Raw genomic sequence first — 229959 nt, 5'->3', positions numbered from 1 at the left:
TCGTAGGCGACCAGGTCGGCGTAGACCGCGGCGCGGCCGGCCAGCATGTCGCCGATCACCGCCGCCACGACCACGTCGCGTTCCACCACGGTCGCGAACGCCCGGATCAGCGGGTACAGCCCGGCGCGCGCCACCCTCGGCAGGTCCCCGCGCAGCCGCGCCCGTACCGACTGGCCGATCTCCCGGCACACCTCGGCGACGAAGGACAGGGCGGTGCGGACGGCGTTCGCCGGGTCGCGGAAGTACGCGAAGTAGCCCGCGCGGGAGCGGTTGGCCCGGCCCCGCCGCGCCGACACGGACAGCACCAGGGCCAGCTGGTCGGCGCCGCCGCTGAAGAGGTTGCCGCGGCTGGCCCCGTCGAGGGTGAGCAGCCCCCCGTCCCGGGTGCGCTCGATGGCCCGCAGCTGGAGTTCCGCGGCGCTGGTGGGCCGGTTGCAGACCATCACCTCGCCGGTCTCCTTCTCGTACCAGCGGAAGGCGGGCACGTCGAAGTTCGAGCCGTGCAGGATGCCGAGCTGGCTGGCGCCGGTCTGGCTGGACCAGTCGGTGCGCCAGGACGTCAGGCGGTGGCCGTGGTCGAGCCAGCCGGCCACCGTCGGCATCAGCCCGTCCGCCGCGGCCGCCCGGAGCACCTCGTACCCGACCCCGTCGAGCTGGAGGAAGAGCATCCCGGGCGCGGTCCGCGCCGCGCCGGGCCCGGCCGCGCGGCGCTGCCCGCGGCGGCGCCGGTCGGCGAGCCGGTAGAGCCTGCGGCGGTACGCCTCGTCGTCGCGGACGGCGAGGGCCGTGGAGGTCGCGGACGCGACGGCCGACATCACCGCGGCGACGACCACCGCGGTCTCCGGGGCCGCCTCGCCGCGCCCGTCGGGGACCAGCCGGAGCGCGAGCAGCAGCAGCGAGCCGTTGAGGAAGAAGACGAGCAGCCCGAGCACCAGGGCGGGCACCAGCAGCAGGGCCCGTACCAGGAGCGGCCACACCAGCGCGCCGAGCAGGCCGAAGGCGCCGGCGCCCCAGGCGGCGGCCAGGCCGATCTGGGTGATGCTGTCGTCGTCGCCGGACTGGAGGCGGAAGTCCGGCAGCACTCCGGCGAGGACGAGCATGGTGAGGGTGGAGACGGCCCAGACGACGGTCAGCCGCAGCAGGGCGCTGCCCGTGGCCCGCCATCGTCCGCGCAACACACCGCACCCGCCTCGGCTCCGGGTCCACGCGCCGCCGCGCGGTCCCCCGTGCCAGCGTCGCACAGGGCGGTGGTCACGTACCGTCGTAACCGGCGGTGGGCATGGACAGCCTGCGGTGCACCTCGGCCTTCATCGCGGAGGTGTAGAGCGGTTCGGCGAGCCCGGTGGTCTCCAGGCGTACGCCGCGCCGCGCGCACTCGGCGGTGAACTCCTCGACGGAGCCCAGGGCCCGCGCGAGCACCCGCTCGTTGGCGGCGACGAAGAGGTCCACGTGCCCGGCGTCGACATCGGACCAGAGCGCGTGGTGGTCGGCGCGCAGCCCGCAGGAGACCAGCTCCCGGGCCACGACGCAGCCGTGTTCCGCAGCCCAGCGGGCGCACATGGCGTGCTGGCTCCGGGTGTCCACGGCGAAGGGGTCGGCGTCCAGTTCCTCAAGCGGGGTCAGGCTGGCGATCGCGGCCACCCGCAGCTCATCCATGCCGCCCGACCCTACTCCGATCCGCGGCCCGGGAGGAGGGATCCGACGCCTTCGGACCGTGGGCCCCGGCGCGGCGGACCCCCTAAGCTCGGGAGGTCCGGGGTCGTGCGAGGACGGGAGGGCGGGTGCCGGTGGAGATCACCTGGTGGGGGCATGCGACGTGCACGGTGGAGGACTCCGGGGTACGGGTGCTGACGGACCCGCTGTTCGCGGTGCGGCTCGCGCACCTGCGCCGGCGGCGCGGGGCGGCGCCGCCGCCGGAGGCGGCCGAGGCGGAGGTGGCGCTCGTCTCGCACCTGCACGCCGACCATCTGCACCTGCCCTCGCTGGCGCGGCTGGCGGCCGGAACCCTGCTGGTGGTGCCGCGCGGCGCCCCGCGGGTGGTGCCGGGACTGGCGCGGCTGGCGCGGACGCGGGGGCTGAGGCTGACGGAGGTGGCTCCCGGCGAGGAGGTCGCGGTGCGCGGCGGCGTACGGGTGCGGGCGGTCAGCGCGCGGCACGACGGGCGGCGGCTGCCGTTCGGGCCGCAGCGGGCGCCGGCCCTCGGGTACGTGGTCCAGGGCGCGGCGCGGACGTACTTCGCCGGGGACACCGGGCTGTTCGCCACGATGGCCGAGGAGGTCGGGCCGGTGGACGTGGCGCTGCTGCCGGTGGGCGGCTGGGGGCCGTACCTGGGGCCCGGGCACCTGGACGCGGGGCGGGCGGCGCGGGCGCTGGCCGCGCTGGCCCCGTCGGTGGCGGTGCCGGTGCACTACGGGACGTTCTGGCCGATCGGCATGGACGCGGTGCGGCCGCACGAGTTCCACGCGCCGGGTGAGGAGTTCGCCCGCCGGGCCGGGCAGCTGGCGCCGGAGGTGGCGGTGCGGGTGCCGGGGCACGGCGAGCGGGTGAGGCTGCCGTGACGCCGCTGCGGGCGGTGGAGGACGCGGTGACGGCGGTGCCGCCGGGGACCACGCGGCAGGTGGTGGGCTATCCGGCGCTGTTCGTGCTGGTGGCGCTGGGTGCGCTGGTGCCGGTGATCCCGACGGGGGCGCTGGTGAGTACGGCCGCGGTGGTGGCCTTCCACCAGGACTCCATGCCGTTCGGACTGCTGCTGGTGTTCGGGGTGTCCGCCCTGGCGGCGTTCACGGGGGACATCGCCCTGTACTGGCTGGGCGAGCGCGGGATGCGCTCGCGGGGCGGCTCGCGGTGGCTGGAGCGGCTGCGGGCGCGGGCCGCGCCGGAGCGGCTCGCGCAGGCGCAGACCAAGCTGGACGAGCACGGGGTGCTGGTGCTGGTGCTGTCCCGGCTGGTCCCGGCGGGGCGGATCCCGGTGATGCTGGCCTGCCTGCTGTCGGGGCTGCCGCTGCGCCGCTTCGCGCGGGGCGACGCGCCGGCGTGCCTGGCCTGGGCGGCGACGTACGGCGTGATCGGCATCGTGGGCGGCTCCCTCTTCTCGGAGCCCTGGAAGGGCGTGGCCCTGGCCGTCGGCCTCACCCTCCTGCTCAGCGCCGCTCCCGCGCTCTGGCGCCGCCTGCGCTCCTGACCCGACCCGTCAGAAGGCGCGGGAGGCGCCGATGGGGAGGTCCCAGAGGTGCTCGCGGGGCAGGGCCGCGCGGGCCCACGCGGCGCGGACCCGCCGCAGCGGCTCCATCACCGGCTCCGCGGACAGGACGAACGTCGCCCAGTGCATCGGCGCCATCCGCCGCGCCCCCAGGTCCAGGCAGGCCCGTACCGCCTCCTCCGGATCCGCGTGCACGTCGCGCAGCCACCACCTCGGCGCGTACGCCCCGATCGGCAGCAGCGCCAGGTCGATCCCGGGGTGGCGGCGCCCGATCTCCCCGAACCAGTGCCCGTACCCGGTGTCGCCCGCGAAGTAGACCTGCCGGCCCGACCCGCGGGCGTCCGTCAGGACCCACCCGCCCCACAGCGTGCGGCAGGCGTCGAGCAGCGACCGCTTCGACCAGTGGTGCGCCGGTACGAAGGCGAACCGTACGCCGTCCAGTTCGGCGGACTCCCACCAGTCCAGCTCCGTCACCCGGGTGAACCCCCGCCTCCGGCACCAGCGCCCGAGCCCGGCCGGGACGAACAGGGCCGTGTCCCGCGGCAGCCGCCGCAGCGTCGGCGCGTCGAGGTGGTCGTAGTGGTTGTGGCTGATCACCACGGCGTCGACCCGCGGCAGGTCCTCCCACCGCACCCCGACCGGTGTCATCCGCGCCGGGGTCCCGAGGATCCGCCGGGACCAGACCGGGTCGGTCAGCACCGTCAGGCCGCCGATCCGCAGCACCCAGCTGGCGTGCCCCGCCCAGGTCACGGACACCGTGCCGGGGACCGCCGGCGGCAGCGGGGCCGGCTCGTACGGCAGGTCGGGGATCCCGCGCAGCCCCTCGGGGCCGGGCCGGAAGGCGCCCTCGCGGGCGAGCCGCGCGAAGGCCCGGACACCGGGCAGCGGGGTGGTCAGGCGGTCGGCGAACGACCGCGGCCACGCCCGGACCTCCCCGAGCGGCCGGAGCTGGGCCGGCGGCGTCACCCCGGCTCCGGGTTCGGTGGCCCCGGCCCCGGCTGTGGGTGGGGTTCGCGTTCGCTCCGTCATCAGGACAGCCCGGCCAGGACCGACCCGAGGTGCTCCAGCGAGCCGCGTACGTGCGGCAGGAGCAGCGGATCGCGCGCCGTCAGCGCGGCCATCCGCCCCTCCGGGGTGGCGCCGAGGAACGGTCCCGTCGACAGCCGGACCCGCAGCGCGACCGGTTCGTCCGCGAACCGCTGCCCGCCCGGCGTCGGCGCGCCGAGCCGGCCGCCGAGCCAGTCCTCCAGTTCCATCGCGTCGCCCACGCCGTGCCGGGCCAGCCCGGCGCGCAGCGGGCCGAGGTCGGCGTACAGGTGGCGGCCGGCCTGCGGGGGCCGCGCGAACGCGCCGACGGCGAGCAGCTCGTGGTGGACGGCGCCGGCGACCGCGCCGTGCAGGGCCGCCACCGCGTAGGCGCGTCCGGCGACCGCGTCAGGTTCGTCGAGGGCGTGCGCGGCGGCCGCGGCGACGGGGCCGGCGACCAGCGCGCCCGTCGCGGTGAGCACGTCGAGGGTGCGGGCCCGCAGCCAGGTCCCGCGCGGGGTGCCGGGGAAGCGGAGCACGGCCGCGGGCCACCCGGCGGGCAGCAGCGCGCCGGACAGGTCGACGAGTACGGCGGCCCGGTCGGGGAGCATCTCGGCGGGGCTGAGGACGAGGGTGTCGTGCGGCCGGTGCACGGTGTCGCGCCAGGTCTCGTCGCTGACGACGAACAGCCCGGCGTCGGCGGCGGCCTCGCACGCCTCGCGCAGCAGTTCGGGCGGCGGCACGGTCGCGGTCGGGTCGTCGGCGACGGAGAGCAGCAGCACGCGCGGGTCGCCGCCCTCGGCGCGCACCCGGCGGACGGTCTCCAGCAGGGCGTACGGGTCGGGTACGCCGCCGCACTCGGCCGGGGTCGGCACGTGGTACGCCCGCCGTCCCAGCAGCCGGACCTGTGGGGTCCACCAAGCGGGACACGGCCGGGGCAGCATGACGTCTCCCCCGTGCGCGCCGAGCAGCGCGAGCAGCAGGGCGGGCGCGCCGGGCCCGGCGGCCACGTTCTCCGGGGCGGTGGCGAGTCCGCGGCGCGCCCAGTGCCGGCAGGCGGCCTCCCGCAGCGGCTCCCCGCCGCCCGGGGGCTCGGGGGCGGCCCGGCGGGCGGCCTCGGCGAGGACGGCGGTGAGTTCGGGCAGCACGGGCAGGCCCGGTTCGGGCGCGGGCGGGCCGTACCGGACCGGGCCCCGGCCCTCGGCCACCGTGCGCTGCATCCCCTCCACGGCCTTCCCGCCTTCCGCGCTCGCCGGACACCGCCAACCCCGCCCCTTATATGATTTTTTACCGCACGATGCCCGTTATCGCCCGTCCTGAGGCACCGGCTCCGCGGGCGTCCACATATCGAAACGCACATCTCAGATGCCGATCAGATCCCCTACCGTGATCACACGCTTCGGCGAGAAGCCAGAAGACGAGAAGAGGAGAAGGAGGCACGCCATGAACCCCGCTCACGAGAGCGCCGTCTACACCCACGGCCACCACGAGTCGGTCCTGCGCTCGCACCGCTGGCGCACCGCGCGGAACTCGGCCGCGTACCTGATCGGCGAGCTGCGGCCGGGCATGGCGGTCCTGGACGTGGGCTGCGGCCCCGGCACCATCACGGCGGACCTGGCGGAGCTGGTGTCCCCGGGCGGGCGGGTGACGGCGGTCGACGCGGCCGAGGGGGTACTGGCGCAGGCCCGGGCGCACGCGGCGGAACGCGGCGTGACCGACGTGGAGTTCGCGGTGGCGGACGTCCACGCCCTGGACTTCCCGGACGACTCCTTCGACGTGGTCCACGCCCACCAGGTGCTTCAGCACGTCGGCGACCCGGTACGGGCGCTGCGGGAGATGCGCCGGGTGTGCCGCCCGGGCGGCATCGTGGCGGCGCGGGACGCGGACTACGCGGCGATGACCTGGTTCCCGGCCGAGCCCGGACTGGAGGAGTGGCTGGACCTCTACCGCCGGGTGGCCCGCGCGGGCGGCGGCGAGCCAGACGCCGGCCGCCGCCTCCGGTCCTGGGCGCAGGCGGCCGGTTTCACCCGGATCGACTGCTCGGCGACGTCCTGGTGTTACGCCACGCCGGAGGAGACCGCCTGGTGGTCCGCGCTGTGGGCGGAGCGCACGACGCTCTCCTCCTACGCCGCCATCGCCACGGACGGCGGCCACGCCACGCCGTCCGGTCTGGAGGCCGTCGCCGATGCCTGGCGCGCCTGGGGCGCCCGTCCCGACGCCTGGTTCTCGGTGCTGAACGGCGAGGTCCTGTGCCGGGCGTGACACGGCCCGGCGGCCAGGGCGCCTGATCCGAAAGGACAGGACCTAGAGCGGAGGGCTCATGCGGAAGTCGTAGGCCTGTGGGAGCGGGCGGTTCGTGAGGGAGGACCAGACCTCGGCGAGGACCTCCTCGCCCTCGCGCAGATCCGGCAGTTCGAAGCCCTCCTCGAAGACCCGCCGGGCCGCGCCCGCGTGGCCCTCCGCCGCCAGCAGCCGGGCGGCCAGCAGCCGGAAGCGGCCCTGTTCGCGCAGGGCCGGCCGCAGGCGGTCCCACACCGCGCGGGCCTGTGGCGGGCGCCCCGCCGCCAGCAGGGCCGTCATCGCCTCCCGCCCCAGCGCGGACTCGGCCGCCGTCCAGGCCTCGCCCCCGCGGCTCTCCTCGGCCAGGTCCGCGAACGCCTCCGCATAGCCGTCGGCCGCCCGCTCCGGGTCCCCGGCCAGCGCCTCCGCCATCGCCAGGCACCGCAGCAGCGGCCACCGCGAGGGTGCCAGCGCCAGCCCGCGCTCCCAGCTGCGCACCGCCTGCGCCACGTCCCCGGCGTGCCACTGCGCCACGCCCAGGTGGTACTCGGTCAGCGGATCCGCCGGGGCGGTCTCCAGCATGTCCCGCCAGTGCGCGGCCACCAGGGTCGGCCCCGGCGGTACGACACGCCGGGGCGCCGGGAAGACCCCGGTCCGCCACAGTTCCAGCCAGGGTTCCTGCTCCGGGCCCAGCGCGGCCGTCTCGAACGGCGTGCCCGGCAGCTCGTGCCCGCCGCACAGCACCTCCAGCGCCCCCCAGCCCGAGCCCGTCGCAAGCCGCTCCCCCGGCTCGGTGTCGGCGCAGCCGCGCCACGCCTCGTACGCCGCTTCCACCCGCTCCCGCGGCAGGGCGGCGTCCAGCGCCGCCGAGGCCGCGCCGCGCGCCGCGGGCCAGTCGGCGCCGTGCACCGCCGCCGGGTCGGCGGTCAGCGGCCCGTACGCCTCCAGCCAGCTGAACTCCGCCCCGCCCTCCAGCCGTACGTGTTCCAGCTGGGTCCGGGCGAGCCCGGCCTGGATCTCCGCGTAGCCGCCGGAGCCGGGCTCTGTCAGCCACTCCTGCCAGCGCCGGCCGCCCTCGCCCGCGCCCCACACGAAGAGCTTGCGGCCGCGCAGCCGCGCCGTCGAGGTCTGCGCCAGCCCCGTCCCGTCGGCGTCGAGGGAGGCGATCCAGGGCCGCTCCCCCTCGCGCACCTCGTAGAAGAAGTCGGCCGGGTACGCGCTGCGCCCCGGGTACGTACGGTCGGCGCCCTCCCGGTCGGGTACGGGGATCCGCCGCAGCGCGCGCTCGTACCCGAAGTGCCAGGCCTCGTCGGCCGGGGCGAGCACCCGGGTGCCGGGGTCCTCGGGGACGGCGGTGTTGGACCACCAGTACACGGGCGCGGGCCGCTCGTGCGGGTTGCGGACGCGGACGCCGACGTAGAGGAACTCGGAGTCCTCGGGCAGCCACAGGTCCACCTGGAAGGGCAGGTCGCGCAGCCGCTCCCACTCCCACAGCCGCACCAGCACGCCCCCGTCGGGCGCGGGGACGAGCGCGGCGTGCAGGGGGGCGCAGGAGAGTGTGGTGTGGCCGGTGGCACCGATGTTCCACTCGATGCCGCCGGAGAACCAGGCCCCGTTGAGGGCGAAGTTGGCGGGCTGGAACACCGGGTTGCGGTAGAGCAGTTCACGGCCGGTCGGGAGGTGGACGAGGGAGTGCACGCGGCCGCCGAGGCCGGGCAGCACGGTGACCCGCAGGTGCGCGTTCTCCATGACGACCGCCTCGAAGTCGCGCTCGGCGCGCTCCCGCCCGTAGCCGTCCCGGACCTGGACGGGGAGCAGCGAGCGCAGCGGCTCGTACCCGATCTGGCGCGCCATGTCGCGGGGCAGCCCGCCCTGGGAACGCTCGTCCAGGACGTGGACGCCGTCGGGCGCGCGGAGGGCGGGCAGCGGGTTGTCCGGGCCCAACGGGGCGGCGGGCAGGGAGAGTACGGCGCGGCGGACGGTGGTGGCCATAAAGGAATGGAACACGCCGTACCGGTCGCTGCACAGGGGTTCCGCGGATCATCACCGGTCAGGATTGCGCAAAGCCCTGGCCCCGGCCGAGCCCTGCGCGATCGGCGCTCCGGGACCGGCCATCTCTGCGGTGATCGCCCATCGTTCGTGGTCGCGCCAGGCTCCGTCGATGTACAGGAAGTCCGGCGAGAGGCCTTCCAGCCGGAAGCCCCGGCCGCGGACCAGGGCGATGGACGCCGTGTTGCCCGGCTGGACGTTGGCCTCCAGGCGGTGCAGCCCGAGGCCGCCGTCGGCCGCCGGGGCGAACGCGTGGCCGAGCACCAGCCCCAGCGCCTCGCGGAACAGCCCGCGGCCCGCCGCGTGCGCGAAGGCACCGTAGCCGAGCGCCCCGCACTGGAAGGCCCCGTGCACGATGTTGTTGACGTTGACGAACCCGGCGATGGCGCCGGTGGCCAGCTCGCAGACCAGGAAACCGGCCCGGGCCCCGTCCTCGATCAGCCGGGTCGCGTAGGACTCGTACTCCCCGGTGGTGGTGGGCGGGAACAGCCACGGGCGGTGCAGGTTCCGGCTCTCGTGCGCGTGCGTGGCGAACTCGGGGCCGTCGGCGAGCCGGAAGGGGCGCAGCCCGACCCGCTCGCCTTCCGTGAGGTAGCTGACATATGACATCGCCCCAGGCTAGGGCGTATGACAGGCTCCCCCATGTGATCATCACCCCGGACACCGAAGAACTGCTGCGATCGGCGGCACGCAACAACGCCGAATGGTGCGCGGCGGTCACCCGCGAAGGCGGATTCACCGAGACCGCCTGGGCCAGCGCGCGCCGCACCCCGCCGTACTACCCGGACGCCGTCACCCTCACCCGCAACGCCCCGGCCGCGGCCCTGCTCGCCGCGGTGGACACCGCCGGGCCCGGCTGCTCGGTCAAGGACAGCTTCGCCGCGCTCGACCTCGGCCCGGCGGGGTTCGGGGTCCTGTTCGAGGCCCAGTGGATCCACCGCGCCCCCGCCCCGCCGCCGGCCGCGGCGCCGTCCCTGCGCTGGACCCGCGTCACCGCCGCCGAGGAGCTGGTCGCGTGGGAGCGGGCCTGGGACGGCGAGGAGAGCACCGGGCTCTTCCATCCCGGCCTGCTGGCGCCGGAGTTCGCCTTCCTCGCCGGCCGGGACGCCGACGGCCGCATCCTCGCCGGGGCCGCCGCGAACCGCACCGGCCCGGTCGTCGGGATCTCCAACGTGTTCTCCGCCCCCGGCACCCCGCCCGACGAGGCCTGGACGGGCGCGCTCTCGGCGCTCGCCGCCCTCTGGCCCGGCCTGCCGCTCGTCGGCTACGAGTCCGGCGACGACCTGGCCACCGCCACCCGCCACGGCTTCGCCCCGATCGGCCCGCTCCGGGTGTGGCTGCACGGGGCCTAGCGGTAGCGGAGCGGGTCGCGCGGTCGAGGCTCCGGGGACAGCCCGAGCCTCGGCACGTCGGGCCGCTCGATCCCGAACACCTGCGCGTACAGCGAGAGTTCCGCCTCCAGCGCCCGGACCATGGTCTCCGCGCGCCGGAAGCCGTGGCCCTCGCCCTCGAAGGTGAGGTACGCGTGCGGGACCGAGCGGCCGCGCAGCGCCGCGAGCAGCCGCTCCGCCTGGGCGGGCGGGCAGATCGGGTCCTCCAGCCCCTGGAGCAGGACGAACGGCGCGGTGATCCGGTCGGCGCGGGCCACCGGGGAGCGCTCGCGGCCGCGCACGGCCAGGGTCTGCGGCGGACCGGCCAGGCTGTCGATGTAGCGGGACTCCAGGTCGTGGGTCTCCTCGGCGAAGGCGATCAGGTCCAGCACCGGGTAGCTGATCGTCCCGCAGGCGTACACGTCGGTGGCGGCCAGCGAGGCCGCCGCCGTCCAGCCGCCCGCGCTGCCGCCGCGGATCGCGAGCCGGGCCGGGTCCGCCGTCCCCTCGGCGGCCAGCGCGCGGGCGACGGCCGCGCAGTCCTCCACGTCCACGACGCCCCACTGCTCGCGCAGCCGCTCGCGGTAGGCGCGCCCGTAGCCCGTCGAGCCGCCGTAGTTCACCTCGACCACGCCGATGCCGCGCGAGGTGAAGTAGGCGATCTGCAGGTCCAGTACGGGCGGTACGTGATCGGTGGGACCGCCGTGCGCCCACACCACGTACGGGGGCAGTTCGTCCGCCGGGGCCCGTACCGCGGGGTGGTGCGGCGGGTAGACGTGGGCGTGCACCTCCCGGCCGCCGGGGCCGAGGAAGGTGCGGCTCTGCGGCTCCGGGTAGTGGGCCGGGTCCACGGGGTCGGCGGCCGGGGCGCCGACGACCCGGGCGTGGCCCGTCCCGGTGTCCAGCTCCACCACCTCGTAGCCGCTGCGCGGGCTGGCGGCCACCCCGTACACCCGAGTCCCGCTGACGGCCAGGGTGGGCTGCCAGGCCGTCCACGGCCCGGCGGCGTCCACCAGGTCGCCGCTCTCCGGGTCGAGCACGCCGAGCACCGCGGAGCCCTGCCCGTGCAGGACGGCGATCAGCCCGTCGGGCAGCGGCGCCAGCCAGCGCAGCCCCGGCTTCCACAGCGCGCCGCCGAACTCCTCTTCCCGGGGGCACAGGTTGACCGCCCCGCCGGCCGCCGGGTCCACCCGGTACGGGTTCCACCAGCCGCCGCGGTCGCTCACCGCGAGGAGGGTCCCGTCGGGCGCCCACTCCACCTGGGCCACCGCCTCCTCGGGGCCGCCGAGCACGGTACGGGCCGGGCCGAGCTCCCCGGCCGCGGTGACCTCGGCGAGCAGCACTTCGGTGCCCTCCCACGGCATCCGGGGGTGGTCCCACACCAGCCGGGCCGCGTACCGGCCGTCCGGGGACAGCCGGGGGCCGGTGCTGAACCGGTGCCGGTCGTCCGTCAGCTCCCGTACGAGGGAGCGCGCCTCGGCCGCCGACCCGTCCAGCGGCACGGCGGCGAGCACCCGGCGCACATCGGTCGGCGCGGGCCCGGTGAACTCCTCCAGCACGCACCAGACCTCCTCGCCCCGCAGCACCGGGTCGGCCCAGCGCAGCCCGCCGCCGACGGCGGAGAGCGGGGTCAGCGGGCGCGGCCCGGCGCCCCCGGGAGCATCCGGCTCGTACGCGTACAGCCGCTGGTCGGCGAAGTGGACGAAGACCAGCAGCGGGCCCCCTTCGGCCCGCGGGGCCCCGGCCCAGGGCAGGCCGCCGTACTCGGTGACCCGGCTGCGCACGTTCCACGGCGCGGGCAGCACCGAGGCCCCGGGGCCACCGCCGGCCGGCCGGCGCACCAGGGTGCGGCGCCCGGACTCCTGCGGGCGGGGCTCGGTCCACCACAGCTCGGCGCCGACCGCGCCGAGGTACTCGGGGCGTCCGTCGAGGGAGGCGGCGAGTCCGGCGTCGATGGGCGAGGGCCAGGTCCCGTAGGGCCGCGTGGTCGCCGCGGCGCCGGCCGGCTGGGCCATCACAGGGTCCGCAGCGCGTGGTCGAGGACGCGGACGCCGAAGTGCAGGGCGTCCACCGGGACCCGCTCGTCCACGCCGTGGAAGAGGGACCAGTAGTCGAAGCCGGGCGGCAGCCTGAGCGGCGAGAAGCCGTAGCCGGTGATCCCGAGGCGGGAGAACTGCTTGGCGTCGGTGCCGCCCGCCATGCAGAACGGCACCACGCGCGCCCCGGGGTCGAAGCGCTCCACCGACTCGCGCAGGACCGCGTACGTCCGCCCGTCCACCGGGGCTTCGAGGGGCACCTCCCGGTGGTGGAACTCCCAGCGCACGTCGGGGCCGGTGAGCTCGTCGAGGGCGGCGATGAACTCGGCCTCGCCGCCCGGCAGCATCCGGCCGTCCACGTAGGCGGTGGCCTCCCCGGGGATCACGTTGAGCTTGTAACCGGCGCTGAGCATCGTCGGGTTGGCGCTGTTGCGCAGTGTCGCCTCGGCCAGGGCGGCGGCCGGTCCGAGCTTGTCGAGGAGCCCGTCGAGGTCGAAGTCCCGCGCGCGCGGGTCGACCGACAGGCCCTGCTGGGCGGCGAGTTCGGTGATGCAGGCGGCGACGGTGCCGGTGAGCCGCACCGGCCACTCGTACGCGCCGATCCGGGACACGGCGGCGGCGAGCCGGGTGACGGCGTTGGCCCGGTTGGGCTTGGAGCCGTGCCCGACGGTGCCGCGCGCGGTCAGCTTCAGCCAGGCGGTGCCGCGTTCACCGGCGGCGATGGGGTAGAGGGCCTGGCCCGGGGCGGTGTGCAGGGTGAAGGCGCCGGATTCGCCGAGGCCCTCCGTACAGCCCTCGAAGAGGTGCGCGTGCCGGTCGGCGAGGAAGCCCGAGCCGTCGACCGCGCTGTCCTCCTCGTCGGCGGTGTAGGCGATCACGACGTCCCGGCGCGGCCGTACGCCCCGACGGGCCCAGGCCCGTACGACGGCCAGCACCATCGCGTCCATGTTCTTCATGTCCACGGCCCCGCGGCCCCAGACCACCCCGTCCCGGACCTCCCCGGAGAAGGGGTGCACGCTCCATTCGGAGGCGTCGGCGGGCACCACGTCGAGGTGGCCGTGGACGAGGAGGGCCTCGGCGGCGGGGTCGGTGCCCTCGATGCGCGCCACCACGTTGGTGCGGCCCGGGGTGCGCTCCAGGAGGACCGGTTCCAGCCCGGCGCCGGCGAGCCGCTCGGCGACGTACTCGGCGGCGGGCCGCTCCCGGCAGTCGCCGCCGCCCCGGTTGGTCGTGTCGATCCGGATCAGCCCGGAGGTGAACTCGACCGCCTCGTCGAACGCCGCCGCGTCGAGTGCGGCGCCGGCGGAGCCATCCGTTGGGTGCATGTCATCCATATTGCTCCTCCACGGCGTTCGAGACGACCGCCGTGACCGCCTTGAAGGCCCGGATCCCCTCGTACATCGTCTCGCTGGTGTACGCGACCCGGCGTTCCCCGCTGCGTTCGACGCCGGGGACCACGGTCGCGGCCAGCGTCAGGTGCTCGGCGTCGAACTCGACCTCGACGGTGAACGGGCCCGCGTACAGGGGTTCGTGACGGACCGCCAGCGCGGCGGCCTGCTGGGCGGCGGCCCGGATGTCGGCGGCCGTGCGGGCGGGGGTGCGGCAGACGGCCGCGTAGCGCGAGACGTGGTCCTTGACGGCGACGGTCACCGCCTCCGGGGCGTAGCCGGCGGCGTCCATGCAGGTCATGTCGTCGCCGGTGACCAGGACGACCGGAACGCCGTACTCGGCGACGACATGGGCGTTGAGCAGGCCCTCGCTCGCCCGGACCCCGTTGACCCAGACCCCGGTGATGGAGTTGGCGAGGTAGGTGTGGGCGAAGACGCCCTCGGTGCCGGCGCCGGTGTGGTAGCCGACGAAGGCGACGCCGTCGACGTCACCGTGCTGGACGCCCTCGACCATGGAGAGGGTCTTGTGGCGGCCGGTGAGCAGCTCCGCCCGCGCGTCCAGTTTCTCCAGCAGCAGGTTGCGCATGGTCCAGTGCGCTTCGTTGATGAGGACCTCGTCGGCGCCGCCGTCGAAGAAGCCGAGGACGGCGGCGTTCACGTCGGAGGTGAACAGACCCCGGCAGCGCTCCCACTGGGAGGCTCCGGGGATCACGTCCTCGGGCCAGGTGACGCCCGTGGCGCCTTCCATGTCGGCGGAGATGAGGATCTTCATCGGGCCCCCAGGCGGTCGGCTGCGCACGGCGCGGACGACACGGACGGGTGCCGTCCACGCAGATCCCCACCCTAGGTGCTGCCCGGGCGGACGTCGCGGGCCCACGCCGTCCGGCGGCCCGGCGGCTCGGCGGCCCGGCCGGGAAGTCCACCCGATCCGGTGAGCCGGCCCGGTGCCGTCACCGCCCCGGCGCTGGGTCGGTCGCAGGGCGGGGCCGGGACGGGGCCGGGACGGGCTCGGTCAGGCCTCGACTTCGGTGGCCAGGTTGGCCAGCAGCGTGTCGTAGATCCGGCCGAGGCCCTTGGGCGCGAAGGTGCGCTCGAAGAAGCCACCGATGCCGCCGGCGCCGTTCCACACGGTGGTGACCACGGCCTTGGACTTGCCCTCGCCAGCCGGGGTGACGACCCAGGTGGTGACCATCGAGGAGTTGCGGTCCTTCTCCACCAGCTGGCCGTCGGTGGGCTCGGTGACCTCCAGCAGGCAGTCGCGGACGCGCTTGCTGGTGGCCTGGAGCTTCCAGTGGACGAGGGTGCCCTCGCCGTCGCCGCCCTCGCGCACCTCGTACTCGCTGAAGTGCTCGGGGAGCAGCTTCCCCCGGGTCCCGGCGTAGTCCGCGAGCGCGTCGAACACCGTCTCCGCGTCGGCCGCGATGATCCGCTCCGTGGTGGCCTCGACCTGCGCCATGGCTGTTCCTCCAGCAGTTGTTCTCGCTCGTCGGCCGCAAGCCAACCACCTCCGGGGCGGGCGCCCAAATCCGGGTCACACGCGGGACCTGACGCGGCGTGCGGCGGCCGCCGCACGATCATGGGAACGTTTGTTCTATTCTCGGTCGGAGCTACCGAGGGAGGCGCTCATGCGCTGGGACAATCTGACCGACGGGACCGAGGAGAGGACGGGAGCGCTCTTCGGGGCCGGGTCCGTCGTCACCCGCACCTTCGACACTCCCGAGTTCCGCGGCATCACCTTCCACGAGGTCCGGGCCCGCTCCGCCCTGAACCGGGTGCCCGGCGCCTCGCGGATGCCGTTCGAATGGACGGTGAACCCGTACCGGGGGTGCAGCCACGCCTGCGTGTACTGCTTCGCCCGCAAGACGCACGGCTACCTCGACCTCGACACCGGCATCGGCTTCGACTCCCAGATCGTCGTCAAGACCAACGCCCCCGAGCTGCTGCGCAAGGAGCTCGGCGCGCCCCGCTGGAGCGGCGCGCACATCGCCATGGGCACCAACGTCGACTGCTACCAGCGCGCCGAGGGCCGCTACCGGCTGATGCCCGGGATCATCGAGGCGCTGCGCGACCGCGCCAACCCCTTCTCCATCCTCACCAAGGGCACGCTGATCCTGCGCGACCTCCCCCTCCTGCGGCAGGCCGCCGAGGTCACCGACATCGGCGTCTCGGTCTCCGTCGGCTTCACCGACACCGCCCTGTGGCGGACCGTCGAGCCCGGTACGCCCTCCCCCGCGAGCCGGCTGAACGCCGTACGGACCCTCACCGACGCCGGGATCGAGTGCGGGGTGCTGATGGCCCCCGTCATTCCCTTCCTCGGGGACGCGCCGGAGCAGCTGCGGGCCACCGTCCGGGCGGTCGCCGAGTCCGGCGCGACCTCCGTGACACCCCTGGTACTCCATCTGCGGCCCGGGGCGCGGGAGTGGTTCACGGCCTGGCTGGGCAGCCACCACCCGCACCTGGTGGAGCGGTACGAGCGGATGTACGCGGGCGGCTCCTACGCGCCCACCTGGTACCAGCGGCAGATCACCCGCCAAGTCCACGAACTCGCGGCCGAATTCGGCATCGGGCCGTCCCGGCGCGGCGCCTCCCGCCGCGCCCTCGTCCCCGAGCGCCCGGCCGGGGCAGCGCCCGCCGGGCCGACCCAGCTCACCCTCCTGTGACCGCGGCCGGCGGGGGACGGGTCATCACATCGGGCCAATAGGAGGCGCAATCCCGCCTTCGCGGCGCCGGTTCCGGGACGATTCCGCCCAGAACCTTCGGCTGGGAGGCCCTCATGCTCCGCTCCACGAACCGCCCCGTCACCAAGCGCGCAGCCGTCCTCGTGTCGGTCTCGGTCGCCACCGTCGCCGCGACCCTGGCGAGCCCGGCCACCGTCACGGCCGCCGCCGCCCCGCCGGGCCCGAAGGCCGCCCCGGTCAGCTGGACGGGCTGCTCGACTCCCCGCTACCCCACCCTCCAGTGCGCCTCCCTCAAGGTCCCGCTCGACCACGACCGGCCGGGCGGGCGGCAGATCACCCTCGCCCTGACCCGCGTCCCGCACACCGCCGCCACCTCGCAGGGGCCGCTGCTGGTCAACCCCGGCGGCCCGGGCGGCAGCGGGCGCGGCCTCGCCGGGTACATCGCCGCGACGCTGCCGAAGGACGTCGCCGCCCAGTTCGACGTGATCGGCTTCGACCCGCGGGGCGTCGGCAAGAGCGAGCCCGTCCTGGACTGCGGCGCGGGCCACTTCGCCCCCGTACGGCCGGATTCCGTGCCGCGTGACCCGCAGACCGAGGAGGCCAACCTGAACCGGGTCAAGGCCTTCACCGAGTCCTGCCGGAGCAAGCACGCGGACGTCCTCCCGTACATCGGCACGGTCTCCGCCGCCCGGGACCTGGAGGCGCTGCGCACCGCGCTGGGCGCGCCGAAGATCAGCTACTTCGGCTACTCGTACGGGACCTACCTGGGCGCCGTGTACGCCCGGCTCCACCCGGCCCGGGTGCACCGGCTGGTCCTGGACTCCGTGGTGGACCCGAGCGGGGTCTGGTACGAGGACAACCTCGCCCAGGACCAGGCCTTCGACGCCCGCCACAAGGCGTTCCTGGCCTGGGTGGCCCAGTACGACGAGAAGTACCGCCTCGGCACCGACCCGGCGCGGGTGGAGAACCGCTGGTACGCGATGCGCGAGGCGCTGCGCGAGAGCCCGGCCGGGGGCAAGGTGGGCCCGGCCGAGCTGGAGGACACCTACATGCCGGGCGGCTACTACAACGGCTACTGGCCGAACCTGGCGGAGGCCTTCTCGGCGTACGCGGTGGACAACGACCCGAAGCCGCTGGTGGCGGCGTACGAGCGGTTCGGGGCGGTGGAGCCCTCGGCGGGCAACAGCTACAGCGTGTACTCGGCGGTGCAGTGCCGGGACTCGGCCTGGCCGAAGGACTGGAACACCTGGCGCGCGGACATGTGGGCGACGCACGCCAAGGCGCCCTTCATGACCTGGAACAACGCCTGGTACAACGCGCCGTGCGCGTTCTGGCCGACGGAGCCGCTGGCGGCGCCTGACGTGACCAACGCCGACCTCCCGCCCGCCCTGCTGCTCCAGGCGACGCAGGACGCGGCGACGCCGTTCGGGGGCGCGCTGACCATGAAGCAGAAACTGAAGGGCGCGGCGCTGGTGGTCGAGGAGGGCGGCGGCAACCACGGGATCTCACTGGCGGGCAACAAGTGCCTGGACGAGAAGGTGTCGGCCTACCTGCGCACCGGGAAGGCCACGGACGCCACCTGCGCCCCCCAGCCGGCCCCGAAGCCGGCGGCGCTGACCCGGGCGGTCCCGGCCTCGGCAGGCGGCGCGGCCCTCCACGGCCTCCTGGGCTTCCGCGGCTGACGGACTCCGGGCGGTGCGCCGCTGCCTCGCGGCGGCGGGGGCGGGCTTCGACGACGTGGTGAAGCTGACGTACTTCGTGACGGACGTGGCGCACCTGGCGACGCCGCCCTCCCCGCCGGCCGCCTCCCGGCCCAGGCCTTCGCGATCGTCCCGGCGCGGCCGGGGCGGGATCAGGCCTGAGTCCGGGGCAGCCCGCGCAGGGCGTCCGTCGCCGCCACCGCCAGCCGGGGGTGGGACTGGGCGCGGACGAGGACCTCGCGGGCGCGGGGGTCGGCGAGGGCGCCGAGGCCCTCGACGCAGGCCAGGGCGACGCGCCAGTACGGATCGTTCGGGACCAGCAGCCGCGACAGGGTGGCGATCAGGGCCGGCGCCGACTCCGGGGCGCGCAGGGCGCTGAGCAGCCGGACCGGGTGCAGGGCGTAGGCGGTGCGCAGGCCGTTCGTCGCGAGGGCGGCCGCCGCGCGGGCGGTGCGGGGGTCGTCGAGCACGGCCAGGGCCGCCGCGGCGGCGGCGCAGCGCGGGGCGTCCCGGTGGTTCAGCAGCAGCACCAGCGGCTCGAAGGCCCGCCGGTCCCCGGCCAGCCCCAGCCGGTACGCGGCCAGTTCGCGGGCCCACAGCGGCCGCCCGGCCGAGGTCAGCGAGGCGGCCAGGGCGTCCGGGTCCGCCGTGAGCAGTTCCTCGTACTCCGCCGACTGCCCGGATTCGGTCCGCAGGCGCTCCAGCACGTCGTTCACGCGGCCACCCTAGGGCGACGGCGCGGGCGCCACGCCGGATTCCCCGAGATGGGTGACGCGCGCCCCCGTTGACGATCTGCCGATCCGACGGCCGTTGATCGATGATCGATGATCGGTACATTTGGGCGGTACAGGTCACATCTCCGCGCTCTGGCGCGCCAGTTACCCGCGGGTTACGCTCGCTTCAACACGTACGGGGCCGGCCTGGTGACGCAGCCACCCCGTACCAGTCGGTTCGGTTCGGTACCGGTAGTCCAGGTACCGCTTTCATGCGCTCGGCGCGATCCCCGGGACAGGGTCCGCCGTTCTCCGCCCCCTTTTTTCGGGCATTTTGTGCGGAATCTCAGGCCGCGCGCCGTGCAGCCGCGCGCCTCCCTCAGTCGTCACCCTCATTCACTGGAGTCCCGCGATGGACCGTCCGTCCAGTCAGTCCACCCTCCAGACCATCGCCGTCGTCGGTCTCGGCACGATGGGCACCGGCATCGCCGAGGTCCTCGCCCGAGCCGGCCGCGAGGTCATCGGCATCGACATCAGCGACACCGCCACCCGCCGCGCCACCGCCGCCCTCGCGGCAGCCACGGCCCGCTCCGTCACCAGGGAGCGCCTGACCGAGCAGGAGCGGGAGGGCGTGCTCGCCCGCTTCCGCACCTTCACCGAGCTGAGCGCCGCGGCCGACGCCGACCTCGTGATCGAGGTCGTCCCGGAGAACTACGAGATCAAGCAGCGGCTGTTCCGCGAACTCGACGCGATCGTCCGGCCCGACACCATCCTGGCCACCGGCACCAACGCCCTCTCGGTGACCCGTATGGCCGCCGAGTCGCAGCGCCCCGAGCGGGTGCTGGGCCTGCACTTCTTCAACCCGGCCCCGGCGATGAAGCTGGTCGAGGTCGTCTCCAGCGTCCTGACCGCGCCGCCGGCCGTCGAGGCGGTCACCGAGCTGGCCCGCGAGCTCGGCAAGGAGCCCGTCGCGGTCGGCGACCGGCCCGGTTTCGTCGCCGACGGCCTGCTCTTCGGCTACCTGAACCAGGCCGCCGCGATGTACGAGTCGAAGTACGCCTCCCGCGAGGACATCGACGCGGCGATGCGGCTCGGCTGCGGTCTGCCGATGGGCCCGCTCGCGCTGCTCGACCTGATCGGCGTGGACACGGCCCGTACCGTCCTGGAGGCCATGTACGCCTCCTCCGGCGACCGGCTGCACGCCCCGGCCCCGATCCTCGGCCACCTCGCCGAGGCCGGCCTGACCGGGCAGAAGTCCGGGCGCGGGTTCTACACGTACGAGGCCCCGGGCAGCACGGTGGTCGTCCGCGACCTCCAGACCCCGCTGGACGGGACCCTGCTGGGCGCGAGCCGCCCGGTCTCCTCGGTCGGCGTCGCCGGCTCCGGCACGATGGCGAGCGGTATCGCCCAGGTCTTCGCGCAGGCCGGTTACCCGGTCGTGCTGGCTGCCCGCAGCCAGGAGAAGGCCGATGCCGCGAAGGCCGCGATCAGCAAGTCCTTGGGCCGTGCGGTGTCCAAGGGCCGGCTGACCGAGGAGGCCGCGGCACACACCCTCGGTCTGATCACCCCGGCGGGCTCGCTCGACGCGTTCGCCGACGTGGACCTGGCCGTGGAGGCCGTCGCCGAGGACCTGGCGGTCAAGCAGGAGCTGTTCGCGGGCCTGGACAAGGTCTGCAAGCCGGGCGCGGTGCTGGCCACGACCACCTCCTCGCTGCCGGTGATCGCCGTCGCCCGGGCGACCTCGCGGCCGCACGACGTGATCGGCATGCACTTCTTCAACCCGGCGCCGGCCATGAAGCTGGTCGAGGTGGTCCGTACGGTCCTGACGGCCGACGACGTGCACGCCACGGTCCGCGAGGTCTGTGTGAAGGTGCGCAAGCACCCGGTGGACTGCGGGGACCGGGCGGGCTTCATCGTGAACGCGCTGCTGTTCCCGTACCTGAACAACGCGATCAAGATGGTCGAGCAGCACTACGCGGGGATCGACGAGATCGACGCCGCGATGAAGCTGGGCGGCGGCTACCCGATGGGTCCCTTCGAGCTCCTCGACGTGGTCGGCCTGGACGTGTCGCTGGCCATCGAGAAGGTCCTGCACCAGGAGTTCCGCGACCCGGGCCTGGCCCCGTCGGCGCTGCTGGAGCACCTGGTGGCGGCGGGCTGCCTGGGCCGGAAGACCGGCCGCGGATTCCGTGAGTACGCCCGCCGGTAAGCCGCGTCCCGCCCCAGAGGCGACCGAGCCGGATGCGTGGGGAGGGCTGCTCGGGTCCGCCGGACCCTCACGGCGGACGGGCCCTCCCGACGAGCACTGTGTGCCCAGTGCCGGCCCTCCCCCGCATCCACCCCTGTCCCGCCCCCCTCAGGCGCGCTCCCCGGCGCGAATGAAGTACTTTCGCTCTATGTCCCAGCCCGCCAAGTCCTCGCCCCGCGCCACCACGGCTTCCGACTCCCAGGAGAGCCCGGCCGGCACCAAGGCGGCCGCACAGCGGCTCAAGATGCGCCGCGAGCTCGCCGCGGCCGCGATGGAGCTGTTCGCGACCAAGGGGTACGAGGCGACGACGGTCGACGAGATCGCCGCGACCGCCGGGGTCGCCCGCCGGACCTTCTTCCGGCACTTCCGCTCCAAGGAAGAGGCGATCTTCCCCGATCACGACGACACCCTGACCCGCGCCGAGGCGGTGCTGGACGTGGCCCCGGCGCACGAGCACCCGCTCGACACGGTGTGCCGCGGGATCAAGGAAGTCATGAAGATGTACGCCGCCTCGCCGGCGGTGTCGGTGGAGCGCTACCGGCTCACCCGCGAGGTGCCGGCGCTGCGGGAGCGGGAGATCGCCTCGGTGGCCCGGTACGAGCGGCTGTTCACCCGCTACCTGCTGGCCCACTTCGACGAGCAGGACCACCACGACGGCAACGACGATCCGCTGCTGGCCGAGGTGGCCGCCTCCGCCGTCGTCACGGCCCACAACCACGTGCTGCGGCGCTGGCTGCGGGCGGGCGGCCAGGGGGACGTGGAGGCGGAGCTGGACCACGCCTTCTCGATCGTGCGCAAGACCTTCGGCTCGGGCATCGGCGCGGGCCGCACGCAGAACGCGGCGGCGGCCCCGGCCGCGCCGGCGGAGGTCCGTACGCAGGGCGAGGTACTGGTGGCGGTGGCCCGTACGGACGCCCCGCTGGACGAGGTCATGCGGACCATCGAGGAAGCACTCAGGAACAAGCAGTAGTCACGCACATCACAGCGGCCGCTCCCGTGTCGGGGGCGGCCGCTTTCGTTTGTCCGACTTGCCCCTACTCATCGGTAACTCTGATCGATCATCGCTCATCTGCGCAGGTCAATCGGCAAATGAGAGAAAGTTTTGGCACGCGGTGCCTTGCTGAGTGACACGGGGTGCCATACGTTGAATGTGTCCGGACGTCCCCGCGACCCCCGCCCCACCCGGCGGTGGGACGCGCCCCGGATGCCTGCGTCACCAGGCCTGGGCACGCGCCCCATCACAGGCGTCGCCCGCTCCACGCTCCGCCGATCCGACGGCACCTCGCAGCACCACACACCAGATCCGAACGCACTCGCGTATCCCTCAGCGCACCCTCAGCGCTCGCCGGAGGCACACCGTGAAGGACATCCTGGACGCGATCCAGTCGCAGGCCGCCACCACCGACGACTTCGCGGCCCTGCCGCTCCCCGACTCCTACCGCGCGATCACCGTGCACAAGGACGAGGCGGAGATGTTCGCGGGGCTCACCACCCGCGAGAAGGACCCCCGCAAGTCCCTGCACCTCGACCAGGTCCCGGTTCCCGAACTCGGCCCGGGCGAGGCCCTGGTGGCCGTCATGGCCTCCTCGGTCAACTACAACTCGGTCTGGACCTCGATCTTCGAGCCGGTGTCGACCTTCAGCTTCCTGGAGCGTTACGGCAAGCTGAGCGACCTCAGCAAGCGCCACGACCTCCCGTACCACGTCATCGGCTCCGACCTCGCGGGCGTCGTGCTGCGCACCGGCCCCGGCGTCAACTCCTGGAAGCCGGGCGACGAGGTCGTCGCCCACTGCCTCTCGGTCGAGCTGGAGTCCTCCGACGGCCACAACGACACGATGCTCGACCCCGAGCAGCGCATCTGGGGCTTCGAGACCAACTTCGGCGGCCTGGCGGAGATCGCCCTCGTCAAGTCGAACCAGCTGATGCCCAAGCCCGACCACCTCAGCTGGGAGGAGGCCGCCTCCCCCGGCCTGGTCAACTCCACCGCCTACCGCCAGCTGGTCTCCCGCAACGGCGCCGGCATGAAGCAGGGCGACAACGTCCTGATCTGGGGCGCCAGCGGCGGCCTCGGCTCCTACGCCACCCAGTTCGCCCTGGCCGGCGGCGCCAACCCGATCTGCGTCGTCTCCAGTGAGCAGAAGGCGGACATCTGCCGCTCGATGGGCGCGACGTCGATCATCGACCGCAACGCCGAGGGCTACAAGTTCTGGAAGGACGAGCACACCCAGGACCCCAAGGAGTGGAAGCGCTTCGGCAAGCGCATCCGCGAGCTGACCGGCGGCGAGGACATCGACATCGTCTTCGAGCACCCCGGCCGCGAGACCTTCGGCGCGAGCGTCTACGTCACCCGCAAGGGCGGCACCATCACCACCTGCGCCTCGACCTCGGGCTACATGCACGAGTACGACAACCGCTACCTGTGGATGTCGCTCAAGCGCATCATCGGCTCGCACTTCGCGAACTACCGCGAGGCCTGGGAGGCCAACCGCCTGATCGCCAAGGGCAAGATCCACCCCACCCTCTCGAAGGTCTACTCCCTGGAGGAGACCGGCCAGGCCGCGTACGACGTCCACCGCAACCTCCACCAGGGCAAGGTCGGCGTCCTGGCGCTGGCGCCCGAGGAGGGCCTGGGCGTGCGCGACCACGAGATGCGCGCGACGCACCTCGACGCGATCAACCGCTTCCGCAACGTCTGAGATCGTTCAAGGGCCAAAGGGACAGCCTGAGATGACAGAGCGCCAGAAAGACCGTCCGTGGCTCATGCGGACGTACGCCGGCCACTCCACGGCCGAGGCGTCCAACGAGCTGTACCGCCGCAACCTCTCCAAGGGCCAGACCGGCCTGTCGGTCGCGTTCGACCTGCCGACGCAGACCGGCTACGACCCCGACCACATCCTCGCCCGCGGCGAGGTCGGCCGGGTCGGGGTCCCGGTCTCCCATCTGGGCGACATGCGGCGGCTGTTCCAGGACATCCCCCTGGAGCAGATGAACACCTCGATGACGATCAACGCCACCGCCATGTGGCTGCTGGCGCTCTACCAGGTGGCAGCCGAGGAGCAGGGCGCGGACATCGCCCAGCTCCAGGGCACCACGCAGAACGACATCGTCAAGGAGTACCTCTCGCGCGGGACGCACGTCTTCCCGCCCGGGCCCTCGCTCCGCCTGACGACGGACATGATCGCGTACACGGTCAACCACATCCCCAAGTGGAACCCGATCAACATCTGCTCGTACCACCTCCAGGAGGCCGGGGCCACCCCGGTCCAGGAGATCTCGTACGCGATGTCGACCGCGATCGCCGTGCTCGACTCCGTGCGCGACTCGGGGCAGGTCCCCGAGGAGCGCTTCGGCGAAGTGGTCGCCCGTATCTCGTTCTTCGTGAACGCGGGCGTCCGCTTCATCGAGGAGATGTGCAAGATGCGCGCCTTCGGCCGCATCTGGGACAAGGTCACCCGCGAGCGCTACGGCATCGAGAACGACAAGCAGCGCCGCTTCCGGTACGGCGTCCAGGTCAACTCGCTCGGCCTGACCGAGGCGCAGCCGGAGAACAACGTCCAGCGCATCGTCCTGGAGATGCTGGCGGTCACCCTCTCCAAGGACGCCCGCGCCCGCGCCGTGCAGCTGCCGGCCTGGAACGAGGCGCTGGGCCTGCCCCGGCCCTGGGACCAGCAGTGGTCGCTGCGCATCCAGCAGGTCCTGGCGCACGAGAGCGACCTGCTGGAGTACGAGGACATCTTCGCCGGATCCCACGTCATCGAGGCCAAAGTCGACTCCCTGGTCGCCGACTGCCTGGCCGAGATCGACCGGATCCAGGAGATGGGCGGCGCGATGGCCGCCGTCGAGTCCGGGTACCTGAAGGGCGAGCTGGTCGCCTCGCACGCCGAGCGGCGCGCCCGGATCGAGGCCGGCCAGGACAAGATCGTCGGCGTCAACTGCTTCGAGCAGACCGAGGAGAACCCGCTGACGGCCGACCTGGACGGCGCCATCATGACGGTCGACCCGGCCACCGAGGCGCTGACCGTGGAGCGGATCCTGCGCTGGCGGACCGAGCGGCAGGAGTCCTCGGAGCGGCAGGGGAACGGCGACCCGTTCGTCTTCCCGACCGTGATGCAGGCCCTGGACCGGCTGAAGGAGGCCGCCGCCGGGACCGAGAACCTGATGGAGGCCACCCTGGAGTGCGCCCGCGCCGGTGTCACGACCGGCGAGTGGGCCAACGCCCTGCGCGAGGTGTTCGGCGAGTTCCGGGCCCCGACCGGGGTCTCCTCCGCCCCGGTGGCCGTCACCGCCGAGGAGGGCACTCCGATGGCCCTGGTCCGCGCGAAGGTCTCCCGTACCGCCGAGGACCTCGGCTCCGGGCGGCTGCGGCTGCTGGTCGGCAAGCCCGGCCTGGACGGGCACTCCAACGGCGCCGAACAGATCGCCGTGCGGGCCCGTGACGCCGGTTTCGAGGTGGTCTACCAGGGCATCCGGCTGACGCCCGAGGAGATCTCGACGGCGGCGCTGGCCGAGGACGTCCACTGCGTGGGACTGTCCATCCTGTCCGGGTCGCACAGCGCGCTCGTCCCGGACGTACTGGAACGCCTCCGCGCGGCGGGGGCGGGTGACATACCCGTCGTCCTCGGCGGCATCATTCCGAATGCCGACGCCATCGCGCTCAAGGCGGCCGGAGTCGCGGCCGTCTTCACACCCAAGGACTTCGGTATCACGGAGATCATCGGCCGTATCGTCGACGAGATCCGGAAAGCGAACAAGCTCGACCCTCTGGAGGTCCCCGCATGACCACGCCCTCGTCCCCGGTCAACCGGCTGCGGCCGCGCCGCTCCTGCCTCGCGGTTCCCGGCTCGAACCCGCGGTTCCTGGAGAAGGCCCAGGGCCTGCCGGCCGACCAGGTCTTCCTCGACCTGGAGGACGCCTGCGCCCCGCTCGCCAAGGAAGGCGCCCGCCACACGATCGTGGACGCGCTGAACAACGGCGACTGGACGGGCAAGACCCGGGTCGTGCGCGTCAACGACTGGACCACGCACTGGACGTACCGGGACGTCATCACGGTCGTCGAGGGCGCCGGCCAGAACCTCGACTGCATCATGCTGCCGAAGGTCCAGGACGCCCAGCAGGTCGTGGCGCTGGACCTGCTGCTGACCCAGATCGAGAAGACGATGGGCTTCGAGGTCGGCAAGATCGGCATCGAGGCGCAGATCGAGAACGCCAAGGGCCTGGTCAACGTCGACGCGATCGCCGGCGCCTCGCCGCGGCTGGAGACCATCATCTTCGGGCCGGCCGACTTCATGGCCTCCATCAACATGAAGTCCCTGGTCGTGGGCATGCAGCCGCCCGGCTACCCGGCGGACGCCTACCACTACATCCTGATGCGGATCCTGATGGCGGCCCGCATGCACGACCTCCAGGCGATCGACGGCCCCTTCCTCCAGATCCGCGACGTGGACGCGTACCGCGAGGTGGCCGGCCGGGCGGCGGCGCTGGGCTTCGACGGCAAGTGGGTGCTGCACCCGGGCCAGGTCGACGCGGCGAACGAGGTCTTCTCGCCCTCCCAGGAGGACTACGACCACTCCGAGCTGATCCTCGACGCCTACGACTGGTGCACCTCCGAGGCCGGCGGCAAGAAGGGCTCGGCCATGCTCGGCGACGAGATGATCGACGAGGCGAGCCGCAAGATGGCCCTGGTCATCGCGGGCAAGGGCCGCGCGGCCGGGATGCAGCGCACCACCAAGTTCGAGATCCCGGAGGCCTAGGACCATGCAGTTCGGACGCACGTACGAAGAGTTCGAGGTCGGCGCGGTCTACAAGCACTGGCCCGGGAAGACGGTCACGGAGTACGACGACCACCTCTTCTGTCTGCTGACCATGAACCACCACCCGCTCCACATGGACAGCAACTACGCCGAGAACACGACCGACTTCGGCAAGAACGTGGTCGTGGGCAATTACATCTATTCCCTGCTGCTCGGCATGTCGGTGCCGGACGTCTCCGGGAAGGCCATCGCCAACCTGGAGATCGAGTCCCTGCGGCACGTGGCGCCCACCTTCCACGGCGACACGATCTACGGCGAGACCACGGTCCTCGACAAGACCCCGTCGAAGTCGAAGAACGACCGCGGCATCGTCTACGTGGAGACCAAGGGCTACAAGCAGGACGGCACCCTCGTCTGCGTCTTCCGGCGCAAGGTGATGGTCCCGACCGAGACGTACATCAAGGAGCGCGGCGGCGAACAGCCCGGCCGCCCGCAGCTGAAGGAACAGGGGAAGTAGCCATGGCCCGACTCGCCCAGACCGCCGGGCTCACCGACGTCCAGCGGGAGATCCTGAAGACCGTCCGGGAGTTCGTCGACAAGGAGATCATCCCGGTCGCGACGGAACTCGAACACCGTGACGAGTACCCGCAGCAGATCGTCGACGGACTCAAGGAACTCGGCCTGTTCGGGCTGATGATTCCCGAGGAGTACGGCGGTCTGGGTGAGTCGTTGCTCACCTACGCGCTGTGCGTGGAGGAGATAGCGCGTGGCTGGATGTCCGTCTCGGGCATCATCAACACCCACTTCATCGTGGCGTACATGCTCAAGCAGCACGGCACGCAGGAGCAGAAGGACCACTTCCTCCCCCGGATGGCGCTGGGCGAGGTGCGCGGCGCGTTCTCGATGTCCGAGCCGGCGCTGGGCTCGGACGTGTCGGCCATCACGTCCAAGGCGGTGAAGGACGGCGACGAGTACGTCCTGAACGGCCAGAAGATGTGGCTCACGAACGGCGGATCGTCGACCCTGGTGGCCGTTCTGGTCCGGAGTGACGAAGGACACCCCGAGGGCACGGCGCCCCACAAGTCGATGACGACCTTCCTCGTCGAGAAGGAGCCGGGCTTCGGTGAGGTCCGTCCGGGCCTGACCATCCCCGGCAAGATCGACAAGATGGGCTACAAGGGCGTCGACACGACCGAGCTCATCATGGACGGACTGCGCATTCCGGCCAATCGTGTGCTCGGAGGCCAGACGGGCCGAGGGTTTTACCAAATGATGGACGGGGTCGAGGTCGGCCGCGTGAACGTGGCCGCCCGTGGCTGTGGCGTCGCTCAGCGTGCTTTCGAGCTGGGTGTCTCTTATGCCCAGCAACGTCACACTTTCGGCAAGGCGATCGCCGAGCACCAGGCAATCCAGTTCAAGCTGGCCGAGATGGCTACCAAGGTCGAAGCCGCCCATGCGATGATGGTCAATGCAGCACGCAAAAAGGACTCTGGGGAACGAAACGACCTCGAAGCAGGGATGGCGAAGTACCTCGCCTCCGAGTACTGCAAGGAGGTGGTGGAGGACGCCTTCCGTATCCACGGTGGCTACGGCTTCTCGAAGGAGTACGAGATCGAGCGCCTCTACCGGGAAGCCCCCATGCTCCTGATCGGTGAAGGTACCGCCGAGATCCAGAAAATGATCATCGGGCGACGCCTGCTCGAGGAGTACCGGCTCCAGGGCTGAATGTACCTTTTGCGGCGAATCCTTCTGGGGTTCGTCGCAAAAGAGTCACTGCCAGTCACTGGCCGACGGCCATCGACTCGGCTTCTGGCTTGCCCAGTTGTTGCGCGCAACCGATAGCATTCCAGGAAAGCCGCCGTCCCGTCCCCCCGTTTGCGGCGCGGCAATCACCCGCTACGAAGGTCATCCATGCCCCACAGCCAAACCTCTGCACCTCGCGTCGGCTTCCTGAACGGACGTCTCGCACGCGGAGCATCGCCGTGGCTCCTGCCGACCGTCGCCACCGCGGCGCTCAGCCTCACCCGGGCCCGCAAGTCCGGACGCTGGGCCGCCGCGGCCGTGCCCGCCACCGCTCTCGCGGCGGGCATGCTGTGGTTCTTCCGCGACCCCGAGCGTGAGATCACCCAGGGCCGTGTCATCTCGCCCGCAGACGGTGTGGTGCAGAGCATCATGCCGTGGAAGGACGGGCGTACCCGCGTCGCGATCTTCATGAGCCCTCTGAACGTCCACGTCAACCGCGCGCCGCTGGCCGGCACGGTGACGTCCGTGGAGCACATCCCCGGCGGGTTCGTCCCGGCGTTCAACAAGGAGAGCGAGAACAACGAGCGCGTCGTCTGGCACTTCGACACCGAGCTCGGCGACATCGAGATGGTGCAGATCGCCGGCGCCGTCGCGCGACGCATCGTCCCGTACCTGCCGGCCGGCACCAAGGTGGAGCAGGGCGAACGCATCGGTCTGATCCGCTTCGGCTCCCGCGTCGACATCTACCTCCCCGAGGGTGTCGAAGTCGCGGTCGAGGTCGGACAGGCCACCACCGCGGGGGTGACCCGAATTGACCGTGACTGACCCTGAGACCCCCTCGACCCCGTCGCAGGGCTGGGTTCCCGAACCCGCCGAGGAGGAGTCCCCCGAGGACGACATGCCGCTGTCCCTGCGGCTGTCGATAGCGGACACGCTCACCCTCGGTAACGCCACGTGCGGATTCATGGCGGTGTACTTCACCACCACCGGGATCCTCATTCCGCACCTCACCGGCAGCGGCGAGTCGGGCATGGCCCGGCACAGCGCGGCGACCGCGGTGATACTGATGCTCCTCGCGGCGGTCTTCGACCTCTTCGACGGCATCGTCGCCCGGAAGCTGCGCAGCTCGCCGATGGGCGCGGAGCTGGACAACCTGTCCGACCTGATCAGCTTCGGCCTGGCGCCGGCGTACTTCGTGCTGGTCTACGGCATGGTCGCCGACGACGCGCACCAGAAGATGTCCGCGCTGGCGGCCATCGTGGTGCTGCTGGCGGTCGTCCTGCGACTCGCCAGATTCAGCTGCGTGACGCTGAAGGACGGCATGTTCCAGGGCATGCCGAGCCCCTTCGGCGCGCTGACGGTCGTCTCGATCGTGCTGCTGGAGCTGAAGTTCATCCCGACGCTGCTGGCGATCATCGGTGTGGCGTGGCTCATGGTGAGCCGGGTCGAGTACCCGAAGCCGCGGGGTGTCCTCGCGGTGGCGATGCTGAGCTGGATCGTGGGCGCCATGGGCCTGCTCGCGGCCTGGGCGTTCGACGCGCCGGGCGGCCAGCTGCTGCTCCAGACGGGCTGCGCGCTCCAGATCGCCCTGGCGGCGACGATCCCGCTGTTCGCGACTACCCGTCGCGCGAACACGTTCCGCCACAACCGCCGCGAGGCGCGCGCGACGCAGATCCCCTGACCGGGGCCAAGCGAACCAAGAAGGGCCCCCGATGCCACCGAGGCACCGGGGGCCCTTCCGCGTACATGGGTCCTGCCGGGCGCCCTGGGAGCCCGGCAGGGCCCGGGTACGGCGGAGGCCCGGCGTCCTGGTGGGCGCCGGGCCTCGGGGGCGGGAGGGTCAGAGGGTGTCGGCGGCGATGGCGGCCGCGACCCGCTCCAGCAGCGGGCCCGCGTTGGCGATGCACTTCGCCGGATCCGGCTCGATCTCCGTCAGCGGGTACGCCCGCCGGATCCCGGCCGCCCGGAGCGCCTCGGGTTCCAGCAGGAGGCGGCCGCAGACCGCCACGACCTCCTTGCCCGCCGCACGGGCCGCGGCCGCGACGCCCGCCGGGGCCTTGCCGTGCAGGGTCTGCTCGTCCAGCGAGCCCTCACCGGTGATCACCAGCGTGGCCCGCTCCAGGGCCGGCGCGAAGCCCAGTACGTCCAGCATCAGCTCGATGCCGGGGCGGAACGACGCGCCGAGCAGCAGCGCGCCGTAGCCGATGCCGCCCGCGCCGCCCGCGCCCGGGGAGGCCGCCAGCTCGGCGGCCTTCGGGCCGATCGCCTCCGCCAGGACCACCGCGAAGTGCGCCAGCGCCGCGTCCAGCGTCGCCACGTCCTGCGGCGAGGCCCCTTTCTGCGGTCCGTAGACCGCCGGGGCGCCCTTCGGGCCGGTCAGCGGGTTGTCCACGTCGCTCGCCAGGACGAATTCGACCTCCGCGAAGCGCGGGTCGACCCCGGAGAGGTCCGCCGAGGCCAGCTCGGCCAGCGCGCCGCCGCCCGGACCGACCGGCTCGCCGCTGCCGTCCAGGAACACCGCTCCCAGCGCGGCCAGCATGCCCGCGCCGCCGTCGGTGGTGGCGCTGCCGCCCACGCCGAACACGATCGAGCGCGCGCCCGCGTCCAGCGCGGCCTTCAGCACCTCGCCGGAGCCGTACGTGGTCGCCGTCAGCGGGGCGAAGACACCCGCCGGCAGCAGCTGGAGCCCGGAGGCCTCCGCCATCTCGACCACCGCGGTGCCGTCGCGCAGCGCGAACGCCGCCGTGACCTCGTCGCCGAGCGGCCCGGTGACCCGTACCTCCCGGCGTTCGAAGCCGGCCGCGACGGCGGCCGCGACCGTACCGTCCCCGCCGTCCGCGACGGGGAGGGTCTCGACCTCCACGCCCGGTACGGCCCGGCGGAGCCCGGCCGTCACCCGCTCCGCGACCTGTACGGCCGTGAGCGAGCCCTTGAATTTGTCCGCGGCGATGAGCACGCGCGCGGTCTCAGTTACTGCTCCGTTCGTCACCTTGCTGATCCCTTGCTATCGAACAGTGCAGTCGCGCCCGCCATGAGCGTATCCGGAGGATCCTCCTATGCCCATGCGTGGCCTGGGCCACACCCGGCGCGCCATGGCCCTAAATACGGATATACGCCTGCATAGTGTGGCCCCATGAGTACGGAATCACTGGCCCAGTCACCTCCGGAACCCCCAGGTGGGAGCCCGGGCGGCGCGGACGGCGCCCCCGACCTCAGCCTCGTCGCCATCGGAGTGATCGCCGTGCTCGCCGTCGTCGCCTGGGCGGCGCTCGGCAAGGATTCCTTCGACACGGCGTCCGCCGCCGCCCTCGCGTGGGTGCTCGCCAATTTCGCCTGGCTGTTCGTGATCGCCGCCGACGTGTTCCTCGTCATGTGCGTCGTCCTCGCCATCAGCCGCTTCGGCCGGATCCGGCTCGGCGCCGACGACTCCGAGCCCGAGTTCACCAACCTCGCGTGGATCGCGATGATGTTCAGCGCCGGCATGGGCATCGGCCTGATGTTCTACGGGGTCGGCGAGCCCCTGACCCACTACCTGAACCCGCCGCCCTCCTCGGGCGCCGCCCCCGGCACCGGGGCCGCCGCCCAGGCGGCCCTCGACTACTCCTTCTTCCACTGGACCCTCACCCCCTGGGCGATCTACGGCATCGCCGGCCTCGCCCTCGCCTACGCGACCTTCCGCAAGGGCCGCGGCAACCGGCTCAGCTCCGCCTTCGTCCCGCTGATGGGCCAGGAGAGGGCCGACGGCTGGCCCGGCAGGGCCGTGGACCTGCTCGCCGTCTTCGCCACCGTCTTCGGCACCGCCACCAGCCTCGGCCTCGGCGCGCTCCAGGTGGCCGAGGGGCTCAGCCTCACCGCCGGGACCGATAACTCCACCTCCGTCCAGCTCATCATCATCGCCTCGCTGTCCGCCGCCTTCGTGCTCTCGGCCTTCTCCGGCCTCCACAAGGGCGTCAAATGGCTCAGCACCATCAACCTCGTGCTCGCCGCCGCGCTGATGCTCTTCGTGTTCGTCCTCGGCCCGACCGTCTACGTCCTCGACGTGATCCCGGCGAGCGTGGGCAGCTACCTCCACGAACTGCTGCCCATGGCCACCCGTACCGGGGCGTTCACCGACAGCGCCTGGCTCGGCGCGTGGACGATCTTCTACTGGGCCTGGTGGCTCTCCTGGGCCCCCTTCGTCGGCACCTTCATCGCCCGCATCTCCCGCGGCCGCACCATCCGCGAGTTCCTGATCGGCGTCCTGCTGGTCCCCAGCGGCGCCACGGCCGTCTGGTTCTGCGTCATGGGCGGCACCGCGATCCGCCTCGACTCCACCGGCGCCGCGGATCTCGCCGTGAAGGTCAAGGACGGGGCGGAGGCCTCCCTCTTCGCGATGCTCGACGCGCTCCCGCTGGGCACGCTCACCTCGTACGTCGCGATGGTCCTGGTCATGACCTACTTCGTCACCAGCGCCGACTCGGCCTCGCTGGTGATGGGCTCGCTCACCAGCCGCGGCTCCCTGAACCCTCCCACCTGGCTCGTCGTCACCTGGGGCATCCTGATGGCGGCGGTCGCCGCCGTCCTCCTCGTCGCGGGCGGCCTGAAGTCCCTGCAGACCGCCACCATCCTGGTCGCGCTGCCCTTCGTCCTCGTCATGCTGCTGCTGTGCTGGGCCCTGGTCACCGAACTGCGCCAGGACCCCGGAGCGGGCCCCGCCCGCCACCACCCCCTGCACGGCATGCGCGACGCGGTCAGGGCGATGGTCGGCGACGCCCTCACCGAGCAGGGCCCGGCCCGCCACCACCGGCTGCGCCGCGTCGCCGGACCGGGCCGGGCGGGCCGGGGGGACGACGGCGCGGGTACCCCGGAGCCGTAGGCCTTCCGGGGCGCCTGGGTAGGGTTGCCGGGTGACCACCACGGATGACTACGCCACGTACATCGCGAGCCTGCCCCGGGTGCTGGCCGGCGCCGCCGCGCTCTACCTCGACGCCGCCGGCCGGGTACTGCTGGTCGAGCCCAACTACCGCGAGGGCTGGGCCCTGCCGGGCGGCACGATCGAGTCCGACCTGGGCGAGTCCCCGCGTGCGGCGGCCCGCCGCGAGAGCGCCGAGGAGATCGGCCTCGACCTGCCGCTCGGGCGGCTCCTCGCCGTCGACTGGGTGCTCGGCAGCGCCCGCCCGCCGCTGGTCGCCTACGTCTACGACGGGGGCGTCCTGGACGAGGCGCGGCTCGCCGCGATCACGCTCCAGGAGGATGAGCTGCTCTCCTGGCGGATGGTCGAGCCCGCCGAGCTGACCTCCTACCTCCCGGGGGCGCTCGGTCTGCGCACCGAGGAGGCGTACCGGGTCCTGACCTCCGGCGAGGGAACCGCGGAACTGGAGAACGGCCGGCGTCCGGCGGCCACGTAGGGCCACCGGCCGTAAGGCACCCATCGAGAGCAGGACAGAATCAGCACATGATCACCATGTACGCCTGGCCCAGCACCGCCGACGGGCCGGATGCCCTGCCCATGGTCCACTTCACCACCGAGGAGCAGGCCGGCGGTGAAGTCACCCCGGAGGGCATGCCGGTCTGGCTCTTCGACACCGCCATCCGCGACGGCGGCTGGGCCCAGTTCACCGACTTCGACGGCTGGTCGGTCCCGGCGCCCGGCTGGCGGGCCCTCTACCGCCGCGAGGACGACTTCCTGGCCGTCACCGGCCCCGGCTCCTGCGAGGGCTGGTACGAGGGCAACCTCGGCGCCGACGAGGAGTGGGTGACGGCCGCCGGCGCCCAGCAGAGCCTGGTCCTGCTCGCCGCGCCGGTCCAGCACCCCTCGCTCTACGGGTACGCGGTGGAGGCCGGCGCGGCGTTCGCCCTGCTGGTCCCGCTGATGGTGGTCTGAGGCCGGATCCAGGCCGGGCCCGGGCCGGGCCGGCTTCCGTTACGCGCGGCTCCCGGCCTCGAAGTCCAGCAGCCGGACCTTGCGGTCGATCCCGCCGCCGTAGCCGGTCATGCCGCCCGAGGCTCCGATCACGCGGTGGCAGGGGACGATGATGCCGACCGGGTTCTTCCCGTTGGCCAGGCCCACCGCGCGCGAGGCGTTCGGCTTGCCGAGCCGGGCGGCGAGTTCCCCGTACGACCAGGTCTGGCCGTACGGGATGCGCACCAGCTGCTCCCACACGCTGCGCTGGAACTCCGTGCCCTCCAGCCGGACGGGGACGGTGAACTCGGTGAGCTCGCCGGCGAAGTACGCGGTCAGCTGCGCCACCACGGCCGGGAACGGCTCCTCGCCGGCCGGGACGCGCTCGCCGAAGGACTCCTCGGCGGGACGGTGGCGCTGGCCGGTCATGTAGAGGCCGCTGAGGACGCCGTCCGAGGCGACCAGGGTGAGCGGGCCGTAGGGGCTGTCGACGACGGTGTGCTGCTTGCTGTTCATGACGGGTCGTACTCCTCAGACGGGCAGGCGGTTGATGGGGTGGCCGTCGGTGGCCCACAGGTACTGCACGGCGTACGCGCGCCAGGGCCGCCAGTGCGCCGCCCGGGCCGTCAGCGCGGCCGGGGTGGAGGGCAGTCCGAGCTCCTTCGCGGCCTTGCGGACGCCCAGGTCGGACGCGAGGAACGCGTCCGGGTCGCCGAGGGCGCGCATCGCGATGACCTCGGTGGTCCACGGCCCGAACCCGGGCAGGGCGTTCAGCCGGGCGCGGGCGTCCTCCCAGTCGCTGTCGATGCCCAGCGGCAGCGATCCGTCGGCGAGCGCCGAGACCAGCGTGGTGAGCGTGGTGCGGCGGCTGCGCGGCAGGGCCAGGGACTGCGGGTCCAGCTCGGCGAGCGCCTGCGGCGAGGGGAACAGGTGGGTCAGCCCGCCCTCGGGGTCGGGGTCGGTCACCGGCTCTCCGTACGCGGTGACCAGCCGGGCGGCGTGGGTCCGCGCGGCGGCGGTGGACACCTGCTGGCCGAGGACGGCGCGCACGGCGAACTCCGCCGCGTCGACCGTACGGGGAACCCGGCGGCCGGGGGCCTTGTCGACGAGCGGGGCGAGCAGCGGGTCGGAGCGCAGCTGGTCGTCCACGGCCTCCGGGTCGGCGTCGAGGTCGAGCATCCAGCGGCAGCGGCTGATGGCGATCGTCAGGTCGCGCAGGTCGGTCAGGGCCAGCTGGCAGCCGATGTGGTCGGGCCGCGGGGTGAGCGCGACGACGCCGGTGCCGTACGGGAGCCGCAGGGTCCGGCGGTACGCCCCGGCCCGCCACTCCTCGACGCCGGGGACGGCGGTCGCGGCGAGGTGCCCGAAGAGGTTGTCGGGGTTGAGCGGGGCCCGGTAGGGCAGCCGCAGCGCGATGGTCCCCGGCACCTGGGGCTGCTGGTGCCGGTGCGCCTTCTCGGCGCGCCGGCGCAGCTCGCCGGGCGCCAGGGCGAACACCTCGCGGACGGTGTCGTTGAAGGTGCGGATGGAGGAGAACCCGGCGGCGAAGGCGATGTCGCCCATGGGGAGGGCGGAGGTCTCGATGAGCAACCGGGCGGTCTGCGCGCGCTGCGCCCGGGCCAGGGCGAGGGGCCCGGCCCCGAGCTCGGCGCCCAGCTGCCGTTCCACCTGGCGGGTGGAGTAGCCGAGGCGGGCCGCGAGGCCGGGGACGCCCTCGCGGTCCACGACGCCGTCCTGGATGAGCCGCATGGCGCGGGCGACGGCGTCGGCCCGGGCGTTCCACTCGGGGGATCCCGGGGAGGTGTCGGGCCGGCACCGCTTGCAGGCGCGGAACCCGGCCTGCTGGCAGGCGGCGGCGCTGGGGAGGAAGGTCATGTTCTCGACCTTGGGCGGCACCGCGGGGCAGCTGGGCCGGCAGTAGATCCCGGTGGTCCGCACGGCGGTGAAGAACCAGCCGTCGAAGCGGGCGTCCTTCGACCGCACGGCCCGTACGCAACGGTCGGTGTCGGTGTACATGGCTCCAGGATCCCGGCCGGCCGGCGTGGAGGCTGGCGGTTTTCCGACATCAAGTCTAGCGGCCGGCCGGGAGCGCCCGGAGGGGGTCAGGCGGTGGCGGGGGCGGGAGCGGCGGCCAGCAGGGCCTGCGTGGTGGTGACGCGGGCGAAGCCGCCGCCCTGGAGGTTGACGGCCGTGGCGGTGGCCAGCTGCTCCGCGGTGAGGGCCGGGCCCTGGGGGCCGGCGCTCAGGTCGAAGGTGTGCGTGGCGTCGAGCGGGACGAGGACGTCGTAGCCCAGGTTCCCGGCCATCCGGGCGGTGGTCTCGACGCACATGTTGGTCTGGATCCCGGCCACCACCAGCTGGCCCACGCCCTGGGCGGTGAGCCACTCGGCAAGGTCGGGCGTCCCGTAGAAGGAGGAGTTCACGGTCTTGTCGATCCGCAGGGCCGCCCGCCCGCCCCGCTCCTCGACGAAGTCCTTGAAGGCGTGGCCGGGGTGGCCGGCCGCCAGTACGGAGCCGGGGTTCACGGAGGTGTGCCGTACGAGGACCAGCGGGCGGCCCGTCGCCTCCCACGCGTCCATCAGGGCGGCGATGTTGGCCTCGGCGGCGGGGGTGTTGCGGGGCCCCCAGAACGGGGCGTCGTCGAAGCCCTTCTGGACGTCGATGACCAGCAGGGCGGCGTTGTCGGCGAGGTGGAACTCGGTGTCGTTCATGGCTCCATGCTGTCCGGCGGGAGGGTGCCCGCGACAGCGGCCGAACGGACCCGGATCGATGAGATCCTGCCAGGCTGGCAGGATCGCCCGCGGAGCGCGCACACTGGGCTCATGCACCGCGTCGCCGTCGTCGTCCAGCCCGGGATCCGCAGCTTCGACCTGGCCGTCATCACCGAGGTGTGGGGATCCGACCGCCGCGGGCTCGGGGTCCCGCCCTTCGAGCTGCGCCGATGCGCCCTGGACTCCGGGCCCATCGAGCTGCCCGGCGGGCTGACCCTGGCACCGGACCGGGGGCTCGACTGGCTCGCCGGGGCCGATCTGGTCGTCGTACCGGCGCTGGCCGAGCCCTCGGCGCCGACGCCGGAGCCGGTCCTCGCCGCGCTGCGGGAGGCGCACGCCCGGGGCGTCCCGGTGGCCGCGCTGTGCGCGGGCGCGTTCATCCTGGCCGAGGCCGGGCTGCTGGAGGGCCGCCGGGCGGTGACGCACTGGTCGCTGGCCCCGCTGCTGGCCGCCCGCCACCCGGGGGTGCTGGTGGAGGACGCCCCGCTGTACGTGGCGGACGACGGGCTGTGGACCTCCGCCGGGGTGGCGTCCGGGATCGACCTCTGCCTGCACCTGGTCCGCGAGGCCCACGGGGCGGAGGCCGCCGCCGCGATCGCCCGCTCGATGGTGACGGGCCCCTTCCGCACCGGCGACCACGCCCAGTACCTGGACCGGCCCACCCCGGCGGCCGACCGGACCGCGGAGGCGCTGGCCGCGGTCCGGGAGCGGGCGCTGCTGCGGCTGCACGAGCCGCTGGACGTGGCCACCCTGGCCGGCTGGGCCGGGATGTCCCCGCGCAGCTTCGCCCGGCACTTCGCGGCGGCCACCGGCACCACCCCGCACCGGTGGCTGCTGAACCACCGGCTCGACGCGGCCCGCCGGCTCCTGGAGCGCACCGACCACCCGGTCCCGGAGGTGGCCCGCCGGGCCGGGTTCGCGAGCGAGGTAACCTTCCGCCAGCATTTCACCGCGTACGTCGGCCTCGGCCCGCGCGCCTACCGCGCGGCGGCCACCGCCACACCGGCGCCTGCCACCAGGGCGAACCCTGCCTGATCGGCACGCCATCCCCTCACTTCCCCGACAGTGTTAGAAATGGCTCATGACAGGACGTTTTGGCCGACCCAGGGGATCACCGGTGACACCGCCCCCGCAGTCGGCCGGGCACCGGGCGGGCCTGCCCGCGCGCTTGTCACGCGCGCTGCGCAGCGTCGCCGGTCAGGTGTTCGTCCTCCAGGCCGTCATCGTGGTCCTGCTGATCACCGCGGCCACCCTGGCCCTGGTCTACCAGGCGCGGTACGACAGCGAGCGCGACGCCCGCGACCGCTCGCTCGCCGCCGCCGAGGCCTTCGCGCACGCGCCCGGTCTCCCCCAGGCGCTGAAGGCTCCGAATCCCACCACCGTGCTCCAGCCGCTCGCCGAGTCCGCCCGCCGGGCCTCCGGCGTGGACTTCGTCTCCGTCATGAACACCGACGGGATCCGCTACACCGACGCCCGGCCCCGGCTGATCGGCCGGCGCGCCACCGGCGACCTGTCCCGGGCCGTGCGCGGGCAGACCTTCACCGAGGTCTTCAAGGGCACGCCGAGCGACGCGGTCCGCGCCGTGGCCCCCGTACGGGACGCGAGCGGCGCCGTCGTCGGCCTGGTCGGCACGGGCATCGAGATCGAGAACGTCTCCACCGTGGTCGGCAAGCAGCTCCCGCTGCTGCTCGGGGCCGCCGCCGGCGCGCTGGTGCTCGGCACCGGGGGCGCCGCGCTCGTCAGCCGGCGGCTGCGGCGCCAGACCCGGGGTCTGGGCGAGGCCGAGATGACCCGGAGGAACGAGCACCACGAGGCGGTCCTGCACGCCGTGCGCGAGGGCGTGCTCATCATCGACTCCGACCACCGGCTCATCCTGGCCAACGACGAGGCGCGGCGGCTGCTGGCCCTGCCGCCCGACGCCGAGGGACGCGGCGTGGGCGACCTGGGTCTCGACCCGCGCACGACCTCGCTGCTGGAGTCCGGGCGGGTCGCGACGGACGAGGTGCACCTGGCGGGTGACCGGCTGCTCGCCGTGAACGTACGCCCCACCAAGCCGTACGCGGGCATGCCCCCGGGCACCGTGATGACCCTGCGCGACACCACCGAGCTCGCCTCGCTCTCCGGCCGCGCCGAGGTGGCCCGGGGCCGCCTCCAGCTGCTGTACGAGGCCGGGGTGAGCATCGGGACGACCCTGGACGTGGTGCGCACCGCCGAGGAGCTGTCGGAGGTGGCGGTGCCGCGGTTCGCGGACTTCGTGACCGTGGAGCTGCTGGAGCCGGTGCTGCACGGCGAGGAACCCTCGGCCGCGGGCGGCGCGTACACGCAGATGCGCCGGGCCGCGATGAGCGGGATCCGCACCGACCAGCCGCTCCAGCCGGTCGGCGACGTCATCCGGTTCGTGGTGCCGACCGCGCCGATGGCGGCGGCGCTGGACGCCGGGCGGGCGGTGCTCGCGGCCGATCTGAACGGGGCCTTCGGCTGGCGGGCCCAGGACCACGAGGGCACCCGGATCGCCCTGGAGTACGGGCTGCACTCGCTGATCTCCGTACCGCTCCAGGCGCGCGGGGTGGTCCTCGGGATGGCGAACTTCTGGCGGGCCGACACGCCGGAGGCCTTCGACGAGGAGGACCTGTCCTTCGCCGAGGAGCTGGGGGCCCGCGCCGCCGTCTCCATCGACAACGCCCGGCGCTACACGCGCGAGCACGCCACGGCCGTCGCGCTCCAGCGGAGCCTGCTGCCGCGGGTGCTGCCCGACCTGAGCGCCGTGGACGTGGCGTTCCGGTACCTGCCGGCGAAGGCCGGGGTGGGCGGGGACTGGTTCGACGTGATCCCGCTGCCGGGAGCCCGGGTGGCGCTGGTCGTCGGGGACGTCGTGGGCCACGGGGTGCACGCGGCGGCCACGATGGGCCGGCTGCGCACGGCGGTGCACAACTTCTCCACGCTGGACCTGCCGCCGGACGAGCTGCTGGGCCACCTGGACGAGCTGATCGACCGGATCGACCAGATCGAGACCGGCTCCGGCGGGCAGGAGGGCGGCGGGGAGCGCGGTGTCACCGGCGCCACCTGCCTGTACGCGGTCTACGACCCGGTCTCCGGGCGCTGCACACTGGCCAGCGCCGGGCATCCGGGGCCCGCCGTGGTCCACCCCGACGGGCGGGTCGACTTCCCGGAGCTGCCCGCCGGGCTGCCGCTGGGGGTGGGCGGCATGCCGTTCGAGACGGCCGAGCTGTGGCTGGCGGAGGGGAGCCGGCTCGCGCTGTTCACGGACGGCCTGCTGGAGGACCGCGACCGGGACTTCGACACCGGTCAGGCGCTGCTGCGGGAGGCCCTGGCACAGCCCGGCCGCAGCCCCGAGCAGGCGTGCGCGGACGTCCTGGCCGCGCTGCTGTTCCCGGCGCCGAGCGACGACATCGCCCTGCTGGTGGCCGACACCCGGCGGCTGGAGCCCGACCGGATCGCGGAGTGGGAGGTACCGGGCGATCCCTCGGCGGTCTCGCGGGTGCGCAACGCGGGCTCGGCGCAGCTCGTCGCGTGGGGGCTGGAGGAGATCGCCTTCACCACCGAGCTCATCCTCAGCGAGCTCGTCACCAACGCGATCCGGTACGGGAACCAGCCGGTGCGGGTGCGCCTGCTGCGCGACCGCAGCCTGATCTGCGAGGTCTCCGACGGCAGCAGCACCTCCCCGCACCTGCGGTACGCGGCCACCACCGACGAGGGCGGGCGCGGGCTGTTCCTCGTCGCGCAGTACGCGGACCGGTGGGGCACCCGGTACACGGAGCGCGGCAAGGTCATCTGGGCCGAGGTCCCGCTGACCGGTGGCGCGGACCCCGCGTCGACGGCGCTGGACCTGGACGCGCTGGAGGACCTGGCCTGGTGACCGGCGGCCCGTACGCCCGGCCGGGCGGCGGGCTCACGGGGCGGCGACGGGCGGGGCGGCGGCGCGGCTCACGGGTCGGCAGCGGACGGGGCTCACGGGTCGGCGGCGCGGCTCACGGGTCGGCCGTCGGCGCCGGGGCCACCGGACGGGCCAGCAGCACGGCCACGTCGTCCTGCGGGGCGCCCGGCAGCAGCCGCTCCAGGATCCCGTCACACAGGGCCTCCAGGGGCTGTCCGGCCTCCGCCAGGGCCGCCGCGAGCTGCTCCATGCCCTCGTCGAGGTCCCGGTGGCGGGCCTCGATCAGCCCGTCGGTGTAGAGGACGAGCAGGCTTCCGGGCGGCAGCCGCACCTCCTCGGTGCGGAAGTCGTGGCCGCCCGTGCCGAGCGGGGTCCCCGGCGGGCCGTCGAGGTAGGTGACCTCCCCGTCGGCCGTGACCACGGCGGGCGGCGGATGCCCGGCCCGGGCGATCACGCAGCCGCCGGACTCCGGGTCGTGGACGGCGTACACGCAGGTGGCCATCTCGTCCTCGCCGAGGTCCGCGACCACGGCGTCGAGGGAGCTCAGCATCCGCGCGGGCGGCACGTCCAGCCGGGCGAGGGTCCGTACCGCCGTGCGGAGCTGGCCCATGACGGCCGCCGCGTGCACGCCGTGGCCCATGACGTCGCCGATGACCAGGCCGGTCCGGCCGCTGGGCAGCCGGATCACGTCGAACCAGTCGCCACCGACGTCGTGGTCGCTGGCGGGCAGGTAGCGGCCGGTCAGTTCGAGCCCGGTGACTTGCGGCAGGGCGTTGTTGGTGAGGCTGCGCCGGAGGGTGAGGGCCGCCGCCCGCTGGGTGGTGTAGAGGCGGGCGTTGTCGATGTTGAGGGCGGCGCGGGCCACCAGCTCGTCGATGAGGACGCAGTCCTGCCCGTCGAAGGGCTCCCGCTCGCGCAGCCGGGTCACGGCGACCGCGCCGAGCACCCGGCCGCGCGCCACGAGCGGCACCATCCGGGCCGATCCGAGGGTGGCGAGGTAGCCGCGCAGCGCCTCGGCCCGCGGGTCGGTGATCAGCGCCGGGATGTCGGCGGCGTACAGGTTCATGGGGTGCCCGTCGGCGATGACCCGCTCGTAGACGGTGCCCAGCGGGATCTGGAAGGTCTGCCCGGGCACCAGCCTCGCGGTGGGCGCGTACGGGTCGGGGAACACCGCGGCGAGCCGGCGCAGCACGCCCCGGCCGGAGCCCGCGGCGGCCCCGGCGCTGTCGTCGGGATCGAGCACCGCCTCCAGCAGCTGGACGTCGGCCGAGTCCGCGAGCTGCGGCACCAGTACGTGCACGATCTCCTCGGCGGTCTGGCGCAGGTCCAGGGTGGTCCCGATCCGGGTGCCCGCCTCGGCCAGCAGCGCGAAGCGGCGCTGGGCCCGGTCGGCCTCGGCCTGCGCCCGCTGGCCCTCGGTGATGTCGATGAGGGAGGCGATCAGGCCGAGCCTGCGCCCGGCGCCGTCGAGCAGCGGGGCGTACGAACAGGACCAGGTCCGGTCGTGGTCGGGGTCGGCGGGGGTGCGGCCGGTGCGCCGGACGTCGACGACGGCGGTGCCCCGGTCCAGGACCTGGCGCATCGTGGCCTCCAGCGCGTCGGCGTTGACGCCGGGCACCACCTCGGTGAGGCGTTTGCCGAGGTGGCCGGCGGCGGAGACGCCGTTCATCCGGGCGAGCGCGTCGTTGACCCGCAGGAAGCGCAGGTCCGGGCCGAGGGTGGCGAGGCCGATGGGCGACTGGGTGAACAGGCTCTGGAGGGCGGCGAGGGAGTCGCGCATGTGGAGGACCTCGGAGGTCTCCACGGCGATGAGCATGGCTCCCCTGCGCCCCCGGGGGTCGACGGCGGGGACGATCCACATCTCCATCGCCACCCGGTGCCCGTCGCGGTGGCGGACCGGCAGGGTGCCGACGACGGTCTCCCCCGCCTGGACGCGCCGGGTCAGTTCCCCGGCGAGCTCGCGGTTGGGGTCGGGGACGAGTACGGCGGCGCCGAGGCGGCCGATGATGTCCTCGGGGCGGTACCCGAGGAGGTCCTGGGCGGCCAGCGACCACTCGACGACGCGGCCGTCGGCGTCCTCCCGCCACAGGGCGATCGGGAGCAGCTCGCGGAGCACGCCCGCGTACCCGACAGCCGCCTCCGGCTGGTCCGGCACCTCGCTCGTCGACTGGTAAGTGTCCAATGCACCGACCTCACCCCGGGGGGCCCGACTTCCTTCCGATTCACCCTAACCGAGGCGTCCGCGCACGGCGCTGCGTCCGGCGGCGGCCCTTGGGGCGGCGGTGTGGGCGCAGTAGCGTGGGCGACGCCCACGCTCCGCCCGGCCGCTCCCGAAGGGAACCCCCCGATGACCCGCATCGCACTCGTCCTGGGCGACATCACCGGCGAGGAGGCCGACGCGGTCGTCAACGCGGCGAACTCCTCCCTGCTCGGGGGCGGCGGTGTGGACGGTGCCATCCACCGGCGCGGCGGGCCGGAGATCCTTCAGGCCTGCCGGGCGCTGCGCGCCTCCCACTACGGCAAGGGCCTGCCGACGGGCCGGGCGGTCGCCACCACGGCGGGCCTGCTCCCGGCCCGGTGGGTCATCCACACGGTGGGTCCCGTCTGGTCCCGCGAGGAGGACCGCTCGGCGCTCCTCGCCTCCTGCTACCGCGAGTCGCTGCGGGTGGCGGACGAGCTGGGCGCCCGTACGGTGGCCTTCCCGGCGATCTCCACGGGCGTCTACGGCTGGCCGATGGACGACGGCGCGGATCGCGGTCGAGACGGTACGGGCGGCGGCCACGGCCGTGGAGGAGGTCCGCTTCGTCCTCTTCGACGAGGCGGCGGCCGGGGCCTTCGCGGAGCGCGTGAACCCGTAGGGCGCCCCGCGGGCCGCTCCGGCCGCCGCGGGCCCCGCTGGCCGCGCGGGCCCGCCGCTACGCCGGGCCTTCGTGGAGCACGGACAGGATGTTGCCCGCCGGGTCCTTGAACCAGGCGATGGACGGGCCGGTCCGGGCGTCGCGGGCGATGCCCTTGGCGTCCTGGTCGAAGCCGTCGTAGACCTCGAACGACACGCCGCGCGCGGCGAGGGCGTCGACGGCCTCGTCGATGTCGTCGACGGTGAAGTTCAGGACGGTGAATTCCGCGGGCCGGTGGTCGTCCTTGGGATAGAGCATCACGTCATGGCCCCCGGCGAGGTGCACCGCCAGGATGCCCATCGTCTCGTCCACGGCGACGTCCAGCCCGAGCGTCTGCCCGTAGAACTCCTTCGCCGCCCCGATGCTGTCCACCGAGTAGCTGCCGAACGCCTTGCTCGCTCCCAGCATGGTGACCGCCTTCCGTTGCCCCTCTCCCCATCGTCTCCCCGATGCCGGGCGCACGCACCGCCCGTCCGGGGTGCGCGGACGGGCCCTAGCGCTCGCGCAGGTGCCGCCACACGGCCTTCGCGGCGTTGTGGCCCGACATGCCGTGCACGCCCGGGCCGGGCGGGGTGGCCGAGGAGCAGAGGAACACCGCCGGGTGGGCCGTCGCGTACGGGAACAGGCTGAGCTTGGGCCTCAGCAGCAGCTGGAGGCCCGAGGCGGCGCCGCAGGCGATGTCCCCGCCGATGTAGTTGGGGTTGCGGGCGGCCAGCTGCGGGGGTCCGGCCGTGGCGCGGGCGAGCACCAGGTCGCGGAAGCCGGGGGCGAAGCGTTCCAGCTGCCGCTCGACGGCGTCGGTGAGGTCGCCGTCCCAGCCGGCCGGGACGTGCCCGTACGCCCAGAACACGTGCTTGCCCTCGGGCGCCCGGCCGGGGTCGACCAGGCTGGGCTGCGCGGTGATCAGGAAGGGGTTGCGGGGGGCCCGCCCGCCGGAGGCCAGTTGCAGGGCGGCGTCGATGTCGGCGGAGCGCGGGCCGATCTGGACGGTGCCGGCCCGGCGCGGTGCCTCGGCGGTCCACGGGACGGGGCCCGACAGGGCGTAGTCGATCTTGAACACTCCGGCCCCGTACCGGTATCCGTCGTAGGCGCGCCCCAGCCGGGCGATCCGGGCCAGCGCGGTCGGCGAGGTGTCGAAGACGTACGCCCGGGCCGGCGGGAGCTCGTCGAGGCGTTTGACCTCGAAGCCGGTGTGGACGCTCCCGCCGAGGTCGCGCAGGTAGCCGGTGAGCGCGTCCGAGATGGACTGGGAGCCGCCGCGCGGCATCGGCCAGCCGTTCGCGTGCGCGGCGAGCGCGAACACCAGGCCGACCGCGCCGGTGGCGATGCCGCCGAGCGGGGCGATGACGTGCGCGACGAGCCCGGCGAACAGCGACCGCGCCCGGTCCTCGTGGAAGCGGCGCAGCAGCCAGGTGGAGGGCGGCAGCCCGGTGAGCCCGAAGCGGGCGAGCGTGACGGGGTCCCGGGGCAGCGCGGTGGACGGCAGCGACATGAAATCCCGGGCCAGGGTGTCCCACTTGCCGAGGTACGGGGCCACCAGCCGCCGGTAGGCGCCCGCGTCGCGCGGCCCGAACGAGGCGGCCGTCTCGGCGACGGAACGGGAGAGCACGGCGGCGGTGCCGTCGTCGAAGGGGTGGGCCATGGGCAGCGGCGCGTGCAGCCACTCCAGCCCGTACCGCCCCAGCGGCATGGTGGCGAAGACCGGGGAGCCGGCGCCCAGCGGGTGCACGGCGGAGCAGGGGTCGTGCCGGAAGCCGGGGAGGGTGAGTTCCTCGGTCCGGGCTCCGCCGCCGACGGTGTCGGCCGCCTCGAACACGGCCACCGAGAAGCCCCGCCGGGCCAGTTCGACCGCGGCCGTCAGCCCGTTGGGCCCCGCCCCCACCACGACCGCATCGAGAATCGACGGCACCTTTGCGACTCCTTCGTCCGGCAGCGGCATCGTGTCCAGGATATGGGCCCGGGGCCCGGGACCCGCGGCCGGTTACGCGCCGCGCAGCAGTTCGCGGATCCGCACCGCCGTCGCCTCGTCCCGGCCCACCGCGAACGGCAGCTCGTTGTCCCGGTCCACGCGGAACGGCACTCCGCCGACGGTGCTCTGCGCGCCGCCCGCCTCGCCGACCAGGAGCAGTCCGGCCGCGTGGTCCCACGCCGAGGGCCAGGTGAAGGCGAGGCCGTCCATCTCGCCGCGCGCCACCTTCAGGTACTCCAGGCCGGCCGAGCCGCAGGGGCGGGGCGCGACCCCGGGGACGTCCAGGCGGGACAGGGTCCGCTTGTCCGCCTCGCTGGTGTAGAGGGGGTGGGCGATCGCCACCCGCAGCGCGGCGCCCGGCTCCGGCGAACCGCTGCGTATCCGCTCGCCGTTGACGTAGGCGCCCTGCCCGCGCACGGCGGTCGCCAGCTCCTCCAGCGCGGGGGCGAAGGTCCAGGAGGCGAGGATCTCGCCGCGCACGGCCAGGGCGACCAGGGTGCAGAAGGCGGGGTCCCCGTTCACGAACTGGCGGGTGCCGTCGACCGGGTCGACGATCCACACCGGGGCGTCGGCGCGCAGCGCCCCGTACACGGCGGGGTCCGCGTGCACGGCTTCCTCGCCGACCACCGCCGAGCCGGGCAGCAGCCGGGTGAGCGCGGCGGTGAGGTGCTCCTCGGCCTTGCGGTCGGCGACGGTCACCAGGTCGTGCGGGCCGCTCTTCTCGTCCACCTCGTGGTCGGCGAGCTGGCGGAATCTCGGCATGATCTCGACCGCGGCCGCCTTGCGCACGGCTTCTTCCACGGCGGACAGGTCACGGGCCAGAAATTCATCGATCATGCCCCCAGCAAAGCACGCCCGTCCGACAAACCCCACCGCCGATGCCCGACGGACCGCCGGACACGGGATGGCCCGCCGGTGAACGCCTCACCGCCCGGCCCGCCGCTCCCCGCGCATGAGGACCGTGTACAGCAGCAGGGACGAGCCCAGACCGACCGCCCAGCCGTAGTCCGCGAGCGGCCGCAGGAAGGGGATCAGCCCGTCCTGCGGGAAGGGTCCCTGGCCGGGCGCCGAGTGGGAGCCCCCGGTGGCCAGCACCCCGCCGACGAGGAAGGCCGCCAGCGCCTTCGGGTTCCAGCCGCCCCGGTACCAGTACGGCCCGCCCGCCCGGTAGAGGTCGGGCAGCGACAGCCGGGTGCGCCGCACGATCCAGTAGTCGGCGATGAGGATCCCGGCGACGGTGCCGAGCAGCCCGCCGACCAGGCCGAGCCAGGTGAAGATGTACAGCTCGGGGGTGGAGGTCAGCTTCCACGGCATGATCAGCACGCCGACCACGCCCGTGATCATCGCCCCGGTGCGGAAGTTGATCAGGCGTGGCGCCAGGTTGGCCAGGTCGTACGCGGGGGAGACGACGTTCGCCGCGATGTTCACCGAGAGGGTCGCGACCAGCACCGTCACCAGGGCGTAGAGCAGCCCGAAGACGCTGTCCGCCTTGGCGACCAGCTCCACCGGGTCCCAGATCGGCGTGCCGTACACCGCCTGCGAGCCGGAGGTGACGAACACCGACAGCAGCGCGAACAGGGTCATCGTGGTCGGCAGGCCCAGCGTCTGCCCGAGGATCTGGGAGCGCTGGCCGGCGCCGAAGCGGGTGAAGTCCGGGATGTTGAGCGAGAGGGTGGACCAGAAGGCGATCATCCCCATCAGCGACGGGAAGAAGACCGGCCAGAACTCCGCTCCCCAGCCGAGTTCGGACGGCTGGCTGAGCAGCTCGCCGAAGCCGCCCGCCTTCAGCCCGATCCACACGAAGAGCGCGAGCGCGCCGACGATGACGAACGGCGCGGCCCAGTTCTCGAAGCGCCGCAGGGTCTCCATCCCCCGGTAGATGATGGCGAGTTCGAGGATCCAGAAGAGGAGGAAGCACAGCCACAGCGGCCAGGGCTGACCGGCGATCTGCCCCGCGTCGCCCCAGCCGCCGAAGATCTCGCCGAGCAGGACGTAGATCCCCGACCCGCCGATCCAGGTCTGGATCCCGAACCAGGCGCAGGCCACACCGGCCCGGATCAGCGCGGCCAGATTGGCCCCGCGCACCCCGAACGAGGCCCGGGCCAGCACCGGGAACGGGATCCCGTACTTGGGGCCCGCGTGCCCGGTGAGCAGCATCGGTGCCAGCACGATGACGTTGGCGAGGGCGATGGTGAAGACCGCCTGCTTCCAGTCCATCCCCAGCGCCACCAGCCCGGAGGCGAGCAGCCAGGAGGGGATGTTGTGCGCCATGCCGACCCACAGGGCCGCGAAGTTGTACGTCGTCCAGCGCCTGGCCCCGACCGGTACGGGGAGCAGGTCGTCGTTGGCGAAGCGGTCGTCCGAGGGGACTTCGCCGGGTGCGAGCTCCACTCGGTCCCGGGTCTCGCCGGCCGTGCGGTCCGCCATGAGCACACCCCTTCGGGTCGGGTGGGGAGCAGGATCAGGCTCTGAGCGCCGGGATCACGTACTGCCCGTAGGCGTCGATCGTGGCCTCCTTCGCGTCGTGCATGTCGTACACCGCGAACTGGTCGACGCCGAGGTCGCGCAGGGCGCGGAGTTTTTCGATGTGGGCTTCGGCCGGGCCCAGGAGGCAGAAGCGGTCGACGATCTCGTCGGGGACGAAGTCGGCGGAGGGGTTTCCGGTGCGGCCGTGGTGGCTGTAGTCGTAGCCCTGGCGGGCCTTGACGTACTCGGTGAGTTCCTCGGGGACCATGCCGGAGTGCTCGCCGTAGCGGGAGACGAGGTCGGCGACGTGGTTGCCGACCATCCCGCCGAACCAGCGGCACTGTTCGCGGGCGTGGTCCAGGTCCTCGCTGACGTACGCGGGGGCCGCGACGCAGATGGTGATCGCGGCCGGGTCGCGGCCGGCCGCCGCGGCGGCGTCCCGGACCGACTTGACCATCCACTCGGTGAGGAAGGGGTCGGCGAGCTGGAGGATGAACCCGTCGGCCTTCTCCCCGGCCAGGGCGAGGGCCTTGGGGCCGTACGCGGCCATCCAGACGGGCAGCTCGCCGTCCTTGACCCAGGGCAGCCGCAACGGATTGCCGTCGACGAGGGCCTCGCGGCCCTCGGCGAGGTCGCGGATGACGTCGATGGCCTCGCCGAGACGGGCCAGGGTGTTGGGCTTGCGCCCGGCGACCCGCATCGCCGAGTCGCCGCGGCCGATCCCGCACACCGTGCGGTTGCCGTACATGTCGTTGAGGGTGGCGAAGGTGGAGGCGGTGACCTCCCAGGTGCGGGTGCCCGGGTTGGTGACCATCGGGCCGACGCGCAGTTTCTGCGTGTGGGCGAGGATCTGGCTGTAGATGACGAACGGCTCCTGCCACAGCACGGCCGAGTCGAAGGTCCAGCCGTAGCGGAACCCGTTGCGCTCCGCGCGCTTCATGAGGCTGACGACGCCGGAGGCGGGCGGGTCGGTTTGCAGGACGAGGCCGAAGTCCATGGCGGCTCCTTGCTACTTGCTGCTGGGCCCTTACAGGTACTGGCAGGTGGAGCGGGGGACGAAGACGCCGTGCCCGGCCCGGCCGGTGTACTCGCGCCGGTCGATGACGACTTCGCCGCGCGAGAGGACCGTGTCGACGCGTCCGGTGATCCGCTTGCCCTCGTACGCCGAGTAGTCCACGTTCATGTGGTGCGTCTCGGCGGAGATGACCTGCTCGGCGTGCGGATCGTAGAGGACGATGTCGGCGTCGGCGCCCGGCGCGATGGTGCCCTTCTGGGGGTAGAGGCCGAACATCCGGGCCGGGCTCGCGCAGGCGATCTCGATCCAGCGGCGGCGGCTGATGTGCCCGTCCAGGACGGCCTGGTGGAGGAGGTCCATCCGGTTCTCCACCCCGGGCAGGCCGTTGGGGATCTTCGAGAAGTCGCCGCGGCCGAGCTCCTTCTGGCCGCTGAAGCAGAACGGGCAGTGGTCGGTGGAGACCACCTGGAGGTCGTTGGTCCGCAGGCCCCGCCACAGCGCCGCCTGGTGCTCGCGCGGGCGCAGCGGGGTGGAGCAGACGTACTTGGCGCCCTGGAAGTCGGGCTCGGCGAGGTTGTCGGTGGACAGGAACAGGTACTGCGGGCAGGTCTCGCCGAAGACCGGCAGGCCCTTGTCGCGGGCGGCGGCGAGCTCGGCGACGGCCTCCTCCGCCGAGACGTGGACGACGTAGAGCGGGGAGCCGGCCACCCGGGCGAGCTGGATGGCCCGGTGGGTGGCCTCGGCTTCGAGGAGGACCTTGCGGACCTCTCCGTGGTGGCGGGGGTCGGTCTCGCCGCGGGCCAGGGCCTGTTCGACGAGGACGTCGATCGCGATGCCGTTCTCGGCGTGCATCATGATCAGGCCGCCGTTGCCGGAGGCCCGCTGCATGGCGCGCAGGATCTGCCCGTCGTCGCTGTAGAAGACGCCCGGATAGGCCATGAACAGCTTGAAGGAGGTGACCCCCTCCCCCACCAGGTGGTCCATCTCCTTCAGGGTCCCCTCGTTGACGTCCGAGAGGATCATGTGGAAGGCGTAGTCGATGGCGCAGTTGCCGTCGGCCTTCTCGTACCAGGTGTCGAGTCCCTGGCGCAGGGCCTGGCCCCTGCTCTGCACCGCGAAGTCGACGATGGTGGTGGTGCCGCCCCAGGCGGCGGCCCGGGTGCCGGTCTCGAAGGTGTCGGAGGCGGCGGTACCGCCGAAGGGCAGCTCCATGTGGGTGTGCGCGTCGACCCCGCCGGGGATGACGTACTTCCCGCTCGCGTCGATCGTACGGTCGGCGGTCCAGGCCTCGGCGGCCGCCGAGCCGTGGGCCGCGAGGGCGGCGACGCGGCCGTCCTCGATCAGCACGTCGGCGTGGAGCTCGTCGGCGGCCGTGATGACGAGGCCGCCGCGGATGAGGGTGCGGTGGGTCATGTGGCGTCTCCCCGTGGCTAGGTGAGGCTGTGCAGGGCCTCGGCGAGGATCTCGGCGCCCTCTTCCGCCTCGGCGACGGTGAGGGAGAGCGGCGGCGCGATGCGCAGCACGCTGGTGTTGTACCCGCCGCCCTTGCCGAGCAGCAGGCCGCCGGCGCGGGCGGCCTCCAGGACGGCGGCGGCCGCGTCCGGGTCGGCCTGGTCGGTGCCGGGCCGGGTCAGCTCCAGCCCGGCCATCAGGCCCCGGCCGCGGACCTCCCGTACGGCGGGCACGGTGGCGGCGATGGCGCGCAGTCGTTCCAGGAGGAGGCCGCCGACGCGGCGGGCGTTGCCCTGGAGGTCGTGCTCCAGCAGGTACCCGAGGTTGGCGACGCCTGCGGCCATGGTGACCGGGGAGCCGCCGAAGGTGGAGATGGAGTTGGAGTCGACGCAGTTCATCACCTCGGCGCGGGCCACGACACCGCCGATGGACATGCCGTTGCCGATGCCCTTGGCGAAGGTGAGGATGTCCGGCGGGCCGTTCTGGGCGTGGGCCTGCCAGCCCCAGAAGTGTTCTCCGGTACGGCCCCAGCCGGTCTGCACCTCGTCGCTGATCCAGAGGATGCCGTGGCGGTCCAGGACCTCGCGGAACGCCCCGTAGAGGCCGTCGGGCGGGGAGGTGAAGCCGCCGACGCCCTGGATCGGCTCGGCGATGAGGGCGGCGACGCCGCCGCGGGCCTGGCCCAGTACGTCTTCGAGGTCGGCGACGGCGGCCGCGGTGAACGCGGCGTCACCGAGTTCCGCGAAGGGGCCGCGGCTGCGGACGGCGCCGTGGACGTAGTAGGTCTGGAGGGGCGAGAGGCTCGTCGGGGACCAGCCGCGGTTGCCGGTGATCGAGACGGTGGAGAAGGACCGGCCGTGGTAGCTGTTGCGCATCGCCAGGATCTGGTTGGAGCGGCGGTACGTCGTCGCGAGCAGCAGGGCGGTGTCGTTGGCCTCGGTGCCGGAGGTGGTGAAGAAGACCCGGGCGTCGGGGATGCCGGAGAGGGCGGCGACCCGCTCGGCCAGTTCGATCATCGGGCGGTTGAGGTACAGGGTGGAGGAGTGGATGAGCCGCCCGGCCTGCTCGGCGACGGCCTTGGTGACCTCGGGGAGGGCGTGGGCGGTCATCGTGGTGAGGATGCCGCCGAAGAAGTCGAGGTAGCGGTTGCCCTCGGCGTCCCAGACGTGGCGGCCCTCGCCGTGGGTGAGTTCGAGCGGGCGGTCGTAGTACAGCGCGAGCCAGTCGGGCATGACGGAGCGGTGCCGGCTGTGCAGGGGGATCGGGTTGGTCACGGCTGTACGAGTCCTCCGTAGGCGTCGGGACGGCGGTCGCGGTAGAAGGCCCACTGCTCGCGGACCTCCCTGATCAGGTCGAAGTCGAGGTCGCGGACGAGGAGTTCCTCCTCCTTGTCGCTGGCGACCTCCCCGACGAACTTGCCGCGCGGGTCGACGAAGTAGCTGGTGCCGTAGAAGTCGTTGTCGCCGTACTCCTCCTGGCCGACCCGGTTGATCGCGGCGACGAAGTACTCGTTGGCCACGGCGGAGGCGGGCTGTTCCAGCTGCCACAGGTGCGCGGAGAGGCCGCGGTGGGTGGCGGAGGGGTTGAAGACCAGCTGCGCTCCGGCGAGGCCCAGTTGGCGCCAGCCTTCGGGGAAGTGGCGGTCGTAGCAGATGTAGACGCCGATCCGGCCGACGGCGGTGTCGAAGACGGGCCAGCCGAGGTTGCCCGGGCGGAAGTAGTACTTCTCCCAGAAGCCCTTGACCTGCGGGATGTGGTGCTTGCGGTACTTGCCGAGGTAGCTGCCGTCGGCGTCGATGACGGCGGCGGTGTTGTAGTAGAAGCCCTCGGACTCCCGCTCGAAGACCGGTACGACGATCACCATGCCGGTCTCGCGGGCGAGGTCCTGCATGCGCTGGACGGTGGGGCCGTCGGGGACGGGCTCGGCCCAGCGGTAGTGCTCGGGTTCCTGGACCTGGCAGAAGTAGGGGGCGTTGAACACCTCCTGGAACCCGATGATCTTCGCGCCCTGGGCGGCGGCCCGGCGGGCGTGTTCCTCGTGTTTGGCGATCATCGACTCGGTGTCTCCGGTCCAGGTGGCCTGGACCAGTGCGGCGCGGACGACTTGGGCCATGAGCTGCTCCTCGCGACGGGAACGCCGGTTCTACGCACGTAGACGGAGTGCGTAGGGAGTAGAACGTAGGCCTCGTCATCCCGTGGGGCAAGAGCGCCGTGCGCGGTTGGAGTAGTCGATCACGTTACGTCGCCCAGCGATCGTTTGCGATCACGAGACGGGCGGTTTACGCCGTGGCGATTCCGGCCGCGCGGAGGGCGTGCGCGAGATCGCGGTGGCGGGAGGCGGAGACCGCGCGGGCGGCGCGCAGCAGGCGCGGGGCGAACCACTGCGGGGCGCGGCGGGCCAGCGCGGCGGCCTCCTCCGCGGTGCGCACGCGGACGAAGGCGCCGAGCAGGGTGTCGGTCTCGCGGGTGCGGCCGGCGGTGGCGAGGGCCTGGGCGGCGTCGGCGACGTCGGCGGTGGGGCGGGCGGCGCCCTGGCGCAGGAGCGCGTCGCAGTCGGCGTGCCGGCCGGCGTCACCGAGGGCCGCGGCCGCGGCGGCGAGCCGCTCGGGCGGCAGCGAGGCCGCCTCCCACAGCAGCGTGGCCCAGTCGGCCCCGAGCCCGGCCCGCCCCAGCTCGACGGCGAGCCCGGGCAACGACCCGGCGGGCCCGGCGGCGGCCTCGCACAACACCGCGTGCGCCTCCCCGCTCCGCCCTTCCGCCCGCAACCCCACCAACCCGGCCACCAGCCCCCGAACCCCACCACGACCGACACCCCCGGCACCGCCCCGCCCCGGCGCGGCCTGAGCCCCGAAGACCCCGGCGGCCCCGGCAGCCCCGGCAGCCCCGGCGGCCCCGGCGGCCCCGGCGGCCCCGGCACCAGCCTGGCCCGGCGCCGCCTGAGCCCCGGCGGGCACGCCGTGGTCCCCGCCCCCGGAACCCGCCTGGCCCGGCCCACCGTGCGCCGCGAACTCCCCGGAACCGGCCCAGCCCGGCGCGGCCTGAGCCCCGGAGGCCCCGGCGGGCACGCCGTGGTCCCCGCCCCCGGAACCCGCCTGGACCGGGCCACCGTGAGCGGTGAACTCCCCGGAACCGGCCAGGTCCGGCGCGGCCTGCGGCCCGGGACCCCCGGCCGTCCCGACGGGCACGCCGTGGTCGGGGAAAGGCCCGGACGGGGATCCGGTCCCCGCCCGTGCGCCGCCCTGGCCGGACCGGGGGTCCGGGGCGAACCGCCCGGCCTCGGGGCCGCTTTCGGCCGGGGGCGCGGGGCGGGGGTCAGGGGTGACACGGGAGGGCGAGGGCGCCGGGGGGCCGAAGCGGGCGCCGCGCGGGGCGGGGAGGACGGGTTCCGGCGCCGTGGCCTCGGGCGGGGCGAAGCGGGCGCCGCGCGGGGGCCGCGGCGCGGCGCCCGGCGGCGGGGTGAACGCCGGGGTCTGCGGGGCCGCCGCCCCGGCGTACCGGGCGCCCCCGGCCCGCCGGCCACCCCGTAGCCACCGCCCCTCGGCCCGCCCCACCGGCGCCGCGACCCCGTCGCCCACCGGCGGGGGCGGCACCTCGACCTCCGGCCACGCGTCGTCCGCCCCGGATTCCGACCCAACGTGCCCCTGACGGCCGGAACCCACGCGCCCCGGCACGGGGCCGGCGGGGGCCGTGGGGGCCGGGGTTGGAGGAGAGGCGGGGACGGGGGGCGGTAAAGGGGTTTTCTTGAGGCGGTGGGTGAGGTCTTCGCAGCGGGCAGCGGCCCTGGTGGCGTCGTCCCGGGTCCAGGCGAGCTCCCGGCCGAGGGACTCCGCCTCCGGCGGCCCCGGCGCCGCCGCGAGGCGGGCCGTGAGGTCCCGCAGGGCGGCCTCGGACGCCGCCCGCTCGGCGACCGCCGCCGCGAGCAGGGTCCGCAGCTCCTGCGCCCCGCCCGGCCGCGCGTCCCACGCGGTGACGGCGGCCGCCCGCAGCAGGGCCGCGTACCGCGCCTCCCGGTCGTCCGCGCCCGCGTCCCCGAGCAGCGACTCCACGACGTCCCACGGCGGCATCGCCGTCCCGTCGAGGCAGGCCCGCATCCCGGCCGGGTCCCGCCGCAGGAACTCTCCGTACCAGCCCGCTCCGGGATCCAGTCTCCCCGTCAACGCCCTCAGGTACTGAGAGAGTTGAGCGATCGCCAGCGAAGTCGCGGTCTCCATGACCGCATTGCATCGCATCCGTGTTACGGGCGGGCTACGGGAGTCTCAAAGCTTGACGGCGATCCCGGTGTGCGGCCGGGCGCCCCGCCGGAACACCGCGGCGGGTACGTCCACCAACCAGAACTGCCAGCGGTACTTGCGGGAGAGCAGCCGGCGCACCCGCCCCAGCCCGTCCTCGTCCAGCAGCCGCGCCGTGCCCTCCAGCACCGGCGCGCCCTCCACCACCCGCCCCCGCACGTCGCACGCGGTGACGGTGACCCGCCCGTTGTTGCGGATCCGCTTCACCTTCCACGAATCGCTGCGCGTCCACACGTACAGCTCCTCGCCGTCCGTCACCGCCCACACCGGGGTGGCCACCGGCGTGCCGTCCTTGCGGAAGGTGGTGAGACTGACGTACCGCGCCTTGCCGAGCTCCTCAAGCGTCATCCCCCGACCCTAGGGGGTGCCGCACGACCCGGCCTCCCCGGCGCCGCTCAGACCGGCACGAAGGCGCAGCGCCGCATCACGTCGTCGAGCGAGAGGTTGAGCGCCTCCGCGAGGGCGGCGACGGTGAAGAAGGCGGGGGTGGGCGCGCGACCCGTCTCGATCTTGCGCAGCGTCTCGGCGGACAGCCCGGCGCTCGCCGCGACCTCGACCATGCTGCGGCCGGCACGCGCCTCGCGCAGCAGCGCGCCGAGCCGCTCGCCGCGCTCGCGCTCTTCGGGGGTGAGAGGGGTACGGACCATGTGCCCACCCTACCCCACCCCCAATAACTATCCCGTTAAAGTTATACCGGTATAGTTATTGGCATGGTGAAACTCAAGACCGATCAGGCAATCGACGAGATGCGCGCCCCCGGCCGGGTGGTGGCCCACGCCCTGGCGGCGGTCCGGGAGGCCGCCCGGGTCGGCACCTCCCTCCAGGAGCTGGACGAGGCGGCCCACGCGGTGCTCCGCGAGGCCGGCGCGACCTCGCCCTTCCTCGGGTACCGGCCGCAGTTCGCGCCCGTGCCCTTCCCCGCCGTCCTCTGCGTCTCCGTCAACGACGCGATCGTGCACGGCGTCCCGGGCCCCTACCGGCTGCGCGACGGCGACCTCGTCAGCGCCGACTTCGGGGCCAAGCTGAACGGCTGGGTCGGTGACGCGGCCGTCAGCTTCACCGTCGGCCGGGCCCGCCCCGCCGACCTGCGGCTCATCGAGACCGCGGAGGCGGCCCTCGCGGCCGGCATCGCCGCCGCCGTGCCCGGCAACCGGATCGGGGACATCGCCCACGCCGTGGGCACGCTCTGCCGCGCCGCCGGCTACGGCATTCCGGACGGCTTCGGCGGCCACGGCATCGGCCGCAGCATGCACGAGGACCCGGGCGTGCCCAACGAGGGCCCGCCGGGGCGCGGCATGAAGCTGCGCCCCGGCATGGTCCTCGCGATCGAGCCGATGGTGATCGCGGGCGGTACGGACGACTACCGGTGCGACGAGGACGGCTGGACCCTGCGCACCGTCGACGGCAGCCGCGCCGCGCACGCGGAGCACACGGTGGCGATCACCGCCGACGGCCCGAGGATCCTGACCGCCCTCTGAGCCCTACGGCCTGCCGTACGGGCGGACCACCATCGCGGAGCCGCCGCCCCGCCGGCTGGTCTCCGCCGCGGCCAGCCAGCGGCCGTCCGGCAGCCGCTGGACGCCGGTCGCGGCGCCGATCTCCGGGTTCTGCCGGAAGCCCTGACCGAGCGCCTCCAGCTCGGCCCGGACCGGGCTGTTCCACAGGCCCGGCTCCAGCTCGGTGGTGGTCTGGTTGCGCTGGCTGGCGCGCGGCGCCGCGATGGCGTCGACGAGCGGCAGCCCCCGGTCCAGGTGCCCGATCAGGGTCTGGAGCACGGTGGTGATGATGGTGGCGCCGCCCGGGGAGCCCACCGCGAGCACCGGACGCCCGTCGTCCAGCACGATCGTCGGGGACATGGACGAGCGCGGCCGCTTGCCGGGACCGGGCAGGTTCGGGTCCGGGACCCCGGGGGCGGCCGGCGCGAAGGAGAAGTCGGTCAGCTCGTTGTTCAGCAGGAAACCGCGCCCCGGCACGGTGATCGCGCTGCCGCCGGTGGACTCGATGGTCAGGGTGTAGGAGACCACGTTGCCCCAGCGGTCGGCGACCGTCAGGTGGGTGGTGTTCTCCCCCTCGTACGTGGTCGGGGCGGCCCGGCCGGTGGTGGCGCAGGGCTGCGGCCGGCGCGGGTCTCCGGGGGCCAGCGGGCTGGTCAGCGCCCGGTCGGGCGAGATGAGGCAGGCGCGCGAGTCGGCGTACCGCTGGGAGAGCAGCTGCCGGGTCGGCACGTCCACGGCGGCCGGGTCCCCGACCCAGCGGCCGCGGTCGGCGAAGGAGATCCGCGAGGCCTCGATGAAGCGGTGCAGGTACTGCGCCTCGGAGAGCGAGCCGAGGTCGGTGCCCTCCAGGATGTTCAGCGCCTCCCCGACGGTGGTGCCGCCGGAGGACGAGGGCGCCATGCTGTAGACGTCCAGGCCGCGGTAGCTCACCTGCGTCGGGGCCTGCCGCTTGGTCTCGTACGCGCGCAGGTCGCGGGTGGTCAGGTCCCCGGAGCGGACCTTGCGCGAAGCGGCCGGGTCCACCGGGGGCGTGCGGACGGCGCGGACGATGTCCTCGGCGATCGGGCCCCGGTAGAGCGCGCCGGTGCCCTTGCGGCCGAGTTCGGCGTACGTGGCGGCCAGGTCGGGGTTCTTGAAGGTGGAACCCACCACCGGCAGGGCCCCGCCGGGCAGGAACAGCTTCGCGGTGTCCGGGAAGTCCTTGAAGCGGGCCTGGTTGAGCTCGGTCTGGGACCGGAAGGTGGCGTCCACGGTGAACCCGTCGCGCGCCAGTTCCTCGGCGGGCTTGAGCAGTTGGCGCAGCGGCCGGCTGCCCCAGGCGTCGAGCGCGCTGGTCCAGGTGGCGGGGGTGCCGGGGACGCCGACGGAGCGGCCGCTGGTCTGGCCCTCCTCGAAGGGGATGGGGACGCCGTTCTCCTGGAACAGGGTGGCGGTGGCCGAGGCCGGGGCGGTCTCGCGCCCGTCGATGGTGTGCACCCGGCGGGACTTGGCGTCGTAGTAGACGAGGTAGCCGCCCCCGCCGACGCCCGCCGAGTAGGGCTCGGTGACCCCGAGGGCCGCGGCGGTGGCGACGGCCGCGTCCACGGCGTTGCCGCCGGAGCGCAGGACGGCGATGCCCACGGCCGAGGCGTCGGCGTCGACGCTGGCGACGGCCCCGCCGTACCCGGCGGCGACGGGCACCTTGGGCGGCGCGGCGGCGGTGGTGGGCGGGGCGGCGGCCCCGGTGGAGACGAGCGCTCCCGCGAGGGCGACGAGCGCTAATGGACGTACGGCGGGACGACGCATCCCGAACCTCCCAGTCGACGGCCGGTCAGAGCCAGGTCCCGCACTGTAACTTCACCGCACCCCCCACGTCAGGAGCACACGGGGACGACTACCATCCGCCGCATGAACGACGACGTGCGCAACATCGTGCTCGGGGTGGTGGCCACCGCCATCAGCGGCGGGTTCGGCTGGTTCGCCCGGACCTTCCTGTGGCGCCGTACGCTCCGCCGCAAGCAGGCGTTCTTCGGACTGCCGACCGGTTCGGACTGCCTGTTCGTGGTCAACCGGCAGATGGGCGGCACGGAGGGGTCGGTGCACCGCAACGACGCGTTCGCGCTGCTGGAGATATCGGCCCTGATCAAGGACTGCGGGGCGAACCTGCAGATCGTCTCGCACGACGGGGTCCGCCAGGGCTTCGGCGAGCGCGCCGAGTTCTGCGTCGGCGGGCCGGCGTCCAACGCGCGGACGGCCGCCCACCTGGCCTCGATGCTGCCGGGGGTCCGTGTCGACCTGACCACCGAGGCCGGCCGGGACCGGGGGTCGATCCAGGTCGGCGGCGAGGCGTACCGCTGGCAGAAGGGCCAGGTGGACCACGTGCTGCTGGCCCGGCTGACGACGGCGCCCGGGACCCGGCCGGTGTTCCTGATCTCGGGGCAGACCGCGATCAGCAACCAGGCGGGCGCCCGCTATCTGGCGCGCCACCACGAGGAGTTGGCGCGCCGCTACGGCAAGGGCTCCTTCTGCGTGGTGCTGAAGGTGAACAACTCCGACGCCTACGGCCCGGACGTGGTCGACCTGCTGGCGGACGTCACCCGGCAGGCCCGGACACCCGTAGCGGCAGCCGCGTGATCCCGTTGATGAAGTTCGACACCAACCGCCTGGGCCGTCCCGCGAGTTCGGGGGCGGGCATGGCCGAGCGCCACTCCTCGTAGAGCACGCGCAGCTGGAGCCGGGCGAAGTGGGCCCCGAGGCAGACGTGCGGGCCGTCGCCGAAGGAGACGTGCGGGTTGGGCGTGCGGCGCAGGTCGAGGCGGCCGGGGTCGGTGAAGACGCGCTCGTCGTGGTTGGCGGAGGCGTGGAAGACCACCACCTTGTCCCCGGCGCGGACCGGCTGCCCGGCGAGTTCGGTGTCGACGGCGGCGGTACGGCGGAAGCTCAGCACCGGCGGGTGGACGCGCAGGAGTTCGTCCACGGCCGTGTGCATCGCCGCCCGGCCCCCGGCGAGCAGCCGGTAGGCGTCCGGGTCCCGGGCCAGCGCGAGCAGACCGCCCGGGGCGGCGCCGCGTACGGTGTCGTTGCCCGCGACGGTGAGCAGGAAGAAGAACATCTCCAGCTCGGCCGGGTCCAGTCCGGCCTCGGCGAGGGCGGTCATCACGTCGTCGCCGGGGTGGTTGCGCTTGTGGGCGGCCAGTTCCCGGGCGTACGAGAACATCTCGCCCAGCAGCGCCGGGGAGCGCGGGTTCAGCGGTGTGCCGTCGGGGCCGAGCGGGGGCGCGGGCGCGTCCTCGGGGTCCTGGTAGCCGATGACCCGTACGGTCCACTCCAGCAGCAGGCGCCGGTCGGCGGCCGGGACGCCCAGCAGGTCGGTCAGGTTGAGCAGCGCGTACTCGTCGGTGACGGCGGCGACCAGGTCGGTCGCGCCGTCCTCGGCCTTGGCGCGGGCGTCGGCGAGGAGCGTACGGGCCCGCTCGCGCACCCGGCCGGCGAAGGCGTCCACGCGGGCCGGGGTGAAGGCGCGGGAGATCAGCCGGCGCAGCCGCCCGTGGCCCGGGGGGTCCTGGTTGAGCATGGTGCGGCGCAGGAAGGGCAGGTCTGCCGGGTCGGGGTCGCGGATCTGGGTGGCGCCGAGCCAGGAGGAGTACGTGGTGTGGTCGCGCAGCACCCGGACGACGTCGGCGTGCCGGGTGACGGCCCAGAAGCCGGGCCCGGCGGGCCAGCCGAGGACCTCCGGCTCCTCCTGCCAGGTGACGGGGTGCCGCTCGCGCAGCAGCCGGTAGGTGTCGTAGGGGATGCCGGCGGCGTAGATCCGGGGGTCGAAGACGTCCACGGGTCCACCGTGTCGGGTGGGGCGGCGCCGCACAAGAGCGTGTCAGCTGGCGGGGACCGGGCACTCCTGCGCGGGCACGATGCTGTTGCTCTGGCCCGCGAGGACGACCCGGGCGTCCACGTCGAGCGGTTCGGCGTGCGCGACGGTGCAGACGATCTGGCCGCGGGCGGCCTCGCTGAGCGCCGTCACCGGGAAGGGCAGCGTGACGGTCAGGAGGCCGTCCTTGCGCTCGGGGTCGCGCACCGGGGCGAAGGCCAGGGGCAGTTCGGTGTGGAGCGAGGCGGCGAGCTCCGCGCCGGTCGGCCCCCGCAGGAGCGCCCTCAGCGCGAACCCGGCCGGGGTGTCGTAGAGGGGCGCCTTGGAGGCCGGGGCGGTGCCGGAGCCGGGATCGGCCGGGAACGGACCGGGGCGCAGGACGGGGGTCAGCCGCCCCTCCCGGTCGACGAGGTAGAGCAGCATGGTGCCGCCCTCGCCCTTGATCCGCGCGGGGTCCCCGACCTCGAACACGTCGGTGCCGGGGATGCCGGTGGCGTCCGCGCACCCGGCGAGCAGGAAGCCCGCCAGCAGGGTCGCCGGGGCGGCGCTCGCCCGGCGGCGGCGCCGGCGCCGGTCCGTGGCGGTCATACGGCGGCCTCCAGGGGCATCTCGACGGTGAACAGGGCGCCGCCGCCGTCCCGGTTGGCCGCCCGGACGCCGCCGCCGTGCAGCCGGACGTTCTCCAGGGTGATGGCGAGGCCGAGGCCGCTGCCCGCGGAGCGGGTGCGGGCGGCGTCGGCCTTGTAGAAGCGGTCGAAGATGTGCGGGAGCACCTCGGGGTCGATGCCGGGGCCGCTGTCGGCCACCCGCACCACGAGCCGGGCGCCGTCCGGCCGCTGCTCCTCGGCGGCGCTGACGTGCACGTCGGCGCCGCCGTGCCGCAGGGCGTTGCCGACCAGGTTGGCGAGGACCACGTCGAAGCGGCGCGGGTCGAGGCGGGCCCGCAGCCCGGCGGGCAGTTCGGTGGCGACCCGGTCCTGCCAGTGCCTGCGTTCCAGGGTCTTGCGGACGAATTCGGCGACGTCGACCTCGTCGGCGTGGAGTTCGGCGGCGCGGGCGTCGAAGCGGGAGATCTCCATCAGGTCCTCGACGAGGGCGGCGAGCTTGCCGGTCTCGGCGGTGATCAGGCGCAGCGCGGCGGCGGTGTCGGAGTCGAGGTGGACGGCCTCCTCGTCGAGCACCTCGGTGACGGCGAGCATGCCGGCGAGCGGGGTGCGCAGTTCGTGGGAGACGTCCGCGGCGAAGCGCCGGGCCCGGGCCTCGGCCTGGCGCAGCTCCTCGACCGAGCCCTCCAGCGCCGAGGCGGTCTCGTTGAAGGTGCGGGCGAGGTCGGCGAGCTCGTCGGAGCCCTTGACCTCGATCCGGGTGTCCAGCTTGCCGCGGCCGAGGCTGAGCGCGGCGTGGCGCAGCCTGCGGACGGGCTTGAGGACGCTGCGGGCGGCGAGCAGGGCGGGGATGACGGCGATGCCGAGGGCCGGGAGGGCGCCGTCGCGGGCGGCGACGACCATGGCCTGGACGGTGGTCTGCTCGGTGGCCAGGGGCATGACGCCGTAGAAGACGAGGCCGCTCGACTGGGTGCGGTCGTTGTGTTTGAAGGTGGCCGGCATGGCGAAGGTCAGGTAGACCTCCTTGCCCTTGCGGACCCGCTGGACGGCGCCGTTGGGGCGGGTGCGGGCCTCGGCGCGCAGTTCGTCGGTGATGACGGTGGAGTTCGGGGACTCGGCCGAGGAGACGGTGTTCCCGGCGTATTCGGCGTAGACCATCCAGGAGTGCGGCTGGCTGCTGCGGGCGAGGTCGGCGCAGGCGCTCTTGAGCTCGTCGGGCCGCGGCGGCAGCGGCAGGGACAGCCGGCCGACCAGGTCGCGCATGGAGGAGACGGCGGTGTCCTGGCTCTGCTTGAGGATCGCGGTACGGGCCTCGCGGTAGGTCAGGGCGGCGCTGGTCGCCGCGCTGATCGCGGCGACCAGCAGGAACGCCGCGATCAGCCGGGTGCGCAGCCCGAGCGGCGCGATCCGCCTCACAGCGGGCCGAAGCGGTAGCCGAAGCCCCGCACGGTCTGTATGTAGCGGGGGCTGCCGGCCGGGTTCTCTATCTTGGTGCGCAGGCGGCGTACGCAGGCGTCCACGAGCCGGGCGTCGGCGTGGTAGCTGTGGTCCCAGACGTACTCCAGGAGCTGCTGTCGGGAGAAGACGTGCTCCGGCGAGGCGGACAGGTGCAGCAGCAGCTTGATCTCGCTGGGGGCGAGGGGGACGCGCTCGCCCCTCTTGGCGACGGTCAGCCCGGCGCGGTCGATGGCGAGCTCGCCGTGGAACTCCACCTCGGGCCGGCTGCCCGCCGGGGTGCTCAGGCGGCGCAGCACCGCCTTGACGCGGGCCTCGATGACCTCGGTGCGGGCGGGTTTGACGATGTAGTCGTCGGCGCCCGCCTCCAGGCCGACGACGATGTCGAAGTCGTCGCCGCGCGCGGTCAGCATGATGATCGGGACCTGGCTGGTCTCGCGGATGCGGCGGCATACCTGCACGCCGTTGATCCCGGGCAGCATGAGGTCGAGCAGCACCAGCTCGGGGCGGAAGCTCGCCATCAGGGCGAGGCCGTCCTCCCCGGTCTCGGCGGCGCTGACCTCGTGGCCGCGGCGGCGCAGGCCGAGCCCCACCCCCTCGCGGATGGAAGGGTCGTCCTCGATCAGCAGTACGCGTGGCATCCGGTCGGTGTCCAAGGTGATTCGGTGATGTGCATCGGGTCAGCTGCCTCAGCGGCCGGTTCTGCGCCGCAGGGAGTCCAGCAGGTCGGTGATCTCGGCCAGGCGCAGCGGCCCGGCGAGAAGGACGACGACCGCGGCGATGACCGCGGTTCCCGCTCCGACGGCGGCGAAGTCCCCGAAGCGGTCGGCGGCGCGGGCGGCCGCGTGTCCGGCGGCGCCCGCCGGGAGGCAGGCGAGCAGCAGCCGCAGGTGGGTGCCGACGGCCGTGGCCCGCCGTCCGGTACGGCTGCCCGCGCGCGGGCCGAGCCGCCGCGAGAGGGTGTACGCGGTGACGGCCAGGCCCGCGAAGAGCGCGACGGAGTAGGCGCCGGCCATCCCGGTGACCGCCCAGCGCAGCGGGAGCAGGAGGTACGCGGCGACCGAGAGCGCGGCCCACAGGCCGGCGATGACCAGGTTCAGGAAGAACGGGGTCCGGGTGTCGGAGAGCGCGTAGAAGCCGCGCGAGAGGACGTACTGGCCGGAGAAGGCGATCAGGCCGGGGGCGAAGGCCACCAGCATGCCGGCCATCACCTCGATGTCGGCGGCGGTGGTGCGCCCGTACTCGAAGAACGCGCCCATCAGCCAGGGGGCGAGGGCCGCGAAGACCACGGTGGCCGGGACCACGAGGGCGGCGCTGGAGCGCAGCGCGTACGACACGTCGCGGCGGACCGCGCCGAGGTCGCCGTCGGTGGCGGCGGAGCTCATCCGGGGCATCAGGGCGGTCACCAGGGAGACGGTGATGATGCCCTGGGGGACGATCCACAGCTGGTAGGCGTTGCTGTAGGCGGTGTATCCGGCGCCCCCGGCCAGACCCGCCGCCTCGGCGTGCCGGCCGACGGTGGTGGAGAGCCGGGTCACCACCCAGTAGCCGATCTGGTTGGTGAGGACGAGCATGACCAGCCAGCCCGCGTTGCGCAGCGGCCGGGCCAGGCCGCTGCCGCGCCAGTCGAGGCGGGGGCGCCAGCGGAAGCCGGCGGCGCGCAGCGAGGGGAGCAGGGCGAGGGCCTGGAGGACGATCCCGGCGGTGGTGCCGAGGCCGAGGAGGCGGGTCTCGCCGGCGGTGAGGCCGCCCCCGGAGCCGTGTGACACGTACAGGAACAGCCCGAAGACGCCGATGATCACGAGGTTGTTGAGGATCGGGGTCCACATCATCGCGCCGAACCGGCCGCGGGCGTTCAGCACCTGCCCGAGCAGGGTGAACAGCCCGTAGAAGAGGATCTGCGGGAGGCAGAACCGGGCCAGGGCGACGGTGGTGCTCTCCTGCGCCCCGGTGTAGCCGGTGTACGCGGAGACGATCAGCGGCGCCGCGAGGACGGCGACGGCGGTGAGCAGCAGGAGCGCGGCGGTGCAGGCGGTCAGCAGCCGGTCGGTGTACGCGGCGCCGCCGTCCTTGTGCTCCTTGGCGGCCCGGACCAGCTCGGGCACGAAGACGGCGTTGAGCGCGCCGCCTATGAGGAGCATGTAGAGGATGTTGGGGACGGTGTTGGCGACGGCGTAGCCGTCGCCCGTCAGCCCGGTGCCGAGGGCGGCGACGACGACGGCGGAGCGGACGAAGCCGGTGGCGCGGGAGACGATCGAGCCGGCCGCCATGAGCGCGCCGCTGCGCAGCACCGAGCCCTGCCCGGGGGCGGCGGCCCGCTCCTGCGGCGCGGCGGCCTGTCCGGGCACCGTGGGCTGCGCGCCGGTCTCGGGGGCGGGGCCGGGCGTACGGGTGCCGGCGTGCGGGGTCACCGGCGGCCCTGCAAGGCCTCGTACAGCGCCGTGTTGGTGCGGCCGTCCACCGGGATCTCCCATTCAGCGAGCGTTTCGAGGACCTGCCCGCCGGTGCCGGGCTTCCAGCGCAGCAGACCGTACGGCCGATCATCGGGGTCGAGGGTGGAGGTTACCCCGCGCGGGTCGTACGCGTCGGGGGGAGGTGGGCGCGATATCGGCGGGTTCCGGAAATGACGGCGGAGGAGAGGGCGGAGCCCGATATCTCGCCGCCGGGTTAGTACCGGTACTACCGGTAGTGCCTTCCGGCCCTTTCCGAGCGCCGGAAGTCCTTTACCCCGGCCCGCGAGGGGACGGGAGAAAAATCACCCGGCCGGGCCGGGAGGGGAATGCCCGGTATTCGGGGACGGAGCGGGAGCGCACCGCCCGCTCCCGCTCCTGGTGCAGGTGGGGGCGGTGGCGGGCGGTGCGCACGGGGCGGGCGGCCTGTGGTCCGTGACGGCGCCGCGGCGGCGATTGTGACCGGACGATGACCGTTTCGCTGCGGTCCACGTCACAACCGAAAATCAGATCTTCTCGGCAGATTGGGCAACCTAAAGTCATGCCGTTCGCATCTCCTCTTGCGAGCGATCATTACTTGGAGGGGTTTCGTTGAGCCGCACACGCCGTTACGCACGCAGTCGCCACGCCATGCTGGCGGGGACCGCACTCCTGGCCGCCGCGCTGACCGCATGCGGCGGCGGCTCCGGGTCGGGAGCCTCGGGCGATGACGGCAAGCCGGGGTCGAAGAAGAAGCAGGACATGGCGATCTCCGTGAACCTCACGGGCGACCAGGCCAAGCCCGGCGAGCCGGTCAAGGTCTCCCTCGGCGAGGGCAAGCTGGCGCTGGTGAAGGTGACGGACGGCAAGGGCGGCGAACTGCCGGGCAAGATGTCCGACGACGGCAAGTCGTGGACCTCCGAGCGCAATGCCGCTCCGGGCACGGACTACAAGGTCGAGGCCCAGAACACCGACAGCCAGAGCGCGAACGCCCAGTTCAAGACGGCGGCCGCGGACAAGGTGAACAAGGTCACGATCACCCCGGGCAAGGCCACCGCGGTGGTCGGCATAGCCCAGCCGGTCTCGATCGTGTTCGACAACCCGGTGAAGAACAAGGCCGAGGTGGAGAAGCACCTGAAGGTGACCACCTCGAACAACACCGAGGGCTCCTGGGGCTGGTTCAAGGACTACACGGGCAACGACCGCGTGGACTGGCGGCCGAAGGAGTACTGGAAGTCCGGCACCGAGGTGAAGGTCGCGATGAACCTCAACGGGGTGGACTCGGGCCAGGGCGGCGGCTACTTCGTCAAGGACTACAACACCGAGTTCAAGATCGGCAAGGACCGCCGGCTCACGGTCGACCTGGACGCGCACAAGCTGACGGTGACCGAGGACGGGCAGGCCGTGAAGTCCATCCCGGTCTCGGCGGGCACGCCCGGCGGCAAGAAGGCCTCCTGGTCCGGGAAGATGGTCCTGATGACCAAGGAGGGCACCATCCGGATGGACTCCCAGACGGTGGGCCTGGGCGACTCCTACGACAAGATGGTCGACTACTCGATGCGGCTCACCTGGTCGGGCATGTACATCCACGCCGCGCCGTGGAACACCGCCCACTTCGGCAACGCCAACACCAGCTCCGGCTGCGTCGGGATGAGCGACGCCGACGCGAAGGCCCTCTTCGCCTCGGCCCAGGTCGGTGACGTGGTCGAGGTCACCGGCAACGGCTCGAAGGGCAAGGCCGACATCGGCAACGGCTACGGCGAGTGGAACCTGTCCTGGGACGAGTGGAAGGCCAAGAGCGCCCTCTCCGCCACCCCCCAGAACGGCTGACCGCCCCACCCACGCGACGGCGGGCCGCCTCCCCCCCCCCGGGAAGGCGGCCCGCCGCTCCACTTCGCCCTTCGCCAAGTGCCGGGAAGGGACGTCAGACCTTGTAGTAGAGGTCGAACTGCCTGTTGGCGCCCGCGTTGTTCGTGATGCCGAAGCACAGGCGCGGGGCGCCCGCGCCTGTGTGGATGGCCATGCCCTCCGGCTCGCGGGGGTCCGCCACGGGTCCGCTTCCGAGTGGGTGCTGGCGATGTAGCCCGTGACGGGGTCGTTCCGGGTGCCGTTCAGATCGAAGGACGTGGTGTGGACGGCCCACTTGTCGATGCCGGTCAGGGTGCTCGACGGGGTGCTCGTACGGGGGTCGCCGCTGAGCATGTAGACGTACTGGCCGTAGGACGTGAAGCCCTGGAACGTCGCCGAGGTGTTGGGGTCCGGGGTGCCGTCAGCCCTGCGCTTGTGGAGCGGGGGCTGCTGGATGCGGGCCAGCGGGGCCGGCAGCGTGCCGGTGCCCGCCGTGGCCACCGCCGCCGCGAGGTCGTACGCCGCGAACCAGTGGTCGGAGCCCAGCGCGTAGCGGATCAGCAGGATGTCGTGGTCCACGTCCACCGAGGGCGTCATCGAGGTCGCCGCCGGGTCCGGTGAGCCGAAGCGCTGTACGGACGGGTGGCTGGTCCACAGCACGGTCTTGGTGACGAAGGGGAAGCGGACGAACTCCTGCCCGTACCCGCTGCGTCCCGACCCCGCCTCGGTCCACACGTACGCCGGGTTGCCGCCGCTCGCGGGCTGGACGCCGAGCGAGACGCCGTGGCCGAAGCCCAGCAGGTACATGTACCCGTTGGCCGCGCCCGTGGCGATGTCGTGCCGGGTCAGACAGAGGTCGCCGGACTCGGCGTGAACGTCCGCGCCGATCGACGCCGTCACCGCGGCCTGGCTGCCCGAGCGGAGGTACGCGATCTGGCTCGCCCCGGCGACCTGGAGGGTGTAGAAGTGCCCGTTCGCCGAATCGAAGGCGATGCCCTGGAGCGTGGTCGAGCTGTCCTGGTTGGCCACGCCGGCCTGCCAGCGGCTGGAGTCGGCGGCGACATCGATCAGCGCCGTCCCGGCCGGAACCCTCGCCGGGTTGTCCACGGGTGCGGCCGCCGCCGCCTGAGCGGGGAGTCCCAGCCCGGCGGCGCCCGCCGCGGCGAGCCCGGCGCCCCGGCGCATCAGACCACGGCGAGTCACGTTCATGTTCATGATCGAGACCCTAGCCCGCGGCCGGGGCTGACTGCGGGTCAATTGTTACCAGCACGTAACTTCGTTATGGGTTACCTGCGGTAAGTCGCTCCCGTTACCGTCGGGGAACTTTGGCGTCGGTGCACGTGGGGAGCGATTGATGGTCCGTAACACCAGAGCCGCGGCTGCCTTGGCGGTCGTGTTCGCGGTTGCCGGTCTGGGGCTGGCCCCCCATCAGGCCCAGGCGGCGACCGCGTCGGGAGTGGCGGAAGTGGCGGAAGGGGGCGCCTCGGCCTCCGGTGTCCGGTTCTACGACATTCCGGGGTCCGGCGGGGTCACGCTCAAGGGCAACGTCTTCACCCCGGCCGGCGCGCGGGCCGGGGCGAGGTATCCGCTGATCGTGCTCCCCACCAGCTGGGGGCTGCCGCAGGTCGAGTACGTCGCCCAGGCGAAGAAGCTCGCCGACTCCGGCTACGTCGTGGTCAGTTACACCTCGCGGGGCTTCTGGCTCTCCGGCGGCGAGATCGAGGTCGCCGGGCCGCCGGACGTCGCCGACGTGTCCGCCGTCATCGACTGGGCCCTCGCCACCACCCCCGCCGACCCCGCCCGGATCGGCGTCGGCGGGGTGTCGTACGGCGCCGGGATCAGCCTGCTGGCCTCCGCTCACGATCCCCGCATCAAGGCCGTCGTCGCGCTCAGCGGCTGGGCCGACCTCATCGAGTCCATCTACTCCGGCCGCACCCAGCACCGCCAGGCCGCCGGGGTGCTCGGCGCCACCGGGTACCTCACCGGCCGGCCCGGCCCGGAGCTCCGCTCGATCCTCGGCGACTTCCTCGGCTCCCGCCTCGACCGCGAGCAGCAGATGATCGAGTGGGGGAAGAAGCGCTCGGCCGCCGAGCAGGTGGACCGGATCAACGCCAACGGCGCCGCGCTGATGCTGGGCAACGCCTGGGGGGACACCGTCTTCCCGCCCAACCAGTACGCGGCGTTCTTCGAGGAGCTGACCGGTCCCAAGCGCCTGGAGTTCCGCCCCGGCGACCACGCCACCGCCGAGGCCACCGGGCTGTTCGGCCTGCCCAACGACACCTGGACCAACGCCCACCGCTGGTTCGACCGCTACCTCAAGGGCGAGCGCAACGGCATCGACTCCGAGTCCCCGGTCCAGATCAAGTCCCGCAGCACGGACGGCTACGAAGGGTACGCCGACTGGAAGTCCGTCGGCGCGGGAGGCACCGAGCGGATCCCGCTCTCCGACAGCGAGCACCTGTTCGCGAACGTCGACTCGGGCGCCGACGGCGGCGTCGTCTTCCTCTCCAGCATCCTGGACCAGTTCGCCAAGGCCCCGCCGATCGCCTCCATCCCGCTCCTCCCCCGCGCCTTCGCCGCCGTCTGGCAGTCGGAACGCCACGACGAGCCCCGCCGGGTCCGGGGCACGGTACGGCTGCACACCACCGTCACGCCCACCAAGGGGGACGGCACCTTCATCGCGTACCTCTACGACGTCGGCCCGCTCGGCATCGGCAAGCTCGTCAGCAACGCCCCGTACACCTTCCACGGCAAGGCCCCGGGGCGGGCCTTCGGCGTGGACCTCGACCTCTTCTCCACCGCTTACGACGTACCCGCCGGCCACCGCCTCGCCCTCGTCGTCGACACCGTCGATCCCCTCTACATCGAGCACAACCCCACCGGCGCGCAGCTGACCTTCTCCTCGCCGCGCACCGATCCCTCGTACGTCTCGGTGCCGCTGCGCGAGCAGTGATCCGCGGCCGCTCGCCGGGGCGGGTCGGCTCCGTGGAGCCGGCCCGCTATCGGCCGGGCAGCACGGTCTCCTCTCCCGCCGGGGCGACCGTGACCGCCTCGGTCTTCAGGCTGTGCCGCTCGTACCTCGCCACCCAGGTGGCGAACCAGGACAGCAGCATGCACATCCCGATGTAGATCGGCGAGATGATCATCACGACGGGGATGAAGGGCAGGTCGTAGTCGAGGTTCGAGGCGATCAGCTTCCCCGCGTGCAGGAACTCCTCGTAGGTGATCAGGTAGCCGAGCGAGGTGTCCTTCAGCGCCACCACCAGCTGGCTGATGATCGTGGGCAGCATCGCCCGCAGCGCCTGGGGCGCGAGGACGTACGTCGTCACCTGGGTCTTGCGCATGCCGAGCGCGTACGCCGCCTCGCGCTGCCCGCGGTCCACCGCGTTGATCCCCGTACGGAAGACCTCCGCGAGCACCGAGCCGTTGTAGAGGGTCAGCCCGGCGACCAGCGCGGGCAGCGGCTGGACCTTCAGCGCGACGAAGATGAAGAAGATCATCACCAGTACCGGCATGGCCCGGAAGAACTCCACGCACAGCGTGGCGATCCAGCGCAGCGGCCGGTGCACCGACAGCCGGCCGGCGGCGAGGACCGCGCCGAGCAGCAGCGAGAACACCGAGGCGTACGCGAAGGCCTTGAGGGTGTTGCCCAGCCCCCGCAGCAGCAGCTCCTGGATGCCCTCGTAGGTGAAGGGGCTCCACTTGGCGGCGGTGAACTGCTCGGTGTCGAACAGGAGGTAGAGGAGCCAGCCGAGCAGCAGCAGGATCAGCGCCGTCGACAGGATCCCGTAGTAGAAGTGCCGGCGCCGGGCCTTGGGGCCGGGGTAGTCGTAGAGGGCGGTGGACCGGGTGTCCCCGTGCAGCGCGTGCGCGGTCATCGGGCGACTCCGTAGCGCTTCTCCAGAACGTGGAAGAGCAGGCTGATGGACAGGGTGATGATCAGGTAGCCGACGGCGATCCAGACGAAGGTCCAGACGATGCTGTAGCCCAGCTCGTTCAGGGTCTTGTAGGTGCCCAGCAGCTCGGTGACGCTGAAGGCGCCGGCGATCGCCGAGTTCTTGGCGAGCGCGATCAGGGTGGAGCCGATCGGCGGGATCACCGAGCGGAAGGCCTGCGGGAGGACGACGCTGCCGAGGGTCTGTCCGAAGCTCATGCCGAGGCTGCGGGCCGCCTCGCCCTGGCCCGTGGGGACGGTGTTGATGCCCGAGCGCAGCACCTCGCAGATGAAGGCGGAGGTGTAGCAGCCGAGCGCGAGGACGGCGAACACCTGGAAGGGCAGGACCAGGCCGAAGCGCGGCAGGCCCAGCAGGACGGCGAAGAAGAGCAGGGTCAGCGGGGTGTTGCGCAGCACGGTGACCCAGACCGTGCCGAAGACGCGGAAGGAGCCGACGGGCGCGACCCGGAACGAGGCCATCAGGAAGCCGAGGACCAGGGCGAGCAGCGAGGCGTAGACGGTGAGCTGCACGGTTCCGAGGAAGCCCTCCCCGTAGAGCGCGAAGTTGTCGGTGAGCACTTTCATGGTGCTGCGGTCTCCCCTCAGCCCGCCGGGTAGCGGTCGATGGCGGGCGGCGGCGGGGCGGGCTGGCCGGACAGGCCGAGGGTGGCCTCGTAGGCCTTCTTCCAGTTGCCGTTCTTCTCGTTGGCCTCCAGGGCGTCGTCGAGGGCGAGGCGCAGGGCGTTGTCGGAGCGCGGTACGCCGATGCCGTAGGGCTCTTCGGAGAAGGGCTTGCCGACGACCTTGAGCTCGTCGGGGACCTTGGCGGCGTAGCCGAGGAGGATGGAGTCGTCGGTGGAGACGGCGTCGACCTGGTAGGTCAGCAGGTTGTCGACGCAGGCCGAGTACGTGTCGTAGGCGACGAGGACGGCCTCGGGGTACTCCTTCTGGAGGCGCTGGTACGGGGTGGAGCCGGCGGCCGAGCAGACCTTCTTGCCGGCGAGGTCCTCGGGGCCCTTGATGTCCTTCTCGTCCTTGCGCACCAGGAGCGACTGGCCGGCCATGAAGTAGGGGCCGGCGAAGCCGACCTGCTTCTTGCGGTTGTCGTTGATCGTGTAGGTGCCGACGTAGTAGTCGATCTGGCCGTTCTGGAGGGCGGTCTCGCGGTTGGCGGAGGCGATCGTCTTGAACTCGATCGTCTTGGGGTCGAAGCCGAGCGAGGCAGACATCATCTTGGCGATCTCGATGTCGAACCCGGAGTAGCGGCCGCTCGCGGGGTCCTTCTCCCCCATGTACGGCTGGTCCTCCTTGACGCCGACCACGAGGTGGCCGCGCCGCTTGGCCCGCTCCCAGGTCGGGGACCCGGGGAGGCTGAAGCCGGTGGCCACCTTGTACACGGGCAGGTCCTCGGGCTGTGGCCCCTTGACCGGGGGGCTGCCGGGGCGGCCGCAGCCGGCGGCGGCGCCGAGCAGCACGAGGGCGAGGAGGGCGATGAGGCAGGCGGGCAGCCGGGTGCGGGGGCGAGGACCGGAGCGGGGGCGGGAGCGGGGGCAGAGGCGGAGGAAGCGCTTCATCGGGCCGTCCCTCAGTGCTTGAGGATCTTGGAGAGGAAGTCCTTGGCCCGCTCGCTCTCGGGGGCGGTGAAGAAGGCCTCCGGGGTGCGGTCCTCGACGATCTTCCCGTCGGCCATGAACACGACGCGGTTGGCGGCGGACCGGGCGAAGCCCATCTCGTGGGTGACCACCACCATGGTCATGCCCTCCTGGGCGAGCTGCTGCATGACCTCCAGCACCTCGTTGATCATCTCGGGGTCGAGCGCGGAGGTGGGCTCGTCGAAGAGCAGTGCCTTGGGGCTCATGGCCAGGGCCCGGGCGATGGCGACGCGCTGCTGCTGGCCGCCGGAGAGCTGGGCGGGGTACTTGTCGGCCTGGTCGGCGAGGCCCACGCGCTCCAGCAGCTGCCGGGAGCGTTTGTCGGCCTCCTCCTTCTTGCGTTTCCTGACCTTGATCTGGGCGAGGGAGACGTTGGCGAGGACCGTCTTGTGCGCGAAGAGGTTGAAGGACTGGAAGACCATGCCGACCTCGGCGCGCAGCCCGGCCAGGTCCTTGCCCTCGTCGGGCAGCGGTTTCCCGTCGAGGAGGATCGTGCCCGACTCGACGGTCTCCAGGCGGTTGATGGTCCGGCAGAGGGTGGATTTCCCGGAACCGGAGGGGCCGATGATCACCACCACCTCCCCGCGGCCGACGGTGAGGTTGATGTCCTGGAGGACGTGCAAGGTCCCGTAGTGCTTGTTGACGTCCCGCAGCTCGATCAAAGGATCGACGGCCATGCGCTGCCCTGTCCACGTGTCGGAGTGCCGAGGTCAGCGCAAACTATCCAGCCGCGGAACGGGACTTCGCGGCGACACGCCTAAATGCCACATAAAGAGCACATGGCGCTGGGGAAGGACCTATCCCTCGGAGGCCTCCGCGTAGGCCTGGGACAGCTCCGGGGAGCCGGTCATCGCCCAGGACAGCCCCGATTCGACGACGTTCAGCTCGCGCCCCGAGGCCAGCCGGATCACCGGCTGGCCGTTCGGCCACACCTGCCAGGCGGTGCCCGGGATGGTCCGGATGATCACCGTCCCGAGATAGAAACCGGCGTCGTTGCCCAGCCAGGGCACGGCCTCGGGGTCCCGCCGCCAGCGCGGCATCAGCTGGTCCAGGGCCTCCAACGAGTCCGGGCTCCCGTCGAGTTCGAGCCCGGCCGCACGCGCTTGCGAGCGCAGCAGCTCGCACTCCGAGAACAACTCGTTGATGCCCTCGGGATCAACGACGAGGGCTGCGGCGAGCCCCGCACCCCGTTCCGGTTGGCGCCGGTTCAGCCAGTTGTCCAGGAAGGGGATGTTCATACCGCCCAGCCTCGCACCAGGATCCGCCGCTGGCCACAGGACGCGCCTGAAAACGGCCGGGCCCGATCCCGGTGCGCGCCGCGGCGGCCCTACCCCTCCAGGCCGAGGTCCACGACGACCGGCGCGTGGTCCGAGGCGCCCTTGCCCTTGCGCTCCTCACGGTCCACGTAGGCGTCGGTGACGGCCTTGGCGAAGGCCTCGTTCCCGTACACCAGGTCGATGCGCATGCCCCGGTTCTTGGGGAAGGCGAGCTGGCGGTAGTCCCAGTACGTGTACGGGCGGTCGTACTTGAGCGGGCGCGGCACCACATCCGAGAGACCGGCGGCCCGCAGCGCCTCCAGGGCGGCGCGCTCGGCGGGGGTGACGTGCGTCAGGCCCTCGAAGACGGCCGGATCGAAGACGTCCTCGTCGGTCGGGGCAACGTTGTAGTCGCCGAGCACCGCGAACGGGCGCGGGCCCGCCGCGTCTTCCGCGACGGCGGCGGTCAGCGCGCGGAACCACTCCAGCTTGTACCCGTAGTGGTCGTGCTCGACCTCGCGGCCGTTCGGTACGTACACCGACCACAGGCGCACCCCGCCGCAGGTGGCGGAGATCGCCCGGGGCTCCTGGACGCCCTCGTAGTCGGGCCCGCCGGGCAGGCCCGTGACCACGTCCTCCAGGCCGACCTTGGAGATCAGCGCCACGCCGTTCCACCGGCCGGTGGCGTTGACCGCCGCCTCGTAGCCCAGCTCGCGCAGCTGCTCGTGCGGGAACTGCTCCGCCGAGCACTTGGTCTCCTGGATGCACACGACATCCGTGCCGGAGCTCTCCAGCCAGGCCAGCAGGCGCGGCAGCCGGGCGGTGATCGAGTTGACGTTGAACGTGGCGATACGCATGTCCACCAACCTACCGCCCGGCACTGACAGCCGGCCGGTACCGCCCGGCGCCGCCCGTCACAGGTCGGCGCTGCCCCCGGCGGCGAGCCGGCCGTGGTCGGTGCCGCCCAGGGCGCCGAGGACGTTGTCGTAGATCGGCCGGGCGATCTCCGAGAGGTAGGCGTCGTGGACGTCGATCGCCCGGCGCGGCTTGACCTCGCGCAGGTAGTCGATCACCTCGGCCACCTTGTTCCAGGGCGCGTGCACCGGGAGCATCAGGGTGTCCACGGGGGCATCGGGCACGGTCAGCGCGTCGCCCGGGTGGAAGAGCGAACCCTCCACGAGGTAGCCGACGTTGGTGACGCGGGGGATGTCCGGGTGGATCACGGCGTGCAGCTCGCCGTGCACCTGGACCTCGAACCCGGCGGCGGTGAAGGCGTCGCCGTGACCGACGGTGTGGACGCGGCCGGGATAGGCCGGGGCCAGCTTCTCGGCGACGCTGCGCAGGGTCCACAGGGCGGCGGCCGGGTTCGCGTCGAGGGCGGCGCGCAGCCGGCCCTCGTCGTAGTGGTCGGGGTGCTCGTGCGTGACGAGCAGGGCGTCCGCCCCCAGGCCCGCGTCGGATTCGCTGAAGGCGCCCGGATCGATGACGAGCACGCGCCCGTCCTTCTCCAGCTGGACGCAGGAGTGCAGCCGCTTGGTGAGCTTCATGATCCCAGGCTAACGGGCACTACGGGGTCGCGGTGGAGACCACGTACACCCTGGGGTTGGGCCCGCTGAAGTCGACCGCGATGTCCCGGGTGGGGCGCGGGTCGGGCTGTTCGAGGGTGACCCCGGACAGGGTGGTGCCCGGTTTCCACGTCCAGCCCGCGGCCCTCGCGTCGTGCCCGGAGATCGTGTCGCCCGGGGGGCCGGGCGTCAGGGCGTCGCGGCTGGTGCCGACCTCGGCGAGGAACGCCTCCAGGTCCCGCGCGGTGACCGTGAACTCGGTGTACAGCCGGCTGGTGTGCCAGTTGTTGGTCTCCAGGTACCCGACCCGCCAGGCCTTGTCCGGGATCGGGACCTCGTAGATGCTGCGCTGCACCGTGGACGGCCAGGCCGGGCGCACGTGCACCGCGCCGACCTTGGCGGCCTTGTCGCGGCCGCTCTCGCGGCTCTGCTGCGCGGAGACGACGAGGTAGCCCGCCGGGACCCCGACGAGCAGCAGGATGATGATCGCGGTTATCCAGCGGCGCCGGACCACGTGCCGGCGGTCCTCCGCCGGGGGCTGCGGCGCGCCGCCACCGCCGCCGCCACCGCCGCCCTCGTCGGGGGAGGCGGCCTGGCGGGGCAGCAGGGGCGGCTTCACGGCGCGTCCCCGTCGCTCGGCTCCACGGCCCTCGGCTCGGCGGCCGTGGGGCCGGCGCCCATGGGGTCGACGGCCTTCGGATCGGCGGCCGTCGGCTCCGCCGCCTTGGAGTCCGCGGCGCCGGGGTCGCGCCGGCCCAGCCGCGCGTAGCGCTCGTACTTCTCGTACCGCTCGACGCGCCGGCGCGTGGCGCGCCGGAACCGGCGGGCGACGAGCCGGGCGAGGTCCGCGGCGCCGACCATGCCGGCCTCGGGGCCGAGCTGGGCCTTGGCGATCCGGGCCTCGGGACGGTAGCCGCGGCCGGTCAGGTGGCGCCGGAAGGCGTCCCGGGCGGGGCCGATCAGCAGGTCGTCGGCGGCGCTGACGCCGCCGCCGATGACGAAGCAGGAGGGGTCGAGGGCGGCGGCGAGGTTGGCGATGCCCACGCCGAGCCACTGCCCGATGTCCTGGAGGAGCTCGACGCACATGGCGTCGCCCTCGCGGGCCAGCTCGGTGATGAGCGGCCCGGTGATCTCCGAGACGTTGCCGCCGACCCGGGCGATGATGTTGTACGCGACCGGGGAGTCGGCGGCGGCGAGCTCGCGGGCCTCGCGGACCAGGGCGTTGCCGGAGCTGTACTGCTCCCAGCAGCCGCGGTTGCCGCAGGGGCAGCGGTGCCCGCCGGGGACGACCTGCATGTGGCCGAACTCGCCGGCCACCCCGTAGCGGCCGCGCTTGACCTGGCCGCCTTCGAGGATGGCCCCGCCGATGCCGGTGCCCAGCGTGATCATGACGAGGTGGTCCTCGCCGCGCCCGGCGCCGAAGCGCCACTCGGCCCAGGCGGCCGTGTTGGCATCGTTGTCCACCATGACCGGGACGGCGAGCCGGGACTGGAGGGCGTCGCGCAGCGGCTCGTCGCGCCAGGCCAGGTGCGGGGCGAACAGCACCCGGGAGCGGTCGGCGTCGACCCAGCCGGCGGCGCCGATGCCCACGGCGTGGACGTCGTGCCGGTCGGAGAGGTCCAGCACCAGCTCCACGATGGTGTCCTCGACCACCTTGGCGCTCTTGGACTTGTCGGGGGTCTCCGCGCGGATCTTCTCCAGGATGATGCCGTCGGCGTCGACGACGCCGGCCATCACCTTGGTGCCGCCGATGTCGATGCCGACGGTCGGGACGCGCGGGGCGGTCAGGTGCGACCGGCGCTCACGGGTCCCGATGGTCCGCAGGACGGTGCCCCGCGCCGCCCCCCGGTGGGCGAGCGTGAAGTCCCGGTACGTGCTCATCGAGTCGTGTCGTCCCTCAGGGTGCGGTGGTGTCGGAGGCGGAGCCGGAAGGGCTGTCAGGACCTGATTCTGCCACTCGCTCCAGTTCGTGGCTCAGTTCGTCCAGCTCGGAGCCGCCCGCCATCTGCCGGGTCAGCTCGTCCAGCGTGATCGAGTCGCGGGTGTGGCTCCCCGCCATCGTGCCCCGTTTGAGCAGCACGAAGCGGTCCCCGACCAGGTAGGCGTGGTGCGGGTTGTGGGTGATCAGGACCACCCCGAGGCCCGCGTCGCGCGCGGCGGCGACGTACTTGAGGACGACGCCGGACTGCTTGACGCCGAGGGCGGCGGTGGGCTCGTCGAGGACGAGGACCTTCGCGCCGAAGTAGACCGCGCGGGCGATGGCCACGCACTGCCGTTCGCCGCCGGACAGGGTGCCGATGGGCTGGTCCACGTCGCGCAGGTCGATGCCCATGCGCAGCAGCTCGGTGCGGGTGGTCTCGCGCATGAACGCGGTGTCGAGGCGGCGCAGGGGGCCGCGGCCCTTGGTGGGCTCGGAGCCGAGGAAGAAGTTGCGCCAGACCGGCATCAGCGGGACGACCGCGAGGTCCTGGTAGACGGTGGCGATGCCGTGGTCGAGGGCGGCTCGCGGGTTGGCGAGCGCGGTCTCCTCGCCCTCGATCTCGAAGGTTCCGGCGTCGTGCCGGTGCAGACCCGCGATGATCTTGATGAGCGTGGACTTGCCGGCGCCGTTGTCTCCGAGGACACAGGTGATCTCGCCCGCCGAGACCTCCAGGGAGACGCCCTGGAGGGCGCGGATGTTGCCGTAGTACTTGCTGACGTCGGTCAGCTTCACGAGAGCGCTCACTTGGCCTCCGCCCGCTTGCGTACCCAGGCGTTGAGCAGCGTGGCCAGCAGCAGCATCGCACCGAGGAAGAATTTGAACCAGTCCGGGTTCCACTGGGCGTAGACGATGCCGTTGCTGGTCATGCCGAAGATGAAGGCGCCCACGGCCGAGCCGATGGCGGAGCCGTAGCCGCCGGTCATCAGACAGCCGCCGATGACGGCCGCGATGATGTACAGGAACTCGTTGCCGACGCCCTCGCCCGACTGGACGACGTCGAACGAGAACAGGATGTGCTGCCCGGAGATCCAGGCGCACAGGGCGACGCCCATGTAGAGGCCGATACGGGTCTTCACGACCGGGACGCCGGTCGCGCGGGCCGCGTCGGCGCCGCCGCCCACGGCGAAGATCCAGTTGCCGGCGCGGGTGCGCAGCAGGATCCAGGTGGCGACGGCGACCAGGGCGAACCACCACAGGATGGTCACCTTGAGGGTCACCGAGCCGATGTTCCACTGCGAGGCGAACAGGGCCCGCGCGGAGGAGAAGCCCTCCATGTCGGCGATGGACTTCGTGGAGACCGAGCCGCTGATCAGCTTGGTGAAGCCGAGGTTCAGGCCGGTCAGCATCAGGAAGGTGCCGAGCGTGATGATGAAGCTGGGCAGCTTGGTGCGGGTCAGCATGAACCCGTTGAAGAACCCGATGGCCAGGGTGACCAGCAGCGACACCAGGACGCCGACCCAGACGTTGGCGGTCATCTGGTAGCTGAACATCGAGCTGATCAGCGCCGAGGTGGTGACCATGACACCGGCGGAGAGGTCGAACTCGCCGCCGATCATCAGCAGCGCGACCGGGACCGCCATGATCCCGATGGTGGAGGCCGAGTAGAGGATCGTGCTGAGGCTGGAGGCCTGCAGGAAGCTGGGCGCGGCGAAGGAGAAGAAGACGAACACGGCGGCCGCGCCGACGACGGCGCCCAGCTCGGGGCGGCCGAGCAGGCGGCGCGGCAGCGAGGTCGGGGCGAGCCGCTCGTCCGCGGGGGCGGGGGCGGACGTGCTCATCGGCTGCCCCGCTTGATGAACTCCTCCAGCTTGGCGGCCTCGGCGGCCGTGACGATCTGCGGTCCGGTGAGCACCGGGCGGCCGCCGCCGAGCGAGTTCAGGTTGTAGCGGTAGAGCCAGAGCAGGTCGATGGCCTCGTAGCCCTGGAGGTACGGCTGCTGGTCGACGGCGAAACCGAGGGCGCCGGACTTCAGGTCGCGGGCCACGGACTCGTTGAGGTCGAAGGTGTCCACCTCGGCCTTGCTGCCCGCCGCGTCCTTCGCCTTGACGGCGGTGGGGGCGAACGGGGCGCCGAGGGTGACGATCGAGTCGACGGAGGGGTCGGCCTGGAGCTTCGCCTGGATGGCCGCCTGGACCGAGGGCATGTTGGTGCCCTCGACGTACAGGTTCTCCATGGTCCCGCCGAAGGTCTTCTTCGCCCCGGCGCAGCGCTGCTCGTGCCCGACGTTGCCCTGCTCGTGCAGGACGCAGACGGCCCTCTTCTTGCCCCGCTTGGTCAGCTCGGTGCCGACCGCCTCGCCGGCGATCTCCTCGTCCTGGCCGATGTGGGTGAGCGCGCCGTACTCGGCGGACTGGGCGGATCCGGAGTTGACCGTGACCACCGGGATGCCGGCCTTGACGGCCTTGGCGATGACGTCCTTGAGGGCCTCGGGCTTGGCGAGGCTCACGACGATGCCGTCGACCTTCTGGTCGATGGCGTTCTGGACGAACTGGGCCTGCTGCTGTGCCTGGTCGTCGTGGGCGTAGACGAACTTGATGTTGTCCTTCGCCGCGGCCTCCTTGGCGCCCTTCTGCACGATGTCCCAGAAGGTGTCCCCGTCACCCGCGTGCGTGACCATCGCGAAGGTCCAGCGCGGGGTGGACACGGCGGGCCGGCCCGCCTCGGCGGCCTTCGCCCGCTCCTCGGCACGCTTGCCGCCCGTACTGCTGCATCCCGCGAGGGAGGCTCCCAGTACCGCCGCGAGCACGACGCCGACGACGCGCACCCCTGTCCGAACCCTAGCCACGTCGCCGTGCCCTTCCCTCGTTGTACGTGTCACTGATGTCAAAGCGGTCATTCCGGTTCCAGCCGCCCAGTATCCGCCACAGGGGACCGTAGGAGCTCATCGGGGGCGACGCGGCGGGCGCGGCGCGGCCGGGCCGATTGACAGGCCCCCCGGACGGGGCCAGGTTGAGTGCATGCGCATCGGGCTCATCGGAACTGGCCGGATCGGCTCGTTCCACGCGGCGGCACTGGCCCGCAATCAGGACGCCGGCTCGCTGCTGCTCGCCGACGCCGACCCGGCGCGGGCGGCGCGGCTCGCGGACCGGCTCGGGGCCACGGCCGCCCCGTCCGTGGAGCAGGTCTTCACCTGGGGCGTGGACGCGGTGGTCGTCTCCTGCGCCACCGAGGGGCACGCCGAGCTGGTCGTCCGGGCGGTACGGGGCGGGCTGCCGGTGTTCTGCGAGAAGCCGCTGGCCACGGATCTGGGCCGGAGCCTGGCCGTGCTGCGCGAGGTGAGCGCCCGCGGCGGGGTGCTCCAGGTGGGCTTCATGCGGCGCTTCGACGCGGGCTACCGGACGGCGCGCGAGCTGGTCCGCTCGGGCGCGCTGGGGCGGCTGCACACCGTACGGACGATGACGGCCGATCCGGCGCCGCCGCCGGCCGAGTACCTGAGGACCTCCGGGGGACTGTTCCGGGACTGTCTGGTGCACGACTTCGACATGGTCCGCTGGGTGACCGGGCACGAGGTGACCGAGGTGTACGCGGCCGGGTCGGACGCCGGTGCGGTGCGGTTCCGGGAGACGGGCGACATCGACACCGGCGCGGCCCTGCTGCTGCTGGACGACGGAACGCTGGTGACCAGTACCGGTACGCGGTGCAATGGCGCCGGGTACGACGTACGGATGGAGCTGGCCGGGGAGCTGGACCAGGTCTCCGCCGGGCTGGACGACCGTACGCCGATCGCCTCGACGGAGCCGCAGGGCCCGCCCCCGGCGAGCAAGCCGTGGACGGGGTTCCTGGAGAGGTTCGCCCCCGCCTACGAGGCGGAGCTGGCGGCCTTCGTACGGCTGGTGCGCGGCGAGGGCGCCAACCCCTGCGACGGCCGGGAGGCCCTGGCGGCGCTGCGCGTGGCCGAGGCGTGCGAGCTGTCGCGGCGGGAGGGACGCCGGGTGCGGCTGACGGAGCTCCCGGACCTGCCGGACCTGCCGGACCTGCCGGGCGGCTGATCCGGTCGGTCCGGGCGCTGGTCCCGTCGCTGCTCGGGGTGGCATCCGGGTGGGCTACCAGCGCACCGGGAGGCGGCTCACGCCCCGCATCAGGCTGCCCGGGAGCCAGATCGGCGGGCCGTCGGGGTTCTCGGCCAGGTCGGGGAAACGTTCCAGCAGGGCCCGGACCGCGATGTGGCCCTCCATCCGGGCCAGCGGGGCGCCGATGCAGAAGTGCAGGCCGTGCCCGAAGGCGAGGTGGCCCTGCGCGGCGCGCCGGATGTCGAACCGGTCGGGCTCCGCGAACCGTGCGGGGTCGCGGTCGGCGGCGGCCAGGGAGACCAGGACGGTGGCGCCGGCCGGGATGGCGGCGCCGCCGATCTCCACGTCCACGCGGGCGTAGCGGAAGGTCGCGTTCTGCACCGGGCCGTCGTAGCGGAGCATCTCCTCGACGGCCCCGCCGAGCAGACCGTCGTAGTCGGCGCGCAGGTCGGCGAGCTGCTCCGGGTGCGCGAGCAGGGCGCGGACGCCGTTCGAGATGAGGTTGACGGTGGTCTCGTGGCCCGCGATCAGCAGCAGGAAGGCCATCCCGATCAGCTCGTCGGGCGAGAGCGAGTCGCCGTCCTCGTCGCGGGTGCGGATCAGGGCGCTGAGGAGGTCCTCGCCCGGGCTCTTGGCCTTGGCCTCGACGAGCTCGCCGAGGTAGGCGCCGAGCTCGCGGTGCGGGGTGTTGTCCGGGCCCGGGGCGGTCGGCGCCACCACCTCGCTCGACCAGTACCGGAAGCGCTCGCGGTCGAGGTCGGGGACGCCGAGGAGCTCGCAGATGACGGTCATCGGCAGCGGGAACGCGAGGGCCTCGATCAGGTCGGCGGTGCGCTCCGGGCGGGCGGCCATCGCGTCGAGCAGCTCGTGGGTGATCTGCTCGACGCGGGGGCGCAGCGCCTCGACGCGGCGGGCGGTGAACTCGCGGGCGACCAGGCGGCGCAGCCGGGTGTGCTGGGGCGGGTCGGACTCCAGCATGTTCGCGTTGGCGGGGGTGGCGAGGGCGGACAGGAACCAGTCCGAATTGCGCCAGTCCTTCGACAGGTCGGGGTGGTTCAGGGCGGTGCGGGCCTCTTCGTGGCCGACGACGAGCCAGCTCGGCTCGTACTCCGGGGACGGGGCGGCGATGAGGTGGACGGGGCCCGTGGCGCGCAGGCGCGCGTAGAAGGAGTACGGGTCGGCTTGGAAGTCCTCGGCGTTCGTGCTGATGTCCACTACAGGCATTGGCCCACAGTACGACCGGGGTTCACACCGGCACCCGGCCACTTCCGGACAATCAGGAGGGGCCGGACCGTCAGGACGGGCCGGCCGCGCGGCGGCCCCAGGCCGTTCCGGCGAGCACCAGTGCGGCGCCCGCGAGGCCCGCGGGGCCGAGGTGTTCGCCGCCGATCGCGATGCCGGCGGCGGCCGCCCAGAGGGGTTCGGTGCCGAGGAGGAGGCTGACGCGGGAGGGCGAGGTGCGGCGGACGGCCCACATCTGCACGAAGAAGGCGAAGAGGGTGCAGAAGACGGCGAGGAAGGCGAGCCCGGCCCATTCGGCGGGGCCGAACCCGGCCGCGACGGACCAGGGGTTCTCACCGGTGCCGGGCAGGGCGGCCAGTACGGCGAACACCGCGAGCGCGCCGCCGAGCTGGACGGTGGTGAGGGAGAGGGAGTCGGCGTCCTGGACGGCCTCGATCCGCGCGGTCAGCAGCACGTTGAGGGTACGGGCGAGGGCGGCGCCGAGGATGAGCAGGTCGCCCGCGCCGGGGACGGTGAACCCGCCGCCCTGGGTGAGGAGCACGACTCCGGCGACGGAGACGGCGGCGGCTCCGAGGAAGGCGGCGGAGGGCCGGGTGCGGCGGACGGCCGCCTCGGCGAGGGGGGTGAAGATCATGGTCAGGCTGATGATCAGCCCGGCGTTGGTGGCGGAGGTGTGGACGACGCCGTACGTCTCCAGGATGAAGATCGCGCCGAGGACCAGGCCGAGCAAGGCACCGCCGCGCAGCTGCCGGGCGCTCAGCGCCCGCAGCCGCCGCCACCCGGCGCCGGCCAGCACCGGCAGCACGACCCCGAACCGCAGGACGAGCACGGCGATGACGGTGTGGGCGGTCGTGATGCCCTTGGCGGCGAGGTAGCTGCCGCCCCATACGACGGCGACGGCGAGGACGGGCAGATCCGCGCCCCACGCCCTGCGGGGCGCGGCGGCGGGCACGGCGAGGGCGGCTGAGCTCACGGGGGTCTCCATCGGGTGCGGGGCGGCAGTGGAGACTCCGGCGGCTCGCACACGTGCCCGGCCAAGCTACCGGACCCGATCTTGCCCGGGCGACCCCTTTGCGGCGCCGGACTCCGGGCGGGGGGCCGGACCTTCCGGCTCCGCCGGGGCTAGTCGCCGACCGTGCCGAACGTGGCGCGGCCCGACGGGCGGTAGGTGTGGATCGAGGTGCCCGACGCCGTGGTGCGCGAGGTCAGCACCTCGCAGGCCGTCGGCAGGCCGCCGGTCGGGAAGAGCTTGCGTCCCGCCCCCAGGAACACCGGGTACACCAGCAGGTTCAGCTCCTCCACCAGGTCCCGCGCCAGCAGCCACTGCGCCAGCGCGCCGCTGCCCCAGACCTGAAGCTCCCCCGCCATCGCGTCCTTGATCCGTACGATCTCCGACTGCAGGTGCTCCCCGTCGACGAACGTCGTCGCCTCCCACTCGGCCGGTTCCTTCAGGGACGCCGTCGCCACGTACTTCGGCAGCCGGTTCAGCCTGCTCGCGACCGGGTTGGCCGGGTCGTCGTGCTGCGGCCAGTACCCCGCGAAGATCTCGTACGTCCGGCGCCCCAGCAGGAACGCCTCCGCCCGGCCGAAGACGTCGAGGATGAACTCGCCCGTCTCCTCGTCCCCGTACGGCGCCTGCCAGCCGCCGTACTCGAAGCCGCCGCTGGGGTCCTCCTCGGGCCCGCCGGGGGCCTGCATCACTCCGTCGAGCGTGACGAAGGTGGTGACGGTCAGCTTGCCCATGGCTCTGCGCTCCTCGATCCAAGTCGCTCCGTGTCGTCCTGCACCGGTTCAGACTCCCCGCCCGCCCGGAACTCATCGGTGAGGCGCGCGAACGCCGTGCCGGATTCCGGCCGGCGGCCCCGGACGCACGAGAGCCCCGGGGGTGTCGGCCCCCGGGGCGGTCGGCGGGAGGGGTGGCGTCAGCCGCCCAGCTCCTGGTGGCGGGCGGCGAGCGCGGCCGCGCCGGTCTCCGTCAGCGAGCCGAACAGCCGCAGGCGGGAGAAGCCGCCGTCCGGGAAGATGTCGATCCGTACGTGCGTGCCGACCGCCGGGGCGTCCAGTACGAAGCGGTGGTTGGTGTCGGGCTGCAGGCGGGTCCGCGGCAGGAACTCCCGCCACTCGCCGTCCTCGCCGGTCTTGACGGACAGCGAGGCCCAGCCGGCCGAGTTGCCCTTGAGGTACGCGGTGTCGATCTCGACGGCGCGGACCGCCGACTCGGCGACGAGCTGGTAGCGGATCCAGTCGTTGCCGTTGTCACGGCGGCGCGCGGTCTCCCAGCCGTCGTCCATCTTGCGGGAGCGGCCCGGGTTGATGGTGTTGGTCGGCGGGGAGTAGAAGCGGTTGGACGCGTCCTGGACGGCGCCGCCGTTCTCCAGCGCGACCACGTCGAACGAGCCGAGCGCGGCGAGCCACTTCGGGTCGGGCAGCACCTCGCCGTAGACCCGCAGGCGGGCGATCCCGCCGTCGGGGTGCTGGTTGACGCGCAGGTGCGTGAACCGCTGCTCGGCGGTGACCTCGAAGCCGTTGGCCGCGTGGCCGCCGACGGGGGTGCGCGGGACGAGGGTCGTCCACTTCACGTCCTCGCCGAGGAGCTCCCCGGGCGTCGGGGCGCCCTCGACCGAGGCGCCCTCGACGGAGACGGCCTGCGGCATGTTGCCGCGGAAGTGGGCGGTGTCGACGACGATGCCGCGGATGACGCCGGGGGCGCCCAGGCGTACGAGGGCCCAGTCGTGGTCCTCGGCGGTCGGCCAGGGCTGCGTGGCGCTGACGCCGCGCCGGCGGCGGGTCTCCCAGCCGTCCATGACCTTGCCCTTGTGGCCGAAGTCCTCGGGGTCGAAGTGCGCGGCCTCGGAGATCAGCAGGTTCTCGCGCTGGGCGAAGAACTCGTCGTTGGCGGCGATGACACCGGCTCCGAGCTGACGGTCGGCGAGGTTCGCGTACTGGGTGAACGGGAACTCGGCGGTGCGGTAGTCGGCGTACGGGTCGCCGCCTCCGTACGGGTTCGCGTTGCCGGTGAAGGATTCGATCGCCACTGTCAGTTCTGCCTTTCAAGGAGTCGGCCGGTGGGCTCGGTCGGGGTGCCGTGGTCGGCGATCCGGGTACCGCGCAGCCAGGTGGACTTCACGACGCCGTACAGGGTCTTGCCCGCGTACGCCGTGACCTGGTTGCGGTGGTGCAGCTCGGCGGGGTCCACGGTGAAGGTCTCATCGGGGGCGAGGACGGCGAAGTCGGCGTCGCGGCCGGCCTCGATCGCGCCCTTGGCGTCCAGTCCGGCCAGTGCGGCCGGTGCGGCGGACATCCAGCGGACGACGTCTTCGAGGGTGCGGCCGCGCCGCCTGGCCTCGGTCCAGATCGCGGGGAGCCCCAGCTGGAGGGAGGAGATGCCGCCCCACGCGGTGGCGAAGTCGCCGGTCTTGAGGTCCGCGGTGGAGGGCGAGTGGTCGGAGACGACGCAGTCGATGGTGCCGTCGGCGAGCGCGTCCCACAGGAGGTCCTGGTTCGCGGCCTCGCGGATGGGCGGGCAGCACTTGAACTCGGTTGCGCCGTCCGGGACTTCCTCGGCGGTCAGGGTGAGGAAGTGCGGGCAGGACTCGACGGTGATCCGCACGCCCTCGGCCTTGGCGGCGGCGATCAGCGGCAGCGCGTCGGAGGACGACAGGTGCAGGACGTGGACGCGGGCGTTCAGCCGCCGGGCCTGGTCGATCAGGTTCTGGATCGCGGTGTTCTCGGCGTCCCTGGGGCGGGAGGCCAGGAAGTCGGCGTACTTGGGGCCCGGGTTCTGCGGCGCGGACTCCAGGTGGTGCGGGTCCTCGGCGTGCACGATCAGCAGGCCGCCGAAGCCGGTGATCTCGGCGAGGGAGGTGGCCAGCCGCTCCTGGTCGAGCTGCGGGAACTCCTCCACGCCGGACGGCGACAGGAAGCACTTGAAGCCGTAGACGCCGGCGTCGTGCAGCGGGCGCAGGTCCTTGACGTTGTCCGGCAGCGCACCGCCCCAGAAGCCCACGTCCACGTGCGCCTTGGCGCGGGCGACGTCCTGCTTGATGCGCAGGTGGTCCACCGTGGTGGTCGGCGGCAGGGAGTTGAGGGGCATGTCGAGGATCGTGGTGATGCCTCCGGCCGCGGCGGCGCGGGTGGCCGTCCAGAAGCCCTCCCACTCGGTGCGGCCCGGGTCGTTCACGTGGACGTGGGTGTCGACCAGGCCGGGGAGCAGGACGTCGTCGCCGAAGTCCTCCAGCCGCGCTCCGGCCGGCACCTCGGCGTCGTGGGCGAGCACCGCCGTGATCTTCCCGGCGGCGACGGCCACCGAGGCGGCGCGCGTCCCCCCGGGGGTGATGACGCGCGTCGAGCGCAGTACCAGTTCCACAGCCACGTCGGCCACCGGAACCTCCCCATCTACTTCCACAGAGCGAAATTCAACGTTCTGTTGACGGAGTCTTCCCGGCGATCCGGGGCCAGTCAAGAGCATCCGGACGGACCACTGATCGCCACGCACCGCAATTGGATGTTTCCACAGGATGGAATAAGAATTTCACTATCCAGAATGTAGCTATCACCACCGGGAACGGGAAGGTAACGTCCCGGAGAGGTCCGCCACCCGGACAAACCGCCTCTGACCGGCGAGGACGGCATCGCCCGGATCTAGGGCCGGTGCCGGCCGACCGGTAGGCTGCTTCCTTGCCTGCCAGTACCGAAAGGACCGCGCCGTGCCGACGTCCAGCGCCAGCACCACCGACGCTTCCGCCAAGCCCACCGCCGCCAGCGGTGGCGTCCAGTCCCTTGAGCGCGCCTTCGATCTGCTCGAACGCATGGCCGACGCGGGGGGCGAAGTCGGCCTCAGTGAGCTCTCCGCCGCCAGCGGCCTGCCGCTGCCGACCATCCACCGGCTGATGCGCACCCTCGTGGCCTGCGGTTACGTCCGCCAGCAGCCCAACCGGCGGTACTCCCTCGGCCCCCGGCTGATCCGCCTCGGCGAGTCCGCCTCGCGCCTGCTCGGCACCTGGGCCCGCCCGTACCTCGCCCGGCTGGTCGAGGAGACCGGCGAGACCGCGAACATGGCGCTGCTCGACGGGGACGAGATCGTCTACGTCGCCCAGGTCCCCTCCAAGCACTCCATGCGCATGTTCACCGAGGTCGGCCGCCGGGTGCTGCCGCACTCCACCGGCGTCGGCAAGGCACTGCTCGCGCACACCCCCGCCGACGAGGTGCGGGCCCTCCTGGCGCGCACCGGGATGCCGGCCGCGACCGAGAAGACCATCACCACGCCCGAGGGCTTCCTGGAGGCGCTGGAGCAGGTCCGCAAGTCGGGCTACGCGGTCGACGACAACGAGCAGGAAATAGGAGTCCGCTGCCTCGCCGTGTCGGTGCCGAACTCGCCGACCGCCGCCGCGATCTCCATCTCCGGCCCGGCGGGCCGGGTGACGGAGGCGGTGGCCGAGTCCTTCGTGCCGATCCTGCAGGGCCTCGCGGCCGAGCTGTCGGTGGCCCTGCAGAGCCAGAGCCCGGCGTAGCCGACCTCGTACGAAGGCCCCGGCCGTCCCCATTTCCAGGGGGCGGGCCGGGGCCTTCGTGCGTCCCCCGGGCCCCCGGGCCCCTGGGCTCCTGAGGCTCCTGGAGCCGGGCGGGTCAGGAGGCGGCGACCGGCTCCGTCAGACGGCCGTCCGCCATGGTCACCGTACGGTCCATCCGCTCCAGGTGGGCGTGGTCGTGGGTGACCAGCACGGTGGCGGTGGCGCGCTCGCGGGTCAGGGTGACCAGGAGGTCGAGTATCGCGGCCCCCCGGTCGTGGTCGAGGGCGCTGGTGGGCTCGTCGACGAGCAGCACGGCGGGCTCGTTCATCAGGGCGCGGGCGATGTTCACGCGCTGGCGCTGGCCGCCCGAGAGCTGGTGCGGGCGCTTGTCGGCCTTGTCGGCCAGGCCCACCGCGTCCAGCAGCTCCAGAGCGCGGCGGCGCAGCTGCCGGGAGGGGCGGCCGCGGAGGTGGGCCATGACCTGGAGCTGTTCGGCGGCGGTCAGCGAGGCCAGCAGATTGGGCTGCTGGAAGACGATGCCGATCTCCTCGCGGCGCAGGGCCGACTTCTCGGCGGCGCTGAGCCGGCCGGTGTCCCGGCCCGCCACCACCACCTGCCCGCAGTCCGGGGTGACGAGGGTGGCGGCGACGGCGAGCAGGCTGGACTTGCCGGAGCCGGAGGGCCCGATCACCGCCGTCAACGTGCCCGCGGGCACCTCCAGGCCGACCGCGTCGAGGGCGGTGAGCCGGTCGTCGCCGTCCGGGTAGGTGAGCGTCACGTCGTGCACGAGCAGGGTCATCGGGCGCTCCCGAGGGCGGTCAGGGGATCGACGGCGGTGATCCGCCGGATGGACAGGGCCGCTCCCAGCGCGCCGAGCACGATCATGATCGCGGCGGGGAGGAGCACGGTCGCGGCGTCGAGTACGAAGGGCACGGAGCCACCGCTGATCAGCGCGCCGAAGCCGGCGGCGAGCGCGGTGCCGAGCCCCGTCCCGGCGGCGAGCATCACCACGGCCTGGCCGAGGGCGTCCCGCAGCAGGTACGGGGTGGAGGCACCCAGTGCCTTCAGGACGGCGATGTCGCCGCTGCGCTGGATCGTCCAGACGGTGAAGAAGGCTCCTATGACCAGCGCGGAGATGGCGAAGAGGAATCCGCGCATCAGCTGGAGCGAGCCGTTCTCGGCCTGGTAGGAGCCTATGGCGCCGAGGGCCTCGTCGACGGTCAGGGAGTGGGTGGCGGCGGCCTCGTCCCCGGCGGCGAGGTCGGCGGCGCCGGTCGTGTCGAGCGCGATGACGGTGGCGAGGGTGTCGAGGGAGGTACCGGGGTTTCCGATGCGCTGCCAGTCGCCCAGGTCCGTCCAGACGACCGGGGTGTGGCTGTAGGCGGCGGTGCCGGAGACGGCGGCCACCGTCAGTTCGAGGGATCCGATCCTCACCTTGCCGCCGGCGGCGAGCCCGCCGAGCTCCTCGGCGGCCTTCTCGGTGAGGACCACCGAGCCCTGGGCCAGGCCCGGGGCGCCCGGGGTGCCCGGGGCGGGTCCCTTCGGCGCGAGCCGCCCGGTCGGCTCGACGCCGAACACGGAGACGGCGGCGGTGCGCTCACCGGCGACGGCGTTGGTGGTGCGGATGCCGAGCGGCTCCGCCGAGGTCACCCCGGGCCGCTCGCGCCAGGCCCGCCAGGCGCTCTCGGGCACCTGGGAGTTGGTGAAGGACACCTTCTGGTCCCCGGCGGGCGCGGCGAAGGCCAGGTGCGTGGCGGGCAGTCCGGTGATGGCCGAGACGTTCTCCCGGGCCAGTCCGGAGGTGAGCCCGGACAGCAGACCGACCAGCAGCGTGATCAGCAGGACGACCGAGCCCATGAGGGCGAACCGCCCTTTGGCGAACCGTAGATCTCTCCATGCGACGAACATGTCCCCACCTTGGTCGTCAGCGCGGGCGCCGGGCATCGCACCGCAGGAGAGATCCTGGTATCGAAGGACGCATCCGGACATCAAACTTTTGGTTGACCGGGGCCCGCCGGTATCGACTTACGCTGGTCGGGCCATGCCTGCTGCCCCGGAATCCCGCCGCTCCCTGACCCCCGTCTCCCGCGTGCTGCGCCTGTGCCTGCACGCGCTGTTCCTCGGGCTGCTCGCGCTGGCCGCCGGCCGGGCCGTCACGGGCCCCGAGCCGCACGCCGGGTGGACCGTCGCGGTGTGCGCGCTGCTGGCCGCCGGGTACCTGGCCGGGGCGCTGGCCCCCGCCGTACGGAACTCGCCCCGCGCCGGCGCCCTCTGGCTGGCGGGGCTGGGCGCGGCCTGGGCGGCGCTGCTGGTGCTCTCCCCCGACGGGCTGTGGCTGGCGTTCCCGCTGTACTTCCTGGAGCTGCACCTGCTGCGGCTGCGCTGGGCGATCCCCGCGGCCCTGGTGACCGCGGCCGCCGCCATCGGCGGGTTCCTGGGGCACAGCGGCGGCGCCGTGACCCCGGGCCCGTTCCTCGGCCCGCTGCTGGGCGGGGCCGTGGCGGTGGCGACCGTACTGGGGTACGAGGCGCTGTACCGGGAGAGCGAGCGGCGCCGGGAGCTGATCGAGGAGCTCATCACCACCCGGGCCGAGCTCGCGGCGGCCGAGCGCGACGCCGGGATCCTGGCCGAGCGGGAGCGGCTGGCGCGGGAGATCCACGACACCCTGGCCCAGGGGCTGTCCTCGATCCAGCTGCTGCTGAGGGCCGCGGAGCGGACGCTCCCGCAGGAGGCGCCGGCCCTCCCCCACATCGCCCGGGCGCGCCGGGCGGCGCAGGAGAACCTGGCCGAGGCGCGGCGTTTCGTACGGGCCCTCACGCCGCCGGACCTGGAGCACGGCTCGCTCCCGGCGGCGCTGGAGCGGCTGTGCTCGGCGGTGCGGGGGCCGCGGGTCCGGTTCTCCCTGAGCGGTACGGCGCGGGTGCTGCCGACGCCCTACGAGGTGGCCCTCCTGCGGATCGCGCAGTCGGCGCTGGCCAATGTGGGGCGGCACGCGGCGGCGGAGCGCGCCGAGATCACGCTGACCTTCATGGACGCCTCGGTCACGCTGGACATCGTGGACGACGGGACGGGCTTCGACCCCGGCGCCGCGCGGGCGGGCGGCGAGGGCGGCTTCGGCCTCCCGGCGATGCGCTCGCGCGCCGAGTCGCTCGGCGGGCTGTTCACCGTCGAGTCCGCCCCGGGCCAGGGCACCGCCGTGGCCGTCACCCTGCCGTTGCCCGTGGAGGCCCCCTGATGACGATCCGGCTGCTGCTGGCCGACGACCACCCGGTGGTACGGGCGGGGCTGCGCGCGGTGCTGGACACCGAACCGGACTTCGCGGTGGTCGCGGAGGCGGCGACGGCCGAGCGGGCGGTGGAGCTGGCGGCGTCGGAGCCGGTGGACGTGGTGCTGATGGACCTCCAGTTCGGCTCCGGCATGCACGGCTCGGCGGCGACCCGGCTGATCACGGCCCGGCCGGGGGCGCCCCGGGTGCTGGTCCTGACCACGTACGACACGGACGCGGACATCCTGGCGGCGGTGGAGGCGGGCGCCTCGGGCTACCTCCTCAAGGACGCCCCGCCGGAGGAACTGGCGTCAGCGGTCCGCACGGCGGCGGCCGGCCAGTCGGCCCTGGCCCCGGCGGTGGCCCTGCGCCTGATGGACCGGATGCGCACCCCGGCGGAGGCGCTGACGAAGCGGGAGCTGGAGGTCCTCCAACTGGTCGCGGACGGCCTGTCGAACCAGCAGATCTCGAAGGAACTCTTCCTCAGCCAGGCCACGGTCAAATCCCACCTGGTGCACATCTACGCCAAACTCGGCGTCGACTCCCGCACCTCGGCCGTGGCCACAGCCGCCACCCGCCGCCTGATCCGCACGCCGTAGCCTGCCGGGTGAAGCTAGGTACTGGGTCTCACCGGGGAGGGCATCATGGGCAAGACCGTGCAGCTGCGGACGTACACCGTGCGGGCAGGACTGCTCGACGCGTGGGTGGAGCGCTGGCAGGAAGAGATCGTTCCGCTGAGGCTCGAACTGGGCTTCGAGATCGGCGGCGCGTGGGTCGACCGGGCCAGCAACCAGTTCCTGTGGCTCATCTCGTACGAGGGACCCGAGAGCTTCGCCGAACGCAACGCGCTCTACTGGGCGTCACCGGCGCGCAAGGCGATGAACCTCGACCCCGACGACTACCTCCTCGGGACCGAGGAGCGCACGGTCGAAGAGCGGTACTGATCAGGAAACGGTCAGCGGCAGCAGGTGCCGGCGCCGCTCCTCGTCGGTGAGGGTGCGGAAGACCCGCCCACGCGCATGCGCTTCGAGCCGCTCGAAGTCCGGGGTCGCGGGCCAGACCCTGGCGGTACCGTCCACGGACCCGGTGAGCAGCCGGGTACCGTCCCGCGACCAGGCCACCGAGGTCACCTTGTCCTGGTGGACTCCGACGATGCCCCCTTCCTCGAAGGAGACGGCCGACCAGACGCGCACCGTGCCGTCGTCGGATCCTGTGGCGAGCAGACGTCCGTCCGGGGACCAGCCGACAGCGCGCACGCGGCCCTCGTGGCCGGCCAGTACGTGCAGGCGGCGCCCGGTGGCCACGTCCCACACGGCGGCCGTCCAGTCTCCGGAGCCCGTCACGACGCGTTGCTCGTCCGGGGCCCAGGCGACATCGTCGACGTAGTTGTCGTGGCCGCGCAGGACCGTGAGCTGACGGCCCTCGACGACGTCCCACAACCGACAGGTGCGGTCGTCGGAGGCACTGGCGAGCATCCGTCCGCCGGGGGACCAGGCGATGCGTCCGACCCAGTCCTGGTGTCCGGCGAGGGCCAGCTGTTCGGCCCCCGTGGCCGCCCGGATCCGCACGACGGCGTCGCGCCCGCCCGTGGCGAGCGAGGCGCCGTCGGGCGACCACGCACACGCCTCGACCACCTCGGCGCGCTCCTCGAAGAGCACCTGCCCCGATGTCTCCTGGATGCGCAGCAGGCCGCTGTTGGTGCTGACGGCGAGCCGGTCGGCGGCCGGCGACCACACGGCACTCCACACCCGGTCGTCGAGGCGCCCGGGCGGTCCGACCGGTGTCCCCGAGACCGTTTCCCAGATCCGCACGGTGCCGTCGTCGGACGCCGTAACCATGCGGCTCTCGTCCCGGGACCAGCTCGCCTGGTTGACCGGCCCGGTGTGGCCGTCGGCCAGGACCTGCTCGGCGCCGCGGGGCCGGATGTCCCAGACGAGGGCCGTACCGTCCGTCGAACTGGTGGCGATGCGGTCGCCCGTGGGCGACCAGGCGACACCCCACACCGTGTCGGAGTGGCCCCGCAGGACGGCCAAGACCTTCGCGTCCTCGCTGCTCACGATGCGCACCGTCCGGTCGGAGGACGCGGACGCGAGCATGCTGCCGTCGGGGGACCAGGCGACGTTCCACACGTAGTCGCTGTGCCCGCGCAAGAGCAGCCGCAGCTCCCCCGTCGCGGCGTCCCAGATGCGCGCCGTGTGGTCACCGGAGCCGGTGGCGACCGAGCTCCCGTCCGGAGACCAGGCGATTCCCTCGATGAAGTCGGTGTGTCCGGTCAGCGTGACCGCGGGAGTCCCTCCCGCCACGTCCCACAGGATCGCCGTGAGGTCGTGGGAGGCGCTGGCGAGCCGGGTGCCGTCCGGGGACCAGGACAGTCCCCACACGTCGTCGCGGTGGCCGCGGAGCTCGTGGACGAGGGTTCCCGTGCCGGCCTCCCAGACCCGCACGACCCGGTCCTTCGAGCTGGCGGCCACATGCGTTCCCCGCGGCGACCAGGCCACCTGCCGGCCGACGAACCCCGGCGCAGTCAGCAGCCGCTCCGGATCGCCGGAGCGGGCGTCCCACAGGCGCACCACCGGGTCACGGCCGACCGTGGCGAGCCGGGACGAATCGGGAGCCCAGGAGACCGACTCCACCATCGGCCCTTCGGACCTGAGTACGTGGTCACAGCGCCCCGAACCGGCGTCGAAGACGCGTGCGGTGCCGTCCCGGGAGGCCGTTGCGAGTCGGCGGCCGTCGGGAGACCAGGCGATGTGGCGGACCGTGTCCGTGTGGCCGTCGAGCCTCACCCGAAGGTGGCTCGACGCCAGTGCCGTCAGCAGGCCGCGCCGCGCCGCCGGGGTCGGCGCGCATTCACCGAGTGCGGCCAGGGACAGCAGGATCGCCCTTTCGGGGTGGGTGTCCACGCTGCCCAGGGCGTACTGGCCGATGCTCTCCGAAATCCGGCGCAGGAACACGAGGTCACGGCGTTGCGAGGAGTGGACCAGCGCACGGGCCGCCTCCGGCGCCTGCCCCGTCTCCTCAAGTGCGGCAAGCCACCGCTGGGCGAGACGGAGGCGTTCGCCGGTGAGGAGGTAGTCGTCGCTGTGACCGGAGTGTTCCCAGTCGGCGGCCCACCTCTCCAGCTCCGCTCGCTCCCGGAGCTGCTCCACGTGCGCTTCGACTTCCTGCCTCAGGGGCGCCCACTGGCGAAACAGCGCCTCGTGGGTGACGTGCGCGTGGGGTTGCCGTCCGAAGGGGGCGTCGCCACCGGCGACGTCGGACACCAGCAGCCGGGCGTCCACGAAGGCATCGACGACATGGCGCTCCTCCTCGCTGAGTTCCGACAGCGGAACCCGCCTGCGCGCGACCTCCTGCCCCTGGACGGTGACGAAGCGCAGCAGCACGCGCAGGACGAAGCCGATCTCGTAGACCGGCCCGAGGCCGGTCACCGTGTGGTCGGCCTGACGGGAGAGCGCGCCCGCGACACCTCCGAGCCGGCGGTACAGGTCCTGGGTCACCGTCCCGCCCGGACCCGAGGCGAAGTACAGCTCCTGCAGCAGGTAGGCGAGGAGCGGTAGGGCATCGTCCGTGCCGGTCTCCTCCACGATCGTGTCGACCACACCCTGCTCGAAGCTCAGGTCGACGAGCGCACCGGGACGCTCGACGACCTGAGCGAGCTGGCCGCGGCTGATGGCTCCGATCACGGTGGGGTGCTGAATGATCTCGGCGTGCCCGCTGTCCAGGAGCCTGCCGAGGAAGTCGACGCGCAGGGTCGCCAACACCCTGATGCCCAGGTCCTGGCGCACACAGGACAGGAGCGCGTCGAGGAACTGCGCGCGTTCCCCTTCCCCGGCGAGGGTCAGAACCTCTTCGAACTGGTCGATCACCAGCAGGACGCGCCGGAAGCGGCCCCCGCGTATCCGCCCGAGCTCCGTCTTCAGCGCGGCGGGATCCTGGCGCAGCCTCCGCAGGATCGTCGCGGGCTCATCACCGCTGCCGGCCGCGAACACCGCGGTCGCGAGCGCCCCCAGCGGATCGGGGCCGGGGGTGATGGCGGGCAGCACCGTCCACCGTCGCTCCCGCAGGCGCGGCATCACTCCGGCTCGTACCAAGGACGACTTCCCGCTGCCGGAGGCCCCGACGAGGAGCAGGAAGCGGTCACCCGGTTGCGCCGACGCCACGTGGAGCCGCCTGGTCAGTTCGGCCGCCTGCGCCTCCCGCCCGAAGAACACGGCGTTCTCGTCCTCGGCGAACGCATCCAGGCCGGGGTAGGGCACACGATCGCGCGGCCATGCGGCGTGTGGTGGAGGAGGGTTCTCCAGCCGGTACGCGATGACCTGGCCGATCACCATGGCGGCGACGAGCAGCCCGATGGCGGGGACCGACGCCCGCTGGATGAGCTGGAGCAGCCAGGGCGCGTCGTCCACGTTGGTCGCGTAGTTGGTGACGATGCTGAGCAGACTCGCGACCAGCACGAGCATGCTCTGCAGCACGACCTGCATGCGCTGCCTCACGAAGCGCCCGCAACCTTGGCAGCCCTGACCCTTGACACTTCGCGCCCCCCAACTCCCTTACGGCGAAACCATCATGGGCCTCGGGCGAGTCGATCACAACCGCGCCGCGCCCACGCCCGTCGCCCGGGAGTGCGGCGGCAGCCGGGCCGGGAGGCGAGGGGCTACGCCACCCAGTGGGGGCGTTCGACCGAGGGGGTCAGGGGGACGCCGTCGTGGAAGGCGGTGGCGAGGAGGCGGACGGCTTCTTCGAGGCGGTCCGGGGGGAGGGTGTACGGGATGCGGAGGCGGTGTTCGAAGGTGCCCGGGTCGACGCCGAAGCGGGCGCCGCGGCCGATGTTGACGCCGGCCGCCGCCGCGCGTTCCGCCAGGGCGGAGCTGACCGGTCCGCCGAGGTCCACCCAGAGCGAGAGGCCGCCCGGGGGGAGCTGCCAGGACCACTCGGGGGTGTGCCGCCGGAGTGCGGCCACCAGCGCCTCCCGGCGGCCGCGCAGCTGTTCCAGGCGCGCCGGGAGCGAGCGGTCCAGGTCCGCGAGCAGCGGGAGGGCGACCAGCTGGTCCAGGACCGAGCCGGTCATGTCGGCCGCGACCCGGACCGAGGTCAGCTCGGTGATCATCCTGGCCGTGGCCCGGACCCAGCCCACGCGCAGCCCGCCCCAGTGGGTCTTGCTCAGCGAGCCGATGGTCACCACGTGGTCGGCGCCGCCGCGCGGGGCCAGGGAGGCCAGCGGCGCGGGCGGGGGCACGTCCAGCGCGATGTCCGCGACGGTCTCGTCGACCACCAGCCAGGTGCCGGTCCGCCGGGTCGCCGCGAGCAGCCGCAGCCGCTGCTCCCGCGGCATCAGCAAGCCGGTGGGGTTGTGGAAGTCGGGGATCACGTACGCCAGCCTCGGCACCGTCTGGCGCAGGGTGGACTCGGCTATCTCCATGTCCCAGCCCGCGTCCGAGACGGCGAGGGAGCCGGTGCGCAGCCGGGCGTGCCGCAGCGCGTCCAGGGCGTTGGCGTAGGTGGGGTTCTCGGTGACCACCCGGTCCCCCGCCCGGCACAGCAGGCTCACGACCAGGGCGAACGCCTGCTGGGCGCCCGCAGTGACGAGGATCTGCTCGGGCCGGGTCGCGAGCCCGCGCCGGGTGAACCGGTCGGCGATCGCGGTCCGCAGGTCCGGCAGCCCGAAGGGCAGGTAGCCGGGGTTGCGGGCGAGCCCGGGGAGGCGGGGCGCGGCCCAGGCCAGGGCGTCGGTGAGGCTGCCGTCGGGGGCGCCCATGGCGGCGATGGCGAGGTCGATCCCCGGTTCGCCGTCGGCGCTGTAGCCGCCGGCGCCGGCCAGCATGTGGGTGCCGACGGGGGCGTGGCCCTCGGGGAGCTCGGTCCAGGTGCCGGAGCCGCGCCGGCTGCGGACGTAGCCGCTCTCGCGCAGCAGGTCGTACGCGCCGGTGACGGTGGCCCGGCTGGCGCCGACCGCCTCGGCGAGCTCGCGCTCGGCGGGCAGGCGTACGTGCAGGGCGATCCGGCCGTCGAGGATCAGGGTGCGGACGGCGTCGGCGAGCGCCCGGTAGCCGGGGCGGGCCAGCACCTCGGCGGGCAGCAGGGCCGCGAGCTGGCGGCTGCCGATCGCCCTGTCCGCCGTCTGGACCACTCGCCCGTTCGCCATGCCAACCTCCCCCGATTGGCTCTGCCCGCCAGGCCAATCGAACTCCAGACTGGCGGCATTGGCCCCCGATTGGCAAGGAGACGCCGATGTTGACCGACCGCGAGGAACGCGCGCTGCTGGCCGCCACCGAGAACCGGATCCGCGAGCCGCTGCGGATCGGGGCGGCGGCAGTGGCGGCGAAGGCCGCCGTACGGCGCGCCCTGGCGGCCCTGCGTCCGACCCGCCGCCCGGTGGCCGCTCCCGCCGACGCGCGAGAATCGGTGACATGTCAGCAGCAGGCGCATCCTCCGCTCCCCGCCCCGCTCCCCCGGTGATCGCGGGCCTCCTCCTCGCCGCGGGCGGCGGCCGCCGGCTCGGCGGACGCCCCAAGGCCCTGCTCCCGTACCGGGGCCGCCCGCTGGTCGAGAACGCCGTACGGGTGCTGCGCGAGGCCGGCCTCGGCCCGCTGCACGTGGTGCTCGGCGCCTCGGCGGCGGAGGTCCGCGAGCGCGCCGACCTCACGGGCTGCGTGGTCGTCGACAACCCGGACTGGGCCGAGGGCATGGGCTCCTCGCTGCGCGCCGGCCTCGCCTCGCTGGCCGGTACGGGAGCGGGCGCGGCCCTGGTCTCCCTGGTGGACCAGCCGGGGATCGGGGCGGCGGCGGTGGCCCGGGTCCGCGAGGCCTACCGCTCTCCCGCCAGCCTGGCGGCGGCCTCGTACGACGGGGAGCGCGGGCATCCGGTGCTGTTCGGGGCGGACCGCTGGGCGGACATCGCGGCGACGGCGACCGGGGACAAGGGCGCGCGGGTGCACCTGGCGCGACACGCCGGTGAGCTCACTCTGGTGGAGTGCGGGGACGTCGCGGCCGCTTTCGACATCGACACCCCTCCCGACCTGGCACGTCTCGTCTGAGCGAGGTCCGGGCGGGGTACGCGCGGGTCCAGCGGGGTACGCGCGGGTCCGAGCGGTGTGTGACCGTCGTGGCACCGAGGGCCACCGGGGGTCGGAATCTGTTGACCGGGAGAATCTCGACATCAACAAACCATTGAACTTCCACCATGAGGAAATTACTATCCACTGGTCAGAAGCGCCCTGAACCACCAACGGCGCCCGCGACCGTATTGCGGAGCTCTCCACACCCGACGGCACTGAGTGCCGTCTCGCGCGAGCATTCCCCCGCGGCCGCCAGGCACCGCCGCTGAAGGAGTGACAGTTATGTCCGCACCAGCGCCGTCCCCGCTGGCCATCGTCGACGCCGAGCCCCTGCCCCGGCAGGACGAGGTCCTCACCGAAGCGGCACTCGCCTTCGTGACGGAACTCCAGCGACGCTTCGGCCCCCGCCGGGCCGAGCTCCTCGCCCGCCGCTCCGAGCGGCGCGCCGAGATCGCCCGCACCTCCCACCTCGACTTCCTCCCGGACACCGCACAGGTCCGCGAGGGCGAGTGGAAGGTCGCCCCGGCGCCGGCCGCGCTGCTGGACCGCCGCGTGGAGATCACCGGCCCCACGGACCGCAAGATGACCATCAACGCCCTGAACTCGGGCGCCAAGGTCTGGCTCGCCGACTTCGAGGACGCCTCCGCCCCCACCTGGGAGAACGTCGTCCTCGGCCAGCTCAACCTGATCGACGCCTACGAGCGCCGCATCGACTTCACCGACGCGCGCACGGGCAAGGCGTACGCCCTGAAGCCCGCGGACCGGCTCGCGACCGTGGTCATGCGGCCCCGCGGCTGGCACCTGGAGGAGCGCCACCTGCTGATCGACGGCAGCCCCGCCTCCGGTTCGCTCGTGGACTTCGGCCTGTACTTCTTCCACAACGCGCAGCGCCTGATCGATCTCGGCAAGGGCCCGTACTTCTACCTGCCGAAGACGGAGTCCCACCTGGAGGCGCGCCTCTGGAACGAGGTCTTCGTCTTCGCCCAGGACTACGTCGGGATCCCGCAGGGCACCGTCCGCGCGACCGTCCTGATCGAGACCATCACGGCCGCGTACGAGATGGAGGAGATCCTCTACGAGCTGCGCGACCACGCGGCGGGCCTGAACGCCGGGCGCTGGGACTACCTGTTCTCCATCGTCAAGAACTTCCGCGACGGCGGCGAGAAGTTCGTCCTCCCGGACCGCAACGCGGTCACGATGACGGCCCCGTTCATGCGGGCGTACACCGAACTGCTGGTCCGCACCTGCCACAAGCGCGGCGCGCACGCGATCGGCGGCATGGCCGCCTTCATCCCGTCCCGCAAGGACGCGGAGGTCAACAAGGTCGCGTTCGAGAAGGTCAAGGCCGACAAGGACCGCGAGGCGGGCGACGGCTTCGACGGCTCCTGGGTGGCCCACCCCGACCTGGTCCCGATCGCGATGGCCTCCTTCGACGCGGTGCTCGGCGAGAAGCCGAACCAGAAGGACCGCCTGCGCGAGGACGTCTCGGTGGCCGCCGGTGACCTGATCGCGATCGACTCCCTGGACGCGAAGCCCACGTACGAGGGTCTGCGCAACGCGGTCCAGGTCGGCATCCGTTACATCGAGGCGTGGCTGCGCGGCCTGGGCGCCGTCGCCATCTTCGGCCTGATGGAGGACGCGGCCACCGCCGAGATCTCGCGGTCGCAGATCTGGCAGTGGATCAACGCCGGTGTCGTCTTCGAGCACGACGGCGAGCAGGTGCGGGCGACCGCCGAGCTGACCCGCGCGATCGCCGCCGAGGAGCTGGCCGCCATCCGCGCCGAGGCCGGCGAGGAGGCCTTCGCGGCCGGCAAGTGGCAGCAGGCCCACGACCTCCTGCTCAAGGTCTCGCTCGACGCCGACTACGCGGACTTCCTGACGCTCCCCGCCTACGACCAGCTCGTCGGCTGACCGGAACCCGGCACGACGGATTCGGCCGGAACGCACAGCGGTCGAACCCCCGCCCCGCCCCCTGGCCCCACCGGCCCGGGGGGCGGGGCGTTTCCGTGGCCCCAGGGGGCGTCACGGGCAGGGCCGCGCCGGATCCTTCGCGGGTTCCAGACGCACCTGGTCGGAGCGCTGCTTGAGCGGGGCGCCGGTGTCGGTGTTCCAGAGCAGCGCGGTGTCCCCGGCCGTCCCGAAGGACAGGTACGGCCGGCGCGGGTCCACCAGGCCCCCCTCGGAGTTGAGTTCGGCCGTCGGCACCGTCGGGCGCACGCACACCCACTCCGGCCGCACCCCGAAGTACGGGGGCGCCTCGCGGCGCTGCTCGGCGGCGGCCTTGGTGCGGGCCACGGCCCGCGCCGCGTTGTCCGCGGCCAGGCCCGCCAGCGAGGCGAGGACCAGTACGTAGAGGAGGACGTAGATGATCGCGTTCAGGTACTCGCCGGGCCGGGTGAACGCGAGGTGGAGGTGCTTCGCGATCCCCCAGAGCGCGGGCCCCAGCAGACCCAGCGCGAGATAGGTGATCAGCTTGAGTCCGGCCGCCACCTGCCACAGCCCGGGTACGTCCAGCTCCTCCTGGGTGAGGTCCAGCCCGTCCCCGTACAGACCGTGCAGGACCGAACCGGAGGCGACGACCAGCCCCGTCGCCAGCGTCACCGCGAGCGGGACCGTGGCCGTCAGCCACTCCGACCAGGTCGTCCACTGCCGCACCAGCAGCCAGATGCCGACCGGGGTCACGGCCATCCCGGCGCACAGCAGCAACTGCGCCGGGGTCCAGCCGGGCGCCCAGTACGCCAGAACCAGGAACAGCAGGGCCGTCAGGCACCCGCAGGAGAACCCGAAGAGGCGCCCGCCCGCCTCGTAGAACCTGGTGGCGACGAGCAGGGCGCGGGCGAGGCAGGCGCAGCCGACGGCTATCCACAGCCAGCGCGCCGGTCCGCCGGCCTCCTTGAGGAACACGACGGCGCAGGCCATCCCGAGCGACCAGCCGATGAGGACCGCCAGCCGGCGCGTCAGCTCCTCCTCGCGCGGCAGCTCGATCCGCCGCAGCCCCCGCCGCGGGGACATCCGTACGTCCAGGTCCGCGCCCGCCGCGACGCCGCCGCCGGGCGTGGGCATCCGGGCCAGCCGCCGGGCCTCCGAGGGGGTGCCCAGGGCGACGGACCCGGTGTCGTAGTGGCCCCAGCCCTCCAGCGCCCGGGCCCGGCGGCCGGTGGCGCGCCGGGGGTCGCGGCGGTGGGCCGTGGTGTGGGAGCGGTACTCCTCCAGCAGCTCCCGGTCCGGGTCGACGAGCCGTGTCCGACGTACGTACATCTCCAGGACGGCTGCTTTGGCAAGCCCTCGAACGCGCCAGCCGGCGGCGCGTTCGGTGCGCCCGCCCCGCGCCCCGAAGAAACGGATCTCGACCCAGTAGAGCCGTGACCGGGGATCCGGGGTGAGCACCCCGGCCGAGGGCCCCTCGCCGCGGCCGAACTCCTCCACCACCGGCCAGCCCTGAAGCGCGAATTCCGCCTTGGCCTGCTCGAAGTCCCGGGCCTCGCCGCGCACTTCGACCAGAGTCAGCACGCGCTGGTCGTACCGCCGTCGCACCACCGGTCCATCCCCCCTGAGACTCCCGCACCCCGCCCCGCGACTGTAGATGCGGACCCCCCGGACGTACACGGGATTCGGCCGGCGGCCGCACCGCCCGGCAGCCGAACGACCGGTCGGTCGTTACGTCATCGTAATCTCCCGCTACCTGGCGGTAACAACGTGCGGCGTGTCACCTTTCTGCTTGCCACCGGCCGGCGGTCACCCCCACTTCCCCAGCCATGCAACGGAGTTGTCGCGACTTCGCCATGGCCGACCGCAGGAGTTCCGCAGTGATCGGATTCCGCAACGTCAGCAAGGACCGGGCCCGCAGTCGCGCGCGACGACTGGCAGGAGCAGGGATGGTCCTGCCGCTCGCCGTCGGCACACTACTGGCCGCGGGCACCGGGACCGCGGTGGCCGGCCCCGGCACCGGGCCCACCGCCGTGGTCTCCATGGGAGACAGCTACATCTCCGGTGAGGGCGGCCGCTGGAAGGGCAACAGCCTGACCAACAGCGCGAACCGCACCGCAACCGACCGCGCGTGGGTCTCCGGCAGCAGCTACGACCCCGCGAAGGTATACGGAACCACCGCCGGCGGCTGTCACCGCTCCGACTCCGCCGAGGTCAAGAGCGCCGGCGCGATCGCCGACGTCGCGGTGAACCTGGCCTGCTCCGGGGCCGTCTCCCGCAACGTCTTCCGCGCCTCGAACGGGGGCGTCTCCTTCAAGGGCGAGGCCCCGCAGGCCGATCAGCTGGCCGCCGTCGCCGCGAGCAACAACGTCAAGGTCATCGCCCTGTCCATCGGCGGGAACGACCTCGGCTTCGCGGACATCATCACGGACTGCGCCCTCGACTTCGCCCTGTGGAACTCCTACTGCTACGACGACCAGCAGGAGGGCGTCGACCAGAAGATCGACGGGGTGATGGCGGGCGTCGGCAAGTCGGTCGACGAGATCCGGGCCGTCATGCGCGGCGCCGGCTACACCGACTCCTCGTACCGGATCGTGCTCCAGTCCTACCCCTCGCCGATCCCGCGCGGCGCCGAGAACCGGTACACCCAGAGCGACTGGAGCCGCCTCAACACCGGCGGCTGCCCCTTCTGGAACCGGGACTCCGACTGGGCGCGCGACTCGCTCGTGCCGCAGATCGCGAACCGGATCAAGGCGGTCGCCGCCGCCAAGGGCGTGCAGTTCCTGGACCTGCGGGACATGCTCCAGGGCCGTGAGGTGTGCGCGAAGGCCAGCAAGCTGGTCAGCACCTCGGCGCCCGCGTCGGCCAAGACCAGCGAGTGGGCGCGCTGGATCGACAGCAGCGAGACGCAGGGCCTGATCCAGGAGTCGATGCACCCGAACTACTTCGGGCAGCTGGCCGCCGGACGCTGCCTCGCCCTGGCCGTCGCCCAGCCGGCCACCGCGAACGTCGGGTGCAAGAACACCGCCGGGTCCGACCAGAGCGGGATGTACCTCTCCCCCGCCTCCTGAGCGGCGCCGCGGCGAAATCCGGGTGATCGCGTGCGGTGCGGCTGGCATGCTCGGCGCATGGCAGCCCGCACCGCACGTCCCGGCATCTACATCTCCGTCGACATCGAAGCCGACGGGCCCATCCCCGGGCCGTACTCGATGATCAGCTTCGGCGCCTCGGTCGCCGGCCGCCAGGACGGCGCCGTCTATACGGCCGCGGATCCGGAACGGGACACCTTCTACCGGGAGTTGCGCCCGATCAGCGAGCGGTACGTGGACGCCGCGCTCGCCGTGAGCGGCCTGGACCGGGACCGGCTGCTGCGGGAGGGCGCCGAACCGGCCGCGGCCATGGCCGAGTTCCGCGCCTGGGTCCGCGAGGTCTGTGCCGGCGCGCAGCCGGTGATGTGCGCCTACCCGGCCTCCTTCGACTGGATGTTCCTGTACTGGTACTTGATCGAGTTCGGCGGTGACAGCCCGTTCGGCCACTCGGGCTGCCTGGACATGAAGACCCTGTACGCGGCGAAGGCGCGGGTTCCGCTGCGCGCCGCCGTCAAGGGCGCGATGCCGCGGGGTCTGTTGTCGGACCGCCCGCACACGCACCACGCGCTGGACGACGCGATCGAGCAGGCCGAGCTGATGAGCAACTTGATGCTGTGGGAGCCGGCCGGGCCCGAACTCCCGGCGTAGGGGCCCCGGAACGCGGCCGGCGGCGGTGCGTACGCCACACCCGCAGTGGGTGGCGTACGCACCGCCGCGCGCCCGTCGGCGCACCGGCCGCGGCGCGGCCGGCGGCGGCTCAGTGCGCCGGCACCGGGTCCGCGGCCGCCGGGACCGGGGCCTTCCTGGCGCCGAGGTGGTTGAAGGCCAGGTTCAGCCCGATGGCGACGACACAGCCGGTGCTGATGCCGGAGTCGAGGACGACCAGCAGGTCCTTCGGGAACGCGTGGTAGAACCCCGGGGCCGCGATCGGGATCAGGCCGATGCCGACCGAGGCGGCGACGATCAGGGCGTTCTCGCCCTTCTCCATGGCCGCGCCCGCCAGGGTCTGGATGCCGCTGGCCGCGACCGAGCCGAAGAGCACGATGCCGGCGCCGCCGAGGACCGGCAGCGGGACCACGCCGATGACGGAGGCGGCCACCGGGCACAGGCCCAGCAGGATCAGGATGCCGCCGCCGGCCGCGACGACGAACCGGCTGCGCACCTTGGTCATCGCCACGAGCCCGATGTTCTGGGCGAAGGCGCTGCACATGAACCCGTTGAACAGCGGGCTGAGCGCGCTGCCGAGGGCGTCGGCGCGCAGGCCGCCCTCGATGGTCTTCTCGTCGGCGGGGCGGCCGACGATCCTGCCGAGGGCGAGGATGTCGGCGGTGGACTCGGTCATGCAGACCAGCATGACGATGCACATCGAGATGATCGCGGCGACCTGGAACTGCGGGGCCCCGAAGTGGAACGGGGTCGGGAAGCCGATCAGGTCCGCGCCCCGGACGGCGTCGAAGTTCGTCATGTGCAGCGGGAGCGCGATGAGGGTGCCCGCGACGAGTCCGAGCAGGATGGAGATCTGCTGGAGGAAGCCGCGCAGGAACTTGCGCATGACCAGCACGATCGCCAGGGTGAGGGCGGCCATGCCGATGTTCTTCATCGAGCCGTAGTCGACGGCCGTGCGGTTGCCGCCCTGTGACCAGTTGAAGGCGACGGGGAGCAGCGAGATGCCGATCAGGGTGATGACCGTACCGGTGACCACGGGCGGGAAGAAGCGGACGAGCTTGCCGAAGTAGGGGGCGGCGAGGAAGCCGAGCAGGCCGGCGACGATGATCGCGCCGAATATGACGGGTATCGCGTCGGCCCCCTCCCCCTTGCCGATGGCGATCATCGGGGTCACTCCGGCGAACGAGACGCCGTTGACGAAGGGGAGTTTGGCGCCGATCCGCCAGAACCCGAGGGTCTGGAGGAGGGTCGCGAGGCCTGCGGTGAAGAGCGAGGCGCCCATCAGGAAGGCGGTCTCGGTCGCGGAGAGACCGACGGCGGGGCCGACGATCATGGGTGGGGCCACCACGCCGGCGTACATGGCGGCCACGTGCTGGAGACCGCTCGTGAACATCTTCAGCGGGGGCAGGGTCTCGTCGACCGGGTGCCTCTCCCGCACTACTGCGACTGCGTCTTTGCGAAACCTGGGCGTTTCTGCCACGGCTTCCTCCGGTCGGTTAGACACGTCGGCAGGGACGTGGATGTCAGGGAGGTGGTGCGAAAGCGGTGCGAGTCGAGCCTGTGTTCAGTTGTGGAGGGAGTGGAAGGGGTGGGGGGATGGGGATACGGAAGGTGGAGAGAGTGGGGAAACGATTCGCCCGAGTCGTTCCCCGCCGCACGGCGGCGTGGCGTTGGCGCAGTGGATGATGGTCCTGCTGTACGAAGTGGCACGAGTCACCGCCCCCGGGGGCGCCGTCGGAATCCTCCGGCGCTTCCCGGGAACGGCTGCCGCGGACCCCGCTCGGGTCCACGGCCGGCCGGTCGAGGGCCGTCCCCCTCGACCGGACGCCGTGAGATCAGGCCTGCGCGGTGATCCGCGCGAGGCGCTGGGCCTCTTCCCGGGTGGACACGGCGATCGCGTCCTCGTCGGCGAAGAGCAGTCGGTTGTTCTCGACGATCTGCTTGCCGTTGACCAGCGAGAGGGTGACCGGGGCGGCCGCGCCGAAGACCAGCGCGATGACCGGGTCGGCGATGGAGGAGTGGGCCAGCGTGCTCAGGTTCCACATCACCAGGTCGGCGCACTTGCCGACCTCCAGCGAGCCGATGCTGTCGGCGCGGCCGAGGACCTGGGCGCCGCCGTACGTACCGAGGCGCAGCGCCTGGCGGGCGTTCAGAGCGCGCTCGCGGTGCACCGGGTTCAGCCGGTTGATCAGCAGGGCGTTGCGCAGCTCGGTGTGCAGCTCACCGGACTCGTTGGAGGCGGTGCCGTCCACGCCGAGGCCGACCGGGACACCGGCGGCGAGCATGTCCGGGACGCGGGCGATGCCCGCGGCCAGCCGGGCGTTGGAGGACGGGCAGTGCGCGACACCGGTCTTGGTGCGGGCGAACGCGGCGATGTCGGAGTCGTTCATGTGGACGCTGTGCGCCATCCACACGTCCTCGCCGAGGAAGCCGGTCGACTCGAAGTAGTCGGTCGGGCCCATGCCGAACAGTTCCTTGCAGAACTGCTCCTCCTCGACGGTCTCCGAGCCGTGCGTGTGCATGCGCACGCCGAGGCGGCGGCCGAGCTCGGCGCCCTGCCTGAGCAGCTCGGTGGAGATGGAGAAGGGGGAGCACGGCGCGACGGCGATCTGGGTCATCGCGTCGAAGGAGTGGTCGTGGTGCTTCTTGACGGTCTCCTCGGTCGCGATGAGCGCGCCCTCGGTGGTCTCGACCGCGAAGTCCGGCGGCAGGCCGCCGTCCTTCTCGCTGCGGTCCATGGAACCGCGGGCGAGGGTGAAGCGGACGCCCATCTCGGAGGCGGCGCGGATGATCGCGCCGGAGAGGTCGCCGGAGCCCTTGGGGTAGACGTAGTGGTGGTCCATCGCGGTGGTGACACCGCCGCGGGCCATCATCGCCAGGGAGCCCTGGGCAGCCGTGTACGCCATCTGCTCGTCGATGCGCGCCCACGTCGGGTACAGCGCGACGAGCCAGTTGAAGAGGTTGTGGTCGGTGGCCAGACCGCGGGTGATCCACTGGTAGAAGTGGTGGTGGGTGTTGACCAGACCCGGGGTGACGAGGTGACCCGTACCGTCGATGCGGCGGACCACGTGGTCGAGGTTCTCGGGGGCTCTGCCCGCGCCGATCGACTCGATCCTGTTGCCGGCGACGACGATGTGGCCCGAGGCGTACTCGGTGTCGTTCGCGTCTACGGTCGCGATCGCACAGTTCTCGATGACGATGCGCTGGACGGCGCTGTCATGGGCTGCCGATGCTGCCATGGGGCTTCCTCGTGCTTTCAGTGGCGGTGCGGGCACGGCAGAACCCAGGGGATTTGAGTGCCGGAGCCGGGGACCTTGGCAGCTGACAGTACTGCCGTCCCCCGTGGTGCGTCCGGGTGCCGATTCGGTGAGTTGGGGCGTGTCGCGGTGGGGGAACCGCGACGTACGGCGCCGTCCCGGGGCCACTGCGGAGCCCCGGGACGCGCCTGCCGCGTCAGAGGTTGGTCATGTCCACGGGGATGCGGGCGTCAACACCGTCGCGCAGGACCGTCGCCTCGATCAGACCGTACGGGCGGTCCGCGGCGAAGTAGACCTCGTTGTCGTTCTTGAGGCCGAAGGGCTCCAGGTCGACGAGGAAGTGGTGCTTGTTCGGGAGCGAGAAGCGGACCTCGTCGATCTCCGAACGGTGGTTGATGATGCGCGAACCCATCTGGTACAGGGTCTGCTGGAGGGAGAGGGAGTAGGTCTCCGCGAAGGCCTGGAGCATGTGCTTCCTGGTCTCGGCGTAGGACTTCTCCCAGTTGGGCATCCGCTGCTCGTCGTCCGACCAGTTGAAGCGCCAGCGGGCCGACACCTGGGTGGCCAGGATCCGGTCGTGGGCCTCCTTCAGCGTCGTGTACTTGTCCTTCACGTAACCCCAGAACTCGGAGTTCGTGGAGTTCATGACGACGAGGTCCTTGAGGCCGGAGATGACCTCCCAGTTCGTGCCGTCGTACGTGATCTGGGTGACGCGGGTCTCCATGCCCTGGCGGACGAAGGAGTGGTTCACCTCGTCGGAGCCGATGAACTTGGAGTTGGCGTCCGAGGTGGCGATCCGGTCCCAGGCGTACTCCTCGATCCGGATGCGCGCGCGCTGGATCGGCTCCTGGCTGTTCACGAACCAGCGGGCCAGGTGGATGCCGAACTGCTCGGCGGACTCGATGCCGTGCTCCTTGGCGAACGCGTACACCGTGTTCTTGGTGGTGTCCGTCGGCAGGACGTTGGCGTTCGAGCCGGAGTAGTGGACGTCGTCCATGTCGCCGGAGAGGGCGACCGAGACGTTCAGGTCCTTGATGTGGTGGGTGTCGCCGTCCCGCGTGATCTTGACGACGCGGTTCTCTGCTTTGCCGTACTGGTTCTGGCCCAGAATCGTGGCCATGCTAGCTCCCTCGGTAAACGGAGTAGCCGAACGGGTTGAGCAGCAGCGGTACGTGATAGTGCTCGCCCGGGTTCACCGCGAAGGTGATGGTGACCTCGGGGAAGAACGCACCGCTGTCCCTTACGCGGGGGGCGTCCTGCTGCGCCTCGGCTTGCTTGTCTTCGCCTTGCTTGTGCGAGAAGTACGTCTCGGTCTCGAAATCGAGACGCACGTGTGTGGTGCCCTCCGGCAGCGCCGGCAGGTCCTTGCAGCGGCCGTCCGCATCGGTGGCCGAGCCGCCCAGGGCCGCCCACTCGCCGTGGAGGCCCGTACGGGCCGCCAAGGAGATGGATACGCCCTCGGCGGGCTTGCCGATGCTGGTGTCCAGGATGTGAGTGGACACCGACGCCGTGGTCTCGGTGCTCATGCGGCGCTCTCTTCCTCGATGAGCCGGGTCAGACGGATACGGTTGATCTTGACGAGTTCGCCGCGGGCGATCTCGCGCTCCCGCTCCGGCGGGTTGTCGATCCGCACCTTGACCGCGTCCCGCATGAACTCACCGGTCGCGCCGGTGGCGCAGATGAGGAAGACGTGGCCGAACTTCTCCTGGTAGGCCAGGTTCAGTTCGAGCAGTTCGCTCCTCAGCTCCTGCGAGGCACCGGCCATGCCGCGCTGCTCGCGGGCGGAGGTCGGGTCTCCGGGCTTCGGCCGGCCGATCGGCGCGTGACCTGCCATCGCCTCGCCCAGATCGGCCGCCGTGAGCTCCGCCATGGCGGTCTCGTTGGCGGCGAAGAGGGAGTCCGCGGTGGCGAAGGGGCGCTGGGCGAGCAGTTTGCCGCCCCATGCCGAACTGGCGCACACCTCGTGCAGCTCGGCCGTGGCCTCGCTGTCGTCCAAGGCGTTGAACCGGGTGAGACCCGGTGTCGGACTCGAAGTCACGGTGGGCCTCCGTGGCCTTGTTGCATTGACGGGCTGCGCATAGCTAACGCCCTCGACAACACGGCGTCAACACTTTGTTGAAACTTCCCGTACACAAAAGCCGCCGCCCGGGTGGATTGGGGCGGCGGCTCGTCACAGCGGGTCAAAAACGCTTCACGCTTGGTTGTTCTTGTTGGGGTTTTCCCTGTTCAGGTAGTTGTAGACAGTGAAGCGGCTTACGCCCAGCGCGCCCGCGACCGTCTCCACGCCGTGCCGGACGGAGAAGGCGCCGCGCGCCTCCAGCATCCGTACGACGTCCTGCTTGGACTTCCGGTCGAGCTGAGACAACGGTACGCCGTGCCGGCGCTCCAGCGCGGCGAGGATGCGGTCCAGCGAATCGGACAGCTGGGGCAGGCGTACGGCCAGCACCTCCTCCCCCTCCCACGACAGGACGACGTCGTCGGGCAGGGCCTGGGCCGGATCCATCAGCTCGCCGCCCATCGCGTCGACCAGCGGCTTGACCGCGGCGACGAACGGGTGGTCGCGGGGCTCGGTCACGGGGTGTCCTCCCCGATCACGTTGACCTGGAGCGACACGCGGGTGGCCCCGGACTCCAGCGAATCGCGCAGCAGCGCGGCCACGGCGGTCAGCACCCGGTCGGCCTCGCCCTCGGCGGTGTTGCCGAACGGACCGACGTCCACCGCGTCCAGCTGCGCCCTCTGGATGACCTCGCGAGCGGCCACGGCATGGGCGGGGGCCTCTTCGAGATCGAAGGGCTCGGTCGTGAACTCCACTCTCAATCGCACGCAGGTCAAGCTACCCCGCGGTCTCGATTTTCCGGCAGTTCGCACTTGACATCCACGACAAGCCCCATGCAGTCTTCCATCAAGCAGAAACTAACTTCCGCAATACGGAAGGAGCGCACACCCCTCATGGGATACACGGACCAGCGCTTCGATGTGAACCTTTCGATCCTCTTCACGGAACTCCCGCTCGTGGAACGTCCGGCGGCTGCCGCCGCGGCCGGTTTCACGGCGGTCGAGCTGTGGTGGCCCTGGATCGAGACCCCCACCCCCGCACAGGAGGAGCTCGACGCCCTCAAGAAGGCTCTTGAGGACGCCGGCACCCAGCTGGTGGGGCTGAACTTCTACGCCGGCCGGCTGCCGGGCCCGGACCGCGGCGCGGTATCGGTTCCCGGTGAGGAGTCGGACCGCTTCAAGGCGAACGTCAACGTGGCGGCGGACTTCGCCGCCTCGGTCGGCTGCAGGGCGCTGAACGCCCTCTACGGCAACCGCGTCGAGGGGGTGGACCCGGCCGTTCAGGACGAGCTCGCCCTGGAGAACCTGGTCGTCGCGGCCCGGGCCGCGGACCGCGTCGGCGCGATCCTCCTGATCGAAACCCTCAACCGGCCCGAGTCGCCGCTCTACCCGCTGGTGAGCGCCCCGGCCGGCATCGAGGTCGTGGACAAGGTGAACGAGGCCACCGGCCTCGGGAACGCCAAGTTCCTGCTCGACCTGTACCACCTGGCGATGAACGATGAGGACCTCGGCGAGGTCATCGAAAAGTACGCCGCCAAAACCGGACACGTCCAGATCGCGGACAAGCCGGGACGCGGCGCCCCCGGCACCGGCGAGCTGCCCCTCGAGGAGCTGCTCGACCAGCTGAGGAAGGCCGGATACCAGGGCTACGTGGGCCTGGAGTACAAGGCCGCCGACGCCGCCGCCTCCTTCGCGTGGCTGCCGGACGGGGCCCGCGCCGCCCACTAGGCGGCAAAGTCCGGGCGATTCGCCAGGCACCGACCGCACTTTTCGTACGAAGCATGAAGAGAAGGACCCTCACCATGAGCACCCTCCCCAAGATCGCCTGGATCGGCCTCGGAATCATGGGCTCCCCCATGGCCGAGAACCTCCTGAAGGCCGGCTACCCGGTCACCGGCTTCACGCTGGAGCAGGACAAGCTGGAGCGCCTCGCCGCCGCCGGCGGCACCGCGGCCGGCTCGATCGCCGAGGCCGTCAAGGACGCCGACGTCATCATCACGATGGTGCCCGCCTCCCCGCAGGTCGAGGCCATCTCCTACGGTGAGAACGGCATCCTGGAGAACGCGCGGTCCGGCGCGCTGATCGTCGACATGTCGTCGATCACCCCGCAGACCTCGATCGACCTCGCGGCGAACGCCGCCGAGAAGGGCATCCGCGTCATCGACGCCCCGGTGTCCGGCGGCGAGGCCGGTGCCATCGAGGCCGTCCTGTCGATCATGGTGGGTGGCGAGCAGGCCGACTTCGACGACGCCCTGCCGATCCTGGAGGCCCTCGGCAAGACCATCGTCCTGTGCGGTCCGCACGGCTCCGGCCAGACGGTCAAGGCCGCCAACCAGCTCATCGTGGCGGTGAACATCCAGGCCTGCGCCGAGGCCGTCGTCTTCCTGGAGAAGTCGGGCGTGAACCTCTCCGCCGCCCTGGACGTCCTGGGCGGCGGACTGGCCGGCTCCACGGTCCTGGCCCGCAAGAAGGACAACTTCCTGAACCGCGACTTCAAGCCCGGGTTCCGGATCGACCTGCACCACAAGGACATGGGCATCGTCACCGACGCCGCCCGCAACGTCGGTGCGGCCCTCCCGGTCGGCGCGGTCGTCGCCCAGCTGGTCGCCTCGCTGCGCGCCCAGGGTGACGGCGGCCTGGACCACTCGGCCCTGCTCCGCGCCGTCGAGCGGCTCTCCGGCGCCCAGGTCTGAGCCCCGGCTCCACCCCGCGGCCCGCTCCCGCCGGGCCGCCTCCCCCCTGACGGGGGCCTGAGTCTCCGGATGGTGCCGGTGCTGACACCTGTCCTGTCGCGCCCAGGCGCCGGCACCGTCCGGATCACCTCTCCCCATCTTTGTTCAACAAACTGTTGACGCTACGTTCGGCCTGAAATTAGGCTGTTCCGCATGACGGAAGACGCTTTTCGTCAGCAGGTTCCCGTACGGAAGGTCACCATGTCGAAGCGCACGCTGACGACCGAGTCCGGCGCCCCGGTCGCCGACAACCAGAACTCCGCCACCGCCGGCGTCGGTGGCCCGCTCCTGGTCCAGGACCAGCAGCTCCTTGAGAAGCTCGCCCGCTTCAACCGTGAGCGCATCCCGGAGCGCGTGGTGCACGCCCGCGGCTCGGCCGCGTACGGCTACTTCGAGGTGACCGACGACGTCACGGCGTACACCAGCGCCGCGTTCCTCAACACGGTCGGCAAGAAGACCGAGACCTTCCTGCGGTTCTCCACCGTCGCCGACTCGCTCGGCGGCGCGGACGCGGTCCGCGACCCGCGCGGCTTCGCGCTGAAGTTCTACACCGAAGAGGGCAATTACGACCTCGTCGGCAACAACACCCCGGTGTTCTTCATCAAGGACCCCATCAAGTTCCCCGACTTCATCCACTCCCAGAAGCGCGACCCCTTCACGGGCAAGCAGGAGCCGGACAACGTCTGGGACTTCTGGGCGCACGCCCCCGAGGCGACGCACCAGATCACCTGGCTGATGGGTGACCGCGGCATCCCCGCCTCCTACCGTCACATGAACGGTTACGGCTCCCACACGTACCAGTGGACGAACGAGCAGGGCGAGGCCTTCTTCGTCAAGTACCACTTCAAGACGAACCAGGGCGTCCGCTCCCTGTCGTCGGACCAGGCCGCCGAGATCGTCGGCAAGGACGGCAACTCGCACCAGACCGACCTGCTCCAGGCGATCGAGCGCGGGGTGAACCCGAGCTGGACCCTCTACGTCCAGATCATGCCGGCCGCCGAGGCCGCGGACTACCGCTTCAACCCGTTCGACCTCACCAAGGTGTGGCCGCACGGCGACTACCCGCTCCAGCGCGTGGGCCGGCTGGTCCTCGACCGCAACCCGGACAACGTCTTCGCCGAGGTCGAGCAGTCGGCGTTCTCCCCGAACAACTTCGTCCCGGGCATCACCGCCTCGCCGGACAAGATGCTCCAGGGCCGCCTCTTCGCGTACGCCGACGCCCAGCGCTACCGCCTCGGTGTGAACCACACCCTGCTGCCGGTCAACGCCCCGAAGGCGACGAAGGCCGAGAACTACGGCCGCGACGGCGTCATGGCGCTGCGCAACGGCTCGCGCCACGACAAGAACTACGAGCCCAACTCGTACCAGGGCCCGGCCGAGACCGGTCTGGCGCTCGGCGCCCCGAAGGCCGTCTCCGGCTACACGGGCACCCACGAGGCCCCGGCCCACACCAAGGACGACGACTTCTTCCAGGCCGGTGAGCTCTACCGCCTGATGTCGGAGGCCGAGAAGCAGCGCCTGGTGGCGAACATCGCCGGCGGTCTGTCCCAGGTCACCCTGGAAGACGTCATCGAGAAGAACCTGGCTCACTTCCACGCCGCCGACGCCGACTACGGCAAGCGCGTCGAGGAGGCCGTCCGCGCCCTGCGCGACGCCTGAGCCGCACAAGCTGCACCGGGGGCCTGACGGGAGGTCAAGCCCCGGGTGCCGAGCCCGAACCGCGGACCCGGATGAGGGGTGGTACGCGGTGAGGGCAGGACGAGGACCGTGACGGGCGCGTGAGCCAGTGCGGTGGTAATGGGTTCCGAGGACCGTCTCTTGACCTGAGGGAGACGGCGCCGAGGTTCTCGTCACCGCCCGTCGCGGTCCCAGCCTCGCCGGGTATTTCCCCGGCGCCCACCACTCCGCCCGGCGGTGCGAACGTCCTGTCGCGCCAGCCTCGCTCCGTCGGGCGGTCACCACCCAAAGCGCCGAGTCACGGACGGTCCCGCGACTCGGCGCTTTGTCACGTCCGATGCGGGAGGGGCGGTTCAGCGGCACAGGGCCGCATCCACGACATCCTCCAGACGCCGCGTCGCCTCCACGTCGGCCGGGATGCTCGTCACCGCCATGTTGGCGGCGCGGCCGTCGTCGGTGACGCCGCCACGGGTCTCGTATCCCGCGAGGTCACCGCCGTGGCCCCAGTACACGCCGCCGCACGAAAGCGGCCTGCTCATGATCCCCAGCCCGTAACCGGCGCCGGTGTCCCCGATGGGAACGGTGGCGCGCATCTGGGCGAGCTGAGCCGCCGGGAGCAGCCGGCCGCCCAGGAGCGCGGTGAAGAAGCGGTTGACATCGGAGTTGGTGGAGATCAGCTGTCCTGCCGCCCAGGCCGCGGAGGGATCCACCTCCGTGAAGTCGCGCAGCGGCGCGGCCGCGGATTCCCGGCTGTAGCTCTTGGGGTGGGGCTCGCGTATGGTCCGGTCCCCGGCGGCCGGGAAGTAGGTGTGGCGCAGTCCGGCGCGCTTGATGACGCGCTCGCCCATCTCCTCGGCGAGGGGCCGGCCCGTGATCTTCTGGACGATCAGGCCCGCCACTATGTAATTCGTGTTGCTGTACGCCCATTTCTCTCCCGGGGCGAAGTCCGCCTTGTGCTCGAAGGCCAGGTCCAGGAGGTCGCGGGGTTCGAAGTACCGCCGCCGGAGGGTGTCGTCGTCGACACGGGCCTCATAGTCGGGAAGTCCGCTGGTGTGCTGGAGGAGCTGACGGACCTTGATGCGGCGCCCGTCGATCCCCTCCCCGCGCACGAGGCCGGGCAGGTAGGTGTCGACCGTGGCGTCGAGGTCGACCTTTCCCTCGCTGACCAGTTGGAGCACGACCACCGCGGTGAACGTCTTGGTGGTGCTGCCGATCCGCACCTGGCCGTCCTGCGGCACCTTCGCGCCGGTGGCCACATCACCGACCCCCGCCGTGTAGGTACGGGTACGGCCCTCACGGTCCTTGACGCTCGCCAGGGCGGCGGGCAGGCCGTCGGCGCGCACCAGCGCATCCAGACCCTGCTGGACGGTGTCCGGCCGGGGCGCGGCGAGCGCCGCGGGCGGCGCCAGGGCGCCCATGGTGAGGGCCGCGACCGCCACCGCTGCCGCCGTGACTGCGGCTCCGCGCCGGCCGCACCGCTGCCGGCCGAGAGACCGAGGCCATTTCCGGGTCTGTGCACTCATGAGTCAACTCCGTTGGAATCGTTGGGACCGCCGGGAAGGAACACTCCGATCTTGGCTCCGGGGCACTCGGGTGCGCATCGCGGGAAAGCGGGAAAAGAACCTCCCCCGATCGGGGGAGGCCCTCGCCGGGCCGCCCGGCACATACTGGCGAATGATGATCACCGGAATCCGGCCGCTGCTGCGCGGCTCCACGTATGCGGGCGCGCTGTTCGCCTATGGCGGCGCGCTGCTGAGCCTTCCCCTGCTGCCCTTCGCGATGCTGCCGGCGCTGGCGTGGCAGTCCGCTCCCGAGGGCGTGCGGATCGCCGTGGTCCTGCTCCTCTGGGCCGCTCTGATCGGCGTGACCGGGCTGGCGCGCGGTACGCGGCGGGCCCTGATCGCCGGTGCCCGCCGGCTGCTGGGGCTGCCGTTGCCGGATCCCGCGTCGGCGGCCGGCACCGACCGGTGGCGGACCCCGCTCTGGCTGCTGCTGCATGTGGCGCTGGGGTGGGCGGGGGCGCTGGTCAGCGGGGTGCTGTTCCTCATGGCCCTGGTCCTGCCCGGGGGTTGGCTCGGCGCCGAGGCGGAGCTGAGCCTGTCCGGCCGGTCGGTGCGCGCGGCGGATGGCTGGCAGAGCTGGGTGGTGGCGCTCGGCTGCCTGCTGCTGGCGGCGGTCGGGTGCGCGCTGGTGGCGGGCGCCCTGCGGTGGCTGGCGCCCAGGCTGCTCGGGCCGTCGTCGGCCGAGCGACTCGCGCTGGCGGCCGAGCGGGAGCGGAAGCTGGCCGAACGCAACCGGCTGGCGCACGAGTTGCACGACTCCATCGGCCACACGCTGACGGCGACCACGATCCAGGCGGCGGTGGCGGGCGAGGTGCTCTCCGCCGACCCGGGCGCGGCGCGGGCCGCGCTGCGCAGCATAGAGGAGTCGTCCCGGGCCGCCCTGGAGGACCTGGACTACGTACTGGGCGCGCTGCGCGAGGAGAAGGCCGGGACGGCTCCGGCCCGGACCCTGGCCGACCTGCCCGAGCTGCTCGACCGGTTGCGGCATGCGGGCGCGGTGGTGGAGCCGGAGCTGTCGGGCGACTGGGCGCAGCTGCGAGGGACGCCCTCCCGAGCGGCGTACCGGATCCTCCAGGAGGGGCTGACGAACGCGTTGCGACACGGGGCGGGCGGCCCGATCGAGGTCCGGGTGGCGGTCGGCCCGGGCGGACTGGAGCTCGGTGTGGCCAACCGGATGAGAACGGGGGCGGACGTGGGGCCGGGTGCATTCCCCACGTCCGGGCACGGCCTGCCCGGACTGGCCGAGCGCGTAAGGCTGTTGCACGGCGAGATCGAGGCCGGCCCGGACGGGCCGCGGCAGTGGCGGCTGACGGCCCGCCTGCCGGTAAGGCTGTCGGCATGAACGCCGCCGGCGCGGGCGCGGGCGGCGAGCACCACACCGCCTCCCCCGACCCCGCTCCCGCCCCCGTCACCCTGCTGATCGCGGACGACGACGAGGTCACCCGCAGCGGTCTGCGCCTGCTGCTCGCGGCGCAGCCCGGGATCGAGGTCGTCGGGGAGGCGGCCGACGGCGTCGAGGCGGTGGAGCGGGCCCGGCTGCTGCGGCCGGACGTGATCCTGATGGACGTACGGATGCCGCGCCGCAACGGGATCGAGGCCACCCGGCAGCTGCTCGCCGAGTCGGAGCGGCCGCCGAAGGTCGTGGTGATCACCACCTTCGAGAACGACGACTACGTCACCGCCGCGCTCAGCGCCGGAGCCAGCGGTTTCGTGCTCAAGCGGCGCCCCGTCCCACAGATCGCGGAGGCGGTGCGGGTGGTGGCGGCCGGGGAGGCGATCCTCTTCCCCTCGACGCTGCGCCGGATGGTCACCGCCCGCCCGCTGGCCTCCACCGCCGCGCTGCCGAGGGCGGCGCTGACGGGGCGGGAGGAGGAAGTGCTGCGGCTGATGGCCACGGGTCTGTCGAATCCGGAGATCGCGGGGTCCCTCTCGGTGACCCTGGAGACGGTGAAGACCCACGTCGGGAACGTGCTCACCAAGCTCCGCGCCCAGAACCGGACCCATGCGGTGGTGATCGCGTACGAGTCCGGCCTGGTGGTGCCGAGGTTCCCGGGCTGACGTGCGGCGCGCGCCCGCGCCCGCCACCGGCCCGCCCGGCTCAGCGCACCGGGGCGCGGCGTTCGGTGAGGCTGCCGTAGAGCTCGGGGCGGCGGGTCTGGGTCAGGCCGAACTCCAGCCAGTCGCGGCGCTGGTCGAGGTCCAGGTCGGAGACGAGGACGGCCTCGCGGTCGCGCGGGGCGCGCAGCATGGTCCGGCCGTAGGGGTCGGAGATGAAGGAGGAGCCGTAGAAGGTGGAGCGGCCCTCGGTGCCGACACGGTTGGGCACGATCATGAAGAGGGCGTTGGCGAGGCCGTTGGCGCTGATGGCGTGTTCCCACATGGGCCGGGTGTCGAAGTCCGGCAGGCCGACCTCGGAGCCGATGGCGGTGGGGTGGACGAGGATCTCGGCGCCGGCCAGGGAGTAGGCGCGGGCAAGCTCCGGGAACCACTCGTCCCAGCAGGTGGGGAAGCCGAACCGGGCTCCTTCGTGGGCGATGACGGGGAAGCCGCTGTCTCCGGGGCGGAAACACAGGTCCTCGCGGTAGCCGGGGAAGGCCGGGATGTGGTTCTTGCGGGTCCGGGCGATCAGTTCACCGTCCGCGTTCACACAGACGGCGGTGTTGTAGCCGAGGCCGCCGTCCTCGGCACGCTCGTAGAGCGAAGCGTGCACGGTGATACCGAGCCCGGTGGCGAGCTCCGCGGCGAGGGCGACGGTCGGGCCGCTCTCGACGTCCTCCAGATAGCGGGCGGCGCCATCGGCCATGGGGTCGTCGGTGTTGCAGAAGTAGGGGCTACGGGTGAGTTCCGGGAGGCAGACCAGGGTCGCGCCCTCGGCGGCGGCCAGGCGTACGCCCTCGCGCAGCCGGTCGTCGTGCTCGCCCTGGTCGGCGTACCAGCGCATCTGGACGAGGCCGACGCGCAGCGGGTCGCGTTCGGCGGGCTGGGTGCGGGCCGGGGAGCCGAGCGGGGAGCCGCAGGAGGTGAAGAGCTGGTACGCGCTCACGCCCGGGCCTCCTTGGGGAGTTGCTGGGTGATGCAGTGGACGCCGCCACCGCCGTATGCGAGGACCGGGGTCGGTACGCCGACCACCGTACGGCCGGGCAGGGCGGCGGCGAGCACGGCGAGGGCCGCGTCGTCCTGCGGGGTGCCGCCGACCGGGACCACGCAACCGCCGTTGGACAGGTAGAAGTTGAGGTAACCGACCTCGACGCGGGTGCCCGCGACCTCTCCGTACGCGGTCTGGGGGACGGGGACGACCTCCAGGGCGCGGCCGCGGGCGTCGGTGGAGGCCTCCAGGACGGCGAGGTTGGCGCGCATCCGGGCGTGGTCGGGGTGCGCGGGGTCCTCAGGGAGGGAGACGACGACCTTCGCCGGGCCGACGTAGGCGGCGACGCCGTCCACATGGCCGTCGGTCTCGGTGTCCTCCAGACCGCCGTACGGGAGCCAGATGACCTTCTCGATGCCGAGGCGGCGCCCGAGTTCGTCCTCGATCTCGGCACGGCTCATGCGCGGGTTGCGGTTGGGGTGCAGCAGGCACTGCTCGGTGGTGATGAGGGTGCCCTCGCCGTCGACGGTGATGGCTCCGCCTTCGAGGATCATCGAGGAGTGCACGCGCGGGGTGCCGAGCCGGTCCAGGAGGAGCGAGGCGAGCTTGTCGTCGGCAGTCCAGGGGTAGTGCTTCTCGCCCCAGGCGTTGAAGCGGAAGTCGATGCCGACGCGGGCGCCGTGCTCGTCGTGGGCGAAGACCGGGCCGGAGTCGCGCAGCCAGGAGTCGTCGATGGGCAGCTCGATGACCTCGATGCCGGCGCCGGAGCCGGAGCCGGTGCCGCAGGCGGCGCGGGCCTCCTCGGCCAGTCCGGGCGCGGCGATCATGAGGACGGGCTCGAAGGCGGCGATGGCGCGGGCCACCGCCGCGTACTCCTGTTTGGCCGCTTCGAAGGCGGGGCCCCAGAGGGCGGGGCGGGTGGGCCAGGCCATCAGGCAGGCGTCGTGTTCGGCCCACTCGGCGGGCATGCGCGGATTCATGGGAGTGCTCCCTTGATGCGGTCGGTGCAGGTCAGCACCCCGTGCACGACACTGACTGAATTTCCAGTCAGGATGCCGGGGTGCAGCTATCGTGGGACCTGACTGAAAGCTCAGTCAAGGGGTGTCCGACGGAAAGGTGCGAGCGAGAGTGGCCGATCGCCAAGCGTTGATCCTGGAAGCAGCAGTCCGCGTCATCGCCCGCACCGGCGTCAGAGGCCTGCGGGTCGAGGAACTGGCGGCCGAGGCGGGCGTCTCCACCGCGCTGATCTACTACCACTTCAAGGACCGGGCGGGCCTGATCCGGCGCACCCTGGCCTTCATCAGCGACCGGGCCACCGACTACACCGACGCGGCGCTCGCGGACACCGACCACGCCCGGGCCACGCTGCTCCAGCTGCTGATGGGCGAGCTCCAGGACACCGAGCGGGTCCGCGAGAACAGCATCGCCTGGGGCGAGTTGCGGGCCACCGCCATCTTCGACCCCGATCTGCGGGAACCGCTGGCCGAGTCCACCCGCAACTGGACCCGGGACACCGCCGAGGCCATCGCGGACGCCCAGGCGGCCGGCCGGGCCGACCTGCGCGTCTCACCGCTGGACGCCGCGGAGCGGCTCACCGCCCTGGTGGAGGGCCTCAGCGAGCGCTGGCTGAGCGGTTCGCTGACCCTGGACCGGGCCCGCGCGCTGCTGGCGGGCGCGATCGACGCCGAACTCGGGCCGGACGCCGCCTAGTCAGCCCGCTCCCCCGAGAAGGTTCCCGGACACGTCCCCCTGGGCGGTGGCGGGGGCGAGCGCGGCGGCGACCGCGAAGAGGCGGGCGCAGCGCCGGGCCATGGCGTCCGGGGACTGGTCGGGATGCTTGATCCACCAGCGGACGAGGGTCGCGACCAGGCCCTGCCAGACGTGGTTGAGCGCATCGGCGTCGAGCGGGTCTTCGTGTCCGGCGGCAGCCAGCAGCCCGGCGGTGCCGTCGGCGGCCAGCCGGTTCACGGCCGCCCGGTACTCGGCGGCCCGCCGGGCCGCCTCGCTGTCGGGCGGCAGGGAGGTCTCGTACACCAGGAACCAGGCCTCGCGCCGGCCTTCGAGGGCGGTGAAGATCGCGCGCAGCACCAGCAGCGGCGTACCGGCCGCGGCAGGCGGGGCGGCGGCGGGCGAGGCGGCGGCGGACGGGCCGGCGGCGGACGGGGCCGCGGCGCCTTCGGCGACGGCCGCGCGGATGACGGCCACGAGCCGGTCGCCGACGGGGGTGAGGCAGGCGAGGTAGAGGTCCTGCTTGGCCCCGAAGTACTGGTGCAGCAGCGTCTTGGTCACGCCGACGCGCGCGGCGACGGCGGGCAGCGACGCGGCGGCGTACCCGCGGCTGCCGAACTCCTCGGTGGCGGCGGCGAGGATCTGCTCCTCGCGGCGGGCCCGCGGGACGCCCTTGGTGCCCGCTCTGGAGGGTGGGGTTGCCATGCACCGATATTATCAGTAGGTAATTTACCTCCAGGTAAGTTCTCTCGACGATGGAGTGCCCCATGACCGGCGCCACTCGAACGACGACGCCCCGCCCCGCCCGCACCCGCTCCTGGTGGGGCTGGGGCTGGGCCGACGCCCACCCCGACGACGCCGAGTGCGTGGCCATGGGCGCGCTGCTGCCCGGCACCCTCGCCCGGCCGCTGCCGGTGCCCCGGACGGCCGACCTGCGCATCGGCCGCCCCGCCGTGGAGGCCCCGCGCAGCCTGGCCCGTACGGTCACCGACGACCCGGCGGTCCGCGCCGCGCACTCGATGGGCAAGGCCTACCGCGACGTGGTCCGCGCCCTGCGCGGCCGGCCCGGCCGGATCCCTGACCTGGTCGCCCACCCCGCCGACGACCGGGAGGTCGCCGACCTGCTGGAGTGGGCCGGCGAACACGGGGTCGCGGTGGTGCCCTTCGGCGGCGGCTCGTCCGTCTCGGGCGGTGTGGAGTACCGCGGCGACGCGCACCGGGCCGTGCTGTCCCTTGACCTGACGGCGATGGACCGGGTCCTGGAGGTCGACGCGGCGGGCCGGGCCGCCCGGATCCAGGCCGGAGCCCTCGGCCCGGCCCTGGAGGACCAGCTGCGGCCGCACGGCCTGACGCTGCGGCACTTCCCGCAGAGCTTCGAGTTCTCCACCCTCGGCGGCTGGCTGGCGACCCGCGCCGGCGGCCATTACGCCACGGGCCGCACCCACATCGACGACTTCGTCCAGTCCCTGCAGGTGGTCACCCCGGCCGGTGCCGGAACCTCCTGGCGGCTGCCCGCCTCCGGCGCGGGCCCCTCCCCCGACCGCCTCTTCCTCGGCTCCGAGGGCGCTCTCGGGGTCATCACCGAGGCGTGGATGCGCGTACAGGAACGGCCCCGCCACAAGGCCTCCGCCGCGGTCTCCTTCGCCTCCTTCGGAGCCGCGCTGGAGGCGGTGCGCGCGATCGCCGGATCCGATCTCGCCCCCGCGAACTGCCGCCTCCTGGACGCCGGGGAGGCCGCGCTCGCCGGCGCCTCCCGGGACGGCTCGGCGGTACTGGTCCTCGGCTTCGAGTCGTCCGACTCCCCGGTGGAGGCGCGCCTGGCCCAGGCCGTCGACCTGGCCCGCGCCCACGGCGGGCGCGAGGACGGATCCCGCGACGGCGGCCCGGGCAACGGCGGCGGGCCGGGCGGCGCGCCGGGCGCGGTGGACGCCTGGCGTTCGGCGTTCCTGCGCATGCCGTACCTGCGTGACGGCCTGGCCCGGATGGGCGCCATCGCCGAGACCTTCGAGACGGCCGCCACCTGGGACCGCGTCCCGGCGCTGGTAGACGCCGTACGCACCGAGGTCGGCGCGGCCGCGCTCAAGGCCACGGGCCACCCGGCGACCGTCAACTGCCGCCTCACGCACGTCTACCCGGACGGCGCCGCCCCGTACTTCACCGTCCTCGCGGCGGGCCGCCCGGGCGACGAGGTCGCGGTGTGGGACCACCTCAAGGAGGTCGCGGGCGAGGTGCTGCACCGCCACCGCGCCACGATCACCCACCACCACGCCGTCGGCCGCGACCACCGCCCCGGCTACGACCGCCAGCGCCCCGACCCCTTCGCCCTGGCCCTGCGCGCGGCGAAGGGCGCGCTCGACCCCCACGGCATCCTCAACCCCGGTGTCCTGATCGACTGACCGCGCGTGACGGCCCCCGGCCCTCTCGGGGAGGGCCGGGGGCCGTCACGTACCGCCGTACTGCGACCGTCCGAATGAACAGACGAACAGACGGTCAGACGGTCAGGTGCTCAGACAGTCAAATGCTCAGACGGTCAGCGGGCGGATCGCGGTCGGCGCGTGGCCCGGCTCGGTCGCCAGCTCCTCGAACTCGGTGACGTCGCTCATGTCGACCGTCTTGCTCATCGCGATGTTGGTGATGCGCTCCAGGATCGCCTCGACCACGACCGGGACCTGGAACTCCTGGGCCAGCTTCTTGGCCTCCTCGAAGGCCTCGCCCAGCTTGTCCGGGTCGGTGACGCGGATGGCCTTGACGCCCAGGCCCTCGGCGACCTTGACGTGGTCGACACCGTAGACGCCCAGTTCGGGGGTGTTGATGTTCTCGAACTCCAGGTTGACCTCGAAGTTGATGCCGAGGCCGCCCTGCGCCTGACGGATCAGGCCGAGGTAGGCGTTGTTCACGAGGACGTGGACGTAGGGGACCTTGTGCTGGGCGGCGACCGCCAGCTCCTCGATCATGAACTGGAAGTCGTAGTCGCCGGACAGCGCGACGATCGGGGTCTCCGGCTCCGCGGTGGCGGCGCCGATCGCGGCCGGGATGGTCCAGCCGAGCGGACCGGCCTGACCGCAGTTGATCCAGTTGCGCGGCCGGTAGACGTGCAGGAACTGCGCGGCCGCGATCTGGGAGAGGCCGATGGTGGTGACGTAGCGGGTCTCCGGGCCGAACGCCTTGTTCATCTCCTCGTAGACGCGCTGCGGCTTCAGGGGGATGTCGTCGAAGTGCGTACGGCGCTGGAGGCTGCCCTTGCGCTCCTGGGCGGAGGCGGCCCAGGCGCTGAAGTCGGGGAGCTTGCCCTCGGCCTTCAGCTCCTTGGCGATCTCGATGAAGAGCTCCAGCGCGGCCTTGGCGTCGGAGGCGATGCCGAAGTCCGGGGCGAAGATCTTGCCGAGCTGCGTGGGCTCGATGTCGACGTGGACGAACGTACGGCCCTTGGTGTAGGCGTCCAGGTTGTAACCGGTGTGGCGGTTGGCCCAGCGGTTGCCGATGCCGAAGACGAAGTCCGACTCCAGGAACGTCGCGTTGCCGTAGCGGTGGGCGGTCTGCACACCGACCATGCCGGCGGCGAGCTCGTGGTCGTCCGGGATGGTGCCCCAGCCCATGAGGGTGGAGATGACGGGGACGCCCACCAGCTCGGCGAACTCGACCAGCAGGTCGCTGGCGTCGGCGTTGATGATGCCGCCGCCGGCGACGATCAGCGGGCGCTGCGACTCCAGCAGGAACCCCAGGGCCTTGGCGGCCTGGGCGCGGGTGGCCCGCGGCTTGTAGACCGGCAGCGGAGCGTAGGTCTCCGGGTCGAACTCGATCTCGGTCAGCTGGACGTCGATCGGGAGGTCGATGAGGACCGGGCCGGGGCGGCCGGAACGCATCAGGTGGAAGGCCTCCTGGAACACGCCGGGAACCTGGGCGGCCTCCAGGACGGTCGTGGCCTTCTTGGTGACCGGCCCCGCGATCGAGGCGATGTCGACGGCCTGGAAGTCCTCCTTGTGGAGCTTCGAGACCGGGGCCTGACCGGTGATGCACAGGATCGGGATCGAGTCCGCGATCGCCGAGTACAGGCCGGTGATCATGTCGGTGCCGGCGGGGCCGGAGGTACCGATGCAGACGCCGATGTTGCCCGCCTTGGCACGCGTGTAGCCCTCGGCCATGTGGGAAGCGCCCTCGACGTGGCGGGCCAGCGTGTGACCGATGCCGCCGACGTTCTTGAGCTCTCGGTAGAACGGGTTGATCGCCGCGCCGGGCACGCCGAAGGCTTGCGAAACGCCCTCGATCTTGAGGATCTCCACTGCAGCGGCGGCGGCTGTCATACGGGGCATCGAGTTCTCCTGCGGGTCCGACGGTCAGGCTTTTCCGTAATGCGGAAGTATTGTTCTGCTATACGGAACAAGCTAAAGGGCGGCTCCACGCACGTCAAGGCGCTCCGAGACCCCGGAACCCACCAAAAGCCGCGTCCCGTTCGGTGACTTGTACGAACGACCAGGCACCCGGGGGAGAATCCGGGCCGTCCGCGCCCGGGGCGGTCGCCGGTGGTGGAGCATGGACCCACGCACAGCGACGGAGGGGGTCCAGGGCTCATGGCGGAAGCGGTACCGGTGCGCTGCCCGGCGTGCCTGCGCGAGAACGGCTACACCGTTCCGGTCTTCCCGTGCGCCTGCGGGAGCCCGGTCGTACCGCCGCTGGATCTGGCGGCGGAGCCGCTGCCGCTGACCCGCCGCACCTGGTCAGAGACGTGGGTGACGGTGCGGTGCGGGGCCTGCGGGCGGGAGGGCGAGTGGCCGCACCCCGAGGTGGGATGCGCCTCGTGCGGGACGGTGGTACGGATTCCGGTGCACCCCCTTACCGCGGAACCCGGCGCCGGATCCCCCGGCCACCCGACGCCCCGACCCCGCCCGGCCCCGGCGCACCCCGCCCCCGACGCCGACGCCTCCGGGCCCGGCCCCGGTCAGGGTCGGAGCCAGGGACGGGGGGCGGCCGTCGGCGGGGCGGGGGCCGGGGCGGGCCCGGGTCACGCGTCCTCGCCGGCTGCCAGGCGACCGGCGTTCCGGCCGCTGACCATCCGTACCGCCCGCGACGCGGTGACCACGGCCGCGCTGTACCTGCGCTGGCTCGGCTTCCAGGACGTGCGCCAGCCCGACGGGCGGCCGGTCCCCTCGGCGGCGGTGGACCTGCGGGCGCCCGGGCTGGTGGCGCAGGTCGACCCGACGACCGCGCCGGCCGGGCTGCGGGCGGTGGAGTGCGTCTGGCTGAACGGGCTGACGTCCTGCGCGACCAGCGTGTACTTCGCGCTCGCCGGATACACCGACGAGGCCCGGATCCGCGCCGATGACCTGGGGATACCGCTGTTCGTCATGGATCTGACCGGTATGCCGCAGCCGGTCAACGACCCGGCGGACGAGCTGCTCGGGACGGGGGCCTAGGCTCGGAGGTGTCATCCGTCGCGGGATCCGCCGCCGGCCGCCTGTCCGGCGTTTCGGTGCGGCCCCGCGATCAGTCCGTCCCTGCCGAGGAGAGCCTCTTGAGCCTGTACGACATTCCGCTGACCACGCTGTCCGACGAGCCCACCAGCCTCGCCCCGTACAAGGGCAAGGCGGTCCTGGTGGTCAACACCGCCTCGCAGTGCGGTCTCACCCCGCAGTACTCCGGGCTCGCCCGGCTGCAGTCCGCGTACGAGGAGAAGGGCTTCACCGTCCTCGGCGTGCCCTGCAACCAGTTCGGCGGCCAGGAGCCGGGCACCGCGGACGACATCCAGACGTTCTGCGCGACCGGCTTCGGCGTCACCTTCCCGATGCTGGAGAAGACCGAGGTCAACGGCGAGCACCGGCACCCGCTCTACCAGGAGCTGGTGAAGACCGCGGACGCCGACGGCGAGGCCGGGGACATCCAGTGGAACTTCGAGAAGTTCCTGATCTCGCCCTCCGGCGAGGTCGTCGGCCGGTTCCGCCCGCGCACCGAGCCCGAGGCCCCCGAGCTCATCGCCGCGATCGAGGCGCAGCTGCCGGCGTAACACGGTACGGGCGCGGGGCCCGGGATCCGCAGCGATCCCGGCCCCAGAGCCCGGCCCCGCGGCTCAGCCCAGGTCGGCCTCGTCGTACTCCGCCGCGGAGCCGGCCGCGGTGAGTTCCCGCAGCTCCACCCGGCGGATCTTGCCGGACACCGTCTTCGGCAGCTCGCCGAACTCGATGCGCCGGATCCGCTTGTACGGGGAGAGGACCGCGCGGGAGTGCTCGAACAGCGCTCGCGCGGTCTCCCGTCCGGGCTCCCAGCCGGCGGCGAGGGTGACGTACGCCTTCGGTACGGCGAGCCGCAGCGCGTCCGGCGCGGGGACGACGGCCGCCTCGGCGACGGCCTCGTGCTCCAGCAGGGCGCTCTCCAGCTCGAACGGGGAGATCTTGTAGTCGGAGGCCTTGAAGACGTCGTCGGAGCGCCCGACGTAGGTGAAGTAGCCGTCGCCGTCGCGCGAGGCGACGTCCCCGGTGCGGTACAGCCCGTCCGCCATGGCCTCGGCCGTGCGCGCGGGGTCGTCGCGGTAGCCCGTCATCACCCCGGCGGGCCGGGTGCGCAGGTCCACGCAGAGCTCGCCCTCGTCCGGGGACTCCTTGCCAGTCACCGGGTCGAGCAGGACGATCTCGTACCCGGGCGCGGGACGGCCCATCGAGCCGGGCTTGACGGGGGCGCCGGGGAAGTTGCCGATCTGCAGGGTGGTCTCGGTCTGGCCGAAGCCGTCGCGGATGGTGATCCCCCAGGCCTGCCGGACCTTCTCGATGACCTCCGGGTTGAGCGGCTCCCCGGCGGCGACGGCCTCGCGCGGCGGGGTGCGCAGCGCGGTGAGGTCGGACTGGATCAGCATCCGCCACACGGTGGGCGGCGCGCAGAAGGTGGTGACGCCGCCCCGGTCCATCTCGGCCATCAGGCGCTGGGCGTCGAAGCGGGTGTAGTTGTGGACGAAGACGGTGGCGCCCGCGTTCCACGGGGCGAAGAGGTTGGACCAGGCGTGCTTGGCCCAGCCGGGCGAGGCGATGTTGAGGTGGACGTCGCCGGGGCGCAGCCCGAGCCAGTACATGGTGGACAGGTGCCCGATCGGGTACGAGGCGTGGGTGTGCTCGACCAGCTTGGGCCGGTCGGTGGTGCCCGACGTGAAGTACAGCATCAGGGGGTCGGTGGCGAGGGTCTCGCCGTCCGGGCGGAACGTCCCGTCGGCGCCGTACATGTCCTCCAGCCGACGCCAGCCGGTGGGCGGCCGGGGGCCGGCGGCGATCCGGGTGTAGCCGCCGGGCACCTCGTCGAACTTCCCGGTGTCCTCGGCGCGGGCGATGACGTGGCGGACGTGCCCGCGCTCGACGCGGTCGCGCAGGTCGGCCGGGCCGAGCAGCGGGGTGGCGGGGATGACGACGGCGCGCAGCTTCATCGCGCCGAGCATGACCTCCCACAGTTCGCGCTGGTTGCCGAGCATGACCAGGATCCGGTCACCGGCCTCGACGCCCTGGGCGCGCAGCCAGTTGGCGGCGGCCGCCGACCGTACGCTCATCTCGCCGAAGGAGACGCCCCGGCTGGTGCCGTCCTCCTCGACGATGCGCAGCGCGTCGGCCGCGTTCCCCTCGGCGATGCGGTCGAACCAGTCGAGTGCCCAGTTGAAGCGCTCGGGGCGGGGCCAGGTGAATCCGGCGCGGGCGGCCTCGTGGTCTCCGCGGCGTTCCAGCAGGAAGTCCCGTGCGGCCAGGAACTGTTCGGTGGCGCTGTTCTCGGTCATGGAAGGCATCGTGCCGGGTGGGGTGCGCGGATCACCAGAGCGACGTCAGCCGTGGATTGACCCGAAGCGCACGGACCACCGCCCGGAAGGGGTCTTCGGGTCCTCCTCCATGGCGGCGAGGAGCAGCTCCCCCTCGGCGACGATCTCCTCCTTGGCCTGCTTGGCCGCCTTGGCCGCCTTCGACGCCGGGGCGAACAGTTCTACGGTGAGCACCCCCGCCTCGGCCTTCCACAACCCGGCGAGGAATCCGTCGAGGAGGAGCGTGCGGTACGCCTGGTTGCCGGCCCAGTTGCGGCCCTTGGCCTCGGGGGTGATCACGCGGGTGCGGTCGGCGTGCGAGAGCAGCAGGTTGTCGAACTCGGGGAGGAAGCGCGGCGGGGCGGGAACGTCGAGGTCCGGCCTGGGCGCGTCGGGGAGGTCGAAGAGCTCGGCGCCGTTCTCGTCCCGGAACACGACGAGCCGGGGCCGCAGCCGCTCGAAGGCCTCGCGCAGCCGGGTCAGGCCGGCCCAGGTCTGCATGTCCTTGACGGAGGCGGGCCCGAAGGCTCCGAGGTAGCGCAGCACGACGTCATCGACGGCCGCCGCCGCCCCGGCGGGCCCGTCGGCGGCGGCGTACGCGGCCGCGTCGGCGGCCCTCCCGCTCCCCAGCCAGTTCTCCAGCGTCGTCAGCCGTACCTGCCCGCTGCGCCCCCACACCCCGCGCGGGGTCACCTGGACGAGCGGCAGCCGGCAGCGCGCGGCGACGGCCAGGGACTGCGGATCGGCGCCGGGCCACTGCGTGAGCAGCTCCTCGCGGATCTCCCCCATGGTGCGCGGCGGCCCGGCCTCGACGAAGGCCCGGGCGCGCTCCGTCAGGCGCTCCAGGTCGACCCCGACGAGCCCCTTGCGGAAGTGGCCGACCTCGCGGTCGCGGGCGGGCTGGACGAGCGGCCGCAGGGTGAGCGCGTCGTGCGCGGTGTGCGTGTGGATGGTGGAGCGCATGGTGACCATCCGGACCACCTCGCGGGACTCCATCAGCCCGGCCAGCTCGGCGGGCCGGAATCCGGCGAGGCGGGCGTGCAGCTGGTAGTAGGGCGGCTTCACGTTCTGCGCCTGCAGCCCGAGGAGGTGCCCGACGGCGTCCCGGGCGGACATCCCGGCACGGCCCAGCAGGAGCTGCCGGGCGAGCGTGGCGCGGTTCAGCGAACGGGTGCCGATGAAGGGGTGCGTCGTCCTGGAAGCCATGCCCGCAACCTAACGCCCACCACAAACCCCACCCACCTCCCTGCCCCACCCCTTTCTCCCGATATATCCTTCCCTGGCCCGTAATAATTGACCACCCGGGAGCTGACCTGCGATGCCGGAGCGTCCAGACCGCCGCCCCTCCCCGTCCGGGAAGCGCCCCGGCTGGCGCCGCCCCGCCTCCTCGTCCGGCACGCCCGCCACTCCCCCACCCCCGGCCGCGCGGCCGGCGGCGGCCCCGGCGCCCACTCCCCCGGACCACCGCAGCGTGATCGACTCCGCCGTCTACCGCGACGGCCGCCGGGTCGCCTCCCCCGCCACCCTCGCCGAGACCTTCCGCCGGCTGCGCGAAGAGCCCGACGGCATGGCCTGGATCGGCCTGCACCGCCCGACCGAGACGGAACTCCACTCCCTCGCCGACGAGTTCAACCTCCACCCGCTCTCGATCGAAGACGCCCTGGAGGCCCACCAGCGCCCCAAGCTGGAACGCTACGGAGACACCCTCTTCGTCGTCCTGCGCGCCGCCCGCTACCTCGACGCCCCGGAGGAGGTCGATTTCGGGGAGCTCCACATCTTCGTCGGCCCCGACTTCCTCATCACCGTCCGCCACGGCGCCGCCCCCGACCTCTCCGCGGTCCGCCGCCGCATGGAGGCGGCCCCGGAACTCCTCTCCCTCGGCCCGGAAGCCGCCCTGTACGCGATCCTCGACGCGGTGGTCGACGGCTACGCCCCGGTGGTCGAGGGCGTCCAGAACGACATGGACGAGATCGAGACGGAGGTCTTCCGCGGCGACCCGGAGGTATCGCGCCGCATCTACGAACTCTCCCGCGAAATGGTCGAGTTCCAGCGCGCCACCCGCCCCCTGGTCGGCATGCTCCACAACCTGATGGCGGGGTTCGCCAAGTACGGCACGGAGGAGGAACTCCAGCGCTACCTCCGCGACGTCGCCGACCACGTCACCCACACCAGCGAACGCGTCGACGGCTTCCGCCAGGCCCTGACGGAAATCCTGACGGTCAACGCCACCCTGGTCTCCCAGCAACAGAACGCCGAGATGCGCGCCCTCGCCGAAGCCGGCTTCGAACAGAACGAAGAGATCAAGAAGATCTCCTCCTGGGCCGCCATCCTCTTCGCCCCGACCCTCGTCGGCACCATCTACGGCATGAACTTCGAGACCATGCCCGAACTCCAGTGGACAGCGGGCTACCCCTTCGCAATCCTCCTGATGGCCGTGGTCTGCGTCAGCCTCTACATCATCTTCAAGAAACGCGACTGGCTGTAGACGGCACATCACGACGATTGATCCACTTAGCCATCACGAATGACAAGAGGTAGCCCGCAGGCCCCCTGGGGAGAATCCGCAGCCTGCCCATGCCGGGCGCTGATGTCAGCTCACCCGGCCGAGCGGGATGGGCGACGGATGCCCATGTGATGGTCTGGGCCTCGCTGTCGGCGGCGACGTCAACGAGGTGAACGTTGTCAACGTGGAGCGGAGCATGGCCCGGTCGTACGCGCCGCAGAAGACGTTGAGCATCGTCGGAGTCCGCCTCATCCCGCATACGAGATCGTCAGGCGCTGGACACCCCAGGGGTATTGCACTGCTGCATCGCCGCGCACGGCCCGGATGGTCTCGCGGACGCGGTGGTGGAGGGCCGCCAGTGAGGTTGAACGGCTCGACGTCGCGCAGGGTCTTGGTGAGCTCGTCGATCAGCGCGTCGCGTTCGCGCTGCGGGATGCGCGCAGCCAGCTCGTCTGTGATCTGGTCCAGGGTGATGTGGAACCAGGGGTCCTGGACATGACTCAGGGGGAAATTCCGGAGCGCGTCTCGGGCACCTTGGACGAGTGCCGCGAGTTCCGGTTGACGGGAAAGATCAACAGTGATGTGGGCGTGGAGCAGGGACGGGGAACTCTCCCGGTCCCACTCCTCCTGGCCCCTGCGAAACGTAAACGGCTTCGTGGTCGTCAACGTACAGATTCACAACGCATCACCGCCCGGAGAACAGCAAGTTGGTCAGGCAACGTCGGGTCGACTTGCCCCGGCACGGGTCACTTGTCGACTCTGCGCGCCGAGTCCGTGGGCCCGGGAACTCTCTCACTCCGTCGTCGGCGTCTGCGGATACCTGCCGGGTGAGGCGTTTCACCAGCTCGGAGTCGATGCCGCTGTCAGGCTCGGTAACGCGGGCCCGAACAGGCCGTAGGGACCCTAGGTCCGGAGCCTCGCCGTGGGTGGGGCGAGGCGAGCGAGTACGGGTTGCGGGCGATCGGGGAACATCCGATCCTCGCTGACCATGGACCTGCCTAGGGCCTCCTGGGAGCAGTGCGACATGGCCCACAACCAGAGGCACACACGCCCGTGTAGGTGCGTGTCCTTCCCACAGCGTCGGTGGCATACGGAGGATGACCAAGTGGTCGCCGTAGGTACGTGACCTATGGCAAGCTCATCCTCCTTGCGGAGAGGAACGTCCGATGACCCATTACCAATGCGGATCGTGCTCGTATGAGAGCGACCAGCTCGGCGAGGCTGAACAGCACTCGCGCCAGACGGGCCACGTTTGCATCGGCAAGGACGGTGCCGGGCCAGCCAGAGGTAGGTTTGGCAAAGCCGGGGTCGCGGTTAAGGCCGGCGCCGGCGTTCTGGCCGCCACCACCATCGGGGTCCTCGCCTGGAAGTACAAGACGCTTCAGGAAGAGCACGAGGAACTCCAGACGAAGCACGAGGGACTCCTGTCCATGGCTGCCGGACTGGCCGTGCAGTTGGCAGAGTCGATGGCGGAGAACGACTACCTGAAGTCGGCCACCGGTGCCGCGAAGACGCTCAAGAGCTACGACAGCTGAGTGGGAACGTTCCGCGGGTAGTGCCACTGGTGGACGGGTTCGGACCGCATCCCGGAGAGCGCCGAGGTCACCACGGCACAGGCGGTCAGCATGCTGCCCACGGCGGTGCGCAGGTCGTTGGCAGCCACCGGCGCGGTCCACGGGACTGGCTTGTCGTCCCCGTAGCGGGGGGATGCTCGGGGCGTCGCATGCCCAGGCGCCGGCGAAGCCCACGCCCTCGGCGACTTCCAGGAGGGCGTGGATCAGGTGCGGCTTGGCCGTATCCGTGATCTTCCGGAAGCCCGCGAGGCTCACCAGATACCCCCGGGCCAGCGGGCGCAGCGGATCACCGAGCCGGTCTGGGTACCGGGAGATCTGGTTGGCGGTGATCTTCGGCAGCGGCTCCGCCCGCTCCCGCGGCTCCTCGCACAGCCCCTGGAGGCGGGGGACGTCGGCGATACGCGCCACCGGCCCCTTCGCCCGGGCCGCCTCGTGGGCCCGGCGGGCCTCCACCACCTCGGCGAGGCGCGGACCGACCGCTTCTACCAGGTACGGGCACGTCGCCAGAAGCGGCTGCAGCAGCTGGTCCGGCACGAGCGGCACGGCGTTCTCCCCGCGGGGCTTCGCGCCGACCACCGCCGCAGCGGTACGTCCGTTCCACGGGACGAACCCCGCCGGGTAGGCGTCGGTGGACAACAGCTCGGCGTACAGGGCGATCACCTGTACCGTCCGCACGACGATGGTCACGGACTCCGGCTCCAGGCGCCACTGCGGCAGTCCCAGGGACGGCGCGGACCAGAACTGCGCCTCCAGGTGCCGCGCGCACATCTCCTGCGTGACTTGCTCAGTCGGCCGCCGCCCAGCGCCGTAGGGCCTCCACGTCCCTGATGACGATCACCCGCCGCGCCGTTTCGACCAGCCCGACGGCTCGCAGCTGCCCCAACCCGCTGATGACCGCATTGCGTGTGACGCCGATCGCCTGCGCGACCTCTTCCTGGTTCAGCCCCGTCAGCCGAACGGCGTTGCTCTGCGCCATCTGATCGGTGAGCACGGCCAGCCTCAGCAGGGTGCGCGCCAGCCGCACGACCAAGGGCAGGGTCTGCAGTTCGCCCCGGTGGAGGTCCGACTCTCGCATCCTGGCGAGTGCCTGGCGCATCAGATGGATGACCAGTCCGCGCTCCTCGACGAACCGCACGAAGCGCTCGGCGTCCAAGACGACCGCAACACAGGGCGTCAACGCGACGACGTCTGCCGTGCGTGAAGTTCCGTTGAAGACCGAGACCTCGCCGAGCAGGCCCCCGGCCCTCGGAACGCGAGCCAGGTCTTGGCACCGCTCGGCTCTCGGCACACCACTTTGGCCAACCCGGAGGTGAGGGCAAGGAGGTGCGTCCCTGGAGAACCCTGCCGCAGCATCACGCTGCGCTCCGGAAACATCCTGGTCACGCCTTACTCCGGTGTGGTGGGCAACATCGGAGTAAGGGTGATGTTGACCGGAACTGGTCGCGTCCCTTCACCGCCACGCCTTCCCGCGACGGCCGCGCGCCTACGACCACTGCCGCGGGCACACCGCCCTCATAGGCGAACCACCCGCCTGCCGCGTCCCCGGCCTCACGGGGCAGTACACGTCGTCGCGGGCGGGACGTTGTGGTTGGAGCGGAACAGGTTGGCCGGGTCGTACGTCGCCTTGACCCGGGCGAGCCGGTCCCACGTGGCGCCGGGGTAGACCGCTTCCCACATCTGGTCCTGCCCCACGTCCATGATGAAGTTGACGTAGGCGCCGGAGTCGGACTGCCGGATGGCGGCCGTGAACTCCTCGACCCACTTCTCGTGCAGGTCGGCCTCGGCCGGGTCGGCGTAGACGGCGGACAGGTGGGCCATGATCCTGCTCTGCCGGTGGGCGAAGGCCGTGGCATCGGAGGGGATCCGTGCCAGCGCCCCGCCCAGCACCCGCAGTTGTGCCCCGGCGACCATCGCGGTGGAGGCGGTGACCCGCTCCAGGATGGTTTCGGCGGTCGCGCGGTCGACGCGGTCGACGAACAAGTTGCGCGCCACGGAGATGGGGTGCTCCAAGGGGTCCCCCGGCGGGAACATCCCGGCGTACGGCATGGCCTTCACCATGTCGGCCAGCGGCGGGGCGATCGCCCGGAACCGGCCGATGACCTCCTCGCCCGCCGCCTCGGGACCGGCGTAGCACATCATCGCGAGGATGATCGGCTTGCCGTGGTACTCCTCGGGCACGAACGGGAACGGGGGCGCCGTCCACACGTTCACGATCGTGGAGAGCTCCTCGGGGGCGGCCTCGGCCTCGGCGATGAAGGCCTCAAGGATCGCGGGGGTCACCGGGAGCACCAGCATTCCGCCGTACACGCCGTCGAGCTCGTGCAACCGGAACTTGAAGCGGGTCGCCACCCCGAAGTTGCCGCCCCCGCCGCGGATCGCCCAGAACAGGTCGGGGTGGTGGTCCTCGTCCACCAGCAGCAGCTCGCCGTCGGCCGTGACGATCTCCGCGGCCAGCAGGTCGTCGATGGCCATGCCGTGCTTGCGGGCCAGGTATCCGATGCCGCCGCCCAGGGTGATGCCCCCGACCCCGACCAGGGTGCCGTCCCCGAATCCGGTCGCGAGCCCGTGCCGCGCGGCGGCCTCGGTGTACTCGCCGGCGGTGATGCCGGTCTCGGCCCACGCCGTACGGGCTTCGACGTCGATCTCCAGCGCCTTCATGCCGGCCAGGTCGAGGACGATGCCTCCTTCGCAGACGCCGTGCCCGGCCGGGCTGTGTCCACCGCTGCGGACGGCCAGCCGGAGTCCGCTCTCCCGGGCCAGTGCCACGACGTGCGCCACCTGCTCGGCGTCGCCGGGGCGCAGGATGACGGCGGGCCGTCGGTCGATGTCGCCCGCGTACACGGTGCGCGCTGCTTCGTACTCGGCATCACCGGGTCCGATGACCTGTCCGTACTGCTCGTCGGTGAGTTCCCCGATAGCCATAGGGGTGCGGCCGAGAGGTGCTGTCACAGAGCGACTCCTTGATTTCTCGAATAGTGATCTTGAAGACGCTCGGACCGTGCCACCCGAGCCTTGCCCTGTCAAACTCCCGGCGAAGTACCCGATCACATTTGGCCAAGGCGTGGGATTTTCCGCGGAATTCGCGGGAGAACCGCGCGCGCCGTAAGGGAGGGCATTGGAAACCGATTCGATCCTGACGCCCGCGGCCATCGCAAGTTTCTTCCACTGGCCGTTCTGGAAGGCGACTGTCGATCCTGCCGTCCTGTCCGTTCCCCTCGGGCTTCGCCCGCGCCCGGGCTGCCGGGGCGGGGCGTTCCCGCAGGTGGCGCTGGTCCCGGGCTCCTTCGCCGGCACGGCGGCCATCAGATCGCCGTCTGCGCCGGGCCCGTCGAGGGTGTGCCGCACCCGCGGTACAGTCGTGGCGTTCTGGCGCCTCGCCGAATATGGCCTTGGGGTCGTGAGTCATCAGGGCTCAGAGAGTGGCGCCGAGATTCGGATCATCCGAGACGTCGTCCCGGAATTCCTTGCGCGAGGTCCGCCCGCCCGATTGTGCGACGCCCTCGCATGGGGTGAGGTCGGGTGTCTCGTAGAACGCTCGTGTCGTGTCAGGCATTTGTGTGTCATGGCGCCCCCGGGAGCGAATGCATGGGGCGGGTACAACGCGGCTTCCGGCAGCGTCAGCTGATGGGGCGTCGGATCACATCCGTCGGCCCTCGGCACCCAGGGGTGTTTCAGGGACACCGCGCGCAGATGCGGGGCGAGCACCCGGGTGGCTCTGCCGCCGGTCGGCCTCCGCGGCGGGGGGCTCCAGCGCGACGTCTCGCGCGGGCGGGGTGTGCGGCGCGGGGGCGGGGCGCGGGGCGACGGGGCGGTTTGCCCGCCGCCAACGATGCACCTTCGTACCGGAAAATCCCGCGCCCGGCCGGAATTTGACGTGAATCCCGACGGGAGAACCCGATAGCGGACGCCCGAAAGGACAACGCGCCGCCTTCCCCGGCCGCCCCCTCGCACCGTTAGTCGCCCGGATGCGATATGCAGCACCGGAGCCTCCCGCTCCAGGTACGCCGCGGCGCACCGCCGCACCGTACGGCCAGGCCGTGCGCGCCCGCTCTCCACGCCGCCTTCGGGAAACGGGATTGGCCGTAAACAATCGATCCCCGCCCGGAACGCTCCACATTCGGTTTCCCGAATTGACGATTGATCACCTTGTCTGGCGGCAATGAAGGGGGCGTGATAACTTCGCGGACCGACAAGGGAAACCGTGCCGACTCCTGGGGGATGGTCGGTGGAGATGAGCGTGCCTCGGCTGCCGCCGAAGAAGGTACATCTGCGTCTGGTGCTCGTGGAGGAGCTCAGCGCGCTGGACTGCCTGCGCGATCCCGGGCAGCGGGTGCTCTTCGGGCACAGCGTCGGCGAATACCTCGAACGGCCCGTGGACATGCCGGGCAAGGACGCGCGCAACGACACGGTCGCCCTCGTCCACGCGGTGCTGCGGGAACAGCACGAGGTGGAGACCGCCCTCGACGCCCTGCTCTACGCCGTCGGGCTGCACGAGGGCAGCGACACCGCCGGAAGGGTCCGTGAGCGGGTGCTGAGCGCCTGGGCGCCCGAGGTGAGTCCCCTGCTTCCCCTGCACGGGGCGTTCGAGGACGAGGACGCGGGCGCCGCCCGCGCGCTGCTCGCCGGGCAGAGCGGGATCGACCGGGGCAGGCTGCTCGACCGGCTGGCGTACGAGCTGCGGCTGGAGCTGCCGCGCGAGCTCACTCCCGCGCAGCTCTTCGACCACCTGCTGGACATGAACGCGCAGGCCGACGGGCTGCCGCCGGCCGTGGTGATGCTGGAGTCCGTCGCCGCGCTCGCCCCCCGCGAGAGCGACCGGCACCGGCTGCGCGACTGGTGCGACGCCTGGGCGGCGAGCGCCGGCGCGCGGGACGCGCTGGCGCGGCGGCGCGCGCAGATCCAGGCCGCCGCCCCGCCCGACCGGGACATGCCGCGCTGTCTGATCGTCATGGTGGATCCCGCGGTGGACGGCTCGCCCGACATCTTCGTACGGCACTGGGTCAACCGGAGCGCCGGCTACTGGGCGCCCGTTTCGGGGAGCCTGGAACGGGCCACCCTGGAGACCCTCGGCGCCGCCGTCGAGCGGGCGATCCGCCGCGGCGAGGAGTCCTGGGCGGAGGCGGACGGCTCCGGCGAGGACACGAGCCCGATCCACGTGGAGTTCGTCCTGCCGTACAGCATGCTCAACCACGACGTGGCCGGGATCGGCCGGAGCGCGGACGACTCCGGGGACCCGGTCCCCATCGGGCTGCGCTACTACGTCCACCTGCGCAGCCTGGAGCGGATGCGCACCCGCGACCCGGCGCAGCTGCGCCGCTGGCGGCTGCGCTGGCAGACGCTCCGGTCGGCCGCCGCCGCCCGGCCGCACTCCTGGACGGGCTCCGACCCGGCGACCGGGCTGCGGATCTGGCGCAACCAGCTGGTCGCCGACCAGCAGCTGACCGCGGTGACCCTCGCCGCGCCCGCCCTGGAGGGGCAGGCGCTGGAGCCCCTGAAGGCGGCGATCGCCGAGGGCATCGGGGTGGCCCTCTGGGACCGCAGGGAGCCCTCGCGCGAGCAGCTCGGCGTGCCGCTGAACATGCTCATCGGCTACCCCACGGCGCAGCTGCCCGTCACCATCCACCGCCTGCGGATGAGGGCGGAAGTCGAAGCCGGAGGGTTCCAACTGCCGGGCCGGCACGTCGCGTTCTTCTACGATGACCCCTTCAGGCTCATCGACTGCGAGGAGGTACCGGCATGACCGAGTACGAGCAGGAGCAGGATGCCCCCGCGGTCGACGCAGCCGGAGCCGACGGCACTGCCTGGCGCGTCTTCCACGCCACGGGAGCGGCGCCCGCCGGGGCTCCACCGGCCATCCCGCCCGCCCCGCCCTGGCGCGAGTTCGCGGGGCAGCCGCTCCAGCCCGCGCCCGCCGACGACGACCGTGCGGAGCGCCGCCGCCTCGGCGCCGAGGACCCCCGGCCCAGCCTGCGGGACGACGAGATCGACACCGTCAACGCCGCGCTGCTGCTGCGCCGCCCGCTGCTGGTCACCGGGCCGCCCGGGGTGGGCAAGTCGACCCTGGCGTATCTGATCGCCCGTGAGCTGGGCCTCGGCCGCGTCCTGCAGTGGAGCGTGGTCAGCCGGACCACCCTGCGCGAGGGGCTGTACGCGTACGACTCCATCGGCCGCGCCCAGGCCATCGCCACCTGGCGGGCCGGGGTCACCGCCGGAGCCGAGGCTTCCGCGGGGACCGGGGCCGCCGCGGGGACCGGGGCCGCCGCGGGGACCGGGGCCGCCGCGGGGACCGGGGCCGAGCCCGTCGGGCGCGAACAGCCGCCGCAGCTGGGTGACTTCATCACGCTCGGCCCCGTCGGCACCGCCCTGCTCGCCTACGAGCGGCCCCGCGTCCTGCTGATCGACGAACTCGACAAGAGCGACATCGACCTGCCCAACGACCTCCTGCACGCCCTGGAGAACGGCAGCTACGAGGTGCCCGAGCTGGTCCGCGGCGCACTGCCGGCCGTCAGCGTGTTCACCGACGACCCCGGGGCCCGTGCCGAGGTCGTCGGGGGCCGCGTCGAGTGCCGCGAGTTCCCCGTCGTGGTGATCACCAGCAACGGCGAACGGGAGTTTCCGGCCGCGTTCCGGCGCCGCTGTCTGCCGCTGGAGATGCGCCCGCCCAGCCGGGAACAGCTCGTCTCCATCGTGATCAGCCACCTCCGGAGCAGGCCGGAAGGGGTGGACACGCTCATCGACGAGTTCGAGAAGCGGGTCCGCGAGGGGGGCACTCAGTCGGTCGACCAGTTGCTGAATGCGGTGCACTTGACCACAGCGGGTGGTTTTCAGGCGGACACCGACGGGCGTAAGCTCATTGAACTGCTGCTGCGCGACCTCGCGAAAGGCCGCTGATGGACGGCTCTCCCAGGGAGCGCGCACCCGACGCCCGCGCGGTGGCGGACGGTCCTTCCGCCGACCGTCCTTTCACTGACGGCCCCTTCACCGGCCGCCCCTTCACCGACGGTCCTGCCTGGCAGGAGATCGCCGACGCCGTATGGCTCGCGGCCGCCCGCGCGGCGGCGACCCCCGCCCCGCCCCCGGATCCGCCGGTGGACGAGGAGCCCCGCGCACCGCAGGAGCGGCGGCCCCGGGACGAGGAGCGGGCCGGCGCCCCGCAGGGAGCCGACGGCGCCGGAGCGACCCCGCCCGGCGCCCCCGGTGACGGGCCGACCGCCGAGGGAGCGTCGCCACCGCCCCTCGGTCCGGACCCCGCGCACGCTCTCGCCGCCATGCCCCCGTCCGGCGCGGACGAGGACGCCGGCGAGGACGCCACCGCCGCGGGCACCGTCGTACGGGACCCGGCCGGAGCCGTCGTCCCCCTCGGGCGCAGGCGCGTCCGGCGACCGCCGCCGCTGCGGCTCGCCAAGGCGCTGCACCGGCTGAGCCGCAGCGTCCCCGCCCGCGACCGCCTGGAACTCGACGAGGAGCGCACCGCCCGGCACGGCATCGCCGACGGCCTCTGGATCCCGTACCTGCGGCCCGCCGCCGAGAAGGCCTTCGACCTCGTCCTGCTCGTCGACTCCGCGCCCACCATGCGGATCTGGGAGGACCGGGTCGCCGCGATCGCCGTGGAGGCCGCCCGCAGCGGCGCCTTCCGCGACGTACGCACCGTCCGGCTGGAGTTACCCCGGTACGGCACGGCACGGCTGCGCTGGTCCGGGGGGCGCACCGGCGATCCCGCGGAGGTGCTCGACGCCCGGGGGACGCGGATCCACCTCCTCGTGACCGACGCGCTGGCGCACGGCTGGGCGGGCCCCGCGGCGGACGACCTGCTGACGCGGCTCGCGCGCGGCGGCCCCACCGCGCTGGTGCACCTGCTGCCCACCTACCTGTGGCACCGCTCCTCGGCCCCGCCCTACCGGGCCGAGCTGGAGTCGGGCGGTTTCGGCGCGCCCAACACCCGGATCGGGCACGGCCCCCCGCAGGACGAGCCCTGGGCGGAGCCGCCCGTCAAGCCGGGCGCCGGGCGGGGCGTCCCCGTACCGGTGCTGAGCCTGAAGCCCGAGTCGTTCGCCGCCTGGGCCGATCTGGTGACGGGAGAGCCCGGGCTGCGCCGGACCCTGCCGTACGTCCTCGCGGGCACCCTCGCCGAGGGCCAGCCCACTCCCGGGCTGCGCACGCCCCGGACGGCCGGCCCCGGCTCCGCCGACGCGGCCGTGCGCCGCTTCTTCTCGCTGGCCACCCCGACCGCACGCCGGCTGACCACCCATCTGGCCGCCGTGCCCTTCGAGTTCGAGCTGATCGAAGAGCTACGGGGCCGGGCCCTGCCCGAGGCGGACCAGGGCCATGTCGCCGAGCTCCTGATGGGCGGGCTCATCGACTGGGGCGGCCCGGACGGCGACCGCCCGCCCGACTTCGCCGAGGGCGTCCGCGAGGCGCTCCTGGCCACCGGGACCCGCAGCCAGCTCGCCCGGACGGTGAACCTCTTCGCCGACCTGCCCAGCGCGCGCGACCGGGGCGTGCGGCTGCGGGCCGCGCTCCAGGACCCCGAGGGCACGGCCCTGCCGGAGACCACGCCGGCCAACGCGCCCTGGGTGCGGGTCGAACTGGCGGTGCTGAAGGCGCTCGCCGGCCCGTACGCCCGCCGGGCCGCCCGGGTGGCGGTCGCGGCGGGCGCGGGCCCCGGCAGCGGCAGCGGCAGCGGCGGTTCGGGGTACGGGGCAGCCTTCCCCGTCCTCGGCGCCGGCCCCACCGCCCGCGGCGGCACCACACCCGACGTCGCCACCCCTGACGTCACCACACCAGGCGGCTCCGGCTTCAACAAGGGGCAGGAGTCGTCGAAGCGGGGCATATCCCCTGCGCAGACTCCGCCGACCTGGGTTCTCCCGAACGACGACGAACCGCCTGGAGCACGTGTGCCGACGACCACCGACAACCCCTCCGACCCGAAGGCTGATCCGCCCATGGAGCCCAAAGCTTCCCCGACCACCCTCTTCGTCCGTACCGGCCAGCCGAGGGTGATGGGGAACGTCCCGCCGAAGAACCCCAATTTCACCGGCCGGGAGAACCTCCTGGCGGCGGTCGAGGAACAACTGCGTTCGGACGAGACCGCGGCGGTCCTCCCGCACGCCCTGCACGGCATGGGCGGCGTCGGCAAGTCCCAGCTGGCGATCGAGTACATCTACCGGCACAGCCACGAGTACAACGTCATCTGGTGGATCCCCGCCGAGCGGGAGAACCTGATCCTCGGCGCCCTCGTCGACCTCGCCCGCGCCCTGGACCTGGACGTCGGCCCGCAGGCCAACACGGCGGTGCCCGCGGTCCGCGAGGCGCTGCGCACCGGGCGGCCGTACGAGAACTGGCTGCTGGTCTTCGACAACGCGGAGGACATCGAGACCGTCCGCCGCTACTTCCCCACCGGCGGCCCCGGCAAGATCATCGTCACCTCCCGCAACCGCGACTGGGAGCGGGTCGCCGCGCCGCTCACCGTCAACGTCTTCGAGCGCGACGAGAGCATCGCCCTGCTCCAGCGCCGGGCCCGGGACCTCAGCACCGAGGACGCCGACCGGCTGGCCGAGGCCCTCGGCGACCTGCCGCTCGCGATCGAGCAGGGCGGCGCCTGGCACGCCGCCACCGGCATGCCCGTCAGCGAGTACCTCCAGCTGCTGGCCGAGCGCAGGCCCGGCATCCTGGAGCTCGACCCCGCCCCGGACTACCCGATCTCGGTCGCCGCCGCGTGGAACATCTCCCTGGACCAGCTCGCCGCCAGCAACCCGGCCGCCCGGCAACTGCTGGAGATCTGCGCCTGCATGGCCCCAGAGCCGATCCCGCTGGGCATCCTGCGCGGCAGCCGCAACGTGGACATCACCCCGGAGCTCGACCCGGTCCTGCGGGACCCGGTGCTGCTCGCCCGGGCCACCCGCGACCTCAGCAAGCTGTCGCTGATCAAGCTCGACCACAAGAGCGGCACCCTGCACATCCACCGTCTGATGCAGGCCGTGCTCGCGGCCGGTCTGGACGAGGAGCGGAGCCGGGAGATGCGCCGCGCCGCCCACGTCCTGCTGGCCGCCGCCAAGCCCGGCGCCCCGGCCGCACCCGACCAGTGGGCCGCCTACCAGGCGCTGCTGCCGCACGTGATGAGCAGCGGGGCCGTCCGCACCTCCGACCCCTGGGGTCGCGAGCTCATCGTGTCCATGGTGCTGTACCTCTACTACTGGGGCGCGCACACCGCGGGCGCCGAGGTGGCCCGGGAGGCGTGGGACGCCTGGCGGGCCGAGTCGGGCGAGGAGAACGCCCAGGTGCTCCAGATGGGCAAGCACCTGGCCTTCCTGCTGCTCCAGACCGGTGAGGTCGCCCAGGCCCTGGAACTGAACCGGACCGTCCTCGAAATCTCCCGGCGGGAAGCCGTCTCGGAGGAGGAACTCATCGGCTCCATGACGCAGATGGCCGGCGCCCTGCGCTACAAGGGCGACTTCTACGCGGCCCGCGAGCTGGACGAGGAGGCCGACAGCCGGGCCCGCGACCTGTTCGGTCCCGAGGACCCGGCGACCCTGCTGGCCGCTCACGGCTACGGCGTGACGCTGCGGGCGTGCGGCGAGTTCGCGACGGCCCGCGCGCTGGACGAGGAGACGGTCCGGCAGTGGGACACCCTGTACGGGCCGAGCAACGGTCTCACCCTCAACACGATGAACGGTCTCGCGATCGACATCCGTGAGTCCGGCGACTACCCGGCCGCGCGCGTCCTCCAGGAGGAGACGTACCGGCTCTACCGGACGGTCTTCGGCGAGGACAACGCGGCGACGGTGCGCGCCGCCCGCAACCTCGCCGTGTGCCGGCGCCGGGACGCCGCGCTGCACGAGGCGTCCGAGCTCACCGAGGAGACCCTGGAGCGGTTCACGCTGCGGTACGGGGAGGAGTACCCGGACACCCTGGCCTGCGCGGTGAACGCGACCGTCGACCGGCGGCTGCGCGGGGACTTCGCGGCCTCGCGCGATCTGGGCGAGCGGACGCTGCGGCACTACCGCTCGATGCTCGGGCACCGGCACGCGTACAGCCTGGTCACGATGACCAACCTGGCGGCCACCCTGCGCGCCATCGGGGACATCGACGCCTCCGAGGCCCTCGACACGGAGGCGACGGACCTGTTCCGGGAGGTGCTGGGCGATCTGCACCCGTTCACCCTGACCGCCGTGCTGGGCCTGGCGAACAACCACTACGCCCGGCTGGACTTCGACGCGGCCCGGAGCCTCGACGACGACACCCTGCCGAAGCTGGTCCGCAGCTGCGGCTCCGACCACCCGCTGACGCTGTCCTGCCGCGCGAACCTGGCGCTGGACCTGCGCGGGCTCGGCCGGATCCAGGAGGCCGACCAGCTCAACTCGGAGGCCGTGCAGGGCTTCGCGAGGGTCCTCGGCCCGGACCACCCCTGGCTGGTGGCGGCCCGGCTGCACCAGCGGATCGAGTGCGACATCGCCCCGATGCCGCTGTAGCGGTAAGCGGTACGCGGTACGTACGACAACACCGCTGCGGGGCCCGGGTTTCTCCCCCGGGCCCCGCAGCGGTGTCGTACGGGCCGGACCGGCCGGGCCTAGAGCGGCGGGGCGTCGCCCACGGGCAGCCGCGCTCCCGGCGCGTCGGCGGCGGCGGTGGCCGCGCGCTCCTCCCGCTCCCGCAGCCTGCGGACCACGACCAGCAGCGGCTGGGTGAGCACGGTCGTCACCAGCGCCATCAGGACCAGCGCCGTGTAGAGCCGGCCGCTCACCAGCCCCGCCTGGAGGCCGACGTTCAAGGCGATCAGCTCGGTGAGCCCCCGGGTGTTCAGCAGGACGCCGACCGTCCGCGCGTCATGGCGGTCCAGGCCCGACAGCCGGGCCGCGACGGTCCCGCTGACCAGCTTTATCGACACGGCGAGCAGCGTGATCAGCGCCAGCGCCGCCACCCCGTCGGCGTCGAGCGCCCCGATCTCCACGCTCCTGCCGGAGACCACGAAGAAGAACGGGAGCAGGAGCAGGCCGATGTCGTGCAGCGGCCGCACCAGATCCGGGTCCAGCGTGCCGCCCCGCTCCCGGGGCGTCACCACGCCGGCGAGCAGCGCGCCGAAGATGACGTGCAGCCCGAGGGCGTTGGTCACCCACGCCGAGGCGAAGGCGAAGCCCACCAGGACGGCCAGCCGCATCGAGGGGTCGACTCCCGCCCGCCACAGCAGCGCCCGCAGCACCGGGCGGGCGCCGAACAGCATCGCCACCAGGAACCCGAGGAGGAGCAGCAGGCGCACCCGCCAGCCGAGGCCGCCGGCCCCGTCGGACTCCATCAGGGTGCCGGCCAGGACCGTCCAGCCCATCACGTCGATGAGCCCGGCGGCGGAGACGGCGACGATCCCGGGCACCGTCCCGGCGAGCCCCTTCTCGCGGACGATGGCGGTGAGCACCGGCACCGCGGTGATGGACAGCGCGACGCCGAAGAACAGCACCGAGGAGCCCGTCATCCGCTCGGGCGCGCCCAGTTCGGCGAGCTGTTCGTGGAAGAGCAGCGCCGCGCCGCAGCCGGCCGCCATGGGCAGCAGGAAGGCGGCGAGGGAGACCGTCACGACCGAGCGGGCGCGCCCCTTGAGCACCCGCAGGTCGAGCTCGTAGCCGACGGCGAAGAGGAAGAGGACGAGGGCGATCTGGGCCAGCCCGGTCAGGACGGGGGTGAGGGCCGGGGGGAACAGGATGCCGGCCAGTCGCGGGGAGACCTCCGCGAGCATCGTCGGCCCGAGGGCGATGCCGGCGATGAGCTGCCCGATGATCGTCGGCTGGCCCAGCAGCCGGGAGAGCCGGCCCGCCGTGTGGGCGACGATCAAGATGAGCGCGGTGGCACCGACGAGATGAGTGATCATCGCATCAGAACTCATGCGGTCCCCCTGTGGAGTCCGGTGCCGGGGCCGGCTGCCGCGGCGGGTGCACGACCAAGCGCCAGAGCGATTGCGCACCCGGGTCAGGGGCACTTTTTCAGCATACTGCCAAGTTGACGGGGTGTTATGTGCCACGATCACGTCGTCGTGACGCGGGGGCGAGGGGCGGGGGCGGGGGCGCGTGACCACAGCGCTGTTCATTCACGGGACGGGTGTGCGGGAGCCCGGATTCTCCGATCTGTACGGGCGTTTCACAGCCGGTTTGCTGGAGTTCGCACCGGATGTCCGGACGGCCTCGTGCTACTGGGGCGGGGAGCTCGGCGCGCGCCTGGGCGCCGGCGGCCTCTCCGTCCCGCACACCGGCGGCCGCAGCCGCGGCGGCCCCGACGGGGCGATCGGGGCCGAGGCGATCGGGACGGCCGACGGGACCGAGCTCTGGGCGGACCTCTACCGCGACCCGCTGGCGGAGCTGGCCGCGGCCGCCGGCAGCGGCGCCGGTTCCGCTTCCGGGCCCGGCGGGAGCGCGGAGCTGCCCCTGGGCGCCGCGCTCCCCGCGGAACGCCCCCGCGCGCTGCTCTGCGCCCTCGACGGGCACGTGGGCGACATCGCGCGCGGCGCCGGCCTCCCCGCCCCGTACCTCGCGGCCGCCGTCACCGAACTCGCCGCCAGTGCCGTGCTGAGCGGCGCCGGCGCGGCCGTGCCCGACGAGGAGGAGCTCGCGCGGCTGCTCGCCCGCGCCCTGGTCGCCGTCGCCCTCGCCGCCCTCCTCGACGCGGACGCCCCGGTCGTTCCCGACGGCGCCGCCCGGGACGCGGCCGTCGCCGCGCTCGCCGCCCGCATGGGCGCCCGCCCGGAGGGCTCGGAGCGGGGCCTGGGGGCCGCGCTGGCCCGTCCGGTGCTGCGGATCGCCTCCCACCAGGTGGTCCGCCGCAGGCGCGCGCTGACCGAGGCCGCCCACCCCGCCGCAGCCGACGTCATGCTGTACCTGGCCCACGGCGAGCCCCTGCGCAGGCGCCTGCGCGAGGCGGTCGAGGAGCTCGAACCGCCCGTCGTGGTCATCGGCCACAGCCTCGGCGGGATCATCGCCCTCGACGCCCTGATCGCCTCGCCGTCGCCGCGGGTCGCCCTGCTGGTCACGGTGGGCTCCCAGGCGCCCTTCCTCTACGAGAGCGGCGCGCTGCCCGGGCTCGTCCACCCCGAGCCGCTGCCGGAGCACCTGCCCGACTGGCTCAACGTGTACGACCGCCGGGACCTGCTCGGGTACGTGGGGGCCCCGCTCTTCCCCGGCCGCGTCACCGACGTCGAGGTCGACAACCGGCAGCCGTTCCCGGCCGCGCACAGCGCCTACTGGACCAACCCGGCCGTCTACCGGGCCATCGCCGCCCGACTGCCGTGACCGCCGCGACCACTCCCCCGGTCCCGTCCCCGTCCCCGGCGCGGACCTTCGCGCTCGTCGTGGGCATCGAGCGCTACGCCGCCGGGCCCTCGTGGGACCTGCCCGGACCGGCGAACGACGCGCTCCGCTTCCGCTCCTGGCTGCTGCGGTCCGGAGTACCGGAGCAGAACGTCCTGCTCTGCCTCGACCCGCTGGCCGACCACGGCGTCCCGCACCACCCGGCCGACCACGGCACGCTGCGCGGGCTTCTGCTGTCCCGGCTCCCCGCCCTGGAGGGCGAGATGCTGTGGGTGTGGTGGGGCGGCCACGGGGTGCTCGACCGGGCGGAACGGCTGCGGCTGCTGTGCGCGGACGCCGGCACCGCCGACAAGCGCAACCTCGACCTGGAGTCGATGCGCACCACCCTGGCGAGCGATCTGCTGCCCGGCTTCGGCCGGCAGGTCTGGATCGTCGACGCCTGCCAGACCTTCGAGGAGGAGTACGGCTTCCGCACCAGCCTGCCCGACGAGGGCCTCCCCACGGGCCGCCGCGTCCGCGGCCACCACCAGACGCTGCTGCTCGCCGCGACCCGGGGCCAGCGGGCCGCCAACGACCCGGGGCGCGGTACGGGGCTGTTCTCCGAGTGCGTCCTCGACGTACTGGAGGGGTCGCCGGCCGGGCCGCCGTGGCCCGAACCGGAAGCCGTCTTCCGGGACGTCCGGGAGCGGGTGGCGGCGCTCAGGGCCGGGCGCCGCACCGAGCAGGTGCCGGCGCTGCGCATCGTCGGCCCGGAGTGGAGGGAGGAAATCGAGCCACCGGCCGGTCCGGGTCCGTCCCCTTCGCCCCAGCCGTCCCGGCCGCCGTTGCCGCGGCTGGTCGACGCCCTGCTCTCGTACCCGATGGCGCACGACCCGGCCGAGCGCCAGCTGATGGTCTCGTCGCTCCCCACCGGCCGCACCGCGCGCATGCAGCGGCACGGCAAGGCCCGGACCGACCTCATCGGCATCATCCGCACCTTGAGCGAACAGCCGGGAGAGGTGTGGCTGCTCTACGACGCGGTCACCCTGCTGGACGACGACCCGGGGCGCGCGCAGGCCCTGGAGGAGGCCGTCGTCGCATACGCCGGCGCACGGCCGGGGGGCTCCGGGTAATCGACTGGCTTGATCACATGGGCTTTCACAGACCGCTCCCGTTCGTCATCATGGAGGAACTCCGGTATCGCGAGCGGCACAGCTGAAAAGGGCGCGTGAGCGGGGCACTTGAAGGGGGAATCACGTTGCATGAGCCGGCTGACGCGGACCGTCCGGGTCACGTCGAATCCGATCTGGTGGATCTGACCGGAGTGAGCCTCGCCGCCGTGCGCGGCGTTCCGTCGCCGCTGCGCAACGCGCGGCTGCTGACCCAGGCGCGGCGCCCGCGCAGCAACGCCATGGGCGGCGGGAATCCGCCGCGGAGCCACGAGGCCGCATAGATGGACTCGCCGGGGGACGACGGCCGCCTGACGATGCCCGGACACCTGTTCGACGAGCTCGCCACGGGCGGCGGTTCGGCGGAGGCGGTCGCGTTCCTGGTACGGGTGGAACGCACGCGGCGTCTGATGCTGCTGGGTGAGCTGCTGGACCGCCTCGACGAACACCCGGTCGTGGTGGGCTCCGCGGGGACGGCGTGGCGGCTGATCGCGGAGGCCGCGGAGGTACGGCCCGAGGCGGCCGAGGAACTGCTGATGAGCCCTCAGGTCGGCTGCTGGATCACCCACATGCTGCGGCGGATGCACGGCACGGCGGACGGCCCGCCCCTGTGGGCGGACGCCGGGCACCTCTTCGCGGTCTGCCTGGTCGCCCGCCTCCGCGCGGGCCTGGACGCCGATGTCGTCGTCCCGCTGCGCGACGGCGCGCTCACCCTGCCCACGCTGGGCCTGGTCACCGTCACCGCGCCCGGGGCGGGCGGTTTCGCCACCGCGCGGGCTCGGCTGCGGGGCGGGGAACTCCGCCTGAGCGGCGCCGGGTCCGGCGGGGAGGTGGTCGTCCGCCCGCTGGACGGTGCGCCGGACCGGCACTGGACGCCCGCGCGCACCTTCGCCGGTACGCCGACCTGGCTGGACGACCTCGATCCGTACCGCGACCTCGACGAACCGGTCGCCCCGCGGCCCCTCCCGGACGCGGAGTCGGCTTACTGGCAGCGCCTGTTCGGGGAGGCCGCCACCATCCTGAGCCGGCCCTCCACCACCGGACCCGGCCGGCTGCGCGTCGAGGAGGTGCGCCGGATCGTCCCCTGGACCGGCGCCCCGGCGAGCGCCGGCCCGTCCCCGGACCGGGAACCGCCGGGCGGGTCGCCGTTGAGCGCGACCACGGCGGACGCCTTCGGGTCGATGGTCGTCTCCCGGCCCCGGGACGGCCTGGCGCTCGCCGAGGCGATGGTGCACGAGTTCCAGCACAGCAAGCTCGGCGCACTGCTCCACCTGTTCCCGCTCCTCGACGACGACGGCGCCGAGGTCCACTACGCCCCCTGGCGCTCCGACCCGCGCCATGCCTCCGGGCTGCTGCAAGGCGCGTACGCCTTCACCGGAGTGACCGGGTTCTGGCGGGACCGGATGGCCGACGGGGCCGCGGACCCGGAACTCGCGGCCTTCCAGTTCGCCCTGCGCCGCCTCCAGACCCGGCTCGTCGTACGGACCCTGCTGACGCGGGCGAAGCCCACCGGCCCCGGCATCCGTCTCCTGCACGGGCTGGCGGCCACCCTGGACGGCTGGCTCCGCGAGCCCGTCGCCCCCGGTGTCGCCGCGCGGGCGCGGGCCGCCGCCCTCGCCCACCGGGTGGAGTGGCGGCTGCGGAACCTGCGCTGCGGCGAGGCCGAACGGGCCGCCCTGACCACGGCGTTCCGGGCGGGCGCCGTCCCGCCGCCGTCCTCCCGGTACCAGCCCGTACTCGGCGGGGGCGCGGCAGAGAGCGCCGCCGACGGGACGGGCGGGAGCGGCGGGATCGACCCGCACGGCCTCAGCGACCGGCTCCTCGCGGTGGCCGGCGGATCCCCCGGCCGCCGCGCGCTGCTGCGCCGCCCCGAACGCCTGCTGGCGCTGGCCCCCGGGACCCCGGAGGAACTGCGGCGCGCCGCCGACTGGCTGCTGCTGCGCGCGTAACCCCCGCGGGCGCGCCCGGGCCGCGGTTTGGCCCGGACCGCTCATCCTCAATACGATCCGGCGATGATCACAAGAAGATGGTTGGCAGCCGGGGCGGGCGGGCTGCTGGCCGTGCTGGCCGTCGGGCTGTTCCCGGCGAACGCCGCCGCCGGGGAACCCGCGGCGAAGGAATCCCCCAAGGTCGAACTGGTACTGGACGTCAGCGGGTCGATGCGGGCGACCGACATCGACGGCAAGTCCCGGATGGCGGCGGCGAAGCAGGCCTTCAACGAGGTGCTGGACGCCGTCCCCGACGAGGTGCAGCTGGGCATACGCACCCTCGGGGCCAACTATCCCGGTGACGACCGGCAGGTCGGCTGCAAGGACACCAAGCAGCTGTACCCCGTCGGCCGGCTCGACCGGACCGAGGCGAAGACGGCGGTGGGCACGCTGGCCCCCACCGGCTGGACGCCCATCGGTCCGGCCCTGCTGGGCGCAGCCGACGACCTGAAGGGCGGTGACGCGACCCGGCGGATCGTGCTCATCACCGACGGCGAGGACACCTGCGCCCCGCTCGACCCCTGCGAGGTGGCCCGCGACATCGCGGCCCAGGGGATCCACCTGGTCATCGACACGCTCGGGCTCGTCCCGGACGCCAAGACGCGCAACCAGCTGCTGTGCATCGCCGAGGCCACCGGCGGTACGTACACCTCGGTCCAGCACACCGACGAACTCTCGGGCCGTGTAAAGCAGTTGGTGGACCGGGCCGCGACCCCCGTGGTCAAGCCCGTCGCGACCGAGGGGGCCAAGAGCTGCGAGGGCGCCCCGAAGCTGGGCGCCGGCCTCTACAGCGACCGCGAGACCTTCGGCGAGCACCGCTGGTACCGGGTCGACGTCCGGCCCGGTCAGGAGCTGCGCGCCTCGGTGAGCGTCTCGGCCGACCGCGCGGTCAACAACGACTACGGCGTGTTGTTGCGCGCGTCGACCACGCACGGGCGGGAGATCGTCCGGGGTTCGGAGGCGGGTGACGGACGCACCGACGCGATCTCGACCGGCCTGCGCTACCCGAAGCCGGAGACCGGCGACGAGGACACCGGCGCGGACGGGAAGCCGGTCGCGGAGACCGTCTGCCTCCAGGTCAGCAACTCCTTCGCCGCGGGCCCGTCGGTCAAGACCACCCCGGGCCTGCCCGTCGAGCTGACCGTCGACCTGGTCGACGCGCCGGACGACGCCTCCGACGTGGCCTCCTTCGGTCTCGGCCGCGGCTGGTGGCTGCTCGCCGTCCTCGTGCTCGCCGGGTTCCTCGCGGGCCTGGTGTGGGGCTGGATCTCCCGCTGGCGCGTCTCCGTCTGGAGGACCAACTGATGCGTACCGTACGCATGCTGACCGCCGCCGTCGCCCTGGCCTGCGCCGGTCTGACCGCCGGGGCGGGCGCGGCCGCCGCGGCCGGCCCCTCCCCCAGCCCGAGCGCGAGCGGCAAGGGGGGCGCGCCGACCGAGGCCGGCACCACCTTCCGTACCGCCACGACGCTCCAGCCGGGCCTGCTGGGCACGGCCGAGGCCTCCACCGGTGACTACCTGTACTGGGTGACGCCGCTGGACTCGGGCCAGCGGGCCACCGTCAAGGCGACGGTGAAGCTGCCCGGGTCGGCGTCCCGGCACGGCGCCTCGACCTGGCGCCTCGACGTGTACGACGGGCTGCGCCGCCGGCAGGCCTGCATGTACGGCGTCCAGAGCGCCGGGGCGGCCAAGGAGGCCGCGTCGGTCGAGCTGTCCTGCACCCTGCGCGCGGTCCGGCCCGGGGCCGAGCCCTGGGCCAACGACCCGCTGCCGGGGAGCTACTACGTCCGGCTGACCGTGACCGACGTGGCGCAGGAGGACCTCGGTCTGCCGGTACGGGCCGAGGTGCGGGCCGATGTGCGGGAACTCGGCGGCGCCGTCGCGGTGGACGGGGCGCTCGCCGCGCCGCTGACCGTGCCGAAGCCGGCCGTGGCCGCGGAGCCGGAGGGCGGCTGGTCCGGGGGCCGGTGGTCCGACCGGTGGATCTGGACGGCGGCCGGCGGCCTGCTCGCGGCCCTGGCCGGCATCGGCGGCTACGCGCTGACGCGGGGCTCGGGGCGGCCGTCGCGGGTGCCCGGGGCCTGACCGGCCGGGCAGGAGGAGGAGCGGTCACGGTGCCCGGCGCGGCACCGTGACCGCTCCTCCCGCGTTACGGCCCGGGGCCGTCGGGGCGTCAGGCCGTCAGGCCGTCAGCAGGCGGTCCCTCAGCCGGGCGGCCGTCCCGGCGGTGATGCCGACGCGGTCGGCGAGGTATCCGGCCGGGGAGCCGTAGCGCGTCGTCAGATCGGCGAGGACGAGGGACAGCAAGGCCGCCGGGGCCCGCCCGTACGAGGGCCAGCGCAGGGTGCGGCCCGGGTTCGCGGCGTGCCAGTCGGCGGTGAGGCGGGCGGTGGCCAGCTCGGTGAGCGCGAAGTCGGCCAGGATCTCCTCCTGCGGCACCTCCAGCAGGGTCAGCACGAGCGCGGCGATGATTCCGGTGCGGTCCTTGCCCGAGGTGCAGTGGAACACGGCCGGTCCCGGCCCGGTGGCGATGAGCTCGATGGCCTGGCGGATCTCCGCGGCCCCGTCCTCGGTGACCTCGGCGAACCGGTCGGCCAGGTACCGCCAGGGGTCGACGGCGGGGTCTATCTCGGCCTGGTCGTAGGGCCGGTGCTCGATGCTGAGGTTGGCGTAGGTGAAGCGGTGCGCCTGCGGGATCCGGCCTTTGGCCTCGATCTCCCAGGGGTAGCGCAGGTCGATGACGGTACGGATGTCCAGCGCGAGGAACCGCTCCCAGTCGGCGCCGCTCAGCTTGCCCAGGGAGTCGGCCCGGTAGAGCGCCCCCCAGGCGACGGTGCGCCCGTCGGCGGTGCAATATCCGCCCAGGTCGCGGAAGTTGTGGAGGCGCTCGAACTCGATGTGGCGGCGGCTTGTCATGTTTTCGATCATGCACCAGACCCCGGCGGAGCGGGAGTTCAGCGCGTGGGGGCCACCGCCGGCCCGTCGGCGATCGGGGCCGGCGGTTCCCCGTCGTACGGGGCGAGCGCCGCGGCCAGCCGGGCGAACTCCTCCCGGCCGAGGCCCGCGAACCGGTCGGGGCAGCCGGGCGGGAGCGGGGCGGGGCCCCCGGCCCCGAGGCCGTCGGCGCAGCGGCGCAGCAGCCCGGCCAGCCGGGCCGGGGACACCGGCCGCGGCTCGGCGGGAAGGTCCGTCTCGGGGCGGCCGCGACCGGGGGCCGCCGGCCGGAGCACGGCCACCCGCACCCGGGCGTGGTCCTTGACGGCGCGCAGGAGCGGGTCGAGCGCGGGGGCGCCCGGATGGCCGGCGAGGGCGGCGCGCAGGGCTCCGGGGACGGGCTCGCGGAAGGCGGGGCCGCCGTGGAGGAGGAGCGCGGAGGAGAGGTCGTAGAGGGCCGCCGCCCGGGCGGCCGGCGGGCCGGTCTCCGCCCCGGGGGCGGCGGCGAGCACGTACAGCGCCCGCGCGAGGGACCGCCAGACGGCGAGCGCGGCGTCGTGCAGGTCACGGTCACGGTCCCGGTCCCGCGCGGGCGCAAGGGCGGGCGCGACGGCGGGTGCAGCGGCGGGCGGGAGGGCTGAAGGAAGGAGCATCTCTTCGTCCTGCGGTCGGTGGCCGACAAAACGGGCCGGTGCCCCCCGGGGACCGTCCGGTCCTGCCCCCTCGCCCTCTGCGGGCTCAACGACGCCGGGCGCGTGGGGAAACGGTCCGGCAACCCCGGGTGGCCGAACGGGCGCGCCCCGGCGGCCCGCCGCGGGGGTGACCGGGCGGGTGCCGGTTGAGCCGTTCAGTCGCCACAGTGAGCGACAGTCGCATCACCGTATGTAATTTCATCGTGCTCCCCTTCCGTCGGCGGCGGACCGCGCCGCACGGCAACCAGGAAAGAGGTCCCGATGAGGCGCATGCGGCACAGCGACCAGGACGAATCCCCGCCGGGCCGGACCGGATACCGAGGCTGGCGGCGGCTGGCCGTCCTCGCCGTCGCTCCGCTGCTGGCCCTGCCGTCCACCGCGGCGAGCGCCCAGGGCGTGTGGCTGACCCTCCCCCAGATGCCCACCGCGCGCGCCTACCTCGCGGGCGCGGCGGCGAAGTGCCCGGAAGGGCTCCACGGCACCTGCGTGTACGCCGTCGGGGCCGACGCCAAGCTGGAGGCGTACAGCCCCGCGGTCGGCACCTGGGCCACCCTGCCGCCGCTGAGGACCCCCCGCTCGAACCTCGCGTCCACGACGGCTCCCTGTCCCGGCGGGGTCCGGGGCGACTGCGTCTACGCCATCGGGGGGCTGGTCGGCGGCACCACCACCGTGACCAGCCTGGAGGCCTACAGCACCGAGACCAACGTCTGGCTGAGCCTGCCCCCGCTGCCGGGCGGCCCCCGCGCCTCCCTGGGCGCGGCCACGGCGCCGTGCCCGACCGGGGTCGGCGGACTCCGCGGTACCTGCGTCTACGCCATCGGCGGGACGACCCTCACCGGTGCCGACCCGATCCTGACGCGGGTGGAGGCGTACAGCCCGGCCACCAACACCTGGGCCACCGTCTCCTCCCTGCAGACGGCCCGTTCCGGCCTCGGCGCCACCGGCGCGCCCTGCCCCGGTGACCTGGGCCTGCGCGGGACCTGTGTCTACGCCGTCGGCGGCGGCAACACCGGCGACGCCGCCCTCATCACCGCCGAGGTGTACAGCCCCGAACTCGACGGGTGGCAGCCGCTGCCCGACATGCCGACCGAGCGCGGTCTGACGGCCGCGGCCACCGCGCCCTGCCCCGACGGCATGACCGACGGCTGCGTGTACGCCGTGGGCGGTACCAACGGCACGGACAACCTGGCCGCGCTCGACGCGTACAGCCCCGTGACCAACGCGTGGGTGACGCTGCCCCCGATGCCGACCGCGCGCCGGGCCCTCGCCGCGGCGGCCGCGCCGTGCCCCAAGACCCGAAAGAGCGACTGCGTGTACGCCCTGGGCGGCCTCCCGGGAGCCGACGAGACCCCGACGTCGAAGGCCGAGGCCTTCGCGATCGAGGGCTCCGAGCAGCGGCCCGGCAGCGACCAGCCGCCGCAGCGGCCGACCCAGCCGGGCGCGGTCACGCCTCCCGGCGGCGGCCAGCAGCAGAACCCCGGCGGGCAGACCTGGCCGGACCACCAGCAGCGGCCGCCGGCCGCCGAGCAGCAGCCGGGCGGCGCGCAGCAGCCCGGAGGCGGCCAGCAGAGCGGCGGCGCCCAGCAGCCCGGTGGCGCCGCGCAGCCCGGCGGCGGGCAGCGGCCCCCGACCAGGCCCGACCAGCAGCAGGCGCAGCCCGGCACGGGCCAGCAGCAGAAGCCGGGCCAGAGGCCGCCCGCGAAGCCCGGCCAGAAGCCTTCCGGGAAGCCCGGCCAGAAGCCCAGCACGAAGCCGGCCCCGGACACCTCCCCGCAGGAGAGCCTGGAGGACGAGCTGCCCTTCGTCCGGCCTCCGCTGGAGGAGTCGGACGGCTCGTCGCAGGAGTTCGAGCCCTCGGCGCGCTGACAGCGCGCCGACCGCCCTCGCGGGCGCGGACCGGAGCAGATCCGGGCCGCGCCCGCGAGGCGTGCCGGGCCCGCCGGCTCAGCCGCCCGCGAGCTCCTCGCGGACCGTGCGGGCCGCCGCCACCAGGTGCTCCAGTGAGGTCCGGGTCTCCGCCCAGCCGCGCGTCTTGAGGCCGCAGTCCGGGTTCACCCACAGCCGCTCCGCCGGGATCGCCCGCAGCCCCTCGCGCAGCAGGGCCACCGCCTCCTCGGTGCTCGGCACCCTCGGCGAGTGGATGTCGTAGACGCCGGGGCCGACCTCGCGCGGGTAGCCGGCGCCCGCGAGTTCCCGGGCCACCTGCATGTGCGAGCGGGCCGCCTCCAGGCTGATGACATCCGCGTCCAGCTCCTCGATGGCCCGCAGGACGTCCCCGAACTCCGCGTAGCACATGTGCGTGTGGATCTGGGTGTCCGGCCGGACCCCGGCGGTGGTCAGCCGGAAGGACTCGGTGGCCCACTCCAGGTACGCGGCGCGGTCGGCGGCCCGCAGCGGCAGCGTCTCGCGCAGGGCCGGCTCGTCCACCTGGATGACGGAGGTCCCGGCCGCCTCCAGGTCCGCGACCTCGTCGCGCAGGGCGAGCGCGACCTGCCGGGCCGTGTCGCCGAGCGGCTGGTCGTCCCGTACGAAGGACCACGCCAGCATGGTCACGGGGCCGGTCAGCATGCCCTTGACGGGCAGCCCCGTCAGCGACTGGGCGTACGAGGTCCAGCGCACGGTCATCGGCTGCGGGCGGGAGATGTCCCCGGCCAGGATCGGCGGCCGCACGTACCGGGTTCCGTACGACTGGACCCAGCCGTGCTGGGTGGCGAGATAGCCGCTGAGCCGCTCGGCGAAGTACTGGACCATGTCGTTGCGTTCGGGCTCGCCGTGCACGAGGACGTCGATGCCGGTCTTCTCCTGGAAGCCGATGACCTCGCGGATCTCGGCGGCGATGCGCTCCTCGTACCCGGCGGCGTCGATGCGCCCGGCCCGCAGGTCGGCGCGGGCGGCGCGGAGTTCGCCGGTCTGCGGGAACGAGCCGATGGTGGTGGTCGGCAGCGGCGGCAGGCCCAGGCGCGCCCGCTGGGCGAGGGAGCGCTCCGCGTACGGGAGGGCGCGGCGGGCGTCGGCGCCGGTGACGGCGGCGGCCCGGGCGCGGACGGCCGGGTCGCGGGTGAGCGCGGATCCGGCGCGGCTCGCCAGCGCGGCCCGGTTCGCGGCCAGTTCGGCGGCGATGACCCCGGTGCCCGCGGCCAGGCCCCGGGCGAGGGTGGCGGTCTCGGCGGTCTTCTGCCGGGCGAAGGCCAGCCAGCGCGCCACCTGCGGGTCGAGGTCCCGTTCGGCGGCGACGTCGAGCGGGACATGCAGCAGGGAGCAGGAGGGGGCCACGTCCACCTGTCCGGCGAGGCCGAGCAGGGTGCCGAGGGTGGTCAGGGACCGCTTGAGGTCGTTGACCCAGACGTTGCGCCCGTCGACCACACCGGCGACGAGCCGCTTGCCGGGGATGCCGCCGGCGGCGGCGAGGTCTTCGAGGTTGCGGGCGGCGCGCCCGGTGAAGTCGAGGGCGAGGCCTTCGACGGGGGCGGCGGCGAGCACGGGAAGCGCCTCGCCGAGCCGGTCGAAGTAGGAGGCGACGAGCAGCTTGGGCCGGTCGGTGAGGGCGCCCAGCTCGCGGTAGGCGCGGGCGGCCGCGCCCAGTTCGGCGGGGGTGCGGTCCTGGACCAGGGCGGGCTCGTCGAGCTGCACCCATTCGGCGCCGGCGGCCTTCAGTTCGGCGAGGACGGCCGCGTAGGCGGGCAGCAGCCGGTCGAGCAGGGTGAGCGGCTCGAAGCCGGGGGCGACGCCGGGGGCGGGCTTGGCGAGGAGCAGGTAGGTGATGGGCCCGACGAGCACGGGCCGGGCGGCGAGGCCGAGGGCGGCGGCCTCGCGGTACTGGGCGAGCTGCGCGCCGGGGTCGGCCGTGAAGGCGGTGCCGGGGCCCAGTTCGGGGACCAGGTAGTGGTAGTTGGTGTCGAACCACTTGGTCATCTCCAGCGGCGCCACGTCCTGGGTACCGCGGGCCATCGCGAAGTAGCCGTCGAGCGGATCCGCCTCGTGGGCGGCGCGGTGGCGCTCGGGGACCGCGCCCAGCATGACGCTGGTGTCGAGCACGTGGTCGTAGTACGAGAACTGGCCGGTCGGTACCTCGGTCAGGCCGGCGGCGGCCAGCTCCAGCCAGGCCTCGCGGCGCAGCCGGGCGGCGGTGTCGTGCAGTTCGGCGGCCTGGACTCGGCCCTTCCAGTACCCCTCGACGGCCTTCTTCAGCTCCCGCTGCGGGCCCTGTCGGGGGTAGCCGTGCGCGGTCGCCCGTACGGCGGGCGCGGGTGTGGGGGGTGTGGCGGATGCGGTGGTCACAGAACTCTCCTTCGCGAGCGTGTCTGAGGACGGATCCCGGCGACGGGACACGGGCACGCGAACGCGAAGGGATGGCAGAGGTGCACGCCGACCCGCCCGAGAGGTCACCGGAATCTCCGCGCGCGGACGTGGGTCCGCACGGCGGGCAACGGGCAGGTCTTCGGACTCGCGGGCACGCCTGCCCCGACCTGTCGGTCGGGGACGGACACCTACTGGCCGTCGCTTCCCAGGCCCGTCCGGGCCCAGTGCGTATGACGGCGGTCGTTCTCGCTCACCGCTGCGGGGCAGTCCCGGATTCCCACCGGGTTCCCTCTTACGACGCTTCCCGCCTGGCGGACGGGGGCGAACCAGCTGCACGGCCCACCTTACGGGAGCCGAATGTCAGATCGGGGTCAGACGACCTGCCGATCTCTGATGACCGCGGGCCCGCCGCGCGGGCGGTGGGCGGCTGCCGGTGGCCGCTACGCCCCCGGCGGGCCGTGGTGGGAGGGGTAGGCGGTGGTCTCCGGGGCCGTGGGGAGGCGCCACTTGGACAGGACGCGCACCACCGTGCCCGGGCTGAGGAGGGTGTTCGGCGGGGCGGACAGGGACAGGACGCCGAAGAAGGGCGCGGAGATCCCCGGATCGGCGGTGGCCCCCGCCATCACCCGGGACATGTACTTCTGGAGGATCCGGGTGGCCCGGTCCGGCGGCGGCCCCTCCGTCCCCGGGTAGCGCTGGTCCTCGCTGGTGGCGATCTGCCAGGCCACCTCCGCCGCGGCGGCCGTCCGCCGCTGGAGCCGGCGGGCCGCGCCCGGGATCTCGGCCGGTCCCAGGTCGCGGATCGCGGCGGCGAGGGCGTCGGCCGCGAGCGCGGCCACCGTCATCCCGTGCCCGTACACGGGGTTGAACCGGCACGCGGCGTCGCCGAGGACGATGAACCCGGCCGGCCAGCGCTCCACCCGCTCGTAGTGGCGCCACTCGTTCGCCGTCCCCCGGAACCCGGTGGCCGGGGAGAGGGGTTCCGCGTCGCGGATGGCGTCGTAGAGGGCGGGGCTGCGCAGCGTACGGGCGAAGTCGAGGAACTCCTCGTCCTTGGTGGGCGGGGCGTGCCCGCTGCCGTACCCGAGCAGGGTCACCAGCCAGCGGTCACCGTCCAGCGGGACCAGCACGCCCCCGCGCGGGCTGTCCGGCCGGCCCTGGACGTACACGCCGCGCCAGCGCCGCCCGGGGTCCTTCGGGGCCGCGAAGGAGCGGCTGGAGTAGGCGAGACGGGAATCGCAGCGGGAGGCCTCGGGGACCTCGTACCCCAGGGCCGCCAGCCAGTCGGAGGCCTTGGAGGTGCGGCCGGTGGCGTCGACCACGAGGCGCGCGGTCAGCGGCTCGCCCTCGCGCAGTCGCACGCCGGTCACCGAGCCGCCGTCGGCGCCGGCGACGAGCCCGGTGGCCGCGGAGCCGGCCCGCACCCGGATGCGCCCGTCCCGCAGCACCTCCTGGCGCACCGTCCAGTCGATGACCTCCCGGCCGGCGAGGAGGACTTCGGCGCCGGGGACGGCGCCGAACCAGCCGGCGGGGCTCAGCCAGAGGAAGTCCCGGGGCGATTCCAGCACCACGGCCCCGGCCGCCACCAGCTTTCCGGTGATCCCCGGAAGCATTTGTTCCATCAGCTCCAGGCCGCGCGACCACAGCACGTGCACGTGCCGGGACTGCGGGACGCCGGGCCGGAACGCCGGCCCGGCCTCGGGCAGTTCGTCCCGCTCGACGAGGGTGACGCGGGCGAACTTCGTGGCGAGCACCCGGGCGGCGAGCAGCCCGGCCAGGCCCGCGCCGAGCACCACCGCGTGGTCCTGCGCGTGGTCCTGCGCGGCGGGGTCGTTCGGACGGCTCGTGGGAGAACCTGCCGAGTGGTTGTCCGTCTCGTTGTCCATACCGGCGAGTCTCGCGGGACGGCCGCGGAACAGGCCGTCCCGGCCGGGGCGCCCCGAGGCATCCCGGGGGCGGAAAGGCTCACACCCGGGGCGCCCGCGGGCCCTCCGTGGTCGCCGAGACCAGGACGTCTCCGGCCGCCACCCGGGTGTACAGCACGGTGCGGCCCGTGCGGCGGCGCAGGATCAGGCCGGCCGCCAGCAGCACCTTCAGCTGGCCGGCCACCGCGCCCAGGCTCAGCCCGGTCAGCGCGACCAGCTGGGTCGTGGACTTCGGGCTCTCCAGCAGCACCAGCACCCGCGCCCGCACCGGCCCGAGCAGGGCGACCAGCGCCTGCGGGGCCGGCGCCGTGTCCGGCTGGGTGAGCTGGCCCTCGCACGGATACACCAGGGCGTGCCGGTGGGCCCCCCGCCAGGCCACCCACCCGTGCCGGGGCGTCACGGGTACGAAGACCAGCCCGGCCTCCCCCGACAGCCCGCGCGGCGGGCGCTGCTGGAGGTTGATCCGCAGCCGTCCCTCGCCGAGCCAGGCCATCCCCGGCCGCATCCCCGACAGGGCCGCCGACCATCCGCCGAGGCTCAACTGCCGGGTGCGGACCAGGACATCGGCCTCGGCGACCCGGCGACGGCGCTCCCAGTCGGGGCGCACGGCCTCGGCCCAGACCCACTCCAGCAGCTCGGCGGTGCGCGGGCCCAGCCCCCGGGCGCGCAGGGCCGCCCCGGCCGGACGCGAGGCGGCGCGCAGGTTCGTCCGCACCACCGCGTCCGGGGTCGCGCGGATCGACTCCAGCTCCTCCTCGAAGGGGCGGCCGTCCGGCGGCGGGGTCAGGTAGTCGGCGATCCACTGCCGCCCGAGGGCCGCCCGCAGCACCTCGGCGGTGACCGGTTCGGCGGCCAGGTACTCCTGGAACGCGGGCAACCGGGCCGCGAGCCAGTCCCGCTCGCCGGGGTGGCCTGCGCTGCGCCACCGCAGCGCCATCAGCGCCGCCGTGGTCTCGGCCAGCGCCGACACCACGAACCGGCTGCCCGCCAGCGCATCGGTGTCGATCCGCCACCAGCCCATCTCCCGCCCCCGCCCCGTGTCCTACACCCGTCCCAGGCCTCCGACTCCCAGCCGCCGGCTCCCGGCTCCCGGCCTCGGGCTTTCGCGTGCAGGCGAAACATTAAGGGCCCCGGCGGTGCTCCCCGGACACTCCCCGCATGCCCCGGACCTACCGCTCCATCGCCCGCACGCCCGAGTTCACCCCCTTCTTCGCCGCGGCCGCCCTGCGCGTCGGCGCCTCCACCGTGAGCGGGCTCGCGCTCGCCGTCCTCGTCTACGACCGCACCGGCAGCCCGCTCCTCTCCGCGCTCGGCATGTTCGGCCCGTCCTTCGCGCAGTTGCTCGGCGCGACGCTGCTGCTCTCCGCCGCGGACCGGCTGCCCCCGCGCGCGGCCCTCGGCGGGCTCTCGGCCGCCGGCGCGCTCGCCACCCTGCTGCTGTGCGTCCCGGGGCTGCCGCTGTGGGCGGTGTTCGCGGTGCTCCTCGGCCAGGGGCTCGCCGACTCGCTCGCCGGCGGGGTCCGGTACGGGCTGCTCACCGAGATCCTGCCGCCCGGGGACTACCTGCCGGGCCGGTCGCTGCTCGCCGTCTGCGCCGGGGTGACCCAGATCGCCGGGTACGCCCTCGGCGGGCTGCTCGTCGCCGCGCTCTCCCCGCGCGGGGCGCTGCTGGCCGCCGCCGGGCTCTCGGCCGCGGCCGTGGTCACCGTACGGTTCGGGCTGCGGCGGCGGGAGCCGCGCGCGAGCGGGCGGCCCTCGGTGGCCGCGACCTGGCGCGGCAACGCCGCCCTGCTCTCCGACCCGGCCCGGCGCACCCTCTACCTCGCCCTGTGGGTGCCGAACGGACTGATCGTCGGCTGCGAGTCCCTGTTCGTCCCCTACGACGCGGCCCACGCCGGGCTGCTCTTCGCCGGCGCCGCCGCCGGGATGCTCGCCGGGGACACCGTCGCCGGGCGCTACCTGCCCGCGCGGCTGCGGGCCCGGCTCGCGGCCCCGCTGCGCCTGCTGCTCGCCGCGCCGTACCTGGCGTTCGCGCTGGAGCCCGGACCGGTCGTCGCGACGGTCACCGTGACCCTGGCCTCCGTCGGCTACTCGGCGGGGCTGCTGATGCAGGAGCGGCTGGTCGCACTGCTCCCGGAGGGCACCCAGGGCCAGGCGCTGGGCCTGCACTCGGCCGGGATGCTGACCCTGCAAGGGGTCTGCGCGGCTCTCGCCGGGGCCCTCGCCCAGTACACCTCGGCGGCGGTCGCGATGACGGTGCTGGCGGCGGTGTCGGTGGTGGTCACCCTGGTCCTGGAGCCGGGGCTGCGCACCAGTAGGCTGCGGGTCCACCCCTCTCCGTCTTCCGTCCGAGGTAGCGCGCAGTGAGCTCCGCAGCACCCCCCACGCCCCTGCCGGTGGCCGTCGTCGGCCTCGGCGCCGACGGCTGGGCCGGACTCACCGCCGGCGCGCGGGCCGCGCTGGCCTCCGCCGAGGTACTGATCGGCGGGCCCCGGCAGCTGGACCTGCTGCCGCCGGACGCCTGCCCGGGCCTGCGGGTGTCCTGGCCCAGCCCGCTGCGGCCGGCGGTGCCGAAGCTGGCGGCCGAGCACGCGGGGCGCCGGATCGCGGTGCTGGCCAGCGGGGACCCCATGTTCTACGGGATCGGCCGCGCCCTGTCCGAGGAGCTGGGCGCGGAGGCGCTGCGGGTCCACCCGCACCCCTCGTCCGTCTCCTACGCCTGCGCCCGGCTGGGCTGGCCGGTGGAGGACACGGAGGTCGTCACGGTGGTCGGGCGCCCGGTGGCCCGGCTCGCGGCCCGGCTGTACGAGGGCCGGCGGGTGCTGGTGCTGAGCGCCGGGGCGGCGTCCCCGGGCGAGATCGCGGCGCTGCTGTGCGAGCGGGGCTTCGGGCCGAGCCGGATGCGGGTGCTGGAACAGCTCGGCTCCGAGCGCGAGGACACGTACGAGGGCCGGGCCGACGGCTGGGACCACGCGCCCGGCGACCCCCTGAACGTGGTGGCGGTCGACTGCCGCCGGGATCCGGACGCCGCCGCCCCGCGGCTCGGCGCGACCCCGGGGCTGCCGGACACCGCGTACGAGCACGACGGCCAGCTCACCAAGCGGCACGTGCGGGCCGCGACCCTGTGCGCGCTGGCCCCGGCCCCCGGCGAGCTGCTGTGGGACATCGGCGGCGGCTCCGGTTCCATCGGCATCGAGTGGATGCGGACGCACCCCTCCTGCCGGGCGGTGACCGTGGAGCGGGTCCCGGAGCGGGCCGCGCGGATCGCCCGCAACGCGACGGCGCTCGGCGTGCCCGGGCTGCGCGTGGTGACGGGGGCGGCCCCGGCCGCGCTGGCCGGGCTCCCGGCTCCCGACGCGGTGTTCATCGGCGGCGGCCTGACCGCTCCGGGGCTGCTGGACGCGGCCTGGGAGGCATTGGCCCCCGGCGGCCGGCTGGTGGTGAACACCGTCACGCTGGAGTCGGAGGCGGTGCTCTCCGAGCGCCACAAGCGCTACGGCGGCGAGCTGGTGAAGCTGGCCGTGGCGCACGCGGTGCCGGTCGGCGGTTTCACCGGCTGGCGGCAGGCGATGCCGGTGACCCAGTGGTCCGTAACGAAGCCCTCCCCCAGCGACAGGAAGACCCAGTCATGACCGTGTACTTCATCGGAGCGGGCCCCGGCGCCGCCGACCTGATCACGGTGCGCGGCGCGCGGACCCTGGCCGCCGCCCCCGTCTGCCTGTACGCGGGCAGCCTGGTCCCGCGCGAGATGCTGGCCGAGTGCCCGGCGGACGCCCGGCTGGTCGACACCTCGGGGCTCGACCTGGACGAGATCACGGCCGAGTTTGTACGGGCCCACGAGGCGGGCCACGACGTGGCGCGGCTGCACTCCGGCGACCCGTCCGTCTTCAGCGCCGTCGCGGAGCAGATGCGGCGCCTGGACGCGGCGGGCATCCCGTACGAGGTGGTCCCGGGCGTGCCGGCGTTCGCCGCCGCGGCCGCCGCGCTGAAGCGGGAGCTGACCGTGCCCACCGTCGGCCAGACGGTCATCCTGACCCGGATCGCCCAGCAGGCCACGCCGATGCCGCCCGGCGAGGACCTCGCCACGCTGGGCCGCAGCGGGGCGCTGCTGGTGCTGCACCTGGCGACGCGGTACGCGCGGCGGGTGGCGGAGGAACTGCTGCCGCACTACGGGGCCGACTGCCCGGTGGCGGTGGTGGCGATGGCGAGCCGCCCCGACGAGCTGATCCTGCGCGGTACCCTCGCCGACATCGCGGGCCAGGTGGAGGAGGCCGGGCTGGTGCGGACCGCGGTGATCGTGGTGGGCCGCACGCTGGGCGCCGAGCAGTTCCGGGACAGCCACCTGTACTCCCCCGAGCGCGACCGGCATGCCTGCTGAACCGGGTGTCCCCACCGGGCGGCCCGGCCCCGGGCACGTCCTGGTCCTGGGCGGCACGACGGAGGCCCGGCTCCTCGCGGAGGCCCTGGAGCCCGCCCCGTACCGCGTGACCACCTCGCTCGCCGGCCGGGTCGCCCGCCCGGTGCTGCCGCCGGGCGAGACCCGCGTCGGGGGCTTCGGCGGGCCGGCGGGCCTGGCCGACTGGATCCGCGCCCACGGGGTCACGCACCTGGTGGACGCCACCCACCCGTTCGCGGAGCGCATGAGCTTCAACGCGGCGGGGGCGGCGGCCCTTTCGGGGATCCCGCTGCTGGCGCTGCGCCGCCCGGGGTGGACCCCGGGGCCCGGCGACGCCTGGACCTTCGCCGGCTCCCTCGCCGAGGCGGCCGCCCTGCTGCCGGGGCTCGGCGCGCGGGCCTTCCTGACCACCGGACGGATGGGCCTGCACAGCTTCGCCGCGCTCGACGGCACCTGGTTCCTGGTGCGTTCGGTGGACCCGCCGCAGGGGCCGCGGCCCGCGCAGCTGGAAGTCCTCCTCGCCCGGGGCCCGTTCGGCCTCGACGACGAACGGGAGCTGCTGGCCCGGCACCGCATCGACGTGGTGGTGACGAAGGACAGCGGCGGCTCGGCCACCGCTCCCAAGCTCACCGCGGCCCGCGAGGCCGGCATTCCGGTGCTCGTCGTCAGCCGCCCCCCGGTGCCCGCGGGCGTCCCGGAGGCCTCCGGGGTCGCGGAGGTCCTGGCCTGGCTGGGCGGCGCCTGACCGCATCGGTGTGAGACGGAAGGCCCGGGGCGGCGGCGCCCCGGGCCTTCGGCGTTCAGCGCGCCGGCGCCGTCACGGGTAGCGGCGCGGGGTCCAGGTGACACGGGTGCCGTCGGGGCGGTCCGTGACCTGGGTCTGCGAGGAGCCGATCAGCAGGATCGTGCGCATGTCCACCTCGGCCGGCTCCAGTTCGGCGAGCGTGACGACGCGCACCGTCTGGGTGGGGCCGCCCACGTCGCGGGCGACGACCACCGGGGTCTGCGGGGAACGCAGCTCCAGCAGGAGCTCCTTGGCCTGGGCGACCTGCCAGGTGCGGCTGCGGGAGCCGGGGTTGTACAGGGCCAGCACCAGGTCGGCCGCGGCGGCCGCGCGCAGCCGCTCCGCGATGACCTCCCAGGGCTTGAGCCGGTCGGACAGGGAGATCGTGGCGTAGTCGTGGCCGAGCGGGGCTCCGGCCGCGGCGGCGGCCGCGTTGGCGGCGGTCACCCCCGGCAGGACCTTGACCTGGACGTCCTTGTACTCCGGCTGCCCGGCGACCTCCAGGACGGCGGTCGCCATGGCGAAGACTCCGGGGTCACCGCCGGAGACCACGGCGACGCGCTTGCCGCGCCGGGCGAGGTCGAGGGCGAACTCGGCGCGCTCGGACTCCACCTTGTTGTCGGAGCCGTGCCGGATCTGGCCCGGCTTCACGGGCACCCGGTCCAGGTACGTCGTGTACCCGACGAGCACCTCGGCGTCGGCCAGCGCCCGCCGGGTCTCGGGGGTCAGCCACAGCGGCCCGGCCGGACCGGTGCCGACGACCACGACGCCGCCGGGCCCGGAGGGCACGCTGCCGGGGTTCCCGATCCGGCTGGGGACGACGGCGACGGCGAAGTACGGGACGGTCTCGGCGTCGGTGTCGGCGAGGATCCCGGTCCGCTCGCCCGCCATCGTGGCGCGCTCCACGTAGCGGGCCTCGGCGAGGCGGCCGCTGGCCTCCATGGCGCGCCGCACGGCGGGGAAGGTGCGGCCGAGCTTCATCACGACGGCCGAGTCGGTGGCGGCGAGGCGGGCGGTGAGCTCCTCCTCCGGCAGGGTGCCGGGCAGGATGGTCAGCACCTCCTCGCCCTCCACCAGCGGGGTCCCGAGGCGGGCGGCGGCGGCGCTGACGGAGGTGACGCCGGGGATGACCTCGGCCTCGTACCGGTCGGCGAGCCGCTTGTGCATGTGCATGTACGAGCCGTAGAAGAGCGGGTCGCCCTCGGCGAGCACGGCGACGGTCCGGCCGGCGTCCAGGTGCGCGGCGAGGCGGGCGGCGCAGTCCTCGTAGAACTCCTCCATCGCCCCCTGGTAGCCGCCGGGGTGGTCGGTGGTCTCGGTGGTGACCGGGTAGACCAGCGGTTCCTCGACGTGGTCGGCGCGCAGGTGCTTCGCCGCGATGGAGCGGGCGATGGAGCGGCCGTGGCGGGCGCTGTGGTAGGCGATGACGTCCGCCTCGGCGATGACCTCGACGGCCCGCAGCGTCATCAGGGACGGGTCGCCGGGGCCGAGCCCGACCCCGTACAGGCGTCCGGCGCTCATTCGGCCACGCTCGCGATCGCGTTGACGGCGGCGGCGGCGATGGCGCTGCCGCCGCGCCGGCCGCGCACGATCAGGTGGTCGAGGCCCGAAGGGTGCGCGGCGAGGGCGTCCTTGGACTCGGCGGCGCCGATGAAGCCGACGGGGACACCGATGACGGCGGCGGGGCGCGGGGCGCCCTCCTCGATCATCTCCAGCAGCCGGAACAGCGCGGTCGGCGCGTTGCCGACGGCGATCACCGAGCCCTCCAACAGGCCCCGGTCGCGCCACACTTCGAGGGCGGCGGCGCTGCGCGTGGTGCCCATCTTCGCGGCGAGCTCCGGTACGGCCGGGTCGGAGAGGGTGCAGATCACCTCGTTGTCGGCGGGGAGCCGCCCCCGGGTGACGCCGCTGGCGACCATCTGCACGTCGCACAGGATCGGGGCGCCGGCGGTCAGCGCGGCGCGCGCCCGCAGCACGACCTCCGGGGTGTAGCCGAGGTCCTTGGGCAGGTCCGTCATCCCGCAGGCGTGAATCATGCGCACCGCGACCTGGGCGACGGAGGCGGGCAGCCCGGAGAGGTCCGCCTCGGCGCGGATCGTGGCAAAGGACTGGCGGTAGATCGCGGCGCCGTCCTTCTCGTACTCGAACACGGTGTACTCGCTCATTTCTTCACTGCTCTTCGGACACTCGGGGGGTGTTGCGCGCGTCCCGGAGGGCCGCGCCAAGTTCGGGGGCGGTGGCGGGGACGTGCCGCGACGCGGGCCCGCCGGGACCGCCGGGCACGCCGGGCCCGGTCAGCCGGTAGCCGGTCGCGGTGGCGACGGCGTCGACCCAGTCGGTGCCGCGCGGGTGCCCGCAGCGGCGCTCGCAGCCGGACCAGTGGACGGACAGCGGTCCGCGGGCCCGTTCCGCGACGGCGCGCGCGTCAGCGCGTACGTCCGCGAGGGCTTTCGCGCAGCCGGGCCGGCCGGTGCAGGCGGTCACGGACTCCCAGGCACTGCCGGGCGCGGTCACCAGCCCGGCGGGGCGGGCGGCGGTGTCGCCGACGATGACGCTGCGCCAGGGCGTGGTCCGCAGCGCGCCGGGCAGCTCCCGCCACTGGGCGCTGCGGAGCCGGCCGAGCGGGATCAGGACGCAGAGCGCGTCCCCGTGCACGCCGGGGGCGGGCGGCCCCGCGTACGGGCGGGGCGCGTCCGCGACGTACCGGGCGGGGATGCCGAGGGCGGCCAGCCGGGCGGTGAACTCCCGCGCGTCCAGGGCGTGTTCGGCGGGCAGCTCGGCGACGCGCCAGGCCCGGGTGCCGGCGCGGGCGGCGGCGTCGAGGAAGTGCCGGGCGGCCTCCAGCGCCGCCTCGGGTCCGTCGCCGGCGGCCACCTCGGCGGCGTCGGGCGCGGCGCCGAGCCGGATCAGCGCCCGGCCGCCGGGGCGCGCGAGCAGGGACACGTCGGGGTCGAGGGCGGCGACGTCCCCGCGCCCGTCGTCCACGGCGAACAGGAACCGGCCGGAGAGAGCGGCGGCGCCGGGGTCGGCGCAGAGCAGCCGGTCCAGGGCGCGCACCGGAGCGGGGTCCCCGAGGGGGCTCGCGACGATGTTGCGGACCCGCTCGTGCGAGGGCGCGGGCAGCAGGCCGACGGAGTCCAGGAGTTCGGCGAGGGCCCCGCCGCAGCCGTCGGCGAGGCCGCGGAGCTGGACGTTTCCGCGCGAGGTGAGTTCGAGGTGCCCGTCCCCGAACCGCTCGGCGGCGTCCGCGAGCGCGGCGGCCTGCGCGGCGGTGAGCAGCCCGCCCGGAAGCCGGACCCGCGCGAGGAACCCGTCGTCCGCCGCGTGCAGCCGGAGCGCGCCGGGGCATGCGTCACCGCGGTCCCGTATGACGGGTTCGTCCCGCGATGTGGCGGAGGGGGACTGGGGCATGGCGGCGAGCATACCCAGGATTCCCCCCGCCCGGTCTGTGTCCGTCACCACCCTGCCACCACCCGTCACCGCAGGCCCCCCGCCCGCACCCCCACCCGCGCCCCCGCCGCTTCACCCCCGTTTCACCACATGTTTCCGGCCCTCCTGGCGGAATCCGGCCGTGCCGGGGCCCCGGTGATACCGCGGGGCGGCCCGGACTCCCGGCCGGGGATCAGGGCACCTAAGATGACCTGCGGCGGACCGCTCGGTCCGCCATCGCCGAGGACGGCGACATGGGAGGAAGCCCGGTGCGAATCCGGCGCGGTCCCGCCACTGTGAACCCTGCGGAGCGATCGGCCGGGTGAGTCAGGAACTCCCGTCGTCCTCACTGCCCGGGGCGCGGAAACCCCGAGGAAGGCCTGCCGCCGCATGATCTTGCTGCTGTCGACGTCCGACACCGATCTGCTCAGCGCCCGCGCCGCCGCGGACGGCCCCGTCCCGTACCGGTTCGCGAACCCCTCCCGCCTTCCCCTCGACGACCTCCCCGGTCTCCTCGACGGTGTCGACCTGGTCGTCGTACGCCTCCTCGGCGGCCTCCGCGCCTGGCAGGAGGGCCTCGACCTGCTGCTGGCCCCCGCCCAGACCCGCCCGGTGGTCGTACTGACCGGCGAACAGGCCCCGGACGCCCAGCTGATGGAGGCCTCCACCGTCCCCATCGGCATCGCCGCCGAGGCGCACGGCTACCTCGCGCACGGCGGCCCCGCCAACCTGGACCAGCTGGCGCGCTTCCTCTCGGACACCGTCCTGCTCACCGGCCACGGCTTCGAGCCGCCGGCCGCCGCCCCCACCTGGGGCCCGCTGGAGCGCACCCCCGGGAGCACCACGGGCCCCCGGATCGCCGTGCTGTACTACCGCGCCCACCAGATGAGCGGGAACACCTCCTTCGTGCACGCCCTGTGCGACGCGATCGAGGCGAAGGACGCCCAGGCGCTCCCCCTCTACGTGTCCTCCCTGCGCGCCCCCGAGCCGGAGCTGATCGCCGCGCTGGAATCGGCGGACGCGGTCGTCACCACCGTCCTCGCGGCGGGCGGCACCAAGCCCGCCACCGCCTCGGCGGGCGGCGACGACGAGTCCTGGGACGCCGGCGCGCTCGCGGGTCTGGGCGTACCGATCCTGCAGGCCCTGTGCCTGACCGGCTCGCGCAGCGCCTGGGAGGAGAACGACGAGGGCCTCTCCCCGCTCGACGCCGCGACGCAGGTCGCCGTGCCCGAGTTCGACGGCCGTCTGATCACCGTCCCGTTCTCCTTCAAGGAGCTCGACGAGGACGGCCTGCCCGCCTATGTCGCCGACCCCGAGCGGGCCGCCCGGGTCGCGGGGATCGCCGTCCGGCACGCCCGGCTGCGGCACATCGAGCGCCGTGACAAGAAGGTCGCGCTCGTCCTGTCCGCGTACCCCACCAAGCACTCCCGCATCGGTAACGCGGTGGGTCTCGACACCCCGGCCAGCGCCGTGGAGCTGCTGCGCACCCTCATCGCGGGCGGCTACGACTTCGGCCCCGTCGAGGACGTCCCGGGTCTGGTCTCCGGCGACGGCGACGAGCTGATCCGCGCCCTGATCGAGGCCGGCGGCCACGACCAGGACTGGCTGACCGAGGAGCAGCTGGCCCGCAACCCGGTCCGGATCCCGGCCGCCGACTACAAGCGCTGGTTCTCCGAGCTGCCGGCCGAGCTGCGCGACAGCGTCACCGAGCACTGGGGCGAGGCCCCGGGCAACATGTTCGTCGACCGCTCCGCGAACCCGGACGGCGACATCGTCCTCGCGGCCCTGCGGCGCGGCAACCTGCTGATCCTGATCCAGCCGCCGCGCGGCTTCGGGGAGAACCCGATCGCGATCTACCACGACCCGGACCTGCCGCCCTCGCACCACTACCTGGCCGCGTACCGCTGGATCCAGGCGCGCGCCGAGGACGGCGGCTTCGGCGCCGACGCGATGATCCACCTGGGCAAGCACGGCAACCTGGAGTGGCTGCCGGGCAAGAACGCCGGCCTGTCGGCGGCCTGCGCGCCCGACGCCGCCCTCGGCGACCTGCCGCTCATCTACCCGTTCCTGGTCAACGACCCCGGTGAGGGCACCCAGGCCAAGCGCCGGGTGCACGCCACCCTGGTCGACCACCTGGTGCCGCCGATGGCGCGCGCGGAGTCGTACGGCGACATCGCCCGCCTGGAGCAGCACCTGGACGAGTACGCGCAGATCTCGGCGATGGACCCGGCGAAGCTGCCGGCCATCCGCGCCCAGATCTGGACCCTGATCCAGGCCGCGAAGCTCCACCACGACCTGGGCCTCGAAGAGCGCCCGGACGACGAGGGCTTCGACGACTTCCTGCTGCACGTCGACGGCTGGCTGTGCGAGGTCAAGGACGCCCAGATCCGCGACGGTCTGCACGTCCTGGGCGGCGCCCCGGCCGGCGAGGCCCGGGTCAACCTGGTCCTGGCGATCCTGCGCGCCCGGCAGATCTGGGGCGGTACGACGGCCCTGCCGGGCCTGCGCGAGGCGCTGGGCCTCGACGAGTCGGCGGCCACCCGCACCACCGCCGACCAGGCGGAGGAGGCGGCCCGCGCGCTGGTCCAGGCGATGGAGGACGCGCACTGGGCGCCGGAGGCGGTGGCTTCGGTCGCCGCCGGGCACTCGGCGGACGTGGCGGCCGTACTGGACTTCGCGGCCCGTGAGGTCGTCCCGCGCCTGGCCGGCACCACCGACGAGATCGCGCACGTGGTCAGCGCGCTGGACGGTGCCTTCGTCCCGGCGGGCCCGTCCGGCTCGCCACTGCGCGGCCTGGTGAACGTCCTGCCGACCGGCCGGAACTTCTACTCCGTGGACCCGAAGGCCGTCCCCTCCCGCCTCGCGTGGGAGACCGGGCAGGCGCTGGCGGACTCGCTGCTGAACCGGTACCGCACGGACAACGGCGAGTGGCCCGCCTCCGTCGGCCTGTCGCTGTGGGGCACGAGCGCGATGCGCACCTCCGGCGACGACGTGGCGGAAGCCCTCGCCCTGCTGGGCGTCCGCCCGGTCTGGGACGAGGCCTCGCGCCGCGTCACGGGTCTGGAGCCGATCCCGCTCGATGAGCTGGGCCGCCCCCGCATCGATGTCACGCTGCGCATCTCGGGCTTCTTCCGGGACGCGTTCCCGCACGTCATCGGGCTGCTGGACGACGCGGTACGGCTGGCGGCGGGGCTGGAGGAGCCCGCGGAGCAGAACTACGTCCGGGCCCACGCCCAGGCGGACCTCGCCGAGCACGGCGACGAGCGGCGCGCGACGACCCGTATCTTCGGCTCGCGCCCGGGCACGTACGGCGCGGGCATCCTCCAGCTGATCGACTCGCGCGACTGGCGCACGGACGCCGACCTCGCCGAGGTCTACACGGTGTGGGGCGGTTACGCCTACGGCCGCGGTCTGGAGGGCCGGGCGGCGCGCGAGGAGATGGAGAGCGCCTACAAGCGGATCACGGTGGCCGCGAAGAACACGGACACCCGCGAGCACGACATCGCCGACTCGGACGACTACTTCCAGTACCACGGCGGCATGGTGGCCACCGTCCGCGCGCTGCGCGGCACGGCCCCGGAGGCGTACATCGGCGACTCCACCCGCCCGGAGACGGTCAAGACCCGCACCCTGGTGGAGGAGACCTCGCGCGTCTTCCGCGCCCGCGTCGTGAACCCCAAGTGGATCGAGGCGATGCGCCGCCACGGCTACAAGGGCGCCTTCGAGCTGGCGGCGACGGTGGACTACCTCTTCGGCTACGACGCCACGACGGGCGTGGTCGCGGACTGGATGTACGACAAGCTGACGGAGACGTACGTCCTGGATCCGGCCAACCGCGCCTTCCTGGAGGAGGCCAACCCCTGGGCCCTGCACGGCATCGCGGAGCGCCTGCTGGAGGCGGAGTCGCGCGGCATGTGGGAGAAGCCGGACCCGCAGATCCTGGAGTCCCTGCGCCAGGTGTACCTGGACACCGAGGGCAACCTGGAGGCCGAGGCGGAGTAACCGCCCGGAGCTTCCCGAAGGCTCCCGGAGATTCCCGAGACCGCCCCCGCGCCCGCACGGCGCGGGGGCGGTCCTCGTCTGGCCATGTCCATGACGGGAATGTGATCGGCGGCCGGATATCGACGCAATACCTCGAAGGGGGTCCCGCACACCCGCGGGTGATTCGAACGCCGCGTCACGGGCCGGGGCCCGGGCGCCCCTTGGGGTCGGCACAGCCCTCGCAACTGCGTACGAGCATTCGCTCCCGGCGGCCCGTGACGGCGCTCTGAGCAGCCGCGTTCTTCCGGCGTCAGTTCGCCCGTCGCGGTACCCCGGGAGGAATCTTGCGATCCGTGCACGTTCATGTGGTGTTCGACCCCGCGGGGCGGAGGTGGCCGCGCATGAGGCTCCTCAAGCGGCCCGTGCCCGCCGAACCCGCCGTCTCCGAGAGCGAGCGCCGGCTCTTCGGCGGCCCGCTGCGCTACGACGCCGGCTGGGCCAACCACGAGTACGCCCAGCTGGAGAGCGGGCTGCTCAGCACCCTGCGCGCCATGCCCCGGATGGTCCGCGGCACCCTCCGGCTCGCCTGGGACACCGACCGGCCCGCGCTGCTCACCGTCGCCGCCGCCGAGGCCGGCCAGGGCGTCACCTCCGCCGTCGGGCTGCTCGTCCTGAGCGCGGTGCTCCGTACCCTGTTCGGCGCGGGCAGCCCCGCCGAGCGGCTGCAGGAGGCCCTGCCCGCCCTCGCCGCCGGGGCGCTGGTCGCCGTACTGGGAGCCGTCCTGGCCTCCCGGTCGACGGCGGCCGCCGGGCGGCTGGAGCCCAAGGTCGAGCGGGCCGCGCAGGAGCAGTACCTGCACGCCGCCGTCGGGGTCGAGCTGGAGGCCATCGAGGACGGGGAGTTCCGGCGGCTGCTGGACAGCGCCCAGTGGGGGCCGCCGTCGGCCCGCCGGACCGTCGGCGCCTGCGTGGCCACCCTGGGCGGGCTGATCTCCCTGTTCGCGACCGCCGGGGTGCTGACCGTGCTGCACCCGCTGCTGCTGCCGATGCTGCTGCTGATCGCCGCCCCGCGCGGCTGGGGCGCGATGCGGGTGGCGCAGCGCCGCTACCTGTCGGTGATGGCCTGGGTGGAGCACGTCCGGGCCGCCCGGCTGATCGGGCAGCTGCTGATCGCCCGTACGTCGGCTCCCGAGGTCCGGGTGCACGGCGTCGGCCGCTACCTGCTGGGCCACTACCGCAACATGGCCGAGCACGCCGAGGGCGAGGCCACCCGGCTCGCCAAGGACAAGGCGGCCACCGAACTGCTCGCCGCCGCCCTCTCCGGGCTCGCCGCGCTCGTCACGTACGCCGCGATGGGCGCGCTGATCGCCGCCGGGCGGATGGACCTGGCGGTGGCCGGCACCGCCGTGATCGCGGTGCGCGCCGGCTCCGCGAGCCTGGGGGCGCTCGTCGCCACCACCAACACCCTGCACGAGGAGTCCCTGTACGTCCGGGACCTGGAGCGGTTCGTCGCCGAGGCGGGGCGCCGCGCCATCCCGAGCGGCGGGCGGCCGCTGCCCGGGCGGACGGGCACGATCCGGCTCACCGAGGTGGGGTTCGGCTACCCCGACCGGGAGGAGCCGGCCCTGGCCGGGGTGTCGCTGACGATCGAGGCGGGCCAGGTGGTGGCCCTGGTCGGGGAGAACGGCTCCGGCAAGAGCACCCTCGTCAAACTCCTCGCCGGTCTGCACCTGCCCGACACGGGCACGCTGACCTGGGACGGGGTGGACGTCCGGGAGGCCGACCGGACGCAGGTCTTCGACCGGGTCGCCCTGCTGACCCAGGACTTCGAACGCTGGCCGGTGACCGCCCGTACCAACATCGCCATCGGGCGGCCCGGCGACGCGGGGGCGGACGGCTCGGTCGACCAGGCGGCGGAGGTGGTGGCCGCGGCCCGGTACACGGGGGCCGACGAGGTCGTCGCGAAGCTGCCGCACGGGTACGAGACGCTGCTCGCCCGGGTCTTCCGGGGTGCCTCGGAGCTCTCCGGCGGGCAGTGGCAGAAGTTCGGCCTGGCCCGCACCCGTTACCGCGACGCCCGTGTCATCGTCGTGGACGAGCCCACCTCGGCCCTGGACCCGGCGGCGGAGATCGCCGCGTTCGACAGCATCCGCGGCCTGGCCGGTCCGCACCGGGCGGTCGTCCTCGTCACGCACCGCATGTCGGGGGTGCGGCACGCGGATGTCATCTACGTCCTGCACGAGGGCCGGCTCGTCGAACAGGGCTCCCACGAGGAGCTGTTGGCGCGGGACGGGCGGTACGCGGCGATGTTCCGGATGCAGGCGGAGCAGTACGCCGAGCGGCACGGGCCACAGCCTCGGGGGGCGGGCACCCCTATCCCCCGGCAGGCCCCGCCGCCACAGAAAGGCAGCACCGTCACCTGATGCGGTGAACTCCCCCTTATCCCAGGGGCGTCAGGGGTAGAGCACTGCTGGTCTCGTGCGGGGGCCCGGGCGACCGGGCCCCCGCACTTCGGCGTGCGCGGTGCCCGGGACCGGGTCCGCCCGCGTCCGAGACAGCCCCGATACGGACAGACGAAAGGCTCACCCCGCCGTGACGCAGCCGTTCCAACTGCCGGATTTCTACGTGCCCCATCCGGCGCGACTGAACCCCCATCTGGAGGAGGCGCGGGTCCACACCAAGCGGTGGGCGCGCGCCCTCGGAATGCTGGAGGGGTCCGGCGTCTGGGAGGAGAGCGACCTCGACTCGCACGACTACGCCCTGCTGTGCGCGTACACCCACCCCGACTGCGACAGCGAGGCGCTGTCGCTGGTGACCGACTGGTACGTGTGGGTGTTCTTCTTCGACGATCACTTCCTGGAGATGTACAAGCGCTCCCAGGACCGCGCCGGCGCCAAGGCGTACCTCGACAGGCTCGCCGCGTTCATGCCGATGGACCTCGCCGACGGCTTCCCCGAGCCCGCGGGCCCGGTCGAGGCGGGCCTCGCGGACCTGTGGGAGCGGACCGTGCCCGCCATGTCGCCGCACTGGCGGGAACGGTTCGCCGAGTCGACCAGGAACCTGCTCAACGAGTCGATGTGGGAGCTCGCCAACATCAACATCGGGCGGGTGGCGAACCCGCTGGAGTACATCGAGATGCGCCGCAAGGTGGGCGGCGCCCCCTGGTCGGCCGGGCTGGTCGAGTACGTCTCCGCCGAGGTCCCGGCGCGGGTCGCGCACACCCGGCCGCTCGCTGTGCTGCGCGACGCCTTCTCGGACGCCGTGCACATCAGGAACGACCTCTTCTCCTACGAGCGCGAGGTGGCCGACGAGGGCGAACTCTCCAACGCCGTCCTCGTGCTGGAGACCTTCCTCGGCTGCACCACCCAGGAGGCCGCCGAGGCCTCCAACGACCTGCTGACCTCACGGCTCCAGCAGTTCGAGCAGACCGCGCTCGGTGAACTCCCCCAGCTCTTCGCCGACCACGCGATGGACCCGGCCGAGATCGCCGCCGTCCTCGCCTACGCGAAGGGGCTCCAGGACTGGCAGTCGGGCGGCCACGAGTGGCACATGGTCTCCAGCCGCTACATGAACAAGGAGGCCCGCCCCACCGCGCCGCTCTCGCTGCCCTTCATGCCGACCGGGCTCGGCGGAGCCGCCCTCGACCTGCGCTCCGTCCTGGAGCCGCGCGCGCTGGAGCGCCGCCGCCGCTCCTTCTCCCACGTCCCGTTCGAGCGCACCGGGCCGTCCGTGATCCCGGACATCCACATGCCGTTCCCGCTCTCCCTGAGCCCGCACCACGCCCACGCGCGCGAGGGATCGGTGGCCTGGGCCCGGGAGATGGGGCTGCTGGACCCGCAGCCCGGTGACCCCGGTTCGGCGATCTGGAACGAACCCAAGCTGCGCGGTTACGACTTCGCGCTCTGCTCCGCCGGCATCGACCCCGACGCCACCCGCGAGGCGCTGCTGCTGAACGCGTGCTGGCTGACCTGGGGCACGTACGGCGACGACTACTACCCGGTGGTGTTCGCCCAGGCCAAGAACCTCCCGGCGGCGAAGGCGACCACGGCCCGGCTGATCGCGATGATCCCGCTCGACCACACCGAGCGGCCGGAGCCGGCGACGGCGATGGAGCGGGCGCTGGGCGACCTGTGGGTGCGCACCTCGGCGCAGATGGGCCCGCGGGTCCGCGCCGAGTTCCGGGCGACGCTGGTGTCCATGCTGGAGAGCTGGCTGTGGGAGGTGGACAACCAGATCCAGAACCGGATCCCGGACCCGGTGGACTACGCGGAGATGCGCCGCCGCACGTTCGGCTCGCACCTGACGATGTACCTGTGCCGGCTGGGGCAGCAGGGCCGGGGCATCCCCGAGGAGATCTACGCCTCCGGGACGATCCGGTCGCTGGAGAACGCGGCCGCCGATGCCGCCTGCATGATCAACGACATCTTCTCCTACCAGAAGGAGGTGGAGGTCGAGGGCGAGGTCCACAACTTCGTGCTCGTCACCCGGAACTTCTTCGACATCGGCTACCCCGAGGCGCTGCGCATCTGCCACGACCTGCTGACGCGGCGCACCGAGGAGTTCGAGCACATCGTCGCGAACCAGCTGCCGCTGCTGTACGACGACTGGAAGCTGGACGCGGGGGCCCGCGCCGGGCTCGACGCGTACGTCGGGGAGCTGGAGGACTGGCTGGCCGGCATCCTCAACTGGCACCGCAAGGTCCGGCGTTACCGCGAGGAGGACCTGCACGGCCTGCCCGACCTGCTCTCCAGCGGGGTCTGGAGCTCCTCCTTCGGCATGTCGGCGGCCCGCCTCTCCCTGCCCCGCTGACCGCCCCGATGTCCGCGGAAGCCCCGGCCCGGGCCCGCTCCGGCCACCGCCCGGCCTCCGCGGACATCGCGTTGCCCTTCCGGAAACACCCTCGCGGTGGGCCGGCGCCGCGTGATGGACTGACGTCCGTTCAGCGTTGGCCAAGAGGGGGAGACATGACTGCCGAAGCACCGGCCCGGCGGACGCCCGATCCCGCGAGCGCCCCAGCGGCGGACGCCGGAAAGGAACGCCGGCAAGCGGACCGCATCGAGGCGTGGTCCATCGCGTGGATGCTCCTGGCCATGCTGATGTGGGGATGCTTCGCCTTCCTGATGCTCTCCGACTACGGCCCCCAGTCCGGGGACAGAGCCCTGTGCCGGGGCCCGCTGGTCCGCCCGGTGTCCGAGAGCAGCCTGTGCCGCGACGAGCTGCGCCAGTGGCCCGCCCTGCTGGGCGTCCTCGCGCTGGCGGCCGTCGTGACCGTCGTCGCGGCGGCGACAACGGTGTACGCCAAGGTCCTCTCCCGCCTGGCCCACCACGAGCCGCCCGGCGCGCGGCCGCAGGCCTGACCCTCCGGCGGAACCGTGCGCGGCGCGCCGTGGCCCGTGCCCCGCGCCCCGTCAGAACAGCCGGTGTCCCTGCACCCAGATGGTCCTGCCGCCGCCGGGCCGGACGAGCCGGAGCTTCTTGACGCCCGAGTAGTTCCCGGCCGCCACGAAGAAGCCCGGGGCGACGATGACGGCGACGGCGACGGCGAGGACCAGCCATCCCACGACACGCACCGCCCCGTCGTCCCCCTCCTCGACGGTCTGTCCGCCGAGGTGGATGAGCATGGGGAGGGTGACGAGCAGCGAGAGCGCCAGGAGCCAGGCGAGGGCGCGGTAGATCTCGTACTTGATCCGCGCCTTGGCGAGGCTCTCGACGGCGACGGAGAGCGTCTTGCGGCATCGCGGGCAGGTGAAGTCGACGGTCTCGTCGCCCTTGCGCGGCCGACGGCCGCCACCCGCAGCCATGCGGGAGACCTGCCACTTGACGGTGGTCGAGCCCACTCCCGCCGTCACACTGACGCGGCACCCGATGCTCAGGGTGAAGTCCTCCCTCAGCAACCGCTTGGCCAACCCCACGGAACCCCCCGGCCCTCACACCCCGTGCCCCCACGGAGGGAGCCAGAGTGTAGTCCCGCTCCCCCGGCCCCCACCCGAACAACGCCCAACTAGGCCGACACTTAAGGCTGTTGAACCAGAGACACCACCACAGGCGGCGGGGCCTAGAACTCGTCGGCGGTGTGCGGCAGCAGCTCAGTGCGCAGGGCGGCGTCGAGCGTCGCCGCCGCCCCCGGGGTGTGCTCGCGCACCAGCCCGGCGGCGACCAGTTCGACGACCCGGGTCCCGCCCAGGTAGCAGGCGGCCAGCTCCCGGACGTCCAGCTCCAGGTCCGGGGCCTGGGCGGCGCGTTCGTACGTCGCCCCGCCCGGCCCCGCCTTCAGCCGGAACCGCCCGGCGTTGGCGGGCAGCCGTACGTCGGCCAGCTCCAGCACCAGTTCCACGGGCGCGGCCCACGACCGCGCGGTCAGCGCGGCCCGTACGTCGACCAGCCGCAGCCAGAGCGCCGGGAACACCTCGGTGACCTTGACCTGGTCCCGGTCGGCGGCGAAGTGCAGCAGCGGGTCGTCGGCCGGGCGGCCCCAGGCGCTGACCCGGCCGGTGAGGTCGAGGCCGGCCACGCACTCCCAGAGCGCCGCGGCCACGGCCGGGGTGTCCGCCTCCAGTTCGTCGACCCGGACCAGGCCCGGGGTGCGGACGGGCCCGCTGCCGCCCCCCGGCTTGGTGCGGTAGATCACGTACCCGGCGAGCGGCTCGCCGGGATCCCCGAGGGCGATGATCCGGGGCGGGCTGAGCTCCTCGTCCTCCTCGTCCTGTTCGCACAGCCACTCCTCGCGCCACCGCTCGGGACCGCGGCTCGGGCGGCCGGCCCGCAGGGCGCGGGTGGCCTCGTGGGCGGGGCCGATCAGGGCGGGGGCGTCGGCCGGGTCGATCATCCGCAGCGGCCGCCGGTCCGGGGCGATGCGCAGGGCGAGCGGCCGGGTGGAGTCGATCTCGATGGTGACGCCCTGGGTGGCGGATCCGTAGCCGAACCGCCCGTAGATCGCGGCCTCGGAGGCCCACAGGGCGGCGACCGGGGCGCCCGCCGCCCCGGTGCGGCGCAACTGCTCGGCCATGAGCGCGGTGAGCACGCCCCGGCGGCGGTGGGTGGGGGCGACGGCGACGAAGGTCAGCCCGGGGCAGGGCAGATCCGCCCCCGGAACCGAGAGCCGGAAGCGGTGCGCGGCCATGAACCCGACCAGCGCGTCGCCCTCGTAGGCGCCCAGCCGGTCGCAGTGGCCCAGCAGGGTGCGGTGACGGGCGCGCCCCTCCTCGTCGGGCCGGTCGTGGAAGACCAGGTAGGCGAGCTCCTGGGCGCGGTCGATGTCGGCCTCGGGTACCTCGCGGATGTCCACCATGATCCGGAGACTAATCGGTCATCGAGGACCGCTCACCCCATATTGGCCGGAAAGCCCCCCACGAGACCACCCCCCGTCCCCCTCTCCGAACTTGGGAGCGTCGGGCGGCCGCCGGTGGTTTGGTTCCTCGGCGGTTCGGGGGCGTCCCTTCAGGCGACGACGCCGATCCTGGCCATCGCCGTCTTCGAGCCGTCGTGGTGGATGGGTACGTGTGCGCCGGTCAGCGAGGTGCCGGTGCCGCCGCGCCGGTTGGCGACGATCTCGGCGGCGATGGACAGCGCGGTCTCCTCCGGGGAGCGGGCGCCGAGGTCCAGGCCGATCGGGGAGCGCAGCCGGGCCAGTTCGAGCTCGCTCACGCCGACGTCGCGGAGCCGCTTGTTGCGGTCCTCGTGGGTGCGGCGGGAGCCCATGGCGCCGACGTAGGCGACGGGAAGCCTGAGGGCCAGTTCGAGGAGCGGGACGTCGAACTTGGCGTCGTGGGTGAGGACGCACAGTACGGTCCGGCCGTCCACGTCCGTGCTCTCCAGGTAGCGGTGCGGCCAGTCGACCACGATCTCGTCCGCCTCGGGGAAGCGCCGGCGCGTGGCGAACACGGGCCGGGCGTCGCACAGCGTCACGTGGTAGCCGAGGAACTTGCCGATCCGCACCAGGGCGGAGGCGAAGTCGATGGCGCCGAAGACGATCATCCGCGGCGGCGGCACGCTGGCCTCGACCAGTACCTTCAGCGGCTCTCCGCAGAGCCGGCCGTCGGCGCCCATCTCCACGACGCCGGTCCTGCCCGCGTCGAGCATGGCGCGGGCCTCCTCGGCGAGGGTGCGGTCCAGCTCGGGGTGGCCCCCGAGGCCGCCCTCGTACGAGCCGTCGCCGCGGACGACCAGGGCGCGGCCCATCAGCTCCGCGGGGCCCTCGGCGATCCGGGCGAGCGCCGCCGCCTCCCCGCGGGCGGCGGCGGCCAGCGCGGCCGCGAACGCCCCCCGCGCGGGGGAGCCCGCGGGGACCGGGGTCACCAGGATGTCGATGACTCCGCCGCAGGTCAGACCCACGGCGAAGGCATCGTCGTCGCTGTAGCCGAAGCGCTCCAGGACGGTCTCGCCGTCCTCCAGCGCCTGCCGGCACAGCTCGTACACCGCGCCCTCCACGCATCCGCCGGAGACCGAACCGATCGCGGTGCCGTCGCCGTCGACGGCGAGCGCGGCACCGGGCTGCCGGGGCGCGCTCCCGCTGATCGCCACGACGGTGGCGACCGCGAAGTCACGTCCCTGCTCGACCCACCGGTTCAGTTCCTCGGCGATGTCCAGCATTTCGGCCTCCTCGGAGGGGTTCGTTTCCAGTATCGGATGAGTGGCGGGCGCGGCGCCGACCAGAGGGACAAGCCGCTGGTCACCCGGGTGATCGGGGTGACGTGGGGTGATCTAGTTGACTCCGAGCCAGCCCTCGATCGGGTGGAGGGCGAAGAAGACCACGAAGATCACGGTCAGTGCCCACATGAAGGCGCCGATCTCGCGGGCCTTGCCCTGGGCGACCTTGATGGCCACGTAGGAGATCACACCGGCCGCGACGCCCGCGGTGATCGAGTACGTGAAGGGCATGAGGGCCACGGTCAGGAAGACCGGGATGGCGGTCGCGGTGTCGGCCCAGTCCACGTGGCGGGCGTTCTGCATCATCATCGCGCCGATGACGACCAGGGCCGCGGAGGCGACCTCACCCGGGACTATCTGCGTGATCGGGGTGAAGAAGAGGCAGGCGGCGAAGAACAGGCCGGTGACGACGGAGGCGAGACCGGTACGGGCTCCCTCGCCGACGCCGGTGGCGGACTCGACGAACACGGTCTGGCCGGAGCCGCCCGCGATGCCGCCGATGGCCCCTCCGGCGCCGTCGATGAACAGCGCCTTGGACAGGCCCGGCATCCGGCCCTTGTCGTCGGCGAGCTTGGCCTCGGTGCCGACGCCGATGATGGTGGCCATCGCGTCGAAGAAGCCGGCGAGGACGAGGGTGAAGACGATCATGCCGACCGTCATCACGCCGACGTCGCCCCAGCCGCCGAAGGAGACCTGGCCGAACAGCGAGAAGTCCGGCATCGAGACCGCGGAGCCGGTGAGCTCCGGGGCGCCGTTCTTCCAGGCCTTCGGGTCGATGTCCGCGACGGCGTTGAGGACGGCCGCGAGGACGGTTCCGCCGACTATTCCGATCAGGATCGCGCCGCGGACCTTGCGCGCCTGGAGCATGAAGATGGCGATCAGGGTCACGCAGAAGATCAGGACGGGCCAGCCGGCGAGCTCACCGGTGGCGCCGAGGAGCACGGGGGAGGAAAGTTCCCCGCCGTTGCCCACGAAACCGGCCTTCACCAGGCCGATGAGGGCCACGAACAGGCCGATGCCCATGGTGATGGCGTGCTTGAGCGCGAGGGGGATCGCGTTCATGATCATCTCGCGGAGGCCGGTGACGACCAGGAGACAGATCACCACGCCGTACATGACGCACATGCCCATGGCTTGCGGCCAGGTCATCTGCGGGGCGACCTGCGAGGACAGCACGCCGGAGACGGACAGTCCGGCGGCCAGGGCGAGCGGGACCTTGCCCACGAAGCCCATCAGGAGCGTGGTGAGGGCCGCGGCGAAGGCCGTGGCCGTGATCAGGGCCTTCTGGCTCATGGTGTCCCCGGCGACGTCCTTGCCGGAGAGGATCAGGGGATTGAGCAGGAGGATGTACGCCATCGCCATGAAGGTCGTGACGCCGCCACGAATCTCATTGCCGACGTTGGAGCCTCTGTGCGTGATGTGAAAGTACCGGTCGAGCCAAGAACGCCCGGCGGGGGTGAGAGAGCCGTCGCCGGCATCCTCCGCACTGGTCTTGGGCTCTACGGACGACTGGGTCATGGTGCCTAACTCCCAAGGTTCAAAGGGGCACCCGCTTGGAGATTGGAGACGCGGGATTTGGGAAACGCCGTTTGGCTGCACGACCCGGGGTGACGGCCCGAGGCGACGCGAATGTCGATGCGTGTACTGCGGGTACTGCGGGGGTTCTGCGGTACTGGCGGGAGCACCGGGGTGGTGGTGCCCCCGGGTTGCTGCGGGGGGATGGTGCCGGTGGACGGGCCGCGAGCGGTGCGGCGTTTTCGTCCTCCGGGCTTTCGTACTCCGGGCGGTGCGGCCGGCAAGTGTGACGTTCCCTGGTCACACCGCCCGGAGAGCTTGGGGTCCGGGGGCCTCTCGGCCCCCGGAGAGCGCCGTCCTAGAGGGTGCCGGTGAGGGCTTCCGGACGGATCGGCGTCTTGTTGAGCTCCAGACCGGTCGCCTGCCGGATCGCCGCGAGGACGGCCGGGGTGGACGACAGGGTGGGGGCCTCGCCCATGCCGCGAAGGCCGTACGGCGCGTTCGGGTCGGCGAGCTCCAGGACGTCGACCGGGATGGTCGGGGTGTCGAGGATGGTCGGGATCAGGTAGTCCGTGAAGGAGGGGTTGCGCACCTTCGCGGTCTTCGGGTCCACGATGATCTCTTCCATGATCGCGACGCCCAGGCCCTGGATGGTGCCGCCCTGGATCTGTCCGACCACGGAGAGCATGTTCAGGGCCTTGCCTACGTCCTGCGCGGTGGCGAGCTCCACGACCTTGACGAGGCCGAGCTCGGTGTCCACCTCCACCACCGCGCGGTGCGCGGCGAAGGTGTACTGGACGTGGCCGTCGCCCTGGCCGGTGACCAGGTCGAACGGGACGGTCGGCCGGTGCCGGAACTCCAGCTCCAGGTCGATCGCCTCGCCTTCGAGGATGTCGGCGATGTCCGCGAGGACCTCGCCGCCGTCGGTGACGACCTTGCCGCCCTCCAGGAGCAGCTCGGCGTGCGCCCAGGCCGGGTGGTACGAGCCGTTCTTGCGGCGGCCCATCTCCAGCAGGGCCTCGCGGACGTGCTCGCAGGTGTTCTTCACGGCGCCACCGGTCATGTACGTCTGCCGCGAGGCGGACGTGGAACCGGCGGAGCCGACCTGCGTGTCGGCCGGGTGGATGGTCACCTGGGTGACGCCCAGCTCCGTACGGGCGATCTGCGCGTGGACGGTGACACCGCCCTGGCCGACCTCCGCCATGGCCGTGTGGACCATCGCGACGGGCTCGCCGTTGATGACCTCAAGGCGCACGCGGGCGGTCGAGTGGTCGTCGAAGCCCTCGGAGAAGCCGACGTTCTTGATGCCGACCGCGTAGCCGACGCCGCGGACGACGCCCTCGCCGTGGGTGGTGTTGGAGAGGCCGCCGGGCAGCGCGCGGACGTCCGCGCCCTCGCCGGCGGTCTCCCACTGGCGCTCCGGCGGCAGCGGGCGGGCCTTGACCCGGCGCAGCAGCTCGGCGACGGGCGCCGGGGAGTCCACGACCTGGCCGGTGGGCATGATCGTGCCCATCTCCATGGCGTTCAGCTGGCGGAATTCGACCGGGTCCATGCCCAGCTTCGCCGCGAGCTTGTCCATCTGGGCCTCGTAGGCGAAGCAGGCCTGGACGGCGCCGAAGCCGCGCATCGCGCCGCAGGGCGGGTTGTTCGTGTAGAGCGCGATCGCCTCGATGTCGACGTCTTCGATGACGTACGGGCCGACCGAGAGGGAGGAGGCGTTGCCCACGACCGCCGGGGAGGCGGACGCGTACGCGCCGCCGTCCAGGACGATCCTGCACTTCATGTGCGTGAGCTTGCCGTCCTTGGTGGCGCCGTGCTCGTAGTGGAGCTTCGCCGGGTGGCGGTGCACGTGCCCGAAGAAGGACTCGAACCGGTTGTAGACGATCTTGACCGGCTTGTTGGTGGCGAGGGCCAGGAGGCAGGCGTGGATCTGCATCGAGATGTCCTCGCGGCCGCCGAAGGCGCCGCCGACGCCCGAGAGCGTCATGCGCACCTTCTCCTCGGGCAGGCCGAGGACGGGGGCGATCTGCTTGAGGTCCGAGTGCAGCCACTGGGTGGCGACGTAGAGGTCGACGCCGCCGTCCTCGGAGGGCACGGCCAGACCGGACTCCGGGCCGAGGAAGGCCTGGTCCTGCATGCCGAAGACGTACTCGCCCTCGACGATGACGTCGGCGCGCTTGCGGGCCTCGGCCACGTCGCCGCGGATGATCGGCTGGCGGTGCACGATGTTCGGGTGCGGGACGTGACCGATGTGGTGGTCGTCGCGGCCCTCGTGGATCAGCGGCGCGCCCTCGGCGAGGGCGGAGGCCTCGTCCGTGACGAGCGGCAGCTCACGGTAGTCGATCTTGATCTTGGCGGCCGCGCGGCGGGCGGTCTCCGGGTGGTCGGCGGCCACGAGGGCGACCGGCTCACCGTGGTGGCGCACCCGGCCGTTGGCGAGCACCGGGGTGTCCTGGATCTCCAGGCCGTAGTTCTTCATCTCGGCCGGCAGGTCGTCGTACGTCAGGATCGAGTAGACGCCCGGCAGCGCGAGGGCCTCGGAGATGTCGATCGAGACGATCTCGGCGTGCGCCACGGTGCTGCGCAGGGTCTGGCCCCACAGCATGTCCTCGTGCCACATGTCGGAGGAGTACGCGAACTCGCCGGTGACCTTGAGGGTGCCGTCCGGGCGGAGCGTGGACTCGCCGATGCCGCCCTTGGCGTGCTTCTGGGTGACGTTGGTCGGCGTGCCGGCGGGAACCGTACGGGTGTTCTGAGCCATGGTCAGACCGCCTCTGACTGCCGGGCGGCCGCGAGGCGGACCGCGTCGAGGATCTTCTCGTAGCCCGTGCAGCGGCAGAGGTTGCCGGACAGGGCCTCACGGATGTCCTGGTCGGACGGGGAGGAGTTCTCCTCCAGCAGCGCGTCGGCCTGGACCAGCAGACCCGGGGTGCAGAAACCGCACTGCACGGCGCCGGCGTCGATGAACGCCTGCTGGATGGCGGAGAGCTCCACACCCTCGCCGGTCTGCGAGTCGCCCGGCCGGGCCTGCCAGCGCTTGGCCGCGTCGAGGGTGACACCGCCCTTGGCACCGCAGCCGCCGGCGCTGCCGCCGCTGCCGCAGGCTCCGCCGTGGCCGTGCTCCTCGCGCTGCTTGGCGAAGTCGGCCAGGCCCTCGACGGTCACGACGTCGCGGCCCTCGACCTGGCCGGCGGCCACAAGACAGGAACAGACGGGCACGCCGTCGAGGCGGACGGTGCAGGAACCGCACTCGCCCTGCTCACAGGCGTTCTTCGAACCCGGCAGGCCCAGGCGCTCGCGCAGGACGTAGAGGAGGGACTCGCCCTCCCACACGTCGTCGGCTTCCTGCTGACGGCCGTTGACAGTGAAATTGACGCGCATGCTTACGCAGCCCCTTCAAGCGAGCGGCCGTTTCCGGTACCGCGGTACTGCTCCCAGGTCCAGACGAGCTGGCGGCGAGCCATGATGCCGACCGCGTGACGGCGGTACTTCGCCGTGCCGCGGACGTCGTCGATCGGGTTGGCCGCGCCGGAGGCGAGGTCACCGAACTGCTTGGCGATCGACGGGGTGACGACCTTGCCGGACTCCCAGAAACCGCCCTCTTCGAGCGCGGCGTTCAGGAACTCCTCGGCGGCCTTCGCGCGGATCGGGGTCGGCGCGGCCGAACCGATGCCGGTACGGACGGTGCGGGTCTCGGGGTGCAGCGCCAGGCCGAAGGCGCAGACCGCGATGACCATCGCGTTGCGCGAGCCGACCTTGGAGTACTGCTGGGGGCCGTCCGCCTTCTTCACGTGAACGGTCTTGATGAGCTCGTCGGGGGCCAGCGCGTTGCGCTTGACGCCCGTGTAGAACGCGTCGATCGGGATCAGCCGGGAGCCGCGCACGGACTCCACCTCGACCTCGGCGCCCGCCGCGAGCAGCGCGGGGTGCGAGTCACCGGCCGGGGAGGCGCAGCCGAGGTTGCCGCCGACGCCGCCGCGGTTGCGGATCTGCGGGGACGCGACGGTGTGCGAGGCCAGCGCCAGGCCCGGGAGCTCCGTGCGGAGGTTCTCCATGATCTGCGTGTACGGGACGGAGGCGCCCAGGCGCACCACGTCCTCGGCGACCTCCCACTCGCGCAGCAGACCGATGCGGTTCAGGTCCAGGAGGTACTCCGGCCGGCGGTGGTCGAAGTTGATCTCGACCATCACATCGGTGCCACCCGCAATCGGCACAGCGGTGGGGAACTCGGCCTTAGCGGCGAGCGCCTCCTCCCAGCTGGCGGGGCGAAGGAAGTCCATGTGCGGCTCTCTTCTTCTTCATCGTGTCGTTCACTTCAAGCCAGGAGGCCTTCGGGCCCTCGACTGGTCGTTCACGTGCTGTTAACGCGGTGTGGAGTCAGTACACAAGCCGCGCGTCCCCCGGGTGCAGTCACCGAAACCATGAAGGAGTTGGCTGGCGGCCTCTCCCGTCTTGTAGATTCGTATGAAAGGCAGGATGCGATGACCTGCCCGATTTCCAACGGCAACATCGAGACAGATCGGCGGCGACATCATGCGGCTGCGCGCACTGCTGGAAACCGAGGCGCTGGGGCTGCGGCTGCTGGGCGGCGAGGAAGAACTCGACCGGACGGTCCGCGGAGTCATGACGACCGACCTGAGGGATCCCAGCCGATACCTCACCGGAGGCGAACTTGTCCTGACAGGGCTTGCCTGGCGAAGAAATTCAGCCGACTCCGAGCCATTCGTACGAATCCTCGCGAGCGCGGGTGTCGCGGGGCTCGCGGCCGGTGAGGCGGAGCTCGGGGACGTCCCCGACGATCTGGTGTCGGCCTGTGTCCGCAACCGGCTGCCGCTGTTCGCGGTGAACGAGGACGTTGCATTCGCCACGATCACGGAACACGTCGTGCGGCAGGTCTCCGGAGAACGCGCGGGGGACCTCGCGGCCGTCGTGGACCGCCACCGCCGTCTGATGACATCGGGCCCGGCGGGCGGTGGCCCCGATGTGGTGCTGGATCTGCTCACCACGGACCTCGACCTCCGGGCCTGGGTGCTGTCACCCGCGGGCCGGCAGATCGCCGGGGCCGGCGAACCGCTGGCGCCGGGCGTCTGCGCGGCACTCGCGAGTGAGCACCTCGCAGCTGTCCGGACGGGCCGCAGGGGTCCGCACCGGATCTCCGTCCAGGGTATTACCTACTCCCTGTTCCCGATCAGGGGACACGGCCGCGGCCCCGGCGCCGGCCCCGCCGCGCGCGACGTCCGCGAGAGCGTGCTCTCGGACTGGCTGCTGGCCGTCGAGGCGGACGCGGGCGACTGGCCCGCCGAGCGGCTCGACCTGCTCCAGGGCGTCACCCAGCTGATCGCCGTCGAGCGGGAGCGCCGCGACGCGGCCCGTACGGTGCGCCGCCGGCTGGCGCAGGAGGTGCTGGAGCTGGTCCAGACGGGCGCCCCGCCCGCCGAGATCGCCGCCCGCCTGCGGGTGGCCGCCCCGGTGCTGCTGCCCGGGCTGGGCGCCGCCCCGCACTGGCAGGTCGTCGTGGCCCGGGTGGACTGGGACGGCGGGGACATCCCCGGCGGCCCGGTGGCCCAGTCGCTGCTGGAGGAGATCCTCGTCGACCCGTCGGCCTCGGGCCCCGAGCCCTCCGACCGGATCGCGGTGGCCCACGCCGGTGACGAGGCCATCGCCCTCGTCCCGCTGCCCGCGCCGCCCGGCGAGGCCGGAGAGGACAAGGGCCCGGACGCCGCCCTGCACGCCGACGTCCTGCTCGCCACCGTACGGGAGCCCCTCGCCGCCGGTCTGGCCGACGACGGCCGGCTCACCCTCGGCGTCAGCGCCGCCGTGCACTCCGCCGAGGGGCTGCGCGGGGCGCTGGAGGAGGCCCGGCACGCCCGCCGGGTCGCGGCGGCCCGGCCGGGCCGGGTCTGCGCCGCGGGCCACCACGAGCTCGCCTCGCACGTCCTGCTGCTCCCGTTCGTGCCCGACGACGTACGGCGCGCCTTCACGGCGCGGCTGCTCGACCCGCTGCGGGACTACGACCGCCGCCACCGCGCGGAGCTCATCCCGACGCTGGAGGCGTTCCTGGACTGCGACGGCTCCTGGACCCGCTGCGCGACCCGGCTGCACCTGCACGTCAACACGCTGCGCTACCGGGTCGGGCGAATCGAGCAGTTGACGGGGCGCGACCTCTCCCGGCTGGAGGACAAGCTCGACTTCTTCCTCGCACTGCGGATGAGCTGAGCCGATACGGCCGGGCGCGGGGCCGGGCCGGCTCCGGGCACCTGACACGGTATCCGGACTTTGTGAAAAGGTTCACCCGACCCCTTGGCCGAGCAAGCCGATCCGTGCTCTCATTTCGCCCCAGGGCTCGAAGACGCGCTGCTTGGTTGCTTTGGGGAGGGCAATGTGGCGGACACCGCCATGTCCGGTGCCGGAACTGCCGGGGGAGACGACCCCCTCCAGCGGGCGATATGGCGGCTGCGCTCGCGCGGCTGTTGGACCGACGCGGCGGCCCTGCTGACGCCGCACGCGCACCACGCGGGGGCCGCCGTACAGCGCACCGCGCTGCTGGTCGAGCGGTGCCTGTTCACCGGGCAGGGCTGGCCCGAGGCGGAGGACGCGCTGCGGGTCGCGGAGGCGGTGGCGCGGGACGACGACGAGCGGGGCGCGGCGGCCTGCGAGCGCGGCCAGCTGGCCTACGCGGCCACCGTTCTGGGCGTACGGGACCGGGCGGACGAGGCCCGCTCGGCCCTGGGCCGCGCGGCGGCGCTCCTGTCCCCCGGGTCGCGGACCCGCCCGCTGCTGGACTTCCGCCGGGGCCTGGTGGCGGAACACCTCGCGGACGCCCCGCAGTCGGCCCGCCCGGCGTACCGGCGGGCCCACGCGGGGGCGCTGGCCCACGGGGACACCCTGCTGCTGTCCTTCACGTGGCGCCACCTGGCCGCGCTGGCGCTGCGGGACGGGGAGGTGGCGGAGGCCCGGCAGGGCTTCGCGGAGTCGCTGCGCATCCGGGAGGACCTGGGGTTCCTGATCGGCACGGCCCCCGCGCTGGCCGCGCTGGCCGAGGCCGAGCCGGAGCCGGAAGCGGCCCGCCTCCGCGCGGAGGCCCGCCGGCTGTTCCACCTCCTGGGCGGCATCCCCACCTGGCTGGCCGACCAACTCCACCCAGCCCCAGCCACCTGACCACTCAGCCCCGCCGACGCCATCCAGCCGCGCCGGCACCACCCAGCCCCGCCGGCGTTTGAGGCGCGGGGGCCCGGGGGCTGGCCCCCGGCAACGGCGCCGCAGACGGCCACGGGCGACGCCGCCGCCACCATTGACCCCGCCGGCGCCATCCAGCCCCGCCGGCGTTTGAGGCGCGGGGGGCCGGGGGCTGGCCCCCGGCAACGGCGCCGCAGACGGCCACGGGCGACGCCGCCGACGCCATCCAGCCTCGCCGGCGTCTGAGGCGCGGGGGCCCCGGGGGCCGGCCCCCGCAACGGCGCTACGGGTGGGCGTGGGCGTGGATCAGGGAATCGGACAGGGCGAGGTCGCCTGCGACGAGGGCCTCCAGGAGGGCCGTGTGCTCCCCCGCCTCGGCGACGAGGACGGCGCGGGGGGTACGGGCCGCGCCCGGGAGCGGCCACTGCGCCCGGCGGTGGAGCTCCTCCGCGACCTGGAGCAGCTGGGCGTTGCCCGCCAGGGCGAGGACCTCCCGGTGGAAGCGCCGGTCGGCCTCCGCGTACCCCGCGAGGTCACCCGCCTCGGCCGCCTCCACCGTCGCTGCGGCCGCAGGCCGCATCGCGGCCCACACCTCCGAAGGAACCGTCCGCGCCAGCCTCAGCATCACCGGCACCTCCAGCAGCGCCCGTACCTCCGCCAGCTCCGCCATCGCCCCCGGCGTCCGCGTGAGCACCCGGAACCCCCGGTTCGGCAGGCATTCCACGGCCCCTTCCAGGGCCAGCTGCTGCATCGCCTCGCGCACCGGCGTCGCCGACACCCCGAACCGCTCCCCCAGCGCCGGGCCGGAGTAGATCTCCCCCGGCACCAGGTCCCCGTCCACCAGCGCCGCGCGCAACGCGTCCAGGACCTGCCCGCGCACCGAATGGCGCAGCACCTTCTGCGCCGGGATCCTGGCGCGGGCCGTCTCGTGCATGCGGTCCTCCTCCAGGGGTCTTGACCTGCTCAGAGAATAGGTGACCCGGTTCCGCCACCACCCCCGAGCGTCAGGTAAGGTAAGGCTTACCTGTTAACGATCGTGTGATTCGGTGGTCCCGCATGACGACCCTGCCCGCCGTCACCGCCGCGTACGCGCGCCTGACCGAGGCCTACGGCGGGCTCCGGGTCACCGAGCGGTCCGCCGCCGAACCCTCCCCCCGCGGTGCGGGCTGGGTCGGCGCGGAAGAGCTCGCGGCGGGCGGGGCCGCCCTGGACGCCTTCCTCGCGTGGGACGAGGCCCAGGTCCTGCGGGACTACGGCCGGCCGGCCCGGCCCGATGTGGTGGCCGGCTTCGGGCTGCACCGGTACGCGTGGCCCGCCTGTCTGCTGATCACGATCCCGTGGTTCCTGCTGCGCCGGGTCCCCCGCCTCCCCGCCACGCAGGTGGCCTTCCACCGGACCCTCGGCCGGATGAGCGTCCGCGTCGAGACCTTCGCCTGCCTGCCGGACGACCCGGCGGCCACCCTCCCCGGGGCCCGTGTCGTGCCTGACGAGGGAGCGCTGCGCGAGGAGGTGCGGGCCGCGGTGGCCGAGCACCTCGGAGCCGTGGTGGAAGGTTTCGGCCCGCGCATGCGGCGCGGCCGCCGCGCCCTGTGGGGCATGGTGACCGACGAGGTCGTCGAGAGCCTCTGGTACGTCGGCCACCTGCTCGGCGAGGAGCAGCGGGCCATGGCCGAGCTGGAGGCCCTGCTGCCCGGCTCGACGGCCCCATACACCGGCGGCGCGGGGTTCCGCACCCTCACCGGGCCGGACGGCGAGGCGCTGCCCACCCGGGACCGGGCCGGGTGCTGCCTCTTCTACACGATCCGCCCCGAGGACACCTGCGTCACCTGCCCCCGCACCTGCGACACGGACCGCGTCGCGCGGCTCACGCAGGCCGCCGCCGCGAGCTGATCCCCGCCGGACCCACTCGCTCGGATGCCCGCCAATCGAACTCAACACCGGCTGCACGAGCGGTAGTTCGATCTACAACACCCTATCCGACGGGCCCCGCCCCCCGTTGGCGTCCTCTTGGCCCGAAAACCGCGTGAACCGCCGGCCGGCTGCGCCACTATGGCGCCCGGAACGCCGCATACGCGAGGCAAGGGACATCCTCATGAGACTGACCGACATATCGCTGGACTGGCTGCTGCCCGGCAGCCTGCTGATCCTGGGCGTACTTGCGGCAGTTGCGGTACTGGCGCGGGGCAAGCGGGAAGGCGAGAAGGCCGCGGCCGAGGACAGCTGGGAGCGCAGCGAGGAGCGGCGCCGGCGCAAGGAGGCCGTCTACGGGACCGCCTCGTACGTCCTGCTCTTCTGCTGTGCGGCGGTGGCCGCCGCGCTCTCCTTCCACGGGCTGGTCGGCTTCGGCCGGCAGAACCTGAACCTGTCCGGTGGCTGGGAGTACCTGGTGCCGTTCGGTCTCGACGGCGCCGCCATGTTCTGTTCGGTGCTCGCCGTCCGCGAGGCCAGCCACGGCGACGCGGCCCTCGGCTCGCGCATGCTGGTCTGGCTGTTCGCGGGCGCGGCGGCCTGGTTCAACTGGGTGCACGCCCCGCGCGGCATCGGGCACGACGGGGCTCCGCAGTTCTTCTCCGGCATGTCGCTCTCGGCGGCCGTGCTCTTCGACCGGGCCCTGAAGCAGACCCGCCGCGCCGCGCTGCGCGAACAGGGCCTGATCCCGCGTCCGCTGCCGCAGATCCGGATGGTCCGCTGGCTGCGGGCGCCCCGGGAGACCTTCGGGGCGTGGTCGCTCATGCTGCTGGAGGGCGTCCGCACCCTGGACGAGGCCGTCGACGAGGTGCGCGAGGACAAGCGCGAGAAGGAGCAGGACCGCCACCGCAGGCGCGACCAGAACCGGCTGGACCGGGCGCGCATCAAGGCGCTGGGCCGGCAGAACCGGGCGTTCGGCCGCTCGCGCGGTCGCCAGGTCGATCTGCCGGGGCTGACCCCGGGTCCGGGCTCCGCGCCGGTCGGCGCGGAGCCGGCCATACCGGAAGCGGAACAGCTGACCCTGCGCCGCCGGCCCTCCCTTCAGGCCGTGAACGCGGCCGACTCCCTCGATCCGTCCGGCCCCCGGACGGTGGACCTGACCGCCGAGGACGACACCCAGACGATCCCCCGGCTCGACTCGCTGGAACGCAAGCTCAAGGACCTGGAGCAGCAGTTCGGCTGAGCCGAACCGCCGCCCCCCAGGAACCCCTGGCTCCGTGACCGGACCCCGAGCAGGGTCTGCCCGAGCGCCACAGCGCGCTCAGGCGGGCCCTGCTTCGAACGTTCCGGCCAGCTCGAACCACACCACCTTGCCGCCGCCCGGCGCGGGCGCGTCCACCCCCCAGGCATCGGCGAGCGCCTGTACGAGGACCAGCCCCCGGCCGTGCGTACCGTCGTCGGCGGTCGGTACGTACGGCCGGGGCCGGCGGTTGGCGTAGTCCCTGACCTCCACCCGCAGCCGGTCGGCGGCGAGGCTGGCGGACACCTCCGCGCCCTGCTCGGTGTGGACGAGGGCGTTGGTGACGAGCTCCGTGATCAGCAGCTCCGCCGCATCGGCGGTGTCCGGCCGGCACCGGTGGCGCATCAACTCCCGTAACGCCCGGCGGACTTCGCCCACCGATTTCAGGTCGGCCCGGGGCAGGCTGCGGGTCATCTCCAGCTCGTCCGCCCCGTCCCTCCCGGCTCCGCCCATGCCCGACGGTTCACGCGGTACGGGCCTGCCCCGTCTCCACAGCTTTCCGGTCTTCGCCCCCACCCGCACGGCGATGCCCCTCCCCCGCGTCTCTCCCCGATAACGAAAGCCTCTCGAACAGGCCTACGTGAGCATGCCCCCCGGGGGAAATCCGCACTCCTGCGGGAGTCAGGGCCGGGGTACGTTGCGGAGGTTGGATCGAGCCATCTGGATCATGCGGCCCACCCCGCCGTCCAGCACGATCTTGCCGGCGGAAAGTGCGAAACCGGTCACCATTTCGGCGCTGATCCTGGGGGGAATGGACAGTGCGTTGGGGTCGGTGACCACGTCCACCAGCGCCGGCCCCTTGTGCCGGAAAGCGTCCTTCAAAGCGCCCGTGAGCTGCTTGGGCTTCTCCACACGGACCCCGTAGGCGCCCGCCGCGCGGGCGATCGCGGCGAAATCCGGGTTCTTGTTCGTCGTCCCGTACGAGGGCAGGCCGGAAACCAACATCTCCAACTCGACCATGCCCAGCGATGAGTTGTTGAAGAGGACCACTTTGACGGGCAGGTCGTACTGCACCAGGGTGAGGAAATCTCCCATCAGCATCGAGAAACCGCCATCGCCCGACATCGAGACCACTTGACGGCCCCGGTCGGTGAACTGTGCCCCGATGGCCTGCGGAAGCGCGTTGGCCATGGAGCCGTGGCTGAAGGAGCCGATGATGCGCCGCTTGCCGTTCGGCGAAAGATAGCGCGCGGCCCACACATTGCACATGCCGGTGTCGACGGTGAAAACGGCGTCCTCGTCGGCCAGTTCGTCGAGCACGGAGGCCACGTACTCGGGGTGGATCGGCGTGTGCTTCTCCACCTTGCGCGTGTACGCCTTCACCACCCCCTCCAGCGCGTCGGCGTGCTTCTTCAGCATCCGGTCGAGGAAGCGGCGGTCCGTCTTGGTCTTCACCCGGGCGTTCAGGGCCCGCAGGGTCTCGCGGACGTCGCCCCACACGGCGAGCTCCAACTGGGAGCGACGGCCGAGGTGTTCGGGACGGATGTCCACCTGGACGATCTTCACGTCGTCGGGCAGGAAGGCGTTGTACGGGAAGTCCGTGCCCAGCAGGATCAGCAGGTCGCACTCGTGGGTGGCCTCGTAGGCCGCGCCGTAGCCGAGCAGCCCGCTCATGCCGACGTCGTACGGATTGTCGTACTGGATCCATTCCTTCCCGCGCAGGGCGTGCCCGACGGGGGCCTTGACCCGGCCGGCGAACTCCATCACCTCGGCGTGCGCCCCGGCGGTGCCGCTGCCGCAGAACAGGGTGACCCGGTCGGCCTCGTCGATCAGCCGGACCAGCTTCTCGATCTCCCCGTCGCCGGGCCGTACCGTCGGGCGCGCGGTGACGAGCGCGTGCTCGACGGACTTCTCCGGCGCGGGCAGCGAGGCGATGTCGCCGGGCAGGGACACCACGCTGACGCCGCCGCGCCCGATGGCGTGCTGGATGGCGCTCTGGAGCACCCGGGGCATCTGCTGCGGGTTGGAGATCAGCTCGCTGTAGTGGCTGCATTCGGTGAACAGCCGGTCGGGGTGGGTCTCCTGGAAGTAGCCGAGGCCGATCTCGCCCGAGGGGATGTGCGAGGCCAGCGCGAGGACCTGCGCCATGGAGCGCTGGGCGTCGTACAGGCCGTTGATGAGGTGCAGGTTGCCGGGGCCGCAGGAGCCGGCGCAGGCCGCGAGGGTGCCGGTGATCTGGGCCTCGGCGCCGGCCGCGAAGGCGGCGGTCTCCTCGTGCCGGACCTGGATCCAGTCGATTCCGTCCGTTCGGCGGATCGCGTCCACGACGGGGTTCAGGCTGTCGCCGACGACCCCGTACATCCGCCGCACGCCCGCGCGCACGAGGATGTCGACGAACTGCTCCGCCACGTTCTGCTTGCCCATGGAGTGGCGCCCTTTCCGGTGCGGCTGTGCCGGGTGCGCCTTCCATCCACGCACGTTCCGCCCGGCTACGCCTCCCAGACGGCGGCGGCCGTCCGGTCGTCGGCGTAGCCCTTGACGCGGAGCTGGGTGTCCGCGAGGAACGCCGCCAGGCCCGGCGGCTCGGGCTCGGCCCAGCGGGCGGCGAGCGCCGCCGGAAGCAGGGCCTCCTCCCGCATCGGGTCCGCGAGGCCGCCGGAACACAACAGCAGGGTGTCACCCGGACGGGCCACGGAGGCGCGGAAGCGGAAGCCCCCGTCGGCCGGGTCCTCGGCGGCGGGCTCCCGGGGGTCGGGCCCGGGCTCCAGGTCCTGCCACTGCCCGGCGCGGAGCCGGAACAGTCCGCCCGCGCCCGTACCGAAGCAGACCCGGGTCCTGCACTGCGGATCCACCGGGAGCAGCAGCCCCCGCAGCCCGGCCGTGTAGTCCTCCTCGGCGAGGCCCAGCTCGGCGGCGCGGGCCCGCAGCCGGCCGTACCCGCGGTCGGTGAGCCGCTGGAGCCCCGAGCGCAGGGCGTCGCGGCGGCCGGAGCGGATGTCCGCCGCGAGGCGCTCCTGGCTGCGTCCGATGGCGGAGGCCACCCCGTGGCACACCTCGGCGGCGGCCTCCCGGGCCCCGGGGGCGGCCCGGTCGCCGCCCGCGAGGGCCACGAGGACGAGGGCGTCGTCGCCGGTGCCGAAGCGGGCGGTGAGCAGGAAGTCCCGGCGGGCCTCGCCGCGGTAGCGGGCGGAGTCCCCGCGGACGGAGGCGGCGCGCAGGGTGTACGTGCCGTGGCGGGCCCCCTCCAGGACGGTGTCGGGGATCTGCCGGTCGAGGTCGGCGGGGTCGGCGACGGGCAGCGACCCCGGCTCGGCGGCGTAGGTCGGGGCGCGGTCGCCGAGGTGGCGCACCTCGGGCCGCCGCCCGTCGGGAGCGGACTCCGGGGCGGGGGCGGGGGCGGGGGCCTGCGGCTGCTCGGCCCGCTCCGGCTGCGGCTCCTGGCGCGTCTGCGGCTCCGGCTCCCGTTCCGCGGCCGGCGGATCCTGCACGCGGGGCGTCCCCCACCGCGACGCCGGCGGCTCGGGCGGCACCGTCACGTCCCCGAGCGCATATCCGGTCGGCCCGGCCCGCCGCGGATCGCTCGGCGGGGCCGGTACGGCGGACCCCTCACCGGCACGCTGATCCGCGCCGGCCGCCGGACCCCGGTCGGGGTCCGCCCCCGGGCCGGCCGGGCGGCGGGTGGGCGGGACCTTCGGGTCCGGGGCCGTCAGGTCCGGGAGGGCCGGGTCCGCAGCGGCCGGGGCCGGGGCGGACTGGCGCTGGCCCGGGAGCGGGACCGGTTCCGGGGGCCGGGCGGGCGGCGCGTCGGTCACGACCACCGCCGCCGAGCGGAACCGGTGGTCCAGGGTGTCCCCGGGATCAGGCTCCGGTCCCGCCTCGGGGTCCTCGTACAGCTTCTGCCACCAGTCCTCCGCGCCCTGCTGACTCATGACCCCATTCTCGGCCTGAAGGGCCTTCGAAAAACGCCGAATACCCGAAAGGGGTCCCCCGGGCCGCCGCGTGCGATATCGGGCTCATCGCTCGCCCCAGGTGAATTCGGGCCAACTCCTGCGTTGCACGGCGATGTCACCGCGTAAGTGGCTTCTGACCTGCGGTGGTTGGTGCCGCGGGGGCGCCATCTTGGCAGAGTGGCGGTGGGTGCGGCGATGATGTCCGGGGCGGGTTCGCGCCGTGGCCGCTTCCCGCCAGGCGCCGTGCGGAAATGGGGTGGGCGGATTGCTGGGGTTGCTGGGTGCGATAGGTCTGGACGAGGGCCAGGAGTCGGCGTACCGGGCGCTGGTGGCGCTGGGCGCGGCGGAGGTCCCGGACCTCGCGCACCGGCTGACCCTGCCGGCGGCGCAGACCGAGCGGGCCCTGCGGCACCTGGAGCGGCAGGGGCTGGCGGCGCAGTCCTCGGCCCGGCCGGGGCGGTGGGTGGCGGCCCCGCCGGGGGTGGCGCTGGCAGCGCTGCTGACCCGGCAGCGGCAGGAGCTGGAACAGGCGGAGCTGGCGGCCGCGACGCTGGCGCGGGAGTACCGGGTGGAGGCCGCCGAGGCGGCGGTGCACGACCTGGTGGAGGTGGTGACGGGCGCGAGCGCGGTGGCGCACCGCTTCCACCAGCTCCGGCTGGGCGCGGCGCAGGAGGTGTGCGCGCTGGTCGGCGGCCGGTCCCGGGCGGTGCCGGGGAGGGAGAACGAGGCGGAGGAACGGGCCTCCGTGCGGGGTGTCGAGCACCGGGTGGTGATCGAGCGGGAGGTGCTGACCCTGCCGGCGGGGATCCGCGAGGCCTCGACGGCGCTGGCGCGGGGCGAGCGGATCCGGGTGACGGGCGAGGTGCCGACGAAGCTGGTGATCGCGGACCGCGCCCTGGCCATGGTCCCGCTGACGGCGCCCGGGGCGGAGCCGGCGGCGCTGGTGGTGCACGCGTCGGGGCTGCTGGACTCGCTGACGGGGCTGTTCGAGGCGGTGTGGCGGGAGTCGCTGCCGCTGCGGCTGGGCTCCGCCGGGGCCCCGGAGGAGTCGGACGGCGGCCCCGACGCCACGGACCTGGAGGTCCTCTCGCTCCTCCTGGCGGGGATGACGGACGCGAGCGTGGCGAAGCACCTGGAGCTGGGCCTGCGGACGGTGCAGCGGCGGGTGAAGGGGCTGATGGAACTGGCGGGGGTCACGACGCGGCTCCAGCTGGGCTGGTACGCGTACGACCGGGGCTGGGTGGCCCGATAGGCGCCGGTCGGTCACGCTGAGCAGATGGATCTGCCTCAGCTGCTCCTGGTGGGGCTGGTGCTGGCGCTCGGCGTGGTGGGGGTGCTGGTACCGGGCGTGCCGGGGACGTGGCTGGTGTGGGCGGGGCTGCTGTGGTGGGCGTTGCACGAGCGGTCGTCGCCGGCGTGGACGCTGCTGGTCTCGGCGACGGCGCTGCTGCTGGTGGTCCAGGTGGTGAAGTGGCTGCTGCCGCCGCGACGGCTGCGGGGGGTGGGCGTGACCACCCGGATGGCGGTGTACGCGGGTGCGGGCGCGCTGGTGGGTTTCGTGGTGCTCCCGGTGGTGGGCGCGGTGCCGGGGTTCGTGGGCGGCATCTACCTGTGCGAGCGCCTGCGCCTGGGCACCTCCGGCGAGGCCCGGGCCTCGGTCCGCGCGGTGATGCGGGCGGTCGGTACGAGCGTCCTGGTGGAACTGTTCGCGTGCCTGCTGGTCGTGGCGGGCTGGCTGGGCGTCGTCCTGGCCGGCTGACGGCGTAGTGCCGGGGGCCGAGGGGCAGCTCGGCCGAAGGTCCGATGCGGGGGGCCGGCGGCGCTGCGAGGGTGGGGCGTATGACGGAGTTCAAGGGTTTCAGCGAGGCGGAGCAGGCGTACCTCACGTCGCAGCACCTGGGGCGGCTGGCGACGGTGGACGCGGCCGGGCAGCCGCAGGCGAACCCGGTGGGGTTCTTCCCGCAGGAGGACGGGACGGTCCTCGTCGGCGGCCTGGCGATGGGCACGACGAAGAAGTGGCGCAACCTGCGGGGCAACCCGCGGCTGGCGCTGGTGGTGGACGACCTGGTGAGCACCCGGCCGTGGCGGGTCAGGGGCATCGAGATCCGCGGTCGCGCCACGCTGGAGGTCGGCCCGCACGCGCTGGGCCCGCACTTCAGCCCGGAGGTCATCCGGATCCACCCGGAAAAGGTCTTCGCCTGGGGCCTCGACGAAGCCTGACGGCCCCGCCGCACGACCCGACACCCCGCCCGGCGCGGCCGGGCGGGGCGGGGTGCGCCGGGGTCAGGCTCGGCCGGTGCGCTTGGCCGCGTGGTTGGCGCGGCCTTCCGCGGCCTTCAGGCGCCAGTCGCGGCGGATCTCGGAGCGGAGGCGGGCGTCCGTCTTGGCGACGATCCGCTGGTTCTCCCGCATCAGCTTGCGGTAGCTCTCCAGGCGCCGTTCCGGCAGTTCCCCGGACCCGACCGCCGCCAGCACCGCGCAGCCCGGCTCCGCCTCGTGCGCGCAGTCGTGGAAGCGGCACCGCGCCGCGTACTCCTCGATCTCCGAGAAGACCTGGCCGACGCCGGCCTCGGCGTCCCAGAGGCCGACGCCGCGCAGCCCCGGGGTGTCGATCAGGACGCCGCCGCCGGGCAGGGCGAGCAGGTTGCGGGTGGTCGTCGTGTGCCGGCCCTTGCCGTCCACGTCGCGGGTGGCCCGCACCTCCATGACGTCCGCGCCGAGCAGCGCGTTCGCCAGGGTGGACTTGCCCGCGCCGGAGATGCCGAGGAGCACGCTCGTACCGCCGGCGACGACCGCCGCCAGGACGTCCGTTCCCTCCCCGGTGTGGGAGGAGACGGTGAGGACGTCGACGCCGGGGGCGGTGGTCTCCACGTCCTGGACCAGGTGCGCGAGCGTCACCGGGTCCGCTATGAGGTCCGCCTTGGTCAGGACGACCAGCGGCTGCGCGCCCGACTCCCAGGCGAGCGCCAGGAAGCGCTCGATGCGGCCGAGGTCCAGCTCGACGGCCAGGGAGACCGCGATGATCGCGTGGTCGACGTTGGCGGCGAGGATCTGCCCCTCGGACCGCTGCGAGGACGTGGAGCGCACGAAGGCGGTCCGGCGCGGCAGGTACGTCTTCACGTACCGGGGGTTGCCGGCCGCCTCCACCGCTGCCCAGTCACCGGTGCAGATGACGCGCAGCGGGTCGTGCGGGGTGACGAAGGCGGTGTCGGCGCGGACGATGCCGTCCGCGGTCATGACGTCGCACTGGCCGCGGTCCACCCGCACCACGCGACCGGGAACCAGGCCCTGTTCGGCGTGGGGGGCGAACTCGGCCTCCCACGCCGCGTCCCAGCCCAGGGGGGTCAGGGAGGAGAGAGGGGAGGAGAGCGGAGAAGAGAGAGACAAGGGGAACCCTTCACAGGGTGGCCCCGGCAGCGCGCGCTCGGCGGCGCGCGAAGAGGTGTGAGGTCAGCCGGAGGCCACGGAAGTGACATTGATGGTCTTCTGAGTGCGGGCAACAGCGCCCTGCGCGACGACAGTCATCAACGAGCTCACCTCCGTGTCATACGACGGTTCCGCACCGCTCGGCGGGAACGGCCCCACCGTAACAACCGCCCCTGACCCCACGCGAATTCTTTTTCCGTCCGCTGTCCGATTCGTTCAAGACCGGTGGTCCGGACCGCTCCTAGCCTGGCCGCATGACTCCTCGAACCACTCCCCGACTCGACATGATCGGCCTCGTCGTCTCCGACATGGCCGCCTCGCTCGCCTTCTACCGCCGTCTCGGCATCGACGTCCCGGCCGGAGCGGAGTCCGAGCCGCACGTGGAGGCCTCGCTGCCCGGCGGGCTGCGGATCGGCTGGGACACGGAGGAGGTAGTCCGCTCCTTCGATCCGTCGTGGGCCCGCCCGGCCGACGGCGGCCGCGTGGGGCTGGCCTTCCTGTGCGGGTCCCCCGCCGAGGTGGACGCCGTGTACAGCGAGTTGACCGGGGCGGGACACACCGGCCACCTGGCGCCCTGGGACGCGTTCTGGGGGCAGCGCTACGCGGTCGTCCTCGACCCCGACGGCTGCGAGGTCTCGCTGTTCGCCCCGGCCCAGCCCGCCGCGTAGGCCCCGGGCGTGACCCCGGCCAGCGCCCGCACCTCGCGCGTCAGGTGGGCCTGGTCGGCGTAGCCCGCGGCGTACGCCACCTCGGCCTGCGCCAGCCCCCGCCGGGACAGCGCGAGGGCCCGCTGGAGCCGCAGCACCCGGCCCAGCAGCCGGGGGCCGTACCCGAAGGCGTCGAGCGAGAGCCGGTGCAGCCGGCGCTCCCCGAGCCCGACGGCGGCGGCGGTGGCGGCGACGCCCTCCCCCGCCCGGAGCCGGGCCACGACCTCGCCGAGGAGCGGGTCCGGCGGCGCGGTCGCGGCGGCGCGGCGACGGGCCGCGGCCTCAAGGCCCGCACAGGGGTCCTCGTACGCGGCGATCCGCTCGCCGGTCCGGCGGACCTCGGGGCCCGGCCACAGGTCGGCGAGGTCGACGCGCAGGTCGCGCAGCTCGCGGGCCGGTACGCCGAGCAGCGCGGGGGCCGTCCCCGGTGCGAAGCGCAGTCCCGCGACGGCGCGGCCCGGCACCTCCCCGGCGGGGTGCGGTCCGGTGTCGGGTCCCGCCACCACGAGCCGGCCGGACACCCACATCAGGTCCATGCACCCGTCGGGCAGGACGGCCCGGCCCGGACCGGCGGCCCGCCACAGCACCGCGCCGGGGACCAGCCGGGAGTCCCGTTCCTCGTACACAGGGCCAGGCTACGGCGGGTTCAGTGCTTGCGCAGGCGCGAGGTGTAGTCCTCCGGGGGGAGGAACTTCGACCACCGCTCGGGGAACTCCGAGGGCATCCCGGCGTCCTCGTCGTCCTCGGACTCCCCCTCGGCGAGGGCCCGCCAGGCGGCGGCGCGGGCCACCAGCTGGGCGGCCTCCGCCTCCCGGACCCGCTCGTTCGCCTCGCGCGCGGCGGCCGTGGCCAGCGAGGGCCAGACCCGGTCGATCGCGGCGTTGACGGCGGCGCCGACGAGCACGGCGAAGGCCGAGATGCCGATCCACAGCAGCACGGCGACCGGCGCGGCCAGCGATCCGTAGATCGTCGGCCCTTCCACGGTGTTGGTGAGGTAGATGCGCAGCAGGAACGAGCCCAGCACCCACATGGCGAGTGCGACCAGCGCGCCCGGGACGTCCTCGATCCACGGCGAACGCACGGGCACGGACACGTGGTAGAGCGTGGTCAGGAAGGCGATGGACAGCAGGGTGACGGTCGGCCAGTACAGCACCGCGATCACCTCGGTGCTCCAGGGCACCAGCCGCACCACCGCGTCCGGGCCGGCCACCATCAGCGGCAGCACGATCGCCCCGATCACCAGCGCGATCACGTACAGCAGGAAGGACAGCAGCCGGGTCTTGACGATCCCGCGCTGCCCGTCGAGCCCGTACATGACGGTGATGGTGTCGATGAAGACGTTGACGGCGCGCGAGCCGGACCACAGGGCGAAGGCGAATCCGAGGGAGATCAGGTCGGGGCGGCCGCGGCTGGTGACGTCGTCCAGCATCGGTTTGGCGATGTCGTTGACGCCCCGGTCGGAGAGCACGGTGCCGACCGCGCCCAGGATGTTCTCCTCGATGCTGGCCACGAAGGTGCCACCGGTCCAGCCGTCCACGTACCCGAGCAGGCCGAGGAGGCCGAGGAACAGCGGCGGCAGCGACAGCAGCGTGAAGAACGCCGCCTCGGCCGCCAGCCCCAGGATCCGGTACTCGATGCACGAATTGACGGTGTCTTTCAGCAGCAGCCAGGCCATTTTTCGCTTGGATACGTTGCGGTAGAGGGCACGTGCCCGGTGGAGCCGCCCTGGGATCCGCTCGGGTGTTTCTTTTGCTGGCTGCACGTCCTTACGGTATCCGCATGGCAGCCACCACCCACACAGTCGGCAACCAGGCTCCGCCCCTGGTGGCGTACGACGTCTTCGGCGGCGACCGGGTCCTCACCGAGGCCCTGGAAAGGCACCTGTCCGACGCGCCACCCGAACTCCTCGGAGAGGTGCGGGACGACCTCACCGTCCTCGGGCGCGCCGCGGGTTCGGCGCAGGCCCAGGAATGGGCCCGGCAGGCGAACGAGAACCCGCCGAGACTGGTCACCCACGACCGCTACGGCAACCGGATCGACGAGGTGGACTTCCACCCGGCCTGGCACCGGCTCCTCGGCAAGGCCGTCGGCGCGGGCCTCACCGACGCGTGGGGGCGCCCCGCCGGGCATCTGCGCCGCGCGGCGGGGTTCTTCGTCTGGTCGCAGGCCGAGGCGGGGCACGGCTGCCCGGTCTCGATGACGCACGCGGCGGTGCCGGCGCTGCGGGTGGATCCGGAGCTGGCCTCCGTCTGGGAGCCGCTGCTGACCTCGCACCTCTACGAGCGGGAGCTGCGGCCGCCGGCCACCAAGGCCGGCGTGCTGTTCGGCATGGGGATGACGGAGAAGCAGGGCGGCAGCGACGTCCGGGCGAACACGACGACGGCGACGGCGCTGGACGCCGCCGGGGAGTACCTGCTGACCGGGCACAAGTGGTTCTGTTCGGCGCCGATGTGCGACGGGTTCCTGGTGCTGGCGCAGGCCCCGGGCGGGCTGACCTGCTTCCTGGTGCCGCGGGTGCTGCCGGACGGCTCCCGCAACGCGTTCGCGCTCCAGCGGCTGAAGGACAAGCTGGGCAACCGGTCGAACGCGTCGTCGGAGGTGGAGTTCGACCGGACCTGGGCGCGCCGGGTGGGCGAGGAGGGCCGGGGGGTGAAGACCATCATCGAGATGGTCGCGGCGACCCGGCTGGACTGTGCCATCGGATCGGCCGCGCAGATGCGGCAGGCGCTGACGCAGGCCGTCCACCACGCGGAGCACCGCTCTGCTTTCGGAGCACGGCTCATCGAGCAGCCGCTGATGCGCAACGTGCTGGCCGACCTGGCGCTGGAGTCGGAGGCGGCGACGGTGCTGACGATGCGGCTCGCGGCGGCCTACGACGCCGGCACGGACCAGGAGCGGGCCTTCCTGCGCATCGCGGTGCCCGCCGCGAAGTACTGGGTGACCAAACGGTGTACGCCGATGGTCGCGGAGGCCCTGGAGTGTCTGGGCGGGAACGGCTACGTCGAGGAGTCCGGGCTGCCCAGACTCCTGAGGGAATCCCCGCTGAACTCGATCTGGGAGGGCTCGGGCAACGTACAGGCGCTGGACGTCCTGCGGGCGCTCCAGCGCGAGCCGCTGGCCCTGAACGCGTTCCTCCAGGAGGTCGGGCTGGCGCGGGGCGCGGACCACCGGCTGGATTCGGCCATCAAGGACCTGCTGACGGATCTCGCCGACCTGGAGGGGATTCAGGCCAGGGCCCGCCGGGTGGTGGAGCGCATCGCCCTGGTGCTCCAGGGATCGCTGCTGGTCCGCTGGGCGCCGCCGGAGGTCGCGGACGCGTTCTGCGCGTCCCGGCTGGGCCACGACTGGGGTTCGGCGTTCGGGACGCTGCCGCACAGCCTGGACCTGGGTGCGGTGGTGGAACGGGCGCGGATCGCGGGCTGACGCGCACGGAGTGCGGGCTGACGGGCGCGGATCGCGGGCCGAGGAGTGGTCCCCAAACCGCTCCGGCCGGGATCCGTGCCCGTTCACCGGGGATCGGGGCGGCGCCGCGCCGACTCGGCACCACCCCTGATCCGCCCGGCCCCGAGGAAGGAGCCGTCACGCCGCTCACGACGTCCGGACAGTGTCGGTCGGGTGCGCGGGGGCCCGCGAGAGTTGCGTACCGTTGCAACCCTTCGAGTCGGGACCCCCGCCGCGCGGGCCGGGGGAGCGTTTCACACGGGGAGGCTCCGGTGGGCGACACCGCGGTCGGCGGGATCGACGTGGCGCGCATCTCGGCCATGGACGCGCGGGAGGCCGCGCGTCTGCTCAAGGGGGTGCGGGCCGCCGCGCTGGCCGGGAACCGCCCCCCGGCCGCCCCGCGCCCGGAGATCGCGGAGTCCTGGCGCCGGATGCTGGCCGGCGGGGTGCATCCGGACCGGGACGCGCGCTCGCGGATGCTGTCCGCCGCCGAGACGGAGGAGCGCAGGCGCCTCTCGCCGCTGCGGGAAGTGCTGCCGGTGTTGCGCGAGGGGCTGCTGCCCGCGCTGGACGGGGCCCTGCACATCATGGTCGTCGCCGACGCGGACGGGCGGCTGCTGTGGCGGGAGGGGCACGCCTCGATCCTGCGCAAGGCGGACCGGCTGGGTTTCGGGGTGGGCGCCGACTGGAACGAGGCGGTGGTCGGCACCAACGGGGTGGGGACCGCCCTGGTGGCGCGGCGGCCGGTACAGGTGTTCTCGGCGGAGCACTTCGTCTCCAGCCACCACGACTGGACCTGCGCAGGGGCCCCGCTGCGGGACCCGCGCGACGGCCGGCTGCTGGGGGTGGTGGACGTCAGCGGGCCGCTGGCCACGATGCACCCGGCGACGCTGGCGTGGGTGAGCTCGGTGGCCCGGCTCGCGGAGCGGGAGCTGCGGGTGCGGCACCTGGAGTCGCTGGAGCGGCTGCGGGCGGTGGCGGCCCCGCTGCTGGCCCGGCTGCCGGGGCGGGCCCTGGCGGTGGACGGGCTCGGCTGGACGGCGGCGGTGACGGGGCTGGCGCCGCAGGAGCGCTACCCGCTGCCGAAGCGGTTCGGCCCGGGCCGGGCGTGGGTGCCGCAGCTCGGGGACTGCGGGGTGGAGGCGCTGCCCGGCGGCTGGCTGCTGCGGGTCGCGGAGTCCCGTACGGACGCGCCGGCGGGCCGCGTCGTCCTGGACTTCAGCCGGCCCCGGTCCTGGGCGGTGACGGTGTACGGGGCCGCGGGCAACTGGTCGCAGGAGCTGAGCCCGCGCCACGCGGAGCTGTTGTTCCTGCTGGCGGAGTCACCGCGCGGGCGCTCGGCGGCGGAACTGGCGGCGGAGCTGTTCGGGGACCCCACCCGTACGGTGACGGTCCGGGCGGAGCTGTCCCGGGTCCGGCGCCACCTCGCCGGGGTGCTGACCCACCGCCCGTACCGCTTCGCGGAGGACGTGGAGGTGGAGGTGATCCGCCCGCGGGACCCGGCCGGGCTACTGCCGCACTCCACGGCGCCGGCGGTGATCAGGGCCCGCCTGGGCCGGACCGGACCGGACGTGATTCCCTGACCTGCATGAGCGCCATCACCCTGACCACCTGGTCCCTGGAAATGACCTCCGCGCGGGACCTGGTCCCGGCCGCCGTGCCGGGGCCGGAGATCCACATCGCCCGGGCGGAGGTCCCCTCGCCCGAGTTCAGCCGCTTCCTGTACGCCTCGGTGGGCGGGGACATCCACTGGACGGACCGGCTGGCGCTGACCCGCGCGCAGTGGGTGGAGACGCTGGGGCGGCCGGGCGTGGAGACGTGGGTCGCCTACGACCGCGGCACCCCGGCGGGCTACGTGGAACTCGACCCGCAGCCGGACGGCGTGGTGGAGATCATGTACTTCGGCCTCCTCCCGGACTTCCGCGGCCGCCGCATCGGGGGCCACCTGCTGACGGCGGGGGTCGCCCGGGCGTGGGACCTGGCGTCCCGCTGGCCGGAGCTGGAGCCGACCCGCCGGGTCTGGCTCCACACGTGCAGCCAGGACGGTCCGACGGCGATGGACAACTACCTGCGGCGCGGCTTCAAGGTCTTCCGGACGGAGACGGAACAGAAGGAGGACGCCCCGACCCCGGGCCCCTGGCCGGGGGCGTGAGGCGGCGCGCACGGCCGGCCGCGCCGGCGGCCGGTGGTGCGCGTGCGGCGTGGCTGCGGGACGGGGCGGGCCCGGAGTCCGCATGCTGGACGTCCGTCGAGCGAGGCGAGGCGTATGAGCACCACACCCCCCACGGGCCCGGCCGGCACCCCTGACCCGGACGGCCGGGGCGATCCGGACGGCCGGGGCGATCCGCCCGGCGGCCCGGCGCCCGGGACCCCGGACTCCTCCTCCCGGCGCGTGACCCGGTGGCTGTCGAGCTCGTACCGCTGGCAGGGCCTCCTCGCGGCCCTGGTGGCGGCCGTCGCGGGCATCGTCGTGGCCTTCATCTCGCGGGACCCGCAGCCGCCGATCGCGCCGCCTCCCACCGGCCCGGCCGACGTGCGCTCCGAGGCCGTGGTGGTCACGCGGTCCACCCGGCAGGACACCGATCCCGCCTCCCCTCCCTCCGGGATCGCCGTGACCTTCGAGGGGACGTTCAGCGGGCTGGCCCGGGACTCCCGGCTGTTCGCGATGGTCCTGCGGGGCAAGGACAGGGCGGACTGGCCGGTGGCCCTGGCCGAGCTGGACTGGCCGCACGGCACGTGGCGGGCGGTCGTGCGGGTGGCGGAGCCGAAGCTTCCGCTCGAATACACGACCGGGGTGATCCCGGGCGTCCCCAAGGCCCGTCCGCCCGCCCTCGTGTCGGGAGCTCCCGAGCCCTCCCACCCGCCGGACGACGACGTACTGGAGCGGCTGCGCAGGGACGGCCCCCGGGCCGAGGGGATCACCGGCTCGGCACCGTTCCGCCCGGTCGACCCGGTCGCCCCGGGGAGTGGAACCGCCTCCGCCTCAACCTCCGCCTCCCCGCAACGCCGCACCGGGTAGCGTGAACGGGCCTCGGGCGGCCGGATTGTGCCGCTTCACCGAGTGACCCCCGTCACGCTGTCCCGCGATACGAGACGAGTACGTCCGCATCATGGACAGTAGTGGACTCCTCCAATCGGCACATGACACGCTTCCGCCATGACTGGAGCTGGAATTGCCTTGGTGAGTCGGCGGCACGTCGACCTCGGCCGCATGTCCAGCGCCATCTGTCCGGCGAGCTGACGGAACCAGCCACCGCCGCACACCGCCGTCGTCCCCGCTGCCGCGGACGCGTCGGTCTCCGCAGTACCCGCATGCCCCCTGAAGGCCGAAGACCGCCCTGAACACCGGAAACACCGGCATCGGGCGGCGATCCGCCGCACCTGCTCAGCGGCGGGACCACTCACGGGGGCACTCGCCGCCGCTCCCCCCGCCCCGCCCCGAGCCGCCGAAGAAGGACGTACCGCCATGGCCGCCACTCCCGAATCGCCCGCCGCAGCCGCGCCCGCAGCCGCTGCCGCGCGCCGTAAGACCGGCCGTCACCGCGGTGAGGGTCAGTGGGCCGTCGGACACCACACCCCCCTCAACGGCAACGAGCAGTTCAAGAAGGACGACGACGGTCTCAACGTGCGGACACGCATTGAGACGATCTACTCCAAGGCGGGCTTCGACTCGATCGACCCCAACGACCTGCGCGGCCGCATGCGCTGGTGGGGCCTCTACACCCAGCGCAAGCCCGGGATCGACGGCGGCAAGACCGCGATCCTGGAGCCGGAGGAGCTGGACGACAAGTACTTCATGCTGCGCGTCCGCATCGACGGCGGCCGGCTGACGACCGAGCAGCTGCGCGTCATCGGCGAGATCTCCGAGGAGTTCGCGCGCGGCACGGCGGACCTCACCGACCGCCAGAACGTGCAGTACCACTGGATCCGGATCGAGGACGTCCCCGAGATCTGGCGCCGCCTGGAGGCCGTCGGCCTGTCCACGACCGAGGCCTGCGGTGACACGCCCCGCGTCATCCTCGGCTCGCCGGTCGCCGGCATCGCCCAGGACGAGATCATCGACGGCACTCCCGCCATCGAGGAGATCTACCGCCGCATCGTCGGCAACAAGGACTTCTCCAACCTGCCCCGCAAGTTCAAGTCCGCGGTCTCCGGCTCGCCGCTGCTCGACGTGGCGCACGAGATCAACGACATCGCCTTCGTCGGCGTGGAGCACCCCGAGCACGGCCCCGGCTTCGACGTCTGGGTCGGCGGAGGTCTCTCCACCAACCCCAAGCTCGGCGTGCGCCTGGGCACTTGGGTCTCGCTCGACGAGGTCCCGGACGTCTACGAGGGCGTCATCTCGATCTTCCGCGACTACGGCTACCGCCGGCTGCGCAACCGCGCCCGCCTGAAGTTCCTCGTCGCCGACTGGGGCCCGGCCAAGTTCCGCCAGGTCCTGGAGGACGAGTACCTGGAGCGGAAGCTGACCGACGGCCCCGCGCCCGCGCAGCCCTCCGGCCAGTGGCGCGACCACGTCGGGGTCCACCGGCAGCGGGACGGCCGCTTCTACGTCGGCTTCGCGCCCCGCGTCGGCCGCGTCGACGGCGCCACCCTCACCAAGATCGCGGACGTGGCCGCCCGGCACGGCTCCGGCCGGCTGCGCACCACCGCCGAGCAGAAGATGATCGTCCTCGACATCGAGGCCGACCGGGTCGAATCCGTCGTCGCGGCCCTGGAGGCGCTGGACCTGCGGGTCAAGCCGTCCCCGTTCCGCCGCGGCACGATGGCCTGCACCGGCATCGAGTTCTGCAAGCTGGCCATCGTCGAGACGAAGGCGCGCGGCGCCTCGCTGATCGACGAACTGGAGCGCCGCCTGCCGGAGTTCGCCGAGCCGCTCACCATCAACATCAACGGCTGCCCGAACGCCTGCGCCCGCATCCAGGTGGCGGACATCGGTCTCAAGGGGCAGCTGGTCCTGGACGACGACGGCAACCAGGTGGAGGGCTACCAGGTCCACCTGGGCGGCGCGCTCGGTCTGGAGGCCGGGTTCGGCCGCAAGGTCCGCGGCCTCAAGGTCACCTCGGCCGGTCTGCCCGACTACGTCGAGCGGGTCGTCACGCGCTTCCAGGAGCAGCGCGAGGACGGCGAGCGCTTCGCCGCGTGGGTGACCCGTGCGAAGGACGAGGACCTGTCGTGAGCGAGCGCGCGGCCCCGTTCTACTGCCCGTACTGCGGCGACGAGGACCTGTTCCCGAACGAGACGGGGCACGGCGCCTGGGAGTGCCGGGCCTGCAACCGGGCGTTCCAGCTGAAGTACCTCGGGCTGCTGTCCCGGGGCGTTCGGCCCACCGCCGCGGGAGGGGAGGAGATATGACGACGGTTCAGGAGGACCGGGGGCTGAGGGAACTGGCCGAGCGGGCGGGCCGGGACCTGGAGGACGCCTCCGCTACGGAGGTCCTCGCCTGGGCGGCCGAGACCTTCGGCAAGGAGTTCTGCGTGACCTCCTCGATGGAGGACGCGGTGGTCGCCCACCTGGCGTCCCGGGTCTTCCCCGGCGTGGACGTGGTGTTCCTCGACACCGGCTACCACTTCGAGGAGACCATCGGCACCCGGGACGCGGTCGAGGCCGTGATGGACGTCAACGTCATCACCCTCACCCCGCGCCAGAGCGTCGCCGAGCAGGACGCCGAGTACGGCCCGAGGCTGCACGACCGCGACCCCGACCTGTGCTGCGCGCTGCGCAAGGTCAAGCCCCTCGAAGAGGGCCTGGCCGGGTACCGGGCGTGGGCGACGGGCCTGCGCCGCGACGAGTCCCCGACCCGGGCGAACACCCCGGTGGTCGGCTGGGACGAGAAGCGCCGGAAGGTCAAGGTCTCGCCGATCGCCCGCTGGACCCAGGACGACGTGGACGCGTACGTCGCCGAGCACGGCGTGCTCACCAACCCGCTGCTGACGGACGGGTACGCCTCCGTCGGCTGTGCGCCCTGCACCCGCCGCGTGGCGCCGGGCGAGGACGCCCGGGCGGGCCGCTGGGCCGGGCTGGGCAAGACCGAGTGCGGACTGCACGGCTGATGACCCACCACACGGAACCGACGGAGAAGAAGCAGATGAGCGTGAGCGACCAGGGCGCCACCGTGTGGCTGACCGGGCTGCCGAGCGCGGGCAAGACCACCATCGCCTACGCGCTGGCCGAGCGGCTGCGCGACGAGGGCCACCGCGTGGAGGTCCTCGACGGCGACGAGATCCGCGAGTTCCTCTCCGCCGGGCTGGGCTTCAGCCGGGAGGACCGGCACACCAACGTGCAGCGGATCGGTTTCGTCGCCGAACTCCTCGCGAGCAACGGGGTCAAGGCGCTGGTGCCGGTGATCGCGCCGTTCGCGGACAGCCGCGAGGCCGTCCGCAAGCGGCACGCCGCCGAGGGCACCGCGTACCTGGAGGTCCACGTGGCCACCCCGGTCGAGGTGTGCTCGGAGCGCGATGTGAAGGGCCTGTACGCGAAGCAGGCGGCCGGCGAGATCTCCGGCCTGACCGGCGTCGACGACCCGTACGAGGCTCCGGGCTCCCCGGACCTGCGGATCGAGTCGCACACGCAGACCGTGCGGGAGTCGGCTTCGGCCCTGCACGCGCTGCTCACCGAGAGGGGCCTGGCATGACCGCCACCGTCGCACACGTCCACGAGGGGACGGACGCGCCGTACGCGCTGTCGCACCTCGACGCCCTCGAATCGGAGGCCGTGCACATCTTCCGCGAGGTGGCGGGCGAGTTCGAGAAGCCGGTGATCCTGTTCTCGGGCGGCAAGGACTCCATCGTCATGCTGCACCTGGCGCTGAAGGCGTTCGCGCCGGCCCCGGTGCCCTTCGCGCTGCTGCACGTCGACACCGGGCACAACTTCCCCGAGGTCCTCGGCTACCGCGACCGGGCCGTCGCGAAGCACGGCCTGCGCCTGCACGTGGCCTCCGTCCAGGAGTACATCGACGCCGGCAAGCTCCGCGAGCGTCCGGACGGCGTCCGCAACCCGCTCCAGACCGTCCCGCTCACCGAGGCGATCCAGGAGCTGAAGTTCGACGCCGTCTTCGGCGGCGGCCGCCGCGACGAGGAGAAGGCCCGCGCCAAGGAGCGCGTCTTCTCCCTGCGCGACGAGTTCTCCCAGTGGGACCCGCGCCGCCAGCGCCCCGAGCTGTGGCAGCTCTACAACGGCCGCCACGCGCCCGGCGAGCACGTACGCGTCTTCCCGCTCTCCAACTGGACCGAGCTGGACGTGTGGCAGTACATCGCCCGCGAGGGCATCGAACTGCCGGAGATCTACTTCGCCCACGAGCGCGAGGTCTTCCAGCGCAGCGGCATGTGGCTGACGGCCGGCGAGTGGGGCGGCCCCAAGGAGGGCGAGGCGACCCAGACGCGCCTCATCCGCTACCGCACCGTCGGTGACATGTCCTGCACCGGCGCCGTCGACTCCGACGCCACCACGCTGGACGCCGTGATCACCGAGATCGCCGCCTCCCGGCTCACCGAGCGGGGTGCGACCCGCGCCGACGACAAGATGTCCGAGGCCGCGATGGAAGACCGCAAGCGCGAGGGGTACTTCTAGCCATGACATCCACCACCGATCAGGTCGCCGGCTTCGTCGACCCCTCAGTGACCACACTGCTGCGCTTCGCGACCGCCGGTTCCGTCGATGACGGCAAGTCCACCCTGGTGGGGCGCCTGCTGCACGACTCCAAGTCGGTCCTGACCGACCAGCTGGAGGCCGTCGAGGCCGTCTCCGCCCAGCGCGGCCAGGACGCCCCCGACCTCGCGCTGCTGACCGACGGCCTGCGGGCCGAGCGGGAGCAGGGCATCACCATCGACGTCGCGTACCGCTACTTCGCCACCGCGCGCCGCCGGTTCATCCTCGCGGACACCCCGGGGCACGTGCAGTACACCCGGAACATGGTCACCGGCGCCTCCACCGCCGATCTGGCCGTGGTGCTGGTCGACGCCCGCAACGGCGTGATCGAGCAGACCCGCCGGCACGCGGCGGTCGCCGCCCTGCTGCGGGTGCCGCACGTGGTCCTGGCCGTCAACAAGATGGACCTGGTGGGCTACGAAGAGAAGGTCTTCGCGGCGATCGCCGAGGAGTTCACCGCGTACGCATCGGACCTGGGCGTCCCGGAGATCACCGCGATCCCGATCTCGGCGCTGGCCGGGGACAACGTGGTGGAGCCGTCCGCGCACATGGACTGGTACGGCGGCCCGACCGTGCTGGAGCACCTGGAGACCGTCCCGGTCAGCCACGACCTGACGGCCTGCCCGGCGCGCTTCCCGGTGCAGTACGTGATCCGCCCGCAGACCGCCGAGCACCCCGACTACCGCGGCTACGCGGGCCAGATCGCCTCCGGCGTGCTGCGCGTCGGCGAGGCCGTGACCGTACTGCCCTCGGGCCGTACCTCGGTGATCGAGGGGATCGACGCGCTCGGCGAGGGCGTCGACATCGCCTGGGCCCCGCAGTCGGTGACGCTGCGCCTGGCGGACGACATCGACATCTCGCGCGGTGACCTGATCGCCCCGTCCTCGAACCCGCCGGCCACCACGCAGGACGTCGTCGCGACGGTCTGCCACGTGGCGGACCAGCCGCTGGCCGTCGGCGCCCGGGTGCTGCTCAAGCACACGACGCGCACGGTCAAGGCGATCGTCAAGGAGATCCCCTCGCGGCTGACCCTCGACGACCTGTCCCAGCACCCGGACCCGGGACAGCTGGTGGCCAACGACATCGGCCGCGTGGTCGTCCGTACCGCCGAGCCGCTGGCGCTCGACGCGTACGCCGACTCGCGCCGCACCGGGTCCTTCCTGCTGATCGACCCGGCCGACGGCACCACCCTGGCGGCGGGCATGGCGGGCGAGTCCTTCGCCTCCCAGGCCCGGACCACCGTCCAGGCCGACGAAGAAGGGTGGGACTTCTGACCCATGCCCGCCGACATCTACTCCACCTTCGCGAAGGAGGGCGGCCGTGTGGGCAGCGGCCGCCTCGGCAGCGGCCAGGGCGGGGTTGCCCGATGTGCGCACTGACGTACGCGCACCGCATGCGCGCCCTCACCCCCCACGAGCCGTACCCGCCCCCGCTCCACAGACGAAGACGTGTGTCGTGAGACCACGCCCCGAGAGGAAGTCCTCCCGTGCCTGCCATCCGTCCCACCCGTAACACCCTCCGCCGCAGCGTGGTCGCCGCGGCCGCCCTGCCCCTGCTGATCGGCGCGCTCGCCTCTTGCGGCTACGGTTCCGACGCCGCGAAGAAGGACGACGCGAAGGCGTCCGCCGCCCCGGCGGCCGACGGCAAGAAGCTCTCCGCCGGCGAGGTCCGGATCGGGTACTTCCCGAACCTGACGCACGCGACGGCCCTGGTCGGCCTCCAGGAGGGCCTGATCGAGAAGGAACTGGCCGGCACCAAGATCAAGCCGCAGTCCTTCAACGCCGGCCCGTCCGAGATCGAGGCCCTCAACGGCGGCTCTCTCGACATCGGCTTCATCGGCCCCTCGCCGTCGATCAACGGCTACGTGAAGTCCAAGGGCTCCAACCTGCGCATCATCTCCGGCTCCGCCTCGGGCGGCGTCAAGCTGGTCGTGAACCCGGACAAGATCAAGACCCTGGACGACCTCAAGGGCAAGAAGATCGCCACCCCGCAGAAGGGGAACACGCAGGACGTCGCCTTCCTCAACTGGATCTCCGAGAAGGGCTGGTCGGTCGACCCGGAGTCCGGCAAGGGTGACGTCTCCGTCGTCCGCACGGACAACAAGGTCACCCCGGACGCCTTCAAGCAGGGTTCGATCGACGGCGCCTGGGTGCCGGAGCCCACGGCCTCCAAGCTCGTCTCCGAGGGCGGTTCCGTCCTCCTCGACGAGACCGACCTGTGGCCCGACAAGAAGTTCGTGATCACGAACGTCATCGTGTCGCAGAAGTTCCTGAAGGAGCACCCGGACGTGGTCGAGGCCGTGCTGACGGGCACGGTGAAGACCAACGAGTGGATCAACGCCAACCCGGACAAGGCGAAGGCCTCCGCGAACGCCAAGCTGGCGGCCGACAGCGGCAAGCCCCTCGACGCCAAGATCATCGACCCGGCGTGGAAGTCCATCCTCGTCACCGACGACCCGCTGGCCACCACGCTGAAGACCGAGTCCGAGTGGGCGGTCAAGGCCAAGCTCATCGCACAGCCCGAACTGGACGGCATCTACGACCTGAAGCTCCTCAACAAGGTGCTCAAGGCCGCGGGCAAGCCCGAGGTCTCCGACGCCGGGCTCGGCGCCAAGTAATCCCGCAACCCCGCAGACCCAGGAGGTGACGACCATGGCCACCACGCTTGCCAAGGCTGCCGAGGGCTCCGTCGCGGAGCGCACGCACGCCGCCCGCATCGGGCACGTCTCGAAGTCCTTCTCCGGCCCGGCCGGATCGCAGCTCGTCCTGGACGACATCAGCCTCGATGTCGCTCCCGGCGAGTTCGTCACCATCCTGGGCGCCTCGGGGTGTGGGAAGTCCACGCTGCTGAACCTGGTCGCGGGTCTGGACAAGCCGTCCGCGGGGTCCGTCGAGACCCCCGGCGGCCGTCCGGCGCTGATGTTCCAGGAGCACGCCCTGTTCCCGTGGCTCACCGCGGGCAAGAACATCGAACTCGCCCTGCGGCTGCGCGGGGTGGCCAAGGCCGACCGCAAGCCGGAGGCCGAGCGGCTGCTGGAGCTGGTCCGGCTCGGCGGCGCGTACGGCAAGCGCGTGCACGAGCTGTCCGGCGGCATGCGCCAGCGCGTGGCCCTGGCCCGGGCGCTCGCCCAGGACAGCCGGCTCCTGCTGATGGACGAGCCGTTCGCGGCCCTCGACGCCATCACCCGGGACGTCCTGCACGGCGAACTCACCCGGATCTGGGCGGAGACGGGGCTGTCCGTCCTCTTCGTCACGCACAACGTGCGCGAGGCCGTGCGCCTCGCCCAGCGCGTGGTCCTGCTCTCCTCACGGCCCGGCCGCGTCGCGAAGGAGTGGACCGTGGACATCCCGCAGCCGCGCCGCATCGAGGACGCGGACGTCGCGGAGCTGTCCCTTGAGATCACTGAACACCTGCGTGGGGAGATCCGCCGCCATGGCCAGCACTGACACCACCACGAAGGCCGGGTCCGCCACGACCGCGCGCGACGACCTGGCGGGCCTGGAGGCGGGCCTCGACGCGCTCGACGCGGTCCAGACCCACCGCACCCCGGTCCGCGAGGTCCTCGTCAAGAAGGTCCTCCCGCCGTTCCTCGCCGTCGGCCTGGTGCTGCTGGTGTGGCAGCTCCTCGTCGCGGCGAAGGTCACCGACGAGACGAAGCTGCCCGCCCTGTCCGCGGTCTGGGACAGCCTCGCCGACATGTGGCTGGGCGGCACCCTGCTGGAGGTCATCTGGACCAGCGTCTCGCGCGGTCTGCTCGGCTTCCTGCTCGCCCTGGCCATCGGCACGCCGCTCGGTCTGCTCGTCGCCCGGGTGAAGTTCGTCCGCGCCGCCATCGGCCCGATCCTCCAGGGCCTGCAATCGCTCCCCTCGGTCGCCTGGGTGCCGCCGGCGGTGCTCTGGTTCGGCCTCAACGACGCCATGATGTACACGGTGATCCTGCTCGGTGCGGTGCCGTCGATCGCCAACGGCCTCGTCTCCGGCATCGACCAGGTGCCCCCGCTGTTCCTGCGGGCCGGCCGCACCCTGGGCGCCACCGGGCTGCGCGGCGCCCGGCACGTGGTGATGCCCGCCGCGCTGCCCGGGTACCTGGCCGGCCTGAAGCAGGGCTGGGCCTTCTCCTGGCGCTCCCTGATGGCGGCGGAGATCATCGCGTCCTCGCCGGACCTGGGCCTGGGCCTGGGCCAGCTGCTGGAGAACGGCCGCAACAACATCGACCTGCCGGGCGTCTTCCTCGCGATCATCCTGATCCTGGTCGTCGGCATCGCGATCGACCTGCTGATCTTCAGCCCGGTCGAGCGGTGGGTGCTGCGCAGCCGCGGCCTGCTGGTGAAGAGCTGATCCGGGTGTCCCCCGCACTGCTGGTCATCGCCCACGGCAGCCGCGACCCGCGGCACGCGGCAACCGTGCACGCCCTCACCCGGCGGGTGCGGGCGCTGCGGCCCGGACTGCGGGTGGAGACGGCGTACCTGGACTTCAACGCCCCGCGCGTGGACCGGGTGCTGGCCGCCCTGTACGCCGACGGCGTCCGCGAGGTCGTCGCCCAGCCGCTGCTGCTGACCCGGGCCTTCCACGCGAAGGCCGACGTCCCGGCGGCGCTGTCCGAGTCGACCGTCCGGCTCCCGGGCCTCGCGGTGCGGGTGGCGGAGGTCCTCGGGCCGTCCCCGCTGCTCGTCTCGGCCCTGGAGCGCCGGCTGTCCGAAGCCGGCCTCGGCCCGGCGGACCGCGCCACCACCGGTGTGGTGCTCGCGTCCGCCGGTTCCACCGACCCGGAGGCGATCGCGGTGATCGCTGAAATCGCGCGGGAGTGGCGGCACACCGGTTGGTGCGCCGTGCGGCCCGCGTTCGCCTCCGCCGCCCTTCCCCGTACGGAGGAAGCCGTACGGGCGCTGCGCGCCGAGGGGGTCCGCCGGATCGCCGTGGCCCCGTACGTCATCGCCCCCGGGCGGCTGCCGGACCGTATCGCGGACGGCGCGGCGGCCGGCGGCGCGGACGTCGTGGCCGATGTCCTGGGCGCGGCCCCGGAGCTGGCCCGGCTGCTGCTGCGCCGCTTCGACGCGGCCGCCGCCCCCCGTGCGCACACCCCGGCCCTGACGGCCTGACACCGCGGGGCCGCCGCCCGTTCGTACGCGGGCCGGCTCCACTCGGGGTCCGGCTGCGCGCGGGGCTGGCTCCGTCGCGGCGTCAGCTGCGCGCGGGGGCCGGCCACCGCGACGGGGCCGGCTACGCGCGGGCGGTGGCTTCGTCGGCCAGGGCCGTCAGGTCCTTGACCGACATCGCGCCCGGCGGGAGGCCCTCGCGGGCGAAGATGTTCGCCGCGTGGCGCAGCGTGTCGTTCACCGGGGTCGCCACCCCGTGCAGCCGGCCCAGCAGGGCGATCTCACCGTTGAGGTAGTCCGCCTCGATCGAGCCCGTGCCCCGCCGCAGCGACTGCCAGGACGAGCCGCCCCGGACCCCGGCGGGCTGCTCGACCTTGCCGTCGCGCGCGGCGGCCGCTTCCGCCTCCGGGACGTACCCGATGCCGGCGGCGTCGAAGGCGGCCTTCGCCTCGCGGACCGCGCGGAGCAGCAGCGCGCCCTTCGCCGGGTCCGGTTCCGGGCCGGTCGTCGCCTGGATCGCGTTGCCGAGGTTGCCCAGCAGCTTCGCGTACTTCCACCGCATCACGTCCTCGACGACCGGCGCCTCGAACCCGGCCCCCTCCAGGTCGGCGGCGATCCGCCGGGCCGTCGCGTCGCTGCCGCCGGCGGCCCGGCCCAGGTGCAGGATCCCCGTCAGCGGAGCGCACAGCGCCGAGACCACGCCCGGTTCCAGGAACGTGGACGGCAGCCAGACGCACACCCCGTACACCCGCGCGAAGCGCCGCAGGGCGAGCCGTTCGCTCTCCACCCCGTTCTGCGCGCACAGCACCGGCAGCCGCTGCGCGGCCGTTCCGCCGCCCGCGACCTCCGCGTCGCCCCACGCGTCGAGCGCGGCGATCGCGTCCTGGGTCTTCACGGCCAGCAGCAGCACGTCGTCCGGGCGCAGTTCGCCCAGCTCGGCCGGGGCGGTGACGACCGGCAGCCGGTGCACCCGTTCCCCGGACACCGTCGTGAGCCGCAGCCCGTCCGCGCGCAGGGCCTCCGCGTGAGCGCCGCGCGCGACGAGCACGACCTCCCGGCCCGATTCCGCGAGCCGCCCGCCGATGGTCGCGCCGATCGCTCCGGCGCCGATGATGATGTAACGCATGGCCTGAGCCTGGCACATCCGCGCCCCCGGGTCGCCGTCGGGCCGTGGCGGAGTCCTACTTCGGCGGGCGGATGGTTCAGCCGTCCACCACTCCCGGCCCCGGAGGCAGCGGCGCGGGTTCGCTCGTAGGCTGGAAACACACGCACGGAGCGGGGAGCCCCAGCCTGCTCGCGTCGACGGGGCGACCGCGGGGGCGGCATCCACGGGCGGGCTTCTCACGCGAGAACCTCTTTTGCCCGAAGGGAGCCCTCGATGGCTGCCAAGAAGCGCAGTGCCGCCACATCCCCGGCCGCCGCCTCCGCGGGCGGCCAGGACAAGCTCATCGACTCGCTCAAACAGTTCATCCGCGCCCAGGGGTCGGGCTATCTCGCCGACCCGAACGTCTCGTCGATCGGCATCGGCTACAAGGAGACGAAGGGCAAGCGCGGCAAGGAACTGGCCCTGCAGTTCACGGTCGACAAGAAGGTCCGGCCGGAGGGCGTGGACGGATTGATGAGCACCCCGATCCCCGCGCTCATCGACATAGGCGGCGGCGTGAAGGTGCCGACCGATGTGGTCCAGCGCAGCTACAAGCCGCATTTCCTGCTGGTCGCCGAGGCGGAGACGCCGGACCGGCAGAAGCGGGTCGACCCGGTCCGTCCCGGTGTCAGCGTCGGCAACGTCAAGGTGTCCGCCGGCACCATCGGCTGTGTCGTCTTCGACAAGAACGACGGTTCGAGCTGTCTGCTGAGCAACTGGCACGTCCTGAACGGCCGCAAGGGAGAGCTGGGCGACGACGTCGTACAGCCGGGCAAGGCCGACGACAGCCGCACCGCCCTGAACCGGCTGGGCACCCTCAAGCGTTCCCACCTCGGGCTGGCCGGGGACTGCGCCGTCTCCAGCATCACGGACCGCGAGTTCGACACGTCCGTCCTCGACCTCGGCGTCACGCCGACGCAGCTGGGCGAGCCGCAGATCGACGACAAGGTCGTCAAGAGCGGCCGTACGACCGGTGTCACGCACGGCGTGGTGAGCCGTCCCTTCGCCCGGGTCAGCATCGACTACGGGCCGCCGGTCGGAACGCGGGAGATCGAGTGCTTCGAGATAGGCCCGGATCCCAACAAGCCGGCGGACGACGGGGAGATCAGCGCGCCCGGCGACTCGGGTGCGGCGTGGCTGTTCAAGACGCGGGGCGGCCGGCCGAGCGAGGTGCTGGCCGGGCTGCACTTCGGTGGCGAGAGCGACGTCGACCCGGAGGAGCGGGCGCTGGCCTGCTTCCCCCGGGCGGTCTTCGAGGAGCTGAAGATCACCCTCCAGGCGCCGGCCCCCGAGTCGCTGGAGGCGGTGACCGGGTACGACCCGGGCTTCCTCGCGGTGGCGGTGGCGACCCCGCGGCTGAGCCCTTCGCTCAAGGGGGACGCGGTGCGGCTCGACGGGACGGAGGTCATCCCGTACACCCACTTCTCGCTGGCCCTGAGCGGGACGCGGCGGTTCGCGTTCTGGGTGGCCTGGAACATCGACGGCGGCGCCATCAAGAAGATCGACCGCAGCGGGATCGAGTTCAAGAAGGACCCGCGGCTGCCGGCGGACGCCCAGGTCGGCAATGAGATGTACAAGGGCAACCGGCTCGACCGGGGTCACATCGCGCGCCGCGCCGACCTGATCTGGGGCCCGCTGCCCGAGGCGGACCGGGCCAACACGGACTCGTTCTTCTACACCAACATCACCCCGCAGATGGACGACTTCAACCAGAGCGCGAAGGCCGGCATCTGGGGCGAGCTGGAGAACGCCCTCTTCGAGGAGGTCGAGGTCGAGGGACTGCGGATCAGCGTGTTCGGCGGTCCGGTGTTCCACGACGACGACCGGCTCTTCCGGGGTGCGCGGCTGCCGCGCGAGTTCTGGAAGGTGCTCGTCTACTCGGAGAAGGGCACCCTGAAGGCGAAGGCGTTCCTGCTGACGCAGAACCTGGTGCTGGCCGAGATCCTGGAGCTGGACGAATTCCGGGTGTTCCAGGTGAAGGTGGGCGAGGTCCATCGTCGGCGACCGCGCGCAGGTAGGTGCCGTCCACGACGAGGCAGGGCACCGCGAACCCGAAGCGGGCCTCGATGGCGGCCTCCAGCTCCCGGGCGAGGTCCGTGGGGCCGGGGTCGGTCCGCGCCGTGCTGAAGACGGCGTTGCCGCTCTGCAGGTAGGTCTGGACGTCCCCGTGCCCGAGGCCCTCCAGGACCTGGCGCAGCTCGGCCATCGGGACCTTCCTGGCCCCGCCGACGTTGATGCCCCGCAGCAGCGCGGCGAATTTCTTGGTGGTCATGACCGAACGATAGGGCGGACCACTGACGACGCCGACGAACGTGTGCACGGCGGGGTCCGCGCAACGCGATTCCGCGGCGCACCGGGATGCGAGACTTGGCGGATTCACGAAGATCCGGACGGGCGGCGGAGACACGGCATGGACGAGGCGCGGGCCAGGGACGTACTGACGGCGGCGGGTCTGGGCGGCGGGGAGCCGGCCGAGCTGCTGGCCCTCGGCGAGAACGCCGTCTTCGCGGCCGGCGACCTGGTGGTCAAGGTGGGCCGGGAGGCGGCGCTGCTGGAGCGCGCCGAGCGGGAACTCGCGGTGGCGGCCTGGCTCGCGGACGCCGGGGTACGCGCCGTCCGCGCCGCCGAGCCGGCGGCCCGGCTGGTGGACGGGCACCCGCTGACCGTGTGGCACCGGCTCCCGGACGCCGTCCGCCCGGCGGGCCCGGAGGACCTGGCGGCGCTGCTGCGGCACCTCCACGCCCTGCCCGCCCCACCGTTCACCCTCCCGGCGCGGGACCTGCTGGGCGGGGTCGAGCGCTGGCTGCGGCTGGCCGGCGGGGCCGTCGACCCGGCGGACGCCGCCTACCTGCGGGCCCGGCGCGACGCCTACGCCGGTGAGGTCGCCGGCCTCACCCCGCACCTCGCCCCGGGCGCGATCCACGGCGACGCCCTCCCCCGCAACGTCCACGTGGGCCCGGACGGACCGGTCCTGGTCGACCTGGAGACCGTCTCGTGCGACCTGCGCGAGCACGACCTGGTGGTGATGGCCCTCTCGCGCGACCGCTACGGGCTGCCCGCCGCGGCGTACGAGGCGTTCACCCGGGCGTACGGCTGGGACGTGCGCGGCTGGGACGGCTGCGCGGTCCTGCGCGGCGCCCGCGAGACGGCCAGCTGCGCCTGGGTCGCCCAGCACGCCCCGGCGAACCCGAAGGCCCTGGCCGAATTCCGCCGCCGGGTGGCCTCCCTGCGCGACGGCGACCCGGAAGTCCGCTGGCACGCCTTCTGACGGCGGGGCACCAAGGTGACCCGTGAGACCTGAACGCCTACGTCGGCCAGGACGCGGCGTGCCCCACCGCCGGTCCGAGGGCGGGTTCGGCCTCGGTCGGGTGCGTCGCGCCGCGGGCGAGCGCGGCGTCGGCCGCCGCCGGCCCCAAGGCGGAGCGGCAGACCGACCAGATGCGGTCCACGTCGTGCCGTTCGGCGGGCGGCAGCGGGGCACCGGCCGAAGCGCGGGCCGTCCGGGCGGCGCCGAGCAGCCCGGCCGCCCGCCCGGGTTCGCCGCCCGCCGCAGCGGCGCCCGCCAGCCCCTCCAGGGCCAGCGCCACGGCGCGTACGTCTCCCAGCGCCCGCGCGGCCGCCAGTCCTTCGGCGTGCAGGGCCCGGGCAGCGTCCGCGTCCCCCCGCAGCTCGGCGGTGAAGCCGAGTTCGGCGAGGGCGAGCGTCGTACCCGGCGCGTAGCCGGAGTCCCGGAACCAGGCCAGCACCGCCCGCATGTGCTCCTCGGCGGCGGCGAGGTCACCGGTGCGCCGGGCGACCATGCCGAGCCCGATCCGGGCGTCGGCCTCCCCCGCCCGGTGGCCCTGTTCCGCGGCCAGCCGCAGGGCTTCCGCGTGCCGCTGCCGGCTCTCCTCGTACGCGCCCTCCAGGAGGGCCAGCCGGCCCAGTGCGCACAGCCGCTTCCCGGCCTCGCTCCGCAGCCCGAGTTCCTCGGCGATGGCCAGCCCCTCCTCGTGCAGCCGGGCCGCCTCCCGGTACTCGCCCGCGATCTCGTGCAGCGCGGCGCGGGGGAAGAAGGTCTGCGACAGGCCCCACTGGTCGCCGAGTCGGCGGAACAGCCGCGCGCCCCGCTCCGCGTCGCGGCGCACCGAGGCCAGGTCGCCGTGGGCGAGGGCGTGCCGGGCGCGCACGCTGAGCGCGGCGGCGGTCCCCCAGGCGTCGCCGAGCCCCTCGGCCGCGATCAGCGCCCGGTCGGCGAGTTCCTCGCCCGTGGGTACGTCTCCCGCGCCCATCTGCGCGGCGGCCAGGAACCACAGGGCGTGGGCGTGGCCCAGCGGGTCGTGGTCCGCCACCTCCCGCGCGTCGAGGCCGGAGGCCGCGCTCCGCAGCGGTCCCCCGGCGGACGCCGGTGCGCCTTCCCACACGCTCAGGCCCGCCCGCCAGGCCGTCGCCAGTGCCACGGCGGTGATCCGCTCCCCGGCGTACGGATCCCCGCCCGGCCCGCCGGGGGGCGCGAGCCGGTCGCGCTCCGCCGCGAGGCAGGCGTCGAGCAGGCGGCCGCCCTCCGCGGGCCTGCCGCGCAGCAGCCAGTACCGGGCCAGGGCCCGTGCCGCGCGCAGGGCCGGTACCACCCGGCCCTGCGCCAGCGCTTCCTCGACGGCCGGGTACAGCTCCGCCTCGGCGGCGTCGAGCCGGGCGAGCCAGAGCCGCTGGTGGGGGCCGCGCAGCAACGGCTCTGCCCGTAGCGCGAGTTCCCGGTAGTACCTGCCGTGCCGGGCGCGGGTGCCGGCCTCCTCGCCGGCCTCGCGCAGCCGCTCCCGGGCGTAGTCCTTGACGGATTCCAGCAGCCGGTAGCGGCGGCCGCCCTCCGGCCGGTCGACCAGGACCACGAGCGAGCGCTCCACGAGGCGGTCCAGCAGCAGCGGGACGCGGTGTTCAGGCACGTCCGGGTCCAGGTCGGCGGCCGTACCCGCGGCCACGGCCGTACCCGCGCCCGCGCACACGGCGCGCGCGGCCTCCACGGAGGCGTCACCGCCGTGTACGGACAACCGGCGCAGTACCGCCTCCTCCGCGCCGCCGAGCAGCGCCCAGCTCCAGTCGATCACCGCGCGCAACGTCCGCTGTCGCGTGGGCACTCCGCGCAGCCCCCGCGACAGGAGGGCGAACCGGTCGTCGAGTCCGGCGAGCAGGCCGTGCACGCCGAGGGCCCGCGCGCGGGCGGCGGCCAGTTCCAGGGCGAGCGGGAGCCCGTCGAGCCGGGCGCACAGGGCCCGGACCGCCGCCGTGTCCGCGTCGGTGGCCGCGTCGGGCGGCGGGAGCGCGGCGCGGGCCGTGAACAGGGCGACGGCATCGGCGGGCGCGAGGGGCGCCAGCGGGTGCACCGCCTCCCCCGCCAGGGCGAGCGGCTCCTGGCCGGTGGCCAGCACGGACAGCCCGGGCGCCTGCGGAAGTACGGCTTCCAGCACCTCGGCCACGGCATCGGACAGGTGCTCGCAGTTGTCGAGCAGGAGCAGGAGGCTCCGCTCCCGGAGAGCGCCCACGAGCAGCCGTACCGCGTCGGACCGTTCACCGTCGGGCCTGCGCACGCCCAGGGTCCGCAGTACCGCCCCGGCCACGGCATCGGCCGGAGCTCCCGCGGGGAGCGGGGCGAGCTCGACCAGCCATGCTCCGTCCCGGTGGCGGGCGGACGCCCCGCCGGCGCATTCCAGCGCCAGCCGGGTCTTGCCCACGCCGCCGGGTCCGGTGAGGGTGACCAGCCGGGAGTGCGCCGACAGGGCGCGGACGGCGGCGAGGTCCGCGCCGCGCCCGACCAGCCGGGTGAGCGGCTGGGGCAGCCGTCCGCCCGCCCCGCCCTCTGGGGCGACCGGCGGGGCCGGCGGGGCCGGCGGGGCGGACCCGGTTGCCACCGCCACTGCGCCGGGGTCCGCCCACCGGGCCGGGGGCTCAAGGTCGGCGTCCTGCCGCAGGATGGCCTGCCGCAGCTCCGTCAGCTCCCGTCCGGGGTCCAGCCCGAGGTCCCGGGCGAGTCTGCCGCGCAGGACCTCGTAACTCTCCAGCGCCTCCGTCTGGCGGCCGGCCCGGTACAGCGCCCGCAGCTGGACCGCGCGCAGTCGCTCGCGCAGCGGATGGGCCGCGACGAGCTGGTCGATCTCGCCGAGGACGGCGTGCTGCTCGCCCAGGGACACCCGCAGGCCGAGCAACTCCTCGCGCACGGAGAGGCGTTCCTCCTCCAGCCGAGCGGCCGCGGCGCCGGCGGCCGGGTCGTCGGTGTGGCCCGCGTACGCCTCACCGCGCCACAGGGAAAGGGCCTCGCCCAGCAGTTCGGCACGGGCGCGGGGAGCCGGGCCCGCCTCCCGCGCACGCGCCCGGGCGACCAGCTCGGCGAACCGCCGCGCGTCGAGTTCGAGTTCCCCCGGCGCGAACTCCAGCCGGTATCCGCTCGCGTCGTGGAGCAGCGGGCCTCGGCCGTCCGACGGCGCGGCGCGGCGGAGAGCGGCGCGCAGCCGGGATACCTGCCCCTGGAGGCTCGCGTAGGGGTGGCGGGGCATCGCGGCGCCGGGTCCGCTCCACAGCGCGTCCACCAGCCGGTCGACGGAGACGGGGCGGCCCGGTTCGACGAGCAGCCGGGCGAGCAGCCTGCGCGCCCGCGCTCCGGTCACGGTCACCGGCTCGCCGTCGCCCGTCCACACCATCAGCGGCCCCAGAACCCCCACGCGCATGCCGATCAGCCTAGGGCCTGTCTGCCGGCGGCCCAGGGGCAGCCGACCGGCAGCGGACCGGCAGTGGAGCGACAGCCGAACGGCAGCACCGACGCGCAGGGTGGGGCCTGTTCGACGGCACCACCGACACGAGGAGAGAGCAGTCATGAGCGAAACCACCGCGACGCACAAGGTTCCGGTCAGCGTCTTGGGCCTGGGCAACCTCGGCCGGGCGCTGGCCGAGACCTTCCTGAGGGAGGGGCATCCCACGACGGTCTGGAACCGCTCCGCGGGCAGGGCCGACGGTCTGGTGGCCCGCGGGGCGTCCCTCGCGGCCACGCCCGCCGATGCCGTGGCGGCGGGAGAACTCGTCGTCGTCGCGGTACTGGACTACGACACGGTCCGCGAGCTGCTGTTGCCGGCGGCCGGGGAACTGAAGGGGCGTACGGTCGTCAACCTGACCACCGGAACCCCGTCGGCCGCGCGCGCCATCGGCGCCTGGGTGGCCGATCAGCGGGCCTCCTACCTCGACGGCGCGGTCTACGCGGTTCCGCAGACCATCGGCACCTCCGCCGCGTTCGTCCTGTACAGCGGCGACGAAGCGGCGTTCGGGACCTACCGCACGGTCCTCGACGCGATCGGCGAGGGCAGCCTCGTCGGTCCGGCCGCCGAACTCTCCTCCGTGTACGACACCGCCCTGCTGAGCGGCATGTACGGGATGTTCGCCGGGTTCTTCCAGGCGGTGGCGCTGGCCGGCACGGCCGGGATCGGTGCGGCGGAGCTGACCGGCCCGCTGGTCCGGTGGCTGACGGCGGCCGCCGACGCGCTCCCGGCCTTCGCGCGGGAGATCGACGACCGGGAATACGGCACCACCACCTCCAACCTGGAGATCAACGCGGTGGGTCTGCGGAACATCCTCGCCGCCACGGAGGCGCAGGGGCTGCCGACGGACCTGCTGGCGCCGCTACTCCGGCTCTTCGACGACCAGGTCCGTGCGGGGCACGCCGCGTCCAGCCTGTCCCGGGCCGTGGAGTCCCTGCGCGCCGACACCGGCAGGCTGTGACCGGCCGGGCGGGGGGGTTCAGCGGGTGCAGGTGATCGAGAAGGGGACCGGGTTGGAGAGGGTGCGGGTGGGGCTCTGGAGTTCCACGGCCATCCCGGTGGTCAGGGTGCCCGCCTTCGCGTAGGTCGTCAGGCGCACGGTGTCGTGCCCCGTGGGGTTGGTCTTGTCCCCGATCGACATGGTGCGCCAGTGGGGATCCACCACGGAGCCGTCTCCCGACACCCAGCGGTAGGAGATCAGGGTCGGCTCGGGCGCGGTGAAGGTCGCGGTGAACGCGGGCGCCCGGCCCTCGGGCGTCGGGCAGCTGCCGGTGTAGGTCGTGTTCGTGCCCGCCACCGTCACCCGTACGCCCGAACCGGGCGCGGTGTCCTCGTCGTTGCCGGTGAATGCGTAGGCGAGCCCGCCGGCTATCAGGACGCAGGCGGCCGCCCCGGCGCCGACCACGACCGCCGTACGGCTCTTGCGCCCCGGGGCGGCGGGCACGGCGGCGGGCGCGATGGGCGCCGCCACCGCGGGCGCCGCTGCGGCGGCGGGCGCTGCCGTGGCGGCCGCTTCCTCCGGGACGGGGACGGTGACGGGGGCCGTGGCCGCGGGCGCGGCCGTGGCGGGCTGCGGGGTGGGGGTCGGGAGGACAGGGGAGGCTGCCGTCGTGGCGTCCGGTTCGTGTGCGATGTCCCGCAGGGCCCGGGCCACTTTGGTGGCGGGGGTCCGCTGCGCCGGCTCCTTGCGGAGCAGCCCGGCGATGACCGGCGCGAGCGGGCCGGCCCGGGCCGGCTCCGGCGGTTCCTCGTCCACGACGGCCCGCAGGGTGCTCAGCGCGGTGCCCTGCCGGAACGGGGAGATCCCCTCCACGGCCGCGTACAGCATCACGCCGAGGGACCACAGGTCGGACTCGGGGCCCGAGGGGCGGCCCAGTGCCCGCTCCGGCGGCAGGTACTCGGGGGAACCGACCACTTCGCCGGTCATCGTCAGGGCGGTGCTGCCCTCGACCATCGCGATCCCGAAGTCGCTCAGCACCACCCGGCCGTCCTGCGCGATCAGCACGTTCGCCGGCTTCACGTCCCGGTGCTCCACACCGACGGCGTGCGCGGCGCGCAGCGCGTTCAGCACTTCGGCGCCGATGTGCGCGGCGCGCCGCGGGGTGAGGGGCCCCTCGGCCCGCAGCAGATCGGCCAGTGACCGGCCCCTGATCAGTTCCATCACGATCCAGGGCCGTTCGTCCTCCATGACCACGTCATGGACGGTGACCACATTGCGGTCGGGTATGCGGGCTGCCGCCCACGCCTCCCGCTCCAGGCGGCTGTACATGCGCGCGATGTCCCCGGCCCCCAGTCCGGCCGGGGCCCGTACCTCCTTGACGGCGACCTCCCGGTGCAGGGTCTCGTCGAGAGCCCGCCACACGGTGCCCATCCCGCCTTCGCCGAGCCTCGACAGCAGCCGGTAGCGGCCCGCGACGAGCCGTTCCCCGCCGTCCCCGCCCGGCGCGGCCACGGTGGTGGCGGCATCCGCCCCGGTCACCTCGCTGGTCACCGCAGTGGTGGCCGCGGTGGTGGCCGCGGTGGTGGCCGCGAGCGCGGTCTCCGTCACGGTCTCGTTTTCCTCGCTGTGCATGGGGGCGGTCTCCTCTTGTCGCCGGCCGACGCGAACATCACGTACGGACCGGGCCCCCGGTTCAGAGGTACTCAAAAGATTCTCAGAAATGGTTGAACCGAATACGTTCTCGATGACGTGTTGCAGTCGTACGAGATACGGCAGCATCGTTTTCAAGGGGTGTGCAGTGCCATCGGTCATCGTCGGGCGCACGGGTCCGTTCACCGGACAGAGCGTGGTCCTGGGCAGCGAGCCCCTCAGCTTCGGGCGCAAGAGCGACAACGGCGTGGTGATCGTGAGCCCCAGCGCCTCCCGGCTGCACGCCGAGATCGTCACGGAGGACCCCGGGTTCGTTCTCTACGACCGGGACAGCCGCAACGGCACGTTCGTCAACGACCAGCGCGTCACCCGGCACGTGCTGCGCCCGAACGACTGCGTCCGGATCGGTGACGAAACGTTTCTCTATGAGGCGCAGGACTGTATGGAGACGGTCATGGACCTCTCCCTCATGGCGGTCCCCCGGGCGAGCACCACGGACCCCGGCACCCTGCGGGTCACCATCACCGGCGGCGGCCCCGTCGGCCTCGCCTTCGCCCTGGCCCTCGACGAGATGCTGCCCGGCCGGACGGCCGTCACCCTCTACGACGGACGCTGGACCAGGAAGGGCTCCACGGTCGTCTGGAAGGACGAGACCCAGGGCAACTTCCGCCGCCAGCAGGTCGTGACCGTACAGAGCCGGCAGTACCTCGCCCTGTCCGAGGAGGTCCTCGGCGCGCTGTTCGACGACGACGCCGCCTACTCCGAGATGTGGCCCGTCGGCCCCGACTCGGTCGACGGCCGGCCGCCCCGCAACATCCGGATCGCCCACATCGAGGACCGCCTGCTGGACCTGGCGAACCGCAGGCCGGCGATCCGCCTGGTCCCCGAGCGGTTCGACGTGACGGAGCAGCGGGACCGGCTCGCCCAGGAGCACGTCCTGGTGGTCTGCGAGGGCGGCCGCTCCCGTACCCGCGAGCACTACGCCGACCGCTTCGGCGCGGCCGACGCCTCGATCTACTCCCTCGACGGCGAGCACCTCCAGGACGTCGTGCTGGGCCTGCGGGTCAAGTCGAGGCTGCCGGACCCGATGAGCGTGCTGCTCACCGTGTCGCAGAACCGTTTCCTCCTCAACTCGCTGCGCGGCGAGGGCTTCCTGAACATGCGGCTCACCCGGGAGGAGGCCAAGAACGTCATCGGCATCGACCCGGTCCGCCACGTCTTCGAGGAGTGCATCGCCGCCCGGCCCTGTCTGATGAGCCGGCAGGAGGAGGACAACGAGTTCCGCTGCCCCACCCACGGCACCCTCTTCCTTCCCGCCCTGCTGCGCGGTTCGCCGCTGTGGAAGGAGATCCGGCAGGGCCTGAACCTCTTCGGCGTGGCCGAGGAGGACCTGTCGGCGATCACCTCGTTCCGCCTGGACATGGTGCAGCGCCCCCGGTTCACCGCGCAGTTGCACCGGCCGACCGCGACCACCCCCGGCACCTACGGCTTCCTGCTGGGGGACGCGGCCAACGCCATCCACTTCTGGCCGGGCCGCGGACTCAACAGCGGCCTCGCCTCGGCCACCTCACTGGCCCGCTCGCTCAGCCGCGCCTGGCAGGGCAAACCGCTGCGCGACGCCGACTTCATCCGGCACGAGGCGGCCATGTCGATGCTCCAGTACCGCCACAAGAGCCGGGCCTGGAACGCGATGGTGACCACCGACGACCAGGGCATCACCCGCGCCATCAGGGACATCATCGCGCGTGGCGCGGGGGCGGGAGCCGACGCCGCGGACGGGAGCGACCTGGAGGTGCTGCTGGACCGGATGGCGGAGATCCGCGACCGGCTGGGCTCCCGGCTGCCGGGCCTGCCCTCGGACGAGGAACTGCGCGCCCACCTCACCGCGATCGCCCCGGCCACCCTGCGCACCCTGCGGGAGAGCGGTGCCTGGGACACCCTGATCGTCGGCGGCGAGGAGGCCGACATCGACCTCTTCTACCAGTCGGACTCCCCGGTCTTCGTACCCCGCCCGTCCGACCCCCGGACCCTGCAACCGCAGGTCTGACCAGACCCCTTCGGCCCGGGCCCGATCCGGAAGACGGGCCCTAGGCTCCGCCGGCCCGGGCCTGGGAGGGTATGAGGCCGCGCAGGGGCCAGGCCGTGTCGATCACCGCGTCCGGGCTGCCCTGGCGGCGCAGGTAGGACTGGAAGTCGCGGGCCCAGCGGGCGTGCCAGGCGCCCTGCCGGTCGTGGAGGTCCGCCGGGGTGAGGCCGGCCACCTCCGGATGCCGGTCGGCTATCGCCCGGGCCACCTGGACGGCGGCCAGCGCGTCCGCCCCGGCATCGTGCGCGTCGTCCAGGGTGACCCCGTACACCCCGCACACCGCCTCCAGCGTGCGCTTCCCGCGCCGGTAGCGGTCCACCGCCCGGTCGATGGTCAGCGGGTCCACCACCGGCCCCGTCGCCGCGCCGCCCAGCCGGTCGGAGAGCGACGGCAGCCCGTGCCGCGCCAGCTCCGCCGACAGCAGCGTCAGGTCGAAGGCCGCGTTGTAGGCGACGACCACCGCGCCCCGCCGCCAGTGCTCCACCAGGGCGGCCGCCACCTCCTGCGCGACCTCCCGCACCGGGCGGCCCTCGGCGACGGCCCGCGCCGTGCTGATCCCGTGGATCGCCGAGGCCTGTTCCGGGATCGGTATCCCCGGGTCCGCGAGCCAGCCGCGCCGCTCGCGGACCTCGCCGCCCCGCACCTCGACCACCGCGGCCGTCACGATCCGCGACTCCCCCGGCTCCGTCCCCGTCGTCTCCAGGTCGAATCCGACCAGTGCTCCCCCGTGCCACGCCGCCATGACGCGCCCCTCCCCCGTACATCCATCCGGTCAACGACTTTCAGCCTGACACGGGGCACTGACAGTCACGACACCGGGCGGGAGTCCTCCCACATCGATTCGAATTCCTCCCGGTATGTCGGGAAAAGTCCGTGGTCCGCGTCCTTCACCGCGCCCCGGCCGCCCCCGCGCAGCACCAGCACCGGGGCCTCCATGCCCCGCGCCCGCCGCAGGTACGACTGGACCACCGCGATGCCCGAGGACTCCCCCTCCACCAGGTAGGCGGTGAAGCGCGGGGTCTCGTCGAAGACGTGGATGTCGAACCGCGAGGGGTCCTTCAGCCCCGCCCGCACCCTGCGCACGTGCAGGATGTTCATCTCCACCGAGCGGCTCAGCTCGCCCTTGCGCAGCCCCAGCTCCCGCTCGCGCCGCTTGACCGCGCTGCTCGC

General features: G+C 73.2%; 192 protein-coding genes, 6 pseudogenes and 2 riboswitches (2 of these 200 cut by a window edge). Of the genes and pseudogenes, 95 read left to right on the top strand and 103 right to left on the bottom strand.

Features of this window, described 5'->3' with window-relative positions:
• A protein-coding gene (locus IE248_RS07825; RefSeq protein WP_190030260.1) for a phage holin family protein crosses the window boundary here: on the bottom strand, window positions 1-1178 show its 5' portion. The gene continues 910 nt to the left of window position 1, outside the view; the window shows 1178 of its 2088 coding nt (coding positions 1-1178); its start codon is at window positions 1176-1178; the stop codon falls past the left edge of the window.
• Between the two features lie 73 nt (window positions 1179-1251).
• Window positions 1252-1656, bottom strand: a complete 405-nt coding sequence (locus IE248_RS07820) for a recombinase family protein (RefSeq protein ID WP_037791149.1) — start codon at window positions 1654-1656, stop codon at window positions 1252-1254.
• Between the two features lie 125 nt (window positions 1657-1781).
• Between IE248_RS07820 and IE248_RS07815 the strand changes: the two genes are divergently transcribed.
• Together IE248_RS07815 and IE248_RS07810 are read left to right on the top strand one after the other, a co-directional pair.
• Entirely contained in the window at window positions 1782-2558 is a 777-nt protein-coding gene (locus tag IE248_RS07815; RefSeq protein WP_190030259.1) for an MBL fold metallo-hydrolase, read from the top strand.
• Window positions 2559-2563: 5 nt separating this feature from the next.
• Window positions 2564-3181 carry a DedA family protein gene (locus tag IE248_RS07810; RefSeq protein ID WP_073797034.1) on the top strand — a complete coding sequence of 206 codons (618 nt, stop codon included), beginning with the start codon at window positions 2564-2566 and terminating at the stop codon, window positions 3179-3181.
• A gap of 9 nt (window positions 3182-3190) precedes the next feature.
• Here the strand turns inward: IE248_RS07810 and IE248_RS07805 are convergent, their stop codons facing one another.
• Both IE248_RS07805 and IE248_RS07800 read right to left on the bottom strand, forming a co-directional pair.
• On the bottom strand, window positions 3191-4228 hold the full coding sequence (locus IE248_RS07805; protein ID WP_190030258.1) for an MBL fold metallo-hydrolase: 1038 nt from the start codon (window positions 4226-4228) through the stop codon (window positions 3191-3193).
• Window positions 4228-5445 carry an aminotransferase class I/II-fold pyridoxal phosphate-dependent enzyme gene (locus IE248_RS07800; protein WP_190030257.1) on the bottom strand — a complete coding sequence of 406 codons (1218 nt, stop codon included), beginning with the start codon at window positions 5443-5445 and terminating at the stop codon, window positions 4228-4230. The genes IE248_RS07805 and IE248_RS07800 overlap by 1 nt, the downstream gene beginning before the upstream one ends.
• A 223-nt stretch (window positions 5446-5668) precedes the next feature.
• Here IE248_RS07800 and IE248_RS07795 point away from each other — a divergent pair, with 223 nt between their 5' ends.
• On the top strand, window positions 5669-6487 hold the full coding sequence (locus IE248_RS07795; RefSeq protein ID WP_190030256.1) for a methyltransferase domain-containing protein: 819 nt from the start codon (window positions 5669-5671) through the stop codon (window positions 6485-6487).
• Between the two features lie 42 nt (window positions 6488-6529).
• On the opposite strand, the gene IE248_RS07790 is transcribed toward IE248_RS07795, so the two are convergent.
• Both IE248_RS07790 and IE248_RS07785 read right to left on the bottom strand, forming a co-directional pair.
• Complete coding sequence (locus tag IE248_RS07790; protein WP_190030255.1) at window positions 6530-8497, bottom strand: DUF5107 domain-containing protein; 1968 nt, start codon at window positions 8495-8497, stop codon at window positions 6530-6532.
• A 51-nt stretch (window positions 8498-8548) separates the two neighbouring features.
• Complete coding sequence (locus IE248_RS07785; RefSeq protein WP_190030254.1) at window positions 8549-9163, bottom strand: GNAT family N-acetyltransferase; 615 nt, start codon at window positions 9161-9163, stop codon at window positions 8549-8551.
• Between the two features lie 41 nt (window positions 9164-9204).
• Here IE248_RS07785 and IE248_RS07780 point away from each other — a divergent pair, with 41 nt between their 5' ends.
• Window positions 9205-9906 carry a hypothetical protein gene (locus IE248_RS07780; RefSeq protein WP_373301500.1) on the top strand — a complete coding sequence of 234 codons (702 nt, stop codon included), beginning with the start codon at window positions 9205-9207 and terminating at the stop codon, window positions 9904-9906.
• On the opposite strand, the gene IE248_RS07775 is transcribed toward IE248_RS07780, so the two are convergent.
• The 4 genes from IE248_RS07775 to IE248_RS07760 form a co-directional block, all read right to left on the bottom strand.
• Window positions 9903-11939 carry a S9 family peptidase gene (locus IE248_RS07775; RefSeq protein ID WP_190030252.1) on the bottom strand — a complete coding sequence of 679 codons (2037 nt, stop codon included), beginning with the start codon at window positions 11937-11939 and terminating at the stop codon, window positions 9903-9905. The genes IE248_RS07780 and IE248_RS07775 overlap by 4 nt on opposite strands.
• On the bottom strand, window positions 11939-13285 hold the full coding sequence (locus IE248_RS07770; RefSeq protein ID WP_229895170.1) for a M20/M25/M40 family metallo-hydrolase: 1347 nt from the start codon (window positions 13283-13285) through the stop codon (window positions 11939-11941). Before IE248_RS07770 ends, IE248_RS07775 begins: the two co-directional genes overlap by 1 nt.
• Window position 13286: 1 nt before the next feature.
• On the bottom strand, window positions 13287-14120 hold the full coding sequence (locus IE248_RS07765; protein ID WP_190030250.1) for a M55 family metallopeptidase: 834 nt from the start codon (window positions 14118-14120) through the stop codon (window positions 13287-13289).
• Window positions 14121-14360: 240 nt separating this feature from the next.
• Entirely contained in the window at window positions 14361-14804 is a 444-nt protein-coding gene (locus tag IE248_RS07760) for an SRPBCC family protein (RefSeq protein WP_008737888.1), read from the bottom strand.
• Between the two features lie 169 nt (window positions 14805-14973).
• Between IE248_RS07760 and IE248_RS07755 the strand changes: the two genes are divergently transcribed.
• From IE248_RS07755 to IE248_RS37225, 3 genes and pseudogenes are all read left to right on the top strand, one after another.
• The gene (locus IE248_RS07755) at window positions 14974-16008 is read left to right on the top strand and encodes an Rv2578c family radical SAM protein (protein WP_073796881.1); all 1035 of its coding nucleotides are present in this window, start codon (window positions 14974-14976) and stop codon (window positions 16006-16008) included.
• 113 nt (window positions 16009-16121) lie between these two features.
• On the top strand, window positions 16122-17708 hold the full coding sequence (locus IE248_RS07750; RefSeq protein ID WP_190030249.1) for an alpha/beta hydrolase: 1587 nt from the start codon (window positions 16122-16124) through the stop codon (window positions 17706-17708).
• A 13-nt stretch (window positions 17709-17721) separates the two neighbouring features.
• Window positions 17722-17805: pseudogene (locus IE248_RS37225) on the top strand (RidA family protein); the annotation flags it as partial.
• Window positions 17806-17878: 73 nt separating this feature from the next.
• Here IE248_RS37225 and IE248_RS07745 read toward each other — a convergent pair.
• Complete coding sequence (locus IE248_RS07745; RefSeq protein ID WP_073796883.1) at window positions 17879-18442, bottom strand: hypothetical protein; 564 nt, start codon at window positions 18440-18442, stop codon at window positions 17879-17881.
• 409 nt (window positions 18443-18851) lie between these two features.
• On the opposite strand from IE248_RS07745, the gene IE248_RS07740 reads away from it, so the two are divergent.
• From IE248_RS07740 to pssA, 9 genes are all read left to right on the top strand, one after another.
• Window positions 18852-20648, top strand: coding sequence for a 3-hydroxyacyl-CoA dehydrogenase family protein (locus IE248_RS07740; RefSeq protein ID WP_073796884.1), 1797 nt, complete (start codon window positions 18852-18854; stop codon window positions 20646-20648).
• A gap of 187 nt (window positions 20649-20835) precedes the next feature.
• A complete protein-coding gene (locus IE248_RS07735; protein ID WP_008737899.1) occupies window positions 20836-21657 on the top strand; it encodes a TetR family transcriptional regulator in 822 nt (273 codons plus the stop codon).
• Window positions 21658-22045: 388 nt separating this feature from the next.
• The gene (gene ccrA, locus IE248_RS07730) at window positions 22046-23383 is read left to right on the top strand and encodes a crotonyl-CoA carboxylase/reductase (protein WP_073772478.1); all 1338 of its coding nucleotides are present in this window, start codon (window positions 22046-22048) and stop codon (window positions 23381-23383) included.
• Window positions 23384-23414: 31 nt separating this feature from the next.
• Window positions 23415-25466 carry an ethylmalonyl-CoA mutase gene (locus IE248_RS07725; RefSeq protein WP_190030248.1) on the top strand — a complete coding sequence of 684 codons (2052 nt, stop codon included), beginning with the start codon at window positions 23415-23417 and terminating at the stop codon, window positions 25464-25466.
• Complete coding sequence (locus IE248_RS07720) at window positions 25463-26437, top strand: HpcH/HpaI aldolase/citrate lyase family protein (RefSeq protein WP_100580360.1); 975 nt, start codon at window positions 25463-25465, stop codon at window positions 26435-26437. Before IE248_RS07725 ends, IE248_RS07720 begins: the two co-directional genes overlap by 4 nt.
• Window positions 26438-26441: 4 nt before the next feature.
• Window positions 26442-26954, top strand: coding sequence for a MaoC family dehydratase (locus IE248_RS07715; protein ID WP_030155134.1), 513 nt, complete (start codon window positions 26442-26444; stop codon window positions 26952-26954).
• Window positions 26955-26956: 2 nt separating this feature from the next.
• Window positions 26957-28162 (top strand): acyl-CoA dehydrogenase family protein, encoded by a 1206-nt coding sequence (locus IE248_RS07710; RefSeq protein WP_031158096.1) that lies wholly within the window; start codon window positions 26957-26959, stop codon window positions 28160-28162.
• 186 nt (window positions 28163-28348) lie between these two features.
• Window positions 28349-29005, top strand: a complete 657-nt coding sequence (locus tag IE248_RS07705; RefSeq protein WP_008737909.1) for a phosphatidylserine decarboxylase — start codon at window positions 28349-28351, stop codon at window positions 29003-29005.
• A 73-nt stretch (window positions 29006-29078) separates the two neighbouring features.
• Window positions 29079-29861 carry a CDP-diacylglycerol--serine O-phosphatidyltransferase gene (gene pssA / locus IE248_RS07700; protein WP_008737915.1) on the top strand — a complete coding sequence of 261 codons (783 nt, stop codon included), beginning with the start codon at window positions 29079-29081 and terminating at the stop codon, window positions 29859-29861.
• 159 nt (window positions 29862-30020) lie between these two features.
• Here the strand turns inward: pssA and IE248_RS07695 are convergent, their stop codons facing one another.
• Entirely contained in the window at window positions 30021-31169 is a 1149-nt protein-coding gene (locus IE248_RS07695; RefSeq protein WP_190030247.1) for a glycerate kinase, read from the bottom strand.
• 144 nt (window positions 31170-31313) lie between these two features.
• Between IE248_RS07695 and IE248_RS07690 the strand changes: the two genes are divergently transcribed.
• The 3 genes from IE248_RS07690 to IE248_RS07680 are packed head-to-tail and all read left to right on the top strand — an operon-like array spanning window position 31314 to window position 34043.
• Window positions 31314-33035, top strand: coding sequence for a BCCT family transporter (locus tag IE248_RS07690; protein ID WP_100580362.1), 1722 nt, complete (start codon window positions 31314-31316; stop codon window positions 33033-33035).
• A gap of 31 nt (window positions 33036-33066) precedes the next feature.
• Window positions 33067-33567: an NUDIX domain-containing protein gene (locus IE248_RS07685; RefSeq protein WP_073796889.1), complete on the top strand. Its 501-nt coding sequence runs from the start codon at window positions 33067-33069 to the stop codon at window positions 33565-33567.
• Window positions 33568-33614: 47 nt separating this feature from the next.
• Entirely contained in the window at window positions 33615-34043 is a 429-nt protein-coding gene (locus IE248_RS07680; RefSeq protein WP_037798462.1) for a hypothetical protein, read from the top strand.
• 39 nt (window positions 34044-34082) lie between these two features.
• Here the strand turns inward: IE248_RS07680 and IE248_RS07675 are convergent, their stop codons facing one another.
• The 3 genes from IE248_RS07675 to IE248_RS07665 all read right to left on the bottom strand — a co-directional run bounded on the left by IE248_RS07675 (window position 34083) and on the right by IE248_RS07665 (window position 36772).
• Complete coding sequence (locus IE248_RS07675) at window positions 34083-34577, bottom strand: methylated-DNA--[protein]-cysteine S-methyltransferase (RefSeq protein WP_073796890.1); 495 nt, start codon at window positions 34575-34577, stop codon at window positions 34083-34085.
• Between the two features lie 15 nt (window positions 34578-34592).
• Window positions 34593-36077, bottom strand: coding sequence for a DNA-3-methyladenine glycosylase 2 family protein (locus tag IE248_RS07670; RefSeq protein WP_073796891.1), 1485 nt, complete (start codon window positions 36075-36077; stop codon window positions 34593-34595).
• An 86-nt stretch (window positions 36078-36163) separates the two neighbouring features.
• Window positions 36164-36772 carry a cysteine hydrolase family protein gene (locus IE248_RS07665; protein ID WP_190030246.1) on the bottom strand — a complete coding sequence of 203 codons (609 nt, stop codon included), beginning with the start codon at window positions 36770-36772 and terminating at the stop codon, window positions 36164-36166.
• Between the two features lie 111 nt (window positions 36773-36883).
• Between IE248_RS07665 and IE248_RS07660 the strand changes: the two genes are divergently transcribed.
• Together IE248_RS07660 and IE248_RS07655 are read left to right on the top strand one after the other, a co-directional pair.
• Window positions 36884-37867 carry a GlxA family transcriptional regulator gene (locus IE248_RS07660; RefSeq protein ID WP_037798455.1) on the top strand — a complete coding sequence of 328 codons (984 nt, stop codon included), beginning with the start codon at window positions 36884-36886 and terminating at the stop codon, window positions 37865-37867.
• Window positions 37868-37913: 46 nt separating this feature from the next.
• Window positions 37914-40709: a SpoIIE family protein phosphatase gene (locus IE248_RS07655; RefSeq protein WP_079196110.1), complete on the top strand. Its 2796-nt coding sequence runs from the start codon at window positions 37914-37916 to the stop codon at window positions 40707-40709.
• A gap of 112 nt (window positions 40710-40821) precedes the next feature.
• Here the strand turns inward: IE248_RS07655 and IE248_RS07650 are convergent, their stop codons facing one another.
• On the bottom strand, window positions 40822-42909 hold the full coding sequence (locus tag IE248_RS07650; RefSeq protein WP_190030245.1) for a SpoIIE family protein phosphatase: 2088 nt from the start codon (window positions 42907-42909) through the stop codon (window positions 40822-40824).
• Between the two features lie 165 nt (window positions 42910-43074).
• Between IE248_RS07650 and IE248_RS07645 the strand changes: the two are divergent.
• Window positions 43075-43585: pseudogene (locus IE248_RS07645) on the top strand (O-acetyl-ADP-ribose deacetylase).
• A gap of 57 nt (window positions 43586-43642) precedes the next feature.
• Here the strand turns inward: IE248_RS07645 and IE248_RS07640 are convergent.
• The 11 genes from IE248_RS07640 to IE248_RS07590 all read right to left on the bottom strand — a co-directional run bounded on the left by IE248_RS07640 (window position 43643) and on the right by IE248_RS07590 (window position 55462).
• A complete protein-coding gene (locus tag IE248_RS07640) occupies window positions 43643-44032 on the bottom strand; it encodes a VOC family protein (RefSeq protein WP_073796894.1) in 390 nt (129 codons plus the stop codon).
• Between the two features lie 85 nt (window positions 44033-44117).
• Window positions 44118-45533, bottom strand: a complete 1416-nt coding sequence (locus IE248_RS07635; RefSeq protein WP_008737942.1) for a phytoene desaturase family protein — start codon at window positions 45531-45533, stop codon at window positions 44118-44120.
• 72 nt (window positions 45534-45605) lie between these two features.
• Complete coding sequence (locus IE248_RS07630; RefSeq protein WP_037791166.1) at window positions 45606-46430, bottom strand: inositol monophosphatase family protein; 825 nt, start codon at window positions 46428-46430, stop codon at window positions 45606-45608.
• Between the two features lie 87 nt (window positions 46431-46517).
• Window positions 46518-48020 carry an NCS1 family nucleobase:cation symporter-1 gene (locus IE248_RS07625; protein ID WP_190030244.1) on the bottom strand — a complete coding sequence of 501 codons (1503 nt, stop codon included), beginning with the start codon at window positions 48018-48020 and terminating at the stop codon, window positions 46518-46520.
• A gap of 34 nt (window positions 48021-48054) precedes the next feature.
• On the bottom strand, window positions 48055-49056 hold the full coding sequence (locus IE248_RS07620) for a TIGR03842 family LLM class F420-dependent oxidoreductase (protein ID WP_190030243.1): 1002 nt from the start codon (window positions 49054-49056) through the stop codon (window positions 48055-48057).
• Between the two features lie 30 nt (window positions 49057-49086).
• Window positions 49087-50487: a dihydropyrimidinase gene (gene hydA / locus IE248_RS07615; RefSeq protein ID WP_190030242.1), complete on the bottom strand. Its 1401-nt coding sequence runs from the start codon at window positions 50485-50487 to the stop codon at window positions 49087-49089.
• 17 nt (window positions 50488-50504) lie between these two features.
• Window positions 50505-51758: an aspartate aminotransferase family protein gene (locus tag IE248_RS07610; protein ID WP_037791227.1), complete on the bottom strand. Its 1254-nt coding sequence runs from the start codon at window positions 51756-51758 to the stop codon at window positions 50505-50507.
• A 38-nt stretch (window positions 51759-51796) separates the two neighbouring features.
• Complete coding sequence (locus tag IE248_RS07605) at window positions 51797-52639, bottom strand: nitrilase-related carbon-nitrogen hydrolase (protein ID WP_008737963.1); 843 nt, start codon at window positions 52637-52639, stop codon at window positions 51797-51799.
• A gap of 166 nt (window positions 52640-52805) precedes the next feature.
• Window positions 52806-54116: a UL36 very large tegument protein gene (locus IE248_RS38135; protein WP_190030241.1), complete on the bottom strand. Its 1311-nt coding sequence runs from the start codon at window positions 54114-54116 to the stop codon at window positions 52806-52808.
• 666 nt (window positions 54117-54782) lie between these two features.
• Entirely contained in the window at window positions 54783-55163 is a 381-nt protein-coding gene (locus IE248_RS07595; protein ID WP_073775601.1) for a PPOX class F420-dependent oxidoreductase, read from the bottom strand.
• Window positions 55164-55210: 47 nt separating this feature from the next.
• A complete protein-coding gene (locus IE248_RS07590) occupies window positions 55211-55462 on the bottom strand; it encodes a helix-turn-helix domain-containing protein (protein ID WP_073796899.1) in 252 nt (83 codons plus the stop codon).
• Between the two features lie 63 nt (window positions 55463-55525).
• Here IE248_RS07590 and map point away from each other — a divergent pair, with 63 nt between their 5' ends.
• A complete protein-coding gene (map, locus tag IE248_RS07585; RefSeq protein WP_073796900.1) occupies window positions 55526-56293 on the top strand; it encodes a type I methionyl aminopeptidase in 768 nt (255 codons plus the stop codon).
• 3 nt (window positions 56294-56296) lie between these two features.
• On the opposite strand, the gene ggt is transcribed toward map, so the two are convergent.
• On the bottom strand, window positions 56297-58096 hold the full coding sequence (ggt, locus tag IE248_RS07580; protein WP_073796901.1) for a gamma-glutamyltransferase: 1800 nt from the start codon (window positions 58094-58096) through the stop codon (window positions 56297-56299).
• Window positions 58097-58198: 102 nt separating this feature from the next.
• On the opposite strand from ggt, the gene IE248_RS07575 reads away from it, so the two are divergent.
• On the top strand, window positions 58199-58924 hold the full coding sequence (locus tag IE248_RS07575) for a hypothetical protein (RefSeq protein ID WP_073775604.1): 726 nt from the start codon (window positions 58199-58201) through the stop codon (window positions 58922-58924).
• Here IE248_RS07575 and IE248_RS07570 read toward each other — a convergent pair.
• From IE248_RS07570 to IE248_RS37215, 6 genes and pseudogenes are all read right to left on the bottom strand, one after another.
• Window positions 58884-60122, bottom strand: coding sequence for a cytochrome P450 (locus tag IE248_RS07570; protein WP_190030240.1), 1239 nt, complete (start codon window positions 60120-60122; stop codon window positions 58884-58886). The two genes, IE248_RS07575 and IE248_RS07570, sit on opposite strands and share 41 nt — an antisense overlap.
• 42 nt (window positions 60123-60164) lie before the next feature.
• Window positions 60165-60746 carry a hypothetical protein gene (locus IE248_RS07565; RefSeq protein ID WP_159031924.1) on the bottom strand — a complete coding sequence of 194 codons (582 nt, stop codon included), beginning with the start codon at window positions 60744-60746 and terminating at the stop codon, window positions 60165-60167.
• The gene (locus IE248_RS07560; RefSeq protein WP_190030239.1) at window positions 60743-62179 is read right to left on the bottom strand and encodes an ATP-binding protein; all 1437 of its coding nucleotides are present in this window, start codon (window positions 62177-62179) and stop codon (window positions 60743-60745) included. Before IE248_RS07560 ends, IE248_RS07565 begins: the two co-directional genes overlap by 4 nt.
• Window positions 62176-62859 carry a response regulator gene (locus IE248_RS07555; RefSeq protein WP_073797038.1) on the bottom strand — a complete coding sequence of 228 codons (684 nt, stop codon included), beginning with the start codon at window positions 62857-62859 and terminating at the stop codon, window positions 62176-62178. The genes IE248_RS07560 and IE248_RS07555 overlap by 4 nt, the downstream gene beginning before the upstream one ends.
• 48 nt (window positions 62860-62907) lie before the next feature.
• Window positions 62908-64692, bottom strand: a complete 1785-nt coding sequence (gene murJ / locus IE248_RS07550) for a murein biosynthesis integral membrane protein MurJ (RefSeq protein ID WP_229895169.1) — start codon at window positions 64690-64692, stop codon at window positions 62908-62910.
• Window positions 64626-64805 (bottom strand): annotated as a pseudogene (locus IE248_RS37215) (peptidoglycan bridge formation protein FemAB); the annotation flags it as partial. The gene murJ and the pseudogene IE248_RS37215, both read right to left, overlap by 67 nt.
• 454 nt (window positions 64806-65259) lie before the next feature.
• Between IE248_RS37215 and IE248_RS07545 the strand changes: the two are divergent.
• The 5 genes from IE248_RS07545 (at window position 65260) to IE248_RS07525 (ending at window position 69448) form a co-directional block, all read left to right on the top strand.
• A complete protein-coding gene (locus tag IE248_RS07545) occupies window positions 65260-66477 on the top strand; it encodes a L,D-transpeptidase (RefSeq protein ID WP_008737991.1) in 1218 nt (405 codons plus the stop codon).
• A 394-nt stretch (window positions 66478-66871) separates the two neighbouring features.
• Window positions 66872-67048, top strand: a complete 177-nt coding sequence (locus tag IE248_RS07540; protein WP_190030238.1) for a hypothetical protein — start codon at window positions 66872-66874, stop codon at window positions 67046-67048.
• A gap of 12 nt (window positions 67049-67060) precedes the next feature.
• Entirely contained in the window at window positions 67061-67369 is a 309-nt protein-coding gene (locus tag IE248_RS07535) for a hypothetical protein (protein WP_190030237.1), read from the top strand.
• Window positions 67370-67486: 117 nt separating this feature from the next.
• Entirely contained in the window at window positions 67487-67624 is a 138-nt protein-coding gene (locus IE248_RS07530; RefSeq protein WP_190030236.1) for a hypothetical protein, read from the top strand.
• Between the two features lie 225 nt (window positions 67625-67849).
• Complete coding sequence (locus tag IE248_RS07525) at window positions 67850-69448, top strand: CocE/NonD family hydrolase (protein ID WP_229895168.1); 1599 nt, start codon at window positions 67850-67852, stop codon at window positions 69446-69448.
• Between the two features lie 46 nt (window positions 69449-69494).
• Here IE248_RS07525 and IE248_RS07520 read toward each other — a convergent pair whose 3' ends face one another.
• The 12 genes and pseudogenes from IE248_RS07520 to IE248_RS07465 all read right to left on the bottom strand — a co-directional run bounded on the left by IE248_RS07520 (window position 69495) and on the right by IE248_RS07465 (window position 79668).
• The gene (locus tag IE248_RS07520) at window positions 69495-70373 is read right to left on the bottom strand and encodes an amino acid ABC transporter permease (protein ID WP_073796906.1); all 879 of its coding nucleotides are present in this window, start codon (window positions 70371-70373) and stop codon (window positions 69495-69497) included.
• Window positions 70370-71014, bottom strand: coding sequence for an amino acid ABC transporter permease (locus tag IE248_RS07515; protein ID WP_008738003.1), 645 nt, complete (start codon window positions 71012-71014; stop codon window positions 70370-70372). The genes IE248_RS07520 and IE248_RS07515 overlap by 4 nt, the downstream gene beginning before the upstream one ends.
• A 17-nt stretch (window positions 71015-71031) precedes the next feature.
• Window positions 71032-71937 (bottom strand): glutamate ABC transporter substrate-binding protein, encoded by a 906-nt coding sequence (locus IE248_RS07510; RefSeq protein ID WP_073797041.1) that lies wholly within the window; start codon window positions 71935-71937, stop codon window positions 71032-71034.
• A gap of 77 nt (window positions 71938-72014) precedes the next feature.
• Window positions 72015-72758 carry an amino acid ABC transporter ATP-binding protein gene (locus IE248_RS07505; protein ID WP_073796907.1) on the bottom strand — a complete coding sequence of 248 codons (744 nt, stop codon included), beginning with the start codon at window positions 72756-72758 and terminating at the stop codon, window positions 72015-72017.
• Window positions 72759-72878: 120 nt separating this feature from the next.
• Window positions 72879-73319 (bottom strand): DUF6278 family protein, encoded by a 441-nt coding sequence (locus tag IE248_RS07500; RefSeq protein WP_008738012.1) that lies wholly within the window; start codon window positions 73317-73319, stop codon window positions 72879-72881.
• Window positions 73320-73408: 89 nt separating this feature from the next.
• Window positions 73409-74194, bottom strand: a complete 786-nt coding sequence (locus IE248_RS07495; protein ID WP_190030235.1) for an exodeoxyribonuclease III — start codon at window positions 74192-74194, stop codon at window positions 73409-73411.
• Between the two features lie 57 nt (window positions 74195-74251).
• Window positions 74252-74884: an MBL fold metallo-hydrolase gene (locus IE248_RS07490; protein ID WP_073796908.1), complete on the bottom strand. Its 633-nt coding sequence runs from the start codon at window positions 74882-74884 to the stop codon at window positions 74252-74254.
• A 19-nt stretch (window positions 74885-74903) separates the two neighbouring features.
• A complete protein-coding gene (locus tag IE248_RS07485) occupies window positions 74904-75521 on the bottom strand; it encodes a hypothetical protein (protein ID WP_073796909.1) in 618 nt (205 codons plus the stop codon).
• Between the two features lie 77 nt (window positions 75522-75598).
• Window positions 75599-76783: pseudogene (locus tag IE248_RS07480) on the bottom strand (ROK family glucokinase); the annotation flags it as partial.
• Window positions 76784-76799: 16 nt separating this feature from the next.
• Window positions 76800-77627: an ATP-binding cassette domain-containing protein gene (locus IE248_RS07475; RefSeq protein WP_008738016.1), complete on the bottom strand. Its 828-nt coding sequence runs from the start codon at window positions 77625-77627 to the stop codon at window positions 76800-76802.
• The gene (locus IE248_RS07470) at window positions 77624-78661 is read right to left on the bottom strand and encodes an ABC transporter permease (RefSeq protein ID WP_190030234.1); all 1038 of its coding nucleotides are present in this window, start codon (window positions 78659-78661) and stop codon (window positions 77624-77626) included. The genes IE248_RS07475 and IE248_RS07470 overlap by 4 nt, the downstream gene beginning before the upstream one ends.
• A complete protein-coding gene (locus IE248_RS07465) occupies window positions 78658-79668 on the bottom strand; it encodes a sugar ABC transporter substrate-binding protein (RefSeq protein ID WP_190030233.1) in 1011 nt (336 codons plus the stop codon). The genes IE248_RS07470 and IE248_RS07465 overlap by 4 nt, the downstream gene beginning before the upstream one ends.
• A gap of 172 nt (window positions 79669-79840) precedes the next feature.
• On the opposite strand from IE248_RS07465, the gene IE248_RS07460 reads away from it, so the two are divergent.
• On the top strand, window positions 79841-80872 hold the full coding sequence (locus IE248_RS07460; protein ID WP_190030232.1) for a Gfo/Idh/MocA family protein: 1032 nt from the start codon (window positions 79841-79843) through the stop codon (window positions 80870-80872).
• 54 nt (window positions 80873-80926) lie between these two features.
• Here the strand turns inward: IE248_RS07460 and IE248_RS07455 are convergent, their stop codons facing one another.
• From IE248_RS07455 to allB, 5 genes are all read right to left on the bottom strand, one after another.
• On the bottom strand, window positions 80927-82117 hold the full coding sequence (locus IE248_RS07455; protein ID WP_190030231.1) for a cytochrome P450 family protein: 1191 nt from the start codon (window positions 82115-82117) through the stop codon (window positions 80927-80929).
• Between the two features lie 70 nt (window positions 82118-82187).
• Window positions 82188-83120 carry a DMT family transporter gene (locus IE248_RS07450; RefSeq protein WP_190030484.1) on the bottom strand — a complete coding sequence of 311 codons (933 nt, stop codon included), beginning with the start codon at window positions 83118-83120 and terminating at the stop codon, window positions 82188-82190.
• Window positions 83121-83257: 137 nt separating this feature from the next.
• A complete protein-coding gene (locus tag IE248_RS07445) occupies window positions 83258-83878 on the bottom strand; it encodes a dihydrofolate reductase family protein (protein WP_008738023.1) in 621 nt (206 codons plus the stop codon).
• Between the two features lie 179 nt (window positions 83879-84057).
• Complete coding sequence (gene alc / locus IE248_RS07440; RefSeq protein ID WP_008738024.1) at window positions 84058-85170, bottom strand: allantoicase; 1113 nt, start codon at window positions 85168-85170, stop codon at window positions 84058-84060.
• Window positions 85171-85172: 2 nt separating this feature from the next.
• Window positions 85173-86507, bottom strand: coding sequence for an allantoinase AllB (gene allB, locus IE248_RS07435; protein ID WP_373301499.1), 1335 nt, complete (start codon window positions 86505-86507; stop codon window positions 85173-85175).
• 334 nt (window positions 86508-86841) lie between these two features.
• On the opposite strand from allB, the gene IE248_RS07430 reads away from it, so the two are divergent.
• Window positions 86842-87645 carry an IclR family transcriptional regulator gene (locus tag IE248_RS07430; RefSeq protein ID WP_190030230.1) on the top strand — a complete coding sequence of 268 codons (804 nt, stop codon included), beginning with the start codon at window positions 86842-86844 and terminating at the stop codon, window positions 87643-87645.
• A gap of 115 nt (window positions 87646-87760) precedes the next feature.
• Here the strand turns inward: IE248_RS07430 and IE248_RS07425 are convergent, their stop codons facing one another.
• Window positions 87761-88444 (bottom strand): ABC transporter ATP-binding protein, encoded by a 684-nt coding sequence (locus IE248_RS07425; protein WP_008738033.1) that lies wholly within the window; start codon window positions 88442-88444, stop codon window positions 87761-87763.
• Window positions 88441-89553 carry an ABC transporter permease gene (locus tag IE248_RS07420; RefSeq protein ID WP_100580378.1) on the bottom strand — a complete coding sequence of 371 codons (1113 nt, stop codon included), beginning with the start codon at window positions 89551-89553 and terminating at the stop codon, window positions 88441-88443. Before IE248_RS07420 ends, IE248_RS07425 begins: the two co-directional genes overlap by 4 nt.
• A 133-nt stretch (window positions 89554-89686) precedes the next feature.
• On the opposite strand from IE248_RS07420, the gene IE248_RS07415 reads away from it, so the two are divergent.
• From IE248_RS07415 to IE248_RS07405, 3 genes are read left to right on the top strand one after another with little or no spacing between them, the layout of a single operon-like run.
• Complete coding sequence (locus IE248_RS07415; RefSeq protein ID WP_100580379.1) at window positions 89687-90880, top strand: sensor histidine kinase; 1194 nt, start codon at window positions 89687-89689, stop codon at window positions 90878-90880.
• Entirely contained in the window at window positions 90880-91509 is a 630-nt protein-coding gene (locus tag IE248_RS07410) for a response regulator (RefSeq protein ID WP_190030229.1), read from the top strand. Before IE248_RS07415 ends, IE248_RS07410 begins: the two co-directional genes overlap by 1 nt.
• A 45-nt stretch (window positions 91510-91554) precedes the next feature.
• Complete coding sequence (locus IE248_RS07405; protein ID WP_190030228.1) at window positions 91555-91854, top strand: NIPSNAP family protein; 300 nt, start codon at window positions 91555-91557, stop codon at window positions 91852-91854.
• Here IE248_RS07405 and IE248_RS07400 read toward each other — a convergent pair whose 3' ends face one another.
• Both IE248_RS07400 and yczR read right to left on the bottom strand, forming a co-directional pair.
• Complete coding sequence (locus IE248_RS07400; RefSeq protein ID WP_229895167.1) at window positions 91855-95403, bottom strand: nSTAND1 domain-containing NTPase; 3549 nt, start codon at window positions 95401-95403, stop codon at window positions 91855-91857.
• A 161-nt stretch (window positions 95404-95564) separates the two neighbouring features.
• On the bottom strand, window positions 95565-97052 hold the full coding sequence (gene yczR / locus IE248_RS07395) for a MocR-like transcription factor YczR (protein WP_190030227.1): 1488 nt from the start codon (window positions 97050-97052) through the stop codon (window positions 95565-95567).
• 86 nt (window positions 97053-97138) lie between these two features.
• Between yczR and IE248_RS07390 the strand changes: the two genes are divergently transcribed.
• The 3 genes from IE248_RS07390 (at window position 97139) to aceB (ending at window position 99876) form a co-directional block, all read left to right on the top strand.
• A complete protein-coding gene (locus tag IE248_RS07390) occupies window positions 97139-97366 on the top strand; it encodes a hypothetical protein (protein ID WP_190030226.1) in 228 nt (75 codons plus the stop codon).
• A complete protein-coding gene (locus IE248_RS07385) occupies window positions 97318-97944 on the top strand; it encodes a nucleotidyltransferase family protein (protein WP_124290300.1) in 627 nt (208 codons plus the stop codon). The genes IE248_RS07390 and IE248_RS07385 overlap by 49 nt, the downstream gene beginning before the upstream one ends.
• Before the next feature lie 303 nt (window positions 97945-98247).
• Window positions 98248-99876: a malate synthase A gene (aceB, locus tag IE248_RS07380; RefSeq protein WP_008738040.1), complete on the top strand. Its 1629-nt coding sequence runs from the start codon at window positions 98248-98250 to the stop codon at window positions 99874-99876.
• A 111-nt stretch (window positions 99877-99987) separates the two neighbouring features.
• Here the strand turns inward: aceB and IE248_RS07375 are convergent, their stop codons facing one another.
• Window positions 99988-101475, bottom strand: a complete 1488-nt coding sequence (locus tag IE248_RS07375) for an NnrS multi-domain protein (RefSeq protein WP_190030225.1) — start codon at window positions 101473-101475, stop codon at window positions 99988-99990.
• Window positions 101476-101720: 245 nt separating this feature from the next.
• On the opposite strand from IE248_RS07375, the gene IE248_RS07370 reads away from it, so the two are divergent.
• Both IE248_RS07370 and IE248_RS07365 read left to right on the top strand, forming a co-directional pair.
• Window positions 101721-102962, top strand: a complete 1242-nt coding sequence (locus tag IE248_RS07370; protein ID WP_190030224.1) for a GDSL-type esterase/lipase family protein — start codon at window positions 101721-101723, stop codon at window positions 102960-102962.
• Window positions 102963-103019: 57 nt separating this feature from the next.
• The gene (locus IE248_RS07365) at window positions 103020-103628 is read left to right on the top strand and encodes a 3'-5' exonuclease (RefSeq protein WP_190030223.1); all 609 of its coding nucleotides are present in this window, start codon (window positions 103020-103022) and stop codon (window positions 103626-103628) included.
• 109 nt (window positions 103629-103737) lie between these two features.
• On the opposite strand, the gene IE248_RS07360 is transcribed toward IE248_RS07365, so the two are convergent.
• The 7 genes from IE248_RS07360 to IE248_RS07330 all read right to left on the bottom strand — a co-directional run bounded on the left by IE248_RS07360 (window position 103738) and on the right by IE248_RS07330 (window position 109726).
• The gene (locus tag IE248_RS07360) at window positions 103738-105126 is read right to left on the bottom strand and encodes a nucleobase:cation symporter-2 family protein (protein WP_100580386.1); all 1389 of its coding nucleotides are present in this window, start codon (window positions 105124-105126) and stop codon (window positions 103738-103740) included.
• Between the two features lie 355 nt (window positions 105127-105481).
• Window positions 105482-106885: an 8-oxoguanine deaminase gene (locus IE248_RS07355; RefSeq protein WP_008738044.1), complete on the bottom strand. Its 1404-nt coding sequence runs from the start codon at window positions 106883-106885 to the stop codon at window positions 105482-105484.
• A 214-nt stretch (window positions 106886-107099) separates the two neighbouring features.
• Window positions 107100-108023 carry a factor-independent urate hydroxylase gene (pucL, locus tag IE248_RS07350; protein WP_008738045.1) on the bottom strand — a complete coding sequence of 308 codons (924 nt, stop codon included), beginning with the start codon at window positions 108021-108023 and terminating at the stop codon, window positions 107100-107102.
• Between the two features lies 1 nt (window position 108024).
• A complete protein-coding gene (gene uraH / locus IE248_RS07345) occupies window positions 108025-108429 on the bottom strand; it encodes a hydroxyisourate hydrolase (RefSeq protein WP_073796924.1) in 405 nt (134 codons plus the stop codon).
• Window positions 108426-108941, bottom strand: coding sequence for a 2-oxo-4-hydroxy-4-carboxy-5-ureidoimidazoline decarboxylase (gene uraD, locus IE248_RS07340; RefSeq protein ID WP_008738049.1), 516 nt, complete (start codon window positions 108939-108941; stop codon window positions 108426-108428). Before uraD ends, uraH begins: the two co-directional genes overlap by 4 nt.
• Window positions 108942-109094: 153 nt before the next feature.
• On the bottom strand, window positions 109095-109478 hold the full coding sequence (locus IE248_RS07335; RefSeq protein ID WP_073796926.1) for a helix-turn-helix domain-containing protein: 384 nt from the start codon (window positions 109476-109478) through the stop codon (window positions 109095-109097).
• Window positions 109475-109726: a thiamine-binding protein gene (locus IE248_RS07330; RefSeq protein WP_008738054.1), complete on the bottom strand. Its 252-nt coding sequence runs from the start codon at window positions 109724-109726 to the stop codon at window positions 109475-109477. Before IE248_RS07330 ends, IE248_RS07335 begins: the two co-directional genes overlap by 4 nt.
• Window positions 109727-109852: 126 nt before the next feature.
• Here IE248_RS07330 and IE248_RS07325 point away from each other — a divergent pair, with 126 nt between their 5' ends.
• The 3 genes from IE248_RS07325 to IE248_RS07315 all read left to right on the top strand — a co-directional run bounded on the left by IE248_RS07325 (window position 109853) and on the right by IE248_RS07315 (window position 113349).
• Window positions 109853-110686: a TIM barrel protein gene (locus IE248_RS07325; protein ID WP_100580389.1), complete on the top strand. Its 834-nt coding sequence runs from the start codon at window positions 109853-109855 to the stop codon at window positions 110684-110686.
• Between the two features lie 74 nt (window positions 110687-110760).
• Entirely contained in the window at window positions 110761-111651 is an 891-nt protein-coding gene (locus IE248_RS07320; protein ID WP_073796928.1) for a 2-hydroxy-3-oxopropionate reductase, read from the top strand.
• Between the two features lie 240 nt (window positions 111652-111891).
• Window positions 111892-113349 (top strand): catalase, encoded by a 1458-nt coding sequence (locus IE248_RS07315; RefSeq protein ID WP_073796929.1) that lies wholly within the window; start codon window positions 111892-111894, stop codon window positions 113347-113349.
• Between the two features lie 371 nt (window positions 113350-113720).
• Here IE248_RS07315 and IE248_RS07310 read toward each other — a convergent pair whose 3' ends face one another.
• The gene (locus IE248_RS07310) at window positions 113721-114890 is read right to left on the bottom strand and encodes a serine hydrolase domain-containing protein (RefSeq protein WP_190030222.1); all 1170 of its coding nucleotides are present in this window, start codon (window positions 114888-114890) and stop codon (window positions 113721-113723) included.
• Between the two features lie 154 nt (window positions 114891-115044).
• On the opposite strand from IE248_RS07310, the gene IE248_RS07305 reads away from it, so the two are divergent.
• Together IE248_RS07305 and IE248_RS07300 are read left to right on the top strand one after the other, a co-directional pair.
• Window positions 115045-116271 (top strand): sensor histidine kinase, encoded by a 1227-nt coding sequence (locus IE248_RS07305; RefSeq protein WP_190030221.1) that lies wholly within the window; start codon window positions 115045-115047, stop codon window positions 116269-116271.
• Window positions 116268-116987, top strand: coding sequence for a response regulator transcription factor (locus IE248_RS07300; protein ID WP_190030220.1), 720 nt, complete (start codon window positions 116268-116270; stop codon window positions 116985-116987). The genes IE248_RS07305 and IE248_RS07300 overlap by 4 nt, the downstream gene beginning before the upstream one ends.
• Window positions 116988-117027: 40 nt before the next feature.
• Here the strand turns inward: IE248_RS07300 and IE248_RS07295 are convergent, their stop codons facing one another.
• Both IE248_RS07295 and IE248_RS07290 read right to left on the bottom strand, forming a co-directional pair.
• Window positions 117028-117972, bottom strand: a complete 945-nt coding sequence (locus IE248_RS07295; RefSeq protein WP_229895166.1) for a nitrilase-related carbon-nitrogen hydrolase — start codon at window positions 117970-117972, stop codon at window positions 117028-117030.
• Window positions 117969-118994 carry an agmatine deiminase family protein gene (locus tag IE248_RS07290; RefSeq protein ID WP_190030219.1) on the bottom strand — a complete coding sequence of 342 codons (1026 nt, stop codon included), beginning with the start codon at window positions 118992-118994 and terminating at the stop codon, window positions 117969-117971. The genes IE248_RS07295 and IE248_RS07290 overlap by 4 nt, the downstream gene beginning before the upstream one ends.
• A gap of 148 nt (window positions 118995-119142) precedes the next feature.
• On the opposite strand from IE248_RS07290, the gene IE248_RS07285 reads away from it, so the two are divergent.
• The gene (locus IE248_RS07285; protein WP_037795082.1) at window positions 119143-119724 is read left to right on the top strand and encodes a TetR/AcrR family transcriptional regulator; all 582 of its coding nucleotides are present in this window, start codon (window positions 119143-119145) and stop codon (window positions 119722-119724) included.
• Here IE248_RS07285 and IE248_RS07280 read toward each other — a convergent pair whose 3' ends face one another.
• Entirely contained in the window at window positions 119725-120447 is a 723-nt protein-coding gene (locus IE248_RS07280) for a TetR/AcrR family transcriptional regulator (RefSeq protein WP_190030218.1), read from the bottom strand.
• Between the two features lie 62 nt (window positions 120448-120509).
• Between IE248_RS07280 and IE248_RS07275 the strand changes: the two genes are divergently transcribed.
• Window positions 120510-122138: an FAD-binding oxidoreductase gene (locus IE248_RS07275; protein ID WP_190030217.1), complete on the top strand. Its 1629-nt coding sequence runs from the start codon at window positions 120510-120512 to the stop codon at window positions 122136-122138.
• A gap of 126 nt (window positions 122139-122264) precedes the next feature.
• Here IE248_RS07275 and gcl read toward each other — a convergent pair whose 3' ends face one another.
• Window positions 122265-124052 (bottom strand): glyoxylate carboligase, encoded by a 1788-nt coding sequence (gcl, locus tag IE248_RS07270; protein WP_079196115.1) that lies wholly within the window; start codon window positions 124050-124052, stop codon window positions 122265-122267.
• Window positions 124053-124310: 258 nt separating this feature from the next.
• On the opposite strand from gcl, the gene IE248_RS07265 reads away from it, so the two are divergent.
• Both IE248_RS07265 and IE248_RS07260 read left to right on the top strand, forming a co-directional pair.
• Window positions 124311-125153 (top strand): hypothetical protein, encoded by an 843-nt coding sequence (locus IE248_RS07265; protein WP_190030216.1) that lies wholly within the window; start codon window positions 124311-124313, stop codon window positions 125151-125153.
• 98 nt (window positions 125154-125251) lie between these two features.
• Window positions 125252-125740, top strand: coding sequence for a glutathione peroxidase (locus IE248_RS07260; RefSeq protein ID WP_190030215.1), 489 nt, complete (start codon window positions 125252-125254; stop codon window positions 125738-125740).
• A gap of 63 nt (window positions 125741-125803) precedes the next feature.
• On the opposite strand, the gene IE248_RS07255 is transcribed toward IE248_RS07260, so the two are convergent.
• The gene (locus IE248_RS07255) at window positions 125804-127483 is read right to left on the bottom strand and encodes an AMP-binding protein (RefSeq protein WP_073796937.1); all 1680 of its coding nucleotides are present in this window, start codon (window positions 127481-127483) and stop codon (window positions 125804-125806) included.
• Window positions 127484-127528: 45 nt separating this feature from the next.
• Window positions 127529-128707, bottom strand: a complete 1179-nt coding sequence (locus tag IE248_RS07250) for a winged helix DNA-binding domain-containing protein (RefSeq protein ID WP_190030214.1) — start codon at window positions 128705-128707, stop codon at window positions 127529-127531.
• Between the two features lie 112 nt (window positions 128708-128819).
• Between IE248_RS07250 and IE248_RS07245 the strand changes: the two genes are divergently transcribed.
• Entirely contained in the window at window positions 128820-129986 is a 1167-nt protein-coding gene (locus IE248_RS07245; RefSeq protein WP_190030213.1) for a magnesium and cobalt transport protein CorA, read from the top strand.
• A gap of 1184 nt (window positions 129987-131170) precedes the next feature.
• Window positions 131171-131539, top strand: a complete 369-nt coding sequence (locus IE248_RS07240) for a hypothetical protein (RefSeq protein WP_190030212.1) — start codon at window positions 131171-131173, stop codon at window positions 131537-131539.
• Here the strand turns inward: IE248_RS07240 and IE248_RS07235 are convergent.
• The 4 genes and pseudogenes from IE248_RS07235 to IE248_RS07225 form a co-directional block, all read right to left on the bottom strand.
• Complete coding sequence (locus IE248_RS07235) at window positions 131527-131667, bottom strand: hypothetical protein (RefSeq protein WP_190030211.1); 141 nt, start codon at window positions 131665-131667, stop codon at window positions 131527-131529. The two genes, IE248_RS07240 and IE248_RS07235, sit on opposite strands and share 13 nt — an antisense overlap.
• 695 nt (window positions 131668-132362) lie before the next feature.
• Window positions 132363-132731: a helix-turn-helix domain-containing protein gene (locus IE248_RS37210; RefSeq protein ID WP_229895223.1), complete on the bottom strand. Its 369-nt coding sequence runs from the start codon at window positions 132729-132731 to the stop codon at window positions 132363-132365.
• Between the two features lie 24 nt (window positions 132732-132755).
• Window positions 132756-132931, bottom strand: a pseudogene (locus IE248_RS38550) (cyclic nucleotide-binding domain-containing protein); the annotation flags it as partial.
• 195 nt (window positions 132932-133126) lie between these two features.
• Window positions 133127-134527, bottom strand: a complete 1401-nt coding sequence (locus IE248_RS07225; RefSeq protein ID WP_229895165.1) for an FAD-binding oxidoreductase — start codon at window positions 134525-134527, stop codon at window positions 133127-133129.
• Between the two features lie 1282 nt (window positions 134528-135809).
• Here IE248_RS07225 and IE248_RS07220 point away from each other — a divergent pair.
• The 3 genes from IE248_RS07220 to fxsT are packed head-to-tail and all read left to right on the top strand — an operon-like array spanning window position 135810 to window position 143046.
• Window positions 135810-137318 (top strand): VMAP-C domain-containing protein, encoded by a 1509-nt coding sequence (locus IE248_RS07220; RefSeq protein WP_190030210.1) that lies wholly within the window; start codon window positions 135810-135812, stop codon window positions 137316-137318.
• Window positions 137315-138469 (top strand): AAA family ATPase, encoded by a 1155-nt coding sequence (locus IE248_RS07215; protein WP_190030209.1) that lies wholly within the window; start codon window positions 137315-137317, stop codon window positions 138467-138469. Before IE248_RS07220 ends, IE248_RS07215 begins: the two co-directional genes overlap by 4 nt.
• The gene (fxsT, locus tag IE248_RS07210; protein ID WP_190030208.1) at window positions 138469-143046 is read left to right on the top strand and encodes an FxSxx-COOH system tetratricopeptide repeat protein; all 4578 of its coding nucleotides are present in this window, start codon (window positions 138469-138471) and stop codon (window positions 143044-143046) included. The genes IE248_RS07215 and fxsT overlap by 1 nt, the downstream gene beginning before the upstream one ends.
• A gap of 98 nt (window positions 143047-143144) precedes the next feature.
• Here fxsT and IE248_RS07205 read toward each other — a convergent pair whose 3' ends face one another.
• Window positions 143145-144449, bottom strand: a complete 1305-nt coding sequence (locus IE248_RS07205) for a cation:proton antiporter (RefSeq protein WP_190030207.1) — start codon at window positions 144447-144449, stop codon at window positions 143145-143147.
• Window positions 144450-144711: 262 nt separating this feature from the next.
• On the opposite strand from IE248_RS07205, the gene IE248_RS07200 reads away from it, so the two are divergent.
• The 6 genes from IE248_RS07200 to IE248_RS07175 all read left to right on the top strand — a co-directional run bounded on the left by IE248_RS07200 (window position 144712) and on the right by IE248_RS07175 (window position 151083).
• A complete protein-coding gene (locus tag IE248_RS07200; RefSeq protein ID WP_308438131.1) occupies window positions 144712-145845 on the top strand; it encodes an alpha/beta fold hydrolase in 1134 nt (377 codons plus the stop codon).
• Window positions 145842-146975, top strand: coding sequence for an effector-associated domain 2-containing protein (locus IE248_RS07195; RefSeq protein ID WP_190030205.1), 1134 nt, complete (start codon window positions 145842-145844; stop codon window positions 146973-146975). Before IE248_RS07200 ends, IE248_RS07195 begins: the two co-directional genes overlap by 4 nt.
• A gap of 125 nt (window positions 146976-147100) precedes the next feature.
• Complete coding sequence (locus IE248_RS07190) at window positions 147101-147295, top strand: hypothetical protein (protein WP_037798422.1); 195 nt, start codon at window positions 147101-147103, stop codon at window positions 147293-147295.
• Complete coding sequence (locus IE248_RS07185) at window positions 147296-148960, top strand: HEXXH motif domain-containing protein (RefSeq protein ID WP_190030204.1); 1665 nt, start codon at window positions 147296-147298, stop codon at window positions 148958-148960.
• A 63-nt stretch (window positions 148961-149023) separates the two neighbouring features.
• On the top strand, window positions 149024-150304 hold the full coding sequence (locus IE248_RS07180) for a VWA domain-containing protein (protein WP_037798420.1): 1281 nt from the start codon (window positions 149024-149026) through the stop codon (window positions 150302-150304).
• Entirely contained in the window at window positions 150304-151083 is a 780-nt protein-coding gene (locus IE248_RS07175) for a hypothetical protein (RefSeq protein WP_190030203.1), read from the top strand. The genes IE248_RS07180 and IE248_RS07175 overlap by 1 nt, the downstream gene beginning before the upstream one ends.
• Window positions 151084-151179: 96 nt before the next feature.
• Here the strand turns inward: IE248_RS07175 and IE248_RS07170 are convergent, their stop codons facing one another.
• Together IE248_RS07170 and IE248_RS07165 are read right to left on the bottom strand one after the other, a co-directional pair.
• On the bottom strand, window positions 151180-151914 hold the full coding sequence (locus tag IE248_RS07170) for a tyrosine-protein phosphatase (RefSeq protein WP_190030202.1): 735 nt from the start codon (window positions 151912-151914) through the stop codon (window positions 151180-151182).
• Window positions 151915-151952: 38 nt separating this feature from the next.
• Window positions 151953-152585 carry a hypothetical protein gene (locus IE248_RS07165; protein ID WP_190030201.1) on the bottom strand — a complete coding sequence of 211 codons (633 nt, stop codon included), beginning with the start codon at window positions 152583-152585 and terminating at the stop codon, window positions 151953-151955.
• 300 nt (window positions 152586-152885) lie between these two features.
• Here IE248_RS07165 and IE248_RS07160 point away from each other — a divergent pair, with 300 nt between their 5' ends.
• Window positions 152886-154490 (top strand): Kelch repeat-containing protein, encoded by a 1605-nt coding sequence (locus tag IE248_RS07160; protein WP_190030200.1) that lies wholly within the window; start codon window positions 152886-152888, stop codon window positions 154488-154490.
• 78 nt (window positions 154491-154568) lie between these two features.
• On the opposite strand, the gene metE is transcribed toward IE248_RS07160, so the two are convergent.
• The 3 genes from metE to IE248_RS07145 all read right to left on the bottom strand — a co-directional run bounded on the left by metE (window position 154569) and on the right by IE248_RS07145 (window position 159869).
• Window positions 154569-156902, bottom strand: a complete 2334-nt coding sequence (metE, locus tag IE248_RS07155; protein ID WP_190030199.1) for a 5-methyltetrahydropteroyltriglutamate--homocysteine S-methyltransferase — start codon at window positions 156900-156902, stop codon at window positions 154569-154571.
• A 134-nt stretch (window positions 156903-157036) separates the two neighbouring features.
• A riboswitch (cobalamin riboswitch) is annotated at window positions 157037-157269 on the bottom strand.
• 94 nt (window positions 157270-157363) lie between these two features.
• Entirely contained in the window at window positions 157364-158809 is a 1446-nt protein-coding gene (locus IE248_RS07150) for an FAD-dependent oxidoreductase (RefSeq protein WP_190030198.1), read from the bottom strand.
• A 79-nt stretch (window positions 158810-158888) separates the two neighbouring features.
• Window positions 158889-159869, bottom strand: a complete 981-nt coding sequence (locus tag IE248_RS07145) for an ArsR/SmtB family transcription factor (RefSeq protein WP_073796955.1) — start codon at window positions 159867-159869, stop codon at window positions 158889-158891.
• Window positions 159870-160006: 137 nt separating this feature from the next.
• Between IE248_RS07145 and IE248_RS07140 the strand changes: the two genes are divergently transcribed.
• The 4 genes from IE248_RS07140 to IE248_RS07125 are packed head-to-tail and all read left to right on the top strand — an operon-like array spanning window position 160007 to window position 163989.
• On the top strand, window positions 160007-161215 hold the full coding sequence (locus IE248_RS07140; protein ID WP_190030197.1) for an MFS transporter: 1209 nt from the start codon (window positions 160007-160009) through the stop codon (window positions 161213-161215).
• Complete coding sequence (gene cbiE / locus IE248_RS07135; RefSeq protein ID WP_190030196.1) at window positions 161212-162480, top strand: precorrin-6y C5,15-methyltransferase (decarboxylating) subunit CbiE; 1269 nt, start codon at window positions 161212-161214, stop codon at window positions 162478-162480. The genes IE248_RS07140 and cbiE overlap by 4 nt, the downstream gene beginning before the upstream one ends.
• On the top strand, window positions 162477-163226 hold the full coding sequence (cobM, locus tag IE248_RS07130; protein ID WP_037798402.1) for a precorrin-4 C(11)-methyltransferase: 750 nt from the start codon (window positions 162477-162479) through the stop codon (window positions 163224-163226). The genes cbiE and cobM overlap by 4 nt, the downstream gene beginning before the upstream one ends.
• Window positions 163216-163989, top strand: coding sequence for a cobalt-precorrin-6A reductase (locus IE248_RS07125; protein WP_190030195.1), 774 nt, complete (start codon window positions 163216-163218; stop codon window positions 163987-163989). Before cobM ends, IE248_RS07125 begins: the two co-directional genes overlap by 11 nt.
• A gap of 72 nt (window positions 163990-164061) precedes the next feature.
• Here IE248_RS07125 and IE248_RS07120 read toward each other — a convergent pair whose 3' ends face one another.
• From IE248_RS07120 to IE248_RS07110, 3 genes are read right to left on the bottom strand one after another with little or no spacing between them, the layout of a single operon-like run.
• A complete protein-coding gene (locus IE248_RS07120; protein WP_073796959.1) occupies window positions 164062-165549 on the bottom strand; it encodes a precorrin-2 C(20)-methyltransferase in 1488 nt (495 codons plus the stop codon).
• Window positions 165546-166193: a precorrin-8X methylmutase gene (locus IE248_RS07115; RefSeq protein ID WP_037798395.1), complete on the bottom strand. Its 648-nt coding sequence runs from the start codon at window positions 166191-166193 to the stop codon at window positions 165546-165548. Before IE248_RS07115 ends, IE248_RS07120 begins: the two co-directional genes overlap by 4 nt.
• Window positions 166194-166197: 4 nt before the next feature.
• Window positions 166198-167439: a ferredoxin-like domain-containing protein gene (locus IE248_RS07110; protein ID WP_229895164.1), complete on the bottom strand. Its 1242-nt coding sequence runs from the start codon at window positions 167437-167439 to the stop codon at window positions 166198-166200.
• A 242-nt stretch (window positions 167440-167681) separates the two neighbouring features.
• Window positions 167682-167807, top strand: a riboswitch (cobalamin riboswitch).
• Between the two features lie 40 nt (window positions 167808-167847).
• Between IE248_RS07110 and cobN the strand changes: the two genes are divergently transcribed.
• The 4 genes from cobN (at window position 167848) to IE248_RS07090 (ending at window position 176795) form a co-directional block, all read left to right on the top strand.
• Window positions 167848-171459, top strand: a complete 3612-nt coding sequence (gene cobN / locus IE248_RS07105; protein ID WP_190030193.1) for a cobaltochelatase subunit CobN — start codon at window positions 167848-167850, stop codon at window positions 171457-171459.
• A 380-nt stretch (window positions 171460-171839) separates the two neighbouring features.
• Window positions 171840-173861, top strand: a complete 2022-nt coding sequence (locus IE248_RS07100) for an ABC transporter ATP-binding protein (RefSeq protein WP_190030192.1) — start codon at window positions 171840-171842, stop codon at window positions 173859-173861.
• A gap of 169 nt (window positions 173862-174030) precedes the next feature.
• Window positions 174031-176247, top strand: coding sequence for a terpene synthase family protein (locus IE248_RS07095; RefSeq protein WP_073796961.1), 2217 nt, complete (start codon window positions 174031-174033; stop codon window positions 176245-176247).
• A gap of 155 nt (window positions 176248-176402) precedes the next feature.
• A complete protein-coding gene (locus tag IE248_RS07090; RefSeq protein ID WP_073796962.1) occupies window positions 176403-176795 on the top strand; it encodes a hypothetical protein in 393 nt (130 codons plus the stop codon).
• Window positions 176796-176846: 51 nt separating this feature from the next.
• On the opposite strand, the gene IE248_RS07085 is transcribed toward IE248_RS07090, so the two are convergent.
• The 7 genes from IE248_RS07085 to IE248_RS07055 form a co-directional block, all read right to left on the bottom strand.
• Complete coding sequence (locus tag IE248_RS07085; RefSeq protein WP_159031929.1) at window positions 176847-177350, bottom strand: hypothetical protein; 504 nt, start codon at window positions 177348-177350, stop codon at window positions 176847-176849.
• A 143-nt stretch (window positions 177351-177493) separates the two neighbouring features.
• Window positions 177494-178726, bottom strand: a complete 1233-nt coding sequence (locus IE248_RS07080; RefSeq protein ID WP_190030191.1) for a GNAT family N-acetyltransferase — start codon at window positions 178724-178726, stop codon at window positions 177494-177496.
• A 149-nt stretch (window positions 178727-178875) separates the two neighbouring features.
• Window positions 178876-180027, bottom strand: a complete 1152-nt coding sequence (locus tag IE248_RS07075) for an XdhC family protein (RefSeq protein ID WP_190030190.1) — start codon at window positions 180025-180027, stop codon at window positions 178876-178878.
• A 111-nt stretch (window positions 180028-180138) separates the two neighbouring features.
• Window positions 180139-181602 (bottom strand): NCS2 family permease, encoded by a 1464-nt coding sequence (locus IE248_RS07070; protein ID WP_073796966.1) that lies wholly within the window; start codon window positions 181600-181602, stop codon window positions 180139-180141.
• 355 nt (window positions 181603-181957) lie between these two features.
• Window positions 181958-184360, bottom strand: a complete 2403-nt coding sequence (gene pucD, locus IE248_RS07065) for a xanthine dehydrogenase subunit D (protein WP_100580451.1) — start codon at window positions 184358-184360, stop codon at window positions 181958-181960.
• A 2-nt stretch (window positions 184361-184362) separates the two neighbouring features.
• Window positions 184363-184980 carry a (2Fe-2S)-binding protein gene (locus IE248_RS07060; protein WP_037794981.1) on the bottom strand — a complete coding sequence of 206 codons (618 nt, stop codon included), beginning with the start codon at window positions 184978-184980 and terminating at the stop codon, window positions 184363-184365.
• Window positions 184981-184982: 2 nt separating this feature from the next.
• A complete protein-coding gene (locus tag IE248_RS07055) occupies window positions 184983-185879 on the bottom strand; it encodes an FAD binding domain-containing protein (protein ID WP_008743393.1) in 897 nt (298 codons plus the stop codon).
• Window positions 185880-186132: 253 nt separating this feature from the next.
• On the opposite strand from IE248_RS07055, the gene IE248_RS07050 reads away from it, so the two are divergent.
• Both IE248_RS07050 and IE248_RS07045 read left to right on the top strand, forming a co-directional pair.
• Complete coding sequence (locus IE248_RS07050) at window positions 186133-187815, top strand: PucR family transcriptional regulator (protein ID WP_073796968.1); 1683 nt, start codon at window positions 186133-186135, stop codon at window positions 187813-187815.
• 180 nt (window positions 187816-187995) lie between these two features.
• Window positions 187996-188757, top strand: a complete 762-nt coding sequence (locus IE248_RS07045; RefSeq protein WP_190030480.1) for a hypothetical protein — start codon at window positions 187996-187998, stop codon at window positions 188755-188757.
• 301 nt (window positions 188758-189058) lie between these two features.
• On the opposite strand, the gene IE248_RS07040 is transcribed toward IE248_RS07045, so the two are convergent.
• Window positions 189059-189709, bottom strand: a complete 651-nt coding sequence (locus IE248_RS07040) for a GntR family transcriptional regulator (protein WP_229895163.1) — start codon at window positions 189707-189709, stop codon at window positions 189059-189061.
• 122 nt (window positions 189710-189831) lie between these two features.
• Between IE248_RS07040 and IE248_RS07035 the strand changes: the two genes are divergently transcribed.
• Together IE248_RS07035 and IE248_RS07030 are read left to right on the top strand one after the other, a co-directional pair.
• A complete protein-coding gene (locus IE248_RS07035; protein ID WP_190030189.1) occupies window positions 189832-190665 on the top strand; it encodes a (2Fe-2S)-binding protein in 834 nt (277 codons plus the stop codon).
• A gap of 202 nt (window positions 190666-190867) precedes the next feature.
• Window positions 190868-191926 carry a DUF2637 domain-containing protein gene (locus tag IE248_RS07030; protein WP_037794979.1) on the top strand — a complete coding sequence of 353 codons (1059 nt, stop codon included), beginning with the start codon at window positions 190868-190870 and terminating at the stop codon, window positions 191924-191926.
• A 78-nt stretch (window positions 191927-192004) separates the two neighbouring features.
• Here IE248_RS07030 and IE248_RS07025 read toward each other — a convergent pair whose 3' ends face one another.
• The 3 genes from IE248_RS07025 to IE248_RS07015 all read right to left on the bottom strand — a co-directional run bounded on the left by IE248_RS07025 (window position 192005) and on the right by IE248_RS07015 (window position 195852).
• Window positions 192005-192436 carry an ATP-binding protein gene (locus IE248_RS07025; protein WP_008743386.1) on the bottom strand — a complete coding sequence of 144 codons (432 nt, stop codon included), beginning with the start codon at window positions 192434-192436 and terminating at the stop codon, window positions 192005-192007.
• A 168-nt stretch (window positions 192437-192604) separates the two neighbouring features.
• Window positions 192605-194347 carry a pyruvate dehydrogenase gene (locus IE248_RS07020; protein WP_073796971.1) on the bottom strand — a complete coding sequence of 581 codons (1743 nt, stop codon included), beginning with the start codon at window positions 194345-194347 and terminating at the stop codon, window positions 192605-192607.
• A gap of 65 nt (window positions 194348-194412) precedes the next feature.
• Window positions 194413-195852, bottom strand: coding sequence for a protein phosphatase 2C domain-containing protein (locus tag IE248_RS07015; protein WP_190030188.1), 1440 nt, complete (start codon window positions 195850-195852; stop codon window positions 194413-194415).
• A gap of 295 nt (window positions 195853-196147) precedes the next feature.
• Here IE248_RS07015 and IE248_RS07010 point away from each other — a divergent pair, with 295 nt between their 5' ends.
• From IE248_RS07010 to IE248_RS07000, 3 genes are all read left to right on the top strand, one after another.
• Complete coding sequence (locus tag IE248_RS07010; protein ID WP_190030187.1) at window positions 196148-197125, top strand: helix-turn-helix domain-containing protein; 978 nt, start codon at window positions 196148-196150, stop codon at window positions 197123-197125.
• A 24-nt stretch (window positions 197126-197149) separates the two neighbouring features.
• Complete coding sequence (locus IE248_RS07005) at window positions 197150-197632, top strand: DUF456 domain-containing protein (protein WP_073796974.1); 483 nt, start codon at window positions 197150-197152, stop codon at window positions 197630-197632.
• 80 nt (window positions 197633-197712) lie between these two features.
• The gene (locus IE248_RS07000; protein ID WP_190030186.1) at window positions 197713-198093 is read left to right on the top strand and encodes a PPOX class F420-dependent oxidoreductase; all 381 of its coding nucleotides are present in this window, start codon (window positions 197713-197715) and stop codon (window positions 198091-198093) included.
• Between the two features lie 63 nt (window positions 198094-198156).
• Here the strand turns inward: IE248_RS07000 and rsgA are convergent, their stop codons facing one another.
• Window positions 198157-199260, bottom strand: a complete 1104-nt coding sequence (gene rsgA / locus IE248_RS06995; RefSeq protein ID WP_229895162.1) for a ribosome small subunit-dependent GTPase A — start codon at window positions 199258-199260, stop codon at window positions 198157-198159.
• Window positions 199261-199553: 293 nt separating this feature from the next.
• Between rsgA and IE248_RS06990 the strand changes: the two genes are divergently transcribed.
• Entirely contained in the window at window positions 199554-199967 is a 414-nt protein-coding gene (locus IE248_RS06990) for a VOC family protein (RefSeq protein WP_190030185.1), read from the top strand.
• Here IE248_RS06990 and IE248_RS06985 read toward each other — a convergent pair.
• On the bottom strand, window positions 199898-200632 hold the full coding sequence (locus IE248_RS06985) for a helix-turn-helix domain-containing protein (RefSeq protein WP_190030184.1): 735 nt from the start codon (window positions 200630-200632) through the stop codon (window positions 199898-199900). The two genes, IE248_RS06990 and IE248_RS06985, sit on opposite strands and share 70 nt — an antisense overlap.
• Before the next feature lie 20 nt (window positions 200633-200652).
• Window positions 200653-201768: a YihY/virulence factor BrkB family protein gene (locus IE248_RS06980; protein WP_073775854.1), complete on the bottom strand. Its 1116-nt coding sequence runs from the start codon at window positions 201766-201768 to the stop codon at window positions 200653-200655.
• Between the two features lie 17 nt (window positions 201769-201785).
• Here IE248_RS06980 and IE248_RS06975 point away from each other — a divergent pair, with 17 nt between their 5' ends.
• The 15 genes from IE248_RS06975 (at window position 201786) to IE248_RS06910 (ending at window position 216193) form a co-directional block, all read left to right on the top strand.
• Complete coding sequence (locus IE248_RS06975; RefSeq protein ID WP_073796979.1) at window positions 201786-203429, top strand: acyl-CoA dehydrogenase family protein; 1644 nt, start codon at window positions 201786-201788, stop codon at window positions 203427-203429.
• A gap of 338 nt (window positions 203430-203767) precedes the next feature.
• Entirely contained in the window at window positions 203768-205030 is a 1263-nt protein-coding gene (locus IE248_RS06970; RefSeq protein ID WP_190030478.1) for a GAF domain-containing protein, read from the top strand.
• A gap of 5 nt (window positions 205031-205035) precedes the next feature.
• On the top strand, window positions 205036-205599 hold the full coding sequence (locus IE248_RS06965; protein ID WP_037798354.1) for a GNAT family N-acetyltransferase: 564 nt from the start codon (window positions 205036-205038) through the stop codon (window positions 205597-205599).
• Between the two features lie 114 nt (window positions 205600-205713).
• Window positions 205714-206466, top strand: coding sequence for a hypothetical protein (locus IE248_RS06960; RefSeq protein ID WP_190030183.1), 753 nt, complete (start codon window positions 205714-205716; stop codon window positions 206464-206466).
• Between the two features lie 138 nt (window positions 206467-206604).
• Complete coding sequence (locus IE248_RS38545) at window positions 206605-206688, top strand: putative leader peptide (RefSeq protein ID WP_322871838.1); 84 nt, start codon at window positions 206605-206607, stop codon at window positions 206686-206688.
• Window positions 206689-206913: 225 nt separating this feature from the next.
• A complete protein-coding gene (locus IE248_RS06955) occupies window positions 206914-208626 on the top strand; it encodes a nitrite/sulfite reductase (RefSeq protein ID WP_190030182.1) in 1713 nt (570 codons plus the stop codon).
• Window positions 208623-208802, top strand: coding sequence for a hypothetical protein (locus IE248_RS06950; protein ID WP_008743582.1), 180 nt, complete (start codon window positions 208623-208625; stop codon window positions 208800-208802). The genes IE248_RS06955 and IE248_RS06950 overlap by 4 nt, the downstream gene beginning before the upstream one ends.
• A complete protein-coding gene (locus IE248_RS06945) occupies window positions 208799-209500 on the top strand; it encodes a phosphoadenylyl-sulfate reductase (protein WP_073796982.1) in 702 nt (233 codons plus the stop codon). Before IE248_RS06950 ends, IE248_RS06945 begins: the two co-directional genes overlap by 4 nt.
• A complete protein-coding gene (gene cysC / locus IE248_RS06940; RefSeq protein WP_008743580.1) occupies window positions 209500-210081 on the top strand; it encodes an adenylyl-sulfate kinase in 582 nt (193 codons plus the stop codon). Before IE248_RS06945 ends, cysC begins: the two co-directional genes overlap by 1 nt.
• Window positions 210078-211016 (top strand): sulfate adenylyltransferase subunit CysD, encoded by a 939-nt coding sequence (gene cysD / locus IE248_RS06935; RefSeq protein ID WP_008743579.1) that lies wholly within the window; start codon window positions 210078-210080, stop codon window positions 211014-211016. Before cysC ends, cysD begins: the two co-directional genes overlap by 4 nt.
• Window positions 211017-211018: 2 nt before the next feature.
• Entirely contained in the window at window positions 211019-212368 is a 1350-nt protein-coding gene (locus IE248_RS06930; RefSeq protein ID WP_008743578.1) for a sulfate adenylyltransferase subunit 1, read from the top strand.
• A 212-nt stretch (window positions 212369-212580) separates the two neighbouring features.
• Window positions 212581-213711, top strand: a complete 1131-nt coding sequence (locus IE248_RS06925; RefSeq protein ID WP_073796983.1) for an ABC transporter substrate-binding protein — start codon at window positions 212581-212583, stop codon at window positions 213709-213711.
• Between the two features lie 34 nt (window positions 213712-213745).
• Window positions 213746-214540, top strand: a complete 795-nt coding sequence (locus IE248_RS06920) for an ABC transporter ATP-binding protein (protein ID WP_037795176.1) — start codon at window positions 213746-213748, stop codon at window positions 214538-214540.
• Entirely contained in the window at window positions 214527-215432 is a 906-nt protein-coding gene (locus IE248_RS06915; RefSeq protein WP_037795175.1) for an ABC transporter permease, read from the top strand. Before IE248_RS06920 ends, IE248_RS06915 begins: the two co-directional genes overlap by 14 nt.
• 5 nt (window positions 215433-215437) lie before the next feature.
• A complete protein-coding gene (locus IE248_RS06910; RefSeq protein ID WP_373301484.1) occupies window positions 215438-216193 on the top strand; it encodes a sirohydrochlorin chelatase in 756 nt (251 codons plus the stop codon).
• 121 nt (window positions 216194-216314) lie between these two features.
• Here the strand turns inward: IE248_RS06910 and IE248_RS06905 are convergent, their stop codons facing one another.
• Complete coding sequence (locus tag IE248_RS06905) at window positions 216315-217316, bottom strand: ketopantoate reductase family protein (protein WP_190030181.1); 1002 nt, start codon at window positions 217314-217316, stop codon at window positions 216315-216317.
• Window positions 217317-217568: 252 nt separating this feature from the next.
• On the opposite strand from IE248_RS06905, the gene IE248_RS06900 reads away from it, so the two are divergent.
• On the top strand, window positions 217569-219461 hold the full coding sequence (locus tag IE248_RS06900; protein WP_373301483.1) for a DNA/RNA non-specific endonuclease: 1893 nt from the start codon (window positions 217569-217571) through the stop codon (window positions 219459-219461).
• Here IE248_RS06900 and IE248_RS06895 read toward each other — a convergent pair.
• Window positions 219376-219606, bottom strand: a pseudogene (locus IE248_RS06895) (DUF1697 domain-containing protein); the annotation flags it as partial. The gene IE248_RS06900 and the pseudogene IE248_RS06895 sit on opposite strands and share 86 nt — an antisense overlap.
• Window positions 219607-219744: 138 nt before the next feature.
• Here IE248_RS06895 and IE248_RS06890 point away from each other — a divergent pair.
• Entirely contained in the window at window positions 219745-220602 is an 858-nt protein-coding gene (locus tag IE248_RS06890; protein ID WP_190030180.1) for a phosphotransferase enzyme family protein, read from the top strand.
• 37 nt (window positions 220603-220639) lie between these two features.
• Here IE248_RS06890 and IE248_RS06885 read toward each other — a convergent pair whose 3' ends face one another.
• Window positions 220640-224032 carry an ATP-binding protein gene (locus IE248_RS06885; protein ID WP_190030179.1) on the bottom strand — a complete coding sequence of 1131 codons (3393 nt, stop codon included), beginning with the start codon at window positions 224030-224032 and terminating at the stop codon, window positions 220640-220642.
• 145 nt (window positions 224033-224177) lie between these two features.
• Here IE248_RS06885 and IE248_RS38130 point away from each other — a divergent pair, with 145 nt between their 5' ends.
• Window positions 224178-225074, top strand: a complete 897-nt coding sequence (locus IE248_RS38130; protein ID WP_100580466.1) for an NAD(P)-dependent oxidoreductase — start codon at window positions 224178-224180, stop codon at window positions 225072-225074.
• An 18-nt stretch (window positions 225075-225092) separates the two neighbouring features.
• On the opposite strand, the gene IE248_RS06875 is transcribed toward IE248_RS38130, so the two are convergent.
• Window positions 225093-226685, bottom strand: a complete 1593-nt coding sequence (locus tag IE248_RS06875; RefSeq protein ID WP_190030178.1) for a serine/threonine-protein kinase — start codon at window positions 226683-226685, stop codon at window positions 225093-225095.
• Window positions 226686-226851: 166 nt separating this feature from the next.
• Here IE248_RS06875 and IE248_RS06870 point away from each other — a divergent pair, with 166 nt between their 5' ends.
• Window positions 226852-228750: an FHA domain-containing protein gene (locus tag IE248_RS06870; protein ID WP_190030177.1), complete on the top strand. Its 1899-nt coding sequence runs from the start codon at window positions 226852-226854 to the stop codon at window positions 228748-228750.
• Between the two features lie 40 nt (window positions 228751-228790).
• On the opposite strand, the gene IE248_RS06865 is transcribed toward IE248_RS06870, so the two are convergent.
• Complete coding sequence (locus IE248_RS06865; protein ID WP_190030176.1) at window positions 228791-229531, bottom strand: 3'-5' exonuclease; 741 nt, start codon at window positions 229529-229531, stop codon at window positions 228791-228793.
• Between the two features lie 65 nt (window positions 229532-229596).
• Window positions 229597-229959: the 3' end of a DUF5919 domain-containing protein gene (locus IE248_RS06860; protein ID WP_008743566.1), read on the bottom strand. 909 nt of this gene lie beyond the right edge of the window; only the last 363 of its 1272 coding nucleotides appear in the window; the start codon falls outside the window, past its right edge; the stop codon is at window positions 229597-229599.

It is taken from the genome of Streptomyces goshikiensis (genome assembly GCF_014650555.1).
GTDB lineage: Bacteria > Actinomycetota > Actinomycetes > Streptomycetales > Streptomycetaceae > Streptomyces > Streptomyces goshikiensis.
This window is presented reverse-complemented; position numbering and strand designations above follow the sequence as displayed.

Excerpts from the sequence above, each read along its gene's own strand:
- IE248_RS07425 (WP_008738033.1), bottom strand. The coding sequence starts at position 88,444 with ATGACCCTGCTCGTGCACGACGTGACGCTCACCTACCCGGACGGCGAC.
- pucL (WP_008738045.1), bottom strand. The coding sequence starts at position 108,023 with ATGGCCACGATTCTGGGCCAGAACCAGTACGGCAAAGCAGAGAACCGC.
- IE248_RS07410 (WP_190030229.1), top strand. The coding sequence starts at position 90,880 with ATGACGATCCGGCTGCTGCTGGCCGACGACCACCCGGTGGTACGGGCG.
- IE248_RS07500 (WP_008738012.1), bottom strand. The coding sequence starts at position 73,319 with ATGAACATCCCCTTCCTGGACAACTGGCTGAACCGGCGCCAACCGGAA.
- IE248_RS38130 (WP_100580466.1), top strand. The coding sequence starts at position 224,178 with ATGAGCGAAACCACCGCGACGCACAAGGTTCCGGTCAGCGTCTTGGGC.
- IE248_RS07170 (WP_190030202.1), bottom strand. The coding sequence starts at position 151,914 with ATGACAAGCCGCCGCCACATCGAGTTCGAGCGCCTCCACAACTTCCGC.
- IE248_RS07220 (WP_190030210.1), top strand. The coding sequence starts at position 135,810 with ATGAGCGTGCCTCGGCTGCCGCCGAAGAAGGTACATCTGCGTCTGGTG.
- IE248_RS07505 (WP_073796907.1), bottom strand. The coding sequence starts at position 72,758 with ATGGCCGTCGATCCTTTGATCGAGCTGCGGGACGTCAACAAGCACTAC.
- IE248_RS07275 (WP_190030217.1), top strand. The coding sequence starts at position 120,510 with ATGACCGGCGCCACTCGAACGACGACGCCCCGCCCCGCCCGCACCCGC.
- IE248_RS07785 (WP_190030254.1), bottom strand. The coding sequence starts at position 9,163 with ATGTCATATGTCAGCTACCTCACGGAAGGCGAGCGGGTCGGGCTGCGC.
- IE248_RS07415 (WP_100580379.1), top strand. The coding sequence starts at position 89,687 with ATGCCTGCTGCCCCGGAATCCCGCCGCTCCCTGACCCCCGTCTCCCGC.
- IE248_RS07515 (WP_008738003.1), bottom strand. The coding sequence starts at position 71,014 with ATGAAAGTGCTCACCGACAACTTCGCGCTCTACGGGGAGGGCTTCCTC.
- IE248_RS07385 (WP_124290300.1), top strand. The coding sequence starts at position 97,318 with ATGTCAGCAGCAGGCGCATCCTCCGCTCCCCGCCCCGCTCCCCCGGTG.
- pucD (WP_100580451.1), bottom strand. The coding sequence starts at position 184,360 with ATGGCTCAGAACACCCGTACGGTTCCCGCCGGCACGCCGACCAACGTC.
- IE248_RS07775 (WP_190030252.1), bottom strand. The coding sequence starts at position 11,939 with ATGGCCCAGCCGGCCGGCGCCGCGGCGACCACGCGGCCCTACGGGACC.
- IE248_RS38545 (WP_322871838.1), top strand. The coding sequence starts at position 206,605 with ATGACTGGAGCTGGAATTGCCTTGGTGAGTCGGCGGCACGTCGACCTC.
- IE248_RS07605 (WP_008737963.1), bottom strand. The coding sequence starts at position 52,639 with ATGGCCCAAGTCGTCCGCGCCGCACTGGTCCAGGCCACCTGGACCGGA.
- IE248_RS07710 (WP_031158096.1), top strand. The coding sequence starts at position 26,957 with ATGGCCCGACTCGCCCAGACCGCCGGGCTCACCGACGTCCAGCGGGAG.
- IE248_RS06885 (WP_190030179.1), bottom strand. The coding sequence starts at position 224,032 with ATGCGCGTGGGGGTTCTGGGGCCGCTGATGGTGTGGACGGGCGACGGC.
- fxsT (WP_190030208.1), top strand. The coding sequence starts at position 138,469 with ATGGACGGCTCTCCCAGGGAGCGCGCACCCGACGCCCGCGCGGTGGCG.
- IE248_RS07800 (WP_190030257.1), bottom strand. The coding sequence starts at position 5,445 with ATGCAGCGCACGGTGGCCGAGGGCCGGGGCCCGGTCCGGTACGGCCCG.
- IE248_RS06915 (WP_037795175.1), top strand. The coding sequence starts at position 214,527 with ATGGCCAGCACTGACACCACCACGAAGGCCGGGTCCGCCACGACCGCG.
- IE248_RS07670 (WP_073796891.1), bottom strand. The coding sequence starts at position 36,077 with ATGTACACCGACACCGACCGTTGCGTACGGGCCGTGCGGTCGAAGGAC.
- IE248_RS06970 (WP_190030478.1), top strand. The coding sequence starts at position 203,768 with ATGGACGCGCGGGAGGCCGCGCGTCTGCTCAAGGGGGTGCGGGCCGCC.
- IE248_RS07755 (WP_073796881.1), top strand. The coding sequence starts at position 14,974 with ATGCGCTGGGACAATCTGACCGACGGGACCGAGGAGAGGACGGGAGCG.
- map (WP_073796900.1), top strand. The coding sequence starts at position 55,526 with ATGGTGAAACTCAAGACCGATCAGGCAATCGACGAGATGCGCGCCCCC.
- IE248_RS07320 (WP_073796928.1), top strand. The coding sequence starts at position 110,761 with ATGAGCACCCTCCCCAAGATCGCCTGGATCGGCCTCGGAATCATGGGC.
- murJ (WP_229895169.1), bottom strand. The coding sequence starts at position 64,692 with ATGGGAGATCCCGGTGGACGGCCGCACCAACACGGCGCTGTACGAGGC.
- uraH (WP_073796924.1), bottom strand. The coding sequence starts at position 108,429 with ATGAGCACCGAGACCACGGCGTCGGTGTCCACTCACATCCTGGACACC.
- IE248_RS07100 (WP_190030192.1), top strand. The coding sequence starts at position 171,840 with ATGAGGCTCCTCAAGCGGCCCGTGCCCGCCGAACCCGCCGTCTCCGAG.
- IE248_RS07740 (WP_073796884.1), top strand. The coding sequence starts at position 18,852 with ATGGACCGTCCGTCCAGTCAGTCCACCCTCCAGACCATCGCCGTCGTC.
- IE248_RS07185 (WP_190030204.1), top strand. The coding sequence starts at position 147,296 with ATGGACTCGCCGGGGGACGACGGCCGCCTGACGATGCCCGGACACCTG.
- IE248_RS06965 (WP_037798354.1), top strand. The coding sequence starts at position 205,036 with ATGAGCGCCATCACCCTGACCACCTGGTCCCTGGAAATGACCTCCGCG.
- IE248_RS06900 (WP_373301483.1), top strand. The coding sequence starts at position 217,569 with ATGGCTGCCAAGAAGCGCAGTGCCGCCACATCCCCGGCCGCCGCCTCC.
- IE248_RS07760 (WP_008737888.1), bottom strand. The coding sequence starts at position 14,804 with ATGGCGCAGGTCGAGGCCACCACGGAGCGGATCATCGCGGCCGACGCG.
- IE248_RS07595 (WP_073775601.1), bottom strand. The coding sequence starts at position 55,163 with ATGACGCTTGAGGAGCTCGGCAAGGCGCGGTACGTCAGTCTCACCACC.
- IE248_RS07110 (WP_229895164.1), bottom strand. The coding sequence starts at position 167,439 with ATGCCCCAGTCCCCCTCCGCCACATCGCGGGACGAACCCGTCATACGG.
- IE248_RS07310 (WP_190030222.1), bottom strand. The coding sequence starts at position 114,890 with ATGAGTGCACAGACCCGGAAATGGCCTCGGTCTCTCGGCCGGCAGCGG.
- IE248_RS07405 (WP_190030228.1), top strand. The coding sequence starts at position 91,555 with ATGGGCAAGACCGTGCAGCTGCGGACGTACACCGTGCGGGCAGGACTG.
- IE248_RS07145 (WP_073796955.1), bottom strand. The coding sequence starts at position 159,869 with ATGGGCTGGTGGCGGATCGACACCGATGCGCTGGCGGGCAGCCGGTTC.
- IE248_RS07305 (WP_190030221.1), top strand. The coding sequence starts at position 115,045 with ATGATCACCGGAATCCGGCCGCTGCTGCGCGGCTCCACGTATGCGGGC.
- IE248_RS07315 (WP_073796929.1), top strand. The coding sequence starts at position 111,892 with ATGTCGAAGCGCACGCTGACGACCGAGTCCGGCGCCCCGGTCGCCGAC.
- IE248_RS07660 (WP_037798455.1), top strand. The coding sequence starts at position 36,884 with ATGCACCGCGTCGCCGTCGTCGTCCAGCCCGGGATCCGCAGCTTCGAC.
- IE248_RS07575 (WP_073775604.1), top strand. The coding sequence starts at position 58,199 with ATGAACGACGACGTGCGCAACATCGTGCTCGGGGTGGTGGCCACCGCC.
- IE248_RS07265 (WP_190030216.1), top strand. The coding sequence starts at position 124,311 with ATGGCGGAAGCGGTACCGGTGCGCTGCCCGGCGTGCCTGCGCGAGAAC.
- IE248_RS07715 (WP_030155134.1), top strand. The coding sequence starts at position 26,442 with ATGCAGTTCGGACGCACGTACGAAGAGTTCGAGGTCGGCGCGGTCTAC.
- IE248_RS07750 (WP_190030249.1), top strand. The coding sequence starts at position 16,122 with ATGCTCCGCTCCACGAACCGCCCCGTCACCAAGCGCGCAGCCGTCCTC.
- IE248_RS07420 (WP_100580378.1), bottom strand. The coding sequence starts at position 89,553 with ATGTTCGTCGCATGGAGAGATCTACGGTTCGCCAAAGGGCGGTTCGCC.
- IE248_RS07165 (WP_190030201.1), bottom strand. The coding sequence starts at position 152,585 with ATGCTCCTTCCTTCAGCCCTCCCGCCCGCCGCTGCACCCGCCGTCGCG.
- IE248_RS07620 (WP_190030243.1), bottom strand. The coding sequence starts at position 49,056 with ATGGACTTCGGCCTCGTCCTGCAAACCGACCCGCCCGCCTCCGGCGTC.
- IE248_RS06975 (WP_073796979.1), top strand. The coding sequence starts at position 201,786 with ATGGCAGCCACCACCCACACAGTCGGCAACCAGGCTCCGCCCCTGGTG.
- IE248_RS07255 (WP_073796937.1), bottom strand. The coding sequence starts at position 127,483 with ATGACCGAGAACAGCGCCACCGAACAGTTCCTGGCCGCACGGGACTTC.
- IE248_RS07160 (WP_190030200.1), top strand. The coding sequence starts at position 152,886 with ATGAGGCGCATGCGGCACAGCGACCAGGACGAATCCCCGCCGGGCCGG.
- IE248_RS07115 (WP_037798395.1), bottom strand. The coding sequence starts at position 166,193 with ATGAGCGAGTACACCGTGTTCGAGTACGAGAAGGACGGCGCCGCGATC.
- IE248_RS07240 (WP_190030212.1), top strand. The coding sequence starts at position 131,171 with ATGACCCATTACCAATGCGGATCGTGCTCGTATGAGAGCGACCAGCTC.
- IE248_RS07770 (WP_229895170.1), bottom strand. The coding sequence starts at position 13,285 with ATGCACCCAACGGATGGCTCCGCCGGCGCCGCACTCGACGCGGCGGCG.
- IE248_RS07490 (WP_073796908.1), bottom strand. The coding sequence starts at position 74,884 with ATGAAGCTCACCAAGCGGCTGCACTCCTGCGTCCAGCTGGAGAAGGAC.
- IE248_RS07035 (WP_190030189.1), top strand. The coding sequence starts at position 189,832 with ATGACGACCCTGCCCGCCGTCACCGCCGCGTACGCGCGCCTGACCGAG.
- IE248_RS07450 (WP_190030484.1), bottom strand. The coding sequence starts at position 83,120 with ATGGAGACCCCCGTGAGCTCAGCCGCCCTCGCCGTGCCCGCCGCCGCG.
- IE248_RS07140 (WP_190030197.1), top strand. The coding sequence starts at position 160,007 with ATGCCCCGGACCTACCGCTCCATCGCCCGCACGCCCGAGTTCACCCCC.
- IE248_RS07040 (WP_229895163.1), bottom strand. The coding sequence starts at position 189,709 with ATGCACGAGACGGCCCGCGCCAGGATCCCGGCGCAGAAGGTGCTGCGC.
- IE248_RS07020 (WP_073796971.1), bottom strand. The coding sequence starts at position 194,347 with ATGGGCAAGCAGAACGTGGCGGAGCAGTTCGTCGACATCCTCGTGCGC.
- IE248_RS07625 (WP_190030244.1), bottom strand. The coding sequence starts at position 48,020 with ATGGCGGACCGCACGGCCGGCGAGACCCGGGACCGAGTGGAGCTCGCA.
- IE248_RS07555 (WP_073797038.1), bottom strand. The coding sequence starts at position 62,859 with ATGCCACGCGTACTGCTGATCGAGGACGACCCTTCCATCCGCGAGGGG.
- yczR (WP_190030227.1), bottom strand. The coding sequence starts at position 97,052 with ATGGCGAACGGGCGAGTGGTCCAGACGGCGGACAGGGCGATCGGCAGC.
- IE248_RS07720 (WP_100580360.1), top strand. The coding sequence starts at position 25,463 with ATGACCACGCCCTCGTCCCCGGTCAACCGGCTGCGGCCGCGCCGCTCC.
- IE248_RS07250 (WP_190030214.1), bottom strand. The coding sequence starts at position 128,707 with ATGGCTTCCAGGACGACGCACCCCTTCATCGGCACCCGTTCGCTGAAC.
- IE248_RS07565 (WP_159031924.1), bottom strand. The coding sequence starts at position 60,746 with ATGACCGCCACGGACCGGCGCCGGCGCCGCCGCCGGGCGAGCGCCGCC.
- cobN (WP_190030193.1), top strand. The coding sequence starts at position 167,848 with ATGATCTTGCTGCTGTCGACGTCCGACACCGATCTGCTCAGCGCCCGC.
- IE248_RS07080 (WP_190030191.1), bottom strand. The coding sequence starts at position 178,726 with ATGGTGGACATCCGCGAGGTACCCGAGGCCGACATCGACCGCGCCCAG.
- IE248_RS07765 (WP_190030250.1), bottom strand. The coding sequence starts at position 14,120 with ATGAAGATCCTCATCTCCGCCGACATGGAAGGCGCCACGGGCGTCACC.
- IE248_RS07690 (WP_100580362.1), top strand. The coding sequence starts at position 31,314 with ATGAGTACGGAATCACTGGCCCAGTCACCTCCGGAACCCCCAGGTGGG.
- IE248_RS07630 (WP_037791166.1), bottom strand. The coding sequence starts at position 46,430 with ATGATCGATGAATTTCTGGCCCGTGACCTGTCCGCCGTGGAAGAAGCC.
- IE248_RS07180 (WP_037798420.1), top strand. The coding sequence starts at position 149,024 with ATGATCACAAGAAGATGGTTGGCAGCCGGGGCGGGCGGGCTGCTGGCC.
- IE248_RS07055 (WP_008743393.1), bottom strand. The coding sequence starts at position 185,879 with ATGGACTTCCTTCGCCCCGCCAGCTGGGAGGAGGCGCTCGCCGCTAAG.
- IE248_RS07460 (WP_190030232.1), top strand. The coding sequence starts at position 79,841 with ATGCGCATCGGGCTCATCGGAACTGGCCGGATCGGCTCGTTCCACGCG.
- IE248_RS07655 (WP_079196110.1), top strand. The coding sequence starts at position 37,914 with ATGACAGGACGTTTTGGCCGACCCAGGGGATCACCGGTGACACCGCCC.
- IE248_RS07060 (WP_037794981.1), bottom strand. The coding sequence starts at position 184,980 with ATGCGCGTCAATTTCACTGTCAACGGCCGTCAGCAGGAAGCCGACGAC.
- IE248_RS07610 (WP_037791227.1), bottom strand. The coding sequence starts at position 51,758 with ATGCCCGACTGGCTCGCGCTGTACTACGACCGCCCGCTCGAACTCACC.
- IE248_RS07175 (WP_190030203.1), top strand. The coding sequence starts at position 150,304 with ATGCGTACCGTACGCATGCTGACCGCCGCCGTCGCCCTGGCCTGCGCC.
- IE248_RS06890 (WP_190030180.1), top strand. The coding sequence starts at position 219,745 with ATGGACGAGGCGCGGGCCAGGGACGTACTGACGGCGGCGGGTCTGGGC.
- IE248_RS07245 (WP_190030213.1), top strand. The coding sequence starts at position 128,820 with ATGCCGGAGCGTCCAGACCGCCGCCCCTCCCCGTCCGGGAAGCGCCCC.
- gcl (WP_079196115.1), bottom strand. The coding sequence starts at position 124,052 with ATGCCCCGTATGACAGCCGCCGCCGCTGCAGTGGAGATCCTCAAGATC.
- IE248_RS07015 (WP_190030188.1), bottom strand. The coding sequence starts at position 195,852 with ATGAGTCAGCAGGGCGCGGAGGACTGGTGGCAGAAGCTGTACGAGGAC.
- IE248_RS07000 (WP_190030186.1), top strand. The coding sequence starts at position 197,713 with ATGACGGAGTTCAAGGGTTTCAGCGAGGCGGAGCAGGCGTACCTCACG.
- aceB (WP_008738040.1), top strand. The coding sequence starts at position 98,248 with ATGTCCGCACCAGCGCCGTCCCCGCTGGCCATCGTCGACGCCGAGCCC.
- IE248_RS07820 (WP_037791149.1), bottom strand. The coding sequence starts at position 1,656 with ATGGATGAGCTGCGGGTGGCCGCGATCGCCAGCCTGACCCCGCTTGAG.
- IE248_RS07365 (WP_190030223.1), top strand. The coding sequence starts at position 103,020 with ATGGCAGCCCGCACCGCACGTCCCGGCATCTACATCTCCGTCGACATC.
- IE248_RS07735 (WP_008737899.1), top strand. The coding sequence starts at position 20,836 with ATGTCCCAGCCCGCCAAGTCCTCGCCCCGCGCCACCACGGCTTCCGAC.
- IE248_RS07090 (WP_073796962.1), top strand. The coding sequence starts at position 176,403 with ATGACTGCCGAAGCACCGGCCCGGCGGACGCCCGATCCCGCGAGCGCC.
- IE248_RS07120 (WP_073796959.1), bottom strand. The coding sequence starts at position 165,549 with ATGAGCGCCGGACGCCTGTACGGGGTCGGGCTCGGCCCCGGCGACCCG.
- cobM (WP_037798402.1), top strand. The coding sequence starts at position 162,477 with ATGACCGTGTACTTCATCGGAGCGGGCCCCGGCGCCGCCGACCTGATC.
- IE248_RS07150 (WP_190030198.1), bottom strand. The coding sequence starts at position 158,809 with ATGGACAACGAGACGGACAACCACTCGGCAGGTTCTCCCACGAGCCGT.
- IE248_RS07520 (WP_073796906.1), bottom strand. The coding sequence starts at position 70,373 with ATGACCGCGCACGCGCTGCACGGGGACACCCGGTCCACCGCCCTCTAC.
- IE248_RS07215 (WP_190030209.1), top strand. The coding sequence starts at position 137,315 with ATGACCGAGTACGAGCAGGAGCAGGATGCCCCCGCGGTCGACGCAGCC.
- IE248_RS07025 (WP_008743386.1), bottom strand. The coding sequence starts at position 192,436 with ATGGGCGGAGCCGGGAGGGACGGGGCGGACGAGCTGGAGATGACCCGC.
- IE248_RS06905 (WP_190030181.1), bottom strand. The coding sequence starts at position 217,316 with ATGCGTTACATCATCATCGGCGCCGGAGCGATCGGCGCGACCATCGGC.
- ggt (WP_073796901.1), bottom strand. The coding sequence starts at position 58,096 with ATGCGTCGTCCCGCCGTACGTCCATTAGCGCTCGTCGCCCTCGCGGGA.
- IE248_RS07680 (WP_037798462.1), top strand. The coding sequence starts at position 33,615 with ATGATCACCATGTACGCCTGGCCCAGCACCGCCGACGGGCCGGATGCC.
- IE248_RS06930 (WP_008743578.1), top strand. The coding sequence starts at position 211,019 with ATGACATCCACCACCGATCAGGTCGCCGGCTTCGTCGACCCCTCAGTG.
- IE248_RS07300 (WP_190030220.1), top strand. The coding sequence starts at position 116,268 with ATGAACGCCGCCGGCGCGGGCGCGGGCGGCGAGCACCACACCGCCTCC.
- IE248_RS07640 (WP_073796894.1), bottom strand. The coding sequence starts at position 44,032 with ATGCTGGGAGCGAGCAAGGCGTTCGGCAGCTACTCGGTGGACAGCATC.
- IE248_RS06960 (WP_190030183.1), top strand. The coding sequence starts at position 205,714 with ATGAGCACCACACCCCCCACGGGCCCGGCCGGCACCCCTGACCCGGAC.
- IE248_RS07675 (WP_073796890.1), bottom strand. The coding sequence starts at position 34,577 with ATGAACAGCAAGCAGCACACCGTCGTCGACAGCCCCTACGGCCCGCTC.
- IE248_RS07390 (WP_190030226.1), top strand. The coding sequence starts at position 97,139 with ATGTTGACCGACCGCGAGGAACGCGCGCTGCTGGCCGCCACCGAGAAC.
- IE248_RS07445 (WP_008738023.1), bottom strand. The coding sequence starts at position 83,878 with ATGGGCAAGCTGACCGTCACCACCTTCGTCACGCTCGACGGAGTGATG.
- IE248_RS07790 (WP_190030255.1), bottom strand. The coding sequence starts at position 8,497 with ATGGCCACCACCGTCCGCCGCGCCGTACTCTCCCTGCCCGCCGCCCCG.
- IE248_RS07070 (WP_073796966.1), bottom strand. The coding sequence starts at position 181,602 with ATGACCCAGTCGTCCGTAGAGCCCAAGACCAGTGCGGAGGATGCCGGC.
- IE248_RS07525 (WP_229895168.1), top strand. The coding sequence starts at position 67,850 with ATGGTCCGTAACACCAGAGCCGCGGCTGCCTTGGCGGTCGTGTTCGCG.
- IE248_RS07590 (WP_073796899.1), bottom strand. The coding sequence starts at position 55,462 with ATGGTCCGTACCCCTCTCACCCCCGAAGAGCGCGAGCGCGGCGAGCGG.
- IE248_RS07205 (WP_190030207.1), bottom strand. The coding sequence starts at position 144,449 with ATGAGTTCTGATGCGATGATCACTCATCTCGTCGGTGCCACCGCGCTC.
- IE248_RS07470 (WP_190030234.1), bottom strand. The coding sequence starts at position 78,661 with ATGAGCACGTCCGCCCCCGCCCCCGCGGACGAGCGGCTCGCCCCGACC.
- IE248_RS07045 (WP_190030480.1), top strand. The coding sequence starts at position 187,996 with ATGTCCGGTGCCGGAACTGCCGGGGGAGACGACCCCCTCCAGCGGGCG.
- IE248_RS07325 (WP_100580389.1), top strand. The coding sequence starts at position 109,853 with ATGGGATACACGGACCAGCGCTTCGATGTGAACCTTTCGATCCTCTTC.
- IE248_RS07805 (WP_190030258.1), bottom strand. The coding sequence starts at position 4,228 with ATGACGGAGCGAACGCGAACCCCACCCACAGCCGGGGCCGGGGCCACC.
- IE248_RS06955 (WP_190030182.1), top strand. The coding sequence starts at position 206,914 with ATGGCCGCCACTCCCGAATCGCCCGCCGCAGCCGCGCCCGCAGCCGCT.
- IE248_RS06920 (WP_037795176.1), top strand. The coding sequence starts at position 213,746 with ATGGCCACCACGCTTGCCAAGGCTGCCGAGGGCTCCGTCGCGGAGCGC.
- cysD (WP_008743579.1), top strand. The coding sequence starts at position 210,078 with ATGACCGCCACCGTCGCACACGTCCACGAGGGGACGGACGCGCCGTAC.
- IE248_RS07725 (WP_190030248.1), top strand. The coding sequence starts at position 23,415 with ATGACAGAGCGCCAGAAAGACCGTCCGTGGCTCATGCGGACGTACGCC.
- cysC (WP_008743580.1), top strand. The coding sequence starts at position 209,500 with ATGACCCACCACACGGAACCGACGGAGAAGAAGCAGATGAGCGTGAGC.
- IE248_RS07705 (WP_008737909.1), top strand. The coding sequence starts at position 28,349 with ATGCCCCACAGCCAAACCTCTGCACCTCGCGTCGGCTTCCTGAACGGA.
- IE248_RS07370 (WP_190030224.1), top strand. The coding sequence starts at position 101,721 with ATGCAACGGAGTTGTCGCGACTTCGCCATGGCCGACCGCAGGAGTTCC.
- IE248_RS07030 (WP_037794979.1), top strand. The coding sequence starts at position 190,868 with ATGAGACTGACCGACATATCGCTGGACTGGCTGCTGCCCGGCAGCCTG.
- IE248_RS07050 (WP_073796968.1), top strand. The coding sequence starts at position 186,133 with ATGCGGCTGCGCGCACTGCTGGAAACCGAGGCGCTGGGGCTGCGGCTG.
- IE248_RS07455 (WP_190030231.1), bottom strand. The coding sequence starts at position 82,117 with ATGCCTGTAGTGGACATCAGCACGAACGCCGAGGACTTCCAAGCCGAC.
- IE248_RS07125 (WP_190030195.1), top strand. The coding sequence starts at position 163,216 with ATGCCTGCTGAACCGGGTGTCCCCACCGGGCGGCCCGGCCCCGGGCAC.
- IE248_RS07795 (WP_190030256.1), top strand. The coding sequence starts at position 5,669 with ATGAACCCCGCTCACGAGAGCGCCGTCTACACCCACGGCCACCACGAG.
- IE248_RS07355 (WP_008738044.1), bottom strand. The coding sequence starts at position 106,885 with ATGGCAGCATCGGCAGCCCATGACAGCGCCGTCCAGCGCATCGTCATC.
- hydA (WP_190030242.1), bottom strand. The coding sequence starts at position 50,487 with ATGACCCACCGCACCCTCATCCGCGGCGGCCTCGTCATCACGGCCGCC.
- IE248_RS07495 (WP_190030235.1), bottom strand. The coding sequence starts at position 74,194 with ATGCGTATCGCCACGTTCAACGTCAACTCGATCACCGCCCGGCTGCCG.
- pssA (WP_008737915.1), top strand. The coding sequence starts at position 29,079 with ATGCCGCTGTCCCTGCGGCTGTCGATAGCGGACACGCTCACCCTCGGT.
- IE248_RS06875 (WP_190030178.1), bottom strand. The coding sequence starts at position 226,685 with ATGCACAGCGAGGAAAACGAGACCGTGACGGAGACCGCGCTCGCGGCC.
- IE248_RS07665 (WP_190030246.1), bottom strand. The coding sequence starts at position 36,772 with ATGAACGACACCGAGTTCCACCTCGCCGACAACGCCGCCCTGCTGGTC.
- IE248_RS06990 (WP_190030185.1), top strand. The coding sequence starts at position 199,554 with ATGACTCCTCGAACCACTCCCCGACTCGACATGATCGGCCTCGTCGTC.
- IE248_RS07535 (WP_190030237.1), top strand. The coding sequence starts at position 67,061 with ATGTCGTGGTCCACGTCCACCGAGGGCGTCATCGAGGTCGCCGCCGGG.
- IE248_RS07005 (WP_073796974.1), top strand. The coding sequence starts at position 197,150 with ATGGATCTGCCTCAGCTGCTCCTGGTGGGGCTGGTGCTGGCGCTCGGC.
- IE248_RS07280 (WP_190030218.1), bottom strand. The coding sequence starts at position 120,447 with ATGGCAACCCCACCCTCCAGAGCGGGCACCAAGGGCGTCCCGCGGGCC.
- IE248_RS07530 (WP_190030236.1), top strand. The coding sequence starts at position 67,487 with ATGCCCTGGAGCGTGGTCGAGCTGTCCTGGTTGGCCACGCCGGCCTGC.
- IE248_RS07075 (WP_190030190.1), bottom strand. The coding sequence starts at position 180,027 with ATGCTGGACATCGCCGAGGAACTGAACCGGTGGGTCGAGCAGGGACGT.
- IE248_RS07290 (WP_190030219.1), bottom strand. The coding sequence starts at position 118,994 with ATGAATCCGCGCATGCCCGCCGAGTGGGCCGAACACGACGCCTGCCTG.
- IE248_RS06945 (WP_073796982.1), top strand. The coding sequence starts at position 208,799 with ATGACGACGGTTCAGGAGGACCGGGGGCTGAGGGAACTGGCCGAGCGG.
- IE248_RS06865 (WP_190030176.1), bottom strand. The coding sequence starts at position 229,531 with ATGGCGGCGTGGCACGGGGGAGCACTGGTCGGATTCGACCTGGAGACG.